The sequence below is a fragment of the Lacinutrix undariae genome (assembly GCF_052934785.1).
Genome location: NZ_CM128809.1, coordinates 2027912 through 2258597, shown reverse-complemented (window position 1 = coordinate 2258597; position 230686 = coordinate 2027912). Strand labels below are relative to the sequence as shown.

Below are 230686 nucleotides of genomic sequence, written 5' to 3'. Positions count from 1 at the left end.
TTTTTTTAAAGCTTCAATAGAACCACTTTGAAATTTAATACTTTTATTATGTGTGGAGTTATTACAAATATTTAAAACCTGATTTCTAAAACAGTGTCCGTTTTCTAAAAGCCAAACATTATCTAATTGCTCCACATCATTTGCTGAAATTGTTTTTTTAGCACTTAAAGTTTCATTTTTTTGACCATAAAAAACAAAAGGCTCGTTGTATAATTTAATTTCTCTAATAAATGGTTCGTTAAGCGGTGTTACTAAAATTCCAAAATCGATTTCCTTTTTTTGTAATGCCGAAATAATATGATCAGACTGCATTTCTTCAATCTTTAAAATAGTATTGGGATATTTTTTGGAAAAAGCACCAGAAATTAAAGGAATTAAATAAGGTGAAATTGTAGGAATAACTCCCATTCTAAACTCGCCTTCCATGTTTCCTAATTCGGTACTCACCATGTTTTTCAATTCGGCAACTTCACGTAAAATCACATTAGACTTTCTGATAAATAACTCACCTAACTCGTTGGTTTTAAATGGAGAAGTTCTTTTATCAAAAATTGAAAACCCTATTTCGTCTTCAAGTTTTTTCACCTGTATAGTAATTGTAGGCTGGGTTACAAAACACTTTTCTGCAGCCGTTACAAAATGTCTATACGTATCTAAAGCAATTACATATTCTAATTGTTGTAAAGTCATCAATATAAATTTTATTAATACAAATATAAAAACTATTAATTTGATTAATATCATCAACCGATAGATATTTGCTGCAACAAAAAATCTAAATGAAAATGAAAATAATTTTAACCACATTAGCTTTAGTTATCGGGCTAAGTACTTTTGCACAAGACACGAGTACAAAAATATTAATGACAACCAATAATGGTGCTCCGGTTGGAGATAACCAAAATTCAAAAACAGTTGGCGAATATGGTCCTGTTTTATTAGAAGATATTCATTTAGTAGAAAAATTAGCTGCTTTTGATAGAGAACGTATCCCAGAACGTGTAGTGCACCCAAGAGGTGCTGGAGCATCTGGATATTTTGAAGCTACCAAAGATATGTCGGACTATACAAGAGCTGTATTATTTTCTGAAGCTGGAAAAACAACAGATTTAGCAGTGCGTTTTTCAACAGTAATACACGGAAAAGGTTCTCCTGAAACAGCAAGAGACCCAAGAGGTTTTGCAGTAAAATTTTATACAGAACAAGGAAATTATGATATTGTAGGAAACAATCTTCCTATATTTTTTATTAGAGATGCTATCAAATTCCCAGATATGGTACATTCTTTAAAACCTTCTCCTGAAACCAATAAACAAGATCCAAATCGTTTTTTCGACTTCTTTTCTCATGTTCCAGAAGCGACACATATGATTACAAGATTATGGACAGATTTAGGAATCCCTAAAGGGTACCAATTTATGAACGGAAGCAGCGTACATGGTTACAAATGGATAAATGCTGAAGGAAAAGTAACTTATGTAAAATACTCATGGGTCTCTAAACAAGGTGAAAAAAACTTAACTGCCGAAGAAGCGTCAATACAACAAGGTAAAGATTGGCAACATGCTACAGTAAGCTTACGTAAAGATATTGCAGATAAAAACTACCCACAATGGGATTTATATGTGCAAATGATTGCTCCTGAAGATATTCATTCTTTTGATTTTTGGCCTTTAGATGCTACCAAAGATTGGCCAGCAGACCAAATTGAAAAAATTAAGATTGGAACAATGACATTAAACCAAAATCCGGTAAACTATTTTGAACAAGTAGAAAGTATTGCTTTTTCTCCAGGAGCTTTAATTCCTGGTGTTGAACCTTCGGAAGATAAATTATTACAAGGTAGATTATTCTCTTATTTTGATACTCAAAGACATCGATTAGGACCAAATTTTCAACAGTTAACAATAAATAAACCGTTAGAAGATCCTAAAAATTACAATTCTGATAGTTGGAATAGCGCAGGAAACAAAAGATTTGAAAATCCTGATGTAAACTACCAACCTAGTGAAAAATCTGGTTTAGTTGAAGACGCACAATACAAACAGTCTGAAACAACGTTAACAAACGTAACGATTACACAAAAGAAAATTACTAAGACCAACGATTTTGCTCAAGCTGGAGATTTTTACAGATCACTATCTAAGCAACAACAAGATAACTTAATTAAAAATTTAAGTGGAGATTTAGGTCAGGTAACAGATAAAAATATTCAAATGACAATGATTACGTATTTCTATAAAGCAGATAGAGATTACGGAATGCGTATTGCAAAAGCATTAGGTTTCTCTGCAAAAGATTTTAGAAACTAATAATTTCCCCCAATAATTAGTAACCCTAAAAGAGGCTGTAGCAATGCTGTCTCTTTTTATAAATTTAAATTATGAAACAACTACTTACCCTACTCCTTCTCACGTTTGCAACCTTATCACAAGCACAAACTATTTTTGAAGCTTCAAGAACTGGAAATATCGCACAAATTACGGCATTGCAAACAGCAGATGCTTCAATTATAAACACTACAGATCATAAAGGATTTACACCTTTAATATTAGCAGCGTATAATAATCAAATAGAAACCGTAGCTTTTTTATTAAAAAATGGTGCAAATGTTAATGCTAAAGATACTTCTGGAAATACAGCATTAATGGGTGTTTGCTTTAAAGGTTATACTGAAATTGCTAAATTATTGATTAATAATGGTGCTGCTGTAAATCAACCAAATTATAATGATGCAACTGCATTAATTTACGCAAGTACTTTTGGACATACAGATATTGTAAGCTATTTACTTAAAAATAAAGCTGATAAATCATTATTAGATAACAGAGGAAATACAGCTTTAAAACATGCCCAAATGCAAGGTAATATTGAAATTATTGCGCTATTAAAGTAATTTTTGAGCACGTAACATTTCACGTTTACCTGGAGGTCCAGGAAGGCGTTCAACACTAAAACCAACGGCTTGCATTGCACGACGTACACTCCCTTTTGCTGAGTAAGTTACTAAAACACCATTTGGTTTTATAGCATCAAACATGAGTTTAAAAATAGCTTCAGTCCATAATTCGGGTTGTAATTGTGCACCAAAAGCATCAAAGTAAATTAAATCGTATGCAAGTGTATCTGCAATATCTTTAAATTCTTTTTTCTGTTTTGTTAAGCAAAAATGGGGTGTTATTTGTTCTGGGTTTTCCCAAGTACAATTGTGTAGGTCGGTAAAAATATTAGCATCTACTTTTAGTTGTTCAGCATAATTTAAAGCTGCAACTTCTTTAGTAGTTACCGGAAAAGCCTCAACACCAACATAATTGGTTTTCAGTTTTAATTTACTAGTCTCTAAAAGTGTAATTATTGCATTTAATCCTGTTCCAAAACCAATTTCTAAAATTGAAAGGGCTTTTTTCTCAGGATAAGTTTCGGCATAAAAAAATAAACCATGCGTCATAAACACATGGTTTGCTTCTTGTATGGCACCGTGAACAGAATGATACTGCTCGTTCCATTCTTCTATTTGGATGGTTGAAGATCCGTCTGCGGTGGTAATTATATTTCGTTTCAAAATCTACTTAATCAGTAATTTTTTAATTCTTGGTATTGGTCCGGTGCAACGTGTTTGATGACATGCTACACATAAGTTTACCATAGTATTAAAACGTTCGTCAATATTTAACGGAGAATCAGTATTAAAAATTTCTTTTTCAGCAGCTATAAAAAGCTTCGAGAAACTTTCAAACCCTTCATCTCTGTGTTTTTCTTGTGTTAATTGTGCCGAATGGATTTTCATAAAATCAATAGGAAACTTAGTAAGCTCCTTCCCTTCTAACACATCTTTTTTAAGCTGTAAGTTATAATCATACATTTTATTCATAAGAATTGCCATTTCAGATGGCTCGTACATATCATAAACTATTTTCTTCTTCTTTGGAGTTGGTGTTTCTTTTTCGGAATTCCCACAAGCGACAAAAAACAAACAGCTACATATAAATAGGGCAAATAATCTCATGTATTATTCTTTTAACAACACACCATCTGCCATAAATGCATAGGTTTTTTTAGGTGCAGTAATTTTCATAATGTCTTCTTCACTTTCACCTGCATCTTCTGCATAATGACGTAATTCTTCAACAGAAGTTTCAGTAACAAATGCTTTTCCATTAACAATTACTTCTTCTCCAGCTATATTTTTTGGCATAAAAAATGCGTAATCTTTAAACTTCACAAATACCTGACTGCTGTCTTCTAAACGTAATTTCATCCAACATCCTTTAGCTTGACAAACCTCTTCTACTTTGGCTGTCATTTTAGTATTTATACTATCTCCTGGAGTCATTACTTTAAAATGTTCGGCCATAGACTTAGAATCTACTGCATCATCTGCTATAATTTCAGCTCCAAAAGAGGCATAAGTTACTTCTGCAACATCTTCTGCAACAAGTTCTTTCTCTGCGGTTTTTGTGTCATTTTTACAAGACATAAATAGTGCTAATCCTGCTAATAAAAAAATAGTTTTCTTCATAATTGTGTGATAATTTTTTAACACTAGCAAGATACTTGTTTTTTAATGATTTTAAATACCTTTATTTTCATAATTTTACACAACGAAAAAAACAATAGAATTATGGAGTTTAATACAGATCATTTAGAAATTAACATTACTAAAAGTAAAGAGAGCAAAATTAAAGATGTAGATTTTGACAATTTAGCCTTTGGAAGTGTTTTTTCTGACCACATGTTGGTTTGTGATTATAAAAATGGCGCATGGGAAACACCACAAGTTGTTCCTTATCAATCAATTTCTTTAGATCCTTCTTCAAAAATATTACATTACGGACAATCTATTTTTGAAGGAATGAAAGCCTACAAAGATACTAGTGACGATATTTGGCTATTTCGTCCGTTAGAAAACTGCAAGCGTTTAAATATTTCAGCAAAACGTTTAGCAATTCCTGAACTTCCTGAAAACTATTTCATGGAAGGTTTAAAAACACTTTTAAAAGTTGAAAAAGATTGGATTCCTACAACAAAGGGAAGTTCTTTATACATAAGACCTTTTATTTTTGCTACAAGTCATGGTTTCCACGCATCGCCTTCAACAGATTATAAATTTATTATTGCTTGCGCACCTTCTGGAGCTTATTTTGCAGGAAAAGTAAGTGTATTAATTGAAGAAACATATTCTCGTTCTGCTAACGGAGGTGTAGGATATGCTAAAGCTGGTGGTAATTATGCTGGTCAGTTTTACCCAACACAATTGGCTGTTGAAAAAGGTTACAATCAAGTTATCTGGACAGATGATACTACACACGAGTATATTGAAGAAGCTGGTGCAATGAATATTTTTGTTAGAATTAATGACACTTTAATTACAGCACCTACAAGTGACCGTATTTTAAATGGTATTACTAGAAAAAGTATTATTGAAATAGCTAAAAACGAAGGTATTGATGTTGAAGTAAGAAAAATTTCTGTAAAAGAAATTGTTGAAGCTGCTAAAACTGGTGCTTTAAAAGAAATGTTTGGTTCTGGAACTGCTGCTGTAATATCTCCTATTTCTTCTTTTGGATATAGAGATACAGATTATGATTTACCAGAACTTACAGATAGTTTTGCGTCTAAATTAAAAGGTATTATTACTGATATTCAATATAACAGAACTGAAGATCCTTATGCATGGAGAGAAAAAATATAAATTTCTCACCAACTTATATGATATAAAAAAAAGCCTCATTTTACAATTGTAAAATGAGGCTTTTTTATGACTAAATAATTACAGCTATAACCCTAATTATTTACTAACTTTTATTGGACATCCAATAGCTTTTGTAAAGTTTACTGCTGGAGTTTCTCCTTTTTCTAATGCCGCAATAGCATCTTCAAGATACGTTACTTTTACAGCTTCAGCATCTTTAGCATTATCATCTATAGTACCAATATACTGTACTTTAAATTCGTTATCTAATAAAAATACGTGTGGCGTTCTTACGGCTCCGTATTGTGGGAAAATTTCTTGTCCTGCATCTACTAAGTAAGGAAAGGTGAATCCTTTTTCTTCAGCTCTAGCTTGCATAGCTTCGTAACCTTCTTTTTCATTACCCTCAACACTATTTGGATTAATAGCAATTACAGGATAACCTTTTGGTGCATAAGTATCATTTAAAGCGATTAAACGGTCTTCGTACATTTTTGCAAACGGACATTCGTTACAAGTAAATACAACAACATAACCTTTAGCATCTGTAAAACCTGCTAGAGAAACCATTTCTCCATCTGTATTTTTTAAAGAAAAATCTGTTGCAACATCACCAATCTTGTAACCTCCAATTTCTTCTAGAGTTTTAGTTTGCTCTGGGCTTCCTTTTGGTGGTCCTTTGTGATCGCCGTCATGAGGTGGTCCTTTTCTGTCACCTTCTTTATGCTCTGCGTGATGTGGTTCTCCTCCTTTTTCAGTTTGTTTTTGGTCGTTTTTACAAGACACAAATATCATTGCTAAAACAACGATGATTACATTTAGTTTTTTCATTCTAGTTATTATTTATATTAAAATTATTATTTATAGTGTATTCTAAATCTTCTAAACTTTCAAAAGAACGTTCGTGATATTCTCGTTGTTCTTTATCAAATATAATTGTAAACGGGATTGCTCCAGACCAACTCGGACTAATTTTATCAATCCAACTATTAGCATCTGGTTCGTCTAACAAAATAACTTTTGATGTGATATTTTTCCCTTGAATAAAAGGGATCAATTTGCTATCAATATCCTCTGGAAAATCTAAACTTACAAAAATTACTTCTACATTTTCATCTTTATGTGCATTCGCATAATCTACAAAGTAGGGTAACTCTTTTACACAAGGTGCGCACCACATGGCCCAAAAATTCACAATATATGTGGTATTGGAATCGGTATGTAATAAAGGTTGAAAGGTTTTAAAATCGTAAACCGGAATTTCGCTAGTTAACTGAGGTTCTTCCTGAGTTTTCAGCGTTTTTTCGTTCTTACAACTAAAACAAAATAGTACAACTATTAGACTATAAAGTGTATTTTTAATCATAAATTGAGATATTATTAATAGACACTTTCTAAACATAAAGGTTTAATATAAACTCTTACTTTTTATAAAAACTTTTATTCAGCATCCAAAATCGCCTTAATATTAGGCTTAAAATAATTTGGCCCTTTTAATACTTTTCCATCTTCTCGGTAAATAGGCTCGCCATCTTCACCCAACTTACTCATATTACTACGCTGTATTTCGTTAAATACTTCTTCTATTTTATGTTGCATCCCGTGCTCAATAATAGTTCCGCATAAAATATAAAGCATATCCCCTAAAGCATCTGCAACCTCAACGAGGTCATCATTATTTGCTGCTTCTAAATATTCTTCATTTTCTTCTTGCATTAAATTGAAACGCAAATTGTTTTTATCAGTCCCTAAATTGGCTTTTGGAGTTTCTCTATGTCCTATTTTAAATGCCGTGTGAAAAGCTTTTACTGCTTCTATTTTATTCTTCATTGTAATTGTATTAATTTTGCATAAAAATAAGAATATGTTTAGTAAAGGTCAATTGATTTTTGGAGTTTTGTTTGCAATCGTTTTTGCAATCGTAATTTTTATATCTTATCGAAAAGATTTAAAAATACACCGTAAATATTACAAAGGAAGTCTGTGGATTTTAGTTGCATTTATAGCATTTATAGCTATTATATCGTCATTTAAATATTTATATGCTTAATCTTTAAGTTTTAAATTTCAACATAAAAAAAGAGGATATCAACTTAATGATATCCTCTTTTTAGTTATAAAAATTTAATTTAGTTTACCGCTGGAAGGAAACTATAATCTTTTGAATATTGCATCATTTGAGCTTCAAAAGTTTTTGGTTGCGTTACTTTAACTGCAGTAATTTCACCATTCTCATCTTTTTCTGCTACTAATACAGGGTTTACAAATCCGCTATAAGGCGCAGATGTAAATTGTTCGTTACGTTTAAGTACTTCAGCATGTATCGCTTGATCTACTTTTACACCGTAACCTTCTACTAAAGCTTCAACAGCTTTGTAGTCTCCTTCAGATTTAATACGTTGCGTTTCTCTTAATAACTCTCCAAATAATTGGTGTAATTTTTCGTAGTCATTAATATTGAAATACGTTTTACCATCTCTAGTAATTTTCTCAATAACGTTATCTTTTTGTCCTTTTTCAAAAGCCCAAGCCGATACCCATTGTCTGTTTCTCATGTGCGCTTCTTCAACATCGTCACCTAAGTTTAAACGAATTAATTGAGACATCAATCCATTTCTAATGTAACCATCGTAAGCTGCTTTTCCAACAGATTTCCAATCATCAACTAATCCTAACTCTTGTAATTTTGGGTTATATAAATAGTATAAACCTACTAAATCTGCACGACCTTCTTCAAGCGTAGACGCATAATTTTTTAGTGTTTCTTTAGTTTCACCAACACCAGGATTTAATTGTCCTGAAGCATGACCAATAACTTCGTGAAGCGCTGTGTGTAATTTATCTGCAACTTGTCCAAAATTTTCTTCTAATTCATATTCTTCATCATCATTAACAAACTCTTTTAAACGACCAGTACTACCAGCGTTATTATAAGCGTTAATAATGTTTCCTAATGATACAGATTTACTTCCTACAGCTGCACGAATCCAGTTTGCATTTGGTAAATTCACTCCAATTGGTGTGCTTGGTGAAGAATCTCCAGACTCCCCAGCAACGTTAACCACTTTGTAAGTCACCCCTACTACATTTTCTTTTTTATGTGCTTCCATTAATGGAGAATTATCTTCAAACCATTGTGCGTTTTCAGATAATACAGACATTTTAGCCGACATATCAAAATCTTTAATTTGCACTACCGTTTCGTAAGAACCTCTGTATCCTAATGGATCGTTATATACTTCAATAAAACTATTTATGTAATCAATGTTTCCTTCTGTTGCAGCTGTCCAAGCTACGTTATAATCATCCCAAGTTTGTAAGTCTCCTGTTTTGTAGTAATCTACCAATAAACCTAAAGCTTTACCTTGTGCTTCATTTTCTGCAACACCTTGAGCTAGTTCTAACCATTTTACAATTTCATCAATTGCAGCACCATATAAACCACCAGATTTATAAATGCGTTCTTTAACCACACCATCTTCTTTAACTAATTGAGAGTTTAATCCGTAAGATAAAGGTTGCTCTGGGTTAGGAGATGTTTTTTTAGCGTAAAATGCTTCAACATCTGCATTACTAACATTTGGTCCGTATAAGTTTACGGCAGATAATAATACGTTATCAACACCATTTGCTAGGTTTACTTTTTTAGCATCTTTATCATTAAATAACACCTCAAAAGCTTCACCTTCTAAAGTTGTATTTGTTGCCGCTAAAAGTGTTTTTAAATAGTCTGCTGAAAATTCAGGTTTCATTTTACTATTAGAATAGTGGTGGTGAATCCCATTTGCAAACCATACACGTTTTGTGTACATCTCAAAAGCTGCCCAATCTGTAGTTGTTTTATCTCCAGAGAAGTTAGTATGAATGTTTTCTAATGCTTTACGAATCGTTAAATTATGTCTGTAATTTTGATCCCAAATAATATCACGACCAGATAAACCAGCTTGTGTAAGGTAATATACTAGCTTTTGTTCTTTCAAACTTAAGTTTTCCCATCCCGGAATTTGGTAACGTAATACTTTAATGTCTCCAAACTGTTCTACATTAAAATCAAATGATTCTGCAGTTTCAACAGTTGCAACCTCTGGTGTTGCTTCTTTTTTTTCCTCTCCACAAGAAAGAAAAGTCCCCGTCATGATAGACAGAGCCACTATAAATTTTAATTTCATTAGTAATGTTTTAATTATTGCTTCACAAATGTAAACATTTAATAACATCTCCTAAAATTGATTACCTTTGAATTGCTTATAAAGTGAAACCTTATTATATGACTTTATTTTTTCAGGTTTTCTACTCACTATATATTAATTAAAATTATGAAAGCATTTAAATACATCTTATTCTTATTACTTATCGGTTTTATTGGCACATCCATATATATAGCAGTTCAGCCCAATGAATTTAAATTTAGCAGAAGTAAAATTATAAAAGCACCAACTCCAGTAGTATTTGATATAGTAAACGATTATAAACAATGGCCTCGATTTTCACCTTGGATAGAGCAAGATACCGCTGCAAAGTTAACATATAACGAAAAAACGGTAGGTATAGATGCCGGTTACGCGTGGAATGGTGAGATTTTAGGTGTTGGAAATGCAAAAACTTTAAGCCTAACGGAAAATAAAACCATTACTCAAGACATAGAATTTGTAGAACCTTTTAAATCTACTTCTGAAATTAATTGGGATTTTGAAACTACAGAAGAAGGTACAAAAGTAACTTGGACCATGTCTGGAATTCAAGATTTCAAAACAAAAGCTTACACCCTTTTTGGAGGATCAATTGAATCACAAACTGCCTCAGATTTTGAAAGAGGTTTATATAAATTAGATAGTATTGCGGTTACTGATATTCAAAAATATAATGTGAAAGTAAATGGTGTTACAAAACGTAGCGGCGGATTTTACTTATACAAAACGGTTTCTTGTAAAATGAACGAGCTAAGTAGCAAAATGGAAACCTTACTACCCGAAGTAGGAAGCTATGCGATTTCAAACAATGTTACATTTGCTGGACCTCCATTTGTATATTACCACAAATGGGATGAGAAAAATAATGCTGTAATATTTTCGGCTTGTATTCCTACAACTTCTCAAATTTTTACTGCGGAAAATAGCGACATTTTAACTGGCGAATTACAATCTTTTAAAGCTATTGAAACCACCTTAACCGGAAATTACACCAACCTAAAAGAAGCTTGGGGAACCACAATGGCCTATATTCCAGAAAATGGGTTTCAACTTGCGGCTCAAGGCCCAATGATTGAAACGTATTTAAACGATCCTTCAAGTGAGCCAAATCCTGCAAAATGGATTACTAAAATTTACATAGCTATAGATGACGTTGCAATTTCTGAAACAGCAACTATAGAATAAATAACACACTTATAAACCAATTACAATAAACTAATGAAACAACTTTTACTCGTTTTTATTGGTGGAGGTTCAGGAAGTGTACTCCGCTTTTTAATAGGAAAATATCTAAACAACCAAAATACAGGAATTCCTTACGGTACCTTTTTAGCAAATATTTTAGGAAGTTTACTTATTGGACTCATTTTAGGTTTTGCCACAAAAAACAACACTTTAACAACAAACCAAACTTTATTATTAGCAACAGGGTTTTGTGGTGGTTTTACCACCTTCTCTACCTTTGCTTACGAAAATCATGTATTTTTAAAATCTGGAGACTTTACAAGTTTTGCGCTTTATACACTAGCAAGCTTTGTATTAGGCTTTTTAGCTGTGTTTCTAGGTATATTTCTCTCAAAATAACGATATAAAAAAACAAATTAATGACGGATTTAGTACAGTATACTACAGAAGACAATTACGCTATAATTACAATTAACAATGGAAAAGCTAACGCACTTTCAAACGACGTAATTTTAGCAATATCAAACGCTTTAGATAAAGCAAAACACGAAAACAAAGTTGTAATTTTAACAGGACAACCAGGGATTTTCTCAGGAGGTTTTGATTTAAATATTATGAAAAAGGGATCTAAATCGGCTAAAACACTAGTCACAGCAGGATCTAAATTAGCCTTAAAAATGTCTAGTTTTCCCTTACCTATTATTTCGGCTTGTAACGGACACGCTATTGCTAAAGGCGCCTTTTTATTATTGTCTTCGGATTATAGAATTGGAGCTGAAGGGAAATTTAAAATCGGCCTTAATGAGGTTATGATTGGTATGACTATGCACCATGTAGGAATTGCCATTGCAAAACATAAATTAGCGCCTGTATATTTTGAACGCGCTGTAAATAATGCTGAAATATTTTTATCTGCCGATGCTGTAACTGCTGGCTTTTTAGATGTTGTAGTTCCAGAAGACCAAGTACTTCCTACAGCCATAAAAACGGCTAAACTATTTAGTCAATTAAATCTTAAAGCACATGCTGCTACTAAATTAAGAGTAAGAAAAAACTACTTAAAAACACTAGAAAAAGCGATTAAAAAAGATAAAAGCGGTAAAATAGCAATTAATGCTTAGTGTTTTTTAAACACCTTAATACCAGCTTCAATAGAAGTTTCCATATAATTTGATAGTGGAACTATCGGGCATGAATATTTTTCATTATAAGCACAATACGGATTGTAAGCTTTGTTAAAATCAATCTCGATAGTATCACCATCAGGAATTCTTAAATCAATATAACGACCACCACCATATGTAGATTCGCCATTAGTGTTATCTAAAAATGGTAAAAACAGATAATCTTTAAAACCATCACGAGTCATTAAATCTTTACCTTGGTACACGTTTAACTCATATTTCTTACCTTTTAGCTCAAATGTTAACACGCCAAACACACGTTCTTGCGATACACGACTCGTAGTAGTTTGCATACTAAAATACGGCGTATCTGGAGTTAATTTTAATTGAGCAGTAACTACATAAGTACTATCAAATTTAAAAAACTCTAAGGCTTTAAATTTCTTTAAGTCTTTATTTTTTAAAGGTGATGTTGACGCATCTTTATATTCTGCATTTAATTCTTTTTGAAAAGGAGTTTCTCCAGGAAGTTCTTGTTTTTGTTGTGCGCAACTTAGCGTTGTGATACAAAATAAAAGGAATACTAGATGTTTCATTATAAATAGATTTTTTCAGTTCAAAAATACAACATATCCTTTTTTCTTCGGAATTAAAAACAGGAAAACGTTTGTAGTAGGATATTTAAGTTTGCTATTACTTTAAGGTAACGGTTGCACACTTCCGTTTTTTACAACACGAGAGAGTACTATTTGTGTTTTGGTTTCGCCATACACAATAAGTTGATCTATAAAACCTTCTAAATGCTTTTGATTTTTAAGAACTACTTCCATCACAATATTTTCATTTCCTGTAATACGGTAACAATTCACCACCTCATCGTACGTCACAACTTTCTCTAAGAAAGGTTTTAATTTCCCCATAAAAGCGCGTAGGGTAATAATTGCTTTAAGTTGATAGCCTGCTTCAAAATAAGAAATAGATGTGTAATAATGTTCAATAATACCGGTGTCTTCCATTTTTTTTATACGCTCAGAAACTGCTGGAGATGATATCCCAACTTGACGTCCAATGGCAGCATTCGACTGTCTTGCATTGTGCTGTAAACACTTTAAAATTTTCCAATTTAAGCTATCTATACTCATTTAAATAAATTTAATAAAATACATTAATTATTAAATCAAATATACGATTTTGCTTTAATATCGAAAGCTAAATATCATTTCTTGTCACTATTTTTGATATATAAAATTGTTACACTCTACTATGTCTCACCATTCAGAATTACCGATATACAAAAAGGCAATAGATATTATTACGCTTTCACGTAGTATTTCTACATATCTTAATCAAGATTTGTCATACTTACATAGTGACGGCTCTGAGGATCCTCATATTTATTTTTCTGGAGATATTGTACAGCAATCTTCTTCATTAGCACCAGAAATTATTCGTGCAGAATTGGAGCAATGTTCAGATAAAAAATACAAACACATTACATCGGTAAGAATACTTACTAATAGATTATATCGCAACTGTAAACGTTTAGAAAAATCTAACAGTAACGGAAAAGATTATATTCCGTTATTAAGACGCGAATTAAAAGCCTTTAAGCGCTTACAACACACGTGGTCTTTAACGTTATAAGAAATTAAGCTTTTACTATTTGAGAATTGTACATGTATGAATCTTGCAAACGTTCTATTTTAGGAAAAAACGTTTCTGCCATTATAACAAATTGACATTTAGCTAAACTTTCGGCAACACGAAGTACATCGTTATGATAATTATTACGAATTAAAAACTCTGCATCTTCTAGAGCCAAGATTTTTAACTCTCCCAAATGGACACTATTTAAAAAGTACAATTTATTTAAACGTTTAGGTGTGGCGATTAAGATATCTACACCGTAATAAATTTCTTCGCGTTGTTGATCTAGAGTTTTTTCGTCGTAAGCAGGGTAAACTCTTAAATCTGTATATTTAGTAAATTTCTCAAACTCTTCTTTCAAATCCAAACAGGCTTGTTTATCTTTTACAATAATTAAAGCTCTTGGAGAATCATCAACAGCTTCACCTTTTAATTTATGAATTATTGAAATAATTAGTGCCGATGTTTTTCCGCAACCTTTAGGTCCAATCCCATATACACTTGCACCTCCTTTTAATTTTGGTAAGATTTCTTTTTGAAAAGGTAATGAAGATTCAAAGTTTAATTCTTCTAAAGCTTCTTTTAATAAAGGGTTGAGTTTTTTAAAGGACATGTAAATAAGTTTGTTCGTTATAAAACGCATAAAAACGCTTTATTTTCAACAAAGATACATATTAATGACACATTTTACAGTCTGCTTTGTCTTTTACTTCTCCAACTAAAAAGCCTTCATCATTAACTGCAAAATCACAACACTCTACAAAGCCTTGTGCAATCATTTTTCGACCGCGTTGTATTTGCGATTTTACTGTTGGTAAAGCAATTTGTAATTGTTTGGCTATTTGAGCATGTTTTAAACCTTTAATATCGCTTAAAAACAAAGGTTCTCTATATTTTTCAGGCAAGCTTTTTATAATACCATGTAAACAGTCGGCTTCAGTATGTTCTAGTTTTTGTTCTTCAAAAATAAAATCTTCATCGGTAGTTTCATACACTATTTTTTTACTTCGGAAGTAATCTAAAATCGTATATCTAGCTATTGAGAATAACCAAGATTTAAGTTTATCATCATCTTTTAAAGTATTTAATTTGGTATGAACTTTTATAAAGGTTTCTTGCAATAAATCATCTGTAATAACGTCATCTTTTACCTTACTTAAAATAAAGTATTTAATATCATCTGCATGTAATTTCCAAATATCTTGAGTATCCATAACCATCTATTAAAAGCAACGCTAATCTTAGTATAAAGTTACTAAAACCAGCGTTATTATTACTTTTTTTAAGTATTGCTTAACAATTACAACTACTGCACGTACAGTTTTCACATGTACAGTTTTTGCAATTTCCTTTTGAACAACCTTCACAGTTGCAAGTACATTCTTTATTTTTCATGATAGTTAATTTTTAATGTTCATATAATAGACGATGCTTTCTTTAAAAAGATGCAAAAAAATAAAAGTATTTTTAAAATTAAATTATTTCACCACTATCGTCGCCTCATGAATTATAGGAAAATTGCAAGAATTAGCAATAAAACATAACATATTTGCTTTTTCATGTAGCGATAATGCTAATGCTTTTTGATGCGCATCTTTTATAATTACCACAGGTTTTAATCTTACCGTTTTAAAACGACCACTTCCTGTAGTTGTGACTTCCAAATCACCTTCAGAATGATCTGTATAACTTAACACCTCAATATTATGTTGTGCACAAACGTATAAGTAAGACATCATGTGGCAAGAGGTTAAGGCCGATAATAATAAATCTTCGGGATTATATAATGTATCATCTCCTCTAAACGTTTTTGCTGCCGAAACTGATAATGGTGTTACTTTATTAGCAATAACAACCTCATGATTTCTACTAAAGGTTCTTGGGTTTGAAGTACTTTCGCCTTCGTTAAGTGTCCAATTTACTGTAGCTTTAAAAGTATGATTTATAGACATATTTATTAGATATAAAAAAAGCGTTTCACATTGAAACGCTTTTTTATGTTATTTATTGAAATGTATTTATATGATGAAAATAGATATTCAGTTTACATATTTCTACGATACTGCCCTCCTACTTCAAATAAAGAAGCTGTTATTTCACCTAAACTACATACTTTACAAACATCCATTAAGGCTTCAAAAATATTCTCGTTATTAATGGCTTTCTTTTGTAAATCTTTTAGTAATGCTTCTGTATTATTTGATTTATGAAGATTTTCAAGAGTTTTAATCTGAAATTGTTTTTCTTCTTCTGTTGCTCTAATTACTTCTGCAGGAACAACTGTAGGAGACCCTTTACTACTTAAAAATGTATTCACACCAATAATTGGGAATTTTCCGTTGTGTTTCAACGTTTCGTAATATAAACTCTCTTCTTGAATTTTACTACGTTGATACATAGTTTCCATAGCTCCAAGAACTCCGCCTCTTTCTGTAATTCTATCAAATTCTAATAAAACAGCGTCTTCTACTAAATCGGTTAATTCTTCAATAATAAAAGAACCTTGAATAGGGTTTTCGTTTTTATTTAGCCCTAATTCTTTATTTATAATTAACTGAATTGCCATCGCACGACGTACTGACTCTTCCGTAGGTGTTGTAATAGCCTCATCATACGCATTTGTGTGTAATGAATTACAGTTATCATAAATAGCGTATAAAGCTTGAAGCGTTGTACGAATATCATTAAAGTCAATTTCCTGAGCATGTAAACTACGTCCAGAAGTTTGAATATGGTATTTAAGCATTTGTGCTCTTGCATTTGCTCCATATTTATACTTCATTGCTTTTGCCCAAATTTTTCGAGCAACACGACCAATTACAGCATATTCTGGGTCAATTCCGTTTGAGAAAAAGAACGATAGGTTTGGTCCAAATTTATTGATATCCATACCGCGACTTAAATAATATTCCACGTAAGTGAAACCATTAGATAACGTCAACGCTAACTGTGTAATTGGGTTAGCTCCTGCTTCTGCAATATGATATCCAGAAATTGATACTGAATAAAAGTTACGGACATTATTCTCGATAAAATATTCTTGTACATCTCCCATTAAACGTAATGCAAATTCTGTAGAGAAAATACACGTGTTTTGCGCTTGATCTTCTTTTAAAATATCTGCTTGTACCGTTCCTCTTACTTGAGCAATAGTATTCTTTTTAATTTCGGCATAAACATCTGCTGGTAAAACTTGGTCTCCGGTAACCCCTAAAAGCATTAAACCTAAACCATTGTTTCCTTCTGGTAAATCGCCATTATAAGAAGGACGTGTTTTACCTTTATAAATTTTAGCAATTTTTGTTTCTACCTCTTTCTCTAGTCCGTTTTCTTTAATGTAGAATTCACATTGTTGATCAATGGCAGCATTCATAAAGAATCCTAATAACATTGGTGCAGGACCATTAATAGTCATACTTACCGAAGTCATAACATTTGCTAAATCGAAACCAGAATATAGTTTTTTAGCATCATCTAAACAGCAGATTGAAACCCCTGCATTACCAATTTTCCCGTAAATATCTGGACGTAAATCTGGATCATTTCCGTAAAGTGTTACACTATCAAAAGCGGTAGATAAACGTTTTGCTGGTAATCCTGCACTTACATAGTGAAAACGTCTATTGGTACGTTCTGGTCCTCCTTCTCCTGCAAACATACGTGCTGGATCTTCTCCGGTACGTTTAAAAGGATATAATCCTGAAGTGTAAGGAAATTCTCCTGGTACATTTTCTTGTAATGACCAACGCAATAAATCTCCCCAAGCTTGATACTTTGGTAAGGCAATTCTTGGTATTTGCAAGTGTGATAATGACTCAGAATGTGTTTCTATTTTTATTTCCTTATCTCTAACTTTAAAGCTATAGATAGGATTTTTATACTTATTTACTTTTTCATCCCAACCTGTAATCACTTCCCAATTGTAAGGGTCTAAGTTTAGTTTTACACGATCAAATTCTGAAATAAGCAATCTTACAAAGTCTTTATTTTCTTCTGTTGAAATAACTGATTCTGATGCTATTCCAGCTTTATCTAACTCTGGAGTCGCTTCTAAAACAGACTCTAAAGTTTTAAAAATTCCGTATAATCTTTGAGCAACTTCAACTTGAGTGTTTGCGGTTTTATCATATGCACGATTATTTTCGGCAATTTCAGATAAGTAGCGTGTTCTTGAAGGTGGAATTACAAAAATCTTCTCACTCATTTCATCTGAAATATGGAAGGTAGATTTTAAAACAGAATCTGTTTTTTCTACCAGTTTATCCATAATCGCTTTATACAACGTATTCATTCCTGGATCATTAAACTGTGAAGCTATAGTTCCAAAAACAGGTAAATCTTCTTGTGCAATATCCCACAAGTTATTGTTACGCATATATTGTTTTTTAACATCACGAAGCGCATCTAGCGACCCGCGTTTGTCAAATTTATTGATGGCTACTAAATCGGCAAAATCTAGCATATCAATTTTTTCTAATTGTGTAGCAGCACCAAATTCTGGAGTCATAACGTATAAAGCTACGTCTGAATGTTCCATAATTTCAGTATCCGATTGTCCAATTCCTGAAGTTTCTAAAATAATTAAATCGTATTCAGCAGCTTTTAAAACTTGTACTGCTTCATTTACATATTTAGATAATGCTAAATTAGATTGACGTGTAGCCAAACTACGCATATACACTCTTGGAGAATTAATAGCATTCATACGAATACGATCTCCTAAAAGCGCGCCTCCTGTTTTACGTTTTGAAGGATCTACAGAAACTAAACCAATAGTTTTTTCTGGAAAATCGATTAAGAAACGTCTTACCAATTCATCTACCAAAGAAGATTTACCTGCTCCACCTGTTCCTGTAATTCCTAAAACTGGTGTTTTAGATGTTTTATTTTTAAGATGAATTTTATCTAAAGCATCTTTTGCTATTTCCGGGAAATTTTCTGCTGAAGAAATTACTCTTGCTATTGCTTTTGGATTTTTGGTAGGTAAAAGATCAACTTCATTAGTTAAAGTATCACCAATTGCAAAATCAGATTGTTCAACCAAATCGTTAATCATGCCTTGTAATCCCATGGCACGACCATCATCTGGAGAGTAAATACGAGCAATCCCGTAATCCATTAATTCTTTTATTTCCGAAGGTAAAATGACACCACCTCCGCCACCAAATATCTTGATGTGTGATGCACCTCTTTCTTTTAAAAGATCGTACATATATTTAAAATACTCGTTATGTCCACCTTGATATGATGTTAAACAAATAGCGCTAACATCTTCTTGAATGGCAGTATTTACAACTTCATCTACACTTCTATCATGTCCTAAATGAATCACTTCTACTCCTGTAGATTGGATAATACGACGCATTATGTTTATAGCTGCATCGTGACCATCAAATAAGGCTGCTGCAGTAACAATTCTAACTTTATGTTTGGGTTGGTATGGTGTTGCTTGTATCATTCTTAATATATAATCAGTTTTGAGGTTGCAATTTACGGAATATTCAAAAAAATACAGGATTTATCTGCAATATTATAACTTAAAATAAAATATAATTCATTTCTTAAAAGTCAAAAAAACAGAATACAATGAAATTTAAAAAACTAATTAACAGATAGTTAGTTTAATATGTGACTTTTTATTAACTTAAGTGTCTAAATACATGTAAGTTCATTCTGAAACTACATTTCATTAAACTATAACAAACTTATTATGAAACAAAAACTACTATTAGGCTTATTCCTTTTTACAGGTATAGGTTTTGCTCAAGCCCAAGGCTTACCAGAAAATCCTGAACCAGGTAAATGCTATGTAAAATGTATTACGAAAGATCAATTTAAAGAAGTAGAAGAAACACTTCAATCTTATCCAGCTTATTCTAAATTAAAAATTGTTCCTGCTGTATACAAAACAGTAGAAGATAATGTTTTAGTAAAAGAAGAAACTAAAAAATACGTTTACGTACCTGCTGTTTATGAAAACGTTGAAGTATCATACATTAAAAAAGAAGCTAGAACAGATTTAAGTATTGTACCTGCTAGTTTTGGTAAATCTTCAAAAACATTTGAGATGTATCCAAAAACATCAGGTTGGGAATATAAAATCCTTGACGATTGTCCATCTGTAAATAAAGAAGATTGCGTTGCAGCTTGTTTTGTTGAATATCCTGCACAGTTTAAAGATTATGCTTTTACAACTTTAGTTAAAGATGTAACAACAAATAATATACCTGTTCCTGAACAAACAACAACATACAGTAAGCGTGTTATAAAAACACCTGCTCGTATTGATGAAACAATAATTCCTGCGGAATATTCAACAATTAAACGTCAAGTAGTTGAAACTCCTGCTACAACGACATCTGAAACTATTCCTGCTAAATTTGAAACTGTAACTCGTACTGTTTTAGACAAAAAAGGAGGTATTACAACTTGGGAAGAAGTTGAATGTGAATTATTAAACCCTACAATTATTCCTATTTTTTACCAAACTGCTAGTGCGCGTTTAACTACAGATTCAAAAACAGTTATTGATAAAAAATTATACCCATTATTAAAAGATTCTAATGTTAGTATTGAAATCATGTCTCATACTGATGCTAGAGGAAATGATGCTTACAATATGTCTTTATCACAACAACGTGCTAACGCTGTTGTAAACTATTTAGTTGCTAAAGGGATTTCTAGAAGTCGCTTATCTGCAAAAGGATATGGAGAAACAAGATTAACTAACCGTTGTTCAAACGGAGTTGATTGTGCGGATTCTGAGCACCAAAAAAACAGACGTACTGAGTTTAGAATCTTAAATAACTAAGATTTAAAACAAAATACTTATCACACAAAAAAGGCGCCTTATGGCGCCTTTTTTAATATTTGATATATTGGAAATGAAGTCTGTTTTATTTCCGATTTGACACCGTAATTATCAAACAAATTAGCCTGCATTAAATTATAAAATCTATAATGTACTATCCAATCATGAAGTTCATTATCCGTGAGCTCTTGCTTGCTTATTACAGGCATTTCTAAAACTAAACTTAATTGGTACATTACATCTTTTATAGATGCATTATCTGCTTGTATTTCTGAATCATTAATTAAATATTGTTCACTATCAGTTCCCCAATCTATTTGTTGAGTATTCCATAGTGTAGGAGTCTCAAAATCTAAAACTAACACTTTTCCTTCTCCTTGTCTATTTTCTACTTCTAAATCTAAACCGGTTAAAAAATTAGATTGAAAATTAATAGCCTTTTCTATATTTTTAGATACATATGCTGTATATACTTCATTTAAAGAAGTAGGCATAACAATTTGATTTTTATTCACTTTAAAATAATAAGAGATTACCTCTTGTAAACTGCCTGTAACTTGAGTATAACTTTCGTAATTAGAAATATCAAGTTCATTATTATTATCTGTACTAAGCTTAATAAATTCTATTTCTTTTGTAGGGATATAAGTTACTTCTTTTGGAGCTACTTCATTTTTAATCTCTCTAAAAAAACTATCTACTTTTACCGTTTTATCTGCTCTTTTTAAAAACCTATTTAAATCGGTTTGCTTAAAGTTAGCAGGATTTCCTTCCCATAATAATTCTCCTTTATAATTTAAAAGCACACCATGAGGTAGACTTCTCACCTTATATTTTGTAAAATTCTCATTATTATAATCTAATACAACAGCCAAATCAGTAGGGTACTTTTTTAAATACCGTTCTACTTTATCGCCATTTTCATTAGACATTGAGACGATATAAAAATTATCAGGATTTTGTTTCTGCATTACTCCTAAATATTCTTGTGCTGGTACACATGGAATACACCATGTAGCCCAAAAATCTATAAAATATAATGCCTGTTCTTGGTGGGTATTTGTTTTTGCGTTTTGAACAAACTCACCAACATTTACTTGACCACTCCCTAAAATTGGGAATAGTCCTAAAAAAAAACACAAGACAATCTTATTCAAACAAATTTTATTTATCATTATTTATCTATAAAATGATTTCACTTACTTTTATCAAGTATCATGCTAAAGTAGTCTTTCAAACAATTTATAGCTCATTAATAAATGTTAAAAATTGTGTTTATCAATACTATACCAGTTTTTTAACTAAAAAAAACATTTTTACCATTTATTAGCTTTCTTATTAAACTTTTGGACTTATTTTTGGTCTAATAAAAAAAACATTAATAATGAAAAAAGTATACATCGTCTTATTCGCAATTTTTGGATTAACATCATGTGATGAATTACAGAACGTAGTCAACCAACTTCCACAAACTAATGGAGCACTTAGTAGTCTAGATATTAGTGCGGGTTTAAAAGAAGCTTTAGATCAAGGAATTGAAAAACAAGTAAGCAAACTAACCGAAGATGGTGGTTTTTACAATAATGGCTTAGTGAAAATTTTATTACCTGAAGAATTACAAAAAGTAGATAAAGCTTTACGCGACATAGGACTTAGTAAACTTGCAGATGAAGGATTAAAAGTACTTAACAGTGCTGCTGAAGATGCCGTAAGTGAAGCAACTCCTATTTTTGTAAATGCTGTAAAAGAAATGTCTTTTGATGATGCTAAAAACATTTTATTAGGAGAAGACAATGCTGCTACAACTTATTTAACAACTAAAACTCAAACTGAATTATACAGTAAATTTCAACCTGTAATTAACAACTCGTTTGCTAAAGTTGGTGCCGATAAAATTTGGGCTAACCTAATTACAAAATACAACGCTATTCCTTTTACAAGTGATGTAAATCCTGATTTAACAGATTATGTTACTGCTGAAGCTTTAAAAGGTGTATACACTATGATTGCTGTTGAAGAAAAAGACATTAGAACTAAAGTATCTTCTAGATCTACAGATGTATTGAAGAAAGTATTTGCTTTACAAGACTAATCACTTTTAACTTATAAAAAAAAGCCGAACGCATAATTGTGTTCGGCTTTTTTACGCTTATAACGCACTAACACTGTTTAACTTATTCATTATAATGTAATGGTTTACTAATATTCTCTTAACATGAAATCACCTGTATATCAATATCTTTGTAGTGTTAGTAAAAGAATACACTTCACTTAGACCACATTAGGAAAGTTAGTTTAAAAATCGATCTAGTTCTTAGATCGATTTTTTTTATATCGAAAAACAAAACTTTAACTTGCTGTTTTACAATATTTTAAATATATTTATTTACTAAAACCCTAGAACTAATGAAAAAACTGACAAAAATAAAAGCACATCAGTTAACACTTCAATTAAAATACAAGCAACTTATGGAGCAATCTTACAACTTAAGGCAAACAGATTCTGCAGAAAGTGATATCTCTGAGTATGCAGCAATTAAACTGCTACACAAACTAAACAAGCTTAAATTTTTAAGTAGAGATTATCCAAGCTCAAATGTTGTTTCTTAAATTTTACATAGTTTTAACTTTTGCAGACATCCAGAAACAATAATTAGCTCGTACATATAAGAAACCCTGAATATTATGAGCACACATTTTTGTAAAGTAGGAACTGTAAGACCAAACATCGAAAAAACATTTAGTTCAACACAGTTAGAACAAAATTTCTCAAACTTTAAAGACGAAGTTTCAGCAGTAAAAAAATTGATTTTAAATATCAATCCGCGTTTTAATGCAGCATTTTAAAATAATTAAACGCTAATAATAAACGAGAACCGTACCATGAAAACATTTCGCCATCTACCAATTGTATTTGTGTGGTTTTAAATGTGGTTTGCAATGACTGAATATGCTTTTCTTTAAAAGGATAAGGTTCACTTGAAAGTAAAATAAGATCGGTATTTTGTAAAGCTTCATCCTCTAAACTCACTTCTGGGTAACGAGATAAATGCTTAAAAGAATTCTCAAAATTATTGAGTTGTAATAATTCGTGTATAAATGTATTTGAAGCAGCAACCATCCATGGAGTTTTCCAAATAAAATACGCCACTTTACGCTGTGGCTTATTAGCTATAAAAGTTAAGAAATCTGCTTTACTAGTTTCTATAGCTTTATAAATATGTAATGCTTTATCATTAACGTTAAATAACTCACCGTACATTTTAATAAGCTCTAAAGTGTCATTAATAGTATAAATATCGCTAATATGAACTGGCGCTATTTCTTGGCAAGTTTCAACAATTTCTTGCGTATTTTCTTCTTTATTACATAAAATAACATCAGGCTTTAACGCCTTAATAATGTCAACTTTAATTTGCTTTGTTCCCCCAACAAGTGCCACGTTTGTAGTGGTATCATGTGGGTGCACACAAAATTTAGTAACACCAACCAACGCGTCTTCTAAACCTAAATCACAAATTAATTCGGTTTGAGAAGGCACCAATGAAATAATACGTTTGGGAGTAGACTTAAACTCTAGTATTTTCCCTAGCTGATCGGTAACTATCATTGTTTAATTATTTTAATATAGAAACTCTAAAACGGTTTTTCTATTGTTTTAAAATAGTTTCCATTTGTGATTGAAGTGCTTTTGCGTTGTTTGCCGCAGCTTCAGCAAAGTCTTCTGCGGATGAAGCGTAAATAATTCCTCTTGAAGAATTAATTAACAATCCTACATTTTCTGACATACCAAACTTGCACACGTCTTGCAAATTTCCGCCTTGAGCGCCAACACCTGGAACTAGTAAGAAACTGGTAGGTACAATCTTTCTGATTTCAGTAAAATATTCTGCTTTAGTAGCACCTACAACATACATTAGGTTTTCTGAATTTTCCCAAGTTTTTGAAGTCTCTAAAACCTGTTTATACAACTCTTTTCCGTCAACTGTTTTGGTTTGAAAATCGAATGCACCTTTGTTAGATGTTAATGCCAACATAATGGTGTGCTTATTTTTGAAGGCTAAAAATGGCTCTACAGAATCTTTTCCCATATATGGTGCCACGGTAACGCTATCAAAAGCTAAATCTTCAAAAAAAGCTTTAGCATACATACTACTTGTGTTTCCAATATCACCACGTTTAGCATCGGCGATGGTGTAAATTTCGGGATAGTTTGTATTTAAATATTGAATGGTTTTTTCAAGTGCTTGCCAACCTTTAATTCCGTAAGCTTCGTAAAATGCGGTGTTAGGTTTGTAGGCCACACATAAGTGATGAGTAGCATCAATAATGGCTTTGTTAAACTCAAAAATAGGATCTTCTAATTCTAATAAATGCTTAGGTATTTTATTTAAATCAACATCCAATCCTATACATAGAAAGGAATTCTTTTTTAAAATTTGTTCAGTTAGTTGCTGTGTTGTCATGTTATAAATAGTTACTTCATTTATATGAATTAAAATTCTTTGGTGAAGATTGTTTAATTCTTAAAACTAAAAAAAGCCTCTAGAAGAGGCTCTTTTTATATTTAAATAATATCGGTATTAGCTTTCAGTTTCTCTGTGTTGTCTGCCAATTGTAGTTCGTCAATAATTTTTTGGATATCTCCATTTACAATATTACTTAAATCGTAAAGTGTTAAACCAATACGATGATCGGTTACACGACCTTGTGAATAATTGTAAGTTCTAATTTTCGCACTACGGTCACCCGAAGTTACCATTGTACCACGTAAAGCAGCATCTTCTTCATTTTTCTTAGCTAACTCCATATCGTATAAACGCGAACGTAATACTTTAAAGGCTTTCTCTTTATTTTTATGTTGAGATTTTTGATCTTGACATTGTGCAACTAATCCTGTTGGAACGTGAGTTAAACGTACTGCCGAATATGTTGTATTTACCGACTGACCCCCTGGACCTGAAGAACAGAAAAAATCTATACGTACATCTTTCGGGTTAATTTCAACATCAAATTCTTCGGCTTCTGGAAATACCATAACTGTTGCAGCACTGGTATGAACACGACCTTGAGTTTCTGTTTGTGGTACACGTTGCACGCGATGTACACCTGCTTCAAACTTTAATGTACCATACACATCGTCTCCAGAAACTTCAAATTGAATTTCTTTAAATCCTCCGTTGGTTCCTTCACTATAATCTACAGTATCTACTTTCCACCCTCTACCTTCACAGTATTTAGTGTACATTCTAAATAAATCTCCTGCAAAAATACTTGCTTCATCTCCACCTGTTCCTGCACGAAGTTCTACAACTGCGTTTTTAGAATCTTGAGGATCTTTTGGTATTAGTAATACTTTTATATCGTCTTCTAACTTAGGAATTCCAATTTTTGCATCTTCATATTGCATTTTGGCCATTTCAACCATTTCTGCGTCACTTCCGTCTGAAATTATTTCTTCAGCTTCTTTTAAATTCTCTGTAAGCTCTATGTATTCTTCACGCTTATCCATTAACAAGCGTAAATCTTTATACTCTCTGTTAAGTTGAACGTATCGTTTTTGGTCTGAAATAATATCGGGTTGGATAATTAAATCGCTAACCTCATCAAAACGTTGTTTTACTATTTGTAATTTATCTAACATCTGCCTTATTAAATTGAGCAACAAAAATACGATAATTTATGAATTGTTATAGACTTTAATAAGGACAAATGCAATTTGTCTTTCATAATAAAATAAAGAAAGGAAATGTTCGTTTTTATATATTATGCAACACTTTGGAGCCATATTGTTATTTTACAAACCATTTTACTTATGGTCTTTTGCAATTAATATTGCGATTACTACTGTGAACCCTCATGTTTTTCCGGCAATAATCACGAAGTTATTTCTAACAATATTTTTATGGTATTTTATAAATGAGACCCCTAATAAAAGAAAACTAATTTTTTATAAAAATTTAGGTATCTCACCGTTTAAGCTCTTCTTTTCACTTTATATTATTGATGTATTAATCACATTAGCTTTTTTATTATTAATACAAGAATTCATATGATTTTAGAGGTTGATAATATAGAGTTGTATTTTAAAGATAAATGTTTACTTAATGGGATTTACCTAAAAGCTGAAGCAGGAAAAGTTACAGGCATTTTAGGACATAACGGTTGTGGTAAAAGTTGTTTACTTCATATTATATTTGGTGATTTAAAATCAAAATACAAACTAATAAGAATTGATAATTATCCAATTATAAAACCTTTATACCAAACTAAACTTATTGGTTTACTCCCACAATACACGTGTGTCCCAAGTGCTATAAGACTTAAAACAGTATTTAAATTACTAAAGGTAAATTGGCAAGATTTTGTAGTTCTGTTTCCTGCATTTTCTATATATGAACATAAAAAAGCAAAGTATTTATCGGGTGGAGAACTTAGAGTATTAGAGGTGTTTCTTTTATTAAAAGGAGATCATAAAATAGTCTTATTAGATGAGCCATTTTCTACTGTGGCACCACTTTACATCGAAAAATTCAAGGCTTTAATTTCCGAAGAAAAACAACATAAAATTATTATTCTTACAGATCATTCTTACAAGAATGTTATAGATGTTTCAGATGAAATCTATCTTATTAAAAACGGATGCAGTAAACTTATAGGCAATGTAAAAGAATTAGAAGATTACAACTATTTAACTGCTGGAAAATTAAATTAATCTTCTATTTTTTGAGGATGAGTTTCAGGTTTTAGAACTTTAATAGTATGAATAATTAAATATGTTAACGCTAAAATATAAAATAAGCGTTCTGCATAAAATAGGCTATAAACTCTTAAATAATATGCCAACATTCCCACAATATCTGATAACACAAAAAAGGTGACTAACATTGAAAAAGACTTACTACCAAAGTTCCCTTTTAAAAAATATCTAAACGCTGCCATACCTAAACAGACAAGTACAAGTGCATAAAAATAAAATATATTATCTAAGAAAGACACGTCCATATAAGGGGTAACCATAGTGACTAAACAATAAATTAAATACCCATTAATAATAACTAAATAAAGATAGGTAAATACATCAACAGAACTTGTTTTAATGTTTTTTTGCTTCGGAAATATATAAATAAGTAATAAAAAAGCTGAAAGCAATTTTAATATGATTGTAAGCACCTCAAATAAAGCAATATCATAATAAGCGCTTGAAAACGTCATAAGTACATTGGTAATAAATATGAGTAATAAAGAACGGTTTTTATAACATTTGTAAAACAAAAAGGCCCCAAATAACACCAAAACTATAGTGCAATTTATGTATTCATAATACACTCTATCAAAGGTATTAGCCGAAATGCAACTCAAAACAAAAAGGAGTGCTGCAATACTAAAAAGCTTTTTTATTTCGGGCATAAAAACGGACTAAATATCTATTATTAAATAATATACAACATAATTTTACAGGAAGTGATTTTTATATTAAAAATCAACAACAACACCAACTCCTAGTAATTGTTTCCATTGTACTTTTGCTCCACGTTCATCAAATTCGTCTTCAATTTCTGTAGCAACATAAGTTTTCACATCATTATCATACTTTAAATGCGATCCTAAAGTGGCGCGCATGTAACTGTTTACTTTAAAATCAAAAACCACTTCCCAATCTACATCTAAATTCCCAAAACTGTTAAGGTAATCGGTATATAAACTTACTTGATTCACTACAGATACGTTTTCAAAAAGTGTTGTTTGATAAGAATTGGTTACTAATATCCCCATCTCTGTACGCACATGCTCCCCTTCTTTAATCATATTTCCATCAGCATCGTAAACTGCAGGTGTAACACCAAAAGATCCTAAATTTGCCAGATAATCATCTAATACAAAAGTAGATTTAAAGGTTAAAGGAGATAAATAGCATGAAAATGTTTCAATATTTTTCCCATACTCTGCTCCTCCTCCAAAATATAAATATCCTGGTGCCATAAATTGAGATATGGGCTGTTTTTTATCTGGATAATTATATCCGTTAGTTATCTGAGTTTTAAAATTAAAACCTCCTGAAAAAAACCAATTACTTAATGTATCTCTTCGATAACTCACTGCTGAAGACAACTCAAATAAATCTTCAGTTTTTCTTAAATCTTGTTCTTGTTGCCTGTTGATACCATAGCGGATATTAGCGGTGTTTTTCCATTTAAAATGATTCTGCTCATAATTTAAGATTGATGCAACCCCTAGTAAAGCAGTTATAGAATTACTACCTCCTGAATTCCAATTCACAAAAGCAACTTCACTTAAATCAAAACTCGCTTTATTTTCTTGTGTCCACTTTGGACCAGCAACCGTTTCTACTTTTGGTTTAAAATAAAGTGAATCTGGTTGAGCCACTACAAATTGTGCTACAATTAAAAACAAGACAAGGATTACATTTTTCATCATCAGCAAACTTAAATAAATTGGTTATTAATAGTTAAACGTCCCAAACTCACTTTCTATTGTAAGTTTTTTAACGGGAGAAGCCTCTACTCTACCAACTATTTGAGCATCAACATTAAATGATTTTGAAATAGTTATAATATCTTCAGCAATCTCTGGAGACACATAAACTTCCATACGATGACCACAATTAAATACTTGATACATTTCTTTCCAATCTGTTTTTGATTGCTCTTGAATAAGCTTAAACAGCGGAGGTATTGGAAACATATTATCTTTTACAATATGTAAATTATCTATGAAATGAAGAATTTTGGTTTGTGCTCCACCACTACAGTGTACCATTCCATGCACTTCATTGCTTGTATATTTTGATAATATTTGTTTTATTATTGGCGCATAAGTTCTTGTTGGAGATAATACTAATTGACCTGCATCTATAGGAGAATCTTCAACAGCATCTGTAAGTTTTACATTACCAGAATACACTAAATCTTTAGGCACTTCTGCATCAAAACTTTCAGGGAATTTCTCAGCTAAGTAATTATGAAACACATCATGTCTTGCAGATGTTAATCCATTACTCCCCATCCCTCCGTTATATGATTTCTCGTAGGTTGCCTGTCCTGAAGATGACAATCCAACAATAACGTCACCTGCTTTTATATTTGCATTATCAATAACGTCGCTACGTTTCATTCTAGCTGTTACTGTAGAATCTACAATAATTGTGCGTACTAAATCTCCAACATCGGCAGTTTCTCCACCTGTTGAGTGAATAGTTACACCAAAGGTTTTTAATTCTTCAATAAGCTCTTCGGTACCGTTAATAATTGCAGAAAGCACATCCCCTGTAATACGATTTTTATTTCTTCCTATGGTTGAAGATAACATAATATTATCTGTTGCTCCTACACAAAGTAAGTCATCAATATTCATAATTAACGCATCTTGCGCAATGCCTTTCCATACAGAAACATCTCCTGTTTCTTTCCAATACATATAAGCTAATGCACTTTTAGTACCTGCGCCATCGGCATGCATTATTAAACAATAATCGTTATCATTAGTAAGGTAATCTGGTACGATTTTACAAAATGCTTTTGGAAATAACCCTTTGTCTATATTCTTAATTGCATTATGCACGTCTTCCTTAGAAGCCGACACCCCTCTTTGTGCGTATCTTTTACTTATATCTTGACTCATGAAATTGTTTTGAGCTACAAAAATAAGGATTGTAATTTATTTTTAATACTTATTTAGCGTCTTATTTTACACTTATTATGCATAAAAAAAGGCTAACAAATTATCTTTAATTTGTTAGCCTTAATAAACTGTTTGTGTTCTTTTTACGAATCTGCTTCAATTCTCATTTCAACTTTAGCAAGATTATCATGAGTCAACTTTTCACGAACATCATCGCCTTCATCTTGAGAAAACAGCAAGGTAGCAAACATTAAAGTCGCTACACTTAAAAGTAACTTCTTCATTTTAATAAATATTGATTAATAGCATTTCAAACATAACAAATAAACACTTGATAATGTGTGTTTTAAACTATTTTTCGTTTATTCGTGAAAAATTAACGTTGAAATGCTTTACTCAAAAAACAGAATACTTTTTAGTGTAACGAAACACCTACAAAAAGCATAAAAATCAACTACTTAGTAAATAATAATTCTCTGTATTTTGTTAATGGCCAAATTTCGTCATCTACTAATAATTCTAATTTATCACAATGGTATCTAATATCTCCAAAAATAGGTTTTACCTTATTACAATATGCAATTGCTTTTTCTTCAATATCTTTAATATTATTTGTCATTTTTCGTTCGGCAGTCATTTTGGTTACATTAGAGTTTATAGCTTCTAAGTGTCCTGAAATTTGCTCAATTAAGTTTAATTGTTCTTTAGCATATTTCTTAAAATCTTTTCCGTAAATTTCTTTTAATCCTTTTACGTTTTCAATTAAAATATTTTGGTAACGTACCGCAGTTGGCACCACATGATTTCTTGCAATATCTCCTAAAACTCGTCCTTCAATTTGAATATGCAATACATACTCTTCCATTTCAATTTCATAACGCGCCTCAGATTCTACTTTATTCATAACACCTAAATCTTCAAAAAGTTTAATTGCCTTTTTTGACACTTTAGCCTTTAAAGCTTCGGGTGTTGTTTTATTATTACTCAATCCACGTTTTTTAGCTTCCTTTTCCCAAGCATCACCATAACCATTTCCTTCAAATAGAATATTTTTTGAAGTTTTAATATATTCTCTTAACACATTAAATATAGCTTCATCTTTCTTTAAGCTTTTAGTTGCAATTAACGCATCTACTTCTGCCTTAAAATCGATAAGTTGTTTTGCTACTATAGAATTTAAAACTGTCATTGGGTTAGCACAATTTGCCGTTGATCCTACGGCTCTAAATTCAAATTTATTTCCTGTAAAGGCAAATGGAGAGGTACGATTTCTATCTGTATTATCTAATAGCACATCAGGAATTTTACCAACTACATTTAGTTTTAAGTCCGTTTTTTCTGCTGGAGATAATTTTCCGTCAGTTACATTTTCTAATTCATTCAATACACCTGTTAATTGTTCACCTATAAATACCGAAATTATTGCTGGTGGCGCTTCATTTGCTCCTAAACGATGATCATTACTTGCCGATGCTATAGCTGCTCTTAATAATTCTTCATTATCATTTACCGCTTTAATAGTGTTAATAAAAAAGGTTAAAAATTGAAGATTGCTCATTGGCGTTTTTCCTGGTCCTAATAAATTAACACCTGTATTGGTACTTAAACTCCAATTATTATGTTTACCTGAACCGTTTACTCCTGCAAAAGGTTTTTCGTGAAAAAGCACTTTAAAATCATGACGAGCAGCAATTTTATCCATCACATCCATTAATAATGAATTATGATCTACAGCTAAATTAGCTTCTTCATAAACTGGCGCTAATTCAAACTGATTTGGCGCGACCTCATTATGTCTGGTTTTAACAGGAATTCCCAACAACATACATTCAGTTTCTAAATCTTTCATGTACGCCATGGCACGATTTGGAATGGTTCCAAAGTAATGATCATCTAATTGCTGCCCTTTAGCCGAAGAATGTCCTAATAAAGTACGTCCTGTTAATAAAATATCTTGTCTAGAAGCTGCCAAAGCTCTATCTATTAAAAAATATTCTTGTTCCCATCCTAAAGAGGCATTTACTTTTTTTACATTTTTATCAAAATATTTACATACATCTACAGCTGCCGAATCGATAGCTTGTAATGCACGTAATAATGGTGTTTTATAATCTAGAGCTTCACCTGTATAAGCCACAAAAATAGTGGGTATACATAAAGTGGTGTCGTAAATAAATGCTGGAGATGTAGGATCCCAAGCAGTATAACCACGCGCTTCAAAAGTATTTCTAATTCCTCCGTTAGGAAAACTAGAGGCATCTGGTTCTTGTTGTACTAATTGTCCGCCTTCAAATTTTTCAATGGCACGTCCATTTCCTATAGGTTCAAAAAAAGCATCATGCTTTTCAGCAGTTGCGCCTGTTAATGGTTGAAACCAATGTGTATAATGTGTTGCTCCTTTAGAGATTGCCCATTCTTTCATTCCTGTTGAAACGTGATCTGCAACAGCCCTATCTATTTTCGAGCCGTTTTGTACTGCATCCATAACACTTGTGAAAGCTTCTTTAGTTAAAAACTGTCGCATTGTATCTTCATTAAAAACATGAGCGCCAAAAATGGCTGAGCGACGTTCGTTCTCTTCAATCACAACAGGTTTTCTATCTAAAGATGCTTTAATTGCATGAAATCGTAATATTGACATAATAGTAATTTAAAATTTATTGATTATGCAAAATTAGCTATTTTTATACACTAAAAACAATTAACCCATAAAATTTAAGGGGTATAAGCTGCTTTTTAATAATTTTAGAACAATTACCCTTGTTTTTTTTATGGTTGAATAAAAAAATAATATACTTTTGCAATCGTAATTAAATCAAATTTATCAAAGTTTATCATGAAAAAATCTAAATTAGAGTATATCTGGTTGGACGGTTACTACCCAACACAAAATATGAGAAGTAAAACTAAGGTTGAAAATGACTTTAGTGGAAAGTTAGAAGATTGCCCAATTTGGTCTTTTGATGGTTCTTCTACTAAACAAGCTTCAGGAGGTAATTCTGACTGTTTATTAAAACCTGTTGCCATTTATCCTGATCCAGCAAGAAGAGATGGTTATTTAGTCATGACTGAAGTTTTAAATGCAGATGGTACTCCTCACGTATCAAATGGAAGAGCAACTATTGATGATAATGATAATGATTTCTGGTTTGGTTTTGAGCAAGAGTATTTTATCATGGATACTAAAACTCAATTACCATTAGGGTTTCCAATTGGAGGGTATCCAGCACCTCAAGGTATGTATTACTGTTCTGTAGGAGGAAAAAACACACACGGTAGAGATATTGTTGAAAAACATGCAGATTTATGTATTGATGCTGGTTTAAATTTTGAAGGTATTAATCAAGAAGTAGCCTCAGGACAATGGGAATATCAATTGTTTGCACAAGGTGCTAAAAAAGCAGGTGATGAAATTTGGGTCTCAAGATATTTATTAGATAGATTAACTGAAAAATATGGTTTTTATATTGAATACCATCCAAAACCATTAGGGAAAGATATGGACTGGAATGGTTCTGGTATGCATGCTAACTTCTCTAATACTGTCTTAAGAACTTGCGGAAGTAAAGACACATATGAAAAAATTTGCGAAGCATTTAGACCTGTTGTAAAAGAACATATGGCAGTTTACGGTGAGTTTAACGACCAACGTTTAACTGGTGATCATGAAACAGCGTCAATTAATGATTTTTCTTATGGAATTTCAGATAGAGGTGCATCTATTCGTATCCCTATTATTACTGTAGAGAAAGGGTGGAAAGGCTGGCTAGAAGACAGAAGACCTGCTTCAAATGGTGATCCATACAAAATTGCTGGTAGAATTATTAAAACTGTAAAATCAGCTAACATTTCGTAAGCATTAATTATAAAATTATATTAATCGCCTTGAAATTATTTTCAAGGCGATTTTTTTTGCTTCATTTTTAATAAAAAATAGATTAACTTTTTAAAAATTACAAGATTTTTTAACAACAAAAAAGCACTAACACGCTCGTTTATTGACTTTTTAACAAGGTTCCTTTCGTCAAAAAATGTTAGTTAACGGTGAAAAATGCATCTCGTAAGAAAATACAACATTTCATCGAGTTTTAATGGTAGTCTTCGAGTTTTTTAGGCAGTCCTCAAATACATTCAGACCTTTATCTTCTCAATTAATTCACACACATAATGAAAAATTTTACTAAATTATTATTCCCTGTTCTTTGCTGTTGTTCAGTAATGATAACTAGCAAAGCAAATGCTTTTCAAAGCGATGAAAACCTCTGTAACGCTGTTGAAGTTATAACCGCAATACAAGGTTCACAAACTAGCGGTAACCCTATTTCTGCTGACCGATCGGACGTAAGTGCTGCTTTAAACACTCCAGACAAATCTAATGCTGCTGGTGGTTTTTATTCTCTTGGACTAGGAGGAACTATTACTCTTCAATTATCTGGTGCTATTTATGATGCTCCTGGAACAGATATTAAAATTTATGAAACTTCATTTTCTGGAGATACTTGTGGTGGTTCAGATGATGAAATGGCTTTAATTGAATTATCTCAATACGGAGATAACTGGGTTGAATATGGTACTGTTTGTCGTGATGGCGATATTGACCTACAAAACGTAGCACTTCCTTTTGTATCACAAATTAGAATTACAGATACTACTACAGGATCTGGTGATGGTTATGACCTTGATGGTATTGAAGCTTTATACGAATGTGAAGAAATCCCTACACAACTTTGCTATGCTGCCGAAGCATTTAACTATATCCCAGGATTAAAAAATAACGGACAAGAATTAACAAACCCAGAACGTACTAATACTCAAAAAGCTTTAGGTGCTCCACAAATGGATCAAACCATGAACTTTTTATCTTTAGGTTATGGTGGTGAAGTTACTATTGGTTTTGATGGTGTTGTTTTCAATAATGCTGGTCCAGATATTGAAGTTATTGAAACAACATTTGGACACTCAAGTTATGAAGACTATCCTGAATCGGCAGATATTTTTGTGTCTCAAAATGGTGTAGACTTTTACTATATAGGTGAAATACTCGCAAACGAAACAAACGATCTTGATATTAGTAACGCCCCAATTGCTTTAGATTATATTACACAAGTTAAAATTATTGACACCACTCCTGAAGGATCAATTTCTGATGATGGATTTGATTTAGACGGTGTAATTGCTTTAACAGGTTGTAATGAAGCTCCTGCTCCAGAAGAAGCGGGTTGTTACGCAACAGGATATTTAAACTACGTTGAAGGAACCAGAAAAAATGGTGGAGTAATTGACGCAATTAGAACTGAGACACCAGAAAACGTTCTTGGAACTCCAGAAGGAACAGATGATTATGTATTTACAACACTTGGTTACGGAGGTGAGATCACTTTAACTTTTGATGGCGCTGTAATGAACCAAGAAGGTGATGATTTACTATTTGTTGAAACAAGTTTTTACAACCCAACAGGTTGTGAAAACGACGGAGAATATGCAGACATTTATGTATCTGCAGATAATATATCTTACTACTTTGCTGGAACTATTTGTAAGACTAACAACAAAATAGATATCTCTGATGCTGCTAACTTTGAATACATATACTACGTAAAAGTGGTTAACAATGACGAACTTTCAATAACTTACGATGCTTATGATCTTGATGGTGTAGTTGTTTTATCTACTTGTGAAGGATTTGATATTAACACATACAGTGCACATAGCTCATTAAGTATTGGAGACGTAAACACTAATGATATAGGCTTAAAAACATACCCTAACCCAACAACAGGTGTTTCTTATATTGAGTTTACTGCTCAAACTTCTGGTCATGTATTAATTGAAGTATACGATATTAACGGTCGTAACATTGCTGAAGTTTTTAACAAAGAAGCTTTCTCTGGTCAACAATACAAAACAAACTTTAACGGTAGCAACTTAGCTCCTGGTTTATATTTATATAAAATCACTACAGGTAACAGTAGCATTACTAAAAAGTTTATCATCAAATAGAACGTTTTTAAACATTCTATTTATAACATAAAAAAGCCGTCTGTAAATTATTTCAGACGGCTTTCTTTTGTTTTATACATTCTTAGATTTCCTGTATTCTGTATTAAAAATATTTTACATCGAAGTAAATCTTACTCATGTGTGGTGATTTTTAATAGATATAAGACAACTTTACTCTTTAAAAATAACTTCTAATTAAAAACAGAATAAGAAAATCCTTTAAATCAAATATTGATTCTTAATTTAAAACATAACAGATGAGCTTTATTCAATCTAAAAAAGTGTGCAACATCCTATTAATTCTAAATTAAAAAAAACGCTTAAACAGGCTCTATTTATAAAACTATTCAACAACAAAAAGCCTTCCAAAACAGGAAGGCATTTTATATATAATTGTGTGTTTTTATTAACCTCTAAATGCTAATACAATAAAAATACTGTAGCCTAAAACTAATACAAAACCTTTTACTTTATTAATTTCGTGACGTTTTGGAAGCAATCCTAATGGTACAATAATAGCTGCAAATAATAGCATCCAAAAAATATCGCGAGATAAAATTGAAGGCTCAGTTACCGGAATAGTTTTTATCATTGATGTTAAACCTAAAACCGATCCTATATTAAAAATATTAGATCCTATTAAGTTTCCTAAAGAAATTGCTTTTTCCTTTTTAGCTGCAGCAATTACTGAGGCTGCTAATTCTGGCACACTTGTACCAATAGCAATCATAGTAACACCAATTACGGCTTCGCTAACACCTAAATTTGTTGCAATTTCTGTAGCACCTTTCACCAACCATTCACTACCAAAATATAAAGCAACTGCTCCAATTAATAACCAGATTATCATCTTAAAATTAGAAACTACTGCAAGTGAATCATCAACATCTTCAACATCTTCAGTAGATTTTTGACTCTTAATTAAGTAAATAACAAATACTATTAATCCTGTAAATAAAATTGCACCTTCTATTGCGGTTAACTGATTATCATTCCAAAGAAAATAATATAATGCGATTGAAAACAGCATCATTATTGGCCATGTTAATCTATAAAATGCCTTATCTATAACAATAGTTCCTACAACTGCGGTGATTCCTAAAACCAGTCCAATATTAGCAATATTAGATCCCACAACATTATTAATTGCAATTGCTGGCGATCCAGATAATGCAGCTTGTAAACTCACTAATAACTCAGGCGCCGATGTAGCAAAAGATACCACCGTCATCCCGATAACTATTTTTGAAATATTAAGTTTAAAAGACAAAGCTACTGATGCTCGCACCAAAAACTCCCCTCCTACAACTAATAATACAAAGCCTAAAATTAAAAAAACGATACTCATAATCTTAAAAATTTTATGCGAAGATAAGTAATTTGAACCGCGATTAACAAAGGATTATTTTCTATTTATCGACTTTAATAAATCGACTTCATTTTATTCTGAAAACTAAAAAAAACGTTAAATAACTATATTAATAGTTGTATAACTATAAAAATAGTTTTAAGTTTGAATAGATATAATACACTAAAAATAAAACAGATGCAAAAGCTCACTAATAAAGAAGAAGAAATAATGCACATATTATGGACATTAAAAAAAGCATTTGTAAAAGATGTGTTAGCAGAAATTACTACCGAAAAACCACACTATAACACGTTATCTACCATTATTAGAAATCTGGAAGAAAAAGGATATGTAAGTTATAACGCCTACGGAAAAACGCACCAATACTTCCCGATTATTAGTAAAGAGGATTATAAAACTAAGTTTATGAATACTGCTATTGACAATTATTTTAATAGCTCGTACAAAAACGTAGTATCATTTTTTGCTAAAGAAGAAAAGATTAGCGTTGATGAGCTTAAAGAAATTATAGCACTTATAGAAAACAAACAATAATTATGGACTATCTACTAAAAGCATCGGCAGTTATAGCGCTATTTTTTGTATGCTATAAACTATTTTTACAACGCGAAACCTTTTTTAATCACAACCGCTGGTTTTTAATTACAGGATTAGTTTTGGCATGTATAATTCCGTTTATAATAATTCCTATTTATGTTGAATATACACCTACTCCAATACAAGTAAATACACTTTTTACAGCAACAGAAGCTACATTTACACCCGAAACGCCTTTTGATTATATGCAATTATTATCAGGAGTTTATATGGTTGGAGTTGCCGTTTTATTCGTAAAATTTATAATAGATTTAATCTCATTACGCAAATTAATGCGAAGTGGCACCAAAACAATACATGGTGAATTTACTCACATAGAAACCAATAAAAATCATCTGCCATTTTCATTTTTTAAATGGATTGTTTACAATCCCACACAATTTAAAACTCAGGAATTACAAGATATTATCACACACGAAAAAGCACACGCAAGCCATTTTCATTCTATAGATATCATGCTATCTCAATTAGTAACCATATTATTTTGGTTTAATCCTATTGTGTGGTTTTATAAAAAAAGTATCGCACAAAACTTAGAGTTTATTGCCGATGAAAAAGCACAACAACACGTTACAAGTACTAAAGATTATCAACTTTTATTACTAAAAACAAATGCCTCACAATTACAATCATCAATCACCACTAATTTTTACACATCATTAATCAAAAAACGAATCGTTATGTTACAAAAATCAAAATCCAACCCAAAAAACATCTACAAATACGCATTAATACTCCCAATGTTAGCGTTCTTTTTAATGAGTTTTAATACTGAAACTATTTATGTTGAAGTACAAAAAGACAAGGTTTCAGAAACAAAAAACGTAACTACAGAGTTAACAATGGTTATTACGAAAGACACCACAGATGAAATGCTAGAAAAATTTTCTGCCATAGCAAAAAAGCAAGATATTATTATAGAGTTTAAGAATGTGAAGAGAAATTCTGATAATGAAATCACAAGCATTACATCAAAATGGAAATCGAAAACAGGAAAAGGGACATGGAAAAGCAAAACAAACGAACCAATTGCTCCTTTTAGATTCTTCTCAAATGAAAATGAAACAGGGTTTGGAAATGTATCTGATCATTCAAAAATCTTAGAAAAAAATCATAACATTAAAAGTATTTCATATTCTGAAAACAGTTTTAATACCTCATCTACTGATTCAATTTATTTAACCACAACGAAAGTAAAACTTAATTCAGAGGATAACGAAGACACAAATATCATTGCTATTGAAAACGGAAAAATAAATCCTGTAAAAACTACAGAAGGCGAACAACCTCTTTATATTGTAGATGGCAAAAAAACAGATGAAAAAACAATTAGCAATATAAACGTAAATGATATTGAATCTGTAACTGTTTTAAAAGATAAAGCGGCCATAAAAGTATATGGTACAGATGGAAAAAATGGTGTAATTATTATTACGACTAAAACATCGCCTTCTGATGATGTTATTATGTACGAGGATATAGATGGACACATTGTAGTTATTGGTGAAAATGCAGAAGAATATATTTTTGTTTTAGATGGTAAAATCATCACAAAACAAGAATTAGAAGCTACACCTTTAGAAAACATTAAATCTGTTGAAACAATAAAAGCTGATGTGGCTAAAAAATTATATGGACAAGCTGCAAAACATGGGGCTTTTGTTTTAAAAACTAAAATTGAGAAAGGCACAAAAAACCCTTGGAATGGAGGGGTAAGTAAAGTAACCGAATTTATTATAACTACAGATTTTAGTGAGGATAAAGATTCTGAAACAACACAAGAAGCGACTTCAATAGATAGTTTTACTTTTCTTATTACAAAAACACTTAATGATAACGATTTAAAACGTCTTAAAACCCTAATAAAAGATGAATTAGAATTAGATTTTGAATACAGCCAATTAAAACGAAATAAAGCAGGAGAAATCACAAAACTAAAACTTATGCTTTCTGATGGTAAAGGAAAAAAATCTAGTGCTGCTTTTAAGAATAGTGATGGTATTCCTGATATTAATGTAGGAAAAAGCAATACTGGTTTAATTCTATCTTCTGAAGACTAGTTATTAAACATAAAAAATCCCAAGTAAATTATTACTTGGGATTTTTTTTTATAACTATAATATTAATGCTGAATGTTTAAAATTCAACATAAAAACAACTAGTTAATAAGTAGTTTTTTAACCGTCTTACCTTCTGTAGTTGAAATATTTAATAAATACATACCACTTGCAAGATTTAATTGAACTGGCGAGTTAGAAGTAGCTTCAAAAGTCTTTACAACTCTACCTTCAACAGTCATCACCTCAACGGTTGCTGTAGTTGTTAATCCTTTAATTGAGATACTATTTGATGTTGGGTTTGGATATACCATTAACTGGGTAGTATTAAAATTATCAACACCTAACGTCCAAGTTTCATCAACCATGTTTCCCCAAATATATTCTACTAAATCTGGTTGGTCAATAAATGGATTTCTATTATACTGCCATTCGTAAACAACATTATTTCTGTTCATTTCAAAATCATCTGGTGGATCATTTCTATGCCATTCTAATAAGGTTTGTAAATCCCCTAATTCTCCTACGTTTCCATCAGGATAACCATCCACAATACTTAACCCGTTGTAACGTACTGCTAAATAAAACACACCACGAGCAACATCACCTTTAAAACTTCCTAAGGTTCCTGTTGGTCCTTCATATTCACCATAAAACTGATTATTTCTACTACTATTTTCTGGTCCATCAACAGCTCTTAAAGCGTGAGCATCAGAATTTCCGTGACGTAAAGAATCTGCTTCTGTGTCCCAAAACACATCTTTTCCATCGGCAATTTCATCGTCTTCAATACTGTAATAACCAGCTCTAGATCTTGGAAAAGTATGTTCTCTATTCCATTTTCCTGTATTTGTTGAAGTGGTTTGAAAATCTAACTTAGCTCTACCTTGTTCTAAATACACTAACCAAACCTCGTTACTATTTGCAGGATTTTGGTCGGCTTCTTTTAAAATATCAATAATATCAGCATAAGTTTGCGCTCTTACAATACTTGGATCTGCAATAATATCTTGCATTGCTTGTTTTAAAACAGTACCAGATTTATTATTTAAAGTAGCATAATAACCATCAGGTTGTGTACTCTCAACGAGACCAAAAGTTGGATTTGTTGGTGTACCAAAATTAGCAACGGTAAAATCGTTATCTATAATTCTGAAAGGCACAAAATTATTATAAGGGATTACTGGAGCAGGTAAATTATCATATCTAATAATTGACTCTTCGTCACCTTCATCTAAAGTATCATCAACTAAAGTTATTAAAGTACTTATAGTATTTGTTCCTGCTAAAATTGTTAGCGTTGTTGATCCTGTAAAATCTGCAGTATCAAAAGTACCTTCTTCTAGTGTGAAAGAGAACATATAATCACTAGTTACATTTTCTTGCGTTGTAAATGTGATTTCAATAGTTTCACCTTCTGTAAATTCACTAGCTGTTATAGATGTAGAAATTCCGTTAGGGATAATTCCGCTTCCATCATTTAAAGCTCTTGGTGTTGGCGTTGTAGATGTATAAGATCCGTCGTTATTACGTTGAATAGAATTGGTATTATTACCAGAACCTTCATTAATTTGTTCTAAATCTGTAAAATCAGGATGTTGATTAAAAATAGCAATCATGTCTGTATCATCAGAATCTGAAGTATCATACATTAACACATCTACTAAATTATCAATAGTTGCAACTGTTCCTTCAGGGAAATCAAATGAATTTGCTTGATAAATAGCAACGGCATCTGCACCATTTTGAATCACATTTGCCGAAATTAATAACTGCGGAAATGGTGTTACAGTATCACTACCTATAAGAAGTAACCCATTATCATCTGTAATGTAACCATCTAAATCTATTGTAAAGTAGCTAGAGTTTCCACCAGAATTTGAACCATTAAAAAGCACCACAACGTAACCATCTAAAGGAAAGTTAGGAGTTTCTGATAGTAGCTCAATAAACTCTTCGTCATCAATACCTGGATTGTCACAATCTAATTCGTTAATAACAATCTGACTTGTCATTAGGTAAGTTGTAAAAAGACATACAACTAAACTTGTAATTTTTTTCATATTTAAGGAGAATTTCTGCGAAAATACATATCTACAGACGTTTATTCTCTTTTAAATATTACTATAATATTAATTTAACATAATTTCAGAAAAACAAATATCGTTTTGATACAAATAAATTTCACTTTTTAATTTTAGAAATAATGAAATACTGTAAAATCAGTCTTTTTTAGATCAAAACTACCTTGAAAATTCAAAAAACACACAAAAACCCCCTACAATTATTTCAAATTGAAACCATAAAACACATTAACAGTTTTAAATTAAAACACCAAACAAGACTAGTCACATTAAAACTGAAACACAAACCATCTTTTTACTTATAAATTAGAATTCAAATGCATTGTTTTTATTAAAAATCCTTGGATACAAGATTACTAAAATTATATATTGAAAACTCAATCAATAAATTAACTCATTTATTAACCTTTAAAACCAACACATTATGATGACACTTGTAGAAATTTTAATCGACATTATCTTCACAATAAGATAAGCAAAAAAACTCAAAAAAGTAAGACTTAATTCTAGAGTAAGTTTTACTATTTTTACCATCTCAAAAAAGACACTAGGATTATGAAAATATATTTCTTTAAAAGCATTGCAAAACTTAACAAGTTAGTGCTTCCTAGTTATACCAAACAACAATTAGATTTAGCAAAAGCTACAAAATTGCAACTCGCAATTATAGGGTGGAAGGCCTATGTAACTATGAATGCCTTGGGATAAAATCTTTACCACAGTGCATTTGCATAAATACACCATGGTAAGATTCTGCTATTAATGGCTATGTGCTGACTCTCCTTTTTTAAGTTCTGCGATTAAATAATACGCATTATTTACAGCAAAAGTAACGCTAGCATCTAAAGGTGTTTTAAGCGTAATTGCTACCCAACCATCACTAGTTACTCCTTTAATAATTTCCACAGGTTTAAAACTCCAATTTTCTCCTTCAGTTTCTACTGTAAAAACAAAAAATGAATCGCCATCTTTTACAATTGCACCTTCCGGAATTGCTTGTGTTTTTGAAGTTTCAACTTCTATTTTCCCTCTAATATACATTCCAGGAATAAGGTTCCCGTTTTTATTTTCAATTTCAGCATGAACATGAATTGCTTTAGGATTTTCTTCAAAAGTTTTTCCTACCGAATATACGGTTGCAACTAATTCTTTTTCGGTATCTGATTGCACATTAAAACGAACGGTTTGTCCTTTTTTAATCTTCTGAGCATCTTTTTCAAACACCATTAAATCGGCATGCACATGATGTGTATCTACAATTTCAAATAACTCCGTTTGCGGATCTACGTATTGTCCGGTTTTCACTTCTACTTTTTGTACATAACCTTCAATAGGACTTCTTAAAGCTACACGTTGATAAATGTTTCCTTTTTGAATTCCAGAAGCACTTAAATTTAAAAGTTTTAATTGCGCTTCTAATCCTTTTACTACAGCTTTTGAAGCTTGGTATTCCGACTCCGCTTTTTGAAAATTCATTCCAGACCCTACACCAGCTTCATATAATTTCTTTTGACGTTCATAATTATTTTTCAAGAAACTACTATTACTAAAAGCATTTAAATAATTAGTTTGCATGCTTATAATATTAGGATGTGATAAATAAGCTAACACTTGATTTTTCTCAATTTTATCACCTTCAATCACCTCTATAGAATTTACATTCGCGCCAATTATCGCAGTAACAGCAGCTTCGTTTTGTGGTGGCACTTCCAACTCCCCATTTGCTTCAACATAACCGCTCATATTACGTAAAGACAACACACTTTTTTCCATCTTAAGCGCTTTAAACTGTGCATCTGTAAGCATTACCTCGTCACCGTGTGAATCTTCTTCTTTACTTATATTTTTATCTGTTTTAGAATTACTGTGTGCAACTTCCTCTTTAGAATTTGTATCATTTTTACATGCTGAAAGCCCTAAAATTGCCATTAAAATGATTATATATTTAAAATGTGTCATAAGTTTATTATTTAAAAGATTGTAGTTGAAATGTGCTATCTAAGTATTTAATTAATGCCTCCTGCGCATCTAATTCCGATTGGATAGTGTCTTTAATTATTTGCGTGAATCCTGCGTAATCTATTGCTCCTTCTTTGTAAGCAAACAAAGCGCCTTCACGTTGTGTTTTAGCTAAAGGCAAAACATTTTTCTCGTAAAATCGCCAAGACGATTTCCATTTTTCATAATTAGAAATTGCCTGTTGAAATTCCGAATTTAATTCGCGTTCTACGAACCGTGTTTGCGATTCTAAAATAGATTGATCAACTGCTGCCGTTTTTACACGTGCTTTATTAGTTCCTGATAAAAAAGGTATTGAAATTCCTCCTTGATAACTATAAAACCCAGTAGATCCATTTACTTTTTGCAAACCTCCTTGAATATTAAATTTTGGTAAATTATTTGCTTTTGCAACTTTTAAATTGGCTTTTGCAATCTTCAGTTTATTTTCAGCTAAAAGATATTGAGGATGAGCCGTTATGTTTGATTCTGTAATATTTAAAGTCGAATCTATAAAGGTTGACACCGAAAAAAGCAACTCATTATCCATAACCAACCACAAGTTTAATTGCTGTAATGCCCTATTAAAATCGTGAGTTGCTTGTTCTTTTTTATTCTGAATTTGAAGCGCTTGATTAGTTGCCGAAAGATATTCTAATTTTGAAATAGCTTCTACCTCATAGTTTAAAACTACTGCCCTTTTAAAGCGAGTATAAACGCTATCTAAATGTGTATATAACTCTAAAATATTCTTAGCTTTTAAAGCTAAAGCCCACGATTTTTTAACCGCTTGTTCTACTTGAAGTTCTGACAGTTCATAAGCACTTTCTGCAAACTTAACATGTGCTGTTTGTAATTGTTTTTTAGCACTTATTCCAAACACATCAATATTAGATTGCCCTATTCCTACTGTTGTGTATATTCCTGTATCAGAATTAATTTCTTCGCCGGCAGTATATATATTTGTGGTTCCAAAATCATACACTGTAACTTTTAATTGATGTTGTTTATCAATTTCTAACTGCTGTTGTTTTAATAACGGAAAATTTTCTTTAGCAATACTTACAGCTTCATCTAAAGATAATTCTTTTAACCCTGAAACGTCCTGTGCTCTTCCTGAAAAAGACACAAAAAACAAACAGATTATACTTGGAATAATTGGTATAGTTTTTTTTGTTTTCTTAAACGAAAACACACCATTTTCAACCCAATGGTATAAAATTGGAAGAATAAATAAGGTTAATAAAGTTGCCGTAAGCAATCCTCCAATAACTACTGTTGCTAACGGACGTTGTACTTCTGCTCCAGCTCCAGATGAAATTGCCATTGGTAAAAATCCTAACACATCGGTAAAAGCAGTTAACATAATAGGACGAATACGACGTTTTGTCCCTTCAACAATACGGTCTTTTAAATTGATAACCCCTTCGTCTTTAAGTTCATTTAAACCACTTATCATTACGAGTCCGTTTAACACTGCCACTCCAAAGAGTACAATAAATCCAACACCTGCCGAAATACTAAAAGGCATATCTCTAAGCCATAGCGCAAAAACACCTCCAATAGTTGCCATTGGAATAGCTACATAAATCATAAGTGTTTGCGGAATAGATTTTAAGGCGAAATAGATTAATATAAAAATAAAAATAAGCGCTAGAGGTACAACTAATTGTAAACGGCTACTAGCACGTTCTAAATTCTCAAAAGCACCACCGTAACGTAAATAATATCCTGCTGGTAATTTTAATTTAGTTTCTAATATTTGTTGAATATCGTTAACTACAGATTTTACATCGCGATCTCTAATATTAATTCCAACATAAGTACGACGATTAGTATTATCTCTACTTATTTGCATAGGCCCCGGTTGATAACTAATATCTGCAATTTCGCGTAAAGGTATTTGAGTTCCGGAAGGCAAATTGATAAATAAATCTTTAACATCAGTAATATCTTTCCGGTTAGATTTATTGAGTCTCACTACAAGATTAAAACGTTTTTCACCTTCAAAAATCACACCCGCTTGTCCGCCTGCAAAAGCAGCTTCAACCGTACGATTAAGTGTTTTTATATTTAGCCCGTATTGCGCCAATTTATTTCTGTTATAATCAATTGAAATTTGCGGTTGCCCTGTGGTTGCTTCTACTTTCATATCTGCAACACCTTCTACACTGGCTATAAGTTTACCTATTTCTTCAGCTTTTGAAGCTAAAATTTCTAGATCATCTCCAAATAATTTAATAGCTACATCTTCCCTCACACCAGTAAGTAATTCATTAAAACGCATCTCTATAGGTTGCGTAAATTCTAAATTAACACCAGGAACAATACTGATCGCTTTTTTTATTTTTTCAATTAAATTTTCTTTTGAGGTTGCTGATACCCATTCGCTTTTAGGTTTTAAGATTACAAATACATCAGCAATATCCATGGGCATTGGATCGGTAGGTACATCGGCAACTCCAATTCTACTTACAATGGTTTTAACTTCTGGAAATTGCGCTTTTACAATACGCTCAATTTTTGTGGTTGTTTCAATAGTTTCGGTTAATGAGCTACCGGGTTTTAAAATCGCATGAAAAGCAATATCACCTTCATCTAACTCAGGAATAAATTCTCCTCCCATTCTTGTAAACATTAAAATAGTAACAACAAATAATGCTACAGAAACCCCTATAATAAGTTTTCCGTTAGTTAATGATTTTACTAATAATGGTTGGTATTTTCGCTCTACCCAATGTACAAAACGATCACCATATCCTATTTTATCTGATTTTGGTACTCTTAAAAAGTATGCCGAAATCATTGGCACATAAGTAAGACATAAAACCATAGCTCCAATCATAGCAAAAATGAATGTTAATGCCATTGGCTGAAACATTTTCCCTTCTACACCTTCTAGAGCTAAAATTGGAATAAATACGATTAGAATAATTAATTGCCCAAAGAAAGCGGCATTCATCATTTTTTTTGACGATTTTGAAGCTACTTTATCTCGTTCTTGTGAGGTGAGTGTTTTACGTTTTATAACTTGTGATGAAATAAGAAAAACAGTACTTTCAACAATAATTACGGCACCGTCAACTATAATTCCAAAATCAATAGCCCCTAAACTCATTAGGTTTGCCCAAACACCAAAAACGTTCATTAAAATAAAGGCGAATAGTAAAGATAGTGGAATTGTAGAAGCTACAATAAGACCACCTCGCCAGTTTCCTAGTAATAAAACGAGTACAAATATTACAATAAGTCCGCCTTCTAATAAATTACTGGTAATTGTTCCCGTTGTTTTTTTAATAAGTGCACTACGATCTAAAAATGGTTTTATAGTAACACCTTCTGGTAATGATTTTTGAATTTGAACAATACGTTCTTTCACTTTTTCAATCACTACATTAGTATTAGCTCCTTTAAGCATTAAAATCATACCACCAACAGCTTCACCTTTTCCATCTTTAGTTAGCGCGCCATAACGAACTGCATTTCCTATGTTAACCTGAGCAACATCTTTAACTTTAATAGGAATGTTATTAACGTTTTTAACTACTATATTTTCGATATCAGAAATGCTACGCACCAAACCTTCTCCTCTAATAAAGTTCGCTTGATGGTTTTTTTCAATATAAGCACCTCCCGTATTTTGATTATTCTGCTCAAGTGCTTCAAAAATTTCAGAAATAGTAATTCCAATAGCTCTCAACTCGTTTGGATTAACGGCTACTTCATATTGTTTTATTTTTCCGCCAAAAGCGTTCACCTCAACAACACCTGGTACCATAGCCATTTGCCGACGTACAATCCAATCTTGTAGAGTTCGTAATTGGGTTTCATTAAATTTAGATTTATAAGTATCATCAACCTCTAATGTGTATTGATAAATTTCGCCTAAACCTGTTGAAATTGGCCCCATAGTTGGTTTCCCAAAACCTTCGGGAATTTGTTCTAATATTTCTGGTAGTTTTTCAGATACCAATTGTCTTGGTAAATAGGTTCCTACAGCATCATCAAATACGATAGTAACTACCGACAAACCAAATCTAGATACTGATCTAATTTCTGTAACATCGGGTAAATTACTCATGGCTAATTCTACTGGATAGGTTACAAATTGTTCAATTTCTTCGGTTCCTAAATTAGGTGCTTGCGTAATAACTTGCACTTGATTATTTGTAACATCTGGAACTGCACCGATTGGTACTTTTGTAATGCTCCAAATCCCTGCTCCTATTATTGCAAATGTAAATAAGGCAATAATAAACTTGTTATTGATTGAAAAATCAATGATTTTATTAATCATAAATTAAGTATTAATTCTGTTGATTTTTTTCAATATCAACCTAATATATTATAGGTTAACTTGAAATTATTGGACACAAAAAATGTGTGAATAGGATATAAGAATCCTATAAAAAAACAGAATTATGCTCTAGGAGGTTGAAATAAGGGATTGTTAATATCTTTACCTAAACTATCAAAATGAAGGAATAGTTTTGTAGAAATTTCTACTGCTACAATTTCATAATCATTAGTCGCTGTATAAGTTGCATGAACATGGCAACAATGGCATTGGCAAAATGGTGAACAAAAATCTAGATTATTATGTTCATGTTCTAGATCAATATGTTGTGATATTTCGGTTTGAAACTCATTATTATTAGGTACACTATCAGAACATGGCATAAAATTAAGAGCCAAAAGATAGAATGATAATATGAATGTGATGAATTTCATTATGACAAATGTATAACATATATAATAAAAAATGAGTTTGTTATGTTTATAGTTTGGTGAATTTTATTTAATAAACATATCAATTCGAGTCGTTACATCTTGGAATACTACAAACACGTCTTTATCTAGTGAATTAAAAATTTCTGCTATAAATATATCTGAAGATAAAAACCAATACAAGATCGTATAACAAGAAAATTATTGTAGAATATTACCCCATTTTTCAATTAAAAAACGAAATGAAAACCACGAACGTTGTCTTTTTTCTGTTAAAAAGTATCTTTTTGTACGAAAAACCCTACGTTAACAAGCTTGTTTTATGTATTTCATCGATTATTTATGTATTTCGTAGGTTTTAATTTAATTAAAAAGATATATTTGTGGAACCAAATCAATACTAATTCATTTAAAACCAAATCAAATGAATAAATTAACCTACTTACTGTTATTATTACTAACTTTTAGCTTTGTAAATACTGCTAATTCTAGTACAAATTCTTCAACTAATAATACTATCCGACGTGTAAGGATAGATTTTAAAACGCCTTTAAACTACACAAAGCAAATACTTATTGGATTCACTTCCAACAACATTGCTTCAGATGGAGTGGATTACGGATATGATGCTTTAAATTTTCAAGATTTAGATGATGATCTTAACTGGGTTATTGAAGATGAAAATTATGTAATTCAAGGTGTAGGAGAATACGCTAATTACAAGCAATATCCTTTAGGTTTATTTTTAACAAACACTGGAGAGTTTCAAATTTCATTAAATTCTTTAGAAAACTTTGAATCTGAAATAAATGTTTACATCTATGATGCATTATTAGATACATTTACATCTATTGTTGATAGTAATTACACAAATAACTTACCAACTGGAGATTATCAAGATCGTTTTTATGTTACGTTCTCAGACAACATTAACGTTATCAATTTTGAAACAAATAGCACTACATTATCAACAAGTGACATAAACACACAAGAACCTACTATTCAGTACCTTAAATCATCAAAAGAGTTAAATATCAGAACAAATAACTCAACATCTATTACAGGTTTAAAACTTTATAATTTAAATGGTCAAGAAATTTCATCGACTACAAGTATTAATAAAAACAACTATAAATTACCTATAAATAACGTTTCAGGAAACTATGTTATTGTTAACGTATACACTAATGACAAAACAGTGACTAAAAAACTATTACTCATACATTAACTAAAAATTAAGAAAAGGTAAAGTATAGCCGTTAATCGTATTTTTATGCTTTTTAAAGGTTTTATAAGAAATTAAATGATATATTACACCATACTTTTAAATAAATTACAATTTAAATTATGGAAAAAACTACACTAATCTCTGCTATATTTCTGTTAATTTCATTTAGTATAAGTGCACAATTAACACACCTACAAAAAGCTCAAAATTACATTACTAATAAAGGCGAGGTTACTTTTAGTTTTCATGTAGAAAATAGTTCTGAATTAATTGAAATGACACAAAACATGTCTATAATTAATTATGATTCTGAAACAAATACAGTAAAAGTTTGGACCAATGAAAGTGAGTTTAATCAATTTCAAACATTAGGGATTGATATTAAAGTTAATGACGAAGATAATTCTAACAACGGAATTATAATGTCTAATCAAATTACCTCAACAAATAGTACAAATACAACTTACCCACTATCTTTTCCATTAACCTCCTATCCTACTTACTCAGATTATGCTACCCAAATGCAAGCTTTTGCAGACAATCACCCAAGCATTTGTGAGTTAATTGATATTGGAGGAACAACCGAAGGTGCAGCTGGAGGAAATAAACGTTTACTTTTTATTAAGTTATCGGATAATATATTAACCGATGAAGCAGAACCAAAAGTAATGTACACCTCATCTATTCATGGTGATGAAATTACAGGCTATCCGTTAATGCTAGATTTAATAGACTATTTCATTACTGCTTATGAAGACACTTCTCATGCCGATCATTTCAGAATTAAAAATTTAATTGATAACTCAGAAGTTTGGATCAACCCAATGGCTAATCCAGATGGTACATATTATAATAGCAGCTCAAATACATCTGTTACAAATGCAAGACGAGCTAACGCTAATAATATTGATTTAAACAGAAATTATCCAGACAATGTTGCAGGAGCACACTCAAATGGGCATACAGCATACGAGTTAGAAACACAACATTTTATGACCTTAGCCGAAAACACACACTTTGTGTTATCTGCAAATTTTCATGGAGGCGTAGAAGTTGTAAATTACCCTTTTGATAATACCTACGATAATCATGCAGACACAGATTGGTTTTTCTTAACAGGAAAAGAATACGCTGTAAATTGTCAAAATGATGGTTCTAGTGGCTATATGGATGCAGAATATGACAACCACCAATGGCCAGGAGTTACTGAAGGAGCAGATTGGTACCAAGTATTTGGAGGTCGACAAGATTACATGAATTTTTATTACCAATGTAAAGAAATCACCATAGAATTATCTGATGCTAAAACACCGCCTTCAAGCCAATTAGACGATTTTTGGAACTACAATAAAGAGGCATTAATTGAGTATTTAATTCAGGGAACATACGGTTTTACAGGTACCGTTTCAGATGCAATTTCTAATACACCAATTGAAGCCACCATAACGCTTGTTGGTCATGACAATACAGGTTCTCATTCTGTAAGTAGCTTACCTTTTGGTAATTTTTATAGACCTGTATACGCAGGAACTTATGATATTTTAATTGAAGCGCCTTGTTATGAATCAATAACGCTTACTGCGGAAACTATTGCCAATTATCAAACAAAATCATTAGGTACAATTTCATTAATTCCATCAACACTTTCTACACCAACAAGTTTAGCGGTTACATACACCGATGGCACATCTACAAATGCATCTTGGACAGCAACTACAGCAGATCGTTTTGATATTAGGTATAAAATTACAGGCGCAAATGACTGGACAGAAATTACAAATGTTACTAATCCTTATACAATTTCAGATTTAGATCCAGAAACCACATACCAATTTCAAGTAAAATCTTACTGCGGAACAAATAGCACTTTATATTCTAGCGATAAACAATTTACAACTACAGGTATTAGTTATTGTGCCTCTTTAGGAAGTAGTATTGAAGACGAATATATTAGTAATGTTATCGTAAACGGAATTAGTAATAATACCCAAAATAGCACAACTTCAGGGTATTCAGATTTTACAAACATTTCGCTTTTTGCTGATTTAAATATTAACTCAACAAACAATACCATATCGGTAAGTAAATCTTGGCCTGGAAATCAATATAACGAAGCCGTTTCTGCTTGGATAGATTTTAATAAAAATGGAATATTTGAAACATCAGAAAATATTCTTGAAACAAATTCTAATAAAAACAATCCTGTAAGCAATACCTTTTCTATACCAAATTCTACAATTGCAAAAACAGGTATAACACGAATGCGTGTCATTTTAAAATACTACGATAGTACGGGTAATACTATAAACAATACATGTGAAACTTATGGCTATGGCGAAACTGAAGATTACAATGTTAATATTATAGACCCAGCACTATCTATCACTGATAACAGTATGGATGATACTATTTTAATTTTCCCAAATCCATATACAAACACTATTAACATCAAGTTTAAAAACACAACAAATACTGTAAATATTAACATGTATGACATTAGCGGACGTGTTGTTTTAAATCTTAAAGATGTAACACCTTTAAATAATCTATTAAAAATAAATCATCTTAATAAATTAGCCTCAGGCACATACTTTATTAAAATTATTAACCTCAGCACAAACACATATACAGTTAAACGAATTATTAAAAATTAAACACCTTATTTCAAACCTTAAAAACTAAATTTATTTTAATTCACAAAAAAACATACCGTTTATCGATAAAAATTGCATTTTATAGATTTTAATCCTATATTTGATTATCAAATTCTCCCAAAAACTATCTGCTTATGAATTCTATCCCTCATTCAATAAGAAAGTATGCTCTATTAATTAGTTTATTATTAATATGTCAAACTTCATTTTCACAAGATTTCAACATTCAACATGTACAATCTAGTGTTCCTAGAAATGGAAAAACAGAAACAATTACTTCTGTTTCCTCTCTTAACAGTGCTTTTGTATTAAACAACAATAATAGAAAATCTCAAGCAGGGCGCACCGATCAAAATGATATAAATCAAAGTATTAGAGATATGTCTGGTGCTGTAACATTAACTGCACCCAATACTCTTAATTTTCACAGACAAGGAAACTCTACAAACAATAACACACAGTTTAGTGCATCAGTATGGGAGTATACAGGTGTATCAGGTGGTGATAATGAATTTATAGTAAGAGGACGTTATCAAGTAGCCCTTGATGGAACAAATAGTAGTGTTACTCAAACACTTTCTGGAGTTACAAACGCTAATAACTGCATCCCTTTTATAACAGGAATTATATCTGATGATTCATCAGCTGGAGCAGATTCGGGAACAGCCATTGCTTATTTAGAAAACGCGACTACTTTAAGACTACAAAAAGGGGCTAACGCAAGTAATGTTACCGTTTATGTGACACTAGTAGAGTTTACAGGAGCAAACTGGACTATCGCTCACGGAAACTCAACAGGAGTTAGCGCTGATACCGGAAATATAACTCTTAAAGAAAATGCAAACGGAACAGGAGATACTGTATCTGTAAGTGCTTGGGAAAATACCATTATATTTTCTCAACATAGAGGAAATATGAATGACAATGACATTAATCAAGCATTATCAGATAATTGGCCAATAATGAAACCTGGAAGCGATAATAGTACCGTAGCTTGGGAGTTTGATTCAGCTCATGATGCTAATGGTAATACAGACAGACATATTGTGCATGTTGCCAACAACCCTAATATTACTGTAACTAGAATATCAAATAACACTAGTAATACGGCTGGAGAAACCCCAATTGATATCACATCGGCAGCATTAATATCAACAAGTGAAGCTTTAATTGTAGGTACTTCTATAACAAGCGGTACGGGAGTTGCTTACGGAAGAGGTTGGAGAAATTTTTATTTTAATTCTACTACAGAAGCTGCTCATTGGTCGCACCGAAGCGGAAATAACATGAAGCACGAAATACAAATTATTAACCTACGTACTCAAGAGAATAATTCAGAAATAAAATTATCGGGTGCAAATATTGAAATAATTAACGGCGATACTACGCCTATTGAAAATGACGACACACATTTTGGAGTTACAACTATTGGTAACACTCAAAACCATACCTTTACAATTACAAATACGGGAACTGCAACTTTAAACCTTACAGGAGGCACTCCAATTGTAGACATCTCAGGAAATTCAGCTTTTACAATTATTACACAACCTACAGGAAATACAGTCGCTCCAGGAGATACAAAAACATTTATTGTCAGATTTACACCATTATCAACTATGGAGGTTTCAGCAATAATATCTATTGATAATAATGACAGCAATGAAAACCCTTACACGTTTACCATTGCAGGTACAGGAACTAACATAACAACCAATCCTGCTCCAGGAGGTGTAACTAGTGATTTAGCACTTTGGCTAAAAGGAAATGACGGACATACATATACCAGTGGAGACCAAGTATCACTATGGTTAGACAAAGGTAATGGCGCAGACGCTACAGTAAATACTCCTGGGCAAGAACCAACATATTATGATAATGCCACAAGAAATGTAAACTTTAATCCTGTAGTAGAGTTTGACAATACTTACGCTACCTACAGCTTAGATACTGATTATTCTTTTGATAATACAAATACTCAATTTTTAGAAGGTACAAGCGGCTTATACACACAAGACATTTTTTTAGTTTTAATTCCTGATGATACAGAATTAAATAAAGATTTTGGTTTTATGGATGCCTTTTGTGGAGATGCTGACTTTACAACAAATACTACCGATGCTACAGGTATTGGAATGGGAAAATATACTGGTCGTGTAGATAACGAAACTATATGTTTTGCTATTGATACTTATGATAGAACTAGCGGTGATGGTTATGCCGTTTATGATGGACCAAATACAACTTATGATAACGTAGGAATTATTAACGCCAGAACAAACACAAGTAATACACAACAAGAACTATATTATAATGCCAATGATATTGAAACAGGACAAAATGATCTTGCAGAATTTTTACATGTAGAAAATTCTAGATATTGGATTGGACGTAGTGAAGGTTGGGAAGCAACATTAAATGCTAGAGTTTGCGAAATAATCACTTATACTTCAAGAAAAAACGATGTTAATTTAACACAACAACGTAACCGTATTCAATCGTATTTAGGCATAAAATATGGGATCACTTTAGGTATAAACGGAACTTCGCAAGACTATGTAGATAGTGACGGTACATTAATTTGGGATGTAAATACAGGAATAAGTACAAACGATGTATTTAATTATGATATTGCTGGTATTGGACGGGACGATGCTTCAAAATTACTACAAAAACAATCGCGAAGCGTTAATAAAGAGTTTGATGGTAGCTTTAGAGCACAAGGTGTACTTACCATAGGACTTTCAACAATATACGATACTAATAACTTAAATCCTGACACCTTTATAAATGACAAAGAATTTTTAGTTTGGGGTAATGATGGTGTCGATTTAGATGATCCTGCCGTAGTTGTTGAGGTTGATATGAGTACAGCAATTACTCCTGCAATCCCAGGAGGAACACATGTACAATTTAATGGTATTGCTAGAACCTGGAAAGTGACTGAAAAAGGAGGAGATATCCCTACAGTTGAGGTCGCTATTCTTAAAAGCGCTGTAAGAACAGCAACTCCTCCTAATGGTGAGTATTTAATGTTCATTTCCGATACGCCAAACTTTGGTCCAACAGCAGATTACCGCATTATGGAAGAAGACACAAACGAGTTAGGAGAAGCTATATTAAACACAAAATATGATTTTGATGGTACCAAATACATCACCTTTGGATGGGCTCCAGAGCGTGTGTATGTAAGGTCTATATATTTCAACGGAAGTTCAGATTATGTAGACATGGAAAACGCTTTAAATTTAAACACCTCAGAGTTTACAATTTCATCATGGATAAATAGAGAAAGTGGTTCTGAAAACACCTCAATCCTTTCTAAAAGAAATCAACCTTTTACCGAAGGTTACGATTTTAATATCACAGCTACAGGTCACCTTAACGCAACTTGGTATGATGCGACTTCGTTACTCCAAACAATTACATCTTCTGTTGTAATTCCTGAAGATCAATGGCATCAGGTTGCTATTATTTATAAATCTGGAATAGCAACGCTTTATATAGATGGTATTGCAGATACTACAAGCACATTAAATGCTCCTGCAACTACATCACAATCATTTTATATTGGTGCAGCAAACAAAAATACACCTACAAATTTCTTTAAAGGAAATATAGATGAGGTTCGTGTTTGGGATAAAGCCATATCAGAAGATCAGTTGCATTTTATTATGAACCAAGAACTTGCTAATAACAGTAATTTTATTGGAGGGTCGTATTTTATAAATAGAAATATAACACCTACAAAAAATGATGTTAGCACACTTCCGTGGAATGCCTTAGCTGGATATTACCCTATGACAACATACACATATACCAACACTAAAGACGAATCTGGAAACGGAAACCAAGGTGCATTAAGATATCTAAGAACGGTAGATAAACAAACCGCACCACTACCCTACACTTCAAATTCAAATGGAAATTGGAACACAAGTAGTACATGGACAAATGGAGATATGCAAACCATACCAGGAACAACTTCAATTGTTGATAACACAAAAACTATAGATTGGAATATTGTGGAAACATCACATAATATTACAATGGAAAATTCAACTTTACCTACCGTAAATAATGACAACAGATCTGTACTTGGATTATTTGTAGATGATAATACACTAACAGTACCTGGAGATCATGAAACTTATACAGGAAACGGAATTACAATATCTCATTATTTAGCATTAGGTGTTGGAGAACCAAATGCAAAAATAGATTTAGAAGGCGAATCGCAATTAATACAAACTAAAGATAGTGATTTTGATGTAAATAGTGAAGGACGATTAGATCGCGATCAACAAGGTACACAAGATACTTACACCTATAACTATTGGTCATCTCCAGTAGGGAAACTAAATTCAGTAACCAACAATAATAAATACAACGTTACAGATGTAATTACAGATGATAATCTTGCAATAAACTTTTCTAATTCAGGTTATGACGGGGCAAACACAACACCTGTAAAAATAGCAAATTATTGGATCTGGAAATTTGCCAATCAAACTACAGATGATTATTCTTCATGGCAACATATTAGAAGTTCTGGAGATATTAATGCTGGTGAAGGGTTTACTATGAAAGGTCCAAACCCAACTGCAAATTCAATTTTAGATAATCAAAATTACACCTTTACAGGGAAACCAAATAATGGTGATATTAATCTTACTATTAATGCTAATAATGATTATCTAGTTGGTAATCCTTATCCTTCAGCTATTGATGCTAATCAATTTATTCTTGATAACGGACCAATTATTAATGGTACAGGAGCTACAAATGGTACGCTATATTTCTGGGAACATTGGGGAGGTGGAAATCATGTTTTAGCAGAATATCAAGGAGGTTATGGTATTTATAATCTTTCAGGAGGAACAGCTTCAGCCTCTCAAGGCACAACAGATCCTGATGTAGGAAGCGGAGGTGTTCCCTCTAAGAGACCAGGAAGATATATTCCTGTAAGTCAAGGATTTTTTGTAACTGCAGAAGGTAATGGTGGTACAATCAACTTTAATAACGGACAACGGGTTTTTGAAAAAGAAACTAGTAATCTTAACGGAGGTGCTTCAGTATTTATTAGAATTGCGAACACTGGCTCAACAACAAATACAAATGAAGTTACGATCAACTCAGGAGATAATAGAATGAAAATTAGATTAGGTTTTAACTCATCAAATTCCATAAGACGTCAACTATTATTAACTATTGATGACAACGCAACTGCAGACATAGATTGGGGTTATGACGGTAAACTTAACGAAGATCAAATGGATGATATGTTTTGGATGATTGAAAATCAAAAATATATTATACAAGGAAGTAATATCGCTAATGACGATACAACTTTCCCTATTGGTTTTAATATGCTATCTGAGGGAATGAATATTTTAACGATTGATGAACTTGAAAACGTATCAGAAAACACTACCGTTTATGTACATAATTTAGAAACTAATATATACCATAATTTAAGTGAAAATGATTTTGAATTTTACCTTCCTGAAGGTGAACATTTAAGCACTTATGAAATCACATTTAGAGATCAAACAAATAATGCGCTAAGTGTTGAAGACAATTCACTTAATGCGTTACAAGTATTTTACGCTAATACATCTGAACATCTTGTCTTAATTAATCCTAATACTGAAAACATAAAATCAATGTTACTTTACAATATGATTGGTCAAAATATACAAACTTTTAATACTGTTGAAATTGCAAACCATTCAGAATACACAATTAAAAATTTAAGTACAGGAACTTATATTATTAAATTAGAAACAGATAAAGGTAGCTTATCAAAAAAGATTCTTGTAAAATAATAAGCACCCAATACCACAAAAAAAGTCCCAAAGTAATTTTACTTTGGGACTTTTTTAATATTATAAAATGTTTTTATTGTAATGCTATAATTAAGTCTTCAAGACTAAGCTGCTGTTGCTCTCCCGAATTCATATTTTTTAAAGTAAACGTATTAGACTCTAATTCCGATTCTCCAACCAAAATCACAAACGGTACATTTCGTTTGTTTGCAAAATTCATTTGTTTTTTCATCTTAGCTGCGTCAGGATATAATTCTGCACTAACACCAGCTTCTCTAACAGCTTTTAAAGCTTTCATACATGCAAACGCCTCGGCATCTCCAAAATTAATAAAGAGCACTTCAATAGTTTTATCAACTGTAGTTGGAAATAAGTTTAATTCTTCTAGCACCAAATAAATTCTATCCAAACCAAAACTAATTCCTACACCACTCATATCTTTTAAACCAAAAATACCTGTAAGATCATCGTAACGACCTCCACCACCAATAGATCCCATTTTCACACCTTCGGGTGCAGAAACTTCAAAAATAGCTCCGGTATAATAATTTAATCCTCTAGCTAAAGTAACATCCAATTGCAATGTTGCAGTTTGCAATCCTAAAGAAGAAATCATGGTATCAATAAATTCTAATTCTTCAATACCTTTTACCCCTTCTTCTGAAGTTGATAAAATGGTTTTCAGCTGTGCTATTTGTGTTTCAAAACTTCCAGATAATGAAAATAAAGGTTGTAGTTTATCAATTCCGCTTTGCGCAATTCCTTTGCCTAACATTTCCTCTTTTACTTTCTCCTCACCTATTTTATCAAGCTTATCTAAAGCGACTGTAAAATCTATTAATTTATCTTGTGCACCAATAACTTCGGCAATACCAGATAATATTTTACGGTTATTAATTTTTATAGTAACACCTTCAAGTTTTAAAGTTGAAAAAACGGCGTCATATAATTGGATAAATTCTACTTCTTGTAATAAAGATTTTGATCCTACCACATCAGCATCACATTGAAAAAACTCTCTAAAACGTCCTTTTTGAGGTCTATCAGCTCTCCAAACTGGTTGAATTTGATAACGTTTAAACGGGAATTCAATCTCGTTTTGATGTTGTACTACGTATCTTGCAAACGGTACCGTTAAATCGTAACGTAATGCTTTTTCAGAGATTATAGATGTCATTTTAGTGGCATCTTTTGCAGAATACACATCATCTTTTACTTTAGATAAATAATCTCCAGAATTTAAAATCTTAAAAATCAAGCGATCGCCTTCATCTCCATATTTTCCCATAAGTGTACTCGAGTTTTCAAAACTTGGTGTTTCAATAGGTTGAAATCCGAATTTTTCAAACTGCGACTTTATCGTACTAAAAATATAATTACGTTTAGCTACTTCTTGTGGATTAAAATCTCTTGTTCCTTTAGGTATACTTGGTTTTTGTGCCATTTTCTTATCTTAATAAGCTACAAAAATATTATAATTTTTACTGCTAAGGGTAAGTTATTTCAATTTTATAGTAACTTTATTGTGATTTTGTAGTCTTATCATAAAGTCACCTCTAACTTAATTACCACTCGTTAATGTTTTCACTTGCAAAAGAAAATTTTAAAATAGCTTTCGACTCTATAAAAGGTCAGTTATTACGTACCATTTTAACTGTTATCATAATCGCTATCGGGATTATGGCTTTGGTAGCTATTTTGAGTGCTGTAGCCAATTTAGAAAAAACCATTACTGGCGATTTTTCTTCAATGGGCTCTAACACTTTTAATATACAACGATACCAATTTAACACACAACAACAAAGCGGTAAAGATCGTCAAAAAACAAACCCTATTATTAGTTATAGAGCTGTAAAAGAGTTTGAGGACGCTTACAGTTTTCCTTATACTACAACTTCCATTTCTTTTTACGGAACAAGTACTGCTGAGGTTAAATACGAAAATGAAAAAACGGATCCGGAAGTATCTGTTTTAGGTATAAATGAACATTTTATTCAAAATTCAGGATTAGAAGTTACCGAAGGTCGTGCTTTAAATTATTTTGATGTGGCCAATAGCAATAATGTTTGTGTGATTGGTAGTGACTTAAAAAAAGCACTTTTAAGCGATGTCAATCCAATTAATCAAATTATAAGTATTCGTGGTGCTAAATTTAAAGTGATTGGTGTCCTTAAAGAAAAAGGGTCTACATTTGGTAATAATCAAGATTTAAGAGTGCTAATGCCCCTTCAAAAAGCACGTACTATATTTACAAACGCTAATATTAATTATAGTTTGAGTGTAAAATCTGACAAAAAAGACATGTTGGAAGGTGCACAAGATGAAGCCATTTTATTGTTCAGAAATATAAGAGGTTTAAATCCTATTGAAGATAACAACTTTGGTATTGAGCGTAGTGACGATCTTATTAATCGTATTGGCTCAATTACACAATACCTGTATATTGCAGCCTGGATAATAAGTATCATTACTATTTTTGGTTCTTCAATAGCATTAACAAATATTTTATTTGTGTCTGTATCCGAACGTACTAGAGAAATTGGAGTTAGAAAAGCATTAGGTGCAAAACGTAAAACAATTGCTGCTCAATTTTTTATGGAAGCTATAATTATTGGACAATTTGGTGGTATTTTAGGGATTATCTTAGGTGTTTTAATTGGTTATATTTTTGCGGTTGTAGCAAAATTTGAATTTGCAATTCCTTGGTTAGCTATGTTTAGTGCATTTACAATTGCATTTATAGTGGCTATTATTGCAGGATTATTACCAGCTATTAAAGCCTCAAAATTAGATCCTGTTGAATCGCTTAGATATGAATAAAAACACAAAATTTATCATCTTAATTTCTGTAATTACAACTTTTACAGCAGCTATATTATTGTGGGTTTATAATAATAACGATCATACTACTTGCACAACAGTTACAACAGAAACGGTAACTGCTACTGGAGAAATAGTAACGACTACTACACATCAATGCAAAAAAAAATACAGCTTCTAAAAGCTGTATTCTAATTATTTTTTGGCACTAAATGAGATGATTATTTCTTACTGTTAATCAGTTTATAGAAATAATTATATAAATCGCCTTTAGTAATCACACCACCTTGTTGTATTAATTTAAATTTATCTAAAGGTTTATCCTCAGTATATGTTTTCTTTGCTGTTAACAGCTCTACATCATCAGATAACAAGTTATTTTTAAACCATTCATAACCTTCTGCAGTAGACAAATCTTTAGTTTCATCTTTAATTTTAATGGCGATTAATTCCATTTCATGTTCTTTAAGATGAAATAAGTGCATTTGCTGACCAGAGATATGTTCTAAATAATTTACTTTACTTAATACACCTTCCCAAACCAAATCGCTAAACACATCTAATTCTTGCTCTGCAACTTCTGGTTTGTTTACTTTAATAGTTTCCCATTCTTCACTAGTGATAGTTTGAGTGGCTAAAAAATTTATAAATTCTTGATGAAGTTCTTCAAACTGTTCTTTTGTTAGTCTAGAGTATTTCATTTTTTTTATTATTAAGTGATATTATGTTATTAAAAAAGCCTCATTCCAATAGGATTGAGGCTCTAAAATATAAATTTATTTTTAAGATTAAGCTTCTGCTATAACTTCAAAAGGGAAATCAATAGTTACTTCTCTGTGAAGTCTAATTACTGAATCGTATTTTCCTAAACGTTTTACAGCTCCACCAGCGATTGAGATAAACTTTTTGTCTATTTCAAAACCAGCAGTTTTTAAAGCAGCTCCTAAATCAATGTTGTTTACAGATCCAAATAATTTGTCTCCAGAACCAACTTTAGAAGGTATCTTAATTTCTAATTCTTTTATTGCATCAGCAGTCTTTTGAGCTGCATCAATAATAGTTTTCTCTTTATAAGCTCTTTGCTTTAAAGTTTCAGCTAATACTTTCTTAGCTGAAGCAGTAGCCATAACAGCGCTTCCTTGAGGAATTAAAAAGTTTCTACCATAACCGTTCTTAACCGTTACAACATCGTCTTTAAATCCTAAATTATCAACGTCTTGTTTTAATATAAGTTCCATAGTTATTGGTATTTTATTTTAATAAATCTGCTACGTAAGGCATTAACGCTAAGTGACGCGCTCTCTTTACTGCTACAGATACTTTTCTTTGATATTTTAATGAAGTTCCAGTTAAACGTCTTGGTAACAATTTACCTTGCTCGTTAACGAAAGCTAATAAGTAATCAGCATCTTTGTAATCGATATACTTGATACCTGACTTTTTAAAACGACAGTATTTCTTCGTTTTGCTAGTGTCAATGTTTAATGGCGTAAGATATCTGATCTCTCCATCTTTTTTTCCTTTTGCTTGTTGCTCTATTGAAGACATAATTACGCTTTTTGTTTGTTTCTAGTTCTTCTTTTTTCTGCCCAAGCAATTGCATGCTTGTCTAATTTTACTGTTAGGTAACGCATAAAACGCTCATCACGTCTAAACTCTAACTCTAATGGTGTAATAACTTCACCATCTACAGTAAATTCGAATAAGTGGTAGAACCCACTTTTTTTGTTTTGAATTGGGTAAGCTAATTTTTTTAAGCCCCAATCTTCTTTGGCTATCATCTTCGCTCCTTTAGAAACAAGAAATTCTTCGTATTTCTGTACTGTTTCCTTTATCTGTGTTTCAGATAAAACGGGATTTAAGATGAAAACAGTTTCATAATGATTCATATAAAATGTATTTACAATTAAAAATGGCTGCAAAAATAAATAAATTTAACCTTTCTAGCAAGGTTTTTTGCATTAAATTTATATATTCGTATAACGATTCAATTTACATACAAAAAAAACACTTTAACGGATTTTTTTGGTTTTTGCCCCTTTTTTTTGTACTATTGTCGATAACTTAACCTAAAATTAATTATTTTTATGACTTTAAACTGTGTAGTAGTTGATGATTCAGCAATTCAACGTTTATCAATTGTAAAGTTAATAGAGAATCATTCTTCTCTTAACCTTATCGCTGAATACAGCAGCGCATTAGAAACCAAAAATGGTTTAAATGCTCATAAAGTGGACCTTATATTCTTGGATATTGAAATGCCGGTTCTAAACGGTTTTGAATTACTAGACGTCCTTAATAACAAGCCTCAAATTATTTTTGTTACAGGTAAAACAGAGTATGCATTTAAAGCATTTAATTACGATGCCACTGATTTCTTGCAAAAACCAATCACTAGAGAACGTTTTAACATCTCTGTTAATAAAGCACTCGAACAGCATAAATTAAAATTAGATTTTAATGAAACTGACGGGGAACATATTTTCGTAAAGAGTAATCTTAAAAAACGTAAAGTATATATTAAAGACATTAAATGGATTGAAGCACTTGGAGATTACGTAAAACTAGTTACCGAAGAAAATAGCCTTGTTGTATTATCTACAATGAAAGCTTTTGAAGCTGAATTACCAGAAGGTAAGTTTTTAAGAATTCATAAATCATACATTGTAAATCTTGACAAAGTAGATCGTTTTAACTCTAAAAATGTTGAAGTTGGCGCTTATGAGATTCCTTTAAGTAGAAATAAAAAAACTCAACTTGTTGATGCGTTAAATAATATTTAATCTAGTAATTATCTACATTTAATATTACACGTACAGACCTAAAATCTTTCACACTAAAGAAGCTATTGTTAATTTTAACAATAGCTTCTTTAGTTTTACCCAACGATTGTTTTGGTGGAATTTTAATCAATATATTTTTATGAAATTGATTTCTAATTCTAGATACTGGTGGAAATTCTGGACCTAAAACATGTTCAGCAAACACATTGCGCAACGATTTCGCATACCAATCTGCAGCAACATTTACACGATTAAAATCCTTATGTTTTATAGTCACTTTTATTAAACGATACATTGGCGGATACTTAAAATCAAAACGCTCGTTCATTTGCTCCTTAAACATTTCTACATAGTTATTTGTAGATACTTGCTGCAAAATACGGTGATGTGGATTATACGTTTGAATTAACACCTTACCGCGTTCCTCTGTACGTCCTGCCCTACCCGACACCTGCAACATCAATTGAAAACTACGTTCGTGCGCTCTAAAATCAGGAAAATTAAGCATATTATCTGCATTCATAATCCCTACTAATTTCACATTTCTAAAATCAAGACCTTTAGTTAGCATTTGTGTTCCCACTAAAATATCAACTTCTTGTTGTTCAAAAGCAGTAATTATTTTTTCGTAACCATATTTTCCTCGTGTGGTATCTAAATCCATTCTGGCAGATTTATACTCCGGAAAAATAGCATTCACTTCATTTTCTACCTGTTCTGTACCAAATCCTTTATTATCTAATTCTGTACTTCCGCAAGCTTGACACGTTTTTGGCATTATCGTATAATACCCACAATAATGACAACGTAATTCATTTTTATACTGATGAAAAGTTAAACTCACATCACAGTTTGAACATTGCGGGGAATGTCCACAGGTGTTACATTCTACAATTGGTGAATATCCTCGTCTATTTTGAAATAATATAATTTGATGACCATCTTTAAGCGTTTGTGTCATTTCTTCAATCAACCGATCGCTAAAATGCCCATTCATGCGCTTTCGTTTATGCTTATCTTTAATATCTATAAGCTCAATATCTGGCATCATCACATTATTATAACGTGTTAATAACTCAACAAAACCATATTTTTTTAATTTAGCATTATAAAAACTCTCCAAACTTGGAGTTGCAGATCCTAAAAGAGTTTTCGCTCCAAAAAGACTAGCTAAAACTATCGCAGTATCTCTCGCATGATAACGTGGCGCAGGATCAAATTGCTTGTAAGACGATTCGTGTTCTTCGTCAATTATTACAATTCCTAAGTCATGAAATGGTAACAATACAGATGATCTTGCTCCTAAAATTACACGCGCTTTTGGTGAATTAGCTAACACATTATTCCATACCTCAACACGTTCGTGCGAAGAATATTTAGAATGAAATACCGCTACCTGATCTCCAAAATAATTTTGCAATCTTACAACCAATTGAGTGGTTAACGCTATTTCAGGCAATAGATATAAAGCTTGTTGGCCTTTTGCTAAAACAGCCTCAATAAGTTTGACGTAGATTTCGGTTTTACCGGAAGACGTTACGCCATGTAATAAGGTGATATTTTGAGTTTCAAAAGACGTTTTTATTTCAGCTAAAGCTGTCTCCTGATATTCATTTAACTGTTTTGAAGATTCATTTTCTTCACCAGTATATTCTACCCTATCTGTTTGAATAAAATATTCTTCTAAAATCTGTTTATCTACTAATGTCTTTATAATTGATGATGATGCGCCACTAGCTTCAGAAAGTTCGGTAACTTTTATTGGTTTTTTAGTTTTGGCTGACACCGAAAATAATGTAAAAACTACTTGTCGTTGTTTTGGCGCTCTGCTTAATTCATCTAATAAACCTTTTAGTTTTTCTTCTGAAGTATAATTTGCGTGCAGTTTAACATAGCGTACTAATTTAGGCTTATATTTTTCATACATTTCCTCTTCAACAACTATTGCTTCTTTATCTAAAAGACGCTTAATAACTGGTAACACACTTTTCTTCCCTAGAATACCTATAACATCTTGAATTTTTAAAGAAGTTTGTAAAAATAAGGCATCGTATACTAAAAACTCATCGTCTAAAAAGTCATTAACCTCAAATTCTTTCTTTGTATTTCGGGTAATTACAGTTTCGCTTTCTAAAATAAAAGCACCAGGTAAAGAGGCGCGCATAACTTCGCCAACGGTACATAAATAATATTTAGACATCCATTGCCAATGCTTAATTTGCGTAGGTGTAATTATAGGTGTATCGTCTAATATCTGATGAATATCTTTAGCTTCATAAACCAATGGTGCATTGGTATGAATATTAAAAACTACACCGGTATATATTTTAGTTTTCCCAAAAGGTACAGACACACGCATACCTATTTTTAAAAATTCAGCTTCAGCTTCAGTGATTCTGTAGGTAAAACTTTGCGCTATCGGAATTGGTAAAATAATATCTATAAAATGGAAAAACATAAACTAGCAACTTTTTTTTAATCGGTTTAATGACGCGTTAAGCTCATAGCCTAACAATAAAATATTAGAATTCATCCATAAATAAAGTAGCAAAATAAGTAATGCACCAATAGAGCCGTACAACTCATTATACTGAGAAAAATTTTCAATATAAATTCCGAATAAATATGAAGTGGTAATAATTAACAAAGTGGTAAACAACGCGCCTACCGAAAAGAACCTTGAAGCCTTACCTTCTTTGGTTCCTAAATAATATAATGTTGCGGTGGCGATATAAACCATTAAGACAAAAAACACATATTTAGCTAAAACAATCCAAAACACACTAGAGTCTTCTTTTGCTAAACCTTCTTCACTAAATTTATCAAAAAGCGGTTGTATAATATATATCTCAAAATATCCAAATACAGCTACGGTAACTATTAATAAAACTGCAAGAATTAATGCGACACCAAGTGCGTATAAATATTGTTTAAATACACTTCTAGTAAGTTGTTCGTGATATGAGTTTTCAAAACCTGAAAACACGGCATTAACCCCGTTTGCCATTAGTAAAATAGATAATACAAATACGGAAGATAATAATCCTCCACGCTGAGAATTTTCGATATTTTCAAAGATATTTGAAAAGAAAAAATCTGACGTTTGTGGAGGTAAAAACGATTCTAAAAAAGACAAAAATTCGCCTTTAAATCCATCAATAGGAATATAAGGAATGAGGATTAAAATGAATAATAGAAAAGGAAAAATAGCTGTAAAAAAACTAAACGCAATAGCACTTGCTCGCGAAGTTAGCGCGCCTTTTGCAATCCCTGTAATATATAGTTCAATTAAATCATACGACGACAACCCTACCAAACCTGGTAATTTTATGCGTTTTAAAAACTTAACAATTACATTTACTAAAGGGATTTTAGCTAGTTTTTCTTCAATAAGTTTAGACATTTTAAACCGCTTTTAAACTTAAGTCCATATTATAAACCGAATGCGTTAGCGCTCCCGAAGAAATATAATCTACTCCACAAAGCGCGTAATCTCTAATAGTGTTTTCGTTAATTCCTCCAGAAGATTCCGTTAAACACGTATCACCAATAAGTGCGACAGCTTTTTTAGTGTCTTCAAAATTAAAGTTATCAATTAAAATACGATAAACGCCATCGGTTTTAAGGATTTCTTCTATCTCATTTAAGTCTCTTGCTTCAACAATAATCTTTAAATTTCTATTAGTATTTACGAGGTATTGTTTGGTTTGCTCAATGGCTTTTGTAACGCCACCTGCAAAATCAATATGGTTATCTTTTAGCATAATCATATCGTACAAAGCAAATCTGTGATTTTCTCCGCCTCCAATTTTCACAGCCCATTTTTCGAGCGCTCTAATTCCTGGAGTCGTTTTTCTGGTATCTAAAATTTTGGTTCCGGTACCTTCTAATAAATCTACAAAATATTTAGTTTTTGTTGCTATTGCACTCATACGTTGCATTGCGTTAAGCACTAATCTTTCGGCCTTTAAAATAGATTGAGACGATCCTTCAACATGAAAAACAATATCTCCTTTTTTAACTGTTTGACCGTCTTTTATATATGTTTTTATAGATAAGTTTTTATCAACATATTTAAACACCTCTTTTGCAAACTCTACACCTGCAATCGTTCCGTTATCTTTTACCAAAAGTTTTGCCTTCCCTTGAGCCGTTTCTGGAATACATGCTAAAGAACTATGATCACCGTCTCCTACATCTTCACGTATTGCATTTTCAATAATTAATTTTATTTCTTTATTAAATTGAGCCTCAGTTATCATGGTATCTTTATTTTTTATTTATTTTTACTCAAAAATCAATCAAATGACCAAATACTTAACCTTTTTAATCACTTTACTTGTTTCGAGCACTCTTTTTTCTCAGAACAAAAGTAAAGTTAATATTTTTCTTAACGAAAACATTCAACAAGTTGAAAGTTCTTTATATTTTAGAAAATGTAATACGTTTTTATACCATTGCAGCAAAAAAGAAAATGATAGTTTGATATTAAATACCATGTATCCTAATTATAAATTTGGCAAACTGGACGCTTCAACAAACAGTCAAATTAAAATTCTTTTAAGTCGCACTACACAACATAAAGATTTTAATAACAAAACACTCATTATAACTTATACTGATAGTCTTTTAGGTTACGAGCAACTTAAAGAAACACCACCTAGAGAAATTAATATTAATGGAAAAAATACAACCTTAACGTATGATTTAGAGGTGTACAATGAGCAACGTGAACTTTTTGATAAGACACAAAAAAAATGCATTAAGAGAACAGAAAAACTAGATGTATTACCCCTTTATTTCTTTAAAACAAATGTAGACTACACAAGAACAAACGAGAATTTTAAATGGCACAAAATCCCAAGAGCACTAAATTCTGTATTTTTTAAAAACGAATCTGGTCTTTTAATTTTAAAACCTGACGGAAATTATTTTATATATCGCCAGCTTCCTGAAGAGTTTGTTTTTGACATGTTAAAAAAAGATTGGACCGGTTACACTACAGATTACAAGTTAGCAGAAAGCAATTTACTTAATATGCCTAATGGTTTTTTTAAAGATATTTATGATGACAATACCGCATCTAAAGATTTATTAGTTTCTGATCGCTTACAACAAGATAAAGGTCGTTTTAGAGAGAATCAACTTTCTTACAATCACTTAAACTTGAAAAAACTTAGAGAATATATTTATAACATGTCTACAAAATGTTTCACTTATGGCAACTATTAAACTCCTTGCGATAGGAAAAACTGATAATAAAGATTTACAACGCTTAATTGACGATTATCAAAAACGATTAGGGTTTTACGTAAAATTTGATCTTGAAATTATTCCGGATTTAAAAAAGGTAAAGAATCTGAGTGAAGAGCAACAAAAACAAAAGGAAGGCGAACTCATTTTAAATAAAATAAGTGCTACCGATGTTTTAATTCTACTTGATGAAAATGGAAAACAACTAGACTCGGTTGGATTTTCAGAATACCTACAGAAACATTTTAACTCAGGTATCAAGCAATTGGTATTTGTAATTGGTGGTCCTTATGGATTTTCGACAGATGTTTACGCTAAAGCGAGAGGTAAACTCTCGTTATCAAAAATGACATTTTCTCATCAAATGGTACGTTTATTTGTGATTGAACAACTTTACAGAGGTTTTACTATTTTAAAAAACGAACCTTATCACCACAGATAATTTCTACTTATAATTATAAAACAAAAAAGATGCTTTAAATTAATAGAGCATCTTTTTTTATGTATTAAATTACACCTAAAAGCTTATTCTAAACCTAAACTTTTAATGTATGCTTCGTTGTTAGATGGACGTCCTAAAAACTCTTCAACAGCTTCTATAACATCACGCTGACTTCCGTTTGATAAGATTAATTTTCTGTATCGTAAACCTGTTTCAGCATCTCTTAATCCATTTTTCTTAAATAATGTAAACATATCTTGAGCATATACTTCAGACCATAAATACCCGTAGTAATATGTTGGATGCGTATTTACATGAATCCAACTTCCTTGTGGATGTGTACCTTCAATATACCATTTCATCACATCCATTTCTGCATCAATATCTTTCCATAATTGATCTGTATTGATTGGTTGTGCTGGATTAAATTTATCGTATAAATTCATATCATAAACACATTTACGCAACATACTTTGCGCTCCTAAACCTGATGATACATTTTTAGCTTTCATCATGTTGTCAAATAATTCCTTCGGAAAAACTTCTCCTGTTTTATAGTGTTTTGCAAATGAACTTAAAATTTCATAATCATAAATCCAGTTTTCAAAAATTTGAGACATAGCTTCTACAAAATCAGAATTAGAATCTGCTTGCAAACTAAATTCTCCATCGTAAGACATTCCGTCAACAATATGTCCAAATTCATGGAATAATGTGCTTAATTCTTTATGACTTAATAATGAAGGCATATCTTTAGTTGGGCGTGTAAAGTTACCTAAAAGCATTGCTTGTGGCACTTCGTAACCTGTATAAGTTAAACGACCATTAGTTAATGGCACCCCGTAAAACCAAGATTCTTTGTTTGGTCTTGGTAATAAATCTAAATAAAAACGTCCTTTTAATTTTCCGTTTTCATACACTTCGTAAGCATCTACTTCTTCATGCCAAACCGAAGCATTTTCTGCTTTTCTAAATTCTAATCCTAATAACTCTTGATAGATATCAAACATACCAGAAATACATGCCTCAATTGGTAAGTATTCTCTAATTTTTTCTTGATCTACTTTGTATTTATTTTTAAGAATTTGGTCTTTATAATACGCTAAATCCCAAGAGTTAATTTCTTTTCCGTTAGCTACTGTTTTTAAAACTTCTAAATCCTGAACAGCTTTCTCTTTTGATTCAGCTATAAGTCCGTTTACAAACTTCCAAACATTCTCAGGATTCTTAGCCATTTTAGGCGTTAAATTATAAGCGGCATAAGAATTATGCCCCATAAGTTTACCTATTTGGTAACGCTTACTTACTAGAGAGTCTAAAATTTCAATATTTTTATCGGCACCTCTATTATCATACATTACTGTATAATCTTTTCTAGTTTTTTCACTTTTAGGATTACTCATCATTGGTCCTCTGGTAGCATTAATTACCGGAATATCATAAGTTCCTTTATCTGATTTGTATTTATTTTTAAAACTTTCTGGCAAACCTTCAGCCCCAGCTTCATCTAAAACTAAAACTTTGTTAGCAGTATTCATGTTAGTGGAATACTGAGTTGTTAATCCATTAATTTCAGCAGTTAATGTTTTAAATTTTTCTAAGTTTTTATGACTTAAATTAACACCAGATTGTTTAAAACGACCAATAACATCATCTACCATTTTTTGGCGGTGACCTTGTAATTTTGAATAATCTGCAGAAGCTACAAATTTTTCAAATTGACCAAATAATAATTTATCTGAAACAATAGTTGTGTTTAATGAGTCTACTTTTTGATATCCTTTTAATCCTTTTGCTCTCACAACAGAATCTGTAGATACCCAATACATCATAAATGCATTATTACTTGCTTTACTAAGTTCGCTAAAAGCTTTATCGTAAGCTATAAATGTGTTCTCAAAAGTAGGTGTTTCTTGTGTTTTAATGGTTTTAACATCACTTAAAACGTTACTTATTGTCACATCAACATACTCGTCTATTGACGCACCAGTTATTTTAGCATAATCATATGATTGATTAAGTTCAACATTAAACGGACTGTCTTGTGATAATTGAATTGACTCAGTAACTGAGGCTTCAGGTTTACTAGTACAACTCATTACTAAGGTGATTAAAAAAAGTGAATAAAAAGTGGTTTTCATACATAACTATATTTGATTATTACAAATATAACACACTCCATCCACACATCTCATCTATTATAAAGAAAAGGGTGTTATCCCTAATGAATAAAAAACATATACAGAGACGATAGTAATTTTTACATTGTTGCAATTATCTGCTTTATATCGTTTGTTTTTATAGGCTTCACAATATAACCTAATACACCTTTCATGTTTTTAGCTTTTTCTATATCTAAGGGATCTACAGAAGAAGACACGATATATATATGTATTTTCTTCTTTATTTTTGTCCAGAATTTCACATATTCTTCCATAAATTGAAAGCCATCCATAATAGGCATATTTATATCTAACAACACAATATCCGGAAGTTCATCCTCGTCATCTATATGATGTTGTACAAATTCTAAAGCTTTTTCTCCATCAGAAAAAACTTGTTGTTTTTTAGATATTTTAAGAATTTCTATGATCTTCATTGTCGTGTACTGATAAATAACATCATCATCCACAACACATATATTGTATAAATTACTCATAAAAATTTAATTAAAATCAATATTAAAAACTGTACCTACTCCAACAGCACTTGATGCTGAAATCTTACCTCCCATAGCTTCTACCTGTATTTTTGTAATAAACAAACCAACACCCTTAGCATCAGGATGTCTATGAAATACTTTATTTAAACCAAATAATTTATGCCCGTGACGATCTAAATCAATCCCCATACCATTATCTTTAATTTTAATTTTAATTTTATCTCCTTCCTTTTCAGAGGTAATCACAACTTTAGGAGCGCGCTCGTCAGATTTATATTTTAAAGAGTTACTTACTAAATTAAGGAAAATACTTTCCAAATATACTTTACAATAACTCACAGTGCTAATCGCAGAAAAATCAGCTTCAATCACCGCTCCTGTTTTTAAGATTTGCCCCATAAGCATCTCTTTTGTTTTTGTTAAAACATCGTCAAATAAAATCTCTTCAATAAAATGATCATTTTCATTAGTAACATTAATTGCATCTACCAGAATATCCAACGTTGATGTTAAGTGATCTATCACTATTTTAAATTTATCAAACACTTCAAACTTATCATCTTCACTTTCAGTAATATTATAAATATTTAATAGCGCATTCAAGTTACTTACGGGCGCTCTTAAATTATGAGATGTTATATGTGCAAAATCAGCTAACTGTGTATTTTGTTTTCTTAATTGAATTGCTAAAAGTTCTAATTCATCTTTAGTTTGAATTAATCTGCGTTCGGCCAACTTTTGACGGGTAATATCTTGGCAAGCTCCAATAACTTCAACAACCTCTCCTGCTTCATTTTCAATAACTTTCCCTGAAAACTGCAATGTTTTTACAGTTCCATCATCCAACTGAATCCTATGTAGTATATCGTTATAACATTTCTTCTTTAAAGACTCATCAAGATGTGCTCTCACCCTAGCTTCATCATCTTTGTGAGCAAGACTTAGGCAGAGTTCTTTTGTAACTACTTCAGTTTCATTTAAACCAAAAATACGATACAAATTAACAGATCCAATAATTATATTAGTTTTAACATCCCATTGCCAATTACCTGTCATTGTTAGTGATTCAGCAAAACTAAGTAGTTCATTTTTTCTTAAAATTTCAGTTTCAGATTTTTTTCTTTCAGAAATATCTGTTGATTTCTCTAAATACCCAATTCCAATACCTTCTTTATTCTTTATAATTGTTAATGTAGATTCTACCGGAAATATTGAACCATCTTTTCTTTTATATAACCATTCTCTAGAAATATCACAAAGTGTTTCATTTGAAGAACTATCTTTTAATTGCTTAATATCAGCTTTAAAATCAGACAATTCTTCTTTTATATGAAATATTTCAGCTTTCTGTTTTCCTATCATTTCGGAAGCACTACATCCCAACATAGCTTCAGCACCATTGTTAAAATGTTTAATAACACCATCTTCATTATAAGATATAATAGCTATAGAACCAGAATTCATAATGGTTGTAATTTCATCATTCGCTTTAGATAAAGCAATGTCTGTTAACTTTTTGACATTAATATCTTGACACACTCCAAAAACATTAACACATACTTCATTTTCAAATTCTGCTTGTCCAATAACGCGCACCCAAATTTCCTTATCATTATAAGTCACAAGTTGCAAATCTATATCAAAAGACTCCCCATCAACCATAACATTCTGCATCGCATTAGCAATAAGCTGTCTACTATAACCTGCTTTAAAAAAATTAACAGCTTCTTCAAAAATAGGATAATAACCATCTGGGACATCATGTATTTCACGTATCATTTTATCCCAAAAGACTTCATTTGATTTCAAATCTAATTCCCAAACCCCTATCCTAGCGACTTCACTTGTCTTTTTTAATATTTTATCAATTCTTTTTTTATCAAAATCATGTTCTTTTTGTTTCGCAATATCCCGAGTTTGAATCATGACCCCTCCTACAGTTCCATCATCATTATACCAAGGATTGATATCCCAAAACAGCCATACAACAGCACCTCCTTTCAACTCGAAACGCACATTTTCAGAAACATTAACACGCGCTTTAATACACTCATTATGTATTCGTTCACAAATATTTTTAAGGCTAGGAAAAACATCATAAAGACAAGAACCAATAATCTCTTTATCAACTTGATAATCAGTCAACCATTTTTTAGACACAACAATACAGCACAAATTCACATCAAGCATAGCCATTGCAACAGGAGACTGCTCAATGAAAATTGACTTATAATCAATCATAATATTTTTGAAATTTGGTTTTTTATTTACTGCATTTATTTTAAAATCATAAACACAGTAACTATCTACAAAACATAAATTTAAGCATAAATATATCTAAATTTTTAACTTATCGTCTGAAAAAAAATATTATTTCGAAAAAATAACACCAATTTGTAGAGTAAATATTTCATTATCTTTATCCATCTAAAATCATCAATACCTATGGAACTAGTTTTTGCCACTAATAATTTAAACAAGATAAAAGAAGTACAACGCTTTATTCCATCACATATAAAACTGCTAAGTCTTAAAGATATTTCTTGTCTTGAAGACATCCCAGAAACACAACCTACTATAATAGGTAATGCGCAACAAAAAGCAGAATACATTATTAAAAATTACGGTTATAATTGTTTTGCTGATGATACAGGTTTAGAAATTGAAGCTCTTAATGGAGCACCAGGAGTCTTTTCTGCACGTTATGCAGGACCGCAAAGAGACAGTAATGACAATATGAACTTAGTGTTGGAAAACTTAAAAACACAGCCCAACAGAGCTGCACAATTTAAAACAGTAATCGCCTTACATTTAAATGGCGAATTACAAACATTTACAGGAATTTGTGAAGGCGAAATCACAACAGAAAAACATGGAGAAGATGGTTTTGGTTACGACCCAATCTTTAAAGCAGACGGACTAGATAAAACATTTGCAGAGATAAGTATTGAGCAAAAAAATGAGATTAGTCACAGAGGAAAAGCTTTAAAACAATTAATAAATTACCTAAATAAAATTTAATCCGTTAAAAATCAACACAATAAAATAACTTGTATATTAAAAAAAAAGTTGTATATTTGCAACTTCAAAACTTAAGGTTCACAAAAACTATTGAGTTTTAAATTCCTCAGAGAGAGGATGTGTTACTAGAGGTTTTAGGTTTAAGTATGTCGATTCGCTTCTTTTTGTAACACCACAAAATATAATCGAATACTTATTACAACTGAATGAACACATTCCAAGATTTAGGTCTTAACGAAGATCTTTTAAACGCTATCACCGATTTAGGTTTTGAAAAACCAAGTGAAGTACAATCAAAAGCAATTCCATTATTATTAGAAGAAGACAAAGACTTAGTTGCTTTGGCACAAACTGGTACTGGAAAAACAGCAGCTTTTGGATTCCCAATGTTACAAAAAATAGATATTAATAGCAGAACCACTCAAGGTCTTATTTTATCTCCAACTCGTGAACTTTGTTTACAAATCACAAACGAACTAAAACTTTACGGTAAATATTGCAAAGGATTAAATGTTGTTGCCATTTATGGTGGATCTAGCATTTCTGATCAAGCAAGAGCTGTAAAACGTGGTGCACAAATTATTGTTGCAACTCCGGGTCGTATGAAAGATATGATTAGCCGTAACATGGTTGATATTTCTAAAATACAATACTCTGTTTTAGATGAAGCTGATGAGATGTTAAACATGGGATTCAAAGAAGATATTACTGATATCCTTTCTCATACTCCAGAAGACAAAAACACATGGTTATTCTCTGCAACAATGCCAAGAGAAGTTGCTACAATAGCAAAAAAATTCATGAGAAATCCTACTGAAATTACTGTAGGAAATAAAAATGAAAGTACAACAAACGTTGCTCACGAATACTATTTAGTAAACGCAAGAGACCGTTACCAAGCTTTAAAACGTTTAGCAGATGCTAATCCAAACATTTTTTCTGTAATTTTCTGTCGTACAAAACGTGATACTCAAAAAGTTGCCGAAAACTTAATTGAAGACGGTTACTCTGCAGGAGCACTACACGGAGATTTAAGTCAGAATCAACGTGACATGGTAATGAAATCGTTTAGAAATAAACAAATTCAAATGCTAGTTGCTACAGATGTTGCAGCACGTGGTATTGATGTAGATGATATTACTCACGTAATTAACTACCAACTTCCAGATGAAATAGAAACTTATACACACCGTTCAGGAAGAACAGGACGTGCTGGTAAAACAGGAGTATCTATGGTAATCGTTTCTAAAAGTGAAGTTAGAAAAATTAAAAGTATAGAACGTATTATTAAAAGAGATTTCGATAAGAAAGAAGTACCATCAGGTGGTGATATCGTTGAAGTTCAATTAATGTCGTTAGCAAATAAAATTCATACTACTGAAATCAATGAAGAAATTGATAAACATATTACTGGTATCAATGAATTATTTGCAGATACAGATAAAGAAGAATTAATTAAAAAATTCTTTTCAGTAGAATTTAATCGTTTTTACAACTACTACCAAAAATCTAAAAACATTAAAGTTGAAGACAGAGGAGATAGCCGTGGAAGCGACCGTGATGGTGGTGGACGTGATTATGGAAGTAACTCTAACGACACACGTTACTTTATTAACGTAGGAAGTAAAGATGGTTACGACTGGATGAAACTTAAAGATTTCTTAAAAGAAATTTTAGAATTAGGTAGAGATGATGTCTTTAAAGTAGATGTTAAAGAGAGTTTCTCTTTCTTTAATACTGAAAAAGAAAACGAAGAAAAAGTAATCGCTTTCTTTAATGACTTTAAACATGAAGGTCGTTTTGTAAATGTAGAAGTTAGTGCAGACAAAGGTCGTAGTAGAGGCGGAAGACACGGAGGTGGCGGAAGACGTCGCGAAGGTGGCGGAGGCGGAAGACGTAATGACTCTGGTGGAAGCCGAGGAAGACGTTCTGATAGTAGCTCAAGTTCTAGACGTCCAGGAGGATCAGATTTTAAATCTAGAGAGTCTAATAGCTCTAGACCAAAACGTTCTAGACGTAGAGATTAATACTTCATGTTAATTTTTAGTCAAAATTAGTAGCTTTAAACATTAATGTAAGTTTAGTTTACTATTTTTATCATAATTATAAGTGTAAAAACTTGTCTCCCTCAAAAGAGACAAGTTTTATCACATATATCACACACTAAAATAACACCAATGAGATATTTACTTTTAACGCTTACCCTATTTTTATTTTCTTCAGCCATTTTCGCTCAAGATGATGAAACATTTGTAAAAGGAACTGTTGTAAGTTCTAGTACAGAAGCAATTATAGACCGCGTTAATATTGTAAATCTTAACCAAGTTATTGGAACATCTACAGATGAAGAAGGAAACTTCCAAATCAAAGCAAATGTTAACGATACCTTACACTTTTCTTACCTAGGATACAAATCCATTAAAGTTCGTGTTACTAACGACTGGATAAAATTTGGGGATACCAAAATTAAACTTACCGAAGTCGCTCTAGCACTAGAAGAAGTCGTTGTAAACCAACTAAAACTAACTGGTTATCTAGAGGTTGATATTAAACAAGTACCCATAAAAAGCAATTACCGCTATAGTATTTCAGGACTTTCAAACAAAGGTTATGAAGCCGGAAGCAGCTCACCAAATGCGGTGAATAAAGTTTTAGGCGCTATTTTTAACCCTGCAGATTTTCTTTATGGAGTCTTTGGAAAAAAGCCAAGAGAACTTAAAAAATTACGTCAGATGAAAGAAAATGACGAAATTAGAAATCAACTTTCCTCTCGCTTTGACAGAGAAATGCTTACCGTACTTTTACAAGTAGATAAATACGACTTAGATGAAATTGTTAGTCAGTGTAACTACTCAAAAGATTTCATAGAAACAGCTAATGATCTTCAAATATTAGATGCTATTAATGAATGTTACGAAGAATACAAAGTATTAAACAGAAGTAGATCTAGTAGATTTTAAATCTACACAGCCCTACTCCTTTTATAAATGCTATAATTATTTAGTTTCGTAAAAACGCTCAATAATTTCTTTATGGCTTTTAATAGTATTTTTACACCAATCCATACGTTTTTCTAATTGTTCAATTTCGGTTAACTGCCAATCAATATCTGTTTGTTTTAATTTTGAAGTTACATGCTGCAGTACAATTGCAGCACTTACAGAAATATTTAAACTCTCAGTAAACCCGGCCATCGGAATTTTTAAAAAACAATCTGCCTCATCCAAAACTTCCTGAGACAACCCTTCTGTTTCTCTTCCGAAGAAAAAACAAGATTTTTTAGTCACATCAAACTCATGCAACACGCAATCATTAGTATGCGGTGTAGTTGCCACTATCTGATAGTTTTTAGATTTTAAATCTTTAATACAATCTTTTACCGAATGATAACGATTAAGATCTACCCATTTTTGAGCTCCCATAGCAATTTCGCGATCAATACTTTTAGAATTGCGTTCTTCAACAATATTAAGTTCCTGAATTCCAAAAACATCACAACTTCGCATGACTGCACTTGTGTTATGTAATTGAAACACATCTTCGGTAGCAACCGTAAAATGTTTTGTACGTTGAGAAATAACTGTAGAAAAACGTTCTTTTCTATGGTCTGTTAAATACGTTTCTAGGTGGTGTAAAAGTTCAATATCTATCATATTTTCAAATATAAATTTAAAATCTTAATTTTAAGCTATGAAACACATAGTTGTATTAACAGGAGCCGGAATTAGTACCGAAAGTGGTATAAAAACATTTAGAGATGCCGATGGTTTATGGGAAGGTCATGATATTATGGAAGTTGCCTCTCCGCAAGGTTTTAAAGCTAATCCTAAATTAGTTTTAGATTTTTACAATCAACGCAGAAAGCAACTACTAGACGTATCACCAAATCAAGCTCATATAGATTTAGTAAAACTGGAAACACAGTACAACGTAAGTATTGTAACCCAAAATGTAGATGATCTCCATGAACGTGCTGGGAGTAAAAATGTATTGCATTTACATGGCGAATTATTAAAAGCACGCAGTACAAAAAACGCGCACAATATTACAGACTACCACCAAGATATAAATTGGGGAGATGTTTGTAAAAACGGGCACCAATTACGACCGCATATTGTTTGGTTTGGAGAAGCAGTACCTATGATTGATAAAGCCATTTCAATTTGCGAATCGGCAGATATTATATGTATTATTGGAACGTCATTACAAGTATACCCAGCAGCAAGCTTACTAGAATATGCAGCAAAAAACGCTCCAATTATATATATTGACCCAAAACCAGCAAAAACACATCACAATAAAATAAGGGTTATTAACAAAACAGCGACTGAAGGTGTTAAATACTTTATAGAATTACTTAAAACTTTATAATTTTAACCCTTTATGCTAATTTTAAGTAATAAAATCATGATATTTATATCTATTTATTGAAAGTTGTTTCAAAAAAAACACAATTTTCTTTAACTATTGTTAACAACTTCAATTTTAAATACTCGCAAATAATTGTATTTTTACACTTATAAAAACCAATGTAATTAATGGGTAAGATCATTGCTATTGCCAATCAGAAAGGAGGCGTTGGAAAAACAACGACTTCAGTAAATCTAGCCGCTTCATTAGGCGTTTTAGAAAAAAAAGTATTGCTTATCGATGCTGATCCTCAAGCCAACGCCACATCAGGCCTAGGTATTGATGTAGATAGCGTAGAAGTTGGTACCTACCAATTATTAGAGCATACCGCTTCAGCTGAAGATTGTATCCTTAAAACAACCGCACCAAATGTAGATATCATTCCATCTCATATTGACTTAGTCGCTATTGAAATAGAACTTGTTGATAAAGATGAACGTGAGTATATGTTGAAAAAATCTATTACTCATCTTACCGAGTCTTACGATTATATTTTAATTGATTGCGCACCATCATTAGGGCTATTAACACTTAATGCACTTACCGCTTCAAATGCTGTGATTATACCTATACAATGTGAATATTTTGCTTTGGAAGGTTTAGGTAAACTATTAAATACAATTAAAAGTGTTCAGAAAATACATAATGAAAACTTAGATATTGAAGGCATGTTGCTTACCATGTATGATCAACGTTTACGCCTATCAAATCAAGTTGTTGAAGAGGTTCAAAAACACTTTAGCGATATGGTTTTTGATACCATTATACAACGCAATGTACGTTTAGGTGAAGCACCAAGTTTTGGAGAAAGCATCATTAATTATGACGTGAGTAGCAAAGGCGCGGTAAATTACTTAAGTTTGGCGAAAGAAATCATTAAAAAGAATGACTAATGGCGAAGGCAACAAAAAAACAGGCCTTAGGAAGAGGATTATCTGCACTTCTTAAAGATCCTATAAATGATATTTCATCTATACAAGACAAAAATGCCGACAAAGTTGTAGGTAGTATTGTAGAATTAGATGTTAATGCTATTGAAATTAACCCGTTTCAACCACGTACTAACTTTAATGAAGAAACATTACGTGAATTAGCATCTTCTATAAAAGAATTAGGAGTTATTCAACCTATAACAGTAAGAAAATTAGACTTCAATAAATACCAATTGGTATCTGGGGAACGTCGTTTTAGAGCTTCAAAATTAATAGGTTTAACAACTATACCAGCATATATTCGTATTGCAAACGATCAAGAATCGTTAGAAATGGCCTTGGTTGAAAATATTCAACGTCAAGATTTAGACCCTATTGAAATTGCGTTATCGTACCAACGTTTAATTGACGAAATTAGCCTTACACAAGAACAAATGAGTGATCGTGTAGGTAAAAAACGTTCAACAATTGCTAATTATTTGCGCCTTTTAAAACTAGATCCAATTATTCAAACAGGAATGAGAGATGGGTTTATTTCTATGGGACATGGTCGTGCGATTATAAATATTGAAGATCAAGATATTCAACTAGATATTTACGAAAAGATAATTACCAATAAGCTATCTGTAAGACAAACCGAGACTTTAGTAAAAACTTTTAATACTGAACAAACCGTGAAAATCCCTAAAAAGGAAGACACACCTCAATTTGTTAAAAAAGGCATAAAAGAATTTTCGGAATACTTTGGAAATAAAATAAACGTTAAACTATCTAAGAATGGAAAAGGAACAATTTCAATCCCTTTCACATCCGAAGAAGATTTTAACCGTATCAAAAAACTTGTTGAAAGTGGCAAATAAAGTCCTATATATTATATTTTTCAGCTTATTATATAGTGTAACAGCTGTATCTCAAAGCTTACCTGAAACTGAAAAAGCAACTCCGCTTTCATCAGATTTGGTAATGGTGCAAGATACTATTGTAACTCGTGCACCTATAAATGTTTTAGCACCATCTAGAGCTGCGTTTTACTCGGCAGTTTTACCTGGTTTAGGACAAGCTTACAACAAAAAATATTGGAAAATCCCCATTTTTGTGGGAGGTATTACTACAGGTATTTTAATTTACAATTACAATAATAAAGATTATAAAAGATACCGAAACGCTTATAAAAGTCGTTTAGCAGGAAATGAAACCGATGAGTTTTGGGGAATGGATAGTGATGGAAATCCTACTTCTACCCCAAGAGTAAGTACAGACGGATTAGTTAGTGCTCAAAAAACATTGAAACGAAATAAAGAACTTTCGCTGTTAATAACCATAGGTATTTACGCTTTAAATATCTTAGATGCCAACGTAGATGCGCATTTATTACAATTTAATGTTGATCAAAATTTAGCTCTAAAACCGCATTATAAATATAATGAATTGGAAAGCACTTCAGATTTAGGGCTCACATTAAACTTTAATTTTTAAGAATGAAAATAGCTTTACTCGGGTATGGAAAAATGGGTAAAACCATCGAAAAAATAGCCATTGAAAGAGGGCACGAGATTGTAATAAAAACTAGCGCTAATGATAGCTACGACATCATAAAAGCTGATGTAGCTATTGATTTTAGTATTCCAGAAGCAGCTTTTAAAAACATCTCTAACTGTTTTAATCATAATGTACCCGTAATTTCGGGAACTACCGGATGGTTGCATGATTATGACAAAGCCGTGAGTTTATGTGAAGAGAAAAATGGAGGTTTTATTTATGCATCAAATTTTAGTTTAGGCGTCAATATTTTCTTCGAATTAAATAGAGTTTTAGCTAAACTAATAAAAGGACAATCGCAATACAGTGTAGAAATGGAAGAAATTCATCATACACAAAAACTCGATGCACCTAGCGGGACTGCTATTTCTCTTGCCGAAGATATTATAACAAATTCAAATTACACCAATTGGACTTTAGATAACTCACCATCAAAAGAACACATATTTATTGATGCAAAACGTATTGAAAATGTTCCAGGAACTCATAATGTGAGCTATATTTCTAATGTTGATACTATTGAAATAAAACACACAGCACATAATCGTCAAGGTTTTGCTTTAGGTGCTGTTATTGCTGCAGAATGGATTGTGGGTAAACACGGTGTGTTTACAATGAAAGATGTGTTAAACATAGGTTAATTAAATTATGAATTGTAACAATTAGTAACACAATTCAACTTATAACAAAATAAAAAACAACAATTATGCAGTGGTTAATATTCATATTAGTAATACAAGTAATCCATGGTCTTGGAACTTGGAAATTATATATAAAAGCTGGTAAAAATGCTTGGGAAGCTTTTGTTCCTGTTTATAACGCTATTGTATTAATGAAAATTATAAATCGCCCTTGGTGGTGGACAATTTTATTATTTGTACCAATTATAAACCTTATTATGTTTCCGGTTGTTTGGGTTGAAACGGCAAGAAGTTTCCGTAAAAACTCAACTACAGATACACTTTTAGCGATTTTTACTTTAGGTTTTTACAACTACTATCTTAACTATGTTGCAGATTTAAAATATGTTGAAAACAGAAGTTTACAACCACGTACAGCTGTTGGAGATTGGGTAAGCTCAATTCTTTTTGCTATTGTAGCAGCAACAATTGTACACACGTATTTTATTCAACCATTTACAATTCCTACATCTTCATTAGAGAAAACCTTATTAGTTGGTGATTTCTTATTTGTAAGTAAATTCCATTATGGAGCACGAATTCCAATGACACCAATTGCTGCACCAATGGTACACGATACAATTCCTGTATTAAAATCTAAATCTTATTTTTCTGGGTTAGAATTACCTTATTTAAGACTTCCTGGTTTTGAAAGTATAGAACATAATGATATTGTAGTATTTAACTGGCCGGTTGATACATTATATAATATGTATAAAACTGCCGATAAAAAATATTACAAACCAATTGATAAACGTACCAATTATGTAAAACGTTGTGTAGGAATTCCTGGAGATACACTTGAAGTGAGAAATGGATATGTATTTGTAAACGGTGTGCAAAACTCATTACCAGATCGTTCTAAATTACAGTTTTCGTATGAGATTTCTTTTAAAAGAGCTATCAATCCTGCTGATATTTATCAACTTCTTAAACGTTACGATATTACAGATGGTTTAGGTTATGGTTCAAAAGAAGGTTCATATACTATTTTTGCTGCTACTGATGAAGCTATCGCTAGATTAAAAAATCATCCTGAAGTTGCAGAAATTGTACCTTTAAAAGATACAGATCATAATAGAAATGCTGGAATTTTTCCAAGAAACACAGCATACGACTGGAACAACGACTTTTTTGGTCCATTATATATTCCTGAAGCAGGAAAAACAATTGATTTAAACGTAGAAGTATTACCTCTTTACAAACGTGCTATTTCTGAATATGAAGGACATAAATTAAGTGTAAACGGTAACGAAATTCGTATTGATAACGAAGTAGTAACTAGCTATACTTTTGAAAAAGATTACTACTGGATGATGGGTGATAACCGTCATAATTCTTTAGACTCTAGAGCTTGGGGATTAGTTCCTTTTGATCACGTTGTAGGAAAACCTGTATTTATTTGGATGAGTTGGGATAGCGACGGAAAACCACGTTGGGACCGTTTCTTTACTACTGTTAGTGGAACAGGAAAAGCAACATCATTCTTAATTCCGTTTTTAATTTTATTAGCTGGATATTTTGGATTTAGCCAATGGAGAAAAAAGCGTAAAGCCTAATCTGTATTGATGACACCGTTATTACACCCTACTTATTTTTCTAGTATTGCACATTATGTAGCGATGCTAAAAAACGATAACTTTACTTTTGAAGTTTCTGATAACTATCAAAAACAAACGTATCGTAATCGCATGCATATTTATGGAGCAAACGGACTGTTATCTTTATCAACTCCCGTGGTGTTTTCTCAAAAAAACAGACAACTTTATAAAGATATAAAAGTTGCAAATACTACAAATTGGCAAGATTTACATTGGAAATCTATATTGTCTGCCTATAGTAGTTCGCCATTTTTTGAGTATTACGAACATGATCTTCAACCATTATTTGAAAATAAGGTAGATTTTTTAATGGATTTTAACTTTAAATGCTTTGAAACTATTTTAGATTGTTTACAACTTGATGTAAAGTATAATAAAACGGAAATATTTAATTTACATCCAGAACAACATACAGATTATAGAGCACTTGTTAACAATAGAAAGGAAGTTGTTCAAAACTTTTCACCTTATACACAAGTATTTGATGATAAGCATGGTTTTATACCTAATCTTAGTATTCTAGATTTACTTTTTAATGAAGGTCCAAACGCCGAATTATACTTAGAAGCACAACAGATTTCTTTATAATGCAAAGTACCATCCATTATGCCATTCATATTTTAGGGCCATTATTAGTGGCTTTATTATGTTATAGAAAAAAGTGGAAACTAGCTTTTATTATTATGCTTTCGGGGTTTTTAATTGATATAGATCATCTTTTAGCAACACCTATTTTTGATCCTAATCGTTGTAGTATTAATTATCATCCGCTTCACTCCTACTACGCTATTGCAGTTTACGTACTACTTTCAATATTAAAAAAAACACGCCTGTTAGGTTTAGGATTATTAATACATATTGTGGCTGATACTGTAGATTGTTGGCTAATGTAATTTTAGTTTTGTAACCACTGGATAATGGTCTGAAAGTTCCACATTGTGAGTTTTAAAACCGTTCACTTTAAAAGTAGGATCTACAAGTAGAAAATCTATTCGTACCGGAAAAAACTTAAAATTAAACGTACGTCCAAAACCATTTCCTGCTTCAACAAAAGCATCTTGAAGTTCACCTTTTAACTCTTTATATACGTAAGAATATGCGGTATTATTAAAATCCCCACAAATAATCATTTTATAAGGTGATTTATTTTTGTGTTTTAAAAACTGTTCGGTTTGATTTTGTTGTGTTACAAACGTGCCTCCTATACGTTTTGCAAGGTTTTCAGAAGATTCATTTGCTAGTTTTTCAACATCAGGATTAATACGTAAAGATTGTAAATGTATATTATAAATACGCAGTGTATCTTTATCTTTAACAACATCAATAAAGATAGCATTATTCGCGGTATTTTTAAATGCTATTGATCCTGAATTTATAATAGGAAATTTAGAATATATCGCTTGGCCGGAGGTGATTTTTTGTCCAGAAACAGCTTCATATTTATGATAACCTTTAAGCTTAATATCTTTATCAGGGCGGTATTCTTGTAAGCTTAAAATATCTGGTTGTTGTTCGTTTATAAAGCTTAATATTTGTGCTTTTACACTATCGTCAGGAATCCATTTAAACACGTTAAATAAACGAACATTGTAACTCATAACTGTAATATTTTCGCTATCATCTACATCTTTTGATGATGAAAAATGATACAAAGAAAACACGTAATTATAACCAATTCCTAAAACAATAGCTGATAATAATAATTGCTTTTTTACTTTAAGCAACCAATACACAACAAATAATAAATTAAGAAGTATTAAAAAAGGAACTGCTAAACTAAGTACCGATAAAAATGCGAAGTTTTTTGGAGACACAAAAGGCAATAAATAAGCTAACAACAACATTGTAGCAACTACAGAGTTGATGAAAAAAACTAACTTATCTATAACATTAAGTCCTTTCATTTTAATTAATTCTTACCCGTTTTAAATAAAAAGGCTTTCTCATCCTCAGTTAAGCTTTCATAACCGCTTTTTCCTATTTTATCTAAAATAAGATCAATACGTTTCTGTTTATTAAACTCGTTAAAGTCGTCTTTATTATGACCTGCGTATGTTTTTTTAGTATTCTTATGCACTGTTTTTAAAGGCGATTTCTTTTTAAAAACTTCAGAAATATTATCCGTCATTTTTTCAAAACCTTTTCCAATATCCGACCCTTTTTGAAGTTGAGTCGCATAAAGATATCCTAATAAACTTCCTCCTAAATGTGCGATACTCCCACCTTGATTTGTTGAAAATAATCCTAAAATATCAATCACTACTAAAGCAATACCTATATGCCATAATTTTACTGAAAACATCATTATTTTCACTTCTCTTTGTGGCATATATGCACTTAAAAATATAACTAAAGCGCGTATACCTGCAGAAGCACCAACTAAAGAACCAATGTTTAAAATACTTCTTTCAGGCAATACATTATACACTAATAAAAATGCTAAACCTCCAAATATGATTCCTAAGAAATAAACATTAAGTAATATTTTAGAGTTGAATAAATTGAGTAACATATTAGTAATAAAATACAATACCAGCATATTTATAGCAAAATGCAAAAAGCCATAATGTGTAAAACCATAAGTAATTATTGACCAAGGTTGGTATATAAAATCACCAGCATTTTTAGGTAATTCTAACCATTGTAAACTATTTGCAGTACTGTTAACAGTTTTAAGAATAAACCCTAAAATAAAAACCAGTACATTGACTGCAATAATTTTTTCAAATGTATTAAGGTGCTTTAATTTGTATTGTATGTCTTGTACTAAAGATGTCATTAATCCCAACGGTTTTGATTAAACTGATTTTTTTTCCAATACCACATAATAATAAACCCTGTTAATGCGCCACCAATATGAGCCATATATGCGGTGTTACTCGGACTAAAAAATGATTGTCCGGTGAATGCCGAAATCACATCTAAAATAATAATTCCTGGAATAAAATATTTTGCTTTTATAGGAATTGGTAAAAAAATCATCATCAATTTTGCATTCGGATTCATCATTCCAAATGCAACTAAAATTCCCATAATACAACCAGACGCACCAACCATTGAGGCATAAAACACATCAAATAAATTTTGAATATCCGCAGTTTGTAAACTTGTAAAGCTGCGAGAACTTCTGTTGGTTAATAAAATATCCTTTATTTCTGTAAGCGTAATTCCTGACTGAACTAATGACGACTCTAATGAATAATATTGAAAATAGTAATATCCTAATTGAAATAAAACCGCTCCTAATCCTGCTGAAAAATATATAAATAAGAATTTTTTACTTCCTAAGCGTTGCTCAACAGCACTTCCAAACATCCATAAGGCTAGCATATTAAAAACAATATGCATCACATTACCATGCATAAACATGTGTGTTACAATTTGCCATGGTTTAAAAGCATCGTTTCCTGGAAAATACAGCGCAAACCAATTGCTAAACAAGTCTCCATTATCTTTAAATAATAACATACCCACAAACATGATAACGTTTATGATAACTAAATGCTTTACGGTTTCGGTTATTTTAATCATAATTTACATGAATTTTTTCTCCAAATCATCTACACTCATCGTAATAAATGTAGTTCTATTGGTAGGAGAAACAGTTGGTGCCTTACAAGCAAACAAACTATTTACTAAATGTTCTTGTTCTAATTTTGTTAAAGATTGACCCGTTTTTATTGCTAAACTTTTAGCCATTGATTTTGCTAATAAATCGGTAGCACTAAAATTACTTTCAGGAACTTCTTGTTCCACATCACTAATTAATTGTTCTAAAATTATAGATACTTCGCTTTCTGGAACTCCTACAGGAACTCCAGTAATCTCTAATAATTCATTTTCAAATGAAGAAAACACAAAACCTGTAAATTCTAAATCTTCTTTTAATTGACCAATAATTGTCATTTCAGAAGACGAAAAATGTAATTGTAATGGGAATAATAATTGCTGACTTACCGCTTCTTTAACAGTCATGTTTTTTAACAATTTCTCATACAATACACGTTGATGTGCTTTATGCTGATCAATAATAACCATACCAGATTTTATGGTACTTACTATATATTTATTGTGTAATTGATACGTAGTATGTGTCGCTTCGGCATATTTATCGTCTAAAAATAACGATTCTGTTTCCTCTTCACTTTCATATTCTATTGCACCAAAATCTTGTGGCGAGTCTGTATCATCAGATTCTAACCCCATGTATAAACTATCCCAATTATCTGTGGCTTGTCGTTTAAATTGAGCCGCAGTAGCCGTAACATTTCCAAAGGTAATTTGGCGATTGTTACTTTCTTCAAAAGGATTAAAAGTTCTATCTACCTCTACTGTTGGCGTAGAAGCTTCTTTATTTTTATAATCGTATGGTGTATCTAAATTGGTATCCAAATCAAAATCTAGTACAGGAGCAATATTAAATTGTCCTAAACTGTGTTTTACTGCCGAACGTAAAATAGCATATAGCGTATGTTCGTCATCAAACTTTATTTCAGTTTTTGTAGGATGAATATTTATATCGATAGTTTTAGGATCAACCGTTAAGTTTAAAAAATAACTTGGGTGAGATCCATCTTTTAAAAGGCCATCAAATGCCGAATTAATAGCATGATTAAGATAGGCACTTTTAATAAAACGATCATTTACAAAAAAGAATTGTTCGTTTTTTGTTTTCTTAGCGTATTTAGGTTTTCCTACAAATCCTGAAATTTTTAAAACTTCGGTAGTTTCTTCAACAGGCACTAATTTCTCATTAGTTTTTCCTCCAAAAATATTTACAACACGTTGTCTGTAATTACTTTCCGGAAGGTTAAAATTCTCACTTCCGTTGTGATACATTACAAAAGAAATAGCAGGATGCGCTAAAGCTACACGTTGAAACTCATCAATTACATGACGCAATTCTACCGTATTAGATTTTAAGAAATTACGACGCGCCGGGATATTAAAAAACAAATTTTTAACAGCAATAGAAGTTCCTTGAGGTGTCACTACAACATCTTGGGCTGTAATTTCACTCCCTTCAATTTCTATTTGCGTTCCTAATTCTTGGTCTGCTTGCTTTGTTTTTAGTTCTACGTGAGCAATTGCAGCAATACTAGCAAGTGCTTCACCACGGAATCCTTTAGTATTTAAACTAAATAAATCTTCGGCCGAACGTATTTTGGAAGTCGCATGACGCTCAAAACTTAAACGAGCATCCGTTGGGCTCATTCCTTTTCCGTCGTCAATCACTTGAATAAGTGTTTTTCCGGCTTCCTTAACTATAATTTTTATTTGAGAGGCACCAGCATCAATAGCGTTTTCCATGAGCTCTTTAACAACAGAAGCTGGTCGTTGTACGACTTCTCCTGCGGCTATTTGGTTAGCAACATGATCTGGTAAAAGTTGAATAATGTCTGACATTAGCGGTTTTAAAAGAAAATAGATAAATCGAATTCAATAATAAATAGGAAAATTAAGACTAAAACACCTATGATAATTAGCACTCTTTTGTTAGCACCCTGTTTATCTTCGTTATGCTTAAAATCGTCTACGGCAGAATTTAGTTTACCCTTAAAATTTTTACTAGATCCAAGAGTTTCACGGTAATCATCAAACTTCCCTTTCATTTCAAAAGGACTACCAGTGCCTTTGTAAAAGCGTGGTGTGTAATCGTATCTTTTATTTTTATGTTTTCCAAAAACTCCCATAACTTCCTATTATTCGTAACGACTTAATATGTATAACAATACAAAAATTGAGATTAAAAAAATAAGTAAAACAGGTAAAGAAGCAAACACACTCTTTTTTCGCTTAGAAGAAGATTTCATTTCATTCCATTGCGATTCCAAGTCTTGGTTAGAGGCTTCTTTTTTATTACTATTATGCTTAGGCGCATAGCTAAACTGCTTAGGTTGACGCTGTTTAAACAAATTCTCTATATCTTAAGTTGTTATACATCAAATGTACTTAAAATACTAGGAAATATAGTATAGGGAATGCTAAAAATTGTTAACATTCCGTGAAGTAAAGTTACTAATTATAAGAAAAAATATGCGTTATGAGTTAGCGCGTAGAGTTGCCATTTTTATAGCGGCAACAGCTGCTTCTACACCTTTGTTACCATGCTTTCCACCAGATCTATCAATAGATTGTTGCATATTAGTATCTGTAAGTACACAGAAGATAACAGGCGTTTCGTGAATTACATTAAGGTCTTTTATACCTTGAGCAACGGCGTCACATACAAAATCAAAATGTTTGGTTTCACCTTGTATAACGCTACCAATAGCGATAACAACGTCTACCTTTTGCTCTTGCATTTTTTTAGAACCATATATCAATTCGTAACTTCCAGGAACTTGCCAGTGCAAAATATTATCTGCATTTGCTCCATGTTCAACTAAGGTATCAAAAGCACCTTTAAAAAGTCCGTCAGTGATGTTATCATTCCATTCAGAAACAACAATCCCAAACCGAAAATTTTTCGCGTTTGGGATTGTGTTTTTATCGTATTGAGATAAATTTACTGTAGCCATATATTATAAACTTGCTTCTGCTTTACCTATAAATGCATCGATATTTGATGCTTCAGTTGAAGCAGAAAATTCATTTTTAATTCTTTTAAAGTATTTTAAAGCTTTATCAGTTTTCCCTAAAGTTAAGGCTAACGTTCCTGCTTTGTATAAATACATTGGAGTTGTATAATCGTTTGTAGATGTTGCGATTGCTTTTTCGTAATATCCTAACGCATCTTCTGGTTGGTTAAGTTGCACAAAAGCATCACCTATTGCACCTTTAGCAACTGGAGCAAGTATTTTATCATCACTAGAAAACTTATTTAAATACGTTACTGCATTTGAATAATCTTTAGTGTTTAAATATGCCATACCTGCATAATAGTTAGCAAGGTTTCCTGCTGGAGTTCCGCTATATTTATCAGCGATATCAACCATACCGTATTTTCCTTCACCACCATTTAAAGCTAAAGTATATAATGAGTCTTTATCTGTTCCTGTAACAGCTTGCTCAAAATATTGTTGTGCTTTAAACATCTCATTCATCGCTTCACCAGATTTTGGTTCAGATACAAATTTATTATATCCTAAATATCCTAGAGCTACAACTGCTGCAAAACCAACAATCATAAAAATATATTTTTGATTTTTGATTGCCCAGTCTTCTGTTTTAGAAGCTGTTTCATCTAATGTGTTAAAAACCTCAGCAGTTGTTGAGTGTTCTTCAACAGCTTCAACCTTTTCTTCTACTGTTTTTGCTTTGTAACCTCTTTTCTTATATGTAGCCATCTATTTCTGTATTTATGCGCCTGCAAAAATATAATTTTTATTGGGATTTAAAAGCTAATTTATTTGTTATTTTTCAATAATTTGCACTTCCTTTTGTAACCTTAATAATTAAAACGCAAATTCAGTACCTTTTTTATGGTTTTAAATTCGTTATCAGTACTCAATTATAAAAATTTTGAAAGTGAATCTTTCACATTCGACAGTAAGATAAATTGCTTTGTAGGCGCCAATGGCATTGGTAAAACTAATGTTTTGGATGCTATTTATCATTTGTCTTTTGGAAAGAGCTACTTCAACCCTATTGCTTCTCAAAATATAAAACATGGTGAGGAGTTTTTTGTGGTTGATGGCATTTTTGAAAAAGAAGAACGCGAAGAAAAAATTGTAGTTTCTTTAAAAAAAGGTCAGAAAAAGATTATAAAACGAAATGCTAAGGCCTACGAAAAGTTTAGCGATCATATTGGTTTTATCCCTTTAGTGATTATTTCGCCTGCCGATAGAGATTTAATTATTGAAGGTAGCGATACACGTAGAAAATTTATAGATAGCGTTATTTCACAAAGTAACAAGACCTATTTAAGTCAGTTAATTAGTTATAACAAAGTATTATCGCAACGTAATGCTTTACTTAAATATTTTGCACTAAATAACACTTTTAATGCACAAACTTTAGAGGTTTATAACGAACAACTACATGCTTACGGTACAGAAATATTTAAAACTAGAGCCGAATTTTTAGAGGCTTTTATTCCTATTTTTAAAGAGCGGTACAATGTGATTAGTAATGAAAATGAACCGGTAGATTTAAGCTACAAAAGCGCTTTGTTTGAAACTGATTTAAAAACCTTACTTACTCAAAATCTTAACAAAGATAAGGCGTTACATTATACAAGTGTTGGTGTACACAAGGATGATTTAAATTTTGAGATTGAAGGATTTCCTATTAAGAAATTTGGAAGCCAAGGCCAACAAAAATCATTTTTAATTGCGTTAAAATTAGCACAATTCGACTTTATAAAACAACAAAGTGGCGTTGCTCCTATTTTACTTTTAGATGATATTTTTGATAAATTAGATGAGCACCGTGTGGCGCAAATTATAACACTTGTAGATAATGAGCATTTTGGACAACTATTTATTAGTGATACACATGCCGAACGTACTGAAAACATTATAAAACAAGTGCATCAATCGTATAAAATATTCAAACTATAATTTTTACTTCTTATGAGATTAAAATCTTTCTTACCACTTTTAATTATTGTTTTAACCTTCGGTTGTGCTAAAAACCCTAAACAATTTCTTCAGCATATAAATGGCTATTGGGAAATTGACGAGGTAACACTTTCTAACGGATCAAAACGTGACTATAAACATAACGACACGATAGATTATATAACATTAAATGATAGTCTTGCTGGTTTCAGAAAAAAATTAAAACCAAATTTTAGTGGTACTTATGAAACTTCAAGTGATGCTGAACAGATAAAGGCTGTGTTTGAAAACGATAGCTTATTTATTGAATATACAACACCTTTTAATACATGGAGAGAAACGGTTTTGAATGCTACAGAAAACAGTTTATTAATTTTGAACGCTAATAAAGATCAGTATCTTTACAAAAGATATGAACCTTTGGATGTAAACTAATGGCAAGACGCAATAACGAGAACCAAACAATAAGTGATGTTTTAAAAGAATTTGTAGATAATAATAATTTACAAACAGGCTTAGATAAAGTAAATGTACGCGATGTATGGGCAGAAATGATGGGAAATAGCGTAAATAAGTACACTACAGCTATACAGTTGGAACGCGATACATTATATGTACAATTAAAATCGAGTGCGCTTCGTGAGGAGTTAAGCTACGGAAAAGATAAAATTATTGATATGCTTAACGAACAGTTAGGGAAAGATGTAATTAAAAAACTAGTCTTACGTTAATTCGTTTTACTTTTTAGCATAAAAAAACGCAACTCAATGAGTTGCGTTTTTTGTATATATAAAGTATGTTTCTTAGAACATCTCTCTTCCTGAAAAATGGAAAGCACCTTCAATAGCTGCATTTTCATCGCTATCACTTCCGTGAACAGCATTTTCTCCAATAGAAGCAGCGTATAATTTACGGATAGTTCCTTCAGCAGCATCAGCAGGATTAGTAGCACCAATTAAAGTTCTAAAATCTTCAACAGCATTTTCTTTTTCTAAAATAGCAGCTACAATAGGACCACGTGTCATGTACTCAACTAATTCACCAAAAAATGGTCTTTCGCTGTGTACTGCGTAAAATGCTTGAGCATCAGCAGTTGTCATTTGTGTTAATTTCATTGCTACAATTCTGAATCCTGAAGCGTTGATTTTTTCTAAGATTGCTCCGATGTTTCCTTTTTCAATTGAATCAGGCTTAAGCATTGTAAATGTTCTATTTGTTGCCATTTTGTTTTAATTTAATTCGTTTTTATGTTTTAATGCATTTAAATAGTTGTGAAACTGCTTATAATTTCAGGCCAACTGTAAAAAAATACACTTCTTAAATTTGCTGCAAAAGTAATGTAATTCTTAAAAAAAACAATACAATCCAATATTAAAAAATTGTATCTTCGCAAACTATGACTGTACAAGATATTCTTAACGTAAAACAACTACTAAGTTCACCTCAAAATATTGTGATTATACCTCACAAAAACCCTGATGGTGATGCCATTGGATCAACTTTAGGCTTATACCATTATTTAAAAATGGGTAACCATAATGTTACGGTTATTGCACCTAATGATTATCCTCATTTTTTAAAATGGGTTCCTGGAGAAGCTTCAATTTTAAAATATGACGCACAACACGACGAAAGCAACACACTTTTACAAGCTGCTAATATCATTTTTACACTCGATTTTAATGCTTTAGGTAGAATTGGAAACATGTCTGCTGCTGTAGCAAATACCGAAGCCATAAAAATTATGATTGATCATCACCAACAACCCGATGATTATGCGTTATACACGTACTCTGATGTGAGTATGTCTTCAACCTGTGAAATGGTGTATAATTTTATTGAAATGCTAGATGATGTTGATAAAGTAAATAGCGACATCGCGACTTGTTTATATACTGGAATTATGACGGATACTGGATCTTTTAGATTCTCGTCTACCACAAGTAAAACACACCAAGTTATTGCACATCTTATTGATAAAGGTGCCAACAACTCACAAATTCATAATAATATATACGACACTAATAGCTATGAACAACTACAACTTTTAGGTTGTGCGTTGAGTAACTTAAAGGTGATTCCGGAGTATAAAACGGCTTTTATTACTTTAAGTCAGAAAGAACTTAACAAATTTAACTTTAAAAAAGGCGATACCGAAGGTGTAGTAAATTACGGTTTATCTCTTGAAGGTGTTGTTTTTGCAGCTATTTTTATTGAAAGTCATCAAGATAACATCATAAAAATATCGTTACGTAGTAAAGGTGAATTTTCGGTGAACGAATTTTCGAGAGCACATTTTGAAGGTGGCGGACATACCAATGCTGCTGGAGGTAAAAGTGATTTAGATTTAGAAGCGACTGTTGAAAAATTTATTAGTATCTTACCAAGCTATAAACAGGAATTAAATGATGAATAAACACCTACTGATACTCCTTTTAGCATGTATTGCATTTAGTTGTAAATCTCCTGAAGCACGATTACCAAAGAGTGTAAAATCGGGATCTTTTATAAATGCCTCAATAGAACGTAATATTAAACTCAACCAGATTGAGCACAATTTTATTGAAGAACATATAGCCAAAGACACTTTAAATACTTATCAAGCTTCAGAAAACGGATTTTGGTATTACTACAATACTAAGGTTACACAAGATACAATTACCGCTAAGTTTGGTGACATTGTAAATTTCGATTATAATGTAAAAGCACTTAATGGCGCTCAAATATATTCGGATGAAGATATTACACCTCGTGATTACGCGATGGATAAAGAAGAATTATTTACAGGTCTTAGAGAAGGCTTAAAATTAATGAAACCTGGTGAAACAGTTACCTTCTTATTTCCGTCACAAAAAGCGTACGGTTATTATGGAGACGAAGATAAAATAGGCATAAATACGCCTTTAATTTGCAAAGTAACAGTAAACACAATTAGACAAAACCTAAACGATTAAACAAAAAACTCATGAAATTGATTAGTAAAACATTACAACTTTTTATGTTATTCTTAGCTATTACATTAATCTCTTGTAAGGAAGAATATCCAGATTTAGAAGATGGTCTTTATGCCGAATTTATAACGAATAAAGATACAATGGTGGCTAAATTATTTTACACCAAAGTTCCTGTAACCGTTGCTAACTTTGTGGCGCTTGCCGAAGGAAATCATCCTTTAGTAAAAGAAGAATACAAAGGAAAACGTTACTACGATAGCACCACTTTTCACCGTGTAATTAATAAATTTATGATTCAAGGTGGAGATCCAACTGCAACAGGTAGTGGAGATCCTGGATATAAATTTGAAGATGAATTTAATGCTGATTTAAAACACGACAAACCAGGAATACTATCTATGGCAAACTCTGGAGCTGCAACTAACGGAAGTCAGTTTTTTATTACAGAAGTACCAACACCTCAACTTAATAACAGACACGCTGTTTTTGGTGAATTAGTAAAAGGATTAAACATTTTAGATACCATCTCAAATGTTAAAACGGGTGCTATGGATAAGCCTCTTGAAGATGTTGTAATTTTAAAATTAAATATTATTAGAAAAGGATCTGAAGCCAAAGCTTTTAACGCCCCTAAAGTATTTACTGAAGAATTACCTAAAATTAAAGAAAAGCAAGAAGCTTTAAAAGCTGAAGCGCTTAAAAAAGCTGAAGAAGAACGTTTAAGCAAAGAAGCTAAAAATATTGAAGCTGCTGCAACAGTAAAAGCAGATTTAAATACTTATGATGCTGAAGCTACAACACTAGCATCTGGTTTAAAAATGCACCTAATTACTGTTGGTACCGGAGCTAAACCAAAAACCGGAGATATGGTAACCGTTAATTACGAAGGTTATTTTACAGATGGTCGTTTATTTGACAGTAATGTACAAGCGGTAGCAGAACGTCACGGCATGCTAAACGAAAGACGTGCACAAGCTAATGGTTACCAACCTATGCCAATGCAAGTAAGTCCAGATGCACGCATGATTCCTGGTTTTAGAGAAGCTGTTGCTCAACTTAAAGTTGGTGACAAAGCTTACTTTTACTTACCTTATCATTTAGCATACGGAGAAAGAGCTAATGGCCCAATCCCTGCAAAATCAGATTTAATATTTGTTATTGAAATGGTAGAGATTAAAAAATAATCTAACACCATATTTCACATATAAAAAAAGCCTTTCAATATAATATTGAAAGGCTTTTTTAATTTTATAGTTTATTTAAGTTATCTGTAATTATTTCTTTTAAAAAAGAACACCGACACCCAACATTACACCTTTTACTTGTGTCCAAGCTGTAGATTTTCGTATGGATAAACCATCAAGACTAATTGCTTTATAACTATAACTTAAATCTGTTACTAAAATAAATCGCTTATTGTTTATTGGAAATTTATAACCAAAACCAATATTAAAAATGGTTCCATTATTTTTTCCGCCTTCTACTTTTGCAAGCATTCCATAATCTAAAAATAAATACGGACTAGATTTACCATCATTAAAGTAAGTTCTTACATCTACAAAAATGGGAAGCGTATTAAAATTTGGGTTACTATAACCGTCTAAACCAACACCCAATCCAACAGAAAAGTTAGGATTAAAAAAATATCCATTTATAGTTTGAAGACTATATGCTTTAGATTTACTTAAAGGTAAATCTGTAACCGTAACGCCACTTGAAGGGGAATACGTTTCTAATTTAGCCGAACTTACATTTATATAACTAAACCTAGTAATGTTAAAAAAGCCTTTATTTCTATATTCATCTTGCTTTTTATCGTCTTGAGAAAACACTGATAAACTAATCAGTAAAAAAAATGATATAATAATTTGTTGTTTCATTCTCATTTTTTTTTATAAAACATTAATTTTTAAACGAATATACTATTTATAATTTATAAGAAATATCAAAAAAAGCCTCTCAATATTGTATTGAAAGCCTTTTTAGGTATTCTTTAATTTGATACTTGCTTACTCTTTATCAAAAACTTTAATTTCTGCTTGTCCTAAATAATTAATAGATAAATTTTCATTATCTAAACTAAAAATTTCATAACAGTAATCTTGATCATCTTCATCAGTTAATTTTAAATAATAATCTTCTTCTCCTCCTGTTTTAACAATATTACCACATAGAGCCACAGATAAACCTGAATTAGGAATAGTAGACAAATCTTGAAGTACATATGTAAATGTATCTTCTAAATTACCTTCGTAATACCAATAACAATTATTAGTTGTAAAAACCCATTTACTGTCTGTATCACTTTCTAAAATCCATGTACCAATAATATCTTCATCTGGATTATTAAAAGATGATAATGTTAAAAATCCAACTAAAGTTAATGAAAGTAGTATTGTAATATTTTTTATTAATGTTTTTCTGTTCATAAATTATAATTAAAGTTAAAAGTTTACAACTATTAATGGTAATTAATTTAAGGAGATCATAATCTTAATATGCAGTAAACATAATACTTATATTTAACTTAAGGTTACGGTTTTCCGTAAACATATTACGGAAGAACCGTAGTTTTCAACATTTAAAAGACTGCAAAATATTTTAAAAAAATCAAAAAAAAAAAAACCTCTCAATATTGTATTGAAAGGCTTTTTTATTAATTACAACTTTTTTTATTCCTGTTTTTCTAACACTAAATTTGATGGTATTTTAAATGGCCAAACATTATTAGCTCCATTTACCCAAAAAATGTCCCATTTTAAATCTCTAACACAATTTAAAACTGTGCACGGTAAAAGCTCTAGATTTAAACTAGGCATAAAACCTCTATCATCATATGGTATATCTGTAGGCTCAAAATACGAAAGAGTCACCTTATTTCTAGTATCTTCAAAAATAGAGGGTCCAAATATTACATACTTATTAGACTCACTATCATCAAGTAATGTGTCATAAATTACTATTCCGTTTTCTATGTATTTAAACTTAATATAAATGTCATCATAATATGATCCAAAATAATCTGCATGTTCGTTAAGATATATTTTAATAATTAACTCTGTTGTATTGTCTTCAAATTTCCATGTACCTAAAAATTTATTTAAATCCCCATTTACATCCTTATAGTAATATACAACATCTTCTTGTTCAACATATTCACCTAACCTTACTAAAGGTATAACTTGCTCTTCTTGAGCATACAATGTTGCAAACATTGTTAAGTTTAATAAAACAATTAATATATTTTTCATGTTCTTTAATTTTATTTAAATTTTATTTAAATTTTATTTTTTTCAATTACAAATCCAATCAATAAGCTGCCCATTCTCATCAAAAACAGCTTCAAGCACTTTAGAATTCAAGACATTACCTCCTATTTTAGTTTCCTTCATAAATAATTTATACCTATCAACTGTATCTCTTAAACAATCTTCATCACATATTTCTCCTGCATTTTGATTTACTTTATTCCATTCTTTAAGAACTCTCCTAGAAAATTTATTCTTGAATTTTTTTAAAGCCTTTGGGGTTTCAAAAGTATTAAGTGCACTCAATGCACTTTCTTTATCAATTAATATAGCAAACAAACCTGCTTCTGTCATGACTATCTGCACAACTTCACTTACTAAGCTAGGATTAGTTTGATTAATATGTTTTATATTTTTCATCACCTCTACAATATCATCATCAGAAGGTACAGGAGCATTAAAAAATGGATTAGAGCTGATTATCATATCATAATATACCTGCTGATGAATGTGCATAGACACAGTTTCATTTCCTAAATAATTTGGAGTATAATCTATACTATTTCCATTTCTAATAGAAGGATTTCTAGGAATGTACAGGTCATCTCCTGACTTAGAAAAGCGAGCGCCATCTTCTTTAAAATTGCCGGATGCAGAAGAAATTCCAGTTTTAAAGTCATTCATATATGAACGAATTGTTGTATTAGCAAATAACTCCATAAGATATTCCTGAGTATCATTACAACCTTCCTCTTCCATACCAGGAAACTCCATAACAACTCCTTCACCAGAAATACAACCTCCATTACCATCATCTATAGTAGTTGTAAATCCATTTTCTTCACAAGGTGTATCATCATCTCCTGCAGCGGGATTCCCTGTTTCTCCTCCAGGCCCTCCTCCTATAGGTGTAAAACCTCCAGTATCAGAACCAGTATCAGCCCCAATACCACCTCCAACAAACTCACATTCTTCGGTGACTGTAATTGTCATAAATGTTCTAGGAGTAATTTGGTCTGGTTCATAACAACCTGGATGATCGGCATATTCTTTTTTATCTGAACCTGCTGTAAAACTACACTCACCTGAAGTTATTGATACAACATCTACACAATCCCAACTACCAGAAAGACCACGACTTGCATAACTAAGCTGAGGGTCTATAAGTTTTGTTACACGATACTCGGTAAGGTGCTGGTTTGTTGTACCATTTAATATCTCACCTACCGGTACATCTGTCTTATATTCTATTAGATAGTTCATTTCTGTACCATCTGCATATTGAGAAAGCATTATGTTTTGTAATAAATTAGCTTCGGGATCAGAAACCACTCTAAATGTATATGAAACATACCCACTTTCATGTTGTACATTTCCTATTAAAGTTGTATCTACAACGAAAGTGTTATTTTCTAAGCTTCTGTGTGTTGAAGACTTCAAACTATTAAGATCGCCTATAGCTTCTTGTAGTAAGTTTTTATTAACACTTTTAGCGTTAATAAAATCATTGTAAGAAATAATTTCGTTGGTTGAGACACTATTGTTTGATGTTTCGTTTATACTTACATCTTCTTTTTGGCAACTAAAATTTAGAGTTGATAGACCAAAAAGCAATACACCTATTTTAAGATAGCTCCTTGTGTTTTTGTGTTTTTGTGTTTTTGTGTTTTTGTGTTCATAAATTATAATTAAAGTTAAAAGTTTACAACTATTAATGGTAATTAATTTAAGGAGATCATAATCTTAATATGCAGTAAACATAACACTTATATTTAACTTAAGGTTACGGTTTTTCCGTAATATGTTTACGGAAAAACCGTAGTTTCCAAGATTTAAAAGGCTTGAAAGACTGCAAAATATTTTAAAAAAATCAAAAAAAACCTTTCAATATTGCATTGAAAGGTTTTATATATAAACTACTTGTAATTTATTTCTTCGGAATTTCTTTTAAAATCTCTAAAACAAATTTCCAATATTTTTGTGCTGAAGAAATCTGAGCACGTTCATCTGGTGAGTGCGCCCCTTTTATGTTTGGTCCAAAACTAATCATATCCATTTCTGGGTAATTGGTACCAAGAATACCACACTCTAATCCTGCATGACAAGCCGCAACATGAGGTTCTTCATCATTATTTAAACCTTTATAAATAGGTACAATTACTTTTAAGATATCAGAATCCATATTTGGTGTCCATCCTGGGTAATCACCATCTAAAGTTACTTCACAACCTGTTAACTCAAAAGCAGCACGTAATGTATTTGCTAAGTCCCATTTTGAGCTCTCAACCGAAGAACGCGTTAAACAGCCAATTTTAATTTCGCCATCTTTAACAATTACACGCGCAATGTTATTTGAGGTTTCAACTAAACCAGGAATATCAGCACTCATACGGAATACACCGTTCCATGCTGTATAAAGAGCTCTTGTTAAACCTTCTTGCACACCAAGATCCATAATAGTTTCTGGAGTTTCAATTTTAGTCACTTCAACAACTAAATCTGGTTCCATAGTTTTTAGCTCCGTCTTAATCTCGTTAGCTAAATCTGTAATTTCTGCAACAAACGATGCTTCGTTCATCGCATCAACAGTAATAATTGCATTACTTTCACGAGGAATAGCATTACGTAAACTACCACCGTCAATTTCTGAAATACGCAGTCCAAAATTCTCAAAACCATCAAATAATAAACGGTTCATAATTTTATTGGCGTTTCCTAAACCTTCGTGAATTTGCATTCCCGAATGTCCACCTTGTAAACCTTTTACAGTTAATTTAAATCCTATTTTAAATTCTGGAGTTTCTTCAACCTCATAACTTCTTGTTGCAGTAACATCAACACCACCGGCGCAACCTACTCCAATTTCATCATCTTCTTCTGTATCTAAATTCAACAGAATTTCACCTTCAAGTAAACCACCTTCAAGTCCCATTGCACCTGTCATTCCAGTTTCTTCATCAATGGTAAATAACGCTTCAATTGCAGGATGTACAATATCTGTACTTTCAAGAATTGCCATAATTGTAGCCACTCCCAAACCGTTATCGGCACCTAAAGTAGTTCCTTTAGCTTTTACCCAGTCTCCTTCAATAAACATGTCAATACCTTGAGTATCAAAATCAAAATTGGTATCGTTATTTTTTTGGTGCACCATATCTAAATGCGATTGCATTACAATAGTTTTACGGTCTTCCATTCCCACTGTAGCAGGTTTTTTAATAATAACGTTTCCTACTTTATCTTCAATAGTTTCAAAACCTAATTGGGCTCCAAAATCTTTCATAAACGCAATAACACGTTCTTCTTTTTTTGAAGGTCTTGGTACTGCATTTAAATCTGCAAATTTGTTCCAAAGTTGTTTTGGTTCTAATGCTCTTATTTCTGAATTCATAATTTTAACTTTAAGTTACACAAAGGTACATATTAGATGAAGTTTTATAAAACTATTTTCTATTTTTGATTTATGCAGAAGTACCTCAAGTCCATAATAGCGTTTTCAATTGTTTTTCAAATTGCTTTTATTAAAATAATAGCGCAGTTTCCTGAATTTGTAGAACAGTTTTACAGCAACGGCTTATATCTTTTTATTTCAAAATTAATGCGCTATGCTTTTGGTTGGTTACCGTTTTCAATAGGTGACATTTTATACACTATTGCTACCATATATATATTAAGGTGGCTTTTTGTAAACAGAACACGTATTATAAAAGATACAAAATTCTGGTTTCTAGATGTGTTTTGTGCGCTATCAATAGGGTATTTTGCGTTTCATTTATTATGGGCGTTTAATTATTACCGTCTTCCACTCCATCAAACTTTAGAATTACAAAAGGAATATAGTACCGAAGCTTTAATTACCACTACAAAAACGTTAATTACACAATCTAACGCTACACATCTAGCTATTACAAATAACGATACTTTAAAGGTTGAAATGCCGTACACCAAGCAAGAATTGTTAGATAAAGTTCCGGAAGGTTATGCTGAATTATCTCAAGAATTTCCGCAGTTAACCTATTCCCCAAAGAGTATTAAAAAATCGCTATATAGTTTACCATTAACCTACATGGGATTTTCGGGCTATTTAAACCCGTTTACAAACGAAGCTCAAATTGATGGCTTAATTCCGTCTTACAAATATCCCACAACAGCTAGTCATGAAGTGGCGCATCAACTAGGTTTTGCTGCCGAAAACGAAGCTAATTTTATAGGAAGTATGGCGGCAATGCATCATAAAGACATGTATTTTAAATATTCAGGATACACGTTTGCATTACGCCATTGTTTACATGATTTATACAAAAGAGACCCCGAAACCTACAAAATGCTTATTAAAACACTTAATCCTGGGATTCTTAAAAATTATGAAGAAGCACAAAACTTTTGGAATGATTATCAAAATCCTATCGAACCGCTTTTTAAAACCACTTACAACAGTTACTTAAAAGCTAATAACCAAGTTGGCGGCATAAATAGTTATAGTTATGTGGTGGCATTATTGGTAAATTACATAGAAACCAACCCGCCTAAAAAACGTTAAAACTGCAATATAATAGGTGCTTTTGAGCTTAATTTTTATCTTTAGAAGATAATTTTAATCCAACCAACCTAATGATAAGATCGTATCTTACCCTCTTAATGTGCTTTTGTTGTGCTATTATTTTTGCTCAAGAATATGCCCCAAAAAATGATGGTGTTGTTACCGTAAACACAAATTACACGGCATTTACAAATGCTAAAATTTATGTAACACCAACACAAATTCTAGAAAATGCCACTTTATTAATTAAAGATGGTAAAGTTGTAGCAACAGGAACTACGGTAACTATTCCTAAAAACACAACTGTTATTAACCTTAGCGGAAAAAGTATTTACCCGTCTTTTATTGATATGTATGCCGATTTTGGAGTTGAAAAACCAAAGCGTTCTTCTGCTGGAAGAAATTCTAGATATACCTCAAACCGTTCTGGATATTATTGGAATGATCATATAATGCCAGAAAATAAAAGCATTGAGACCTTTAATTACGATACTAAAACAGCCACTGCGTATTTAAAAGCTGGTTTTGGAACTGTAAACACTCATATACAAGACGGAATTGTTAGAGGATCTGGAACATTAGTAACCTTAAATAACACACAAGGTAACGAAACACGTATTATTGATGATGCATCTGCACAATACTTATCATTTAAAAAAAGTGTAACTTCTAGCTTGTCATATCCTGCGTCAATTATGGGAAGTATCGCACTCCTAAAACAATTATATATTGATGCCGATTGGTATGCAAAAGGGAACTTTAAAACTAAAGATTTATCCTTAGAAGCTTTAAATAGAAACAAAAAGTTAGTACAAATTTTTGCTGCCGAAAGTAGCATCAATGCCTTACGTGCTGATAAAATTGGAGACGCTAATAATATTCAATACATTTTATTAGGTGGCGGCGATGAGTACGAGCGTATCACAGAAATAAAAAACACCAATGCGCCATTAATTATTCCTATTAATTTCCCAAAAGCTTACGATGTTGAGAACGCTTTTTTAGCAGATAAAATTGAGTTAGCAGATATGAAAGCGTGGAACCAAAAACCTACAAATCCTAAAGTGCTTGCCGATAATAATATCACTTTTGCCTTTACAACTCACGATTTAAAATCGCCTAAAGAATTTAAAGCAAACCTTATTAAAGCTATCAACTACGGTTTATCAAAAGAAAAAGCTCTTGAAGCTTTAACAACTATTCCTGCACAATTATTAGGGAAATCTAACCTTATAGGATCACTTAATAATGGTAGTTATGCTAATTTTTTAATTACTTCTGGTGATGTGTTTGATAAAAAAACAACACTCTACCAAAACTGGGTACAAGGACAACCTTCAGTTTTTGAAGACCTAAACACTAAAGATATTAGAGGATCTTACGAGTTTAAGATAAAAGATAAAACTTATCTAATGGTTTTAAGTGGCGAATTAAGCAAACTGAAATCTAAAATAACAAGTAACGATAAAGAATTTGGATCTAAAATTTCATATAAAGAAGATTGGATAAACGTTTCAATGACTAGCGAAGATTCAACAGCTCAAAATTTTATACGTATCGTAGCTAACACAGATTACAATTCGGCATTAAAAGGAAAAACAATACTTTCTAATGGTAACGAATTAGCATTTTCTGCAACACCTTTAAAAACAGCAAACACAAATGTAACGCTTCAAGAAAAGGAAGAAAAAAAGGAAACCGAATTAGATGATAAAGTTATTTTTCCTGTAACCTTCCCCAACACACCTTATGGTTTTAAAACACGTCCTGAAGCAGAAACAATTCTGTTTAAAAACGCTACTGTTTGGACCAACGAAAAAGAAGGGATTTTAGAAGCTACCGATGTATTAATTAAAAACGGAAAGATTGCCAAAATTGGTGAAAACTTATCTAGCAAAAATGCCAAAATTATTGATGCCACAGGAAAACACTTAACTTCTGGTGTTATTGACGAGCATTCGCATATCGCTGCAGCTTCAATTAATGAAGGTGGACAAAATTCTTCTGCAGAAGTTTCTATTGAAGATGTTATTGACCCTACCGATGTAAGTATTTACCGAAATCTTGCCGGAGGTGTCACTTCTATTCAAATATTACACGGGTCGGCAAATCCTATTGGAGGACAATCGGCAATTATTAAATTAAAATGGGGAGAAACGGCTCCTAATTTAATTTATAACGAGAGTCCTAAGTTTATAAAATTCGCCTTAGGAGAAAATGTTAAACAATCTAACTGGTCTAGCACTTCTAGATTTCCACAATCTCGTATGGGTGTGGAACAATTATATATCGATTATTTTACAAGAGCTCAAGAATACGACGTTAAAAAGAAAAGTGGTAAACCGTACAGAAAAGATTTAGAACTAGAAGTCTTGGTTGAAATTTTAAATGGCGAGCGTTTTATTTCATGTCATTCTTATGTACAAAGTGAAATTAATATGCTTATGAAAGTTGCAGAGCAATTCAACTTTAAAGTGAACACCTTTACACATATTTTAGAAGGTTATAAAGTGGCCGATAAAATGAAAGCTCATGGTGCTGGTGGATCAACATTTAGCGATTGGTGGGCATACAAATACGAAGTTAATGACGCTATTCCTTACAATGCGGCAATTATGCATAACGCAGGAATTACCGTAGCAATTAATAGTGATGACGCCGAAATGTCGCGCCGTTTAAACCAAGAAGCTGCAAAAACCATTAAATATGGTGGCGTAAGTGAAGAAGATGCTTGGAAATTTGTCACATTAAATCCTGCTAAATTATTACATATTGATGATCGCGTTGGAAGTATAAAAATTGGTAAAGATGCCGATGTAGTATTATGGACAGCACATCCACTTTCCATTTATGCTAAAGCAGAAAAAACGCTTATTGAAGGTGTAACGTATTTTGATTTAGAACGCGACACACAATTACGTGCGCAAATTAAAGATGAAAAAAGCACACTTATTAACATGATGTTACAAGCCAAAAACAAAGGTTTAAAAACACAACCTGTTAAGAAAAAAGAGAAAATGTATTTACACTGCGACTCCGTAGATCACGAACACCAATATTAAAACATATATAACAATGACCTATTTTAAAAAATCATTTTTACGACTTATAGTATTGTGTGTTTCGGTAAGTTTCGCACAACAAACACCCGCTAACAAACAACAAAAAACCATTGCTATCACTGGCGCAACAGCACACATAGGAAATGGAACTGTTATAGAAAACAGTGTTATTATTTTTTCTGACGGAAAAATAAGCAACGTTACAACACGTAACAATAGTGAAATTAACACAAACGGTATGACCATTATTAATGCCGAAGGAAAACATATATATCCAGGTTTTATTATCCCAAACTCTACATTAGGTTTGGTTGAAATTGATGCCGTTAGAGCAAGTGACGACGAAGAAGAATTAGGATTAATGAATCCGCATATAAGAAGTTTAATTGCTTACAATGCCGAGTCTAAAGTGGTAGAATCTATGCGACCTAACGGTGTACTTATTGGGCAAGTGACTCCTCGTGGCGGACGTATTTCTGGAACATCATCAATTGTACAATTTGATGCTTGGAACTGGGAAGATGCAGCTATAAAAACAGATGATGGTTTACACATTAACTGGCCAAATAGTTTTGCTCGTGGGCGTTGGTGGCGCGGTGAAGATCCTGCATTAAAAGCAAATGATAAATACACCGAACAAGTAACAACTTTAAGCAACTATTTTAACGAAGCTAAAAGTTATAATAAAGGTGATAAAACCGTTACTAACTTACCGTATCAAGCTTTAAACGGTATTTTTAATGCCGAAAAAACACTTTACGTACATGTAAATGACGAAAAAAGCATCACAGACGCTATTCATTTTAAAAACCAACAACAGATAAAAAACATGGTTATTGTTGGTGGTTATGAAGCGAGTAATGTTGCGAGCTTATTAGTTGAAAATAATGTTGCCGTACTATTACAACGTGTACACTCCAAACCAAATAGTGATGATGATGATTACGATTTACCATATAAATTAGCAAAAACACTTACAGACAAAGGTGTACTTGTAGGATTAGAAAACAGTGGAGATATGGAACGTATGAACTCTAGAAACCTACCCTTTTTAGCCGGAACAACCGTAGCTCATGGGTTAACAAAAGCACAAGCTTTACAATTAATCACTTTAAATACAGCAAAAATATTAGGTATTGATGCCGCTTATGGCTCTCTAGAAGTTGGTAAAAGCGCTACTTTATTTATTAGTGATGGTGATGCTTTAGATATGAGAACCAACCTTATTTCTCGTGCATTTATTGACGGACGCGATTTAAGTTTAGAAACCCACCAAACGCAACTTTGGAAACGTTATTCTAAAAAACTAGAAACACAAGAGTAAAACCGCTTAAACATATTTATAAAAGTGTAAATTTGCAGCTATTCTTATAGATCCTGAATAAAACAACATGTATTATAAAGAAATTTCTAGCACGCAAAACCCATATATTAAACAACTTTTTTTACTAAAAGAAAAAGCGCGCGAACGTAAAAAAACGAGCTTATTTTTAATTGAAGGACAACGCGAAATTTCATTAGCCTTAAAAGGCGACTTTACTATTGATACTATTTTGTTTTATTCAGGATTAATTACTGAAGCGCAAATAAAAGCATTAGAGTTTACAGCAGCGCAATTTATAGAAATATCAAAAGAAGTATACCAAAAATTAGCACATCGCGATACTACTGAAGGTATTTTAGCCGTAGCTAAAAGTAAAACGCATCATATTAAAGACATCAGTTTTAACACCAAAACACCTTTAATTTTAATTGCTGAAGCTCCAGAAAAACCAGGAAATATTGGCGCATTATTACGTACTGCAGATGCTGCAAATGCCGATGCGGTGATTATTGCCAATCCAAAAAGCGATTTATACAATCCAAATATTATCCGCTCTAGCGTAGGTTGTGTATTTACCAACCAAATTGCTATGGGAACTACTGAAGAAATTATAGCCTTTTTAAAAGCCAATAACATTAATATGTATTGTGCCGCTTTACAAGCATCTGTTCCTTATCATACGCAAGATTTCACACAAGCAACAGCACTAATTGTAGGTACTGAAGCTACGGGATTAAGTGACGAATGGCGCGTAAATTCTACCCAAAACATTATCATTCCAATGCAAGGAGAAATAGATTCAATGAACGTTTCTGTTGCTGCCGGAATTTTAATTTTTGAAGCCAAACGCCAACGCAACTTCAACTAATTTATTACCACATATTATGACGGCCTCAATATTATTTTACATTATAATAGCTATTATATTGGTTAACTTTATTGTTGACGAAGTTTTAAATGCGCTAAATGCGAAACATTATAATGATGCACTTCCTGAGGAATTATCTGATGTTTATGATAAAGACGAATATTTAAAATCGCAAAAATATAAGGCTACAAATCATAAATTTGGTATTGTGCAATCGTCATTTTCACTCGCACTAACTTTAGCTTTTTTAATACTTGATGGTTTTAAAATTGTTGATGATTTTGCTAGACATTTTGGTGAACATTCAATTGTGATTGCTTTAATTTTCTTCGGAATTATTATGTTAGGTAGCGAAATTATTTCAACACCATTTGCTTACTACTCCACTTTTGTGATTGAGGAGAAATTTGGTTTTAATAAAACCACAAAAAAACTTTTCATTATAGATAAACTAAAAGGCTTACTAATGATGGCGATTGTTGGTGGTGGTATTTTAGCTTTAATTATCTGGGTGTATCAATTAACTGAGAATCAATTTTGGCTATATGCTTGGGGAATAATCACAGTATTTACAGTATTCATGAATCTGTTTTATTCTAAATTAATTGTCCCATTATTTAATAAACAAACGCCTTTAGAGGCGGGAAGTTTACGTGATAAAATTTCGGAATATGCCGCTTCTGTAGGTTTTAATCTTGACAAAATTTATAGTATTGATGGTTCAAAACGTAGCACAAAAGCCAATGCTTATTTTTCGGGATTTGGTAGCGAAAAACGCGTCACACTTTACGATACGTTAATTAATGATTTGGAAGACGAAGAAATTGTAGCTGTTTTAGCTCATGAAGTTGGTCATTATAAGAAAAAACATATTGTATTTAATTTAGTATCATCGGTTTTACTTACCGGAATAACCTTCTACATCTTATCTATTTTTATTTCAAATCCTTTATTATCAAATGCTTTGGGAGTTTCAATACCAAGTTTTCATATTGGCTTAATTGCTTTTGGAATGTTATATGCTCCAATTTCAGAAATTACAAGTTTAATTATGAATTGGCTATCACGAAAGTTTGAATATCAAGCCGATGATTATGCGAAAAACACGTACAAATCTGCCCCGTTAATTTCAGCATTAAAAAAATTATCAAAAAACAGTTTAAGCAATTTAACACCACATAAAGCTTATGTTTTTATGCATTACTCTCACCCTACTTTATTACAGCGCTTTAAAAACTTAAAAAAATAGCCTTCTTTTTAAAATTCTCACCTATTATTAAGTAAAACAGCAAAAAACTATTGCGCATTACGTTTCTTATTCATACTTTAGTTTTATGACAGAAGAAGCTATAGAAAAAGAAAACTCAGCCATAGCAAAGGCTTACAAGGAGCTACTTAAAGTGAGCTACCAAACATTAACCGATGAGGATAAAAAACTTATTCGTCATGCTTTTGATGTCGCGGTAGATGCACATAAAGAACAACGCCGTAAATCTGGTGAAGCCTATATTTTTCATCCCATTGCTGTTGCCAAAATTGTAGCTCAAGAAATTGGGTTAGATGCCACCTGTATTGCTGCAGCGTTATTGCATGATGTTGTTGAAGATAACGAAGATTACACTAAAGAAGATATTGAACGCTTGTTTGGAAAAACCGTTGCGCGTATTGTTGACGGACTTACAAAAATTTCATCATTGAGTAAAGAGACTGATGTATCTACTCAAGCTGAAAATTTTCGTAAAATGTTATTGACATTGAATGACGATGTGCGTGTGATTATTATAAAAATTGCCGACAGACTTCACAATATGCAAACTATGGACTCTATGCGTCCTGATAAGCAAGAAAAAATAGCTTCGGAAACCTTATACATTTACGCACCATTGGCGCACCGTATTGGTTTATACAATATAAAAACAGAACTTGAAGATTTAGGATTAAAATATACTGAGCCTGAAATTTATAATGAAATTCATTTTAAAATAAAGGAAAGTAAAGAAGAGCAAGATGCTTATATTAAATCGTTTTCAAAAGTTATTGAAGATTCTTTAGATAGAGAACATTTAAACTATGAGATTAAAGGACGCCCAAAATCTATTTATTCTATAAAACGAAAAATGGCAAAACAAGGCGTAACTTTTGAAGAAGTATACGATAAATTTGCTGTAAGAATTATATACAAATCTGATGTAGCTAATGAGAAATTTTTAGCTTGGAAAATATATTCTATTGTTACCGATCACTTTACTCCTAATCCTATAAGACTACGTGATTGGATTTCTTCGCCTAAATCTACCGGATACGAAGCATTACATATTACTGTAATGGGACCAAAAGGCCGCTGGGTAGAAGTTCAAATACGTAGTGAGCGTATGAATGAGATTGCAGAAAAAGGGTATGCGGCACACTATAAATATAAAGAAGGAAATACCGAAGATGCACTTGATACTTGGGTAAATAAACTACAAGAAGCCTTAGAAAGTAACGAAAATAATGCCGTAGATTTTGTTGAACAATTTAAACTCAACCTCTACTCAAAAGAAATTTACGTATTCTCACCTAAAGGAGATTTAAAATCTTTACCAAAAGGGGCCACACCATTAGATTTCGCTTTTAATGTACATACACAAGTTGGTATGAAAACTCGTGGTGCCAAAGTAAACGGAAAACTGGTACCGCTAAGTCACGAGTTAAAAAGTGGTGATCAGGTGGAGATATTAACTTCAGAACATATTAAACCCAATCCAAACTGGCTGGATTATGCAACAACAGCAAGAGCCAGAAGCAAAATTAAATCTTCATTAAAAGAAGCTACAAAATTAGTTGCAGCAGATGGGAAAGAACTTTTAAAGCGTAAGTTAAAACAACTTAAAATCACTTTAAATGAAAGTTCTATAAATGATTTAGTGACTTATTTTAAATTAAAAACAAGTCTAGATTTATTTTATAGAGTTGGTGTGGGAACCATTGATAATACGATGTTAAAAGAATTTGCAGCTTCTAGAAGTAACGCGTTAATGAGTTTTATAAAAAACAAAATTAGCCGAAAGCAAACCATTCCGAAAGAAGAGATTGATAGAGATGAAATTACTGAAAAATTTGATTCGTTAGTCTTTGGAAAAGAAGAGGAAAAGCTTGATTACAAGTTTGCAAATTGCTGTAACCCGATCCCTGGAGATCCTGTTTTTGGTTTTTTAACCATAAATGAAGGTCTAAAAGTTCATAAAAAGAATTGTCCAAATGCATTAAGTTTACAGTCTAATTATGCCTATCGTGTTATGCTTGCTAAATGGGTTGACTCCTCACAGCAAAAGTTTTCAGCACAAATAAAACTATCTGGTATTGATAATTTAGGCTTGGTAAATAATATTACCAAAGTTATTTCATCAAATATGCATGTAGATATGAAAAGCATAAGTTTTGAAAGTAATCATGGGATATTTTCAGGACAAATTAGCGTTATAGTCACCAATAGTTCAATGTTAAAAAAGCTTATGGATAACCTAAAAAAAATTAATGGGATAGATAAGGTTACTAGAGTGTAAAAATTGTGTAAATTTGCAACTTATTATGAGCGTGAAAACAGAACAAACAAATCAGGAAATTGTAAAGAACGTATTTACAGCGTTTCTAGAAGATAAAGGACACAGGAAAACTCCTGAACGTTATGCTATTCTTCAAGAAATATACGATAGTGTAGAACATTTTGATATAGAATCTCTATACATAAAAATGAAAAACAAAAACTATCGCGTAAGTCGCGCAACACTATATAATACTATAGAGATTCTTTTAGCTTGTGGATTAGTAAGAAAACATCAGTTTGGACAAAATCAGGCGCACTATGAAAAGTCTTATTTTGACAAACAACATGATCATGTTATTTTAACAGACACAGGTGAAGTTATAGAATTTTGTGATCCTAGGATTCAATCCATAAAGAAAACAATTGAAGAGGTTTTTGATATTACCATCAATAACCACTCACTCTATTTTTACGGTACAAAAAACAACAAAACAACATAACTAACACATTTATAATGGCAGTAGATTTACTACTTGGTTTACAATGGGGAGATGAAGGCAAAGGAAAAATTGTCGATGTATTAACCTCAAAATACAACATTATCGCACGTTTTCAAGGAGGTCCAAATGCAGGACATACACTTGTGTTTAACGGTAAAAAGCACGTGCTTCACACAATTCCATCAGGGATTTTCCATGAAGACACAGCTAACGTCGTAGGTAATGGAGTTGTAATAGACCCCGTAATTTTCAAAAAAGAATTAGACAAGCTAGAAGAACAAGGTGTTGACTACAGAAAGTCTTTACTTATTTCAAGAAAAGCTCACATCATTTTACCAACACATCGTTTATTAGATGCGGCAAGTGAAACGTCTAAAGGAAAAGCAAAAATTGGATCAACACTTAAAGGTATTGGACCAACTTACATGGATAAAACTGGACGTAACGGAATACGTGTTGGAGATATCGAATTAGCAGATTGGAAAGACAAATACAGAGCACTTGCAGATAAGCATGAAGCGATGATTTCGTTTTACAACGTAGATATTCAATATGACTTAAAAGACTTAGAAACTGAGTTTTTTGCAGCTATTGAAGTTTTAAAATCTTTACAATTTATTGATTCTGAAGAATATTTACACCAAGCACAAAAATCTGGTGAATCTATTTTAGCAGAAGGAGCTCAAGGATCATTATTAGATATTGATTTTGGAACCTACCCTTTTGTAACATCATCAAACACAACAGCAGCTGGAGCTTGTACAGGTTTAGGAATTGCACCAAACAAAATTGGTGAAGTTTTTGGAATCTTTAAAGCCTACACTACTCGTGTTGGATCTGGCCCATTCCCTACTGAGTTATTTGACAAAGATGGAGAAACTATGGCAACCGTAGGACATGAATTTGGAGCAACAACAGGACGTGCTCGTCGTTGTGGTTGGTTAGATTTAGTAGCATTACGTTACGCTTGTCAAGTAAACGGTGTTACACAATTAATAATGATGAAAGGAGATGTACTTTCTGGGTTTAAAAACCTAAAAGTATGTACATCTTACGAATATAAAGGAGACGTTATTAACCACCTTCCTTATAATATTGAACCAGAAAACATCAAACCTATATACACAGATTTTAAAGGATGGAATGAAGATTTAACCGAAATGTCGGAAGTATCTCAATTCCCTGAAGCTTTAAATTCATATATAGAATTTTTAGAAAAAGAATTAGAATTACCTATTACTATAGTTTCTGTTGGACCAGACAGAAAGCAAACTATTATTAGAAAGTAATAACAATATACTTCATAAAAAGACCTGCTATAAACACTTAGCAGGTCTTTTGTGTTAAAAATAATGTTAACACACAACATATCTTTTATATAATAGTTATTTTTGAAATAAATAATAAGCACTTTGAAACAGTTTAAATACTTATTAGCACTCCTTTTTTTAGGGTTTACTACAGCACTTACATTTGCACAAACAGGAAAGCGAATCCAGATTGAATATACTGGTTTTATATATCAAGATAGCCTTACAGGAAAGGATGTTGCAACCTTTGTAAGAGATGATCAACAACAAATTCATATCATTCACGAAGGTGTAAACATGTGGTGTGATAAAGCCGTATATTATAAAAAGGAGAATTTTATTGAAGCCTTTAGTAATGTAAAAATGAAACAAGGTGACACCATAAATATGACTGCAAAATATGTAGAATATAGTGGAAAAACGCAATTAGCATATGCTAGAGGTGACGTTATTTTAACCGAACCACAATCTACACTTACCACAGATACATTATTTTTTGACCGTACAAAGCAAGAAGCTTTTTATAAAAGTAAAGGAAAAGTTGTTAGAGATTCTTCAGGAACAATTACAAGCCAAAGAGGTCATTATTATATGACTGATAAAAAATACCGTTTTGTACAAGACGTTCTACTTGTAAACCCAGAATACACACTTACCACAAATCAATTAGATTTTTACAGTGAAGATGGTGGCGCATTTATGTATGGACCTTCAACAATTAAAGGAGAAGCAAGTACTATTTATTGTGAACGTGGTTATTATAACACCAATAATGATACTGGATATTTTATTAAAAATTCGACCATAAATTACGAAAACCGAGTTATTGAAGGTGATAGTTTATACTTTAATAGAAACACCAGTTTTGCATCAGCTACCAATAATATTAAAGTGACAGATACCATAAATAATAGTATTATAACTGGGCATTATGCTGAAGTTTTCAGGGCAAAAGACTCGGTATATATCACAAAACGAGCTTTAGCAATTACTGTACAAGAAAATGATTCCATCTATTTACATGCCGATAAAATAATGGTTACAGGAAAACCTGAACACCGTATTACAAGAGCTTTTTATAATGCTAAAATTTTTAAAAGTGATATTAGTGGAAAAGCAGATTCTATTCATGCTGACCACAAAGAAGGATTAACACAACTTATCAATATAAAACGCTTTGATTCAAAAGATGTTTTTGCTGTAAAACGCCGACCTATTTTATGGAACATGGGCAATCAAATGACAGGAGATTCTATACATTTAATTTCTAATGTTGTTACTGAAGAGTTAGACTCATTAAAAGTATTTGAAAACGCCTTTTTAATTAATAAAGACACCACAGGAGTTGTTACAGAAGGTTATAACCAAATAAAAGGACAACGCCTTATTGGATTATTTAAAGAGAATGCACTTTATAAAGTAGACATTATCAAGAATGCTGAAAAAATATACTACTCCGTAAATGATAAAGGTGAATTGGTAGGAATAGATAAATCTAAATCAGGATTAATATCAATCAAGATTGTCGATAATGCCATAGATGAAATTAGGTTAATCAATCAAATTGATGGGAATTTATATCCTGAATCTAAATTTCCGAAGAAAACCAGAAAATTACGAGGTTTTGACTGGAGAGAAGATGAGCGACCAACAAATGTTGAAGACTTATTTAAAGACGACGAACCTTTGGTACTTCCTATAATAAAAGGATTAGAACCTTATGTACCGCAAGAAGATTTCTTTGATGAAGATCTTTTAAAACGTATTGAAGATGCTCACGATAAAACGAGTACTACCGAGAATAAAGCAGATAGACATACGCCAAAACCTGAAAAAATAAAAAAAACAGGTTATAAAAAATTATCCTCACAAAAAACATCTGATGACAACTAATGACTAACGATTTTTACAAACACCAAGCCCAAACTACATCTCACCCACTCGCAATGACAGTTTCTCATGCTGATGGATCTTATATTTACGACGACAAAAATAAAGCCTATTTAGATTTTGTTGCAGGAGTATCGGCTTGTAGTTTAGGACATAAACACCCTAAAGTTGTCGCAGCAATTAAAGCACAATTAGACAGTTATTTGCATGTTATGGTTTATGGAGAATACATTCAAAAACCTGTAGTAGATTTGGTAAAACTATTAGCTAAACATTTACCAGAAACGTTAGAGACCACATACCTTACCAACTCCGGAACAGAAGCTATTGAAGGCTCTATAAAATTAGCCCGTCGTTACACAGGACGTTCGGAAATTATTTCGGCAAAACATGCTTATCACGGAAACACAATGGGCGCGATGAGTGTTATGGGGTTTGAAGAACGCAAACAAGCCTTCAGACCTTTAATTCCAAATATTAAATTTATTGAATTTAATAATGAAGAAGATCTACAATATATTACAGAAAATACTGCCGCTATTATTTTAGAAACCATACAAGGTGGCGCAGGTTTTATTGAACCAAAAAACAATTACCTGACTAAAGTAAAAGCAAGATGTGAAGCTATTGGAGCACTTTTAATTTTAGATGAAATTCAACCAGGAATCGGACGCACCGGAAAGCTTTTTGGATTTGAACATTATAATTGCGTACCAGATATTTTAGTTACCGGGAAAGGTCTTGGTGGCGGAATGCCAATTGGCGCTTTTACAAGTTCTCACAAAATGATGGCCACTTTACAAGATAATCCATCTTTAGGACACATCACAACATTTGGAGGTCACCCCGTAATTGCAGCAGCAGCATTAGCAACAGTTACCGAAATTACCGAAAGTAATTTAATGGCTCAAACTCTAGAAAAAGAGCAATTAATTAGAAAGCATTTAGTACATCCATTAATTACCGAAATTAGAGGACGCGGTTTAATGTTGGCAGCATTAACACCATCGGCAGATATTACAACACAAGTTATTTTGGGCTGTCAGGACGAAGGATTAATTTCATTTTGGTTACTTTTTGAACCTAAAGCTATACGAATTACGCCTCCACTAACAATTTCAAACGAAGAAATCATTAAAGGCTGTAAGATAATTATTACTGTTTTAGATAAAATTGAACAATAAACACCACTAAAAAAACCTTTCAACCCTTTTAAATGTAGTGTTTTACACAAAAACAGCGATTTTCAACTAGCTGTTGATTACTTTGTTAAAAACATTAATTGCAAAAGGGCTGTATTAAAAAATAGAACCGTAAATTTATTCTACAATAATTAATGCTGTGTATGGAGTTTAGTCAAGGAGCAGACAATACTAATTTATCGCTTAACAAATTTGAATCGATGTTAAAAACAAATAATATTTTGTTTTTTGACTCAGACGAATTTGAGAATATTATACATCACTATCTTGAGATTGCAAAAATTGCATTAGCAAAAAAAGCAATTAAGTTAGGCTTAGAACAGCACCCAGCATCCACCAATTTAAAATTGTTTCAAATTGAAATTTATATTTTAGAAAACAAGCTGGAACATGCCGAAAACTTACTTAATGAACTTTATGAATTAGAACCTTCAAATGAAGAAATTTATATTCAAAAAGCTAATGTACTCTCTAAACAAGATGAACATGAAAGAGCAATTGGCACATTAAAAATTGCCTTACGCCTTAGTAATGATCCCGACGGAGATGCAGATTTATACGCACTTATTGGAATGGAATATCTGTTTCTAGAACAGTTTAAACCTGCAAAAGACAACTTTATAAAATGCTTAGAAATAGACGTTAATGATTACTCAGCACTTTATAATGCAATATATTGCTTTGAAGTTTTAGAAGAACACATTGAAGCTGTAACTTTTTTAAACAAGTATCTAGACACCAACCCTTATTGCGAGGTAGCATGGCATCAATTAGGTAAACAATATGCTTCAATAGAAGAATATGAAAAATCTTTAGCAGCTTTTGAATTTGCAATAATTTCTGACGATACATTTGTTGGTGCTTATTTAGAAAAAGGAAAGATTTTAGAACGTTTAAAAAACTATAATGAAGCCATAGAAAATTACGAAATCACTTTAGCGCTTGATGATCCTACATCTTTTGCCCTACTTCGTATTGGATATTGCTATGACAAACTTGGTAATGAAGAAATGGCGGTTAATTATTTTTATAAAACCGTACACGAAGACCCTTTATTAGATAAAGGTTGGATTGCTATCACTAAATTTTTTAACAGAAAAAGAGATTTCAAAAAAGCTTTACACTACATTAATAAAGCTATAAGTATTGATGTTGAAAATGTAAAATATTGGAAACTTTATGCCGAAATAAACCTTCAATTAAATTTTCTTGAAGATGCCGAAATAGGATACGGGAAAACCCTAGAATTAGGGAATTACGAACTAAACACTTGGCTTGCTCGAATAGATATTTTAATTAAGTTAGATAAATTTGACGGTGCCATACACAATCTTATTTTAGCAGCAGAGTTTCACCCAGAAACTGCCGAAATAGAATTTAGATTAGCAGGTTTATATTTTACCACTTTTGAGAATGAAAATGCACATTATCATTTAAAAAATGGTTTATTATTAGATGCTGATTTCAACTATATTATTGAAGAATTATTTCCAAAAGTATACCTTAGAACCTCTGTACAAGAGATAATTTTAAAATCGAAAAAAACGTCCAACTAATTTCCATATCTTTGAGTTTCTTATTTAAATATAACAAATGCAAAGACGTTTTTTAGACTATATAATTATCGCCCTTAAAGGAGCAGCAATGGGAGCCGCAGATGCTGTTCCAGGTGTTTCTGGAGGAACAATTGCTTTTATTTCTGGTATCTATCAAGAACTTATAAATACAATTAGTAATGTTAATTTATCACTAATTTCAACTTTAAAAAACGAAGGATTAAAAGCCTTTTGGATACAAGTTAACGGTAACTTTTTAGTAGCACTTCTTACCGGAATAGTTATCAGTTTTGCTTCTTTTATGCGTGTTGCTAAATACCTTATCGAAAATCATCCCGTATTAATTTGGTCGTTCTTTTTTGGATTAGTAATTGCTAGTATTCTTTTTATTGGAAAACAAATTCAAAAATGGTCGGTAGTTACGGTTATTGCTATAATTTTAGGTGCATCAGCAGCCTATTACATCACTACCCTACCCTCTTTATCACAAAATGATAATCCGTTATTTCTCTTTTTTGCAGGAGCAATTGCTATTTGCGCTATGATTTTACCCGGAATTTCAGGATCATTCATTCTATTAATTTTAGGAGCATATAAAGCTTTAAGTAATGCTATACATGATTGGGATTTTAAAAAAGTAGGTATTTTTGCCCTAGGAGCTTTGGTTGGTTTATTAAGTTTTAGCCGTGTTTTAAAGTGGCTATTTAAAAATTACAACAACACTACACTAGCCGTATTAACAGGTTTTATTTTTGGATCATTAAACAAAATTTGGCCTTGGAAACTTACAGAAGAAGTGATGGATAAAGCGAGCGGAAACATTTTACCATTTTCAGAAATTAGTGATACTACAGCAACACTAAACATTTATCAACAACAAATGAATGATTTTGAATCTTTAAAAATAGTTTCAGAAATTAGCATTAGCCCTAATCACTATCAACTTGTAAATAACAATTTAGATCCACAAACATTTGCTGCCATAGGCTTAATGTTAGTCGGTTTTTTTACCATATTTATTTTAGAAAAACTAGGTTCAAAACAACAATAATATGCAAAATACCAGAACACTAAGAGATCGTATTTTTTTAGTTATAAAAGGTCTAGGAATGGGAGCTGCTAATAAAGTTCCTGGAGTTTCTGGAGGTGTGGTGGCATTTGTTGCTGGTTTTTATGAAGAGTTTATCTACTCGCTACAAAAGTTTAATGGAAAAGCTTTAAAACTACTTTTTAACGGTAGATTTAAAAGTTTTTTCAGTTATGTAAATGGACGATTTTTATCACTATTATTTTTAGGAATGCTTATTAGTTATTTTAGCGTTTCAAAAATATTAGACTACTTTTTAATACATCACGAATTATATATTTGGAGCTTATTCTTCGGTATGATTATAGGTTCTATTTATTATATAAATAAAGATTTTAAAGACTGGAATTACAAAACAATTTTAGCGCTTATTATTGGAATATCTTTAGGTATTAGTGTAAGCTTTTTAGATCCAGCAATGGAAAACGACAACTTATTCTTTGTTTTTTTCTGCGGAATTATTAGCGTTTCAGGAATGACTCTTCCTGGGTTTTCGGGATCTTTTATATTAATTTTACTAGGAAATTACGTTTTACTATTGGTAGACTCTGTAAATGCTTTGTATGACACACTCTCTGATCTTTTTATAGGAAATTTAGATTTTATAAATGATCCCTTTCGTATGAAAATGCTAAAAATATTGGGTGTATTTACATTAGGCTCTTTTGTAGGATTAGTTACATTTTCACATGTATTAAGTTATATCTTAAAACATTATAAAAGTGTTACAACATCTACAATTATAGGATTTATTATAGGTTCTTTAGGTGTGGTGTGGCCTTGGAAAAAAACGTTTTACAACACCCTTTCAGATGGTAGTTTTATGCTCGATTCGACAGGAAAAAAAATAATAAAAAATTACGAACGATTTATCCCGCAATTAAACCAAGAAACCTACCTAGCTATTAGTTGCATTATTATTGGGATTTTAATTGTTTTGACTTTAGAATGGTATGAAAAAAAAACAAAACAATCACATACATAAACTTGGATTAGTAGGAAAGGATATTTCTTACTCGTTTTCGGTTAGTTATTTTACAAAAAAATTCGAGAAAGAAAACCTTCCGTTTACCTATCAGAACTTTGATCTTGAAAAGATTTCAGAATTAAAAGAAATCTTACAAAACGATAAAAGTATTCAAGGGCTTAATGTTACTATTCCGTATAAGGAACAAGTTATTCCTTTATTAGATAGTTTAAACCGAAAAGCAAAAAAAATTGGAGCTGTAAATACTATTACAGTATCTCCTAAAGGAAAACTAAAAGGGTATAATACCGATTATTATGGTTTTAAAAAATCAATACAACCGTTTTTAAAACCACACCATAAAAAAGCACTCATTTTAGGAACTGGTGGCGCATCAAAGGCTATAACTTTTGCCTTAAAAAAACTAGGTATTCGTTATGATTATGTGTCTAGAAGTCAAAAAGAAGGTGTGACGTTTTTATATTCGGATTTAACCGAAAAAATAATAGCAGATTACACCATAATTATTAACTGTACACCAATTGGCACCTATCCTAACGTAAATGAATGTCCAGATATTCCATACGACGGTATTACAGATAAACATATTTTATACGATCTTATTTATAATCCCGAACGCACAAAATTCTTATTATGCGGAGAATTAAAAGGCGCTACAGTATGTAATGGCATGAAAATGCTAGAGCTCCAAGCAAAAAAAGCTTGGAAAATATGGAGTTTAACATAAAAAAGCCTTAAAAGAACTACATCTCTTTTGTAGTTCAGCTACATGTTAGTATATTAGCTATCTAAGTAATTTTGAACAAATACATTGTAACAATGTCAGACACAGATAACCTGCTTAATGCAGATGGACAAGAAGGAGTAAATACTCCAACACCACAACACAAAAACGCAGAAACAGAAGTTTCTAGCACCGAAACGGCAGAAATAGCAACAGCTATTCACGAAATTTCAGAAGATACTGAGAAAAAAGTAGATGCGCACGTTGAGGAAATTGACCAATCTAATGCCGAGGATGCCGAAGATGAAAGTAATGTTGATAGGCATACTTTAGAAGAAAAAGATTATCATGCCATGTCAATGGAATTATTGACAAAAGAGTTTGCTACACTTGTTGAAAACAAAAAAGTACAGACTATAAAATCGCATGTAGACGAAATTAAAAATGAGTTTAATGCTAAGTTTAACGAACTTCTAGAAGAAAAGAAGGAAGAATTCTTACAAGAAGGTGGAAATGAAATAGATTTTCATTTCTCTTCGCCTGTAAAAAAAGACTTCAATACCGTTTATAAAACTTACAAAACAGCATTAAACGCATATTATAAAACTCTTGAAACAAACCTGAAATCTAATTTAGATAACAGATTACGTATCATTGAAGATATAAAAGGACTTATTGGTGTTGAAGAAAACATTAATACAACCTACAAACACTTTAAAGATTTACAAGAAGAATGGCGTACAGCTGGTCCAATTCCAAGAGATAAATACAATACCGCTTGGAATACTTATCACCACCATGTTGAGCGTTTTTATGACTTTTTACACCTAAATCGCGACTTACGTGATATGGATTTTAAGCATAATCTTGATAAAAAATTAAAAATTATAGTGCGTGCCGAAGAGTTAGCTGCAGACGATAATATAAACAGATCGTTTAGAGAACTACAGGTATTACATAAAATGTGGAAAGAAGATTTAGGACCAGTTGCAAAAGAACACCGAGATCTTATTTGGAATCGTTTTAGTAATGCAACCAAAACTATACACGATAAAAGACAAGCTTATTACGCTGATTTAGACAAAGCACATGAAGTAAATTTAGAACGTAAAGAAGAAATTACGGCTAAAATTGCTGCAATCGCTGAAGATAAAGGTAGCTCTCACCAAGCATGGCAAAAGAAAATTAAAACTATTGAAGCTTTAAGAAAAGACTTTTTTAATGCAGGAAAAGTACCTGTAAAAGTTAATGAAGCAACTTGGGATAAATTTAAATCTGCCGTAAGAGCTTTCAATAAAAACAAAAACTCATTTTATAAAAATTTAAAGAAGGATCAATATGATAACCTTCAGAAGAAATTAGATTTAATAAAATTAGCTGATGATAATAAAGATAGTGACGACTTTGATAAAGTAACTCCTTTGATGAAAAAAATTCAAAGTGAGTGGAAAAAAGTAGGTCACGTACCAAGAAAAGATAGCGATAAAGTTTGGAACACGTTTAAGGCATCTTGTAATCATTATTTTGATAGATTACATGCTCAACGCAATGCTGCAAGCCAAGAACAAGTTAATGCTTTTGAAAATAAAGTAAAACACTTAGAGGCTTTAAAAGAGTTAACCTTATCAGGAAATCCTAATGAGGATGTTACAACTTTAAAATCTCAAATTACAATTTGGAAAACACTTGGAAACGTACCTAATGATAAACGTTATATTGAAGGAAAGTTCAACAAAGCATTAGATGAAGCATTTGCCAAACTTAATATGGATAAGGCAGAAATTGAAATGATTAAGTTTGAAAACAAACTTGAAATTTTAGCACAACCTAATGATACGCGCTTATTAGATAACGAACAAAATTTTATTAGAAAGAAAATTGATGAAGTAAAAGCTGAAATTAACCAGTTAGAAAACAACTTACAATTTTTCTCTAATGTTGATAAAAGCAACCCGTTAGTAAAAGAAGTATTTAAAAATATTGACAATCATAAAAGTAATCTTACCCTTTGGAAAGATAAACTTAAAAAAGTTAGAAGCATGTATTAATTATACAGCTACTTAATTATAAAAACCATAACCTTAGAGAAACTTATTGTTATGGTTTTTTTATGCTTTAAAACTTCTATAAATACTATTAAAAATCAAACCCTATCTATATAAATACAGATAGGGTTTTGACCTCCAACTAAACTAAATTTATCTTAATAATATTGTTTAAAATATATTAAGACTCCTACTTTTGATAGCAACTACCTTAAGGTTGCAATCTTAAATAAATACGTTGCTAATTGGTTTTTGGATGTTTTAATATTAAAATTATTCTTTTTTAGCTTCTTCCCAGTACACATCCATTTCCTTTAAAGTCATATCTTCTAAAGTTTTATTAAGTGATTTGGCTTTAGTTTCTAGATATTTAAAACGTTTAATGAATTTTTTATTGGTACGTTCTAAAGCATTTTCGGGGCTAATTTTTAAGAATCGAGCGTAGTTAATTAATGAGAAAAAAACATCTCCAAGTTCATCTTCCATAAGGTCTTTATTACCTTTTTCAACTTCAACTTGTAATTCTTTAATCTCCTCTTCTACTTTGTCCCAAACTTGTTGTGGTTCTTCCCAATCAAAACCAACACCAGCAACTTTTTCTTGTATACGGCTAGCTTTTACCATAGCTGGTAAACTTTTTGGTACACCTTCTAGAACGCTAGTTTTTCCTTCTTTAAGTTTTAGTTGTTCCCAATTACGTTTAACTTCTTCTTCGTCTTTAACAACAACGTCTGCGTAAATATGTGGGTGTCTACTTATTAATTTTTCGCAAATGCTATTACAAACATCTGCAATATCAAAGGTGTTAGTTTCACTTCCTATTTTAGAATAAAACACGATATGTAATAAGACATCTCCAAGTTCTTTTTTAACTTCGTCTAAATCGTTATCTAAAATGGCGTCACCTAATTCGTAAACTTCTTCTATGGTAAGATGCCTAAGGGTTTCCATAGTTTGTTTTTTATCCCACGGACATTGCTCGCGCAACTCGTCCATAATGATTAACAAACGCTCAAAGGCTTTTAATTGTTGTGTTTTATCTGTCATGGTAAATAGTTTTTACTCAACATCAAAAATACAATTATAGTGGAAGTTATATAAGTTTTTATTGCCTTTATACTTCCACTATAAATAAAGATATTTTTACTCTTCTTCTTGAGAAACAGCAACTTCAGCAGGAGCTTCTTCAACATCTAAAAGATTGTGTTTGTGTAATAAATTGTACCATTGAATGATTTTTTTAATATCACTAGGATATACTTTATCTTCATCATAATCTGGTAAAACAGAAAAGAAATACTCTTCTAAAGCATCTTTTGACGCTTTGTGACTTATAGAAGTTACGGCACCGTTTTCTTTTACTTTAATTTTACTGAATACCTCACGTAAAGGTAACTCTTCAGTAAGTGTATATACTGCAATTTCGCTAAGTAAGCTGATATTGCTATGGATATTTACTGATATTTTCTTTTTATCTATTAAAGATTCGGCTACTAAACCGCCTCTTGTTTGTGTAACAACTTGGTATAATCCTGGTTTTCCAGAAATAGATAGAATTTTTTCTAAACTCATAATATGTATGCTTTTATAATGCGTAATCGCAAATATAATTTTTTGAATGTATTATTTTAAAAAATTAACGTTTCTTTTTCATTGCAGGGAAACGCATCTTGTAATCGATATTAATTTTCCCTTTTGAAATGTTACCTAATTTCCCTTTAATTAATCGTTTTTTTAATGATGATAATTTATCTGTAAATAAAACACCATCAATGTGATCATACTCATGCTGAATAACACGTGCAATTAAACCGCTAAATTCTTCAACATGTGTTTCAAAGTTTTCATCTAAATATTCAATTTTAATATTTGGTTGTCTAAACACATCTTCTCGTACGTCCGGAATACTTAAACATCCTTCATTAAATCCCCACTCTTCACCTTCTTCTTCTAAAATTTGAGCATTAATAAACGTACGTTTAAAATCTTTTAGTTCGTTTTGTTCTTCCTCAGATAAAGAATCATCATCGGCAAATGGAGATGTATCAACAAGAAATAAACGTATAGCAAGACCTATTTGAGGAGCTGCTAAACCTACACCATATGCACCGTACATAGTTTCGTACATGTTATCAATAAGTGCGTTTAAATTTGGATAATCTTTAGTTATATCTGCACATTCTTTTCTTAAAACGGCATCGCCATAGGCAACAATTGGTAATATCATATTTTTTTATTTTCGGATGTAAAAATACAACTCTTATTGCGTTTTTTTGAGAAATTTAAGCATAAAAACGTCCTACATATATATAGTTAAATTGTTTTTAGGTTAAAAAAATCAATCTTTTAACTTAAAACAGCAAAAAAAAATGTAATCCTTTTATTTTGAAGACATATAACTTTGTAAAATTATTGTAGCACTAATTTCATCAATCATCGCTTTATTTTTACGTTGTTTTTTTGACAATCCACTATCAATCATAGTTTGAAAAGCCATTTTAGAAGTAAATCGTTCATCAACACGAACTACAGGAATTTCAGGAATTGCTTTTTTTAATTTTTCTAAAAACGGAATAATAGCAACTTCACTTTCTGAAGCCTCATTATTAAGTTGCTTAGGTTCTCCAACCACAAACAACTCAACATTTTCTTCAGTAATGTAAGTCTTTAAAAATGGGATTAATTGTTTGGTATCAACGGTTGTTAACCCAGATGCAATAATTTGCATCTCATCTGTAATTGCTATTCCCGTTCTTTTTGTACCAAAATCTATTGCTAAAACTCTTCCCATAACTGCAAATATAAGACAAAAAAAACTCCTCCATAGTAGATACTTGGAAGAGTTTATCAATTAGCTATTAATTAATTAATGACATTAATTTACCCTCTACCTTAAATTAAATCACTTCTTAATACTTATAAGACACTCGCTTTTTAAAAAAGTCACATTTTTTATTAAAAAAATTACAACACTCTTTTTCTATCTTCCTTTTTATGTCTCAACAGATAAAACTATATTTGTTAAAAATCCAGATTAAGAGAAATGACAGAATTACAACAACAAATAGAACAAGCTTGGGAGGATAGGAGTTTATTATCTAACCAAACAACTATAGATAGCATAAGAAAAGTAGTTAACTTATTAGATGAAGGTACACTTAGAGTTGCTGAACCTACTGAAGATGGTTGGCAAGTTAACGAATGGGTAAAAAAAGCCGTAGTATTATATTTCCCTATTCAACAAATGGAAACATTAGAAGTTGGTATTTTTGAATATCACGATAAAATTCCATTAAAAAGAGGTTATGCCGAAAAAGGAATTCGCGTTGTACCTAATGCTGTTGCAAGACATGGTGCATATATTTCGGCAGGTACAATTTTAATGCCTAGCTACGTAAATATTGGTGCTTATGTTGATGAAGGTACCATGGTTGATACTTGGGCAACTGTAGGAAGTTGTGCACAGATTGGTAAAAATGTTCATCTTTCAGGTGGTGTAGGAATTGGTGGTGTTTTAGAGCCATTACAAGCTGCTCCAGTCATTATTGAAGATAATGCTTTTATTGGTAGTAGATGTATTGTTGTTGAAGGTGTAAGAGTTGAAAAAGAAGCTGTACTTGGTGCAGGGGTTACTTTAACTATGAGTACTAAAATTATTGACGTTACAGGAGACGAACCTATTGAGTATAAAGGACGTGTTCCTGCACGCTCTGTAGTTATTCCTGGAAGTTATGCTAAACAATTTCCTGCCGGAACTTACAACGTACCATGTGCAATTATTATTGGTAAACGTAAAGAAAGTACCAACAAAAAAACATCACTTAATGATGCTTTAAGAGAGCATAATGTTGCTGTTTAATACACTTTTTATTCTGATAGTTAAAAAAAAATATTAAAGTAATGCTTAAAAAAATTCATAAATTCGGTTTAAGAACGCTAAGAAAAATGCGCTATTTACCACCAAAGTTTTACGCTCACATTTTATATGAATACTATACAGGTAAAAAATTAAATCTAGACAACCCTAAGGAGTTTAATGAAAAAATGCAGTGGTATAAAGTATTTTACCACCCACCTATTTTAACTCAATTAGTAGATAAATATGCTGTAAGAAGTTATGTTGAAGACAAAATAGGCGCACAATACTTAAACACCCTTTTTAAGGTATATAACAGTCCTGAAGAAGTACTTTATGATGAATTACCAGAAAGCTTTATAATAAAAGCAACACATTCTAGTAGTCATAATCTTATTGTAAATGATAAAAGCAAGGTTAACAAAGTAGCTCCTGTTAAATTATTTAAAAAATGGCTGAGTATAAACCAATACTATCGTACAGGACAAGAGTGGGCGTACAAAAATGTACAACCACGCCTTATTGCTGAAAAATTATTGACAGAAAAAGGAAGAGAATCACTTATTGATTATAAATTTTATTGCTTTGATGGTGTTGCTAAATTTTTAGAAGTACACCTAGATCGTGCACATGATCATAAAAGAGCATTTTATGATTTAAATTTTAACAAACTTCCTTTTAGAAATGTTTCTGAAAAGAAAAGCATTAATTCTGAAATAGAAAAACCTTCTAATTTAGATGAAATGATACGTTTATCTGAAATATTAGCCGGAAAATTACCGTTTGTAAGAGTAGATTTCTATTCTATAAAAGGACAATCAATTTTTGGGGAAATGACTTTTTATCCTTCTGATGGTAGAAAAGATTTTATCCCAGATGAATATAATAAAATAATTGGTGACTATTTTACATTACCAAAATTAGAAAAAAATCAAAAGGAAATTACGACAATAAATTAAATATAAAAAGAATTTAAAACCCCGTAATTTCCTTTTGAATCGTATACTATGACAGAAAATAATACAGCACCAATAGACGCCGTAATTTTATGGGTAGATGGAGATGATGAAAATCATAAACAAAAAATTCTACCTTATATTGAAGACAAAGCGAAACTTCAAAATAAAAAATTTAGAACACGTTACGACCAAGTAAATGAAATTCAATACACCATTGATTCTATTTTAAAATACGCGTCATACATTAGAAATATTTACATTGTAACTGATAATCAAACGCCTCGTTTTTTAACCGAAAATGGAGCTAAAGACACTTACAAAAATGTAACTATTGTAGATCATAGTGTTGTATTTTCTGGTTACGAGCAATACTTACCTGTTTTTAATTGTCGCCCAATTGAAACTTGTATTTACCGTATTCCTAATCTTGCAGAACATTTTATATATCTTAACGATGATTTCTTTTTAATTAACGAAACAAAACCTAGTGATTTCTTCCAAAACGGATTTCCAGTTTTAAGAGGAAAATGGTTAAAATTTGATAAAGATATCTTTTATAAAAAGTTAAAAAAACCACGTGTTGGACATAAAACAATTCAGCAAAAAGCAGCTCAACTAGCAGGGTTTAATAAATATTACAATTTTAAACATACACCCCACCCGCTAAGGAAATCGACTTTTGAAAATTATTTTAAAAACAACGAAAACGTACTCATCGATAACATAAAACATAAATTCAGAAACACAACTCAGTTTACACCACAAGGTTTAGCTAACCATTTGGAAATAAAACAAAAAACCTGTGTCTTTAAAGATGATTTGCAATTATTGTATTTTAGATCTTATAAAAAGCATTTACTTTGGTATAAGTACAAATTTAACACCAAATCTAAAGGGAAACTCTTTTTAGGATTACAAAGTTTAGACCTCTGCCCGCAACCCATTCAAGAATTTATTCTGAAATGGTTATTAAAACGCGTAAAATAAATAATACAATAAGCATAATGCAATACAAGTTTTTAATATACATATCATACAGTTATGCTGTGCCAATTGGAGCGCCATTAGAAGCTGAAATAAAACGTAGAGGTTATGAGGTAAAATGGTTTAGCGATTTAGAAGAGGGTAAAGTTGCTTTACAAAAAAAGCAAAATGTAATTGATACTATTAAAGATGTTGTAAGCTATGAACCGCATATTGTTTTAGCCGCAACTAATGATGTTCCAGATTTTATTTCGGGAATTAAAGTTCAGATTTTTCACGGTTTTAATGCACAAAAAAGACCTGAAGCAAAAAACAGTTTTTCTCATTTTAGAATTCGTGGTTTCTTTGATTTATACTGTACGCAAGGTCCAACTACAACTGTTGGTTTTAAAAAACAACAAGAACTTTACCCCCATTTTGAAGTTATTGAAACAGGATGGAGTAAAGTAGATCCATTATTCCCTATTGAAGACAAGAAAAAAGAAAGTATTCCAACTGTTATGATCGCTTCTACTTTTACCGAACGTTTAAGTTTAGCACATAATGATTCTGTTTTTAATAAAATAAAAGTGCTTTCAACTACTGGTAAATATAATTTCAAGTTGGTTTTACACCCCAAAATGCCAAAAGAAATTGTTACGAAATGGCAAACATTAACAGGACCATATTTTACGTTTTACGACACTACAGATTTGATCCCTTTATTTAAACAATCCGATATTTTATTTGCAGACACTACATCAGCAATACAAGAATTTTTACTTCAGCAGAAACCTGTGGTGACTTTTAACCACACCTTTAAGCACAATTATTTAATTGATATAAATGATGCTAACCTTATTGAATCTGCTTTTACCCAGGCACTTTCAAACCCTGAAAATCTATTAAAAAACATAACCACATTTATTAATAATTTACATCCTTATTTTGACGGAAAATCTAGCGAGCGTGTTATTGATGGCACAATTAAATTTTTACACGCAGATAAATCTTATTTAAAAGCTAAACCATTAAATTTAATTAGAAAGTTCAAAATAAGAAAGCGTCTTAAATTTTATACTTTTAAAAGTTACAGAAAGCCACTTACTATAAAAGAATAACACTTGTAAGTTTTAACTATTTTGTTTAATTCCAAAATTTGTAAAAGTAGCTTTTAAGCGTTTAGTTTCCTTTCTAATACTATTGTTTTTTGCCATTGCTGCTTCATTTTTGTAAGGACGTTCATGAAATAAATGTAAACAAATAGCACTATACCTAATTTGCTTAAAAGTAATATGAGCATGTTTTAAACGCTCACCAATTTCTCTATCTTCTCCCCCATATTGCATACGCTCATCAAAACCGTTAACAGCAATAATATGTTGTTTCCATCCAGAAACATTCATCCCATCAAAAGTGGCTTTTGTAGGTGTAAATGTATTTAAAAACCAAGATTTAAAGCCCTGAGACGTAAGTTTATTGGTTTTAAATGTTTTTTTAAGTCCTTTATTAAGCAACCAATTTAAACTAAAACATGATTGAGTTATAATATCTTTTTGAGTTATTTCTTCTGAAATTGAGGCATTCAACTTAAAATACCCACCTGAAAGAAAGCAGTTTTTAGCACTTAATTTTAAATGTGTTGCCACGAAATCATTACGAGGAATACAATCGCCATCTGTAAAAATCAAATAATCAGATTGCGTTTTTAAAATTGCTTTATTTAATATTTTTGTTTTCTGAAATCCATCATCCTCCTGCCAAACATGTTGTATCGCTAATTTTGATGTTAACATAAAATCATCAATAACAGCTTTTGTGACACTTGTAGAACCGTCATCTGCAATAATAATTTCAAAATGATTTTCGGTTTGATTTTCGTAACCCCAAAGCACTTTTTTCAACCATTCTGGTTGATTGTATGTACTAATAATTACCGATGCTTTGTATATGCTCATTACAACAAAAATAACTATTTTTACACAATCTCAATTCAGAACATGATTAAATTATCTGGTGTTATAATAACTTTTAATGAAGAACGAAGCATTGAAAAATGTATTCAATCTTTACTTCCCGTTGTTGACGAAATTGTAGTTGTTGATTCTTTTTCAACAGATAAAACAAAAGCAATTTGTGAAGCTTACAATGTGGTTTTTATTGAACAGAAATTCCTCGGTTATATTGAGCAAAAAAACTTCGCACTACAACAAGCTTCCAATAATTATATTGTATCTCTTGATGGTGACGAAGCGCTTTCTGAAGAACTACAACAGTCTATTTTAGATGTTAAAACCAATTGGAAATTCAACAGTTATTACAGTAATAGGTTTAATAATTTTTGCGGACAATGGATTAAGCATTCCGATTGGTATCCTAATAAAAAAGCACGTGTTTTTGATAGACGCAAAGCACAATGGCGAGGTATAAACCCTCACGACAATGTGGTTTTAAATACAAAAACAGACAAAGCAGGATATTTAAAAGGAGATATTTTACACTGGACGTATCAAACCTATTCTGAGTTTAATTTAAAAACAGAACATTTTTCTAGTATCGCCGCCAAAGCTTATTTTAATTTGGGAAAAAAAGCACCAATTTGGAAAATACTTTTCAATCCTACTTGGGCCTTTTTTAAAGCTTATTTTTTAAGATTAGGATTTTTAGATGGTCTTAATGGGTTTATTATTTGCGTACAAACTGCAAACATTACCTTTTTAAAATACACCAAATTGAGAGCCTTAATTCAGCAAGAAAACCAACTATAATTTTAGTTTCTTTTTCAATTCTTTTTTCCTTTCATATTTGGTTCTAAAATCTACAACACCTTTCCACATGGCTGTAAAAACGGTATCATAATCTTTACCAATACATTTAGCATACTCATCACTCATCACCTCTACCATTGGTTTATATTTTGATAGTCGTGCAAAATTTTGCATGCGGGTTTCAAAATCTAAAGTCCCAAAATTCATTCGGTTTAAATCCACTAAAAAAAACTCATAGCTGTCGCCTTTTTTCTTAATTAATGTATTCCCTGGAGAGTGATCTAAAAACTGAATTCCATTTTCATGTAACTTATAAGTAAACCGTGTAAATGCACGAAGAATATTATCGTAATCCGGATAATTAAAATCATTAATAAGCTCTCTGTAAGTTAAATCACACTCTAAATGCTCACTTACATAATAGCTTTTCTTAAACAAAAATAAGGTTGTACTTTCAAAATAAGCAATAGGATTTGGCGTACCAATCCCTAACTCTTTCAGTTTAGAAGCATATGCAAAAGAGCGTTCAGCTTTACTTTTTCTAAAAAACTTATAGGCAATTTGATTAAATATATTAGGGATTTTAAACGCCTTTACGTTTACTTTCTTCCCGTTTAAATCAAAAAGTTTAATGGTATTTCTAGCCGCTTTTCCAAACTGTTCACCAGAAGTCGCGAAATTTGATATAAAATCACTTACTTTACTCGCTTGATCTTTATAAGATATATGAAACTCATTCTTCATAGCACAATATTACAACTTTTCTTATTTTTGTATACTATGTTTTTTAAATTATGTCAATCTCAGAAGAAGTAAAACAGACTATTAAAGCCTTAAAAAAAGGGCAACTTATACTCTATCCAACTGATACCGTTTGGGGAATTGGTTGTGATGCTACTAATGCCGATGCTGTAAAAAAAGTTTATCAACTTAAGCAACGTATTGATAGTAAGGCACTAATTTGCTTGGTAGCCGATGAGCATATGCTTAAAAAATATATTCCTCAAGTTCCAGATGCTGCTTTTGATATTCTAGCTTACGCGGAAACACCTACCACAGTAATTTACAATAATCCCATAGATTTAGCTAGTAATTTGGTGGCTACAGATCATACAATTGCTATACGAGTTCCTGATGATGAATTTTGCCATCAATTGCTACAACATTTTGACACACCAATTGTATCAACATCAGCAAATATTAGCGGTAAACCAACACCAAATTCCTTTAAAGAAATAAGTGATGATATTTTAAAAGGTGTAGACTATGTTGTAAATTTGCACCAAGATAAAAAAGGCTCAAAACCATCGTCTATTATTAAACTAGATCATGACGGAACGCAAACAATTATCCGCAAATAGTATACATTTTAAAAATTCCAAAATCCAATAACCTAAATAGTAATTGGTGCTTGAAATTAAAGACCTATGAAGTTAGAACAAGCATTACAAAACAATATATTTAAAATTATTTCTAAATCTGCTAAAGAACTTGAGCTCGACGCTTATGTAATTGGAGGATTTGTTCGTGATTTTCTACTAAAAAGACCTTCAAAAAAAGATATTGATATTGTTGCCGTTGGAAGCGGAATTTTACTCGCTAAACAAGTGGCTAAAAACCTTCCAAACACACCTAAAGTACAAGTATTTAAAACCTACGGAACCGCAATGTTACGCTACGAAGGGGTTGATATTGAATTTGTAGGTGCCAGAAAAGAAAGCTATAATGAAGACAGTAGAAATCCTATTGTTGAAGATGGCACACTTGAGGACGATCAAAACCGAAGAGATTTCACCATAAATGCGCTAGCATTGCAACTTAACGAAGCACATTTTGGAAAACTTTTAGATCCTTTTAACGGCGTTGAAGATTTAAAAAACAAAATTCTTCGTACGCCTTTAAATCCAGATATTACATACAATGACGATCCATTACGTATGATGCGTGCTATTCGTTTTGCTACACAATTAGGATTTAAAATTGAAGACGAATCGCTTAATGCTATTACAAGAAATAAACATCGTATTAAGATTATTACAAACGAACGTATTGTTGTTGAGTTAAATAAAATTTTAGAAAGCGACGTACCTTCTGTAGGATTTTTATTACTTCAGAAAACAGGATTACTCCCTTACCTTTTACCAGAACTTACAGCCCTAAAAGGGATTGATGAAGTAGAAGGACAAACACATAAAGATAATTTTTATCACACCTTAGAAGTGGTTGATAATATTGCCAAACATACCGATAACGTTTGGTTACGTTGGGCAGCTTTATTACACGATATAGGAAAAGCACCTACAAAACGATTTAGTAAAAAAGTAGGTTGGACATTTCATGCACATGAATTGGAAGGTTCAAAAATGGTATATCATTTATTTAAGCGTTTAAAAATGCCACTAAATGACAAAATGAAATTTGTACAAAAAATGGTATTTATGAGTTCGCGACCAATTGTACTTGCTAATGCCGAAGTTACAGACTCAGCTGTAAGACGTTTAGTTTTTGATGCTGGTGATTTTGTTGAAGATTTAATGACACTTTGTGAAGCAGATATTACCACTAAAAATCCAAAGAAATTCAATAAATATCATAACAACTTTAAAATTGTTAGAGCAAAAATAATTGAAGTTGAAGAACGCGATCAGGTACGTAATTTTCAACCACCAATTTCTGGCGAACAAATTATGGAAGCCTTTAATATTAAACCTTCAAAAGAAATTGGAATGATTAAAGAGCATATTAAAGAAGCTATTTTAGAAGGAATTATCCCTAATGAACATGATGCTGCTTATGAATTAATGCTTGTAAAAGGACAAAAATTAGGGTTGACTAAATAGAATAACATATGAAAGCGCAATTTAACAACATCGCAAAAATCACGTTAGTATTAACGTATTTTGTAATTATTGCAGGAGCAGTTGTAAGAATGACAGGATCCGGAATGGGATGTCCAGATTGGCCAAAATGTTTTGGATATTACATACCTCCTACCGAGCAACAACAGTTAGAATGGCACCCCAACCAAGAATATCATAAAGGGCAAGTTATTATTGTAGATGAAGCGCTTGAAGTTGCTAAAACCAATTTTATAGCAACAGATACTTTTGCAAAAACAAACTGGGATACCTATACAAAACATGATTATGCAGAGTTTAACCCACTACATACTTGGGTAGAATATATTAACCGTTTATTTGGTGCACTTGCAGGATTAGCAACTATAGTTTTAGCTTTTGCTTCACTTAAATACCGCAAAGAAAAAGTATTAATTCCTATATTATCATTCTTAATTTTATTTGGAATGGGTTTTCAGGCTTGGTTAGGAAAAACAGTAGTAGACTCTAACTTATCACCATATAAAATTACTGTTCACATGGTAATGGCACTTCTTATTGTAGCTGCCATATTGTATGTCATTTATAAGACTAAAACACAAAACAAAACCGTTGTTTACAATACTACTTTCACTAAAATATTAATTATTGCATCGGTACTTACACTTATTCAAATTACAATAGGTACGCAAGTACGTCAGTTTATTGATCAACAAATAAAACTTTTAGGTGATCAAAATACGGCGCTTTGGTTAAACAATCCAACAGTATCATTTTATATTCACCGTTCATTTTCAATAATAGTATTGGCCATAAACGGATATTTATTTTTTCAGTATAAAAAATTAAAGCTTAATTATAATAAACTCAATTGGGTAATTGTATTATTAATTGCTGAAGTTATTTCTGGAATTGCCATGGCTAATTTTAGCTTTCCATTTGGTACACAGAGCTTACATTTAGTTTTAGCTAGTATTTTATTCGGAATACAATTTTACTTAATTTTAGAAGCTGTAAACGCTAAAAACAACCGATAAACTTTGTAACTTTGCATTTTTAAACAGGATTATGATTTACAGATTTAGAATAATATTAGACAACGATACCGAAGATGATGTGTTTCGCGATTTAGAAATTCGTGAAGGAGATACGCTTGAAGACTTACACAACATTATCACACAATCTTTTGGATTTGACGGCTCTGAAATGGCCTCTTTTTACATGAGTAACGAAGCTTGGGAACAAGGAGAAGAAATTTCGCTTTTTGATATGAGTGAAGGGATGAACTCTGTAAAATTAATGAGCAAAACCAAAATTAATGAGGTAGTACACGAAGCGCAAACAAAAATGATTTACGTGTACGATTTTATGAGTATGTGGACATTTTTTGTTGAACTTGCCGAAATTGTTGAAGTTGCCGAAGGTACAGATTACCCAAACCTTATGTTTGTAAATGGGCAAGTACCAGATGACGCTCCAGATAAAACTTTTGAAGCTGAAAGTTTTGATGACGAGTTTAGTGAGTTTGAAGATGACCTTGATATTGACGATTATGATAATTTGGATTTTGATGAAAACTGGAATTAACTTGCATTAATACGTCACAATATATATTTAAAAAGCATCCTTTATCAGGATGCTTTTTTTATGTTTTATATTTTCTAAACACATAATTATAAAACGTTTTAAAATGAATGCTAATTTTCCTTTAAGTTAGAATAAACACTATAAAATTAACAAGTTAAATAGTTATAAAATCATCCTTTTTTTAAAGATAAATATACCTTCTGAAATATTAAAACAAAAGATAGTCTGTTTCTAAACGCAACCTTTCACGCTGTTTATCATCTTATTAAAAAACCAATACATCTTTTATTATGAAAAAACAATCATTTATTACCTACGTAGCAATTACTTTTTTTAGTTTATTATTAGTCAATTGTATTAGTGACGACGACAATACGCCAAGTGTAGCAGCAGATAGTTATGGCTCAGTATCTGAATTAGTAGAAAGTTTAAAACCCACGGCCCAAACCTTTACTTTAGATCCTACAATAGCCCAAACTATTACAGGAACCAAAGGAACTGTTATTGAAATTGGTCCAGATACTTTTGCTGGTAATGATGGGATGACACTTACAGAACCAATTATAGCATCATTAAAAGAATATTTAAGTCTTGAAGATATGATTTTAGGAAACGTTCAAACAGAGTCTAACGGACAATTATTAATCACTGGAGGAAGTTATGATTTAACTTTTAAAGACGAAAACGGAGACAATATTAATGTAAACAATTGGAATATTCAATCAAAAATCCCAGTTGAAACAGATATTACAGGTTATGAAAACGACATGCAATATTATTCTGGAGATACTACAACTATTGATAATAGAGAGGTTGTAAATTGGGATTTAGGACAAGCAGAAGCTTGGATGAGTGATGGAATTTTTAATATCCTAGGCGCTGAACAAGGTTTATCAAATTGTGATGCACTTTATAGTATGGCTGGAGAAAATGGAACTCAATTTGAAGTGACAGTTCCTGGAGTTACTGATTACTCAAACACAACAGTTTGGTTAATTATTGAAGATTTTCCTTCAGTAGTTATGGTGTATACACTTAATGATACAGAGGACGCTTTAACAACATACAATGCTTCAATTCCTATGGGATTAAATGCAACATTAGTTGCTATAACTATTGATGAAGATAATTATTTAAGTTTTGGAAGTTTAGCAATTACCGTTAGTGGTGATGACATCTTTAGCGTTCCTGTAAATTATGGTACCACTGCAGAATTAGTTAGTCTTGTGGGATCATTAACTAATTAGTAGTAACTTTTATATCCTAAAAAAAGCATCCCATTTGAGGATGCTTTTTTTTTATAAAATATTATTGATGTTTACAGTTTCGTAATTTCGCTTTACAAAATCGAGGGCATTTCTCATGATGTCTCCCATATTTTCACTTTTCCTAAATTCCATATCTAAAGTAAAATCATAAATCTGTTCTCTTAGCATATGAATATGCGCTTCGGTTGAGAGTTGATCTTCGTCCATACAAGCTAAAAGTTTAGCCACACGTTTATGAAAACTAATCATACGTCTTACAATAATAGAACGTTCTTCAATTTTATATTGATCAATAGATTCTATATTAATTTTTTCTTTCACCAATTCAACCATGGTTAAGTTTTCTTTAAAAAACTGAGGTCTGTACACATTAAATTTTCCTTCGTAACATTGTTGATCAAAATCAATCGCTCTAATTTTATAAATTACATTATCAAAATCATGAGTAGGAACAATCACATAATTGTAAGAACGCATATCTCCTAAAAGTCTAATCATACAACGTTCATTAAACTTCACAAACTCTTTAGCTATTTGTGATTTTTCTAAAGGCGTACATTTTGGCAACATACTTTTTATAAATTCATCCCCAGGTATTCCTGCAATATGCTCTTCAATTAAAGTGTCTTTATACACTAAAAAATTCATGTAGTAAGGCGATAACATATGCTCAAACTCCAAACCATAAATACGAGAAGCATCTGCTTTTTTTACATAAAAATAAGTATAGTTATCATTTAATATATTTCTAACTTTTATTCGGAAGGGTTTTGAGTTTCCGAAGGTGCAAAAATCTACAGCATCAATATTTAAGTTTTTAAATATCGCTTCGGTTCCATCTGAAATAAGCATTGAATACACACGTTTTAAGCTAAAATCTATCTCTTGCCGCTCAAATTCATTATAAAAAACACGCAACCATAAAGTATCATTATCATCTTTATCATATACCTCAACAGCACCTTGAAAACGCAATAAATCATCATAAAAAATAGGCAATCGTATATTTCTATTATACTCCTGCAAATAGTTATGTAACTTATTTGTAATAGGATATGAGGGTTTCTTTTTTGAAATTTTTAAATCTTGCATGAGTCTGTTATCAGATTTCAATATAATATTTTAATAAAACAAATATTCATGTTTAGCACTCTTTTTTAGTATTAAAATAAATACCAAACACTTTTTTACGTATCATATTCATCACATAAGATAATACAATACCAAGTACGTAATACACAATATAATAATATGATGATTGAAAATTAATCATCTTAACAAAATATTCTGTTAGCGTTACTAACAACGGTATTACAAACACCAAAATTATATCAAAAAATTTTGTTTTATCTTTCATGATTAAGCTGTAGTTTTAATAATTTGTAAGTTCAGATTAAAATCAGAAAAAAACTATTTATTTCATTCTTTTTGTAACAAAACACCCAGCTATTCGTCCTATTTTTAACTAATCAATCACAAAATACTTTGGAATCAATTCTTACCATCACCAATCTCACCAAGAAATTTGGAAATCTCACCGCTGTAAACAACCTAAGTTTTACCATTAAAAAAGGGAATGTTTACGGAATTTTAGGTCAAAATGGAAGCGGAAAATCTACAACTTTAGGTATTGTTTTAAATGTTGTTAATAAAACCGAAGGAAATTTCCAATGGTTTGGAGGAAACACCACAACACATGAGGCTTTAAAAAAAGTAGGAGCCATTATTGAGCGTCCTAATTTTTATCCATATATGACGGCAAATCAAAATCTTAAATTAGTTTGTAAAATTAAAGGTGTTAATTACAGTAAAATTGATGAAAAACTAGAAATTGTAGGACTTTTAGATAGAAAAGATGATAAATTTAGCACGTTTTCTTTAGGAATGAAGCAACGTTTAGCTATTGCATCTGCTTTATTAAATGATCCTGAAATTTTAATTTTAGATGAACCAACAAACGGATTAGATCCACAAGGAATTCACCAAATTAGAAAAATAATAAAAGATATTGCTGCCACCGGAACTACTATTTTACTAGCTTCTCACCTACTTGATGAAGTTGAAAAAGTATGCTCGCATGTTTTAGTACTTAGAAAAGGTGTAAAATTATACGCTGGTCGTGTTGATGAAATGATAAACAGTCATGGTTTTTTTGAGTTAAAAACAAAACAACATGATCAATTATTACAACTTTTAGATACCAATACTACCTTTGGAAATATTAAAGAAGAAGACGAATTAATTACCGCATTTTTAAACGAACCAATGAATGCATCAGAATTTAATGCCTTAGCATTTAGCAAAGGGATTACGCTATCACATTTAGTGAAACGAAAAGAAAGTTTGGAAGAACAATTTTTACAACTCACAGATCGCAATTAATTAATTTCATCACATACAAAACACCAACATTATGTTACGTCTTTTACAACTAGAATTACAAAAACTTTTACTCAACAGAGCCAGTAAAGTTTTAATTTTTATATCATTTATATTACCGTTTACAGTTTTAATTTTATCGTCTATAAAAATAAATTTCTTTGGTTTTTTTACTTTAGAATTAGGCGAATTAGGGATTTTTAACTTCCCTGTTATTTGGCACATCACCACATTTTTTGCTTCACAATTTAAATTTTTCTTTGCCATAGTAGTTGTGAGCATGGTAGGTAATGAATATAGCAACAAAACCATTAAGCAAAATCTTATTGACGGTTTAAGTAAAAAGGAATTTATACTCTCAAAATTTTATACTATTGTATTCTTTTCACTTTTAGCAACATTACTTATTAGTATCGCTACTTTTTGTATTGGAATGTATTACTCTAGCTACACAGAAACATCTATAATTTTTAGAGAAACCGAATTTATCTTAGCTTATTTTGTAAAACTTGTAGGATTTTTTAGTCTCTGTTTATTCTTCGGAATGCTCGTTAAACGTTCTGCTTTTGCATTAGCTTTCTTATTTGTATTGTACATTTTTGAGTGGATTGCTTACGGGATATTAACATGGCAAATTAACTCGGATGTTGCCGAAAAAATTCAGAATTTCTTCCCATTACAATCTATGTACAACCTCATTGACCAACCTATACAACGTATGGTAATGGCAAAATTTCCTGAGAAAATAGACATGGCATACGACTATGCTGTACATTGGTATGAAATTGCTATTGTATTGGGTTGGACAAGCATATTTGTCTTTTTATCTTATCAATTGCTTAAAAAACGAGATTTATAATATCTTTGATAGCATTAGCTGCTATTAAAAATGAAAAAAAGTCACCTATTCATATTTTGCTTCCTATGTTGCGCATCTTTAATGTATGCGCAACAAGAAGCTTCAAATTGGTATTTTGGCCAAAATGCAGGTTTAAAATTTGATGTTGATACAGGCTCAGTTTCTGCACTAACAGATGGACAGCTAAGTACGTTTGAAGGCTGTACTTCTATCTCTAATACAAACGGAAATTTATTATTTTATTCAGACGGAAGAACCATTTGGAATGCCAACCATCTACCCATGGAAAATGCAAATTCAGCATTAGGTACCGGACTAAAAGGTGACGAATCTAGCACCTCATCTGGATTAATTGTTCCAAAACCAGAAGATGAAAACTCATATTATATTTTTACTGTTGATGAACCTCATCATTATAACTCTTCGGCATTTCCAACACAACAAGATGGTGATGGCGTAAATGACGGTTTAATGTATTCTTTAGTTGATATGACTATGGATTCAGGTTTAGGAGATGTTGATCCTTTTGAAAAAAACATACAACTTATCACCTACGATCCTACAAATGCCACTCAAGTAGATTTTAAATGTTCCGAAAAAATTACAGCTGTAAAAGCTGACGATTGTACGTCCTTTTGGGTAATCACACATTTTGTTGATAGTTTTTATGCTTTCAAAGTAGATACAAACGGTGTAAATACAACACCAATAATTTCAACTGTTGGACCAATTGTACCAGCAGAAGGTTATCGCCGAAATGCTTTAGGCTATTTAAAAGCGTCTCCTAATGGCGAAAAGATAGTAGTTGCTCATCATGGGTTTTCTACTCAAATAGGTGGCGAAACTGGTGGAGGTGTATATCTTTTAGATTTTGATAACGAAACTGGAGTCGTTTCAAACCTATTAACATTAATGGGTCCCGAAACAAATGATAGCCCATATGGGGTTGAATTTTCGGCAGAAAACAAAAAAGTTTATGCTACAATTAGTGAAGGTATTTCTGGAGCTGGAGCAAGTAGAGTTGTACAATGGGATTTAGAAAGTACAGATATTGCTAACTCATCTGTTACCATTCACAATTCAAATACATTTAGCGCTGGTGCGTTACAATTAGGATTAGATAAAAAAATATATCGTGCACAAGCTGTGTTTTCAAACTTAAATTCTTCAGGAAGATATTTGGGAGTTATTAATAACCCCGAAGCAGATGGAACTGATGCTAACTATGATGAAACAGGCTTTTTAGTAGATATTAACGGTGGGTTTCAAAACACAAGCGCTATTGGCTTACCGCCTTTTATTCAATCTTTATTTAATTTAGAAATAGATATTATTCAAAATGGAGTAAGTTCTACAGAACTCTTTCTTTGTACTAATGATAATTATACGCTTACCGCTGAAGTTATTACAGGAGCAACTTATAATTGGACAAAAGATGGTATAGATTTACCTGAAACTACATTTGAACTTTTTATAAATACTCCTGGTGTATATGAAGTATCAGTAGATCCTAATAATGGGGATTGCCCAATTAAAGGTGAAGCTATAGTGAGTTATTATGATATACCTGTGGCTAACACCCCTGAAACCTTAATAGTGTGTGATTTATCTGTAAATTCGAGTATTGATTTATCTGTAAAAACTGACGAAATATTAGGAAATCAAGATCCTGACCAGTATACAGTACATTATTACACAACACAAGAAAACGCAGAAACAAATAATTATCAAATACTTACAAACTTTAATAACATACAAAATCCACAAGAAGTTTTTGTAAGAGTAGATAATAATAGTAATACAAATTGCTACGATACAACATCCTTTTTTATTGAAGTTTATGTAGCTCCTCAAATTATTATATTACCCGATGTATTAATTTGTGATTCAGGCTCAGAAACTGAAGCAACTGATGAAATTTCGAGTTATGATTTAACGCTTTTATATGACAACATTTACGGAACGCAAGACCCTAACTTATACAGCATTACATTTCACACAACGCAAGAAGACGCAAATGCTAACACCAATATATTAGCAACTAATTACACTAACGTCACACCAAATACAGAAACTCTTTTTGTAAGAATTGAAAACAATATTAATACAGATTGTTATAATACTACTAATTTCAATTTTATTGTCAACACGCCACCTGAAGTTAATAATAGTGTACTTATTCAATGTGACGAAGATGGCAATCCTGATGGCCTTACCATTTTTAATCTTAATGAAATTTCTGAGAGTGTTACTACTGGTATTACAAACTCTAGCGTGAGTTATTTTCTCACTGAAACAGATGCCACACAAGGAATAAATGAACTGAATCCAGAAGTTTTTAACAATACTATAAACCCACAAACCGTATACGCAAAAGTTATAAACACAACTACAAACTGTTATAATATTGCCACGGTTACTTTACAAGTGAGTACAAACTCAGTCAATAATACAACTATAACCTCTTGTGATACAGACGGTACTGACGATGGTTTTTTCACCTTCAACCTTAACGATGCTAATCCTGAAATTTTAAACGGATTACCTACTCAAGTTTCACTTAACTACTACCAAAATTATAACGATGCTTTATTGGAGCAAAACCCTATAAGCGCAACATTTACTAACACTACAGCATATTCACAAACCATTTACGCAAGAGTTGAAAACGCCAATGATTGTTACGGAATTAGCGCCATCGAGTTAACCGTTTTTGAACTTCCAAATATAGAAATTGAAGATGAACAGTTGTATTGTTTAAACTATTTCCCCGAGTTTATTACTCTAACTGGCGGCGTTATAAATGACATCCCAAATAACTATTATTATTTATGGTCTACCGGAGAAACTACACATAACATTACTGTCAACCAACCGGGAATTTACACTGTGAGAGTTACCAATACCAATGGTTGTTTTAAAGATAGAACGGTTACCGTTTTACCATCTAATATTGCAACATTTACAAATATTGAAATTTCCGATGCCTCGGAAAATAACAGCGTAAGTGTTTTTGTGAACGGTGAAGGCTCTTATGACTATGCAATTGATAATCCTAATGGACCTTATCAAATGGGTTCGGTTTTTGAAAATGTTTCCGCAGGAATTCATACCATTTATGTACGTGATATAAAAAATGATTGTGGTACGGTAGATACTTTGGTGTCGGTAATTGGTTTTCCTAAATATTTTACACCTAATAATGATGGGTATCATGATTATTGGCAAGTATATGGGATTGATAATCAATTTCAGGCCGGAACTAATATTTTAATTTTTGACCGTTATGGGAAACTTATCAAAGAATTAAATCCCTTAGGAATTGGTTGGGACGGAACATTAAATGGTAAACTTTTACCTACAAATGATTATTGGTTTTATGTGACTCTAGAAGATGGCAGAATCTTTAAAGGTCATTTTTCTTTGGTGAGGTAATCTTATTTTTTGCTTTCAGCAGAATTTAATCCTATAAACAGCTTTGTATAAAAAATGAAATTCATAAATTTAAACATTACTTATTTGCTTAAAACACAGATGTATCCTTATTATGAATATTAAAAAGTTTCTTACGCTTAGTATCCTGCTCTTAATCCCTCATATATTTATAGGACAAGATATTGCGTTATACGAACAATTTAATGGGAGATACGATTATACCGCAATTGGTAACACACTTAATTTAAACGAAAATGGTACTGGAGCTCCTTGCGTAATTGCCACACAATCACAATCTACTTTAACATTATTACCTACACAAACGGTTGTTGCTGCCTATTTATATTGGGCAGGATCGGGAACTGGTGATTTTGATATTCAATTAAATGGCACACCAATTACTGCACAACGTACGTTTAGTGATGCGCTTGATGCTTCCCGTATATTTTTTTCTGCTTTTGCCGATGTTACTACACTTGTTCAAACTCAAGGTAGTGGTGTTTATACGCTTTCGGAATTAGATATTTCATCTATAATTGCTCCATATTGTCCTAGTGGAACTAATTTTGCTGGTTGGGCAATTACTATTATATATGAAGATAGTGCTTTGCCGCTTAACCAACTTAATGTGTATGACGGTTTGCAAAGTGTACCAGATGTATTAACTATTACACTTAACAACCTTAATGTTTTAGATAATGAAGGTGCGAAAATTGGTTTTATAGCTTGGGAAGGTGATGCCTCATTAGCCGTTAACGAACAACTTAGTATAAATGGAAATATTATTGGAAATCCGCCCCTTAATCCTATAAATAATGCTTTTAATGGCACCAATAGTTTTACAGGGGAAAGTAACTTGTATAATATGGATATTGATTTTTATGATATTCAGAATACTATAAATATAGGAGATAGTGAAGCCGTCATTCAGTTAACTTCTGGTCAGGATTTTGTGATGATTAATAATATTATCACCGTTTTAAATAGTCAACTACCTGATGCAACAATTATGGTTAATGATTATATTTTAGAGTGTAGCAGCCCAAATGTCTTATTAGATTTTACAGTTTACAATACTAATAGTACAGATATTCTTCCGGCAAACACACCTATTGCTTTTTATGCTGATGGGATTTTAATTCATCAAACTACCACAATTAGTGACATTGCGATTAATGCTTCCGAAGCACAAACTATAGCGCTACAAATTCCGAATACCATTAATACCGATTTTAATTTAACACTAAGTATTGATGATGACGGAACTGGTAATGGTATTATAGTTGAAAATAACGAACTTAATAATATATATAGTGAAACTATTGAGATGCTCACTAACGCGCCATTACAAACATTAGGTAAAACTATACAGTGTAACGAAGGGTTCAGTTCTTCTACATTTAATTTAGAATCTATTTTTAATTCTGAAATCACTACAACACAAACTCCTACCTTTTTTACTAGTCTTTCTGATCTAGAAGCGCAGATAAATCCTATTTCAAATACCTATGCTTATCAAAGCGTTGGTAGTCCGCAAACTATTTATGTCAAAACAAATGGTTTTCCGTGTTATGCTACTTATGCCTTTGATCTTTTAGTTGAAAATTGCCCTCCACATATTCCGGAAGGATTTTCTCCTAATAATGATTTTAAAAACGATTGGTTCAACATTCAAGGATTGTATAACATTTTTGAAGACCATAAATTGATTATCTACAATCGCTATGGCACACTTATTTTTGAAGGCGACAATAATACGCCTTGGGACGGTAAAGCAAATAGAGGAATAAATAATAAAGGAAAATTACTTCCTGTAGGAACTTACTTCTATATTCTATATTTGAATGATTCTTCTTACAAAAACAGAACAGGTTGGGTATATATGAACTACTAAATGTTAAAATTTAGTACTTTTTATCGTATTTTATTGCGTTTCATCTAATTTAGGTTTACTTTTGTACCATCTTAGAGAAGTTAACAGCTGATTACATCAAATCATTAGCCGTTAGCACTGAAATAACTTAACCTACTTATAATGAATTTGTTCAGAAATTACATCATTGCTATTGCTTGTATTTCATGCAACTTAATATTCTCTCAACAGATTTCTGTTGATAATACTTACACTGCACAACAACTTATTGAGAATGAACTCATTCAAGGATGTGTTGAAGTCTCAAATGTTACCTCTCCTATTAATGGAACTATAAACGGCTTTGGAAGTTTTGGTTATTTTGAAAAAGAAGACTCTAATTTCCCTTTTCAAAACGGAATAATTTTAGCAACAGGAAATGCAACTTCAGCAGGAAATAGTTTAAATAATGATATTTTAAATGAAGGTGAAACAAGTTGGACTACAGACACTGATTTGGAGGCTGCTTTAGGTGTTACAGGAACAGTAAACGCAACTGCAATAGAGTTTGATTTTATATCAATTTCAAATCGTATACAATTCAACTATATTTTAGCTTCCGAAGAATACTATGCTAACTTTCCTTGTGAATATTCAGATGGCTTTGCTTTTCTTATTAAAAGAGCTGGCACTAATGATCCTTATACTAATATTGCTTTAATTCCTGGATCTACAGCGCCTGTAAACACAAATACTGTTCATGACGAAATTATTGGTTTTTGTGATGCTCAAAATGCACAATACTTTGAAGGTAATAACGTAGGAGACACCAATTACAACGGGCGTACAACTGTTATGACTGCCTTAGCAACAATCACTCCTAATATTCAATATCATATCAAATTAGTAATCGCAGATCAAACTGACGAAAATTATGACTCAGCAGTATTTATTGAAGGAAACAGCTTTAATGCTTCAGTAGAACTAGGAAACGATATTACTACATGTGCAGAAACTTATTCATTAAATGGTGACATCAATAATCCTGATGCAATATATACTTGGTATTTAAATGATAATGAAATCTTAAATGCTAACCAACCTACCTATAACGTTACTGAAACGGGAACATACACCGTAGTTATTGAAATGCCTTTATCTAACGATACTTGCACTATTGAAGATAGCATTACTATAAATTTAAGCACAACACAAACATCTTCACCTATTACAGATTTTGAACTTTGCGACAGTGATGCTTCAAACGAAATAGCCCTTTTCAACTTAGCGCTTAAAAATACCGAAGTTATAAATTCGGTAGCTTCAGGTAACTATGAAATTGCATATTATTATACTGAAGAAGATGCTATAAACCTTGAAAACGAAATTACAACAACTATAGAAAACACCACAAACCCACAAGCTATATTTGTAAGAGTTGAAGATATAAACTCAGGATGTTTGGCTTATAATTCTTTTAACTTAATTGTAAACCCGTTACCTATAATTACAACTCCTACCATTTTATTTGCATGTGATGATACCGTTGCTGATGGAATTACTCAAATTGATTTAACACAAAAAGACGGTGAGATTATTGGGGAAGCAACCAACCTACAAGTGAGCTATCATACTACATTAGATACTGCGGTTTCTGGTGCAAATGCTATTGTTGATTTATATACTAATACACAAGAAACCGAAGACGTTTTTGTAAGAGTAACCAATACAAACACAGGATGCTCAACCACCACAACACTTACAATTAGTGTATTACCAAAACCAGAAATTAAACAAGAAGATATATATATTGACGCTTGTGACGAAGATCATGACGGATTTGCAACTTTTGATTTAACTTCAATAATTAACGAAGTTTTACAAGGTATTACAGGTGTGGAAACATCATTTTATGAAACTTATGATAATGCCGTTACAGCAACAGATCAAATTACAACTCCTACAGCTTACAATAATATTATTGCTAACGAACAAATAATTTACATTAGAGTTGAAAATGCAATAAATGGTTGCGCATCAATTGCTCCAGTTGAACTACACACCAACTTATTACTTACAGGAACAAATATTAGAGATTTTTCAATTTGTGATATTAGTAATGATAATCAAGAGTCTTTTGGATTAAATAATATGGCAGGAATCATTGCTAATGGTCTGGAAGATGTTAACGTTACTTTTTATGAAAATGAAGCCGACCAAAATAGTAATACAAACGCTTTAGATAACAATACTCCTTACCCATCAAGTACAACAACACAAACTTTATTTATTACAATTAACAGCCCAACGTGTAGTGAAGTTTCTCAAATAAACTTAATCATCAATCCTATTTATGAATTTGAATCTGCTGGAACTTTAAACTATTGCGATACAGATCAAGACGGATTAACACCTATAAATTTAACGTCTTTTGATGATTTAATCACAGAAGGACAGAGCGATTTTTCTGTAATGTATTTCTTAACTCTAGAAGATGCAGAATTTGGTATCAACAAACTACCAAACACGTATACAAATAACGTAAACCCAATTACTTTATATACCCGAATCACTTACAACCCTACAAACTGTAGCTCTATTAATAGTTTTGAGATAGATGTACTTCCTGCTCCCGTGTCATCAAACCCAAGTGATGTTATTGTTTGTGATGATGATTTAGATGGAATTACAATATTAAATTTAAATGCTAAAATTCCAGAATTACTAGAGAACACAAACAACAGGCTTATTACATTTCATGAGTCACAAAGTAACGCCAATTCTGGTAGCTCAGTTATTGGTACTCCAGAAGCTTACAGCAGTTCAACAAGACGTCTTTTTATTAGAATTGAAAATGAAACTACAGGATGTTACAGCACCCAAAACTTTGATGTTATAGTAAATACACTTCCCGTTTTTCAAGATATTAGTAATTATACAATCTGTGAAGATACAAGTGATAGTTATGCCGATTTTATTTTGGGGAATAAAGATGCTGAAATTTTAAACGGTCAAGTCGGAAAAAAAACCCTCTACTTTACATCACAAGCCGATGCAGATAACCGAGCTAATGCTATTGATAAAACAGTAGAGTATGAAAACACAAGTAATCCTCAAACCATTTTTGTAAGAGTTGAAAATAATTCAGATGAAAATTGTTATGACACCTCTTCTTTTATTATTGAAGTAGGCTCAAACCCATTATTTAATACACCTACAGATTGGTTTGTATGTGACGATATTGCTAATGACGGTAGAGAATTTTTCAACCTTAATGATAAAGTTTCAGAAATTACAGCCAATATTGATGACACTTTAGAAGTTGTTTTTTATACGTCTTTTGCTAACGCCGAAAATGCTGTTAACCCAATAAACGATCTTCAATTTCAAAACACAGTAAACCCACAACAACTATATGCTCGAATAGATAATGGAAGTATTTGTAGCTCAATAACGGCTTTCGAGCTTAATGTAATTCATGTTGTTGAAGCAAATCCTGCGCAACCATTAATTACATGTGATACAGATAATGATGGATTAACCATATTTGACTTAACTGATGCAGAAATGGATATTTTAACGGTAAGACAAAATGATATTACAATTGCTTACTATGAAACAATGGATGATTTAGAGGTCGAAAACAATCCTATAATTACACCTACTCAATATCATAACACATCAATTACGCAAACCGTTTATGTGAGATTAACCAATACAATTTCAAACTGTTTTATTGCAATTCCTTTAGATTTGATTGTAAACCTTCCTCCTGCAATAAATGAGTTTGAAACTTATGAAATTTGTGACAATATTAATCATGCATTCGATTTATCTGAAATTGATGATATAATTGTAAATGATAATTTCAATGTATTAATAACGTATTATAATACGTTTGAAGATGCTGAATTAGAAGAAAACATATTAAACACCACATACACCTACCAAACAGATAGTGATATTATTTATATAAGAGTGGCATTTTCAACCACACAATGCTATACTATATACCCATTTTTATTAGCGGTAAACCCGTTACCAATGACAGCTTCACCTGATGATATGGAAGATTGTGATGATGATTTAGATGGGTATTTAGAATTTGATTTATCCTTACAAACTGCAGAAATTCTTAATGGAGAAAATCCTAATAATTTTAGTGTAAGCTATTACCCTACACTTGCAGATGCACAAAATGCAACTAATAGTTTGCCGCTAATTCACGAAGTATATGCAGAACAAACTATATATGTAAGAGCTGAAAATAATATTACTGGGTGTTTTAAAATAGAAAAATTTGCAGCTATTGTACACTTTAAACCCCTTATAGATATTGATGACCAAGTAATTTGTTTAGAAAACTTACCATTACTAGTAAGTGCTAACACTAATCATCCAGGAGATACTTATTTATGGTCTACAAATGCAACTACTCCAGAAACTGATATTACAATTCCTGGGACATATTGGGTAACAGTAACAACTATTTATGGTTGTGAAAACACACGTGTTTTTAATGTTTCGGAATCTGAACAAGCAAATATTGAAGTTACCGAAACTGTAGATTTTTCTGACCCTAACAATATTACAATCACTATAAGTGGAATAGGAAACTATATGTATGTTTTAGATGATTTAGAACCACAAAACTCAAATGTATTTGAAAACGTAGCCATAGGTTATCATAATGTTACAGTTATTGATCTTAATGGATGTTCTGAAATTACCACCGAAGTTGTTGTGATTGATACACCCAAATTTTTCACCCCAAATAATGATGGTTATTTTGATGAATGGCACATTACAGGAGTTGAGACTTTACCTGGAACTTCAATAAATATCTATGATAGATACGGAAAAGTATTAAAACACTTAACCTCAACATCTAGAGGTTGGGACGGTACATATAACGGAAATATAATGCCTGCTACTGACTATTGGTTTGTTGCAGATGTAAAGAAAGACGGTATTGAATTTGAAGTAAAAGGACATTTCTCCCTAAGGCTTTAATATAAAAAAAGAGCATGATTAACATCATGCTCTTTTACATATACAAACTATTAACGTTTAACCAATATTCATTTTTAGCTTTTGTAAACTTTTACGTAATCTACTATAAACTCTTTAGGGAAAATAGAATCGTCTACTTCCGGACCACCAAAATTTCCTCCAATAGCCATATTTAAAATAATATAAAAAGGTCTATTAAAAGGCCATGTTTTTTCATTCTTAACTTCTGGAGAAAACGTGTATACTAATTCATCATCAATATAAAAACGAATAGCATCTTCTGTCCAATTTGTTTTATAAATATGAAAGCCTTCTTCTATAGATTCATTTATAGTTATTTTACTGTTTTTTGAATCTCCGTAGCTATCTGAAGTATGTAATGTTGTAAATATTTCGTTAGGATTTTTCCCAACATATTCCATCATATCAATTTCCCCACAAGCTGGCCAACCTACAGTATCAATATCGCTACCTAATAACCAAACAGCAGGCCATAAACCTTCTCCTGTAGCTAATTTAGCACGTACTTCTACAGTTCCGTATTGAAACTCAACTTTATCACTTGTTGTAATTCTTCCTGATCTATAAAGTGTAGAGTCTTTAGTTGCCGTAATTATTAAGTTACCATCTTTTACCGTTACATTTTCTTTGGTATACACTTGTCTTTCGTTATTCCCCCAACCACATAGGTTTGGGCAACCATCACCAAGTTCATAATTCCAATTGTTAGTATCTAATGTGTTTCCTAAAAACTGTTCTTCAAAAATAAGTGTGTTCTCTTCGGTTTTACAACCAACAAATAACGTCCCTAATAAGATCGTGAAAATTACTTTTCTCATAATTATAGTGTGAATTTAGTTTCTATATTATCGTTAGAACTTCCTCCAACAAACACTTTAAAATCTCCTGACTCAACTAAAAATTCACCTTGATTATCATAAAAACCAAGCTCATTTTCTGTTAAAGTTAATGTAACTTCTTTTGAAGCTTTTGGAGCTAATTCAACAATCTCGAATCCTTTTAATTCTTTTACAGGTCTTGTAACACTTGCAAATTCATCATTAATATATAATTGAGCAACTTCTTTTCCTGCAACATCACCAGTATTTGTTAATGTAAATGATACCTCAACAGTATTATTTTCACCAACAGTAGCTTTTAAGTTTGTATACTCAAAAGAGGTATAACTTAATCCGTGACCAAAAGGGAATAAAGCGGCATTACTTTCATCTTGATAATGTGACCAAAACACAACATCTGGACCAGGTAAATCTGGACGTCCTGTATGTTTGTAATTATAGTATAATGGTAATTGCCCTACACTTCTTGGAAATGACATTGGTAATTTTCCACTTGGGTTATAATCTCCATAAAGTACTTGTGCAATTGCATGACCACTTTCTGTTCCTAAATGCCAAGCTTCAACAATTGCTGGAATATGAGCTGCTGCCCAGTTTAAAACTAATGGTCGTCCATTATTTAAAACTAACACAATGTTTTTATTCACTTTATAAATTTCCTCTAACAATTCTTGTTGCACACCAGGAAGTCCTAATTCTGTTCTACTACGTCCTTCACCACTCTGTAAACCATGTTCTCCAAGAACCATTACTACAACATCTGCTTTTTTAGCCACAGCAATAGCTTGTGCAAATTCAGAGGTATCAGTTGTATTAATTTTAAGTTCTGTAGCAAAAGCAACGTCTCCTAAAACTAATTCAGCACCTTTAGCATAAGTTAATTTATTGTTTGGGTATACTTTCATTCCTTCTAAAACAGAAACAGCAGTACTATCATCTGCCCCAATACGCCAACTACCAAGCGGACTTGTTTTATCGTTAGCCAGAGCACCAATTAAAGCTATATTTTGTCCTTCTTTTTTAAGTGGCAATAACTTATTATCATTTTTAAGAAGTACTATAGATTTTTTAGCCATATCTAAAACACCTTCATGAAATGCAGTTTGACCTGTAACTTCTTTCTCACGTGCTTCATCTAAATATTTGTATGGATCATCAAATAATCCTAATTCAAACTTTACTCTTAAAATACGTCTTGCAGCATCAGTAATTAAAGCTTCGTCAACTTTACCCTCTTTTACTAATTTTAATAATTCAGTAACATATAAATAAGACTCCATATCCATATCAGAACCTGCTTTTACAGCAATTTCTGCGGCTTGGTTACCATCTTTAGCATGTCCGTGAGCAATCATTTCGGTAATTGAACCCCAATCTGAAACCATAAAACCATCAAATCCCCATTTTCCTTTTAAGATATCTCTTTGCAGGTATTTATTTCCCGTTGCCGGAATTCCATTTAGCTCGTTAAATGAATTCATAAACGTACGTACACCAGCATCAGTTGCTGCTTTAAATGGCGGGAAAATCACATTATTTAATGTTGATGTTCCTACATCTACCGTATTATAATCTCTACCAGCTTCTGCAAAACCATAGCCTGCAAAATGTTTGGCACAAGCAATAACTGTTTTATAATCTGATAAATCTTCACCTTGAAAACCATGAACTCTAGCGATAGCAATTTTACTACCTAAGTAAGTATCTTCACCTGAACCTTCCATAACTCTTCCCCAACGTGCATCTCTAGAGACATCAACCATTGGTGCAAATGTCCAGTTAATCCCTGCTGCTGCTGCTTCTTCTGCTGCAATTTCTGCCGACTTTTTAATAGCTACTAAATCCCAACTTGCTGCTTCCGCTAAAGGAATTGGGCTAATTGTTTTGTAACCGTGAATTACATCAAAACCAATAATTAATGGAATACCAAGACGCGTTTCTTCAACAGCAATTTTTTGGACGGCTTTAATATCTTTTACACCTGTAACATTTAACATTGATCCTACGTATCCTTTTTTAAGGTCTTCGTATTTTTTAGCTGCATTTCCTTCTTGAGGTGTTGGTCCTGTTACGTCCCAAAACCCATTGTATTGATTCATCTGACCTATTTTTTCTTCTAAGGTCATTTTTTCTAATAAAGCAGATACTTTATCTTCAATTTCTGCAGAAGTTGTGTTGGTAACTTCTGCATTATCTTTTGCTACTTTCTCATTATTTCCGCAAGAAAACACTGTTAAACATGTTACTGCGATAAATACATTAAAGAAAATAGTATGTTTTTTTAAATTCATATCTTATTTATTGGTATACTTTGATATAATCTATTTCCATTGTTGAGTCTACAAAACTAGCATCAATTGCACCACCAAAGCTTCCGCCCATAGCAACGTTAACGATTAAGAAGAAATCACTATTAAATGAAGAATCTTCAGAGTTTACATAAGAATGAAATTCTGTTCCGTCAACAAGAAAAGTAATTGCTGCAGGAGACCAGATAACTTCGTAAGTATGAAATTCGTTAGATACACCATCTACAACTGTAGAATCGCCATCGCCATCACCACCAGAATTCCCTGGGTAATGTAATGTGCCGTGAATTGTGTTTTGGTCGTTACCAACGTGTTCCATAATATCAATTTCACCACAAGCTGGCCACGCATTAGTTGCATAATCTTCACCTAGCATCCATATTGCTGGCCAAGTTCCTGCTCCTGTTGGTAGTTTTGCGCTAATTTCAACTCTTCCGTAAGTGAACTCAAATTTATCTTCTGTTACTAAACGAGAAGATGTATAATCACTTCCTGAAAAGTCTTCAGCTCTAGCTGTAATTTTTAAAACACCATCTTCAACAATTACGTTATCTGGACTATCTGTGTAATATTGAGATTCGTTATTTCCCCATCCATTATCACCTGTTCCAATATTGTAACCCCATTTTGTAGCATCTGGAGCACCGTCTGTATTAAAATCATCTTCCCAGATAAGGTCTGTATAATCTACAGTTTCTTGAGTTGGTAATGTTGTTGAAAAAATATGATACCATACTAATCCTGGATCGTTTCCATCTACAACACGTACTCTTAGTAAGCTATTTGTTAATTCTAAAATTTCATAAGAAGAGTTACCAAGGTAATATCCCATAAAGTTATCATCAGAAAAATTCATTACTGTATTACGAGATTCTCCTTCTGGTAAATTACTTGAAGCTGGTGCTAAAGACACATTACTTACTCCTGAAGTATCAAAATCTAAACATACATCACCATCATCACCAGAACCACCACCTACAGAAGCGTGCGAACCGTTAAAAAATGTTTGTCCGTTATTATTAAGTTGATAACTTAATTGATCATTAGCATCAATAGAGAAAATTAATTCGTCATTATACATACAAGGTTCTTCTGATTTCTCAAAAGGTTGTGCTCCATAATAAGAAGGATACCAATAGGCATCTGGTGCAGCATCTTGAGATCCACCAACACCTAAATGACCAACTTCTGCAGCTGCCCAATACCAAGTTTTAGTACCACCACCTGATAAAATTTCTTTAGCTTCTAAATCATCAAAAGAACTAAAAACCGACACGTCAATTGCTGTGCTAGATGTTACTCCTCCTGTACCAATAGCATTTACAACTACGGTATAAGTATTTAATCCTACAAGACTAAAACGGTGTGTTACTTCTCCTGAAGGTACTACCTCATCTGTTCCGTCACCAAATTGAAAACTATAACTAATAGCATTATCTGCGTTAGCTGTTAAGGTTACAAAACCTTCTCCGTCACCATTAGGCATATCGGCAGTTACACCAAGAACTTCAGCTGCAATTGTTACGTTTGTTGGCGCTATAATATCACCAAAAGAAGGATTACTCTCCTGACAGTTGGTAAATAATAACAACATGGTAAATGTTGATAGTACTATATATTTTAAATTTTTCATATTATTTTATTTAACACGTTATCATTTAGTTTTGTAAAGTGAATTCATCGTAATAATATACTGAATCATCACCTGCGTTTCCGAAGTCAAAAAATATTACAACACGCACATAATCGGCAGTAGGCGCATCATTAAAATCGAAAACAATTTCTTCCCATTGGTTTGCAACGGTAGTACTCATATCTACTTCATATTCCACAGAAGTGTCTACATTTTCTAATTTCATTTTCACTACTGCTCCCGCAATTGGCGACCATGTTTTAACGCTAATTTTTGAATATGTTGCAAAGTCTAAGACTGGAGTAGTTTCAAAAAACGAACCTGCCCAAGTCTCACTACCTGCCGTTTTTAATAACTGAGCAACATTAGCTGAAGTATTAATTCCTGTTGCATCTGGATTAGCAACTACTTGTACATCTGCAATGTTTCCGAAGGTTGTAAATACCGGAGCTGCATCTTCAAAATTTTGAAATTCTAAAGGAGCAATACCGCCATCGTTATTTACTAATTCTATTTCATCGTAGTAATATACTGAATCGTCACCTACATTTCCGAAGTCGAAAAATATAACCATACGTACATAGTCTGCTACTGGAGCATCACTAAAATCGTAAAGGATATTTTCCCATCCGTTAGCTACAGTTGTACTCATATCTACTTCGTGAGTAATTGTAGCGTCTTGATTTTCTAATTTAAACTTCACTACAGCACCAGCAATTGGTGACCATGTTTTTACGTTTATTTTATTGTAAGTTGTTAAATCTAAAGTTGAAGAAAGTTCAAAAAATGTTCCTGCCCAAACTTCTGCTCCTGCTGTTTTTGTTAACTGAGCAACATTACTTGTTGTGTTAGCTCCTGTTGCATCTGGATTTGCTACAACTTGTGTATCTGCAATATTTCCGAAGGTTGTAAATGTTGGCACTTCACCCTCAAAATCTTGAACGATTGAAGTTATTGTTCCTGTTGCTTCTTTATAGAAATAAATATTATCTAAAAATACTGTTGCTTCACCATCTGGAGTTCCAACAAATTTAAATTGGTGGATATCATCTAATGATAATCCTAAATCTGTAAATGCAGATAATGGAATATTATAAGAGTTCCATTGTTGTGCAGTTGGTGTGACTTGGTAAGCTTGTTCTCCTGAAAGAATACTGATAGGAAAAATATCTAAAGCGATATTTTCATCTGCAGTCCAGACATCAATATGAAGAAATTCCATTTCAGAAACATTAACTGTTTCACCAATTTGAATACCTTGATATGTTAATCCACCATATTGAATAGTAGCATCACCATCAATATCTAATTGATTGTACGTTGTTGCTTGTCCCCAGTTAGGGTAAAAATCCGTTCCAGAAACATCTGCGTAAGCAGCACTAAATACTGATACAACATCTGTAGCAACACGAGCAGGTTGATTAGGCGCGTGTACTAAAGGCTGTAAGATTGCAGTAACTTCAAAATCTTCAGTATATGTTGTAGTTGCTATTGCAGCACCCATTGCTTCTACTGAAATTGTGTAAGTTCCGGCTTCTTGGTAGGTATAAGAAATTGTTTCTCCAATATTTACTGTTGTTGATTCAGTATTAGCATCTTCTCCAAAAGTGATGGCGTAAAACATGGCATAATCTGCAGTTGCTGTTACGTTTACAGTTTTTGAAATTGTGCCATCGTTTTCAATAGTTACTACTAAATTTTCTGGAGCTTCAAAAGAGACAATGATAGATTGTGTTATTGTAGTTGCTTCTCCATTTAAGTTATAAGCAATAACAGTAATATCATAAGTTCCTTCTTCGTAAATATGTGTTGCACTAAACCCTGGTGCTACTTCTGCAATTTCTTCTGTACCATCACCAAATAAGATTTCGTAATTTACACCACCTTCAGATAAAGGTATAAGTGTAACAAGACCAGTGTTGTCTTGTGTTACAGTAACATTTACAGATACATTGGTTGGTGCTTCAATATTATCTACAAAATTGTTATTATCGTCGTCTTTTATACATGCTGTAACTGTTAAAAGTAACAGACAGATACGTAATATATTTTTAAATTTTTTCATCTTTATATGTATTTAGTATCCTGCATTTTGAGTCCATCTATTTCCTGCTAATTCAATTTCTATTCTAGGAATAGGGAATAACACATTTTTAGGTGTGAAATTAGGAATTGAGCTTGTTTGCCCTAATCTTACTTGATCAAAGAAACGGTGACCTTCACCAGCTAACTCTAAACGTCTTTCGTTATAAATATCTTGAGTTAAGTTAGCTCCAGAAGATGCTACATCATCTAATCCGGCGCGTTCTCTTACTAAGTTTAAGTATGTTCTTGCTTTAGTATCGTTAATTGCACCTCTATTATTTGCTTCGGCAGCCATTAATAATACGTCTGCATAACGAATAGCACGGTAATTATTACTGTGTGTAAGGTTTACATCTCCTAAATTAGCTTCGGCATAAGGAATATATTTACGGTTGAATAATCCTGTAAAATCTTGAGGATTTCCTTCATCGTAAGTTACATCTGGATGTGTGGTGATAAATGCTTCGATATCAAAAACAGTATTTTCTTTTCTTACATCATTATCACTAAAAGTACCGTATAATTCTTGAGTAGGAACGTTAAAACTAAATCCTGAAGTAAATGGTGCAAAATCTCCTGATAAAAATCTTGGTCCCATAAAACCTACAGCAACGTTACCTTCAACACATTGAAAACAATCAAAACCAGCACCTTCTCCACCAAAATATTGTACTTCGAATACAGATTCGCTGTTGTTTTCATTTGAGTTTAAAAATATATCAGCAAAATCATCTACTAATTGGTATTGTCCGTCTTCAATAACATCATCAAAAGCTGCTGCTGCTAAGTCAAATTTATCTTGGTATAAATAAATTTTACCTAATAAAGCTAATGCTGCTCCTTTAGTTGCGCGACCACCTTGAGTTTGTTGTAATGGTAAATCACTAATTGCAGATAATAAATCTATTTCTAATTGTGCGTAAACATCTTCTTTTGGACTTCTATCAATAGTCTGAGCATCTTCAATAGAAATTCTACCATCTAAATACATTGGTACATCACCAAAAAACTTTACCAATTCGAAATAGTAATAAGATCTTAAAAATAAGTTTTCAGCAAGTAATTGCTCTTTCCCTTCAAACTCTATGTTATTTTGAAATTCTACAATATAATTTGCTCTACTTATTCCTGCATACATCCACTGAAATACGTTTCTTAAAGCACCATTATCGGCAGTATGCGTCATATCGTCAATTTGTTGCCAATCTAAAACATCGTTTGCTGTACCACCACCACATAAACTATTGTCTGAGGCAATTTCACCTAAAACATTATTTAAATATGTGGTTGATAATAAATCGTAAACACCAACTAAAGCGTCTTCGTAATCTGATTTTGTATTGAAATAACTCTCTGAGTTTTCTTGTCCTTCAGGTAATATCTCTAAGTAATCTTCACATGACACGCATGAGATGATGACTACTAGTGCTAGCACTATTTTGTTTAAATTCTTATACATATTTCTTAATATTAAAATGAAACATTAATTCCTGTTGTGATTGTTCTTGTTTGTGGATATTGACCTAAATCTACACCAGCTCCTAACGGACTAGAGTTAGACACATCAGGATTATATCCTTTATATTTTGTAAAAGTGTAAGCATTATTTACGGCCACATAAATTCTTAATTTATCGATATTGATACTTTCAGAAACATCTGCTGGTAAAGTATATCCTAACTGAATGTTTTGGATACGTAAATAAGATCCATCTTCAACAAAGAAAGAAGAGAATAATTGGTTATTTGATGCATTATTTGATGCTCTAGGTACTGAATTTGAAGTTCCTTCACCCGTCCAACGATCTAGGTATAAAGTTGGTTTATTGCTATACGTTAAGAAACGCTCATAACTACGAGCAATATCATTTCCTAATGATGCGTATAATGAGGTACCAAAATCAAATTGTTTGTAATTAAGGTTAAAATTGAATCCCATAGTTACTTTAGGTATTGGGTTACCAATCATGCCTAAATCATCATTACTACCAAATTCAATAACACCATCACCATCAAGATCTACATAACGTATATCTCCTGGTTGTGCTCCTGCTTGAGTAGCGTGTGCATCAATTTCTGCCTGATTTTGAAATATCCCATCTGTTTTTAATCCGTAAAATGCTCCAATTGGTAAACCGGTTTGGAATCTAGATGTGGTTTGGTTTAATCCAAAAACTCCACCTGAAATAAATCCAGCTGCATTATTTACTTGTAATGCTTTATTATCTATACTTGTAAGTGTGTATCCGATACCAATATTAAGGTCGTCATTAAAATCGTGAGTAAAGTTAATACTTAAATCTATTCCTTTATTTTCAATAGTTCCTGCGTTTACAAATGGTGCAGAGCTACCTCCTGCTGAAGATCCTAAGACTGCCGAAATTTCTGGCACTAATAATAAATCGTCTGTACGTTTTCTATAATAATCGGCAGTAATATTTAATGCGTTATTAAATAAAGACATATCAATACCAATATTTGTTTGCTTGTTAGTTTCCCATTTTAAATCTGGGTTAGCTAAAGCTCCAATCGCATTTCCGTAAGATAATAAATCATCAAAAGCATAAGTTGCTTCACCAGTTGTACCTTGTAATAATCCTAACCAACGGTAATCACCAATTTTATCATTTCCGGTAACACCCCAACTTCCTCTTACTTTAAAGCTACTAATTACTTTAGAATCGAAGAAATCTTCATTTGAAATTAACCAACCTCCAGAAATAGATGGAAAATATCCTACTCTATTATTAGGTCCGAATTTAGTAGAAGCATCACGTCTTACTAAAGCAGAAAACAAATATTTATTATCATAATCATATTGTACACGAGCAAATAAAGAAGACCAACGGTTTTCATTACGTCCTTCGGTTGAAGTTACTAAATCTTGTGTTAGCTCGCCATTAAATAACTGCACGATAGATTGTGTGTTACCTAAGTAAGCATTACTCCAACTATCCGGCCCGTTAGTTAATGCTCCTGAACCAAAAATTCCTTTATATTTCTCACTTCTAATAGATGTTCCTAATAAAGCATTAATATTATGATTTTTATATGATGTATTGTAGTCTATAAAGTTTTCCCAAGTATAATCGTAAGAATGTTGAGAGTTTTCAGAGACTCTACTATATAAATCTCTAGTGCCATCACCATTTCTATCAACATTAAAAGCTGAAGGATTACTAGGATCTAATGTTACATTATTTACTACTTTTCCTAATCCATAATATTGAAGTGGCGTATATACTCTATCTCCATAATTAGAGTAGTTAAAGTTGAATCTTGAAGTCGCTTTTAAATTATCGCGAAGTTTATATTCAAATTCAATTTTCCCTGTAAAACGATCAGAACGACTTTCATTATAGGTATTATCAATTAATGCAAGCGGATTAATAATCTCGTTTCCTTGGTCTAAAGAAATATAAGAATATCCTCCAGAAATCCCTGTTCCATCTGTTCCATCGTATACTGGAGTTAATGGTGAAGCATTTAAACCGTAGTATAATGCTGAACCTCTTCCGCCTTCTGGAATAGTACTATTTCTAACATTTGTATATAATAAAAAGGTATTCAATTTTAATTTTTCGTTAAGATCAATACCTAGGTTATTTTTAACTGTCCATCTTTTATAGTTAGATTTATCACTTGCAATAATACCGTCTTGTGAAAAGTAACTTGCACTAAAACCGTAAGTCACCGTATCTGATCCACCAGTAACACCTATATTATGACTAAACATTGGTGCTGTAGAAAACAACTCATCTTGCCAATCTGTATTCACATTAAGATCTTGAAGGTTTGTAAATGGTAATGGATTTCCGTCTGCTGCTTCAGTTTCGTTTACTAATAATGCGTATTCGTAGTTATTAAGTAAGTCAATTTTATTAGCTGCCTCTTGGTATGCGAAATAAGAATTGTAAGAAAATTTAGCTTTTCTACCTTTCTTACCGGTTTTAGTAGTAATTAATATTACACCGTTGGCACCTTGCACACCATATATTGCAGAACTTGCATCCTTAATAATATCCATTTTTTGAATATCGTTAGGATCAATAACACTTAAATCTGTACCAATATTAACACCATCAACAATTACTAAAGGTGAATTATCACCATTTGTAGTAATCCCTCTAATTCTAATATTAAGTGCTGCTCCAGGAGATCCTGAATTTGCACTTACCTGAACTCCCGATGCGCTTCCTTTTAAAGCCTCTTCAATACGAGTAGGATTGTTTTCTGTAATTTTTTTAGCATCAATACTTGTAAAAGCACCAGTTACTAATTCTTTTCGTTGTGAACCATAACCAATAACAACAACCTCATCTAAAGATTCGGTATCATCAACTAATACAATTTTAATTGTCTCACTAGAAGTTACAGTATATTCTTGGTCTTTGTAACCAACATAAGAAAAAACTAAAACAGAATTAACAGGAACATCAGTAATTGTAAAGAGTCCGTCAAAATCTGTAGAAACACCTTTCGTGGTGTTTTTGAGTATAATATTTACACCTGGTAAAGGTTCGCCATAGGTTAAATCTGTAACCTCCCCTTTAACCGTTACGTTTTGTCCAAACATAAAGGTGGTAAACATTAAAAGAATGAATGAAAGTGCTTTTGTTGTCATATTAAATTATTTATATCGTAAACTTATGATATATAATTAGTGAATTAATAAAATTGACCACTACAAAAAACATACACTCTAAAAAACAGTCTTAAAAATTATCAAATCTCTATTTAAAGACTATTAACATTAGCTAAACAGATTACAACTAATAAGATTTACAACGTTGTAGTAGTCTCAAAAAGAGCACATGTTGTGGTAATGTATGGGTAAAAAAACTAAATGTATGGGCTTTAAATATCCAAAATGTAATTAGTTAAGCTCGTTTCGTGAGGTAAATTCATTTTTTTACGCAAACGATATCGCTTCACCTCTACACTTCTTGGAGAGATATTTAATAGAGGTGCAATTTCTTTTGAACTTAAGTTTAATCTTAAATATGCACATAATTTTAAGTCGTTTGGTGTTAACTCTGTGTGGATAGATTTTATCTTTTTCAGAAAATTTTTATCAGCATTATTGAAAGCTTGTTCAAAAAACTTCCAATCATCTGTACTATTCAGGTTCTTATCAATAATTTTAATTACCGATTTCATTTGCTTACCAGATTCTGTAGCTGTTTTTAATTCCTTTTTAATCGTATTTAAAAACTCATTCTTTTTAATCAGGTTCATTGTTGAAATAGCCAACTCTCTATTTTTATTTTCAATGTCCTGTTGTAGCTTTTCATTTTTAAAAGCCATTAGCTGCTGCTTGTTTTCTAGTCGTTTCATCTCAAGCTCGCGTTCAGTTTCTTGTAGTAGTTTAATACGTTGTTTTTTGTAGTAGTTTTTATACACATAATGCATTAATAATGAAAATAACAGCACTATCAACACATACATTGTAATCATTACATCTGAGAGGTACCAAGGTTTTGCAATTAAAAAACTAAAAGTTGCCACATTACTTGTAAGTACACTCCCTACTCGTCCTCTAACTTTAAACGTATATTCGCCATAAGGTAAATTTTTAAACAACTCTGTAGATTGTGACGACCAAGGACTCCACGCTTCATAAATACCCTGTAATTGGTACTGATACTCTGTGGCTTGGTATTTTTCAAATTCAGGAATACTGTAATTAAATTCAATATTATTCTCTTTATTTTTAAAAAATGGCACATCAGATACTACTTGTTTTACCTTCTCGGAATTAAGTGTAAAACTCTCAATAGAATGTATAGCGATATTATAAACTTTTTTTTCAGCTTTAGCTAAATCAATAATAATATAACCTCCAGAAAATCCCAATAAATATTTAGAATTAGAAAGTTTTAAAATATTTTCATACCCTGTAGCTCCTTTTCTTAACACTGTTGGAAATGCTATTTTATTAATTTTTGGCGTGTAACTTAGAGCTTCAGGAGAACTGTAACTAATATATTTATTTGAAAAACCCCAAAGTTGATTAGCTGAGGCATCAAAAATTAATTTTCCTGTAGAATAGTCTGTTTGATCTATTAACTGACTTAAAACGGAGTCTTTTATAAAGGTATTAGATTTAAAATTATATTTAAAAACGCCTGCTTTATACGCGTATAGAATATCCGATTTATATTTAATTAAGCTAGAATTGAGTCCATTTGCTAATAAAGAATCTCGTTCAATAGCTTTAACTGCCTTAAAATCGTCATCCAAAGTGAGTTTAAAAACACCTTTATACTCGTGACTCAAAAGGATTTTATTAGTGTCATAAAATTCAAAAAACCTAGAAGAGATATTAAAACCTTCTACTTTATTTCTTAAACGCCATTGTTTATTAATTTTTTCAAGCACATGTAAACCGCTATAATCACCTTGTAACAATAAATTGGGATTAGTTGCTATTGCTTTTATCCCCCAAGCACCTTGAATATCTGAAATCTGTTTGGCGCTATCACCTTCAATAACATAAGTTCCAGTGTTATGTCCGCAAAATAAAGTATCATCGTATAAATTTAAACACCATACTTGCCCTTTTGTACCTTCAACAAAACTAAATTCTGCATTAGAGTTTAACGATTTATAAAATAATCCTTGATTGGTTCCTAAGTATAAATTATCATCATAAATGGCCGAAGCGTAAATAGTTCCTAACTTTCCATTGGTATCGGTATAAATACTATAAGGCGCATTACTATTCACACAATTAATCCCGTTATCTAATCCTAACCATATATTTTTTTCTACATCCTCATATACAGAAAGCACAGTATTATTACTCAAACCTTGGGTATGATTAATACTATAATTTACAGCTCCATTTTGGGTTAAATATATTACCCCGTTAGAAATAGTTCCTAATACAAAACCATAATCTGCCAATTGTATACTATTATATACAGTGACCGAATTAAGCAACTCGCTAGCTGGAATTTGCCATGGTTTTAAATTATTGTCCTTATATATATAAAATCCTTTATTTTCTGTTTGAACTAATAACTGCTTATCTTGTTCATAAATATTAACAATATGTTCTTTTTTAAATAGCACATCATCAGAAACCAATACAGCAACACTATTTTTTATGGTATAAAGTCCTTTTTCTAATTGCTGAAAATAAATACGATTGTTTACTTTGTATATTTTAGTATAAATGGTTTCGGCATCTATGGTTGTAAAACTATCAGAAACACTATTGTAGATATAAATACGGTTTAACGATTGAAATAATACCCAGTTATCTAACGCTATGATATTCCATATTTGTTCGTCTTCAATTAATGATATCTTTAATTTATTTGATAAAGAGGTATATTTTAGTTCGTTAAATTGGTTTTTCTCCCAAAACCCAAACTCCATATAACAACCGGTATATATTTTATGATCAACCACGTTTACCGAACGCATAATAGTTTCGTTTGGGGATGGATATAGTGTCCATTTTGCACCATTATATTCTAACAACCCATTATTATTGGCTACATAAATGAATTTATTTGGTGCTTGTGCAATGCTCCAATTTTGATTTTCAGCTCCATAAGTTTTGGGTGAAAACACCTCAATTGGAGGTAACTCTTGTGCTTGTAAAGCATTATAAAAAAATATTAAAATAAAGACTATCAATGATTTAAACATACACAAAAGCTTCTGCATTATATAGTACAATTATACAAATTAATAAAAGAACAAGTTCTATTAACAATCTGCATGTTAAAAATTATTCCATATTAAAACATCTTTAACATATTTTGACATAAATAATTCTAACGGATGACTATCTTTGCACTCCGTAAAAAATTAAATGAGACAAATTCTCTTTTTATCCTATCTTCTACTCTCTACTGTAGCGTTTTCTCAAAACGTTCAAGTAGACAGCGATACTTATACACCACAACAACTTATTGAAGACATACTAATTGATAGCGATTGCATTAATAATGTAGTAGTTACCAATGTATCTGGAGGCAATTTTAATAGCGCCGATGAAAGTTATGGCTATTTTAATGCCACCGGAACAGCCTTCCCTTTTCAAGAAGGTATTGTTTTAAGTACAGGACGACTTAGTAATGTACAAGGTCCAAATAACTCTTTAAGTGATGATGATGCAACGGGTTGGGCTGGTGATATTGATTTAGAAAATGCTTTACAAGAATCAAACACTATAAATGCTACTATTTTAGAATTCGATTTCACCTCTGTAGCATCTCAAATTAGTTTCCGTTATCTTTTTGCTTCCGAAGAATATCAAGAAGGCGATAGTAACACCTGTCAATATTCAGATTTATTTGGCTTTTTAATTCGTCCTGTTGGCAATCAAGATTACACCAATATTGCTTTAGTACCAACTACAGAAACCCCTGTAAAAGTAACTACTGTTCATCCAGGAATCCCAGGATCTTGTGGCGCTATTAATGAAGCTTACTTTGGAAGTTGGAACGATGCTAATGCACCTATAAATTTTAACGGGCAAACTGCTGTACTTACTGCTACTGCCAACGTAACACCTAATATAACTTATCACGTAAAATTAGTAATTGCCGATGAACAAAACTACCGTTACGATTCTGCAGTATTTTTAGAAGCAGGAAGTTTTCAAATCGCTACAGATATAGGAACCGATTTATTAATTTCAAGTAACACAGCCATTTGTGAAAACGAAACCACAATATTAAACGCTTTTAATAGTAATGCAACAGCTTATAAATGGTTTAAAGATGGTGTAGAATTAACTTCTGAAATCAACGAAACTTATACCGTTACCGAAGCTGGTACTTATAACGTAGAAGTTAGTTTAAATAATACTTGTCTTTCTGAAGGTGAAATTACTATTGAATATACAGCATTACCAGTACCTAGTGATGCGGTTTTAGTGGAATGTGATCAAAATCAAGACGGACTCACATTTTACAATTTAAATACGGCAATTCCGGAGATTACAAATAACGACAACTCCATAGCGGTTACTAATTTTTACCTTACGGAAAACGATGCTATCAACACTACTAATGAAATTATAAATGTTGATAACTTTGAAAACACCGTCGCTTTTCAAACCGTTTTTGCTCGTGTAGAAAACCAGAATGGTTGTTTTACAACTGCTGAATTAGAACTACAAATTTCGAATAATATTTTAAATATTCCCGAAGCAACAGCTTGTGACGGAGCTATTACTGATGGATTTTCAGAATTTAATTTAGATGATATCACCGATAGCTTTTTAGATCAAATCCCTACAAATGCTGTTGTTAGTTATTACGAAACTGAGCAAGACACCTATAATGAGACTAATGTTTTAGCAAATACATACAGTAATACTTCGGCATATTTTCAAACAATTTTTGTAAAAGTGACGAGTAATAATCAATGTTACAGCATATCTACTGTAGATTTAAGTATTTTATATACACCTTTATTAGAAGCTGATGAAACGGTGGTATATTGCTTAGATGCTTTTCCGGAAACGGTAACATTATATGGTGGCGTTTTAAACGATTTACCAAATAATTATTACTACCAATGGTTCTTTAACGGCAATACAACAACAGTAAACACCTTATTTAATGACGTTAATGAAATTGGCGTTTATACTGTAATTGTTACAGATCCAAACGGCTGTTCGTCATCTAGAGATATTACTGTTGTACCTTCGGAAGTTGCTATTATAGATGATATTTCTGTTGTACAAAACGGCAATAACAATAACACCGTAACTATTAGCATAGAAAACACTACACAGTTTGAGTATGCTATTGATACTGATGCTGATTACCAAGATAGTCAAGTTTTCACAAATATACCTGCAGGATTTCACACCATATATATTAGAAATTTAGATGGTTGCGGCATTACAGAAGACATTATATCCGTTATCGGATTCCCAAAATATTTTTCTCCAAACAATGATGGATATCATGATACTTGGAAGGTTTCAGGAGTTAACGACACCTTTTATCAAGATATTCAAATTAAAATTTTTGATCGTTATGGTAAAATCCTGCATCAACAAGACTATTTAAGTATAGGTTGGGACGGCACACTCAATGGTTATGATTTACCAGTTACCGATTACTGGTTTTCAGCAACATGGGGTAATGGAAAAACGTATAGCGGACATTTTTCACTCATTAGATAATTATAGTAACAATCACTTAACACTTAACTCATAAATTAATATTTATTTAGCCATCTAATTTTTTGAAATGAAACTTACATTATTATTACCTGTTTTTATTTGCTTACTCTTATCTTTTAATACGAGTAATGCACTTAATTCAACATCAAACAAAAATGCAACCTCTGAAAACAGCATACTATGTCCTGCTCCAATTGTAACAGACTTTACACCTACAAATGGACCAGCACAAACATTAGTAACTATTAACGGAAGCAACTTTACTGATGCTGATACGGTAACATTTGATAATACCAATGCTACTTTTACCATTATTAGTGATTCTGAAATTACAGCATTAATACCTGAAGGAATCTCAGGAAATGCAACAATTGCAATGACAAGTACTGGCGGTTGCACAGGAGTTTCTACATCAGATTTTAATGTACTAACCTCTCAATGTTCTACAGCTGATATTTATGTCTCAGAAATCTATGATGCGTTCTCAGGAAGTTATGCCGTTATTGAACTTTATAACCCAACAAACACACCTGTAGTTATTGATAATGTTTATGTTATTGAACGTTATGGAGATATTGGAAATATAGATCCTAGTAATGTTTTTAACGAAATCACAGGTACAATTCCTGCTTTTGGTACTTTTATTATTCAATTAGGAACTCCTTCAGATCCAGGTGATGAATGTTCTCCTTTAGCTGTTGATTTTAATCTATCTACAGGAATTAATGGTAATGATGAAATAAGAATTTTAAAAAACGGAGTACTTATAGATATCGTTAATGCGCCAGATGAAAAAGGTTATACCGTTATCAGAAATGCCAATGCTACCATACCACAAACAACTTACAATATTAATGATTGGTCAATTAGTAGCGAAGAAAACTGTGCTAATTTAGGATCTCACACTGCTGACGCAATTCCTGATAACACACCAACAATTACGCACCCAACATCACAATCTATTTGTGAAAACGAATCAACTACGTTTACAGCAACCGAAGATAGTAACACGTTTTCTTACCAATGGAAAACACTTAACGCTTCAGGAAACTGGGTAAACGTTACAAATAACGCAAATTACACAGGAGCTACAACAAGCACATTATCTGTAAATAACGCACCGACGTCTTTTGATGGGAATCAATATTATTGCGAAATCACCTCAACATCATGTACACTTGTTTCTGATGCTGCACAATTAGAAGTAAACGTTGCCCAAGTAGATACTTTAGCAAATCAAACGGCTTGTGAATCTTACACATTACCTACTTTAACTAACGGTAATTATTTTACAGGAACTAACGGAACAGGAACTACTTTAACTGCTGGTGACGCCATTACAACAACTCAAACTATTTATATTTATAACGTAGTAGGAACTTGTACCAACCAATCTAACTTTACAGTTACAGTAACACCTGCACCAAATGTTGATACAATATCTAATACTTCTGTATGTGATAACTACGTATTACCAACACTTACTAACGGTAACTATTTCACTGCAACCAACGGAACAGGAACTGCTTTAAATGCTGGAGATACAATTTCAACAACACAAACTATTTACATTTATAATGCTGTAGGAACTTGTACAAACGAAACTAGTTTTACAATTACCGTAAGCGGAACACCAACAGTAGATACTTTAACAGACCAAACAGCTTGTGAAACTTATACATTACCAACTTTAACTAATGGTAATTATTTTACAGGAGCTAACGGAACAGGAACTACTCTTAATGCTGGAGATGTAATTACAACAACTCAAACTGTTTATATTTATGTTGAATTAGGAACTGCGCCTAATACATGTTCTAATGAATCTAATTTTGATGTCACAATTAATCAAGCACCTTTAGTAGATACAGTTTCAGATGTTGAAGTTTGTACCGAATATACTTTATCAACTTTAACTAACGGTAACTATTTTACAGGAACCAACGGTACAGGAACTGCTTTAACTGCTGGAGATGTACTTACAACATCACAAACTATTTATGTTTATAATACTGAAGCGACGTGTACTAACGAATCTAGTTTTGATGTTACAGTTTTACCTGCTTCAGACTTTACACTTACAGAAGATAATCTTTCAATTATAGAAGACGAATTAACTGTAACAATGGATGACACTTCAATAACATATATTTATGCTATTAATGATGAAGATTACCAAACAGATAACACCTTTACAAACCTATCTAACGGTACACACACTCTTTATGTAGAAGATGAAAACGGATGTACTGTAAAATCTATCACTTTTGAAATCCTTGTTATTTTTGATGAGATAATTATTCCTAATGGATTTTCTCCAAATGGAGATACTTATAACGACTGGTTTAACATCCAAGGTTTATACGGAAACTACGAAAACCATAAATTAGAAATCTATAACCGCTACGGAACTTTAGTTTTTGAAGGAAACAACGAAAACAAATGGTACGGAAAAGCTAACAAAGGAACCTTAAGTACTAATAAAGTTTTACCTGTTGGCACATACTTTTATGTATTAAAACTTAACGATGCTAATGCAGAACAACAAATGTATAGCGGTTGGGTTTATCTTAATAAATAACTATATCGGTTAGATTATTTTATTAATCTATTCTTTTATCATAAATTTAGGAGCTCTATTGAAAAATAAAGCTCCTTTTTTTATAAGGTAACACTCACTTAACACGAGATTTATTAAATATTTTTTACTTTTGCCTCCTAACTATAACTAATGAAACGCATTACTCTATTACCTTTTTTAATCTGCACATTTTTCATGTACAGTTTAAATTTCGCCATTACAGCGAATACCAATAGTATTCATACCACAACTGCATCAAACTTGTGTCCTGCTCCAATTGTAACGTCTTTTTCTCCAGATAATGGACCAGAAAGCACACTAATTACAATCACAGGAAGCAACTTTACAGATGCAACTTCATTAGATTTTGACGGCACTAACGCAACGTTTACTATAATTAATGATTCTGAAATCACAGTTAATGTACCTTCAGGAACGGCAAGCACATCTGCTATTTCTATCACAAGTTCTGGTGGTTGCACAGGAACCTCATCTTCAAATTTCACCTTATTAGCAACAGATTGTACAACAGCTGAGATTTATATTTCTGAAATTTACGATGCAAGTAGTGGTGATTATGCGGTTATTGAACTTTACAACCCTACAAATACTCCAGTCGTTATAGATGGAACCTATGTTATTTTGAGATATGGAGACGTTGGAAATACAACACCTAACAATACTTTCGATCAAATTATAGGCACAATCCCGCCTTTAAGTACTTTTATTATTCAAATGGGAAGTGGTTCTAACTGCTCTCCTTTAGATGTTGATTTTAATATTCCGACAGGTATTAATGATAATGACGAATTTGAACTCTTAAAAAATAATGTTTTAATTGACATAGTAAATTCTCCTGCCGAAAGAGGTTATACCGTTATTAGAAATGCCAATGCACCAATACCACAAACGACTTACAATATTAACGATTGGAATATACTTTCTTCTGAAAATTGCTCAGATTTAGGTTCACATACAGCAGACCCAATTCCTGATACTACACCAACAATTACACATCCAACTTCTCAAACAATTTGTGAAAATGTATCAACAACCTTTACAACTTCCGAAGATTCTGGTACTGCTACATTTCAATGGAAATATCTTAACGCTTCAGGAAACTGGGTTAACCTAACAAATAACGCAACCTATTCTGGTACACAAACCAATACTTTAACAGTAAATAATGCTTCTGCTACTTTAGATGGGAGTCAATATTACTGCGAAATCACAACAACATCTTGTACGCTAATTACAGATGCTGCTCAACTAATTATTGATGCACCAGATGTAGATACAATTGCAGACCAAACGGTATGCACAGAATATATTTTACCAACACTAACTGATGGAAATTACTTCACCGCAACAAATGGTGGAGGAACTCAATTAACTGCTGGAACTTCAATCACAACATCACAAACTATTTATATTTATAATGAAATTGGAACTGCTCCTGATAACTGTGATAATGAATCTTCATTTGCTATAACCGTTAGCGGAACTCCAGATGTAGATACTATCGCCAATCAAACGGTATGTTCTGAGTATATTTTACCAACATTAACTGATGGAAATTATTTCACTGCAACAAATGGTGGTGGAACTCAATTAACTGCTGGAACTGCAATCACAACCTCACAAACCATTTATATTTATAATGAAATTGGAACTGCTCCTGATAACTGTGATAATGAATCTTCATTTGCTGTAACCGTTAGCGGAACTCCAGATGTAGATACTATCGCCAATCAAACGGTATGTTCTGAGTATATTTTACCAACATTAACTGATGGAAATTATTTCACTGCAACAAATGGTGGTGGAACGCAATTAGCGGTTGGAACTGCAATCACAACTTCACAAACCATTTATATTTATAACGAAGTTGGAACCGCTCCTGATAACTGTGATAATGAATCTTCATTTACTGTAACCGTTAGCGGAACTCCAGATGTAGATACTATTGCTAATCAAACGGTATGTTCTGAATATGTTTTACCAACATTAACTGATGGAAATTATTTCACTGCAACAAATGGTGGTGGCACACAATTAACTGCTGGAACTGCAATCACAACCTCGCAAACCATTTATATTTATAATGAAATTGGAACTGCTCCTGATAACTGTGATAATGAATCTTCATTTGCTATAACCGTTAGCGGAACTCCAGATGTAGATACTATCGCCAATCAAACGGTATGTTCTGAGTATATTTTACCAACATTAACTGATGGAAATTATTTCACTGCAACAAATGGTGGTGGAACTCAATTAACTGCTGGAACTGCAATCACAACCTCGCAAACCATTTATATTTATAATGAAATTGGGACTGCTCCTAATAATTGTGATAACGAATCTTCATTTTCTGTAACCGTTAGCGGAACTCCAGATGTGGATACTATCGCTAATCAAACGGTATGTTCTGAATATGTTTTACCAACTTTAACTGATGGAAATTATTTCACCGCAACAAATGGTGGTGGAACACAATTAACTGCAGGAACTGCAATCACAACCTCACAAACCATCTATATTTATAATGAAATTGGAACTGCTCCTAACAACTGTGATAACGAATCTTCATTTGCTGTAACCGTTAGCGGAACTCCAAATGTGGATACAATCGCCAATCAAACGGTATGTTCTGAATATGTTTTACCAACTTTAACTGATGGAAATTATTTCTCTGCAACAAATGGTGGTGGAACTCAATTAACTGCTGGAACTGCAATCACAACCTCACAAACCATTTATATTTATAATGAAATTGGGACTGCTCCTGATAATTGTTTTAACGAATCGGTGTTTGATATCACAATATATCCTGCAACAGATTTCACATTAACATCAAGTAATATTACAATTGTTGAAGACGAAATCACAGTAACCATGACCGATACATCTATCAGTTATCTTTACTCTGTAGATAGTTCAAGTTCTCAAGTAAGTAATATATTTTCAAATCTTTTAGATGGAACGCATATGCTATATGTAGAAGATGCTAATGGTTGTGTTGTAAAATCTTTACTTTTCGATATTGTAAGCGCACCAGAACTTTTTATTCCGAAGTTTTTCACACCTAACGGAGATAACGTAAAAGAAATATGGCAAATCATTGATCCTTTAAACTCTATTAAAGAAGTTTATATTTTTAATCGCTACGGAAAATTACTAAAACAAATATCACCTAATGCTTTGTATTGGGATGGAACTTACAATGGGCATATCTTAGAAAGCAATGACTATTGGTACGTAATTAATTTACATTCCAACAAACAACTCACAGGACATTTCACTTTAAAAAGATAGTAAGTAAAAGACAAGAAAGCGCATTTATTTTTTGCGTAATTTTGTACTATGAAATTCAAGATACAATCGGAGTTTTCTCCAACTGGAGATCAACCGCAAGCCATAAAAAAATTAGTTGAAGGCGTTAATTCTAGCGAAAAGCACCAAACACTTTTAGGAGTTACAGGTTCTGGTAAAACATTTACTGTGGCCAATGTCATTGAAGAAGTACAACGCCCAACACTAGTATTAGCGCATAATAAAACACTTGCCGCTCAACTATACTCTGAGTTTAAGCAATTTTTTCCAGACAATGCAGTTGAGTATTTTGTATCTTATTATGATTATTACCAACCCGAAGCTTACATTCCGGTTTCGGGAGTTTACATTGAAAAAGATTTATCTATAAACGAAGAAATCGAAAAAATGCGTTTAAGCACGACCTCTTCCCTACTTTCAGGGCGAAGAGATGTGATTGTAATTGCATCGGTATCTTGTTTATATGGTATTGGAAATCCTGTTGAATTTCAAAAAAATGTAATTACCCTAAAACGTGATCAAGAAATTTCTAGAACACAATTACTGCATCAATTAGTACAGAGTTTATATTCTCGTACTGAAGCCGATTTTAATCATGGTAATTTCAGAATAAAAGGAGATACTGTTGATATTTTCCCTAGTTATGCTGATGATGCTTTCCGAATTCACTTTTTTGGTGATGAAATTGAAGCGATTGAGTCTTTCGACATTTTAACTAATGCTATTATTGAAACCTATGATATATTAACCATTTATCCGGCAAATATGTTTGTGACGTCACAAGATGTATTGCAAGGTGCGATAAAAGGTATTCAGGATGATTTATTAATTCAGCATGATTATTTTAAAGAAATTGGTAAAAACCTAGAGGCGAAACGTCTTAAAGAACGTACCGAATTTGATTTAGAAATGATTAAAGAATTAGGGTATTGCTCCGGAATTGAAAATTACTCGCGTTATTTGGACGGAAGACAACCAGGAACACGACCTTTCTGCCTGCTAGATTATTTTCCAGAAGATTATTTAATGGTGATTGACGAAAGTCACGTAACAATTTCTCAGGTTCATGCCATGTATGGTGGAGATAGAAGCAGAAAAGAAAACTTAGTAGAATATGGTTTTAGATTGCCTGCTGCAATGGATAACCGTCCGTTAAAGTTTGAAGAATTTGAAGCACTACAAAATCAAATTATATATGTAAGTGCAACACCTGCAGATTATGAATTAGAAAAATCTGATGGTGTTTATGTAGAACAAATCATTAGACCTACCGGTTTATTAGATCCAATAATTGAAGTACGCCCAAGTTTAAATCAAATTGATGATTTGGTTGAAGAAATTCACTTACGTATTGAAAAAGATGAGCGTACGTTAGTAACGACACTAACTAAACGTATGGCTGAAGAACTGACTAAATATCTAGATAGAATTCAAATTCGTTGTCGTTACATTCATAGTGATGTTGACACTTTAGAGCGTGTTGAAATTATGCAAGATTTAAGAAAAGGGCTTTTTGATGTTTTAGTAGGAGTTAACTTACTTCGTGAAGGTTTAGACTTACCTGAAGTTTCTCTAGTTGCTATTTTAGACGCCGATAAGGAAGGTTTTTTACGTTCTGCACGTTCATTAACACAAACTGTTGGTAGAGCTGCAAGAAACCTTAACGGTAAAGCCATAATGTATGGAGATAAAATAACCAACAGTATGAAAAAAACCATTGACGAAACAAACTACAGACGCCAGAAACAGATTTCATATAACACCAAACATAACCAACAACCAAAAGCTTTAAATAAAAGTTTAGGTAATGCTTTATCTAAAAATTCAGTAAGTACCTATAGTTATGAATTGGAAGCAGCAAAAGCTGCCGAACCAGAAAGTGCCTATTTAACAAAAGGACAACTTGAAAAGAAAATTAGAGAGAAACGCAAAATAATGGAGCAAGCAGCAAAAGAACTTGACTTTATGAATGCAGCAAAATTTAGAGATGAAATAAAAAGCTATCAAAAAAAGCTTGAAGAATTAAAAGCGTAAAAAAAAGCCTCTTCAATTGAAGAGGCTTTTTTATTAATTATATTGTACTTTAAAAATATCTATTAAAAAATCTGCGGGCACCATTTTATTAGGAAAGCTTTCCATTAAATCTAAAACTCTATTTATAGACTCTTGTCCTAAACCCATTCGTAATCCAAAATTATGAACTACAGTTAATTCTTTATGGCTAATTTGAGCATCATAATCCATTAACATCACAAAGCGATGAAACTGAACAATACGCTCACTATGCGATTGTAAATTGGTATAATTAACTGGGGTCTTAATTAAATAATCAAAATCTTCTCGAGTTATTTCTAATTGTTTTGCAACACTTAAAAGAAACTTATACTCAATTGGCTTTAATGTTTTACCTGCTCGCGAAAGTGCTATCATTTCGGAGAGTAAACATAATTTTTCAACTCTATTTGTCATAACTTAGGGATTCATTATTGTACTTTACAAAGTTAAATAGATAACTTTTTATCTAATCGGTGAATAATAGTCACTTATCGAAAAAAAAGATGTAATTCATCGTATTTTTCCTACGTTAAGAAAAAAATAACAAATAAAATACTAACTACCAGTACTTTAAAAACAATTTACTGTTCATCGATAAATGCGTATTTCAACAAAAACCAAAAATTACAGAGACATATGGCTAATAATTAAATTTTATGTAATTTGTATCTATAATTTTATATATGTGAAATCTTTAAAATTCTTATTCCTTTTATTTATTATACCGATTTTGGTACAGTCTCAAAGTACGGCATCGCATAATGTGTCTACATTTACTATTGAAGCACCTCAACTTAATACGTATAAAAATATATGGGTATACTTACCAAAAGATTACAAAAACTCAAATACAAACTATCCCGTAATTTATATGCACGATGCTCAAAATATATTTGATATTGAAACTGCTTATGCAGGAGAATGGAATGTAGACGAATATTTAGACACATTAACGTCTAAACAAGTGATTATTGTTGCTATAGAACACGGAAATGATAAACGTATTGATGAACTTACGCCTTACCCTAATAAAACTTATGGAGGAGGTAATGGAGCCGCTTATATTGATTTTATCACTAAAACTTTAAAGGCGCATATAGATATTACCTATCCAACACGGTCTGATGCTAAAAATACAACTATCTTTGGGGCGTCTTTAGGAGGATTAATTTCATTTTATGCTATTATTAAATATCCTGAAATTTTTGGAAATGCAGGTGTTTTTTCACCTTCATTGTGGTTTAGTGATGCTATTTACGAGTTAGTAAATACGACAGAGTTAAATAAAAATTCTCGTTTTTACTTTGTAATGGGTACAAAAGAGAGTGAAACGGCTGTGCCTAATTTAAAAAAAATGGTACAACTTTTAAAAGACAACGGCATAAAAGAACAACAAATAATGAATAAAATTGTTGCTAATGGTACGCACTCCGAGAGTTTTTGGAGTACTCAATTTCCTGAAGCATATAACTGGTTAATACAAGAATAGATGATGACTAACAATGATATCTTAAAAAAACTACGTGTTGCGCATAAGTTTCGTGATGACGATATAGTAAAAATTCTAGCTTTAGTAGATTTTAGAATTACAAAAAGTGAATTGAATGCTTTATTCAGAAAAGATGACCACCCAAAATATATGGAGTGTGGTGATCAAATATTACGTAATTTCTTAAATGGTTTGGTAATTCACTTGCGTGGACCAATGCCTAAAAAAGGTGAAAAACCTGCTGCTCAAAAAAAGCAATAGCTATTATATTTAAAATAAAGCACAAAAAAAAAGAGCCACTTAACAAGTGGCTCTTTTTATATTATAAAGGCTTAAAAAATTAAGCTAATACTTGTTGTACTTTATCCGCAGCTTCTTGAAACTGTGTAGCACTCATTACATCTAATCCAGAATTATCAATTAATTCTTTAGCGATGTCAGCATTGGTTCCTTGTAAACGTACAATAATTGGCACATTAATAGTTCCCATGTTTTTATAAGCATCAATAACACCTTGAGCAACACGATCACAACGTACAATACCACCAAAAATATTAATAAGTATTGCTTTTACAGCTGGATCTTTTAAGATAATATGAAAAGCAGCTTCAACACGTGCAGCATCTGCAGTTCCACCAACGTCTAAAAAGTTAGCAGGCTCACCACCTGCTTGTTTTATTAAATCCATTGTTGCCATTGCAAGTCCAGCACCATTAACCATACATCCAACGTTTCCGTCAAGATCAACATAGTTAAGACCTAAAGCTCCTGCTTCAACTTCAATTGGGTTTTCCTCACGTAAATCACGTAATTCTTGGTAATCTTTATGTCTGTAAAGTGCATTATCGTCAATAGTAACTTTAGCATCAACAGCCATGATTAAATTATCACTTGTTTTTAAAACTGGGTTAATCTCAAAAAGAGATGCATCAGATTTTACGTAAGCAGTATATAAAGCGGTAACAAATTTTGTCATTTCTTTAAATGCCAATCCAGACAACCCTAAGTTAAAGGCAACGCGTCTAGCTTGGAAAGGCATGATTCCTACAGTAGGGTCAATTTCTTCTGTAAAAATTAAGTGTGGTGTTTCTTCAGCAACAGTTTCAATATCCATTCCACCTTCAGTAGAATACATGATCATGTTACGTCCTGTAGCACGGTTTAATAAAACAGATACATAAAACTCACTTGTTTCAGTTTCTCCAGGATAGTAAACATCTTCTGCAACCAATACTTGGTGTACATGCTTCCCTTCTGCTGAAGTTTGCGGTGTTACTAGATCCATTCCAATAATTTCACCAGCAATTGTTTCTACCTCTTGAAGGTTTTTTGCAAGTTTAACACCTCCACCTTTACCACGTCCACCGGCATGAACCTGAGCTTTAATTACGTGCCAACCTGTTCCAGTGTCTTCTGTTAATTTTTTAGCTGCAGCTACTGCTTCTTCAGCATTTTGGGCAACTATACCACGTTGGATACGTACTCCAAAACTGCTTAATATTTCTTTTCCTTGATATTCGTGTAAATTCATCTTGTTTAGAATAAAATTATAGAAATACAAAAGTAAATAATCACAATTACTTACCCTAATATTTTAATTATTAAAAATTGATTCAATATTTGTTATATAATTAACAAATTGTTTTAAATGTGTAATATTTTATATATAATATTTAAATATACGGCTAAAAAAATATCTTTGAAAAAAAATTACCTCTATGGAATATTCTCAACTACTTGATATAGCTAAAAATTTTGGAAGTCCGCTTTATGTTTATGATTCTGAAAGAATTACAGCACAATACAACCGTTTAACATCGGCGTTTAATAATGTAAAGCATCTTAAAATTAATTATGCAACTAAAGCATTATCTAATATTTCGGTATTAAAGCTTTTAAAAAGTTTAGGTTCTGGGTTAGACACGGTATCTATACAAGAAGTACAATTAGGTTTAGCCGCTGGGTTTGCTCCTGAAGATATTATTTTCACGCCCAATGGTGTGTCTTTAAAAGAAATTGAAACTGCAAATACATTTGGTGTTCAAATTAATATTGATAATCTTTCTGTATTAGAGCAATTTGGGACTAAACATCCAACAACTCCAGTTTGTATTCGTATAAATCCTCATGTAATGGCTGGTGGAAACACTAATATTTCGGTTGGTCATATAGATAGTAAGTTTGGAATTTCAATCCACCAGATACCACATATACTTCGTATTGTTAAAAACACAAAAATGAATATTAACGGTATTCACATGCATACTGGAAGTGATATTTTAGATATTGATGTATTTTTATATGCTAGTGAAATTCTGTTTGATACAGCAAAACATTTTAAAGATTTAGAATTCTTAGACTTTGGATCTGGATTTAAAGTTCCCTATAAGGAAGGAGATATTGAAACTAATATTGAAGAGTTTGGAGAAAGGTTAACCAAGCGTTTTAATGATTTCTGTAAAGATTATGGAAAAGAGTTAACTCTAGCTTTTGAGCCAGGAAAATTTTTAGTGAGTGAGTCTGGATATTTTTTAGCAGAAGTAAATGTGGTAAAACAAACCACCTCTACAGTGTTTGCTCAAATTGATTCTGGTTTTAATCATTTAATTCGCCCAATGCTTTACGGCTCTGAGCATGTGATTGAAAACATCTCTAATCCTAACGGGCGTGAACGTTTTTACTCGGTTGTTGGCTATATTTGTGAGACAGATACCTTTGCTAATAATCGCAGAATAAATGAAATTACAGAAGGAGATATTTTGGCGTTTAAAAATGCTGGTGCCTATTGTTATTCTATGGCTTCAAACTATAATTCTCGTTTCCGTCCTGCAGAAGTATTATGGCATAATGAAGAAGCAAAATTAATAAGACAACGTGAAACCATGGATGATATCTTAAAAAATCAAATAGAAATTGATCTCTAAACGTTAAAAAGCAAAAAACAAATAATATACTACAAAACAATTACTTAATAAATAAAACAATTTACATTTTAACATTTAAACGGTAAAAAAAGTATTTCGTCGATATTTTAAATAGGAATTAAGAGATATTATTTCTATTTTTGTGCTGTAACTTATTACCCCTCTTTAAATAAGTTGCTACCCTAAAAAAAATAGCACACAGATGGACAATACAAATAGTGATTTTGACAGATCAACACATCTATTAAATCTCATAGAAGAATCCGTACAAGTGGGTACTTGGGAAGTAGATATTAAAACCATGGATACAACATGGAGTAAAGCGACTTACGAGATTCATGAAGTAGAAGAAAACATTAAACCAAGCTTTGATGATGCCATCAATTATTATAAAGATCCTAAAAGTTTACAAATACTTACTGAAGCTTTTACAGCTTGTATAGAAGAAGGTAAAAGATTTGATCTTGAATTAGAACTCACTACAGCCAAAGGGAATAAAAAATGGGTAAGAGCTGTTGGCGTTTCTGATTTTAAATTTGGTAAATGCATTAAAGTTTCTGGTGTATTTCAAGATATTACCGAAAAAACAAGAACACTACAAACTATTGCTTTACGAGAAGAAGAGCTAAGAAAAACCTTTGAATATGCCGGTAACGGAATGGCGATTGTAGATCTAGATGGTAGTTGGGTGAAAGTAAATCAAAAATTATGTGCCATGTTTGGCTATACTGAAAAAGAGTTTTTACAAAAAACTTTTAAAGACATGACCTATCATGAAGATATAGAAAGTAGTAATATACTTGTAAACTCTTTATTAAACTTAGAGATTGAAAATAAGCAAATGGAAAAACGATATGTCCACAAAAATGGAGATATCATTTGGACATTACTAAATACTTCTGTTATAAAAAATGATGATGGAACTGTAAGACATCTTGTGTCTCAAATTAGTGACATCACATTAATGAAAAAAGCAGAAGAACGCATTAGTGCACTTCATAAAGTTACTAAAGAACAAAATGATAGATTATTAAATTTTGCTCATATCGTTTCACATAATCTAAGATCACATTCTGGTAACTTAGAAATGCTTTTAGATTTAATGAAATATGAAGTTCCTGAAGCTACAGAAAACAGCTTCTTTCCATTAATTGGAGATGCAGTAAACAGTCTTAGCGAAACCGTATCTAACCTTAATGAAGTAGCGATACTAAATACACAAATACATAAAGAACTTACTGAAGTTTCACTACATACTATTGTTGAAAAAGCCATTGGTAACGTAAAAGGAACCATTTTAGAAACTCATGCAGTAGTAAATAATGAAGTAGCAGAAAGCTTAAAATTAAAAACAGTACCCGCATACCTAGATAGTATTATTTTAAACTTCTTAACTAACGCACTTAAGTACAAAAAAGAGACAGAAGCTCCTATTATAAATTTAAGAGCAAATTTCTCTAAAGATAAAGAGTTTATTATCCTAGACATTGAAGATAATGGAATGGGGATTGATTTAGAACGTCATGGAAAAAAATTATTTGGAATGTATAAAACATTTCATAAACATAAAGACTCTAGAGGTTTAGGTTTATTTATTACAAAAAATCAAATAGAGGCCATTGGAGGTCACATAGAAGTTAAAAGTAAAATCAATGTTGGTACAACATTTTCACTATATTTAAAGCATGAAAAAAATTAACATAACATACATCATTGATGATGATCCCATTTTTGTTTTCGGATTGAAAAAAATGTTAGAACACGCCAATTTCTGTAACGAGTTTAGCGTTTTTAATAATGGAGAAGATGCTATAGAAGCCTTAAAACCAATTATTAAAACTGGTGTTGATTTCCCTGAACTAATTCTTTTGGATCTAAACATGCCAATTATGGATGGATGGCAGTTTCTAGATGAATTTATTAAAGAAAAACCTACAAAAAAAGCAATAATATACATTATTAGTTCTTCAATTGATCCTGTAGATATTGAAAAAGCTAAAGAATACGAAAACATATCTAGCTTTGTTATTAAACCTATAACTAGAGATAAAATAAAATACATAGCAGAAGAAATACATATTTTAGTAGATAAAAAATGTTAATAATAATGCTACAAAAAAGTAAAAACTTATAGTTTAAAATTATAAAAAAGCAACCTATTTAATTAAATAGGTTGCTTTTTTTGTTTACGATAATTAGTCTTTAAGAAATCTCCTACAAAACAATTCTTTTTATCATTTTTTACTCAAAATCTGTATCATTTATCATATTATCTCTAATATTTTCCTTAATATTATAAAAAAAATAACCCCTGGTCTCAGTATATATTCCTAACTACTACAACCGTCTCTCAAAACATTTATGGAGGATATTAATAAATTATTTAAATTATTAGAAAACAACACAAGTGTTAATAGCCAAGCAACGAAATTTTTAACCACAATACAAGAACATCTTAATTTTGGAACTTGGATTGTAAATTTAAAACATGGCAAAAGTATATGGTCTGATATCACTAAGAGAATTCATGAAATTGATGGAGATTTCAACCCCACTATTGAACAAGTTATAAACTTTTATTTAGAAGGTTATAATAGAGATCTTATTCGGAAATTATTTAAAGATGCTCAAACCAAAAAAGAAAAATTCGATGTAGAGCTAGAGCTAATCACACAAAAAGGAAATAAAAAATGGGTGCGAGTTATTGGTTATGGTGTATTTGAAAACAATATGTGTACACAAGTTTTAGGAATTGTACAAGATATAACCATCCATAAAAAACATCTCAAAGATCTCATTTTAAAAGAGAAACACATATCTACAACAATGGATAATGCTGCTAATGGCATGGCTTTAATTGATCTAGAAGGTAAATTTATAGCAGTTAATAAAAAAATGTGTCAATATTTCAACTACACTAAGGAAGAGCTTAAACAATTATTTTTTAAAGATATAGCACATCCAGATCATCATGAAATCACATTAATAAGTCAAGAAAAACTACTATCAGGAGAAATAGATAATATTCAATTAGAAAAAAAATACCTTTCTAAGGATAACAAAACCGTCTATTGTATTTCATCTATATCACTTTTAAGAGACGAAGATAATCTACCTATACATTTTATCATAAATGTAATAGACATTACTAAAACTAAAATTATAGAACAAAAAAGAAATATACTTTTAGAAAAAACTGAAGAACAAAATCTAAGACTACTTAACTTTACACATATTGTATCTCATAATTTAAGATCCCATACAGGAAACTTAGAAATGCTACTAGATGTTATGCAAGATGACGTTCCTGATTTTGTAACAACCGAATATTATCCGTTACTTAAACAATCTGTTAACAATTTAAGTGAGACAATAAAAAACCTTAACGAGGTTTCAACAATAAAAAGTAATATTGATAAAAACATATTACCATGTAAACTAATTGAATACACAAAAAAAGTAATCAATAATCTTAATGTAAAAATAGTTGAAACTAATACTGAAATCACTTTAGATATCCCCAAAAATATTTTTGTTTTAGCTACACCAATGTATTTAGAAAATATTTTATTAAATTTAATATCTAACGCTATAGATTTTAAAAAACCAAACACAAAACCGGTTATTAAAATATGTGCAAATAAAAATAAAAAGCATATAAAATTATCTATAGAAGATAATGGATTAGGAATTGACTTAGAATTACATAAAGACAAAATATTTGGCCTTTATAAAACATTTCATGATCATAAAGAAACTAGAGGATTAGGATTATTTATCACCAAAAGTCAAGTAGATGCTATTGATGCTAAAATAGAATTAACAAGTAAGGTTAACGGAGGAACAACATTTACACTATTTTTTAAATATGAAGAAAATTAAAAATATCTGTATTATTGATGATGATCCCATTTATATTTTTGCTGTAAAACGCATTTTAGAACTTTCTGAATTAGGAGAGAATTTTATTATATATAAAAATGGAGAAAAAGCAATTAAAGGCATAACAGAAACCATTAATAATAACGAAAAACTTCCCGATTTAATATTATTAGATATCAATATGCCTGTTATGGATGGGTGGCAATTTCTAGATCAGTTTTTATTATTAAACCCTCCAAAAAGCACCATATTATTCATTGCGAGCTCATCTATAGATTATGTAGATATTGAAAAATCAAAGACATATGATATTATCGCTAACTATTTATTAAAACCTTTTTCTAGAAAACAAATTTTAGAAATGGTAGAAAACATTCGTCAGATTCAGAAAACACTATAACAGCGCCATTAAAAGAAACTACTCTTTTACAGTTCCTGTGAAATGATTAATCCCAGAATGTATTGGATTCCCAGAAAGACGCCTAAAAGAAGCTATTTGCCCACAATGCCATATAGAATCTGCTATTGGACCATTAATAGCATTCCAAAATGGAATTTTGTTATCTCCAAAATTAAGAGTGAATTTAGAAATATCGTCACTTACTTTTAAAAGCTCTGAAGCCTGTTCTAAGTTTAAAAGTGTTTGCGCTCTTTTATCTTCAAAATTTAAAGTTGAAACATCATATTCTGGACGCACTTGTTGTAAAGTTGCATACAAAAGAATATGTGATAAATTTAAAATATGATTTACAGTTTCTTCGGTTGTACGTGTCTCACCATCTATTGTATACATTAAATCTTTTGCTGTTAAATCTTTTGTTGCCCAGTAAAATCTAAAACCTAACCCATCAACCGTACGAGCAGCAACTGTTCCTGCTGTAAATGTTTCAGAATATTCAGGTAATTCGTAATAAGGTAATTTATGCTGTGTTTCGTTTTGTGACATTAAAGCAGATATATTAAATAGGGCAAATATTACAATTACTAGTTTCATTCTTTTAGTCTTTAAATGGTGTTTTTGAAGAAATTCCTTTAGTACCATACTTATCAAATAAATACACCAAAGCTGTCATAGTTGCAGCACCAAGCTCTAACTCTCTTTTATTAACATGCTCAAAAGTATCATTTGCTGCATGATGATGATCAAAATAACGTTGCGAATCTGGACGTAAACCAGCCATCACCATACCATCATGTTTTAACGGACCAATATCTGCACCACTACCTCCTTTTTCAAAATAATGAATTAAGTAAGGTTTAAATAAACTTTTCCAACTTAAAACCTGATTAAAAACAACATCCGAACAATCAAAATTAAACCCTCTTGGTGTAAACCCACCCGAATCACTCTCTAGAGCAAACACATGGTTTTCGCCTTTAGATTTAGCAACTTCAGCATATTTTTTTCCTCCACGCAAACCGTTTTCTTCATTCATAAATAAAACGACTCTAATACTTCGTCTTGGTGTAATGCCACTTTCTTTTAATAAACGAACCACATCCATAGATTGTACAACTCCTGCGCCATCATCATGAGAACCATCACCTAAATCCCAAGAATCTAAATGACCTCCAACAACCATATATTCATTTGGAAATTCGCTTCCTGTAATTTCACCAATCACATTATAAGATTGTACGTCTTTTAATTGTTTACAATGCTGACTAAAATACAGTTTAATATCATTATCCAACTCAAGCATTCCGCTTAATAACTCAGCATCATTAGTACTTATCGCTGCAGAAGGAATACGTTGGCTATTTGGTAAATTGCCATAACTCATACTTCCCGTGTGAGGAAAATCATCTAAACGTAAATTCATTGAACGTACAATAACACCAACTGCACCATATTTACCAGCTTCCATTGCACCAGCATAACGTTGATCTACACAACCACCATAAGCTTGAAAGGTGCTAATTAAATCGGCCTGCATTGGACGGTTAAAAAAAACAATTTTACCTTTTATCTTTGCTTCTCCTAGAGTTTTTAACTCCTCTAAACTTTGCACCTCAACAATATTAGCTTTCACTCCTCCTTCTGGTGTTGCAATTGATCCTCCTAAAGCACAAATATTAACTTTAGTAGTATTTCCTGGTGTAGTTTCTATGTAAGAAAACTCTGGAGCTCCACGTACCCAACGTGGTACCATTACTGGCTGTAACCATACTTTATCTAAACCTATTTTATCTAATTCTTCCTTAGTATATTCTACCGCGCGTTCTGCATTTAAAGATCCTGAAAGTCGTCCTCCTATATTATTTGATAAATGATCTAACCATTCATAACTCATACCATCGGTTAGAGATGTAGTATAAATTGTTTTTAAAGCTTCGGCATCATCTTGTGCAGAAATTTGCACCGAAATGAATAAGGTTAAAATAAAAATAATTTGTTTCATAATAAGAGGGTATTTAGTTTTGAAGCTTTAAATATAAGTAATCTTAAATTAGATTGATTTATTCGTTTTCTAATTCTTTTTTATAGGCTTTAATGTGCTCTTTAATAGCATCATCTAATTCTGGCTCTTCAATATCAGTATACGTTTTAAGTGTATCAAGTAATATTTTAGCTACAATATAACGTGCTGCAGGTTTATTATCTGCAGGAATAGTGTACCAAGGCGCATGTGGTTTTGATGTTTTATTAATAGCCTCTTCATAACACGTTTGGTAATTATCCCAAAGTTTGCGTTCCTCCAAATCTCCTGGAGAAAATTTCCAGTTTTTTTCTTGTTTGTCTAAACGACGAATTAAGCGTTTTTTCTGTTCGCCTTTTGAAAGATGTAAAAAGAATTTAAAAATGATTGTTCCGTTTGCTGCAACATGCTTTTCAAAATTATTAATTTCTTCAAAACGTTGCTCCCAAAATTGTTCATTTACATCTTCTACCGAATTGATATGTGGTAAATTCTCACCTAAAATATATTCGGGATGCACACGTGTTACCAATACATTTTCATAATGTGTACGATTAAAAACACCAAATTTTCCACGAGCAGGAAGCGCTATATAATGACGCCATAAATAATCGTGTTTTTTCTCTAAATCAGTAGGCACTTTAAAACTATGCACTACAACACCTCTTGCGTTAAAATCTTTAAAAACCTCACGAATCAAACTATCTTTACCTGCTGTATCTGTTCCTTGAAGACAAACTAAAACCGCATATTTTCCATGCGCATAAAGTGTATCTTGAAGTTTTCCTAAATCTTCTCTTACATCTTCTAATTCGCGTTCTAACTTCTTTTTTCCAGCCTCTAAATCATAAGTTGTACTTATATTTTTTAGTTGAATACTTTCAGAAACCTTAAAGTCGTTGCTATTTATTTTTTTCATCGTTTATTATTTTGAAGCAAATAGTTTAACATCATTTTCACTCACTTCTTTTTCACCTAAAATAATAAGACGTTCTACAACATTACGAAGTTCTCTAATGTTTCCTGTCCAATCGTACTCTTGAAGTAATTTTATTGCTTTCTTTGAAAATTCTTTTTGAGCGGTTCCTTGTGCTGTTGCTATTTTCTTTGTGAAGAAATTAATTAATAACGGAATGTCTTCTCTCCTATCATTTAATGCTGGTACTTTTATTAAAATTACTGCTAAACGATGGTATAAATCTTCTCTAAAACGACCTTCGGCAATTTCTTTTTTAAGGTCTTTATTAGTTGCTGCAACAACACGCACATCAACTTTTATATCTTTATCGTTACCTACACGTTGAATTTTATTCTCTTGAAGTGCTCGTAAAACTTTGGCTTGCGCCGATAAACTCATGTCACCAATTTCATCTAGAAAAATGGTTCCTCCATTGGCCGCTTCAAATTTTCCTGCACGATCTTTTACCGCACTTGTAAAAGCGCCTTTTACGTGACCAAATAATTCACTCTCTATCAATTCAGAAGGAATAGCAGCACAATTTACTTCAATTAAGGCCCCTTTTGATCGGGCGCTTTTTTCGTGAAGCCAATGTGCTACAAGCTCTTTTCCTGTTCCATTTGGTCCTGTAATAAGTACTCTAGCATCGGTTGCAGATACTTTTTCAATCATATCTTTAATCTGACCGATAGCATCACTTTCACCAATCATCTCGTAATTTTTACTCACTTTCTTTTTGAGCATTTTATTTTCAACTACAAGTTCTTTTCTATCTAAAGCGATACGAACTGTGTTCAATAATCTATTTAAATCTGGTGGTTTTGAGATATAATCAAAAGCGCCTAAACGCATTGTATTTACTGCGGTATCTAAATCACCATGACCAGAAATCATAACAATTGTTGTTTCTGGTTTTATCTTTTTGGCAGCTTCTAATACTTCAACACCATCCATTTTTGGCATTTTTATATCACATAATACCAAATCGTAATCTGTAGCTTTTATTTTTTCAATACCCGCTAATCCATCTTCTGCTTCTTCAACTTGATAGGTCTCATTTTCTTCAGAAAGAATTTTAATTAATACGCGTCTTATTGATGCTTCGTCTTCTATTACTAATATTTTTGGCATGTTATATCTTGTATTTTATTCCTGTTCTTAAATATACGGTATTTACATCATCTAGTGTAAATACTTCTTCGCTGTCTTTATCTCTTAATATACTTTTTTGACTTAAAGTATAACCTGTATAGATATAGCCAACAAGATGTTTTGTAAAATTATGTTCGTAACCTAGTCCTCCTACAATAACGCGTAGAGAAATATGTTCTGCAGTTTGATTATTGACTGTTATTTCTTTTTGTACATGTGCATAATAACCATCTAGGGTTATAAAGGTTTGCATGATGTTTTTATCGTTGAAATAGTATTTTAAATTACTCTTTGGAATTCCTAAAGTGTAGGACCAATTTTCATTTATTTTTCTATAATAATTTACCATTGGTAATGGAAAAGGTAATCCGGTGGTACTGTTATAAACAAGTCCAAAAATAAGGCGATAAGGTCGTTTGATATCGGTTGCTTTCCGTTTATCTATAATAGCATAAACTCCACCATTTATAAAAAAGTCTGCACCTGTTATTTTTGATGTTAATGTAGAAGCTATTCGGGGTGTTATTCTTGCGGCTAGTCGCCAATTTTCACTGGTTTTAAAAGTGTAACCTAATGTGGCATCAATAACATGGATACGTTGTAAGCCATCACTTTCAAATGAATAATCATCTTCTAACTCTAAAATAATTCTATTGTATTCTGCACCAATAATAAGATATTTGTCTTCGCCTAATTTAATAGGATAATTAAGAAGACCTCTAAATCTATTGTATTTATTTTCTGATTTCCGTTTAGGAATAAAAGAATATTCTAAACGCATTAAATCTGAAAGCTGCGTATAGCCAAATTGCGTAATTAAAAAAAACATGATACATAATTGATATGTTTTATTACGCATATACACTTTGTGATTTAGGGTTAATAAGTGGGTCTTAATAGAAATTTAAACGATAATTTTTAATAGGTATTATAATCATTGCTTAATAACATGAATATCTCTTTGCGGGAAAGGGATACTAATATTATTTTCTCTAAATAATTTATCAATTTCAAATCGTATATCGCTCGCAAAATATTGTGCTTTAAAACTGTCGTTAATTGTATAAACTACTTTAAAATCTAACGAGCTATCTCCAAAACCAGTAAACACAACTCTTGCTTCTGGTAATGGTAAAATATCTTCGTGAGATGAAGCCGCTTGTAGTAAAAGTTTTTTTACTAGTTGCACATCACTTCCATAAGCGACACCTACGGTTACGTTCTCTCGTGTTGCAGTTCCGTTTTGTGTCCAATTATAAAGGCTATTTGTTAAATATAAGTGATTAGGAATAATAAGTACTTTATTATCTATAGTTACCGCTCTTGTGGTACGCAGTTTGACTTCTTCAACACGACCTATTTTGCCTTCTAACTCAATAATATCACCTACATATACCGATTGATCTACTAAAATAAACACACCAGAAATAATATCTTGAAATAAAGTTTGTAATGCTAAACCTACACCTATTAATAAGGCAGCAGAAGCCGCAAATATACCTGTAACATTTATTCCTAAAGTATGAAAAGTAATTAGTAAAATAACCAGATAAATAAGCCATCTAGCATAAGAGAATATTACCTTAAATTTCCCCTTATCTATATCACGCATATTTCGAGTCACTAATCGTCTAATTAGTCTCAAAACCATGGTTGCAACAACAAGTACACATACCAAAATAATAACATCTAATATACTTATAGAGATGTTTTCGGTAATACTGTAAGATTCATTTAAAGCTTTAAAAAACTCTTTCATAAACTCTTTAATATTTTAACCATTTATATAATTCTTTGTAGCTTGGTTTCTTTCCGTACATTAAAATTCCTACTCTATAAATTTTAGCTGCAAACCAAACTGTAAACATAAATGTACCAATTAATAGTAATAAAGATACTACTTGTTGCCAAATAGGCACACCAAACGGAATACGCATAAGCATAACTACTGGTGATGTAAATGGAATGAAAGAAAACACTGTAGATACAGTTCCATGAGGATCTTCAATTACAGTAAAAGCACCTACATAAACTGCCAAAATTAACGGCATTAAAACAGGCATCATAAATTGCTGTGTATCGGTTTCATTATCTACCGCAGCACCAATAGCTGCATAAAGTGAACTGTATAGTAAATAACCTCCTATAAAAAAGAATAAGAAAGCTATAATTAAATTAGCAATTGGCAGGTTATTAAAGGCCATAATTGCAAGTTGAATTTTTGTTTCAAAATCTGGAGATTGCATTGCTTGTTGCATTACCTCTTGTTGCGGACTTTGCATTTCCATAAAACTCACACCAAAGATTGCCGAAATTACCATCATCATAATCCCTCCAAGAATTACCCAAACCACAAACTGTGTGATTCCTGCTAATGAGGTTCCAATAATTTTCCCCATCATTAACTGCATTGGTTTTACAGATGAGATAATAACTTCAATAATTCTGCTTGTTTTCTCTTCAATAACACTACGCATAATCATGTTACCGTAAATAATGATAAACATGAATAATAAGTATCCTGCAATACCACCGAAGGCTAATTTTAAAACATTATCAATTTTTGAGGTTGTTTCACCATCAAAACTTTCTTGAGCGATATTGATACTTACTTTTGAAGCTGTAATTTTTTCAAGATCAACACCTTTTTCTTGTAAACTTAAATTGGTAAATTTCTTTTCTAATTTACTTTCTAATGATGTCATCACGGTAATTGATGGAGAATCTTCAGAATAAAATGTTACACCGTCTGAAACAGGAGTATCTCCCAAAGGTTTAGCGATGTAAAGTAATCCATAATCTTCTTCAGATTTTACAATTGCTTTTGCTCCTTCCAAAGTCGTAGCTTCAGATAAAAATTTATAAGTGGTATGTTCTGTACTTTCAAAAACATCGTGTACTAATCCAGATTGATCTAAAATAGCAATAGTACGTTCTTTGTCTTTATTTAACTGTGTTAAGTACCCAACAACTGCCATTAGTGCAATCATTATTAACGGACTTAAAAAAGTCATGACTATAAACGATTTATTTTTAACCTTGGTAAGGTATTCTCGTTTTATGATGAGTGGTAAATGATTCATTTCTTAATTATTTTTTACAGTTTGAATAAAAATATCGCTTGCACTTGGTATCACTTCTACAAAGTGATTTACCTGAGCTTTTGAAGTTAAAAAGGATAGTAAATCGTTAGATGAATCGTTAGGATTCAATTTAATATTTAGTTTCACCCCTTCATTTAAATTTTTGAATGTTGCTGGGAACACTTCAAACTTATCTTTTATAATATCTGTAATTAACGCACTGTTTTCTGCTTGTAAACCAACTTCAAATGTATTGGTTTTAAATTCGCGTTTAATATCGGTTAATTTACCATCTAATACTTTATTAGATTTATGAATTAGCGCAATATGATCACATAATTCTTCAACAGATTCCATACGGTGAGTTGAAAAAATCACGGTTGCACCTTCATCGCGAAGTTGTAATATTTCATCTTTAATAAGGTTGGCATTTATAGGATCAAATCCTGAAAATGGCTCATCAAAAATGAGCAATTTTGGGCGGTGTAATACGGTAACGATAAATTGTATCTTTTGTGCTTGACCTTTACTTAATTCTTGAATTTTTTTGTTCCACCAGTCACCAATTTCTAATTTATCAAACCAATATTTTAAGCGGTCTTTAGCTTCTTGTTTAGACATTCCTTTAAGTTGTGCTAAATACAAAGCTTGCTCGCCTACTTTCATTGATTTGTATAACCCTCGTTCTTCTGGTAGGTATCCAATATCTTTAACATGATGTCCTTTCAAAGGATTACCATCTAATAACACGTTTCCGGTATCTGGCATGGTAATTTGGTTAATGATTCTAATTAGAGTTGTTTTTCCTGCTCCATTAGGTCCTAAGAGTCCAAAAATACTGCCTTTAGGTACAGCTATTGAAACATCGTTTAGTGCTTTAAAATCTCCAAAACTTTTAGAAACCGAATTAGCAACTAATAAATTATTCATAGGATATGTTTTTTGAAAGTGATTTTTTTTCTATTTGTAGTGTAAAGATATTAAATGTTACACGACTTTATACAAATACCTATTAAACTTCATAAAATGACCGTTTATAAGTTGAGTATAAAATGATTTTATTTTTAAGGAATAGCCTTTAAAAACAAAACCCACCCTCAATAAATTAAGGATGGGAAAAAATTGCTATGAAAAAGAAAAATTATCACTAAAGTTAATCAGTGATATTCAAATATAGTGTTTTTTCTTAAAAACCACTGTTTTAAGAAAACATATCTTTTACTTTTTCAAAAAATGATTTATCAGAACTTTCTGGTTTTGGAGAAAAATGTTCGTCATCTCTCATTGCTTCAAAAAATTCTTTTTGTTTCTTACTAAGTGTTTTAGGCGTCCAAACATTAACGTGTACTAATAAGTCTCCTTTAGCATAACCATTAATATTAGGAATACCTTTCCCTCTTAATCTTAATATTTTCCCAGATTGCACACCTGGTTCAACTTTAATTCTAACTTTTCCTGTAACAGTATCTATTTCGGTTGAGTTTCCTAAAACAGCATCTGGCACACTTACATATAAATCATAATGTAAGTTATCACCTTCACGTTTTAATGTTGGGTGTTCTTCCTCTTGTATTGCTACTAATAAATCTCCCGAAATTCCGTTTCCTGGTGCATCATTACCTTTTCCGGTAACTTTTAATTGCATATCTCCAACAACACCTGCTGGAATTTTAACAGTTACAGTTTCTTCGGTTATTTTTAAACCTTGTGCATCAGCATCGGCAGGTTTTTTATCAATACTTTGTCCGGCACCACCACAAGTAGGGCAAGCCGCAGCGGTTTGCATTCTACCTAAAATAGTATTTGTAACACGCGTAACTTGACCGGTACCATGACATGTTTTACATGTTGTATATGTGGTTCCTGGAGCTTGTTTTTTACGTTTTACTTTTATTTTTTTCTCAACACCGTTAGCAATTTCTTCTAAAGTTAAAGTTACTCGTATTCTTAAGTTACTCCCTTTTACGCGTCTTTGACCGCCTCCGCCGCCAAAACCGCCTCCAAAACCACCTCCGGCTCCACCAAAGATGTCACCAAATTGGCTAAATATGTCATCCATATTCATACCTCCATGACCACCGCCACCAAATCCACCTGATCCATCAAAAGCTTGATGACCATACTGGTCGTAACGTGCTTTTTTATCGGCATCACTTAATATCTCGTAAGCTTCAGCTGCATCTTTAAATTTCTCTTCTGCTTCAGTATTATCGGGATTCTTATCAGGGTGATGTTTTAACGCCATTTTTCTGTACGCCTTTTTTATTTCGGCAGCACTTGCGCTTTTATCAATCCCTAATATGTCGTAATAATCTCTTTTTGCCATGTCTTGTCTTATTGTCCTATAACTACTTTTGGAAACCTAATTACTTTATCTCCTAGTTTATATCCTTTTTCTATAACGTCAATCACTTTACCTTTAAGTTTTTTTGAAGGTGCAGGGATTTGAGTAATAGCTTCGTGATCATCTGCATTAAATGTATCTCCTTGTTTTACCTCAACAACACTTAGTCCTTTTTGTTCTAAAGTGGTAAATAATTTTTGATAAATAAGTAATACTCCTTTTCTTAATTCTTCGGCTTCTTTATCATCTTCAATATGAGACAAAGCGCGTTCAAAATCATCTAAAACAGGTAACATTGACACCATTACATCTTGACTTGCTGTTTTGAACAACTCAATACGTTCTTTACTGGTACGTTTTTTATAGTTTTCAAATTCAGCAAAAAGACGCATAAATTGATCTTTTTCTTTCACTAAACTTTCTTTTAGCTGCTCTTCTTCAGTTAACTCTACAACTGGTGTTGCTTCTGTACCTTCTTCATTAACTAATTGCTCGTCTATAGTTTCGTTTGTATCTTTTTCACTCATTATTAAGTACCTTTAGTTCTTTTTCTTTCTATTTTGCAAAAGTACTGCCAATATTAAAAAAATGTCAAAATGTCACTAATTAATTTTTATTAATTCTAAATACTGAACAGACATTTATTATTTTTGTAATTATTAATAATATTAAACACTATTAAAATGAAAAGAAGAATTTTAAACATTTTTGCATTTGTTGCAATTACTGCTACCGTAGTAAGTTGTAAAGACAAAGCTAAAGAAGTAAATACAACTGAAGCCGAAACTGTAGCTGTAAGCGAAAACACATCTCAAAAATACGTAGTTAACGTTGCGGAATCTAATATTGCTTGGGTAGGTGCTAAACCAACAGGAAGCCATAATGGAACTATTAATATTGAAACTGGAGTACTTAACACTAAAGATGGTGTTTTAGAAAGTGGTACATTTTTAATTGACATGAATTCTATTACTGTTTTAGATTTGGATGGTGAAATGAAAGATAATCTTGAAGCACACTTAAAAGGAAGTGTTGAAGGGAAAGAAGACCACTTTTTTAATGTAGCAAGTTTTCCTACCGGAGCTTTTGATGTTACAGGAGCTAAAGTTATGGAAGATGGAAAAACTGTACTTTCTGGAAACTTAACTTTAAAAGATATTAAGCATAATATCTCTTTTGCTGTAACAGTTACTGAGAAAGATGATATATTAACAATTACAAGTGATAAATTTTCAATTGATAGAACTAAATGGAACATTAACTACGGATCTAAATCTATTTTTGATGATTTAGGTGACAAATTTGTTAATGACAAGATTGAATTAACAATTACTCTTAAAGCTAAAAAAGCTTAATTAGTTATTTGTATTAAAAAAGCCATTTCGAAAGAAATGGTTTTTTTTTATGTTTTATTTTTACAATAAATCCTCTAAAGCTCTTTTAATATAATAGTAGTTATAGTTAAAACCTAAATCTTCAATTTTAGTGGCACTTACTCTTTGGCTCTCAAAAAGTAAAATATGCATATCTCCTAATAGTAATTTCATAAACACCTTTGGAATATTTGGTAAAAAAAGAGGACGTTTTAATTGTTTAGCTACTGCTTTAGTTAACTCTGTATTAGTTACCGGATTTGGAGCAACACCATTAATTACACCTTCTATGTTTTCTTCTAATATAAATACAAATAAGCGTGCTAAATCTATAACATGAATCCATGATTGCCATTGTTTTCCTGATCCAAAAGCAGATCCTAAACCATATTTTATAGGTTTTACCATTTCGGATAAAGCCCCTCCATTAGCTGCCAAAACTAGTCCTATTCTAACTTTTGATACTTTTATACCTAATGTTGTAAATGCATCAGCTGCAGATTCCCATTGCTGTACAACCTCTCCTAAAAAACTATTAGAAACCTGAACACTTGTTTCATCGTAATAATTAGTTATTGAATCTGGATACACACCAATAGCACTTGCGCTTACCATATGTTTAACACCTGTAATGTTCTCTTTTGCTATAGTAGTTTGTAAAAACTGTAAGGCTTCTACTCTACTTTGTAAAATTTGTGCTTTATATGTGGTGCTCCAACGTTTTGAAATAGATGTTCCTGCCAAATTAATAATACAATCAATCCCAACAAAACAGCTAACATCTATAATTTGTGATTTAGGATTCCAATAAAACCCTTTATAATGTGGTTTATTTTCTAGTTTATTTTTTGATGTTGTTAAATAATGTACATCAATATTTTTTTCATGACATTGCGCCACTATTTCTTTCCCTACTAAACCGGTTGCTCCTGTTATTAAAATTTTCATGCTCCCTTTTTTATTAAAGTTACAAAATTACACATCCAATAGCACTTACTTTAGTTTAGATTTAACAAGAAGTCATAAAACTTACTTTGAAAGTCACATAAAACACCCCTGTAAAAAGGAGATAAAGTATATTCCTATTTAAAGATAGCTTTATATTTTAAAGTCACCTTTTTAAGATTCCCCGAAAGGGTTTTTAACCAAATTAATTGATTGGAAATTAAATGAGATTCCTGTAGTTGGCGTAACATTTTATCATCAATCTTTATCTGTCCGTCTTTAATATCTTTATCTCTTTCTTCAGATAATGTTTCAAAGGAATTGAGTAATTTTTGTTTTGCATTATCAATATCTACGTATTTCTCGGTTGTTAACTCTGTACTATTTTCTAACTGTAATATTGAGTTTTTAAGCGAGACACTAATACTTTCAACCATAATATCAAAAGATTGTGATGCTTTGGTAGTTTCGTGATTTAGCACATAATTTCCAATAGATGCAATGGCCGATAAAATAGTATGATTAAGCGTTACAATATCATATACTAAAACCGAATCTTTTTGTTTTGATTTAGGATCTTGAGTCAATCTCTGAAAAGCAGCATTAAGATTACTGATCGCTATAAAAGCTTCTTTTCGGCATAACTTATAATTTAAAGTGTTTTCAGCTTTATCATGATACAATTTCTTAACAGCATTTAAATAGGCATTGTTAGCTTTAATTCCGTTTAAAATTACAGTATCTAAGTTTTTAAATTCCCAACTAGGAAACACCACATAATTAGCCAACACAGCAATAGCAGCTCCAAAAATAGTATCAATAACACGATATTGAATTACAGAAAAAGCATCAGGATCAATAAGCGCATATACAAACACAATATTTATGGTTACAAAAGCGGCTCCTGCTTTATAGTTTTGCTGAATTAAAGAAAATGCAAACGTTAAAGATATTACTGCTAACACCATGTATACGGTAGTGTTTTTGGTAATTAGTATTATAATTGCGGCCACAACTGCACCAATAATAGTCCCAATAATACGATGTTTGGAACGTTGTTTTGTTAAGCCGTAATTAGGACGCATAATCACCAGGATAGTCAGTACAATCCAATACGCATTTTTTATATCGAATATACTTCCGAAGACAAATCCAAAAACAATAGCAATAGATAATCGTAACGCATGCCTAAGAATAGGCGATTGCATACTAAAATGTTGTAGTAAAATATTAAAATTATACTCCTGTAATGTTAAAAAGTGTTTTGAATCTGCACTTATAAACTGTTTTTTAGATCTAAAAACTCCTTTCCCTAAAGCACGTTGTATGGCTTTAATTTCTTCAAACAGTTGCTTTTGGTAATCATGAAGATTACGTAATGAAATGGCGCCCTCTCTCGCTTTAGGTAATGTTACCTCAGCCACATAATCATCAATAGAATTTTGAGTTTGATTAAAGGTGTTATTTAGAAGTAATAATTCTGGAAGTTTTCCTTTTTTTAATAATAATTCTGATAAAATAATAAGATGATCTCCCATTACTTTATTCATTTTCTTAAACGATTTTAAATGTTTTTTCTGAAGTATAAAAAGCGTATCCATTTTAGAATAATCTAAAGTATTGGCTAGCGCTAATTCAAAAATATCAACTAACGAAATAAAAATAAGTAAGCGTCTCTCGTTAGATAAAGAACGTCCTGTTCGTTTTCTGTCGTTAAGTAAAAGTTCTCTTAGAGTTTCGTGTTTTTCGGTAATTTGAGTTTGAAGCACCAAAGCTTTTGTAGTTAAAAGCTCTCTTCGTTTTGGTTTGGTAAGTAGTTTTGCTCTTATTTTTAAATATTTTCCTGTAAGTACAAGTGTATCAAACAAAAATTGATCGGCATCTTTTTTAGGTAATAACCATTCAGCAATTAATGACACTAATAAATACCAAAGACCACCAAGTCCCATTAAAGTGACATGAATAGCAATGTCTTGAAAATTTTCTTTATGAATTGCTAAGGCTAATATAATAGATAACAATCCTGAAAAAGCAACTAAAGAAGCTCTAAAACCATAGGCTGATAATAACGAAATTGTAAAACTAAATATAGCTATAACCGCTATTAAAACAAGAAAATAAGGTTTTACTAACAGAATCACAAAAGTGACCAACATCGTCAATCCTATACTTATTAAAACACCATTAATTTTTCGTCGCAATCGTCCAGCAATATCACTTGGCGCGTTTAAAAAAGCTCCTACCACAAGAGAAGGTGCATATTCAACATAACCTAAAACATAAAATAAGAGTAACGGTATTACTACAGAAACGGTTAATGTGCAACCTCTATAAAACCCAGATCCTTTAAGAAATAACTCGGTGACTTTTAAATAATTATTTAGTTGATCTCGCATATTACAAAAATAGCTTAAATGTTATTTAAGATTATAAAGAACAGGTTACTTTATTGAAAATTTAAATGTAGTTGCCGAAGTATAAGTATCGCCTACTTGTAAAATAACCGATGGAAAATTAGCCTGATTTGGACTGTTAGGGAAATGTTGTGTTTCAAAACAAAAAGCCGATCGGTTAATAAATAACTGTTGGTTTTCTTCTGTTTTAAGAGTTCCTAAAAAGTTTTCTGTAAAGAATTGTATCCCTGGTTGATTTGTAAAAACCTCTAAAAATCGTCCGCTTTGTTTATGATAAGCTGAAGCTGCAAAATACACATTAGTATCGTAATTATTAAGCACCCAATTGTGATCATATCCATCTGCAATTATTAATTGCTCATCATTTTTAGAGATAGAACCCCCTATTTTCTTCGGAATTTTAAAATCGAAAACCGTATTATCAACAAGCTTAATTTCACCTGTTGGAATTTTAGTTTTGGTAATTGGTAAAAAGGCATCAGCATTAATAACCACTTCGTGATCTAATATGGTTTGCTTAAAATTTCCTGATAAATTAAAATAAGAATGTTGCGTTAAATTTACAACAGTAGTAACGTCTGTAGTTGCAGTATAAGTAATCTCAAGTGCATTATCATTAGTTAATGTATAACACACAGTTGTTGTTAAATTCCCTGGATAACCTTCTTCCATATCTTTACTAAGATAGGTAAGTTTTAAGGTGCTACTTTTTGTGTTTTCAATAGGTTGTGCATGCCAAATGGCTTTATCAAAACCCTTATTACCACCGTGTAAATGTTGGTGATTGTTATTAATAGCTAAGGGAAATTCTGTATCATTTAAACAGAATTTCCCTTGTGCTATCCGATTGGCGTAACGTCCTATAATAGCACCAAAATAAGGGCTGAATTTTTCGTAATCGCTAATCGTTTTATATCTTAAAACTATATTTTGAACTGCTCCTTCTCTATCAGGAACTTTTAACGCAGTTATAATTCCTCCGTAAGTAATCACATCTACAACAACACCGTTGGCATTTTTAAGATGATATTTCTCTACAGACTTACCATCTAAGGTTTTTCCAAAATCAGAAACCGTTATTTGTGTGTTCAAAATAAAATTAAGTCTTATTTCTTAAAGTTATTGATACTTTCTTCCATCCAATTGTAATACTCATCAGCATTTGGAGTATATCCTACTGGTGGTAATAAATTTTCTTCATCATGATCAATAATTACATAAAATGGTTGCGTATTTGTTTTAAACTTGATTGTTTGAAACTCACTCCATTTTTGTCCTATGTATTTTAATTTTTTACCTGGACGTAATTTAGATTCTATAACCTCATCTGCAGGTAAAGGACGTTTGTCATCCACATATAATGAAATTAAAACAATATCGTTTTTTAAGGCGTTTAATACGTGATCTTCAACCCAAACGTTTTGTTCCATTTTACGACAGTTTACACATGCCCATCCTGTAAAATCTAACATGACTGGTTTTCCTACTTTTTTAGCGTAAGCCATACCTTTATCATAATCGTTAAAGGCCAATATTTGGTGTGGTGCTAATAAGTGTGCACCATCAGGTAACTCTTCATGAGAACTCACTGCGCCTCCTCCTTTTGAGTTTCCTACGCCGTAAGGTGACTCACTATAATCTAATGGTGGTGGAAATGCACTAATTAATTTTAATGGTGCTCCCCAAAGTCCTGGTATCATATATATAGTGAAGGTTAAAACTACCAATCCTAAACTTAATCTACCTACCGAAATATGTGGTAATGGCGAATCGTGTGGTAATTTTATTTTTCCAAAAAGGTATAATGCTAAGGTTCCAAAAACGGCAATCCAAATTGCGATAAATACTTCACGCTCTAATAAATGACCTTGTAATACTAAATCTGCTTGCGATAAAAATTTAAATGCTAACGCTAATTCAATAAATCCTAATACTACTTTTACAGTGTTTAACCATCCACCAGATTTTGGTAATGTATTTAACCATCCTGGGAAAGCTGCAAATAATGTAAAAGGTAATGCAATAGCTGTTGAAAATCCTAACATTCCAATTACTGGAGCAATTCCTCCTTTTGATGCGGCTTCAACTAATAATGTTCCTACAATTGGCCCAGTACAAGAAAATGATACAATTGCTAAAGCTAATGCCATAAAAAAGATACCTACTAATCCTCCTCTATCAGCTTGCTTATCTACTTTATTTGCCCATGAGTTTGGTAAAACAATCTCAAAAGCTCCTAAAAATGACATAGCAAATACTATAAGTAATCCAAAGAATATCACATTAAACCATACGTTTGTTGCTAGTGCATTTAAAGCATCTGCTCCAAAAATACCGGTAATAAGAGTTCCTAAAAGCACATAAATAACAATGATTGAAAGTCCGTAGATAACAGCGTTTCTAATTCCTTTAGCTTTAGATTTACTTTGTTTGATAAAGAAACTTACCGTCATTGGAATCATAGGGAACACACATGGTGTTAATAATGCAATAAATCCTGATAAGAAAGCAACAAAAAAGATAGTTACTAAACCTTGAGTATCGCCGTCTGAATCTGTAGTTGAAGCTGCAACATCTGCAGAATTTTCGCTAGATGCTTTTACAGCTGATGTTAAATCGAAATCTAAATCTACATAAGTTGGTGCCGTACATTGTGTATCATCACAAGCCATAAAAGAAACTTCACCAGAAATTGTTTTAGTAGCTGCATTTGAAACTTTTATGCGCTGTCTAAATTCTGCTGATTTTTCAAAATATGTAATCTCCATGTCAAATACAGGATCATGCACTGTAATGCCTTTTTCTTCTGAAGTTTCACCTACTAACTCAATATTTTTTACTGATGAAAAATCAAAAGCTGTTGGTATTGGCTTAATCTCTTGAGCCTCATCAATATTTTGAGAATATAAGTGCCATCCGTTTCCTATAGTTGCTTTGGCGACTAAGTTATATTCGTTATCTGATACTTTTTCAACAGATGTAGACCATTTTACAGGATCTACAATATTAGTTTTTGCAGAGTTCCCAGAAAACAAAGAGTTTCCTAATGCTGCAGTTTCTGCAACCTCTTCAACATTGGTAGCCTGAGTTGCATTAGTTAAATTGTATACTAAATCTACATAGTTTGGAGGCAAACATCTTGCGTCATCACAAACCATAAATTCAACTTCTCCTTTTACTAGAGATAATTCTTTATTTAAAACTTTAATACGTTGAACAAATTTTGCTTTATTTTCAAAAAACTTAATTCTCATATTAAAAACAGGATCATCAATAGTATGACCTTCTTCTTCTGAAGTTTTTCCTGTTAACTCAAATTTTGCATCTTTAGTATAATTAAACACTGTGGCAATTGGTCCATCTTCTGGAACATCTTGAGAATATAAGTGCCAATTTTTTTCTATAGTTGCTGTGGCAATTAAATTGTATTCTGTATCTGAGATCTTCTCAACAGAAGTTTCCCATTTTACAGGGTCAAAAACCTGAGCTTGTGTTGTAAAAAGTGAGAAAAGGGTTAGGAATAAACCTAATAAAGCATGTTTCATTGTAAATAAATATTTGTCTCCAACAATATACTATATGTGTTAGAATTAAAATTATAAAAACTTATAGTCGACTAATTTAAACTATCCTAACAATATATACTAAAGCTTACACGGATAGTTATTCCATAAAAAAAACACTAAAGTTCAATACTTCAATGTTTTGTGCTTCTTGAATTTAATTTATAGTCTGATTAATTAACAAGTAATTAACTGAATTCATTATTATTTGAGTGTAATTTACAAAAAAGATGCCATTATTAATAATTTTATAATTATCGTCAACCTATTAATTGATATTAACTTGAAATATGGCTTTCAATAATCTGTTGAAGTTTTATAACATCTTTTATAACTACATTTTCAATATTAAAAGTAACTATTTCACCATCTTTTTTTGTTATAATAAAGGTGTCTTCTTTTATTTCACAACCTCTAATATCATTAAAACTTAATGTTATACTATTAACAATATGTAGTTTTATGGTGATGCCTATTTTATTCCATTGTATATAGTTTTTAAACCAAAACATTTTAGTGAAATAAATAGTTTGTAATAAAAAACCAATTGCAGCAATACGCTTATTTATTTTAGGATTTTCAAATTCAAAAAACTCAAAAGTTCCAAATACAATAAAAAAAAGGGATAAGATTAAAATTATAATCCATCCCCAATTCTTTTTATTATCAAAATGAATATGCTTCATTTCTATTACAATTCAACAGCAAGTCCCTTATGTTCCCACTCAGCTATACCACCATTTAAATCGTATATTTTTACAAAACCAGCATCTTCTAGTTTTTTAGCACATTTTGCGCTACGTCCACCAGATTTACAGTAAATAATTACCGGTTTACTTTTGTCTAAGTTTTCAATTTCACTATCAAAAGTTGGTGAATTATAATCTATATTTTGTGAGTTTGCAATATGCCCTCCGGTATATTCTTCTGGAGTTCTCACATCTACAAGTTGCATATCTTCTAATTCTAAAAGTTCCTGCATTTCATCAGTAGTCACCATTTTTATAGGACCATCGTTAGCTGTTTCTTTACAACTTGTGATTAAAACCGTTAATAAAACAGTTAAAATTATCATTATTTTTTTCATAATCTTTGGTTTTATTTAGAAACGACTTCGCCTTTCCAATTTAATATTCCGCCTACTAAATTATAAGCATTTTCAATTCCTAATTGATTCATTATTGAACACGCTTGTCCGCTTCTAGCACCAGATCTGCAATACACAAAGTAGTTTTTTGTTTTATCTAAAGCTTCAATATCTTCAATAAACGCATCTCCTTTATATATATCAATAGTAATTGCATTAGGTATAATTCCTTCTGCAACTTCTGCTGGTGTTCTAACGTCTAAAACTACAGCGTTAGTATCTGTTGCTAATTGCGATTGCCACGCCTCTTGTGTTAAGTCTGCCATTATTTTATTTTTTAAGATACAAAATTAACTTTTCTTTGTGAAATAGACGAGTAAAATAAATTCAGTTTCAAATTCACTTATTAAAAATCACCTCAATTTTAATATTTTTTAAATTTAATAAAAAAAATATAATAAAATTAAAAAATTATCATACATTTGTATATACAATTATTGTACATGAAAACATTAAAACATATTCTAAAAACTAATACCGATTTAAATATTAATAAAGAAACGGTGATTAATATCTCACTAGTAAGTATATGGATTAAAGATGAAATATTATCAGCTTTAAAACCCAATGATTTATCTATTGAACAATTTAATGTCTTACGTATTTTAAGAGGAAAAAAAGGGGAAGCTGCCAATCTTAAAGATATACAAGACCGCATGGTTAATAAAATGAGTAACACTACCCGACTAGTAGATAAACTAATTTTAAAACAATATGTAGAACGTTTTGTTTGTGAAAATAACAGACGTAAAGTTGAAATTTTTATTACAGATAAAGGTTTAAAAACACTACAAGTTATCGATCCTATAATAGATAAGACAGAACAGCATATTACTAAAAAATTATCAGCGTCAGAATTAAAACAATTAAATACATTATTATTAAAAATGAGATAGTCTCTTTTTTTACAAAAACAGTTGTATATACAACACTAGTAGTAACAATAAATAAACATTATGAAAACAAACATTTTTAAAATTGCATTAGTAACAGTATTAGCTTTAACCGTAGCTTCATTTACATCACTAAAAGAAAAAACCATAGAAGTGAAAGAAAGTAAAATTATTTGGAAAGGTTATAAAGTTACAGGAGAGCATCAAGGATTAATTAATTTAGAACACTCAACATTAGAATTTAAAAAAGAAAAACTTGTAGGAGGAACATTTGTAATAGATATGAGTTCAATAACCGTAACAGATTTAAGCGGTGAAATGAAAACTAACTTAGAAGGACATCTTAAATCTGATGACTTTTTTGGTGTAGAAAAACACAAAACTGCAAGTTTTGAAATAACAAAAGCAAAAGAAAACAAAGATGTTTACACCGTTACAGGAAACTTAACAATTAAAGGCATTACGCACCCAACCACCTTTAATATGACTATAAAAAATAATACAGCAACTGCAAATTTAAAAGTTGATCGTACAAAATATGATGTTAAATATGGTTCAACAAGTTTCTTTGATAACCTTAAAGACAAAGCCATATCTAATGAATTTGATTTAAACATCACATTAAAATTTTAATCTCATTAAACTAAAATTATAATAACTTTTAGTTACAAAATTCCTGCACTTGCAGGAATTTTTGTTTAAATTTATCTTAATTTTTTTGCCATTTAGATTTTCACTTCTATATTTGCAGCATATTATAACACAAAAATGAATACAATTTTAAATAATACTTGGTGGTGGAACTTTCGAAAATCAAACTTCGTGAGCTAACCCTATAGTATATTTTTAAAACTCAAAATATCCAAAAAGGCTTGTCTATCACGACAAGCCTTTTTTTTTTACAAAAAATCTTATGAAAACATTCAGCCTTTATACACATCACAAAAAAATTCTTGCAGATACTATTACTCCTGTTAGTATATATTTAAAAATCCGTGATAAATACCCAAATAGTATTTTACTAGAAAGTAGCGATTATCACACTAATACAAACAGTTTTTCATACATCTGTTTCAACCCTATCGCTTCTATAAAAGTAGAAAATGATGTTATTGAACAAGTTTATCCTGACGGAAGTACAAAAACTAATAACGCTAAAAATATTTCGGTAACCGATGAAATTCACAAATTCACCAAACGTTTTAAAGTTGATTCCGAAGAAAAATTCAAATTCATTAACAACGGAATTTTTGGTTACACCGCTTACGATGCCGTAAAATATTTTGAAGATGTCAATATTTCAAAAAAAGACAACTCCATTCAAATTCCAGATATTTATTATGCCGTTTATAAAAATATAATTGCCATAAATCACTTTAAAAACGAAGCCTATATTTTTGCACACTGTTTTGAAACCGAAAATAATATTGATGAGATTTCACAACTCATCAAATCTAAAAATTTCACCTCATACGAATTTGAAACTAACGGTGATATCACCTCAAATCTTACCGATAATGAGTATAAAGAAAATGTAGAACTCGCTAAAAAACACTGTGCAAGAGGTGATGTTTTTCAACTCGTATTATCTAAAAAATTCGCTCAAAAATTTAAAGGCGACGAGTTTAACGTATACCGCGCATTACGAAACGTTAACCCATCCCCTTACCTATTTTATTTTGATTACGGCGATTTTAAAATCTTTGGAAGCTCACCCGAAGCACAACTTATTGTGGCTGATGGTATTTCAGAAATACACCCTATAGCCGGAACATTTAAACGCACCGGAAATGACGAAAAAGATGCCGAATTAGCAAAACAACTCTCTAAAGATGAAAAAGAAAATGCTGAACATGTGATGTTGGTGGATTTAGCCCGTAACGATTTAAGCAGACACGGAAATAATGTGACTGTAGACACTTATAGAGAAGTACAATTTTTCTCACATGTTATTCATTTAGTCAGTAAAGTTACCGGTAATAAACACCCAAATGTATCCACAATGCAAGTCGTTGCCGATACATTTCCTGCCGGAACTCTTAGTGGCGCACCAAAACATAACGCCCTTCAACTTATTGAAAAATACGAAAAAACAAACCGTGCATTCTACGGTGGTGCAATTGGTTTTATGGATTTTGAAGGTAACTTCAATCACGCCATAATGATTAGAACTTTCTTAAGTAAAAATCACGAACTACACTGGCAAGCTGGCGCAGGAGTGGTTTCAAAATCAAACCCAGAAAGCGAATTACAAGAAGTATACAACAAATTAGGCGCACTAACAAAAGCTATTGATTTAGCACAAAATATTTAATTTGGCGTTACCACAAAGGTCGTGCTTTCGGCAGTCGCTCTTTTTAAGGAGCTCCAACAAAGCCTCAATTCCTAACGCGTAGCAAACCACAAACGTAAATTATAAACCGCCATATTAAAGCGTGTTTAAAAGTAAATTTTTTGAATAAAAAATAACAATATGAAAGTATTAGTCATAGATAATTACGATAGCTTCACTTATAATCTAGTACATTACCTAGAAGATTTAAATTGCGAAGTCACCGTAAAAAGAAACGATAAATTAACACTAGAAGAAGTAAACGATTATCACAAAATTGTACTCTCTCCTGGTCCTGGAATTCCTGATGAAGCAGGACTTTTAAAAAGCATCATAAAAACCTACGCACCTACCAAAAGCATTTTAGGAGTTTGTTTAGGCCAACAAGCCATTGCCGAAGTTTTTGGTGGATCACTTATTAACCTAGATAATGTATATCACGGTGTCGCTACACAAGTAACAACATCTGTTATAGATGAAACTCTTTTTAATGGTTTAGAAAAAACATTTGCTGTAGGACGTTACCATTCTTGGGTTGTAAATAGTAATTTACCTGAATTTTTACAAGCCACTTCTTTTGATGAAAACGGACAAGTGATGTCTTTACGTCATAAAGTTTACGATGTAAAAGGTGTACAATATCATCCAGAATCGGTGTTAACACCAAACGGAAAACAGATTCTTAAAAATTGGGTTGAAAATTAAAAATTCAACAGAAAAATAATTAACAATCCAAAATTGACATCAAATAATGAAACATATATTAAACAGACTCATAAACCAAGAAAACATTTCTAGCGAAGAAGCTAAAAATGTATTGGTAAATATTTCAAAAGGGAGCTATAACCAAAGTCAGATTGCCTCGTTTTTAACGGTATATATGATGCGAAGTATAACCTTAAACGAACTTGAAGGATTCAGAAACGCCCTTTTAGAACTTTGTATTCCTATCAATTTATCAGCCTATGATACTATTGATTTATGTGGTACTGGTGGTGATGGTCAAGATACTTTCAACATTTCAACATTAGCTTCATTTGTTACAGCAGCTTCTGGAGTTAATGTGGCTAAACATGGTAATTACGGAGTATCATCGGCAAGTGGTTCTTCAAATGTTATGGAGTATTTAGGTATTCAATTTTCAAATAACGAAGACTTTTTAAAACAATGCTTAGACAAAGCAGGAATTTGCGTACTTCATGCTCCATTATTTCACCCAGCTATGAAAAATGTAGCACCAATTCGTCGCGAGTTGGGAGTTAAAACGTTTTTCAATATGCTCGGACCAATGGTAAATCCGTCATTTCCAAAACATCAACTTGTAGGTGTTTTTAGTTTAGAGTTACAACGTTTATACAGCTATTTATATCAAAAAACAGATACCAATTATACCATAGTTCACGCTTTAGATGGTTATGATGAAATTTCATTAACAGGAAATACTAAAATTGTTTCTCGTAATACAGAAAGCTTGTTAGCTCCAAAAGATTTAAATTTAGAAATCATTGAAAAAAGTGATATTTATGGTGGAGATTCTGTAAAGAAAGCTGCTGAGATTTTTACAAACATTTTAGATGCCAAAGGTACTGAAGCACAAAACAATGTAGTGTGTGCAAATGCTGGTTTAGCTATTGCTACAGCAAAAAACATATCGTATCAAGCAGGTTTTGAAATGGCCAAAGAAGCCTTACTTTCAAAGAAAGCGCAAACCACGTTTAACCTATTAAAATCTATGAGTAACTAATGGATATTTTACAAAAAATAGTAAACGACAAACGTATTGAGGTGAATTTAAAAAAACAACTCATACCGGTTTCTCAATTAGAGCAATCTATTTTATTTGAACGAAACACCTTTTCTTTAGCTAAAAATTTAGCAGAAAGTAATAGCGGTATTATCGCCGAACATAAACGAAGATCACCATCAAAATCAGTCATCAACCATAACCTTAATGTATTTGATGTTGCCAAAGGTTACCAAGATGCTAACGTTTGTGGAATGTCGGTTTTAACAGATGGAAAATATTTTGGCGGTTCATTAGATGATTTATTAGTAGCACGTTCTAGTTCACAATTACCATTATTGCGTAAAGAATTTATTATTGACACCTACCAGATTATTGAAGCCAAAGCTTACGGTGCAGATGTAATTTTATTAATTGCAGCCATTTTAAGTCAAACTGAAATTAAACAGTTTTCTGAACTCGCACAACAATTAGGATTAGAAGTGCTTTTAGAAGTTCATAATAACACAGAATTACAAAAATCTATCATGCCAAGTTTAGATATGATAGGTGTTAATAATCGTAATTTAAAAACTTTTGAAGTCAGTTTAGAGATCAGTAAAACTCTTAGCGAAGCCATACCAAACAATTTTATAAAAGTTTCAGAAAGTGGTATTAGTAGTGTTTCAGCTATAAAAGAATTACAACCTTTTGGTTATAAAGGCTTTTTAATTGGTGAGAATTTTATGAAAACAAATAATGCTGGTGCTGCTGCAAAAGCGTTTATTAATGAATTAGAAAAATAATACGATGATGAAACTAAAAATCTGCGGTATGAAATACACCAACAACATCACTGATGTGGCGAGCTTAAATCCCGATTATTTAGGTTTCATTTTCTATGAAAAATCTGCACGTTTCTTTGAAAATTCAATTCCTGAAATTTCAGAACACATCAAAAAAACAGGTGTATTTGTAAACGCAACATTAGCATTTATTACACAACAAGTACAAACTTATGGCTTAAAAGCAGTACAATTACACGGTAATGAAACTCCAGAATTCTGCAAAAGTTTACACAGATTACAGGTAGAAATCATTAAAGTATTTTCAATAAAAGATGACTTTAATTTTTCGGTATTACAACCTTTTGAAACCATTTGCGATTATTATTTATTTGATACCAAAGGCAAACTTCCCGGAGGAAATGGGTACACGTTTAACTGGAATACCTTAACAAAATATCCATCAACAAAACCTTACTTTTTAAGCGGAGGTATTGGTGTAAACGAAATAAAACAGCTAGAAGATTTCCTTAAAACAGAAGCTTCAACCTACTGTTACGCTATTGATGTAAACAGTAAATTTGAAATAGAACCAGGCTTAAAAAATATACAATCATTACAAGAATTTACCAACACGTTTTACGACTAACAGATGGTAAACTTGATAAAAAACTATAATCATGACCTATAATATAGACGAAAAAGGATACTACGGCGAATTTGGAGGTGCATACATCCCAGAAATGCTATATCCTAATGTAGAAGAATTACGCCAAAACTATCTAAAAGTGATGGCTGAACCCGATTTTCAAAAAGCGTTTAATCAGTTATTAAAAGATTACGTTGGGAGACCGTCACCTTTATATTTCGCAAAACGTCTGTCTCAAAAATATAACACCAAAATCTATCTTAAACGCGAAGATTTAAACCATACGGGTGCGCATAAAATCAATAACACTATTGGTCAGATTTTAATGGCGCAACGTTTAGGTAAAAAACGTATTATCGCAGAAACTGGCGCAGGGCAACACGGTGTGGCAACCGCTACAGTTTGTGCGCTTATGGGACTAGAATGTATTGTGTACATGGGCGAAATTGATATTGCGCGTCAAGCTCCAAATGTAGCACGTATGAAAATGCTTGGTGCCACAGTAATTCCTGCTGTTTCTGGAAGTAAAACCTTAAAAGATGCCACAAACGAAGCCATTAGAGATTGGATAAATAATCCTGTGGATACACATTATATCATTGGAAGTGTCGTTGGACCACATCCATATCCAGATATGGTGGCTAAATTTCAATCGGTAGTTTCTGAAGAAATTAAATGGCAATTACAAGAACACGAAGGTAAAACCAATCCAGATTATGTGATTGCTTGCGTTGGTGGAGGAAGTAATGCTGCCGGTGCTTATTATCATTTTCTAGAAGATACCAACGTAAAACTTATTGCTGTTGAAGCAGCAGGTTTAGGCGTAAATTCTGGTGAAAGTGCTGCAACTTCAGCACTTGGTAAAGAAGGAATTATCCACGGAAGTAAAACCTTGTTAATGCAAACTAACGATGGGCAAATTACCGAGCCCTACTCTATTTCTGCAGGACTAGATTATCCTGGAGTTGGCCCAATGCACGCACATTTATTTAAATCTGGTCGTGCGCAATTTGTGTCTATCACCGATGAGCAAGCTATGCAAGCAGGACTGGAGTTATGCCAACTAGAAGGTATTATTCCTGCCATTGAAAGCTCGCACGCTTTAGCCATTTTTAAGGAGCAAACTTTTAAACCAGACGATGTTGTGGTGTTGAGTTTATCTGGTCGTGGCGACAAAGATTTAAACACCTATATTAATTATTTTAAGCTGTAAAATTATAATGGCGTTACGTTTTACACTTCTGTAAGTCTTCAAAATTACTTACAAAACCGTAAAACGTCAGGCTTTCGGCAGTCGCTCTCTGCGAGGAGCTTCAACAATGCCTCAATCCTTAACGCAAAAACCAAAGAATTAAAAATTCTGAAAAAACAAAACACATGAATAGAATTCAAGATAAACTAAACGCAGATAAAAAATTACTCTCTATATATTTTACAGCAGGATATCCTACACTTAATGATACCGTAAGTATTATTGAAGATTTAGAAAAAAGTGGTGTTGATATGATTGAAATTGGTTTGCCTTTTAGTGATCCACTTGCCGACGGACCAACAATTCAAGCAAGTTCAACACAAGCTTTACAAAATGGGATGACTACCGATGTATTATTTAAACAATTAAAAGACGTTAGGAAAACCGTTTCTATTCCTTTAATAATTATGGGATATTTCAATCCTATACTACAATATGGTGTTGAAGAGTTTTGTAAAACTTGTAAATCTGTTGGTATTGATGGGTTAATTATTCCGGATTTACCGGTTGATGTATACAACGAAAATTATAAAGCTATTTTTAAAAAATATGGATTGACAAATGTATTTTTAATTACACCACAAACTTCTAACGAGCGTATTCATTTTATTGATAGTATCTCAAATGGGTTTATATATATGGTAAGTAGCGCAAGTGTTACAGGAAGTCAATCTGGTTTTGGAAGTACGCAAATGGATTATTTTAAACGAATTTTTAATTTAAATCTTAAAAACCCACAAATTATAGGATTTGGTATTAGTGATAATGCTACTTTTACACAAGCTACTACTTACGCAAAAGGCGCAATTATTGGTTCGGCATTTATAAAATATATTACCAAAAATGGTGTAAAAAACATTGCAGATTTCACTAAAAACATTCTAAAATAATGGCATTAAATATTGTATTAATGGAACCCGAAATACCTAATAACACAGGAAACATAGGCCGTTTGGCTTTGGCTTCGGGATCAAAATTACACTTAGTAAAACCTTTTGGATTTGAAATTACCGACTCTCGTTTAAAACGTGCCGGTTTAGATTATTGGCAACATCTAGAGGTGATTTATTATGATAATATTGATGATTTTTTTAATAAAAACTCTAATGCAAACATGGTGTTTTTATCTAGCCATGGGCAACAAGAACATTGGGATATTACGTATGAAGATGATATGTTTCTTGTATTTGGGAAAGAATCAAAAGGATTACCAAAAATGATTACAGAAAAATATCCTGAGAAATTATTTAAAATTCCATTATACAGTAACCACATTAGAAGTTTAAATTTATCTAATGCGGTTAGTATAATAATTTATGAGGGATTAAGACAAATTCGTTAGTCTTAATCTCTTATTAATGGCATTGTTGAACAACGCAACAAACCTTCTTGTTTTGCAATTTCAGCGTAAGCTACTTCTTCAACAGTAAAACCTTGTTCGCGTAACCAAGTGTTTAATCGTGTGAAGTTTTTTTCTGAAATAATAACGTCTTCAGAAATTGAAAATACATTACTATTCATGTTATACATTTCGTCTTTGGTGATTTCAAAAATATTTTCTTCACCAAAAAAGTCAACTAACCATTGGTATTCACTTTCAATAAGGAAACCATTTTTATGTAAAATCGCTTTATCGGTTCCAATTGGTTGAAAACAACAATCTAAATGTAATGCGTTTTCTTTAGCTTCAGTATTAGATTTACGTAGTTCAAAAGACTTTACTGTTTTCTCAGGAAAAAGTTCTTGCAAAGCAATTACCGCGTCCATATTAGTACGTGCAGTAATAAAATCTGAATAATTTTCACCAGAGTAAGTTCCTATAAAAATATAATCTTCATAAGGCATAACATCTCCACCTTCAACGTGGCATTCTTCTGGTAATTTGATTAAATTATCTTTATCAACTTGTTCCCAAACATGCTTTATAGCATTAATTTCTTGATCTCTATCTGGAAGAATATTAGCAATAACCATCTTATCATCAATTACAAAAGCAATATCTCTTGTAAAAATTTGATTGTAGTCTTTTATCACTGTCGGACGAAATACTTGTATATCATATTTTTCAAAAACCTTGGCAACCGCTTCCATTTCATTAACCATATCGGTTTCTATAGGATAAGTTCCGGCTTTAATATGTATTGCAGATTTAGGATCGTAAGCGTCTTCTAGTTTTGGAGTTGGTCCACAACTTTCGGCTGTTCCTAAAACAACAGCTCTAAGTCTTGATGTTTCGTTGGTAACGTTAAGTTTTAGCATATATTGGATTAAAAGACAAAAGCTCCATAACATTAAAATTATGAAGCTTTTGTATATGATGTATAAATATTATCTATTATCGATAGTCTTAAAAGATCTTAAAGTTTCACCTGTATAAATCTGTCTTGGACGACCAATAGGTTCTTTACGTAAACGCATTTCTCTCCATTGAGCAATCCATCCTGGTAAACGTCCTAATGCAAACATAACTGTAAACATTTCAACAGGAATATCCATACCTCTATAAATAATTCCAGAGTAGAAATCTACATTTGGATATAATTTACGTTTTACGAAGTAATCGTCTTCTAAAGCTTCTTTTTCTAAACCTTTTGCAACGTCTAAAATTGGATCTTCAATTCCTAATTCACTTAAAACTTCATCGGCTGCAACTTTAATAATTTTAGCACGAGGATCGAAGTTTTTGTAAACTCTGTGACCAAATCCCATTAAACGGAAAGGATCTTCTTTATCCTTAGCTTTACCCATGTATTTTTTAGTATCTCCACCATCTTCTTTAATAGCTTCAAGCATTTCTAAAACAGCTTGGTTAGCTCCACCGTGAAGTGGTCCCCAAAGTGCAGAAATTCCTGCAGAAATAGAAGCGAATAATCCAGCGTGAGATGATCCTACGATACGCACAGTAGATGTAGAACAATTTTGTTCGTGATCTGCGTGTAATATTAATAATTTATCAAGAGCGTTAACTAATACAGAGTTCATTTTGTACTCTTCATTTGGTTTTCCAAACATCATTTTTAATACGTTTTCAACGTAACCTAATGAGTTATCACCGTAATCTAAAGGTAATCCTTTTTGTTTACGCATTGTCCAAGCAACTAATACAGGGAATTTACCAAGTAAAGTTACAATTGCATTATACATATCTTCTTCTGAATCTACATTTACAGATGTAGGATTAAAAGCAGTTAATGCACTTGTTAATGAAGATAAAACTCCCATTGGGTGAGCAGTCTTAGGAAAAGCATCTACGATTTTCTTAATCTCGTCATCAACAACAGAATGTTTCTTTATATCTGAGTGAAATTTATCTAATTCAGTTTGAGTTGGTAATTCACCAAAAATCAATAAGTATGCTACTTCTAAGAAATCTGCTTTTTCGGCTAACTCTTCAATAGAATATCCTCTGTATCTTAAAATACCTTTTTCTCCATCAAGGAAGGTAATAGCGCTTTCACAAGCTCCAGTATTCTTGTAACCTGGATCTATAGTTGTTACCCCATTGGTAACACTTCTTAAGGTTTTGATATCTATTGCAACTTCATTTTCTGTTCCCGTTACTAAAGGGAACTCATGTTTTTGCCCATTAATTTCTAGTATAGCTTTATCTGACATATTGTATTAAAAATTTTTTATTATTTGTTGCTTAAATCAACTGCACGAAAATACAAAATATATCACGATTTTTAAAGCATCTTAACAAAGGTTTTAACAATTCTATCATAGTTAAAATTGATTGTTGAATAAAATCTTTTTTATCAAGGTTTTATTTAGCTAAAAGCACATCTCTATTTTGTTTTTTATGGCTTAAATTATAGTGTACAATAAACTAATATTTAATGACAATTTTTAGAATTCAATATTAAGTAGTTGTTAAAAATGAGGCACAAAAAAAGCGTCTTATATAAGACGCTTTTTAGGTTGTGAAATAAAATTCACGATATGATCTTTAATTTTAGTGATAACGACTATTAAAAGCGTTTATATCAACTAAAAATAGATTTATTTGATTTTGAAAGCTTTTTCTTTTGGAAAATAAGCAACATCACCTAATTCTTCTTCAATACGTAATAATTGGTTGTACTTAGCCATTCTATCAGAACGAGAAGCTGAACCGGTTTTGATCTGTCCACAGTTTAATGCTACTGCTAAGTCTGCAATAGTATTATCTTCTGTTTCTCCAGAACGGTGAGACATTACTGAAGTATACCCTGCATTATGTGCCATATTTACAGCTGCAATAGTTTCAGTAAGTGTTCCAATTTGGTTTACTTTAATTAAAATTGAGTTTGCGATACCTTCATTAATACCACGAGATAAACGCTCAACGTTAGTTACGTATAAGTCATCTCCTACTAATTGTACTTTATCTCCAATTTTTTCAGTTAAGTATTTCCAACCTTCCCAATCATTTTCATCCATACCATCTTCAATAGAGATAATTGGATATTTTTGAGATAATTCAGCTAAATAATCAGCTTGTTCGTGGCTTGTTCTAACTTTTCCTGTTTCGCCTTCAAATTTTGTGTAATCGTATTTTCCATCTACAAAAAATTCTGCAGCTGCACAATCTAAAGCAATCATAACATCGTCACCTAATTTGTAACCTGCATTATCTACAGCTTTTGCAATAGTTTCAAGCGCATCTTCTGTTCCACCTTCTAAGTTTGGAGCAAAACCACCTTCGTCACCAACAGCAGTACTTAAACCTCTATCGTGTAATACTTTTTTAAGGTTGTGAAAAATTTCAGTTCCCATTTGCATGGCGTGTGTAAAGTTTTTAGCTTTTACGGGCATTACCATAAATTCTTGAAATGCGATAGGGGCATCTGAGTGAGAACCTCCATTGATGATATTCATCATTGGTACTGGTAATGTATTTGCTGAAACACCACCTACGTATCTGTATAATGGCATTCCTAATTCATTAGCTGCTGCTTTTGCTGCGGCTAAAGACACTCCTAAAATAGCATTAGCTCCTAATTTAGATTTGTTAGGAGTACCATCTAATTCAATCATCATTTGATCGATAGTGTTTTGTTCAAAAACAGATGTTCCTAATAATTCTTGAGCGATTATAGAATTTACATTATCAACAGCAGTTAAAACTCCTTTTCCCATGTATGCATCTCCACCGTCACGTAACTCTACAGCTTCGTGTTCTCCAGTAGATGCTCCAGATGGTACAGCAGCTCTTCCTATGAAACCATTTTCAGTTACAACGTCAACTTCAATTGTTGGGTTACCACGTGAATCAAAAATTTGTCTTGCATGAATGTTAATTATAATGCTCATATGTTTGTATTTAAATTTATTGTTATTGTAACAAATTTACGAAAATGTTAATCTAAAATGAATTTGCACATCTATTATTGCAGTTAATATTTACGATAATGTTTTCGTAAAATAAAAACCTCAAAGAAAATCTAATTTCCTTGAGGTTTATGTATTACTTATTTTTAATATTTTCTATAAATTGATCAAATAGATAGGATGAATCGTGAGGTCCAGGACTTGCTTCTGGATGATATTGTACTGAAAAACAGTTTTTACTCTTCATTTTAATACCTGCAACTGTGTTGTCATTTAAATGCACATGAGTAATTTGAATGTCGTCATGTTGCTCAGTTTCTTCTCTATTTATTGCAAAACCGTGATTTTGAGATGTTATTTCACCTTTACCCGTAATTAGGTTTTTAACTGGGTGATTAATACCTCTGTGACCATTATGCATTTTATAGGTTGAAATTCCGTTGGCTAAAGCGATAACTTGATGTCCTAAACAGATTCCGAATAATGGTAAATTTCTTGAAATAATTTCTTTTGCTAGGGCTTGAGCTTCTACTAATGGTTCTGGATCTCCAGGACCGTTTGATAAGAAATAACCATCTGGATTGAAAGCGCTCATTTCTTCAAAAGTAGAATTGTAAGGGAATACTTTTATGTAGGTATCTCTTTTTGCTAAGTTTCTTAAGATGTTAGTTTTTATTCCAATATCTAAAGCAGCAATTTTATACGTCGCGTTTTCCTCGCCATAAAAATAAGGTTCCTTTGTAGATACTTGAGAGGCTAACTCTAACCCATTCATGTTTGGTACATCTGCTAATTGTGCTTTTAAAGCATCAATATCATCAACATTAGTAGTAATAACAGCATTCATAGCTCCATGATCTCTAATATAACTTACTAAAGCTCTTGTATCGACATCTGAAATAGCTAGAATATTACTTTTTTCTAAAAAGTTTTCTAATGAATCGTCTGCGGCTGCACGAGAATAATTAAAACTAAAATTCTTACAAATTAAACCTGATATCTTAACTGAATTAGATTCTACTTCTTCAGTAAGTGTTCCGTAATTACCAATATGTGCATTGGTAGTTACCATTAATTGTCCAAAATAAGATGGATCTGTAAAAATCTCTTGGTAACCTGTTGTTCCAGTGTTAAAACAAACTTCACCAAATGCAGCACCTTTTTTTCCTATTGATTTTCCGTGAAAAATAGTTCCATCAGATAATAAGATTAAGGCTTTTTCTCTTTTATTATATTTCATAGCGTGTAAAAAGTTTCACAAAATTGCATAAAAAAAAGGATAAACTAAAATAGTTTATCCTTTTTATATTAAATGCTTATTAACATTTATTCTTCTTCGTTAGTTGCTGGAGTTTCAACAACAGGTGCATCTACTTTTTTAGACTTCCCTCTACGAGTCGTTTTCTTCTTAGCAGGTTTATCAGCATTGTAGATTTCGTTGTAATCAACTAATTCTATCATTGCCATATCAGCGTTATCCCCAAGTCTGTTTCCTAACTTGATAATACGAGTATAACCTCCTGGACGATCACCAATCTTAGGTGCTACATCTCTAAATAATTCTGCAACAACATCTTTTTGTCTTAGCTTAGCCATAACAATACGTCTGTTGTGTGTAGTATCAGTTTTAGATTTTGTAATCATAGGCTCAACAAATTGTTTTAAAGCTTTTGCTTTAGCAACAGTTGTGTTAATACGTTTGTGCTCAATAAGAGAACAAGCCATATTAGCTAACATTGATTTTCTGTGAGCTGTTTGTCTACCTAAGTGGTTGAATTTTTTTCCGTGTCTCATGACTTTATTTATAAACCTTCATCTTGCTCTAACCCATTATTAGGGAGCAAATTATGAAGTAATTAATCTTTATCTAATTTATACTTGCTTAAGTCCATTCCAAAGTTAAGACCTTTAACGTTTACTAGTTCTTCTAGTTCAGTTAGAGATTTTTTACCGAAATTTCTGAATTTCATTAAGTCATTTTTATTGAATGATACTAAGTCTCCTAAAGTATCAACTTCTGCAGCTTTTAAGCAATTAAGAGCACGAACAGAAAGATCCATATCAACTAATTTAGTTTTCAATAGTTGTCTCATGTGAAGAGATTCTTCATCATAAGTTTCTGTTTGAGCAATCTCATCAGCCTCTAAAGTGATACGCTCGTCAGAGAATAACATAAAGTGGTGAATTAATATTTTTGCAGCTTCAGTTAAAGCATCTTTAGGATGTATTGATCCGTCCGTAAGGATTTCGAAAACTAATTTTTCGTAATCTGTTTTTTGTTCAACACGGAAGTTTTCAATACTATATTTTACATTCTTAATAGGCGTGTAAATTGAATCTGTAAAGATTGTTCCAATTGGTGCAGAAGCTTTTTTATTTTCTTCAGCAGGAACATAACCTCTTCCTTTTTCAATAGTCATTTCCATATTGATTGTTACTTTAGGATCTAAGTTACAAATTACTAAATCTTTGTTTAGTACTTGGAATCCTGAAATAAACTTTTGGAAATCTCCAGCAGTAATTTGTTCTTGCCCTGATATAGAAATAGATACTGATTCGTTGTCTATTTCGTCTATTTGACGTTTGAAATTTACTTGCTTTAAGTTTAAAATAATTTCTGTAAAGTCTTCAACTACACCCGCAATTGTTGAGAATTCATGATCTACACCTTCAACACGTATAGATGTAATAGCGAATCCTTCTAAAGAAGATAATAATACTCTTCTTAAAGCGTTTCCTACTGTTAATCCATAACCTGGTTCTAAAGGTCTAAATTCGAATTTCCCTTCAAACTCAGTTGAATCAATCATGATTACTTTGTCGGGTTTCTGAAAATTTAATATTGCCATATGTCTTCGTTTTAATTGTTATTTAGTTGCGCGATTTATAAGTATGAAGAAGACTAATAAATCCTTTGGCTAAATAGCAATATGATTATTTATTATTTAGAGTAAAGTTCAACGATAAATTGTTCGTTGATATTTTCTGGAATTTGAACTCTAGCAGGAACAGCTACGTAAGTACCTTGCTTAGTTTCGTTATTCCAAGTAATCCATTCGTAAACATCACTAGAATTAGATAATGCTGTTTGGATTGCTTCTAAAGATTTAGATTTTTCTCTTACTGCTACTACATCTCCAGCTTTTAACTGGTAAGAAGGGATATTTACTATCTCTCCGTTTACTGTAATATGTCTGTGAGATACTAATTGTCTTGCTCCACTACGAGAAGGTGATAATCCCATTCTAAAAGCTACATTATCTAAACGAGACTCACAAAGTTGAAGTAAAACTTCACCTGTAATTCCTTGAGAAGCTGTTGCTTTCTTGAACATGTTTCTGAATTGTTTTTCTAATATACCGTAAGTATATTTAGCTTTTTGCTTTTCCATTAATTGGACAGCGTATTCAGATTTTTTACCACGACGTTTATTAGCACCGTGTTGACCTGGAGGATAATTTCTTCTTTCAAATGCTTTATCATCTCCAAAAATAGCTTCTCCGAACTTTCGGGCTATTTTAGTTTTAGGACCAGTATATCTTGCCATTTCTTAAATTTTGTTAATGAGAGTGTTATGTGAATTAAGGTCTTAATCTTATCCTTCGACTTAACGTTGATCTCTCGGTGATACTCGTTAATATTTATTTCAGTGCGCAAATTTACATAAAAAAATAATACCAACCGATAAACAGTTGGTATTAATTTTTAAAAAAAATATGTAAATTATACTCTTCTTCTTTTTGGAGGTCTACATCCATTATGTGGTAATGGTGTAACATCAATGATTTCTGATACTTCAATACCTGCATTGTGTAAAGATCTGATTGCAGATTCTCTACCATTTCCAGGACCTTTTACGTACACTTTCACTTTCTTTAATCCAGCTTCTTTTGCTACACCTGCAGCATCTTCAGCGGCTAATTGAGCAGCGTAAGGAGTGTTCTTTTTAGAACCTCTAAATCCCATTTTTCCAGCAGATGACCATGAAATAACGTCACCTTTTTTGTTTGTTAAAGAAATGATGATGTTATTAAAAGATGCAGCGATGTGCGCTTCTCCAATTGCATCAACAATTACTTTACGTTTTTTAGTACTTGACTTTGCCATATTACTATAGTTTTCAGTTATTAGTTGATAGTCGTTAGAATCCTAAACCATTATAATTTCAAACAGATTCCTTCCAACGTCTAAATTCTAAATACTAGTTATTATTTAGTTGCTTTTTTCTTGTTAGCAACAGTTTTTCTTCTACCTTTTCTCGTACGAGAGTTGTTTTTAGTACGTTGACCTCTTAATGGAAGACCAACTCTATGACGGATTCCTCTGTAACATCCGATATCCATTAAACGTTTAATGTTTAATTGAGTTTCAGAACGAAGTTCACCTTCAATTGTAAAAGTTCCAACAGCATCACGAATATTTCCTATTTGTTCATCTGTCCAATCTTGTACTTTTGTACTTTCGTCAACTTTAGCGGTAGCTAAAATCTCTTCTGATCTACTTTTACCTATTCCATAGATATAAGTTAGGGAGATTACTCCTCTTTTGTTTTTTGGTATGTCTACACCTGCAATTCTTGCCATAATTACCCTTGTCTTTGTTTGAATCTAGGATTCTTTTTGTTAATGACGTAAAGTCTACCTTTTCTGCGCACTAATTTACAATCTGCGCTTCTTTTTTTAACTGATGCTCTTACTTTCATCTTGTTAGTATCTATAAGTTATTCTAGCCTTAGATAAATCATAAGGACTCATTTCTAATTTCACTTTATCTCCTGGTAACAATTTAATGTAATGCATACGCATTTTACCTGAAATATGTGCAGTCACAATATGACCATTTTCTAATTCAACACGGAACATTGCATTTGATAATGCTTCAATTATTGATCCATCTTGTTCTATTGCTGCTTGTTTTGCCATAGTATAATTTTTAAGCCTCTGATGAAGCTTTACGATTCTTACCTGTTTTCATCAAGCCATCATAGTGTTTATTCAACAAGTAAGAATTTACTTGTTGCATGGTATCTATTGCAACTCCTACCATAATTAACAGTGATGTACCTCCAAAAAATAATGCCCATCCAGCTTGTACTTCCATAAGTTTTACAATAATTGCTGGGAACACAGCTATCAAAGCTAAAAACATAGAACCTGGTAATGTAATTTGAGACATTACTTTATCTAAATATTCTGAAGTTTCTGTTCCTGGTCTAATACCTGGAATAAAACCACCACTTCTTTTTAAATCATCTGCCATTTTGTTTGTTGGAACAGTAATAGCAGTATAGAAATATGTAAAAATTATAATTAATAATGCAAATATAAAGTTGTACCAAAATCCAAACATATCAGAAAACTGAGCTTGCATCCATGTACCAACTTCACCTGTTCCTAAAGACTTCCCTACTAAACTTGGCACAAACATAATTGCTTGAGCAAAGATAATAGGCATTACTCCTGAAGCATTAAGCTTTAGTGGTAAAAATTGTCTAGAACCAAATACATTTTTTTCATATCCTCCAGAAGCTGTACGTCTTGCGTATTGTACTGCTATTTGGCGTACTCCCATTACAAGCATAATTGATGCTAGTATGATTAGTAACCAAATTACAAGTTCAATTAAGATCATAATTAAACCTCCGTTAGATTGTGTAACTCTTGCTGCATATTCTTGTAAGAATGATTGCGGAAGTTTAGCGATAATACCAACCATAATTAATAATGAAATACCATTACCAATTCCTTTGTCTGTTATTTTCTCTCCTAACCACATTGCAAATACAGTTCCTGTTACTAAGATAATTACAGATGAAAAATAGAACAATCCACCAGTACCCAATAAAAAGGCTTCTTTAGGAATACCTAAAGAAGGTAAACTTGCCAAATATCCTGGAGCTTGTACTAAACATATTGCAATAGTAAGCCATCTTGTAATCTGAGTGATCTTCTTTTGTCCACTCGCTCCTTCTTTTTGTAGTTTTTGTAAGTAAGGAATTGCTATTCCCATTAACTGTACTACAATTGAAGCAGAGATGTATGGCATAATACCTAATGCAAATACAGATGCATTTGCAAATGCACCACCTGTAAAGGCATTTAATAATCCAAGTAGTCCATCTCCTGTACTATCTGCTAATCCACCTAGTTGATTAGCATCAATACCTGGAAGTACTACTTGAGCACCAAAACGATAAACTAAAAGCAAACCAAGCGTTAGCATGATTCGATCTTTTAGTTCCGTTATTTTCCAAACATTTTTTAAAGTGTCTATAAATTTCATACTCTAATTATGTCTTATAAAGTTACAGCTTCTCCTCCTGCAGCTTCTATAGCAGCTTTTGCTGAAGCAGTAAATTTATGAGCGGTTACTGTTAATTTAGATTTTAACTCTCCACGTCCTAGTATTTTTACTACTTCGTTTTTTCCAGCTAAACCTAAAGAAACAAGAGTTTCAAAGTTTACAGTGTCTGTTATTTTTTTGTCCTCAACCAATTGTTGTATTACATCTAAGTTTACACCTTGATATGCTACTCTATTGATATTAGTAAATCCAAATTTTGGTACACGTCTTTGAAGTGGCATCTGCCCTCCTTCAAAACCAAGTTTTTTAGAATAACCTGAACGAGATTTTGCTCCTTTGTGACCACGTGTTGCAGTACCACCTTTTCCAGAACCTTGTCCTCTACCTATTCTTTTTCCTTGATTTTTTACTGAGCCTTCAGCTGGTTTTAAATTACTTAAGTTCATCTTAATGTTGTATTATTTTGTTTCTTCAAAAGAAACTAAATGTTTAACTTTATTTACCATACCAAGGATACTTGGAGTGGCATCATGCTCAACAACCTGACCGATTTTCTTTAAACCTAAAGCTTCTAATGTTAGCTTTTGTCTTTTAGTACGGTTGATTGCGCTTTTTACTTTTTTTACTTTAATCTTTGCCATCATCCTATAGTTTAGCCGTTAAATACTTTTTGTAATGAAATACCTCTGTCCTTAGCTATAGTTGCTGCATCTCTTAATTGTAATAAAGCATCAAAAGTTGCTTTTACAACGTTGTGAGGATTTGAAGATCCTTGAGACTTAGATAATACATCATGTACTCCTACTGCCTCAAGTACTGTTCTTACAGCACCCCCAGCAATAACTCCTGTACCAGGTGCTGCAGGAATGATATTTACTCTAGCTCCACCAAACTTACCTTTTTGTTCATGTGGTAAAGTTCCTTTAATGATAGGAATTCTTACTAAGTTTTTCTTAGCGTCTTCGATAGATTTAGCGATTGCTGTTGCAACATCTTTAGATTTCCCTAAACCATGTCCTACAACTCCTGCTTCATCTCCTATTACTACAATAGCTGAAAATCCGAAAGCTCTACCTCCTTTTGTTACTTTTGTAACTCTCTGTACCCCAACTAAACGATCTTTAAGATCTAATCCACTTGGTTTAACTAATTCTGCGTTTTTATATTTTTGATACATAATTTCTTAGAATTTAAGTCCTGCTACTCTAGCTCCTTCAGCTAATGATTTTACTCTTCCGTGATACTGGTATCCACCTCTATCAAAAGAGATAGTTTCTACTCCTGCTTTAAGTGCTCTTTCAGCGACAGCTTTCCCTACTAAGGTTGCTTTTTCTGTTTTAGTACCTGTTGCTGAACTAATATCTTTATCTCTTGAAGAAGCAGCACTGATAGTCTTACCAGTTACATCATCTACAACTTGAGCATAAATTTCTTTATTACTTCTAAAAACAGCTAAACGTGGTCTAGATTCAGTTCCTGAAACTACTTTACGAATTCTGCTTTTGATTCTTAATCTTTTTTGATTCTTTGTCAATGCCATAACTACTCTATTAAGCTGATTTACCTGCTTTTCTTCTTAATACTTCTCCTACAAACTTAACTCCTTTTCCTTTATAAGGTTCTGGTCTTCTAAAACCACGGATTTTAGCAGCAACTTGTCCTACTAATTGTTTATCGTGAGAAGTTAATTTAATGATTGGATTTTTACCTTTTTCTGAGATAGTCTCAACTTTTACTTCTGGAGCGATGTCCAAAACAATATTGTGAGAAAATCCTAAAGCTAAATCTAATTTTTGTCCTTGGTTTGAAGCTCTATAACCTACTCCTACCAATTCTAATTCTTTAGTCCAACCTTTAGAAACACCTTCAATCATGTTGTTAATTAAAGCTCTATAAAGTCCGTGCTTAGCTCTTGTGTCTTTCTTATCAGAATCACGAGATACTATTGCTTTACCTTCTTCTACTTTAATTTCTACTCCTGAAAATTCTTGAGTTAATTCTCCTAATTTACCTTTTACAGTAATTACATTGTCTTTAACTTCTAATGTAATTCCTTCCGGAATTGCTACTGGGTTATTACCTATTCTTGACATGTTCTTTCTGCTTTAAATTAGTAAACGTAACACAATAACTCACCACCAACATTTTCTCTTTGCGCTTGTTTTCCTGTTAACACCCCGTGAGATGTTGAAACAATTGCAATTCCAAGTCCGTTAAGGATTCTTGGCATTTCGGTAGAACTTGCATATTTACGTAAACCTGGTTTACTTATTCTCTGAATCTTCTTAATTACAGACTCTTTTGTTTCTTTATTGTATTTAAGAGCTATTTTAATAGTTCCTTGTACTGAAGAATCATCGAATTTGTAACTTAAAATATATCCTTGATCGAATAATATTTTAGTGATTTCTTTCTTAAGATTTGATGCAGGTATTTCAACCACTCTGTGGTTAGCTTTTACTGCATTTCTAACTCTCGTTAGGTAATCCGCTATTGGATCTGTATACATATTTATTAATTTGCGGTTTTGGTTTTTAAAATGGAACGATTCCTTCTAAACTTCAAACCAATTTGTAATCTGTTTTTACCAAGATGCTTTCTTTACACCTGGTATAAGTCCTTGATTCGCCATTTCACGAAAAGTAACACGAGAAACTCCAAAAGTTCTCATGTAACCTTTTGGTCTTCCTGTTAATTTACAACGGTTGTGTTGGCGTATAGGTGAAGCATTTTTTGGTAACTTTTGTAATGCATCATAATCTCCAGCTTCTTTTAAAGCTTTACGTTTTTCTGCATACTTAGCTACTGTTTTTGATCTTTTCACCTCACGGGCTTTCATTGATTCTTTAGCCATAACTTAGTTCTTTTTAAAAGGTAATCCTAATTCTGTTAATAACGATTTTGCTTCCTTATCTGTCGCTGCAGTAGTTACAAAAGTTATATCCATACCTGAAATTTTATTAATCTTATCGATATCAATTTCTGGAAAAATGATTTGTTCAGTAACTCCTAAATTGTAGTTTCCTCTTCCATCAAATCCAGTAGCTTTGATACCACTAAAATCTCTTACTCGTGGTAAAGCAGAAGTAATTAAACGGTCTAAAAATTCATACATTTGCTCACCTCTTAAAGTTACACGAACACCAATTGGCATTCCTTTACGTAACTTAAAAGTTGCAACATCCTTTTTAGATAATGTAGCTACAGCTTTTTGACCAGAAATTTTTGTTACTTCATCAATTGCATGATCAATTAACTTCTTGTCTGAAACTGCTGCACCAACACCTTTAGATATTACTATCTTAGTCAGTTGTGGAACTTGCATTATATTTTTATAACCAAATTCGTCTGTAAGAGCAGAAACTATTTTGTCCTTGTACTCTTGTTTTAATCTTGGAATATAAGCCATAACTATATTACTTCATTAGATTTTTTTGAAAATCTTACTTTTTTGTCACCTTCAATTTTCATTCCTATTCTTGTAGTTTCCCCTTTTGAGGTTAACAAAGATAGGTTAGAAATATGAATTGGCGCTTCTTTTTCTACGATTCCACCTTGAGGGCTTTGTGCACTTGGTTTAGTATGTTTCTTAACCATGTTCACACCTTCTACGATGGCTTTGTTCTTATCAATTAATACTTTAACTACTTTACCTTCTGACCCTTTGTGATCTCCTGCAAGTACTTTTACTGTATCTCCTGATTTTATTTTAAGCTTTGTCATCTTCTTTATCAATTAAAGCACTTCTGGTGCCAATGATACAATTTTCATGAATGATTTATCACGAAGTTCTCTAGCAACTGGTCCAAAAACACGTGTTCCTCTCATTTCTCCTTGCGGATTTAAAAGTACACAAGCATTGTCGTCAAATCTGATGTAAGATCCATCTGGACGTCTTACTTCTTTTTTAGTACGAACAACAACTGCTGTTGAAACTGCTCCTTTTTTAATGTTTCCATTAGGAGTAGCGTCTTTTACAGACACTACTATTTTATCCCCAATAGAAGCATATCTTCTTTTAGTACCACCTAGAACACGTATTGTTAATACTTCTTTTGCTCCGGTGTTATCAGCTACTTTTAATCTTGATTCTTGTTGTACCATAATTACTTCGCTCTTTCAATTATTTCTACTAATCTCCAACATTTAGATTTACTTAAAGGTCTTGTTTCCATGATCTTTACAGTATCTCCAATATTGCAGTCGTTTGTCTCATCGTGTGCAACGTATTTCTTCGTCTTTAACACGAACTTTCCATACATAGGATGTTTTACTTTTTTTACTTCAGCAACTACAATTGATTTTTGCATTTTGTTACTAGTAACTATTCCTATACGTTCTTTTCTTAAGTTTCTTTTTTCCATCTTTCAGCAGAATACAGTTATTGTATTTCTCTTTTAGTTAATTCAGTGGCAATTCTAGCTACTGAACGTCTTACGTTTCGTAACTGGATAGGATTTTCTAAAGGAGATATTGTATGAGCCATTTTTAGCTCTGAATAACTCTTTTTTGTGTCTCCAAGTTTGTCTTGTAACTCAGCTGTAGATAGCTGTTTAATTTCTGATTGCTTCATAATCTTGTTTTATTAAGCTTCGAAATCTCGAGCTATAAGGAATTTAGTTTTTACTGGTAATTTTTGTGCTGCTAAACGTAAAGCTTCTTTAGCTACGTCTAGTGACACACCACCTATTTCAAAAATAATTCTTCCTGGTTTAACGACTGCTACCCAATATTCTACAGCACCTTTACCTTTACCCATACGTACCTCTAGAGGTTTTTTAGTGATAGGTTTGTCTGGAAATACTTTAATCCAAAGTTGACCTTCTCTTTTCATATGACGTGTAGCGGCAATACGAGCTGCTTCTATTTGACGTGATGTTAAGAAATTCGAATCGAGTGATTTTATACCAAACATTCCATTAGAAAGTTCGTGACCTCTTCCGGAATTTCCTTTCATACGTCCTTTTTGGACTTTACGAAATTTTGTTTTTTTCGGTTGTAACATTTTTTCTTACTTTAAAAATTACTTTCTACGACGAGATTTGTTGTTCCCACCACGTCCTCCACCAGACTTACCTTGTTTTTTAGACAACCCTACAAGTGGAGAAAGTTCTCTTTTACCATATACTTCACCTTTCATGATCCATACTTTGATACCCAATCTACCATAAGTAGTATGCGCCTCAACTAAAGCATAGTCAATATCGGCTCTGAATGTTGATAAAGGAATTCTACCTTCTTTATAGTGCTCTGAACGTGCCATTTCAGCTCCGTTTAAACGACCACTAATTTGAATTTTGATTCCTTCTGCGTTCATGCGTATAGCAGCGGCGATTGCCATCTTGATTGCACGTCTGTAAGAAATTCTGTTTTCTATTTGACGAGCAACGCTCGATCCTACTAAAAATGCATCTAGCTCAGGTCTCTTAATTTCGAAGATATTAAGTTGAACTTCCTTATCTGTAATCTTTTTAAGCTCTTCTTTTAACTTGTCTACCTCTTGTCCACCTTTTCCGATAATAATACCAGGTCTAGCAGTAGTGATAGTAACGGTTACAAGTTTAAGAGTACGCTCTATGATTACTCTTGACACACTAGCTTTAGATAAACGAGCATGGATATACTTTCTGATTTTATCGTCCTCAGCAAGTTTATCTCCATAATCATTACCACCATACCAGTTAGATTCCCATCCTCTGATGATTCCTAAGCGATTTCCGATTGGATTTGTTTTTTGTCCCATACCTCTATCTTAGCTTTGTGTGTTTTTATTTAATGCGCCAATCACGATTGTTACGTGATTAGAACGCTTTCTAATTCTGTGTGCACGACCTTGAGGTGCTGGGCGCAATCTTTTTAACATTGCTCCACCATCTACTCTAATCTCTTTTACAAATAAGTTTGCGTCCTCAATACTTTCATCTTCGTTTTTCGCTTGCCAGTTAGCTATTGCAGATAACAATAACTTCTCTAAACGACGAGATGCTTCTTTTGAACTAAACTTAAGGATCTGAAGAGCTTGTTCTGCTTTCTTCCCTCTAACCAAGTCTGCTACTAAGCGCATTTTCCTTGGTGAAGTAGGACAGTTATTAAGTTTAGCAAAAGCGATGTGCTTTCTTTCTTCCTTAATAGCGTCTGCCATTTGTTTTTTACGACTTCCCATAGCTCTACTTATTTTTTACCTTTATTTTTTGCACCTGCGTGTCCTCTAAAAGAACGTGTTGGTGAAAATTCTCCTAACTTATGACCTACCATGTTTTCTGTAACGAATACAGGAACAAATTGACGACCATTGTGTACTGCTATTGTTTGACCAACAAAATCTGGAGAAATCATAGAGGCTCTTGACCACGTTTTGATTACTGTCTTTTTGTTAGATGCAATGTTTTCAGCAACTTTTTTGTCTAATTTATAATGGATGTAAGGTCCTTTTTTTAATGAACGTGCCATATTATCTCAATTATTTCTTTCTACGTTCTACAATATATTTATTACTTGCTTTAGTTTTAGAACGAGTTCTAAATCCTTTAGCAGGAATACCATTTTTAGATCTAGGGTGACCTCCTGAAGATTTACCTTCACCACCTCCCATTGGGTGATCTACTGGATTCATAACTACTGGTCTTACTCTTGGTCTTCTA

210 protein-coding genes (2 of these 210 cut by a window edge) are annotated in these 230686 nt (G+C 31.9%); 94 read left to right on the top strand and 116 right to left on the bottom strand.

The window, feature by feature from the left end; genetic code table 11:
* Positions 1–690, bottom strand: partial view of a hydrogen peroxide-inducible genes activator gene (locus tag ACU4C5_RS10015; RefSeq protein WP_446844072.1) — the 5' portion only. 234 nt of this gene lie to the left of the window's left edge; the window shows 690 of its 924 coding nt (coding positions 1–690); it begins with the start codon at positions 688–690; its stop codon lies beyond the left edge, outside the window.
* Positions 691–785: 95 nt separating this feature from the next.
* Between ACU4C5_RS10015 and ACU4C5_RS10010 the strand changes: the two genes are divergently transcribed.
* Positions 786–2312, top strand: coding sequence for a catalase (locus tag ACU4C5_RS10010; protein ID WP_446844071.1), 1527 nt, complete (start codon positions 786–788; stop codon positions 2310–2312).
* Positions 2313–2383: 71 nt separating this feature from the next.
* Positions 2384–2896 carry an ankyrin repeat domain-containing protein gene (locus ACU4C5_RS10005; RefSeq protein WP_446844070.1) on the top strand — a complete coding sequence of 171 codons (513 nt, stop codon included), beginning with the start codon at positions 2384–2386 and terminating at the stop codon, positions 2894–2896.
* Here ACU4C5_RS10005 and mnmC2 read toward each other — a convergent pair.
* The 3 genes from mnmC2 to ACU4C5_RS09990 are packed head-to-tail and all read right to left on the bottom strand — an operon-like array spanning position 2888 to position 4519.
* Positions 2888–3562, bottom strand: a complete 675-nt coding sequence (gene mnmC2 / locus ACU4C5_RS10000) for a tRNA (5-methylaminomethyl-2-thiouridine)(34)-methyltransferase MnmC2 (protein ID WP_446844069.1) — start codon at positions 3560–3562, stop codon at positions 2888–2890. The genes ACU4C5_RS10005 and mnmC2 overlap by 9 nt on opposite strands.
* A gap of 3 nt (positions 3563–3565) precedes the next feature.
* The gene (locus ACU4C5_RS09995) at positions 3566–4006 is read right to left on the bottom strand and encodes a hypothetical protein (RefSeq protein WP_446844068.1); all 441 of its coding nucleotides are present in this window, start codon (positions 4004–4006) and stop codon (positions 3566–3568) included.
* 3 nt (positions 4007–4009) lie between these two features.
* Positions 4010–4519: a DUF4920 domain-containing protein gene (locus ACU4C5_RS09990; RefSeq protein WP_446844067.1), complete on the bottom strand. Its 510-nt coding sequence runs from the start codon at positions 4517–4519 to the stop codon at positions 4010–4012.
* Between the two features lie 102 nt (positions 4520–4621).
* Between ACU4C5_RS09990 and ACU4C5_RS09985 the strand changes: the two genes are divergently transcribed.
* Positions 4622–5692: a branched-chain amino acid aminotransferase gene (locus ACU4C5_RS09985; RefSeq protein ID WP_446844066.1), complete on the top strand. Its 1071-nt coding sequence runs from the start codon at positions 4622–4624 to the stop codon at positions 5690–5692.
* 96 nt (positions 5693–5788) lie between these two features.
* Here ACU4C5_RS09985 and ACU4C5_RS09980 read toward each other — a convergent pair whose 3' ends face one another.
* The 4 genes from ACU4C5_RS09980 to ACU4C5_RS09965 all read right to left on the bottom strand — a co-directional run bounded on the left by ACU4C5_RS09980 (position 5789) and on the right by ACU4C5_RS09965 (position 9861).
* A complete protein-coding gene (locus ACU4C5_RS09980) occupies positions 5789–6523 on the bottom strand; it encodes a thioredoxin family protein (RefSeq protein WP_446844065.1) in 735 nt (244 codons plus the stop codon).
* Position 6524: 1 nt separating this feature from the next.
* Positions 6525–7058 (bottom strand): TlpA disulfide reductase family protein, encoded by a 534-nt coding sequence (locus tag ACU4C5_RS09975; RefSeq protein WP_446844064.1) that lies wholly within the window; start codon positions 7056–7058, stop codon positions 6525–6527.
* Between the two features lie 74 nt (positions 7059–7132).
* A complete protein-coding gene (locus tag ACU4C5_RS09970) occupies positions 7133–7522 on the bottom strand; it encodes a pyrophosphohydrolase domain-containing protein (RefSeq protein WP_446844063.1) in 390 nt (129 codons plus the stop codon).
* A 299-nt stretch (positions 7523–7821) separates the two neighbouring features.
* The gene (locus tag ACU4C5_RS09965; protein WP_446844062.1) at positions 7822–9861 is read right to left on the bottom strand and encodes a dipeptidyl-peptidase 3 family protein; all 2040 of its coding nucleotides are present in this window, start codon (positions 9859–9861) and stop codon (positions 7822–7824) included.
* A 147-nt stretch (positions 9862–10008) separates the two neighbouring features.
* Here ACU4C5_RS09965 and ACU4C5_RS09960 point away from each other — a divergent pair, with 147 nt between their 5' ends.
* Genes ACU4C5_RS09960 through ACU4C5_RS09950 form a run of 3 tightly spaced genes read left to right on the top strand, consistent with a single transcriptional unit; the run spans position 10009 to position 12188 of the window.
* Positions 10009–11067 (top strand): SRPBCC family protein, encoded by a 1059-nt coding sequence (locus tag ACU4C5_RS09960; RefSeq protein ID WP_446844061.1) that lies wholly within the window; start codon positions 10009–10011, stop codon positions 11065–11067.
* Positions 11068–11100: 33 nt separating this feature from the next.
* Positions 11101–11466 carry a fluoride efflux transporter CrcB gene (gene crcB, locus ACU4C5_RS09955; protein WP_446844060.1) on the top strand — a complete coding sequence of 122 codons (366 nt, stop codon included), beginning with the start codon at positions 11101–11103 and terminating at the stop codon, positions 11464–11466.
* 20 nt (positions 11467–11486) lie between these two features.
* Positions 11487–12188, top strand: coding sequence for a crotonase/enoyl-CoA hydratase family protein (locus ACU4C5_RS09950; protein WP_446844059.1), 702 nt, complete (start codon positions 11487–11489; stop codon positions 12186–12188).
* Here ACU4C5_RS09950 and ACU4C5_RS09945 read toward each other — a convergent pair.
* Both ACU4C5_RS09945 and ACU4C5_RS09940 read right to left on the bottom strand, forming a co-directional pair.
* Positions 12185–12787, bottom strand: coding sequence for a DUF1684 domain-containing protein (locus tag ACU4C5_RS09945; protein WP_446844058.1), 603 nt, complete (start codon positions 12785–12787; stop codon positions 12185–12187). The genes ACU4C5_RS09950 and ACU4C5_RS09945 overlap by 4 nt on opposite strands.
* Before the next feature lie 102 nt (positions 12788–12889).
* On the bottom strand, positions 12890–13333 hold the full coding sequence (locus ACU4C5_RS09940) for an Lrp/AsnC family transcriptional regulator (protein ID WP_446844057.1): 444 nt from the start codon (positions 13331–13333) through the stop codon (positions 12890–12892).
* A gap of 121 nt (positions 13334–13454) precedes the next feature.
* On the opposite strand from ACU4C5_RS09940, the gene ACU4C5_RS09935 reads away from it, so the two are divergent.
* Positions 13455–13835: a hypothetical protein gene (locus tag ACU4C5_RS09935; RefSeq protein WP_446844056.1), complete on the top strand. Its 381-nt coding sequence runs from the start codon at positions 13455–13457 to the stop codon at positions 13833–13835.
* Positions 13836–13839: 4 nt separating this feature from the next.
* On the opposite strand, the gene ACU4C5_RS09930 is transcribed toward ACU4C5_RS09935, so the two are convergent.
* The 4 genes from ACU4C5_RS09930 to ACU4C5_RS09915 form a co-directional block, all read right to left on the bottom strand.
* Positions 13840–14451, bottom strand: coding sequence for a DEAD/DEAH box helicase (locus ACU4C5_RS09930; protein WP_446844055.1), 612 nt, complete (start codon positions 14449–14451; stop codon positions 13840–13842).
* Between the two features lie 61 nt (positions 14452–14512).
* Positions 14513–15052 (bottom strand): sigma-70 family RNA polymerase sigma factor, encoded by a 540-nt coding sequence (locus ACU4C5_RS09925; protein WP_446844054.1) that lies wholly within the window; start codon positions 15050–15052, stop codon positions 14513–14515.
* Positions 15053–15316: 264 nt separating this feature from the next.
* Complete coding sequence (locus ACU4C5_RS09920; protein ID WP_446844053.1) at positions 15317–15790, bottom strand: OsmC family protein; 474 nt, start codon at positions 15788–15790, stop codon at positions 15317–15319.
* A gap of 92 nt (positions 15791–15882) precedes the next feature.
* Positions 15883–19296, bottom strand: coding sequence for a methylmalonyl-CoA mutase family protein (locus ACU4C5_RS09915; protein ID WP_446844052.1), 3414 nt, complete (start codon positions 19294–19296; stop codon positions 15883–15885).
* Between the two features lie 252 nt (positions 19297–19548).
* Here ACU4C5_RS09915 and ACU4C5_RS09910 point away from each other — a divergent pair, with 252 nt between their 5' ends.
* Positions 19549–20649, top strand: coding sequence for an OmpA family protein (locus ACU4C5_RS09910; RefSeq protein ID WP_446844051.1), 1101 nt, complete (start codon positions 19549–19551; stop codon positions 20647–20649).
* 38 nt (positions 20650–20687) lie between these two features.
* Here the strand turns inward: ACU4C5_RS09910 and ACU4C5_RS09905 are convergent, their stop codons facing one another.
* Positions 20688–21806 carry a TlpA family protein disulfide reductase gene (locus tag ACU4C5_RS09905; RefSeq protein WP_446844050.1) on the bottom strand — a complete coding sequence of 373 codons (1119 nt, stop codon included), beginning with the start codon at positions 21804–21806 and terminating at the stop codon, positions 20688–20690.
* A gap of 227 nt (positions 21807–22033) precedes the next feature.
* Between ACU4C5_RS09905 and ACU4C5_RS09900 the strand changes: the two genes are divergently transcribed.
* The 3 genes from ACU4C5_RS09900 to ACU4C5_RS09890 all read left to right on the top strand — a co-directional run bounded on the left by ACU4C5_RS09900 (position 22034) and on the right by ACU4C5_RS09890 (position 23496).
* A complete protein-coding gene (locus tag ACU4C5_RS09900) occupies positions 22034–22741 on the top strand; it encodes a DUF4197 domain-containing protein (protein WP_446844049.1) in 708 nt (235 codons plus the stop codon).
* Positions 22742–23055: 314 nt separating this feature from the next.
* Positions 23056–23259 carry a Lacal_2735 family protein gene (locus ACU4C5_RS09895; protein ID WP_446844048.1) on the top strand — a complete coding sequence of 68 codons (204 nt, stop codon included), beginning with the start codon at positions 23056–23058 and terminating at the stop codon, positions 23257–23259.
* 75 nt (positions 23260–23334) lie between these two features.
* The gene (locus ACU4C5_RS09890; protein ID WP_446844047.1) at positions 23335–23496 is read left to right on the top strand and encodes a hypothetical protein; all 162 of its coding nucleotides are present in this window, start codon (positions 23335–23337) and stop codon (positions 23494–23496) included.
* Here ACU4C5_RS09890 and ACU4C5_RS09885 read toward each other — a convergent pair.
* The 3 genes from ACU4C5_RS09885 to prfA form a co-directional block, all read right to left on the bottom strand.
* The gene (locus ACU4C5_RS09885) at positions 23480–24259 is read right to left on the bottom strand and encodes an ABC transporter substrate-binding protein (RefSeq protein WP_446844046.1); all 780 of its coding nucleotides are present in this window, start codon (positions 24257–24259) and stop codon (positions 23480–23482) included. The genes ACU4C5_RS09890 and ACU4C5_RS09885 overlap by 17 nt on opposite strands.
* A 40-nt stretch (positions 24260–24299) precedes the next feature.
* Entirely contained in the window at positions 24300–25115 is an 816-nt protein-coding gene (gene pyrF / locus ACU4C5_RS09880; protein WP_446844045.1) for an orotidine-5'-phosphate decarboxylase, read from the bottom strand.
* A 101-nt stretch (positions 25116–25216) separates the two neighbouring features.
* Positions 25217–26293 carry a peptide chain release factor 1 gene (prfA, locus tag ACU4C5_RS09875; protein ID WP_446844044.1) on the bottom strand — a complete coding sequence of 359 codons (1077 nt, stop codon included), beginning with the start codon at positions 26291–26293 and terminating at the stop codon, positions 25217–25219.
* A gap of 408 nt (positions 26294–26701) precedes the next feature.
* On the opposite strand from prfA, the gene ACU4C5_RS09870 reads away from it, so the two are divergent.
* Positions 26702–27364 (top strand): ATP-binding cassette domain-containing protein, encoded by a 663-nt coding sequence (locus tag ACU4C5_RS09870; RefSeq protein ID WP_446844043.1) that lies wholly within the window; start codon positions 26702–26704, stop codon positions 27362–27364.
* On the opposite strand, the gene ACU4C5_RS09865 is transcribed toward ACU4C5_RS09870, so the two are convergent.
* The 5 genes from ACU4C5_RS09865 to ACU4C5_RS09845 form a co-directional block, all read right to left on the bottom strand.
* Positions 27361–27864 carry a hypothetical protein gene (locus ACU4C5_RS09865; protein WP_446844042.1) on the bottom strand — a complete coding sequence of 168 codons (504 nt, stop codon included), beginning with the start codon at positions 27862–27864 and terminating at the stop codon, positions 27361–27363. The genes ACU4C5_RS09870 and ACU4C5_RS09865 overlap by 4 nt on opposite strands.
* Positions 27865–28125: 261 nt before the next feature.
* Positions 28126–29085 (bottom strand): DUF3078 domain-containing protein, encoded by a 960-nt coding sequence (locus ACU4C5_RS09860; protein WP_446844041.1) that lies wholly within the window; start codon positions 29083–29085, stop codon positions 28126–28128.
* Between the two features lie 27 nt (positions 29086–29112).
* Positions 29113–30291 carry an AIR synthase related protein gene (locus ACU4C5_RS09855; RefSeq protein WP_446844040.1) on the bottom strand — a complete coding sequence of 393 codons (1179 nt, stop codon included), beginning with the start codon at positions 30289–30291 and terminating at the stop codon, positions 29113–29115.
* A 143-nt stretch (positions 30292–30434) separates the two neighbouring features.
* On the bottom strand, positions 30435–30575 hold the full coding sequence (locus ACU4C5_RS09850) for a hypothetical protein (RefSeq protein WP_446844039.1): 141 nt from the start codon (positions 30573–30575) through the stop codon (positions 30435–30437).
* 170 nt (positions 30576–30745) lie between these two features.
* Positions 30746–32932, bottom strand: coding sequence for a glutamine synthetase III family protein (locus ACU4C5_RS09845; RefSeq protein WP_446844038.1), 2187 nt, complete (start codon positions 32930–32932; stop codon positions 30746–30748).
* A 195-nt stretch (positions 32933–33127) separates the two neighbouring features.
* On the opposite strand from ACU4C5_RS09845, the gene ACU4C5_RS09840 reads away from it, so the two are divergent.
* Positions 33128–34147: a glutamine synthetase beta-grasp domain-containing protein gene (locus ACU4C5_RS09840; protein WP_446844037.1), complete on the top strand. Its 1020-nt coding sequence runs from the start codon at positions 33128–33130 to the stop codon at positions 34145–34147.
* A gap of 362 nt (positions 34148–34509) precedes the next feature.
* Complete coding sequence (locus tag ACU4C5_RS09835; RefSeq protein ID WP_446844036.1) at positions 34510–36291, top strand: T9SS type A sorting domain-containing protein; 1782 nt, start codon at positions 34510–34512, stop codon at positions 36289–36291.
* Positions 36292–36697: 406 nt separating this feature from the next.
* On the opposite strand, the gene ACU4C5_RS09830 is transcribed toward ACU4C5_RS09835, so the two are convergent.
* Positions 36698–37639, bottom strand: a complete 942-nt coding sequence (locus ACU4C5_RS09830; RefSeq protein ID WP_446844035.1) for a calcium/sodium antiporter — start codon at positions 37637–37639, stop codon at positions 36698–36700.
* Between the two features lie 198 nt (positions 37640–37837).
* On the opposite strand from ACU4C5_RS09830, the gene ACU4C5_RS09825 reads away from it, so the two are divergent.
* A complete protein-coding gene (locus ACU4C5_RS09825; protein WP_446844034.1) occupies positions 37838–38197 on the top strand; it encodes a BlaI/MecI/CopY family transcriptional regulator in 360 nt (119 codons plus the stop codon).
* Positions 38198–38199: 2 nt separating this feature from the next.
* Positions 38200–40320, top strand: a complete 2121-nt coding sequence (locus tag ACU4C5_RS09820) for a M56 family metallopeptidase (RefSeq protein ID WP_446844033.1) — start codon at positions 38200–38202, stop codon at positions 40318–40320.
* A gap of 98 nt (positions 40321–40418) precedes the next feature.
* Here ACU4C5_RS09820 and ACU4C5_RS09815 read toward each other — a convergent pair whose 3' ends face one another.
* Positions 40419–42380 carry an endonuclease gene (locus ACU4C5_RS09815; protein WP_446844032.1) on the bottom strand — a complete coding sequence of 654 codons (1962 nt, stop codon included), beginning with the start codon at positions 42378–42380 and terminating at the stop codon, positions 40419–40421.
* Positions 42381–42956: 576 nt separating this feature from the next.
* On the opposite strand from ACU4C5_RS09815, the gene ACU4C5_RS09810 reads away from it, so the two are divergent.
* Positions 42957–43109 carry an SsrA-binding protein gene (locus ACU4C5_RS09810; RefSeq protein ID WP_446844031.1) on the top strand — a complete coding sequence of 51 codons (153 nt, stop codon included), beginning with the start codon at positions 42957–42959 and terminating at the stop codon, positions 43107–43109.
* A gap of 51 nt (positions 43110–43160) precedes the next feature.
* On the opposite strand, the gene ACU4C5_RS09805 is transcribed toward ACU4C5_RS09810, so the two are convergent.
* The 3 genes from ACU4C5_RS09805 to ACU4C5_RS09795 all read right to left on the bottom strand — a co-directional run bounded on the left by ACU4C5_RS09805 (position 43161) and on the right by ACU4C5_RS09795 (position 49130).
* The gene (locus ACU4C5_RS09805; protein WP_446844030.1) at positions 43161–44360 is read right to left on the bottom strand and encodes an efflux RND transporter periplasmic adaptor subunit; all 1200 of its coding nucleotides are present in this window, start codon (positions 44358–44360) and stop codon (positions 43161–43163) included.
* Positions 44361–44367: 7 nt separating this feature from the next.
* Positions 44368–48696, bottom strand: coding sequence for a CusA/CzcA family heavy metal efflux RND transporter (locus ACU4C5_RS09800; RefSeq protein WP_446844029.1), 4329 nt, complete (start codon positions 48694–48696; stop codon positions 44368–44370).
* A gap of 122 nt (positions 48697–48818) precedes the next feature.
* Positions 48819–49130, bottom strand: coding sequence for a DUF6660 family protein (locus ACU4C5_RS09795; protein ID WP_446844028.1), 312 nt, complete (start codon positions 49128–49130; stop codon positions 48819–48821).
* Between the two features lie 421 nt (positions 49131–49551).
* Here ACU4C5_RS09795 and ACU4C5_RS09790 point away from each other — a divergent pair, with 421 nt between their 5' ends.
* From ACU4C5_RS09790 to ACU4C5_RS09780, 3 genes are all read left to right on the top strand, one after another.
* Entirely contained in the window at positions 49552–50355 is an 804-nt protein-coding gene (locus ACU4C5_RS09790) for a T9SS type A sorting domain-containing protein (RefSeq protein ID WP_446844027.1), read from the top strand.
* 119 nt (positions 50356–50474) lie between these two features.
* Entirely contained in the window at positions 50475–53009 is a 2535-nt protein-coding gene (locus ACU4C5_RS09785; protein WP_446844026.1) for a M14 family zinc carboxypeptidase, read from the top strand.
* A 134-nt stretch (positions 53010–53143) separates the two neighbouring features.
* Positions 53144–58837: a DUF8202 domain-containing protein gene (locus ACU4C5_RS09780; RefSeq protein WP_446844025.1), complete on the top strand. Its 5694-nt coding sequence runs from the start codon at positions 53144–53146 to the stop codon at positions 58835–58837.
* Positions 58838–58910: 73 nt separating this feature from the next.
* On the opposite strand, the gene hisS is transcribed toward ACU4C5_RS09780, so the two are convergent.
* On the bottom strand, positions 58911–60281 hold the full coding sequence (gene hisS / locus ACU4C5_RS09775) for a histidine--tRNA ligase (protein WP_446844024.1): 1371 nt from the start codon (positions 60279–60281) through the stop codon (positions 58911–58913).
* A 134-nt stretch (positions 60282–60415) separates the two neighbouring features.
* Between hisS and ACU4C5_RS09770 the strand changes: the two genes are divergently transcribed.
* Positions 60416–61657, top strand: a complete 1242-nt coding sequence (locus tag ACU4C5_RS09770) for an ABC transporter permease (RefSeq protein ID WP_446844023.1) — start codon at positions 60416–60418, stop codon at positions 61655–61657.
* On the top strand, positions 61650–61838 hold the full coding sequence (locus tag ACU4C5_RS09765) for a hypothetical protein (protein ID WP_446844022.1): 189 nt from the start codon (positions 61650–61652) through the stop codon (positions 61836–61838). The genes ACU4C5_RS09770 and ACU4C5_RS09765 overlap by 8 nt, the downstream gene beginning before the upstream one ends.
* A gap of 40 nt (positions 61839–61878) precedes the next feature.
* Here ACU4C5_RS09765 and ACU4C5_RS09760 read toward each other — a convergent pair whose 3' ends face one another.
* The 4 genes from ACU4C5_RS09760 to rpsF form a co-directional block, all read right to left on the bottom strand.
* Positions 61879–62358 (bottom strand): DUF6495 family protein, encoded by a 480-nt coding sequence (locus ACU4C5_RS09760; protein WP_446844021.1) that lies wholly within the window; start codon positions 62356–62358, stop codon positions 61879–61881.
* A gap of 87 nt (positions 62359–62445) precedes the next feature.
* Positions 62446–62895: a 50S ribosomal protein L9 gene (gene rplI, locus ACU4C5_RS09755; protein WP_446844020.1), complete on the bottom strand. Its 450-nt coding sequence runs from the start codon at positions 62893–62895 to the stop codon at positions 62446–62448.
* Positions 62896–62908: 13 nt separating this feature from the next.
* Positions 62909–63205 (bottom strand): 30S ribosomal protein S18, encoded by a 297-nt coding sequence (gene rpsR, locus ACU4C5_RS09750; RefSeq protein ID WP_446844019.1) that lies wholly within the window; start codon positions 63203–63205, stop codon positions 62909–62911.
* A 2-nt stretch (positions 63206–63207) separates the two neighbouring features.
* The gene (rpsF, locus tag ACU4C5_RS09745) at positions 63208–63546 is read right to left on the bottom strand and encodes a 30S ribosomal protein S6 (RefSeq protein WP_446846449.1); all 339 of its coding nucleotides are present in this window, start codon (positions 63544–63546) and stop codon (positions 63208–63210) included.
* A gap of 198 nt (positions 63547–63744) precedes the next feature.
* On the opposite strand from rpsF, the gene ACU4C5_RS09740 reads away from it, so the two are divergent.
* A complete protein-coding gene (locus ACU4C5_RS09740; protein ID WP_446844018.1) occupies positions 63745–64440 on the top strand; it encodes a LytR/AlgR family response regulator transcription factor in 696 nt (231 codons plus the stop codon).
* Position 64441: 1 nt separating this feature from the next.
* Here ACU4C5_RS09740 and priA read toward each other — a convergent pair whose 3' ends face one another.
* From priA to nadC, 3 genes are read right to left on the bottom strand one after another with little or no spacing between them, the layout of a single operon-like run.
* Entirely contained in the window at positions 64442–66898 is a 2457-nt protein-coding gene (gene priA, locus ACU4C5_RS09735) for a replication restart helicase PriA (protein ID WP_446844017.1), read from the bottom strand.
* A 3-nt stretch (positions 66899–66901) separates the two neighbouring features.
* Positions 66902–67843 carry a YihY/virulence factor BrkB family protein gene (locus tag ACU4C5_RS09730; RefSeq protein WP_446844016.1) on the bottom strand — a complete coding sequence of 314 codons (942 nt, stop codon included), beginning with the start codon at positions 67841–67843 and terminating at the stop codon, positions 66902–66904.
* 1 nt (position 67844) lies between these two features.
* Entirely contained in the window at positions 67845–68702 is an 858-nt protein-coding gene (nadC, locus tag ACU4C5_RS09725; protein ID WP_446844015.1) for a carboxylating nicotinate-nucleotide diphosphorylase, read from the bottom strand.
* 43 nt (positions 68703–68745) lie between these two features.
* Between nadC and ACU4C5_RS09720 the strand changes: the two genes are divergently transcribed.
* Together ACU4C5_RS09720 and rlmH are read left to right on the top strand one after the other, a co-directional pair.
* Positions 68746–69672, top strand: a complete 927-nt coding sequence (locus ACU4C5_RS09720; RefSeq protein ID WP_446844014.1) for a hypothetical protein — start codon at positions 68746–68748, stop codon at positions 69670–69672.
* Positions 69659–70135, top strand: coding sequence for a 23S rRNA (pseudouridine(1915)-N(3))-methyltransferase RlmH (rlmH, locus tag ACU4C5_RS09715; RefSeq protein ID WP_446844013.1), 477 nt, complete (start codon positions 69659–69661; stop codon positions 70133–70135). The genes ACU4C5_RS09720 and rlmH overlap by 14 nt, the downstream gene beginning before the upstream one ends.
* Before the next feature lie 83 nt (positions 70136–70218).
* Here the strand turns inward: rlmH and ACU4C5_RS09710 are convergent, their stop codons facing one another.
* The 3 genes from ACU4C5_RS09710 to ACU4C5_RS09700 form a co-directional block, all read right to left on the bottom strand.
* Positions 70219–72276 (bottom strand): M3 family metallopeptidase, encoded by a 2058-nt coding sequence (locus ACU4C5_RS09710; RefSeq protein WP_446844012.1) that lies wholly within the window; start codon positions 72274–72276, stop codon positions 70219–70221.
* A 119-nt stretch (positions 72277–72395) separates the two neighbouring features.
* On the bottom strand, positions 72396–72794 hold the full coding sequence (locus ACU4C5_RS09705) for a response regulator (RefSeq protein WP_446844011.1): 399 nt from the start codon (positions 72792–72794) through the stop codon (positions 72396–72398).
* A gap of 6 nt (positions 72795–72800) precedes the next feature.
* Positions 72801–75038: a PAS domain-containing sensor histidine kinase gene (locus ACU4C5_RS09700; RefSeq protein WP_446844010.1), complete on the bottom strand. Its 2238-nt coding sequence runs from the start codon at positions 75036–75038 to the stop codon at positions 72801–72803.
* A 204-nt stretch (positions 75039–75242) separates the two neighbouring features.
* Between ACU4C5_RS09700 and ACU4C5_RS09695 the strand changes: the two genes are divergently transcribed.
* The 3 genes from ACU4C5_RS09695 to ACU4C5_RS09685 all read left to right on the top strand — a co-directional run bounded on the left by ACU4C5_RS09695 (position 75243) and on the right by ACU4C5_RS09685 (position 78778).
* Positions 75243–75818 carry a non-canonical purine NTP diphosphatase gene (locus tag ACU4C5_RS09695; protein ID WP_446844009.1) on the top strand — a complete coding sequence of 192 codons (576 nt, stop codon included), beginning with the start codon at positions 75243–75245 and terminating at the stop codon, positions 75816–75818.
* 206 nt (positions 75819–76024) lie between these two features.
* Positions 76025–77845 (top strand): DEAD/DEAH box helicase, encoded by a 1821-nt coding sequence (locus ACU4C5_RS09690; RefSeq protein ID WP_446844008.1) that lies wholly within the window; start codon positions 76025–76027, stop codon positions 77843–77845.
* Positions 77846–77995: 150 nt separating this feature from the next.
* On the top strand, positions 77996–78778 hold the full coding sequence (locus ACU4C5_RS09685; RefSeq protein ID WP_446844007.1) for a carboxypeptidase-like regulatory domain-containing protein: 783 nt from the start codon (positions 77996–77998) through the stop codon (positions 78776–78778).
* A gap of 36 nt (positions 78779–78814) precedes the next feature.
* On the opposite strand, the gene ACU4C5_RS09680 is transcribed toward ACU4C5_RS09685, so the two are convergent.
* Complete coding sequence (locus ACU4C5_RS09680; protein WP_446844006.1) at positions 78815–79471, bottom strand: TrmH family RNA methyltransferase; 657 nt, start codon at positions 79469–79471, stop codon at positions 78815–78817.
* Positions 79472–79508: 37 nt separating this feature from the next.
* Between ACU4C5_RS09680 and ACU4C5_RS09675 the strand changes: the two genes are divergently transcribed.
* The 8 genes from ACU4C5_RS09675 (at position 79509) to ACU4C5_RS09640 (ending at position 85873) form a co-directional block, all read left to right on the top strand.
* Positions 79509–80189 carry an SIR2 family NAD-dependent protein deacylase gene (locus tag ACU4C5_RS09675; protein ID WP_446844005.1) on the top strand — a complete coding sequence of 227 codons (681 nt, stop codon included), beginning with the start codon at positions 79509–79511 and terminating at the stop codon, positions 80187–80189.
* 167 nt (positions 80190–80356) lie between these two features.
* Positions 80357–81121, top strand: coding sequence for a ParA family protein (locus ACU4C5_RS09670; RefSeq protein WP_446844004.1), 765 nt, complete (start codon positions 80357–80359; stop codon positions 81119–81121).
* Positions 81121–82020, top strand: coding sequence for a ParB/RepB/Spo0J family partition protein (locus ACU4C5_RS09665; protein WP_446844003.1), 900 nt, complete (start codon positions 81121–81123; stop codon positions 82018–82020). The genes ACU4C5_RS09670 and ACU4C5_RS09665 overlap by 1 nt, the downstream gene beginning before the upstream one ends.
* Positions 82010–82636, top strand: a complete 627-nt coding sequence (locus ACU4C5_RS09660; protein WP_446844002.1) for a DUF5683 domain-containing protein — start codon at positions 82010–82012, stop codon at positions 82634–82636. The genes ACU4C5_RS09665 and ACU4C5_RS09660 overlap by 11 nt, the downstream gene beginning before the upstream one ends.
* A 2-nt stretch (positions 82637–82638) precedes the next feature.
* Positions 82639–83340 (top strand): 4-hydroxy-tetrahydrodipicolinate reductase, encoded by a 702-nt coding sequence (dapB, locus tag ACU4C5_RS09655; protein ID WP_446844001.1) that lies wholly within the window; start codon positions 82639–82641, stop codon positions 83338–83340.
* Positions 83341–83405: 65 nt separating this feature from the next.
* Positions 83406–84938, top strand: a complete 1533-nt coding sequence (lepB, locus tag ACU4C5_RS09650; RefSeq protein ID WP_446844000.1) for a signal peptidase I — start codon at positions 83406–83408, stop codon at positions 84936–84938.
* Positions 84939–84947: 9 nt separating this feature from the next.
* Positions 84948–85568 (top strand): WbqC family protein, encoded by a 621-nt coding sequence (locus ACU4C5_RS09645; RefSeq protein ID WP_446846448.1) that lies wholly within the window; start codon positions 84948–84950, stop codon positions 85566–85568.
* Positions 85565–85873 carry a DUF6122 family protein gene (locus ACU4C5_RS09640; protein ID WP_446846447.1) on the top strand — a complete coding sequence of 103 codons (309 nt, stop codon included), beginning with the start codon at positions 85565–85567 and terminating at the stop codon, positions 85871–85873. The genes ACU4C5_RS09645 and ACU4C5_RS09640 overlap by 4 nt, the downstream gene beginning before the upstream one ends.
* On the opposite strand, the gene ACU4C5_RS09635 is transcribed toward ACU4C5_RS09640, so the two are convergent.
* From ACU4C5_RS09635 to ACU4C5_RS09605, 7 genes are all read right to left on the bottom strand, one after another.
* Positions 85865–86884, bottom strand: coding sequence for an endonuclease/exonuclease/phosphatase family protein (locus ACU4C5_RS09635; RefSeq protein ID WP_446843999.1), 1020 nt, complete (start codon positions 86882–86884; stop codon positions 85865–85867). The genes ACU4C5_RS09640 and ACU4C5_RS09635 overlap by 9 nt on opposite strands.
* 5 nt (positions 86885–86889) lie before the next feature.
* Positions 86890–87759 carry a rhomboid family intramembrane serine protease gene (locus tag ACU4C5_RS09630; RefSeq protein WP_446843998.1) on the bottom strand — a complete coding sequence of 290 codons (870 nt, stop codon included), beginning with the start codon at positions 87757–87759 and terminating at the stop codon, positions 86890–86892.
* Positions 87759–88511: a rhomboid family intramembrane serine protease gene (locus tag ACU4C5_RS09625; RefSeq protein ID WP_446843997.1), complete on the bottom strand. Its 753-nt coding sequence runs from the start codon at positions 88509–88511 to the stop codon at positions 87759–87761. Before ACU4C5_RS09625 ends, ACU4C5_RS09630 begins: the two co-directional genes overlap by 1 nt.
* A 3-nt stretch (positions 88512–88514) precedes the next feature.
* Positions 88515–90386 carry a DNA mismatch repair endonuclease MutL gene (gene mutL, locus ACU4C5_RS09620; protein WP_446843996.1) on the bottom strand — a complete coding sequence of 624 codons (1872 nt, stop codon included), beginning with the start codon at positions 90384–90386 and terminating at the stop codon, positions 88515–88517.
* A gap of 8 nt (positions 90387–90394) precedes the next feature.
* Positions 90395–90673, bottom strand: a complete 279-nt coding sequence (locus ACU4C5_RS09615; protein WP_446843995.1) for a riboflavin synthase subunit beta — start codon at positions 90671–90673, stop codon at positions 90395–90397.
* A gap of 348 nt (positions 90674–91021) precedes the next feature.
* Positions 91022–91501: a 6,7-dimethyl-8-ribityllumazine synthase gene (ribH, locus tag ACU4C5_RS09610; protein ID WP_446843994.1), complete on the bottom strand. Its 480-nt coding sequence runs from the start codon at positions 91499–91501 to the stop codon at positions 91022–91024.
* A gap of 3 nt (positions 91502–91504) precedes the next feature.
* Positions 91505–92269, bottom strand: a complete 765-nt coding sequence (locus tag ACU4C5_RS09605; protein WP_446843993.1) for a tetratricopeptide repeat protein — start codon at positions 92267–92269, stop codon at positions 91505–91507.
* A 135-nt stretch (positions 92270–92404) separates the two neighbouring features.
* Here ACU4C5_RS09605 and recF point away from each other — a divergent pair, with 135 nt between their 5' ends.
* Genes recF through ACU4C5_RS09590 form a run of 3 tightly spaced genes read left to right on the top strand, consistent with a single transcriptional unit; the run spans position 92405 to position 94215 of the window.
* Entirely contained in the window at positions 92405–93484 is a 1080-nt protein-coding gene (gene recF / locus ACU4C5_RS09600) for a DNA replication/repair protein RecF (protein WP_446843992.1), read from the top strand.
* 12 nt (positions 93485–93496) lie between these two features.
* Complete coding sequence (locus tag ACU4C5_RS09595; RefSeq protein ID WP_446843991.1) at positions 93497–93919, top strand: hypothetical protein; 423 nt, start codon at positions 93497–93499, stop codon at positions 93917–93919.
* Positions 93919–94215 (top strand): DciA family protein, encoded by a 297-nt coding sequence (locus ACU4C5_RS09590; RefSeq protein ID WP_446843990.1) that lies wholly within the window; start codon positions 93919–93921, stop codon positions 94213–94215. Before ACU4C5_RS09595 ends, ACU4C5_RS09590 begins: the two co-directional genes overlap by 1 nt.
* Positions 94216–94287: 72 nt before the next feature.
* On the opposite strand, the gene ACU4C5_RS09585 is transcribed toward ACU4C5_RS09590, so the two are convergent.
* A complete protein-coding gene (locus ACU4C5_RS09585) occupies positions 94288–94707 on the bottom strand; it encodes a nucleoside-diphosphate kinase (protein ID WP_446843989.1) in 420 nt (139 codons plus the stop codon).
* A gap of 173 nt (positions 94708–94880) precedes the next feature.
* On the opposite strand from ACU4C5_RS09585, the gene ACU4C5_RS09580 reads away from it, so the two are divergent.
* From ACU4C5_RS09580 to ACU4C5_RS09570, 3 genes are read left to right on the top strand one after another with little or no spacing between them, the layout of a single operon-like run.
* Complete coding sequence (locus ACU4C5_RS09580) at positions 94881–95900, top strand: DHH family phosphoesterase (RefSeq protein WP_446843988.1); 1020 nt, start codon at positions 94881–94883, stop codon at positions 95898–95900.
* Positions 95890–96438, top strand: coding sequence for a gliding motility-associated peptidyl-prolyl isomerase GldI (gldI, locus tag ACU4C5_RS09575; RefSeq protein WP_446843987.1), 549 nt, complete (start codon positions 95890–95892; stop codon positions 96436–96438). Before ACU4C5_RS09580 ends, gldI begins: the two co-directional genes overlap by 11 nt.
* 11 nt (positions 96439–96449) lie before the next feature.
* On the top strand, positions 96450–97622 hold the full coding sequence (locus ACU4C5_RS09570; protein ID WP_446843986.1) for a peptidylprolyl isomerase: 1173 nt from the start codon (positions 96450–96452) through the stop codon (positions 97620–97622).
* Between the two features lie 99 nt (positions 97623–97721).
* Here the strand turns inward: ACU4C5_RS09570 and ACU4C5_RS09565 are convergent, their stop codons facing one another.
* The 5 genes from ACU4C5_RS09565 to ACU4C5_RS09545 form a co-directional block, all read right to left on the bottom strand.
* Complete coding sequence (locus ACU4C5_RS09565; RefSeq protein WP_446843985.1) at positions 97722–98318, bottom strand: hypothetical protein; 597 nt, start codon at positions 98316–98318, stop codon at positions 97722–97724.
* Between the two features lie 129 nt (positions 98319–98447).
* Positions 98448–98867: a hypothetical protein gene (locus ACU4C5_RS09560; RefSeq protein ID WP_446843984.1), complete on the bottom strand. Its 420-nt coding sequence runs from the start codon at positions 98865–98867 to the stop codon at positions 98448–98450.
* Positions 98868–99110: 243 nt separating this feature from the next.
* Entirely contained in the window at positions 99111–99689 is a 579-nt protein-coding gene (locus ACU4C5_RS09555) for a DUF6705 family protein (protein ID WP_446843983.1), read from the bottom strand.
* A 42-nt stretch (positions 99690–99731) separates the two neighbouring features.
* Positions 99732–101300 carry a hypothetical protein gene (locus ACU4C5_RS09550; RefSeq protein WP_446843982.1) on the bottom strand — a complete coding sequence of 523 codons (1569 nt, stop codon included), beginning with the start codon at positions 101298–101300 and terminating at the stop codon, positions 99732–99734.
* A 313-nt stretch (positions 101301–101613) separates the two neighbouring features.
* A complete protein-coding gene (locus ACU4C5_RS09545) occupies positions 101614–103077 on the bottom strand; it encodes an aminoacyl-histidine dipeptidase (RefSeq protein WP_446843981.1) in 1464 nt (487 codons plus the stop codon).
* A gap of 72 nt (positions 103078–103149) precedes the next feature.
* Here ACU4C5_RS09545 and ACU4C5_RS09540 point away from each other — a divergent pair, with 72 nt between their 5' ends.
* From ACU4C5_RS09540 to ACU4C5_RS09470, 15 genes are all read left to right on the top strand, one after another.
* Positions 103150–104226: a DUF3810 domain-containing protein gene (locus ACU4C5_RS09540; RefSeq protein ID WP_446843980.1), complete on the top strand. Its 1077-nt coding sequence runs from the start codon at positions 103150–103152 to the stop codon at positions 104224–104226.
* A gap of 71 nt (positions 104227–104297) precedes the next feature.
* Entirely contained in the window at positions 104298–107288 is a 2991-nt protein-coding gene (locus ACU4C5_RS09535) for an amidohydrolase family protein (protein WP_446843979.1), read from the top strand.
* Between the two features lie 13 nt (positions 107289–107301).
* Entirely contained in the window at positions 107302–108612 is a 1311-nt protein-coding gene (locus ACU4C5_RS09530) for an amidohydrolase family protein (RefSeq protein WP_446843978.1), read from the top strand.
* Between the two features lie 67 nt (positions 108613–108679).
* Positions 108680–109480: a TrmH family RNA methyltransferase gene (locus ACU4C5_RS09525; RefSeq protein ID WP_446843977.1), complete on the top strand. Its 801-nt coding sequence runs from the start codon at positions 108680–108682 to the stop codon at positions 109478–109480.
* Positions 109481–109496: 16 nt separating this feature from the next.
* Positions 109497–110729: a M48 family metallopeptidase gene (locus ACU4C5_RS09520; RefSeq protein ID WP_446846446.1), complete on the top strand. Its 1233-nt coding sequence runs from the start codon at positions 109497–109499 to the stop codon at positions 110727–110729.
* 85 nt (positions 110730–110814) lie between these two features.
* A complete protein-coding gene (locus ACU4C5_RS09515; RefSeq protein ID WP_446843976.1) occupies positions 110815–113025 on the top strand; it encodes a RelA/SpoT family protein in 2211 nt (736 codons plus the stop codon).
* Positions 113026–113050: 25 nt separating this feature from the next.
* Complete coding sequence (locus tag ACU4C5_RS09510; protein ID WP_446843975.1) at positions 113051–113506, top strand: Fur family transcriptional regulator; 456 nt, start codon at positions 113051–113053, stop codon at positions 113504–113506.
* Positions 113507–113520: 14 nt separating this feature from the next.
* On the top strand, positions 113521–114795 hold the full coding sequence (locus tag ACU4C5_RS09505) for an adenylosuccinate synthase (protein ID WP_446843974.1): 1275 nt from the start codon (positions 113521–113523) through the stop codon (positions 114793–114795).
* 123 nt (positions 114796–114918) lie between these two features.
* The gene (locus ACU4C5_RS09500; RefSeq protein ID WP_446843973.1) at positions 114919–116709 is read left to right on the top strand and encodes an OstA-like protein; all 1791 of its coding nucleotides are present in this window, start codon (positions 114919–114921) and stop codon (positions 116707–116709) included.
* Positions 116709–117890 carry an aspartate aminotransferase family protein gene (locus tag ACU4C5_RS09495; RefSeq protein ID WP_446843972.1) on the top strand — a complete coding sequence of 394 codons (1182 nt, stop codon included), beginning with the start codon at positions 116709–116711 and terminating at the stop codon, positions 117888–117890. Before ACU4C5_RS09500 ends, ACU4C5_RS09495 begins: the two co-directional genes overlap by 1 nt.
* A 161-nt stretch (positions 117891–118051) precedes the next feature.
* The gene (locus ACU4C5_RS09490; RefSeq protein ID WP_446843971.1) at positions 118052–119464 is read left to right on the top strand and encodes a tetratricopeptide repeat protein; all 1413 of its coding nucleotides are present in this window, start codon (positions 118052–118054) and stop codon (positions 119462–119464) included.
* A gap of 37 nt (positions 119465–119501) precedes the next feature.
* A complete protein-coding gene (locus ACU4C5_RS09485) occupies positions 119502–120515 on the top strand; it encodes a DUF368 domain-containing protein (RefSeq protein WP_446843970.1) in 1014 nt (337 codons plus the stop codon).
* A gap of 1 nt (position 120516) precedes the next feature.
* On the top strand, positions 120517–121536 hold the full coding sequence (locus ACU4C5_RS09480) for a DUF368 domain-containing protein (protein WP_446843969.1): 1020 nt from the start codon (positions 120517–120519) through the stop codon (positions 121534–121536).
* Positions 121505–122266 carry a shikimate dehydrogenase family protein gene (locus tag ACU4C5_RS09475; RefSeq protein ID WP_446843968.1) on the top strand — a complete coding sequence of 254 codons (762 nt, stop codon included), beginning with the start codon at positions 121505–121507 and terminating at the stop codon, positions 122264–122266. Before ACU4C5_RS09480 ends, ACU4C5_RS09475 begins: the two co-directional genes overlap by 32 nt.
* Positions 122267–122358: 92 nt before the next feature.
* Entirely contained in the window at positions 122359–124311 is a 1953-nt protein-coding gene (locus tag ACU4C5_RS09470; RefSeq protein WP_446843967.1) for a DUF349 domain-containing protein, read from the top strand.
* A gap of 270 nt (positions 124312–124581) precedes the next feature.
* Here ACU4C5_RS09470 and mazG read toward each other — a convergent pair whose 3' ends face one another.
* From mazG to ruvX, 4 genes are all read right to left on the bottom strand, one after another.
* The gene (gene mazG / locus ACU4C5_RS09465) at positions 124582–125355 is read right to left on the bottom strand and encodes a nucleoside triphosphate pyrophosphohydrolase (RefSeq protein WP_446843966.1); all 774 of its coding nucleotides are present in this window, start codon (positions 125353–125355) and stop codon (positions 124582–124584) included.
* Positions 125356–125451: 96 nt separating this feature from the next.
* Complete coding sequence (locus tag ACU4C5_RS09460) at positions 125452–125880, bottom strand: DUF5606 family protein (protein ID WP_446843965.1); 429 nt, start codon at positions 125878–125880, stop codon at positions 125452–125454.
* 64 nt (positions 125881–125944) lie between these two features.
* A complete protein-coding gene (def, locus tag ACU4C5_RS09455) occupies positions 125945–126535 on the bottom strand; it encodes a peptide deformylase (protein WP_446843964.1) in 591 nt (196 codons plus the stop codon).
* 153 nt (positions 126536–126688) lie between these two features.
* Entirely contained in the window at positions 126689–127099 is a 411-nt protein-coding gene (ruvX, locus tag ACU4C5_RS09450) for a Holliday junction resolvase RuvX (protein ID WP_446843963.1), read from the bottom strand.
* A 252-nt stretch (positions 127100–127351) separates the two neighbouring features.
* Between ruvX and ACU4C5_RS09445 the strand changes: the two genes are divergently transcribed.
* From ACU4C5_RS09445 to ACU4C5_RS09430, 4 genes are read left to right on the top strand one after another with little or no spacing between them, the layout of a single operon-like run.
* Positions 127352–128167 (top strand): 2,3,4,5-tetrahydropyridine-2,6-dicarboxylate N-succinyltransferase, encoded by an 816-nt coding sequence (locus ACU4C5_RS09445; protein ID WP_446843962.1) that lies wholly within the window; start codon positions 127352–127354, stop codon positions 128165–128167.
* 41 nt (positions 128168–128208) lie between these two features.
* Positions 128209–129123 carry an ATP-grasp fold amidoligase family protein gene (locus ACU4C5_RS09440; RefSeq protein WP_446843961.1) on the top strand — a complete coding sequence of 305 codons (915 nt, stop codon included), beginning with the start codon at positions 128209–128211 and terminating at the stop codon, positions 129121–129123.
* 48 nt (positions 129124–129171) lie between these two features.
* Positions 129172–130110, top strand: a complete 939-nt coding sequence (locus ACU4C5_RS09435) for a stealth family protein (RefSeq protein WP_446843960.1) — start codon at positions 129172–129174, stop codon at positions 130108–130110.
* A 17-nt stretch (positions 130111–130127) separates the two neighbouring features.
* On the top strand, positions 130128–131207 hold the full coding sequence (locus ACU4C5_RS09430; RefSeq protein WP_446843959.1) for a glycosyltransferase family protein: 1080 nt from the start codon (positions 130128–130130) through the stop codon (positions 131205–131207).
* Positions 131208–131219: 12 nt separating this feature from the next.
* On the opposite strand, the gene ACU4C5_RS09425 is transcribed toward ACU4C5_RS09430, so the two are convergent.
* Positions 131220–132044 carry a glycosyltransferase family 2 protein gene (locus tag ACU4C5_RS09425; RefSeq protein WP_446843958.1) on the bottom strand — a complete coding sequence of 275 codons (825 nt, stop codon included), beginning with the start codon at positions 132042–132044 and terminating at the stop codon, positions 131220–131222.
* A 42-nt stretch (positions 132045–132086) separates the two neighbouring features.
* Between ACU4C5_RS09425 and ACU4C5_RS09420 the strand changes: the two genes are divergently transcribed.
* Positions 132087–132854: a glycosyltransferase family 2 protein gene (locus tag ACU4C5_RS09420; RefSeq protein ID WP_446843957.1), complete on the top strand. Its 768-nt coding sequence runs from the start codon at positions 132087–132089 to the stop codon at positions 132852–132854.
* On the opposite strand, the gene ACU4C5_RS09415 is transcribed toward ACU4C5_RS09420, so the two are convergent.
* Positions 132849–133598, bottom strand: coding sequence for a lipopolysaccharide kinase InaA family protein (locus ACU4C5_RS09415; RefSeq protein WP_446843956.1), 750 nt, complete (start codon positions 133596–133598; stop codon positions 132849–132851). The genes ACU4C5_RS09420 and ACU4C5_RS09415 overlap by 6 nt on opposite strands.
* A gap of 50 nt (positions 133599–133648) precedes the next feature.
* On the opposite strand from ACU4C5_RS09415, the gene ACU4C5_RS09410 reads away from it, so the two are divergent.
* The 5 genes from ACU4C5_RS09410 (at position 133649) to ACU4C5_RS09390 (ending at position 138525) form a co-directional block, all read left to right on the top strand.
* Positions 133649–134215, top strand: coding sequence for an L-threonylcarbamoyladenylate synthase (locus tag ACU4C5_RS09410; protein WP_446843955.1), 567 nt, complete (start codon positions 133649–133651; stop codon positions 134213–134215).
* Between the two features lie 66 nt (positions 134216–134281).
* Complete coding sequence (locus ACU4C5_RS09405) at positions 134282–135694, top strand: CCA tRNA nucleotidyltransferase (RefSeq protein WP_446843954.1); 1413 nt, start codon at positions 134282–134284, stop codon at positions 135692–135694.
* A gap of 8 nt (positions 135695–135702) precedes the next feature.
* On the top strand, positions 135703–136728 hold the full coding sequence (locus ACU4C5_RS09400; RefSeq protein ID WP_446843953.1) for a COX15/CtaA family protein: 1026 nt from the start codon (positions 135703–135705) through the stop codon (positions 136726–136728).
* 31 nt (positions 136729–136759) lie between these two features.
* A complete protein-coding gene (locus ACU4C5_RS09395; protein WP_446843952.1) occupies positions 136760–137278 on the top strand; it encodes an IS1096 element passenger TnpR family protein in 519 nt (172 codons plus the stop codon).
* A gap of 290 nt (positions 137279–137568) precedes the next feature.
* Positions 137569–138525: a hypothetical protein gene (locus tag ACU4C5_RS09390; protein ID WP_446843951.1), complete on the top strand. Its 957-nt coding sequence runs from the start codon at positions 137569–137571 to the stop codon at positions 138523–138525.
* A 51-nt stretch (positions 138526–138576) separates the two neighbouring features.
* Here ACU4C5_RS09390 and ACU4C5_RS09385 read toward each other — a convergent pair whose 3' ends face one another.
* Positions 138577–139638 (bottom strand): hypothetical protein, encoded by a 1062-nt coding sequence (locus ACU4C5_RS09385; RefSeq protein ID WP_446843950.1) that lies wholly within the window; start codon positions 139636–139638, stop codon positions 138577–138579.
* 52 nt (positions 139639–139690) lie between these two features.
* Positions 139691–139903 carry a hypothetical protein gene (locus ACU4C5_RS09380; RefSeq protein WP_446843949.1) on the bottom strand — a complete coding sequence of 71 codons (213 nt, stop codon included), beginning with the start codon at positions 139901–139903 and terminating at the stop codon, positions 139691–139693.
* 128 nt (positions 139904–140031) lie between these two features.
* On the opposite strand from ACU4C5_RS09380, the gene ACU4C5_RS09375 reads away from it, so the two are divergent.
* The 5 genes from ACU4C5_RS09375 (at position 140032) to ACU4C5_RS09355 (ending at position 152084) form a co-directional block, all read left to right on the top strand.
* Positions 140032–140928, top strand: coding sequence for an ABC transporter ATP-binding protein (locus tag ACU4C5_RS09375; protein ID WP_446843948.1), 897 nt, complete (start codon positions 140032–140034; stop codon positions 140926–140928).
* Between the two features lie 31 nt (positions 140929–140959).
* Positions 140960–141784 carry an ABC transporter permease gene (locus tag ACU4C5_RS09370; RefSeq protein WP_446843947.1) on the top strand — a complete coding sequence of 275 codons (825 nt, stop codon included), beginning with the start codon at positions 140960–140962 and terminating at the stop codon, positions 141782–141784.
* A gap of 30 nt (positions 141785–141814) precedes the next feature.
* Positions 141815–145219, top strand: coding sequence for a T9SS type B sorting domain-containing protein (locus ACU4C5_RS09365; RefSeq protein WP_446843946.1), 3405 nt, complete (start codon positions 141815–141817; stop codon positions 145217–145219).
* Positions 145220–145331: 112 nt separating this feature from the next.
* The gene (locus tag ACU4C5_RS09360) at positions 145332–147113 is read left to right on the top strand and encodes a T9SS type B sorting domain-containing protein (protein WP_446843945.1); all 1782 of its coding nucleotides are present in this window, start codon (positions 145332–145334) and stop codon (positions 147111–147113) included.
* A 141-nt stretch (positions 147114–147254) separates the two neighbouring features.
* Complete coding sequence (locus tag ACU4C5_RS09355; RefSeq protein ID WP_446843944.1) at positions 147255–152084, top strand: FIDD domain-containing protein; 4830 nt, start codon at positions 147255–147257, stop codon at positions 152082–152084.
* A 74-nt stretch (positions 152085–152158) separates the two neighbouring features.
* Here the strand turns inward: ACU4C5_RS09355 and ACU4C5_RS09350 are convergent, their stop codons facing one another.
* The 7 genes from ACU4C5_RS09350 to ACU4C5_RS09320 form a co-directional block, all read right to left on the bottom strand.
* A complete protein-coding gene (locus tag ACU4C5_RS09350; protein ID WP_446843943.1) occupies positions 152159–152923 on the bottom strand; it encodes a glycoside hydrolase family 16 protein in 765 nt (254 codons plus the stop codon).
* 2 nt (positions 152924–152925) lie between these two features.
* Positions 152926–155235, bottom strand: a complete 2310-nt coding sequence (gene bglX, locus ACU4C5_RS09345) for a beta-glucosidase BglX (protein WP_446843942.1) — start codon at positions 155233–155235, stop codon at positions 152926–152928.
* Between the two features lie 7 nt (positions 155236–155242).
* Positions 155243–156886: a family 16 glycosylhydrolase gene (locus ACU4C5_RS09340; protein WP_446843941.1), complete on the bottom strand. Its 1644-nt coding sequence runs from the start codon at positions 156884–156886 to the stop codon at positions 155243–155245.
* A 25-nt stretch (positions 156887–156911) separates the two neighbouring features.
* Complete coding sequence (locus tag ACU4C5_RS09335) at positions 156912–158951, bottom strand: PKD domain-containing protein (RefSeq protein ID WP_446843940.1); 2040 nt, start codon at positions 158949–158951, stop codon at positions 156912–156914.
* Between the two features lie 12 nt (positions 158952–158963).
* Positions 158964–160430, bottom strand: a complete 1467-nt coding sequence (locus tag ACU4C5_RS09330; protein WP_446843939.1) for a RagB/SusD family nutrient uptake outer membrane protein — start codon at positions 160428–160430, stop codon at positions 158964–158966.
* Between the two features lie 11 nt (positions 160431–160441).
* Entirely contained in the window at positions 160442–163594 is a 3153-nt protein-coding gene (locus tag ACU4C5_RS09325; protein ID WP_446843938.1) for a SusC/RagA family TonB-linked outer membrane protein, read from the bottom strand.
* 233 nt (positions 163595–163827) lie between these two features.
* Positions 163828–166632: a helix-turn-helix and ligand-binding sensor domain-containing protein gene (locus ACU4C5_RS09320; protein ID WP_446843937.1), complete on the bottom strand. Its 2805-nt coding sequence runs from the start codon at positions 166630–166632 to the stop codon at positions 163828–163830.
* Between the two features lie 166 nt (positions 166633–166798).
* Between ACU4C5_RS09320 and ACU4C5_RS09315 the strand changes: the two genes are divergently transcribed.
* The 4 genes from ACU4C5_RS09315 to uvrB all read left to right on the top strand — a co-directional run bounded on the left by ACU4C5_RS09315 (position 166799) and on the right by uvrB (position 177080).
* On the top strand, positions 166799–169129 hold the full coding sequence (locus tag ACU4C5_RS09315; RefSeq protein ID WP_446843936.1) for a choice-of-anchor L domain-containing protein: 2331 nt from the start codon (positions 166799–166801) through the stop codon (positions 169127–169129).
* 67 nt (positions 169130–169196) lie between these two features.
* Complete coding sequence (locus ACU4C5_RS09310) at positions 169197–171710, top strand: T9SS type B sorting domain-containing protein (RefSeq protein WP_446843935.1); 2514 nt, start codon at positions 169197–169199, stop codon at positions 171708–171710.
* Positions 171711–171860: 150 nt separating this feature from the next.
* The gene (locus tag ACU4C5_RS09305; RefSeq protein ID WP_446843934.1) at positions 171861–175028 is read left to right on the top strand and encodes a T9SS type B sorting domain-containing protein; all 3168 of its coding nucleotides are present in this window, start codon (positions 171861–171863) and stop codon (positions 175026–175028) included.
* 48 nt (positions 175029–175076) lie between these two features.
* Positions 175077–177080 (top strand): excinuclease ABC subunit UvrB, encoded by a 2004-nt coding sequence (gene uvrB / locus ACU4C5_RS09300; RefSeq protein WP_446843933.1) that lies wholly within the window; start codon positions 175077–175079, stop codon positions 177078–177080.
* 33 nt (positions 177081–177113) lie between these two features.
* On the opposite strand, the gene ACU4C5_RS09295 is transcribed toward uvrB, so the two are convergent.
* On the bottom strand, positions 177114–177515 hold the full coding sequence (locus ACU4C5_RS09295; protein ID WP_446843932.1) for a TerB family tellurite resistance protein: 402 nt from the start codon (positions 177513–177515) through the stop codon (positions 177114–177116).
* A 271-nt stretch (positions 177516–177786) separates the two neighbouring features.
* Between ACU4C5_RS09295 and ACU4C5_RS09290 the strand changes: the two genes are divergently transcribed.
* Positions 177787–178590 carry an alpha/beta hydrolase gene (locus tag ACU4C5_RS09290; RefSeq protein ID WP_446843931.1) on the top strand — a complete coding sequence of 268 codons (804 nt, stop codon included), beginning with the start codon at positions 177787–177789 and terminating at the stop codon, positions 178588–178590.
* Positions 178591–178593: 3 nt separating this feature from the next.
* On the top strand, positions 178594–178851 hold the full coding sequence (locus ACU4C5_RS09285) for a DUF1456 family protein (RefSeq protein ID WP_446846445.1): 258 nt from the start codon (positions 178594–178596) through the stop codon (positions 178849–178851).
* 79 nt (positions 178852–178930) lie between these two features.
* Here ACU4C5_RS09285 and sucC read toward each other — a convergent pair whose 3' ends face one another.
* A complete protein-coding gene (gene sucC, locus ACU4C5_RS09280; RefSeq protein ID WP_446843930.1) occupies positions 178931–180121 on the bottom strand; it encodes an ADP-forming succinate--CoA ligase subunit beta in 1191 nt (396 codons plus the stop codon).
* A 187-nt stretch (positions 180122–180308) separates the two neighbouring features.
* Here sucC and lysA point away from each other — a divergent pair, with 187 nt between their 5' ends.
* From lysA to ACU4C5_RS09255, 5 genes are all read left to right on the top strand, one after another.
* The gene (lysA, locus tag ACU4C5_RS09275) at positions 180309–181514 is read left to right on the top strand and encodes a diaminopimelate decarboxylase (protein WP_446843929.1); all 1206 of its coding nucleotides are present in this window, start codon (positions 180309–180311) and stop codon (positions 181512–181514) included.
* A 202-nt stretch (positions 181515–181716) separates the two neighbouring features.
* The gene (locus ACU4C5_RS09270; RefSeq protein WP_446843928.1) at positions 181717–183213 is read left to right on the top strand and encodes a sensor histidine kinase; all 1497 of its coding nucleotides are present in this window, start codon (positions 181717–181719) and stop codon (positions 183211–183213) included.
* On the top strand, positions 183200–183616 hold the full coding sequence (locus ACU4C5_RS09265) for a response regulator (RefSeq protein ID WP_446843927.1): 417 nt from the start codon (positions 183200–183202) through the stop codon (positions 183614–183616). Before ACU4C5_RS09270 ends, ACU4C5_RS09265 begins: the two co-directional genes overlap by 14 nt.
* 259 nt (positions 183617–183875) lie before the next feature.
* Entirely contained in the window at positions 183876–185396 is a 1521-nt protein-coding gene (locus tag ACU4C5_RS09260; protein WP_446843926.1) for a sensor histidine kinase, read from the top strand.
* Positions 185383–185796: a response regulator gene (locus tag ACU4C5_RS09255; protein ID WP_446843925.1), complete on the top strand. Its 414-nt coding sequence runs from the start codon at positions 185383–185385 to the stop codon at positions 185794–185796. Before ACU4C5_RS09260 ends, ACU4C5_RS09255 begins: the two co-directional genes overlap by 14 nt.
* 18 nt (positions 185797–185814) lie before the next feature.
* On the opposite strand, the gene ACU4C5_RS09250 is transcribed toward ACU4C5_RS09255, so the two are convergent.
* From ACU4C5_RS09250 to ACU4C5_RS09205, 10 genes are all read right to left on the bottom strand, one after another.
* Positions 185815–186390, bottom strand: a complete 576-nt coding sequence (locus ACU4C5_RS09250) for a DinB family protein (RefSeq protein ID WP_446843924.1) — start codon at positions 186388–186390, stop codon at positions 185815–185817.
* Between the two features lie 4 nt (positions 186391–186394).
* Positions 186395–187798: a M20/M25/M40 family metallo-hydrolase gene (locus tag ACU4C5_RS09245; RefSeq protein ID WP_446843923.1), complete on the bottom strand. Its 1404-nt coding sequence runs from the start codon at positions 187796–187798 to the stop codon at positions 186395–186397.
* 58 nt (positions 187799–187856) lie between these two features.
* A complete protein-coding gene (locus ACU4C5_RS09240) occupies positions 187857–188735 on the bottom strand; it encodes a PPK2 family polyphosphate kinase (RefSeq protein ID WP_446843922.1) in 879 nt (292 codons plus the stop codon).
* 6 nt (positions 188736–188741) lie between these two features.
* A complete protein-coding gene (locus ACU4C5_RS09235) occupies positions 188742–189905 on the bottom strand; it encodes a sigma-54-dependent transcriptional regulator (RefSeq protein WP_446843921.1) in 1164 nt (387 codons plus the stop codon).
* 1 nt (position 189906) lies between these two features.
* The gene (locus ACU4C5_RS09230) at positions 189907–190785 is read right to left on the bottom strand and encodes a DUF6268 family outer membrane beta-barrel protein (RefSeq protein WP_446843920.1); all 879 of its coding nucleotides are present in this window, start codon (positions 190783–190785) and stop codon (positions 189907–189909) included.
* 75 nt (positions 190786–190860) lie between these two features.
* Entirely contained in the window at positions 190861–191685 is an 825-nt protein-coding gene (locus ACU4C5_RS09225) for a mechanosensitive ion channel family protein (protein WP_446843919.1), read from the bottom strand.
* 7 nt (positions 191686–191692) lie between these two features.
* Positions 191693–193009 carry an ABC transporter permease gene (locus ACU4C5_RS09220; RefSeq protein WP_446843918.1) on the bottom strand — a complete coding sequence of 439 codons (1317 nt, stop codon included), beginning with the start codon at positions 193007–193009 and terminating at the stop codon, positions 191693–191695.
* 3 nt (positions 193010–193012) lie between these two features.
* Positions 193013–193939 (bottom strand): ABC transporter ATP-binding protein, encoded by a 927-nt coding sequence (locus ACU4C5_RS09215; RefSeq protein WP_446843917.1) that lies wholly within the window; start codon positions 193937–193939, stop codon positions 193013–193015.
* A gap of 271 nt (positions 193940–194210) precedes the next feature.
* The gene (dnaJ, locus tag ACU4C5_RS09210) at positions 194211–195335 is read right to left on the bottom strand and encodes a molecular chaperone DnaJ (RefSeq protein WP_446843916.1); all 1125 of its coding nucleotides are present in this window, start codon (positions 195333–195335) and stop codon (positions 194211–194213) included.
* Positions 195336–195343: 8 nt separating this feature from the next.
* Entirely contained in the window at positions 195344–195880 is a 537-nt protein-coding gene (locus ACU4C5_RS09205) for a nucleotide exchange factor GrpE (RefSeq protein WP_446843915.1), read from the bottom strand.
* A gap of 156 nt (positions 195881–196036) precedes the next feature.
* On the opposite strand from ACU4C5_RS09205, the gene ACU4C5_RS09200 reads away from it, so the two are divergent.
* Positions 196037–196708, top strand: coding sequence for a YceI family protein (locus ACU4C5_RS09200; RefSeq protein ID WP_446843914.1), 672 nt, complete (start codon positions 196037–196039; stop codon positions 196706–196708).
* Between the two features lie 60 nt (positions 196709–196768).
* Here the strand turns inward: ACU4C5_RS09200 and ACU4C5_RS09195 are convergent, their stop codons facing one another.
* The 7 genes from ACU4C5_RS09195 to ACU4C5_RS09165 all read right to left on the bottom strand — a co-directional run bounded on the left by ACU4C5_RS09195 (position 196769) and on the right by ACU4C5_RS09165 (position 205061).
* Positions 196769–197674 (bottom strand): TIGR01777 family oxidoreductase, encoded by a 906-nt coding sequence (locus ACU4C5_RS09195; RefSeq protein ID WP_446843913.1) that lies wholly within the window; start codon positions 197672–197674, stop codon positions 196769–196771.
* Positions 197675–197808: 134 nt separating this feature from the next.
* The gene (locus tag ACU4C5_RS09190; RefSeq protein WP_446843912.1) at positions 197809–200067 is read right to left on the bottom strand and encodes an FUSC family protein; all 2259 of its coding nucleotides are present in this window, start codon (positions 200065–200067) and stop codon (positions 197809–197811) included.
* A 45-nt stretch (positions 200068–200112) separates the two neighbouring features.
* Positions 200113–201177 carry an aldose epimerase family protein gene (locus tag ACU4C5_RS09185; protein ID WP_446843911.1) on the bottom strand — a complete coding sequence of 355 codons (1065 nt, stop codon included), beginning with the start codon at positions 201175–201177 and terminating at the stop codon, positions 200113–200115.
* 14 nt (positions 201178–201191) lie between these two features.
* Entirely contained in the window at positions 201192–203630 is a 2439-nt protein-coding gene (locus tag ACU4C5_RS09180; protein WP_446843910.1) for a protein-disulfide reductase DsbD family protein, read from the bottom strand.
* Positions 203631–203926: 296 nt separating this feature from the next.
* Positions 203927–204334 (bottom strand): hypothetical protein, encoded by a 408-nt coding sequence (locus tag ACU4C5_RS09175; RefSeq protein ID WP_446843909.1) that lies wholly within the window; start codon positions 204332–204334, stop codon positions 203927–203929.
* 5 nt (positions 204335–204339) lie between these two features.
* Positions 204340–204735 carry a rhodanese-like domain-containing protein gene (locus tag ACU4C5_RS09170; protein ID WP_446843908.1) on the bottom strand — a complete coding sequence of 132 codons (396 nt, stop codon included), beginning with the start codon at positions 204733–204735 and terminating at the stop codon, positions 204340–204342.
* 11 nt (positions 204736–204746) lie between these two features.
* A complete protein-coding gene (locus ACU4C5_RS09165; RefSeq protein ID WP_446843907.1) occupies positions 204747–205061 on the bottom strand; it encodes a rhodanese-like domain-containing protein in 315 nt (104 codons plus the stop codon).
* A gap of 177 nt (positions 205062–205238) precedes the next feature.
* Here ACU4C5_RS09165 and ACU4C5_RS09160 point away from each other — a divergent pair, with 177 nt between their 5' ends.
* From ACU4C5_RS09160 to ACU4C5_RS09115, 10 genes are all read left to right on the top strand, one after another.
* The gene (locus ACU4C5_RS09160; protein WP_446843906.1) at positions 205239–205691 is read left to right on the top strand and encodes a MarR family winged helix-turn-helix transcriptional regulator; all 453 of its coding nucleotides are present in this window, start codon (positions 205239–205241) and stop codon (positions 205689–205691) included.
* 60 nt (positions 205692–205751) lie between these two features.
* Positions 205752–206321 carry a YceI family protein gene (locus ACU4C5_RS09155; RefSeq protein ID WP_446843905.1) on the top strand — a complete coding sequence of 190 codons (570 nt, stop codon included), beginning with the start codon at positions 205752–205754 and terminating at the stop codon, positions 206319–206321.
* 280 nt (positions 206322–206601) lie between these two features.
* On the top strand, positions 206602–208002 hold the full coding sequence (locus ACU4C5_RS09150) for an anthranilate synthase component I family protein (protein ID WP_446843904.1): 1401 nt from the start codon (positions 206602–206604) through the stop codon (positions 208000–208002).
* Between the two features lie 159 nt (positions 208003–208161).
* Entirely contained in the window at positions 208162–208725 is a 564-nt protein-coding gene (locus ACU4C5_RS09145) for an anthranilate synthase component II (protein WP_446843903.1), read from the top strand.
* Between the two features lie 46 nt (positions 208726–208771).
* The gene (trpD, locus tag ACU4C5_RS09140) at positions 208772–209764 is read left to right on the top strand and encodes an anthranilate phosphoribosyltransferase (protein ID WP_446843902.1); all 993 of its coding nucleotides are present in this window, start codon (positions 208772–208774) and stop codon (positions 209762–209764) included.
* Entirely contained in the window at positions 209764–210549 is a 786-nt protein-coding gene (gene trpC / locus ACU4C5_RS09135) for an indole-3-glycerol phosphate synthase TrpC (RefSeq protein WP_446843901.1), read from the top strand. The genes trpD and trpC overlap by 1 nt, the downstream gene beginning before the upstream one ends.
* 7 nt (positions 210550–210556) lie before the next feature.
* Entirely contained in the window at positions 210557–211177 is a 621-nt protein-coding gene (locus tag ACU4C5_RS09130) for a phosphoribosylanthranilate isomerase (RefSeq protein ID WP_446846444.1), read from the top strand.
* Between the two features lie 31 nt (positions 211178–211208).
* Positions 211209–212390, top strand: a complete 1182-nt coding sequence (gene trpB, locus ACU4C5_RS09125; RefSeq protein ID WP_446843900.1) for a tryptophan synthase subunit beta — start codon at positions 211209–211211, stop codon at positions 212388–212390.
* A gap of 164 nt (positions 212391–212554) precedes the next feature.
* Complete coding sequence (gene trpA, locus ACU4C5_RS09120) at positions 212555–213319, top strand: tryptophan synthase subunit alpha (protein ID WP_446843899.1); 765 nt, start codon at positions 212555–212557, stop codon at positions 213317–213319.
* Positions 213319–213771, top strand: a complete 453-nt coding sequence (locus tag ACU4C5_RS09115) for a tRNA (cytidine(34)-2'-O)-methyltransferase (RefSeq protein WP_446843898.1) — start codon at positions 213319–213321, stop codon at positions 213769–213771. Before trpA ends, ACU4C5_RS09115 begins: the two co-directional genes overlap by 1 nt.
* A gap of 2 nt (positions 213772–213773) precedes the next feature.
* On the opposite strand, the gene ACU4C5_RS09110 is transcribed toward ACU4C5_RS09115, so the two are convergent.
* From ACU4C5_RS09110 to rplB, 29 genes are all read right to left on the bottom strand, one after another.
* Positions 213774–214688 (bottom strand): dimethylarginine dimethylaminohydrolase family protein, encoded by a 915-nt coding sequence (locus ACU4C5_RS09110; RefSeq protein WP_446843897.1) that lies wholly within the window; start codon positions 214686–214688, stop codon positions 213774–213776.
* Between the two features lie 69 nt (positions 214689–214757).
* Entirely contained in the window at positions 214758–216044 is a 1287-nt protein-coding gene (locus ACU4C5_RS09105) for a citrate synthase (RefSeq protein ID WP_446843895.1), read from the bottom strand.
* A gap of 387 nt (positions 216045–216431) precedes the next feature.
* The gene (gene eno / locus ACU4C5_RS09100; protein WP_446843894.1) at positions 216432–217724 is read right to left on the bottom strand and encodes a phosphopyruvate hydratase; all 1293 of its coding nucleotides are present in this window, start codon (positions 217722–217724) and stop codon (positions 216432–216434) included.
* Positions 217725–217878: 154 nt separating this feature from the next.
* A complete protein-coding gene (gene carA, locus ACU4C5_RS09095; protein ID WP_446843892.1) occupies positions 217879–218982 on the bottom strand; it encodes a glutamine-hydrolyzing carbamoyl-phosphate synthase small subunit in 1104 nt (367 codons plus the stop codon).
* Between the two features lie 86 nt (positions 218983–219068).
* Positions 219069–219536, bottom strand: a complete 468-nt coding sequence (rplQ, locus tag ACU4C5_RS09090) for a 50S ribosomal protein L17 (RefSeq protein WP_446843891.1) — start codon at positions 219534–219536, stop codon at positions 219069–219071.
* A 62-nt stretch (positions 219537–219598) separates the two neighbouring features.
* Positions 219599–220591 (bottom strand): DNA-directed RNA polymerase subunit alpha, encoded by a 993-nt coding sequence (locus tag ACU4C5_RS09085; RefSeq protein WP_446843890.1) that lies wholly within the window; start codon positions 220589–220591, stop codon positions 219599–219601.
* Positions 220592–220683: 92 nt separating this feature from the next.
* The gene (rpsD, locus tag ACU4C5_RS09080; RefSeq protein WP_446843889.1) at positions 220684–221289 is read right to left on the bottom strand and encodes a 30S ribosomal protein S4; all 606 of its coding nucleotides are present in this window, start codon (positions 221287–221289) and stop codon (positions 220684–220686) included.
* Between the two features lie 176 nt (positions 221290–221465).
* On the bottom strand, positions 221466–221849 hold the full coding sequence (gene rpsK, locus ACU4C5_RS09075) for a 30S ribosomal protein S11 (protein ID WP_446843888.1): 384 nt from the start codon (positions 221847–221849) through the stop codon (positions 221466–221468).
* A gap of 101 nt (positions 221850–221950) precedes the next feature.
* A complete protein-coding gene (rpsM, locus tag ACU4C5_RS09070; RefSeq protein WP_446843887.1) occupies positions 221951–222325 on the bottom strand; it encodes a 30S ribosomal protein S13 in 375 nt (124 codons plus the stop codon).
* Between the two features lie 2 nt (positions 222326–222327).
* Positions 222328–222444 carry a type B 50S ribosomal protein L36 gene (ykgO, locus tag ACU4C5_RS09065; protein ID WP_008269159.1) on the bottom strand — a complete coding sequence of 39 codons (117 nt, stop codon included), beginning with the start codon at positions 222442–222444 and terminating at the stop codon, positions 222328–222330.
* A 4-nt stretch (positions 222445–222448) separates the two neighbouring features.
* Positions 222449–222664, bottom strand: a complete 216-nt coding sequence (gene infA, locus ACU4C5_RS09060; protein ID WP_027126052.1) for a translation initiation factor IF-1 — start codon at positions 222662–222664, stop codon at positions 222449–222451.
* Between the two features lie 10 nt (positions 222665–222674).
* Entirely contained in the window at positions 222675–224024 is a 1350-nt protein-coding gene (gene secY, locus ACU4C5_RS09055; protein WP_446843885.1) for a preprotein translocase subunit SecY, read from the bottom strand.
* Positions 224025–224038: 14 nt separating this feature from the next.
* The gene (gene rplO, locus ACU4C5_RS09050) at positions 224039–224491 is read right to left on the bottom strand and encodes a 50S ribosomal protein L15 (protein ID WP_446843884.1); all 453 of its coding nucleotides are present in this window, start codon (positions 224489–224491) and stop codon (positions 224039–224041) included.
* Between the two features lie 12 nt (positions 224492–224503).
* Positions 224504–224686 carry a 50S ribosomal protein L30 gene (gene rpmD / locus ACU4C5_RS09045; RefSeq protein WP_446843883.1) on the bottom strand — a complete coding sequence of 61 codons (183 nt, stop codon included), beginning with the start codon at positions 224684–224686 and terminating at the stop codon, positions 224504–224506.
* An 11-nt stretch (positions 224687–224697) separates the two neighbouring features.
* Positions 224698–225222, bottom strand: coding sequence for a 30S ribosomal protein S5 (gene rpsE, locus ACU4C5_RS09040; protein WP_446843881.1), 525 nt, complete (start codon positions 225220–225222; stop codon positions 224698–224700).
* A 6-nt stretch (positions 225223–225228) separates the two neighbouring features.
* Positions 225229–225585, bottom strand: a complete 357-nt coding sequence (rplR, locus tag ACU4C5_RS09035) for a 50S ribosomal protein L18 (RefSeq protein ID WP_446843880.1) — start codon at positions 225583–225585, stop codon at positions 225229–225231.
* Between the two features lie 10 nt (positions 225586–225595).
* Complete coding sequence (gene rplF, locus ACU4C5_RS09030) at positions 225596–226138, bottom strand: 50S ribosomal protein L6 (protein ID WP_446843878.1); 543 nt, start codon at positions 226136–226138, stop codon at positions 225596–225598.
* Positions 226139–226155: 17 nt separating this feature from the next.
* The gene (gene rpsH, locus ACU4C5_RS09025; RefSeq protein WP_446843877.1) at positions 226156–226554 is read right to left on the bottom strand and encodes a 30S ribosomal protein S8; all 399 of its coding nucleotides are present in this window, start codon (positions 226552–226554) and stop codon (positions 226156–226158) included.
* A 75-nt stretch (positions 226555–226629) separates the two neighbouring features.
* Entirely contained in the window at positions 226630–226899 is a 270-nt protein-coding gene (gene rpsN / locus ACU4C5_RS09020) for a 30S ribosomal protein S14 (protein WP_446843876.1), read from the bottom strand.
* A gap of 3 nt (positions 226900–226902) precedes the next feature.
* Complete coding sequence (gene rplE, locus ACU4C5_RS09015) at positions 226903–227454, bottom strand: 50S ribosomal protein L5 (protein WP_446843875.1); 552 nt, start codon at positions 227452–227454, stop codon at positions 226903–226905.
* A 2-nt stretch (positions 227455–227456) separates the two neighbouring features.
* The gene (rplX, locus tag ACU4C5_RS09010; protein WP_446843874.1) at positions 227457–227768 is read right to left on the bottom strand and encodes a 50S ribosomal protein L24; all 312 of its coding nucleotides are present in this window, start codon (positions 227766–227768) and stop codon (positions 227457–227459) included.
* 12 nt (positions 227769–227780) lie between these two features.
* A complete protein-coding gene (gene rplN, locus ACU4C5_RS09005) occupies positions 227781–228149 on the bottom strand; it encodes a 50S ribosomal protein L14 (protein ID WP_446843873.1) in 369 nt (122 codons plus the stop codon).
* 2 nt (positions 228150–228151) lie between these two features.
* The gene (gene rpsQ / locus ACU4C5_RS09000; RefSeq protein WP_028283878.1) at positions 228152–228409 is read right to left on the bottom strand and encodes a 30S ribosomal protein S17; all 258 of its coding nucleotides are present in this window, start codon (positions 228407–228409) and stop codon (positions 228152–228154) included.
* Between the two features lie 17 nt (positions 228410–228426).
* Complete coding sequence (gene rpmC, locus ACU4C5_RS08995) at positions 228427–228618, bottom strand: 50S ribosomal protein L29 (protein WP_446843872.1); 192 nt, start codon at positions 228616–228618, stop codon at positions 228427–228429.
* Positions 228619–228630: 12 nt separating this feature from the next.
* On the bottom strand, positions 228631–229050 hold the full coding sequence (gene rplP / locus ACU4C5_RS08990) for a 50S ribosomal protein L16 (protein ID WP_446843871.1): 420 nt from the start codon (positions 229048–229050) through the stop codon (positions 228631–228633).
* An 18-nt stretch (positions 229051–229068) separates the two neighbouring features.
* Positions 229069–229788: a 30S ribosomal protein S3 gene (gene rpsC / locus ACU4C5_RS08985; RefSeq protein WP_446843870.1), complete on the bottom strand. Its 720-nt coding sequence runs from the start codon at positions 229786–229788 to the stop codon at positions 229069–229071.
* A 9-nt stretch (positions 229789–229797) separates the two neighbouring features.
* Complete coding sequence (rplV, locus tag ACU4C5_RS08980; protein ID WP_446843869.1) at positions 229798–230208, bottom strand: 50S ribosomal protein L22; 411 nt, start codon at positions 230206–230208, stop codon at positions 229798–229800.
* An 8-nt stretch (positions 230209–230216) separates the two neighbouring features.
* Positions 230217–230495 carry a 30S ribosomal protein S19 gene (rpsS, locus tag ACU4C5_RS08975; protein WP_446843868.1) on the bottom strand — a complete coding sequence of 93 codons (279 nt, stop codon included), beginning with the start codon at positions 230493–230495 and terminating at the stop codon, positions 230217–230219.
* Positions 230496–230505: 10 nt separating this feature from the next.
* Positions 230506–230686: the 3' portion of a 50S ribosomal protein L2 gene (gene rplB, locus ACU4C5_RS08970; protein WP_446843866.1), read on the bottom strand. It continues 647 nt past the right edge of the window; only the last 181 of its 828 coding nucleotides appear in the window; the start codon falls outside the window, past its right edge; the stop codon is at positions 230506–230508.

Excerpts from the sequence above, each read along its gene's own strand:
- ACU4C5_RS10010 (WP_446844071.1), top strand. The coding sequence starts at position 786 with ATGAAAATAATTTTAACCACATTAGCTTTAGTTATCGGGCTAAGTACT.
- ACU4C5_RS10005 (WP_446844070.1), top strand. The coding sequence starts at position 2,384 with ATGAAACAACTACTTACCCTACTCCTTCTCACGTTTGCAACCTTATCA.
- ACU4C5_RS09995 (WP_446844068.1), bottom strand. The coding sequence starts at position 4,006 with ATGAGATTATTTGCCCTATTTATATGTAGCTGTTTGTTTTTTGTCGCT.
- ACU4C5_RS09990 (WP_446844067.1), bottom strand. The coding sequence starts at position 4,519 with ATGAAGAAAACTATTTTTTTATTAGCAGGATTAGCACTATTTATGTCT.
- ACU4C5_RS09985 (WP_446844066.1), top strand. The coding sequence starts at position 4,622 with ATGGAGTTTAATACAGATCATTTAGAAATTAACATTACTAAAAGTAAA.
- ACU4C5_RS09980 (WP_446844065.1), bottom strand. The coding sequence starts at position 6,523 with ATGAAAAAACTAAATGTAATCATCGTTGTTTTAGCAATGATATTTGTG.
- ACU4C5_RS09975 (WP_446844064.1), bottom strand. The coding sequence starts at position 7,058 with ATGATTAAAAATACACTTTATAGTCTAATAGTTGTACTATTTTGTTTT.
- ACU4C5_RS09970 (WP_446844063.1), bottom strand. The coding sequence starts at position 7,522 with ATGAAGAATAAAATAGAAGCAGTAAAAGCTTTTCACACGGCATTTAAA.
- ACU4C5_RS09965 (WP_446844062.1), bottom strand. The coding sequence starts at position 9,861 with ATGAAATTAAAATTTATAGTGGCTCTGTCTATCATGACGGGGACTTTT.
- ACU4C5_RS09960 (WP_446844061.1), top strand. The coding sequence starts at position 10,009 with ATGAAAGCATTTAAATACATCTTATTCTTATTACTTATCGGTTTTATT.
- crcB (WP_446844060.1), top strand. The coding sequence starts at position 11,101 with ATGAAACAACTTTTACTCGTTTTTATTGGTGGAGGTTCAGGAAGTGTA.
- ACU4C5_RS09950 (WP_446844059.1), top strand. The coding sequence starts at position 11,487 with ATGACGGATTTAGTACAGTATACTACAGAAGACAATTACGCTATAATT.
- ACU4C5_RS09945 (WP_446844058.1), bottom strand. The coding sequence starts at position 12,787 with ATGAAACATCTAGTATTCCTTTTATTTTGTATCACAACGCTAAGTTGC.
- ACU4C5_RS09940 (WP_446844057.1), bottom strand. The coding sequence starts at position 13,333 with ATGAGTATAGATAGCTTAAATTGGAAAATTTTAAAGTGTTTACAGCAC.
- ACU4C5_RS09935 (WP_446844056.1), top strand. The coding sequence starts at position 13,455 with ATGTCTCACCATTCAGAATTACCGATATACAAAAAGGCAATAGATATT.
- ACU4C5_RS09930 (WP_446844055.1), bottom strand. The coding sequence starts at position 14,451 with ATGTCCTTTAAAAAACTCAACCCTTTATTAAAAGAAGCTTTAGAAGAA.
- ACU4C5_RS09925 (WP_446844054.1), bottom strand. The coding sequence starts at position 15,052 with ATGGATACTCAAGATATTTGGAAATTACATGCAGATGATATTAAATAC.
- ACU4C5_RS09920 (WP_446844053.1), bottom strand. The coding sequence starts at position 15,790 with ATGTCTATAAATCATACTTTTAAAGCTACAGTAAATTGGACACTTAAC.
- ACU4C5_RS09915 (WP_446844052.1), bottom strand. The coding sequence starts at position 19,296 with ATGATACAAGCAACACCATACCAACCCAAACATAAAGTTAGAATTGTT.
- ACU4C5_RS09910 (WP_446844051.1), top strand. The coding sequence starts at position 19,549 with ATGAAACAAAAACTACTATTAGGCTTATTCCTTTTTACAGGTATAGGT.
- ACU4C5_RS09900 (WP_446844049.1), top strand. The coding sequence starts at position 22,034 with ATGAAAAAAGTATACATCGTCTTATTCGCAATTTTTGGATTAACATCA.
- ACU4C5_RS09895 (WP_446844048.1), top strand. The coding sequence starts at position 23,056 with ATGAAAAAACTGACAAAAATAAAAGCACATCAGTTAACACTTCAATTA.
- ACU4C5_RS09890 (WP_446844047.1), top strand. The coding sequence starts at position 23,335 with ATGAGCACACATTTTTGTAAAGTAGGAACTGTAAGACCAAACATCGAA.
- ACU4C5_RS09885 (WP_446844046.1), bottom strand. The coding sequence starts at position 24,259 with ATGATAGTTACCGATCAGCTAGGGAAAATACTAGAGTTTAAGTCTACT.
- pyrF (WP_446844045.1), bottom strand. The coding sequence starts at position 25,115 with ATGACAACACAGCAACTAACTGAACAAATTTTAAAAAAGAATTCCTTT.
- prfA (WP_446844044.1), bottom strand. The coding sequence starts at position 26,293 with ATGTTAGATAAATTACAAATAGTAAAACAACGTTTTGATGAGGTTAGC.
- ACU4C5_RS09870 (WP_446844043.1), top strand. The coding sequence starts at position 26,702 with ATGATTTTAGAGGTTGATAATATAGAGTTGTATTTTAAAGATAAATGT.
- ACU4C5_RS09865 (WP_446844042.1), bottom strand. The coding sequence starts at position 27,864 with ATGACGTTTTCAAGCGCTTATTATGATATTGCTTTATTTGAGGTGCTT.
- ACU4C5_RS09860 (WP_446844041.1), bottom strand. The coding sequence starts at position 29,085 with ATGAAAAATGTAATCCTTGTCTTGTTTTTAATTGTAGCACAATTTGTA.
- ACU4C5_RS09855 (WP_446844040.1), bottom strand. The coding sequence starts at position 30,291 with ATGAGTCAAGATATAAGTAAAAGATACGCACAAAGAGGGGTGTCGGCT.
- ACU4C5_RS09850 (WP_446844039.1), bottom strand. The coding sequence starts at position 30,575 with ATGAAGAAGTTACTTTTAAGTGTAGCGACTTTAATGTTTGCTACCTTG.
- ACU4C5_RS09845 (WP_446844038.1), bottom strand. The coding sequence starts at position 32,932 with ATGTCAATATTACGATTTCATGCAATTAAAGCATCTTTAGATAGAAAA.
- ACU4C5_RS09840 (WP_446844037.1), top strand. The coding sequence starts at position 33,128 with ATGAAAAAATCTAAATTAGAGTATATCTGGTTGGACGGTTACTACCCA.
- ACU4C5_RS09835 (WP_446844036.1), top strand. The coding sequence starts at position 34,510 with ATGATAACTAGCAAAGCAAATGCTTTTCAAAGCGATGAAAACCTCTGT.
- ACU4C5_RS09830 (WP_446844035.1), bottom strand. The coding sequence starts at position 37,639 with ATGAGTATCGTTTTTTTAATTTTAGGCTTTGTATTATTAGTTGTAGGA.
- ACU4C5_RS09825 (WP_446844034.1), top strand. The coding sequence starts at position 37,838 with ATGCAAAAGCTCACTAATAAAGAAGAAGAAATAATGCACATATTATGG.
- ACU4C5_RS09820 (WP_446844033.1), top strand. The coding sequence starts at position 38,200 with ATGGACTATCTACTAAAAGCATCGGCAGTTATAGCGCTATTTTTTGTA.
- ACU4C5_RS09815 (WP_446844032.1), bottom strand. The coding sequence starts at position 42,380 with ATGAAAAAAATTACAAGTTTAGTTGTATGTCTTTTTACAACTTACCTA.
- ACU4C5_RS09810 (WP_446844031.1), top strand. The coding sequence starts at position 42,957 with ATGAAAATATATTTCTTTAAAAGCATTGCAAAACTTAACAAGTTAGTG.
- ACU4C5_RS09805 (WP_446844030.1), bottom strand. The coding sequence starts at position 44,360 with ATGACACATTTTAAATATATAATCATTTTAATGGCAATTTTAGGGCTT.
- ACU4C5_RS09800 (WP_446844029.1), bottom strand. The coding sequence starts at position 48,696 with ATGATTAATAAAATCATTGATTTTTCAATCAATAACAAGTTTATTATT.
- ACU4C5_RS09795 (WP_446844028.1), bottom strand. The coding sequence starts at position 49,130 with ATGAAATTCATCACATTCATATTATCATTCTATCTTTTGGCTCTTAAT.
- ACU4C5_RS09790 (WP_446844027.1), top strand. The coding sequence starts at position 49,552 with ATGAATAAATTAACCTACTTACTGTTATTATTACTAACTTTTAGCTTT.
- ACU4C5_RS09785 (WP_446844026.1), top strand. The coding sequence starts at position 50,475 with ATGGAAAAAACTACACTAATCTCTGCTATATTTCTGTTAATTTCATTT.
- ACU4C5_RS09780 (WP_446844025.1), top strand. The coding sequence starts at position 53,144 with ATGAATTCTATCCCTCATTCAATAAGAAAGTATGCTCTATTAATTAGT.
- hisS (WP_446844024.1), bottom strand. The coding sequence starts at position 60,281 with ATGGCACAAAAACCAAGTATACCTAAAGGAACAAGAGATTTTAATCCA.
- ACU4C5_RS09770 (WP_446844023.1), top strand. The coding sequence starts at position 60,416 with ATGTTTTCACTTGCAAAAGAAAATTTTAAAATAGCTTTCGACTCTATA.
- ACU4C5_RS09765 (WP_446844022.1), top strand. The coding sequence starts at position 61,650 with ATGAATAAAAACACAAAATTTATCATCTTAATTTCTGTAATTACAACT.
- ACU4C5_RS09760 (WP_446844021.1), bottom strand. The coding sequence starts at position 62,358 with ATGAAATACTCTAGACTAACAAAAGAACAGTTTGAAGAACTTCATCAA.
- rplI (WP_446844020.1), bottom strand. The coding sequence starts at position 62,895 with ATGGAACTTATATTAAAACAAGACGTTGATAATTTAGGATTTAAAGAC.
- rpsR (WP_446844019.1), bottom strand. The coding sequence starts at position 63,205 with ATGTCTTCAATAGAGCAACAAGCAAAAGGAAAAAAAGATGGAGAGATC.
- rpsF (WP_446846449.1), bottom strand. The coding sequence starts at position 63,546 with ATGAATCATTATGAAACTGTTTTCATCTTAAATCCCGTTTTATCTGAA.
- ACU4C5_RS09740 (WP_446844018.1), top strand. The coding sequence starts at position 63,745 with ATGACTTTAAACTGTGTAGTAGTTGATGATTCAGCAATTCAACGTTTA.
- priA (WP_446844017.1), bottom strand. The coding sequence starts at position 66,898 with ATGTTTTTCCATTTTATAGATATTATTTTACCAATTCCGATAGCGCAA.
- ACU4C5_RS09730 (WP_446844016.1), bottom strand. The coding sequence starts at position 67,843 with ATGTCTAAACTTATTGAAGAAAAACTAGCTAAAATCCCTTTAGTAAAT.
- nadC (WP_446844015.1), bottom strand. The coding sequence starts at position 68,702 with ATGATAACTGAGGCTCAATTTAATAAAGAAATAAAATTAATTATTGAA.
- ACU4C5_RS09720 (WP_446844014.1), top strand. The coding sequence starts at position 68,746 with ATGACCAAATACTTAACCTTTTTAATCACTTTACTTGTTTCGAGCACT.
- rlmH (WP_446844013.1), top strand. The coding sequence starts at position 69,659 with ATGGCAACTATTAAACTCCTTGCGATAGGAAAAACTGATAATAAAGAT.
- ACU4C5_RS09710 (WP_446844012.1), bottom strand. The coding sequence starts at position 72,276 with ATGAAAACCACTTTTTATTCACTTTTTTTAATCACCTTAGTAATGAGT.
- ACU4C5_RS09705 (WP_446844011.1), bottom strand. The coding sequence starts at position 72,794 with ATGAGTAATTTATACAATATATGTGTTGTGGATGATGATGTTATTTAT.
- ACU4C5_RS09700 (WP_446844010.1), bottom strand. The coding sequence starts at position 75,038 with ATGATTGATTATAAGTCAATTTTCATTGAGCAGTCTCCTGTTGCAATG.
- ACU4C5_RS09695 (WP_446844009.1), top strand. The coding sequence starts at position 75,243 with ATGGAACTAGTTTTTGCCACTAATAATTTAAACAAGATAAAAGAAGTA.
- ACU4C5_RS09690 (WP_446844008.1), top strand. The coding sequence starts at position 76,025 with ATGAACACATTCCAAGATTTAGGTCTTAACGAAGATCTTTTAAACGCT.
- ACU4C5_RS09685 (WP_446844007.1), top strand. The coding sequence starts at position 77,996 with ATGAGATATTTACTTTTAACGCTTACCCTATTTTTATTTTCTTCAGCC.
- ACU4C5_RS09680 (WP_446844006.1), bottom strand. The coding sequence starts at position 79,471 with ATGATAGATATTGAACTTTTACACCACCTAGAAACGTATTTAACAGAC.
- ACU4C5_RS09675 (WP_446844005.1), top strand. The coding sequence starts at position 79,509 with ATGAAACACATAGTTGTATTAACAGGAGCCGGAATTAGTACCGAAAGT.
- ACU4C5_RS09670 (WP_446844004.1), top strand. The coding sequence starts at position 80,357 with ATGGGTAAGATCATTGCTATTGCCAATCAGAAAGGAGGCGTTGGAAAA.
- ACU4C5_RS09665 (WP_446844003.1), top strand. The coding sequence starts at position 81,121 with ATGGCGAAGGCAACAAAAAAACAGGCCTTAGGAAGAGGATTATCTGCA.
- dapB (WP_446844001.1), top strand. The coding sequence starts at position 82,639 with ATGAAAATAGCTTTACTCGGGTATGGAAAAATGGGTAAAACCATCGAA.
- lepB (WP_446844000.1), top strand. The coding sequence starts at position 83,406 with ATGCAGTGGTTAATATTCATATTAGTAATACAAGTAATCCATGGTCTT.
- ACU4C5_RS09645 (WP_446846448.1), top strand. The coding sequence starts at position 84,948 with ATGACACCGTTATTACACCCTACTTATTTTTCTAGTATTGCACATTAT.
- ACU4C5_RS09635 (WP_446843999.1), bottom strand. The coding sequence starts at position 86,884 with ATGAAAGGACTTAATGTTATAGATAAGTTAGTTTTTTTCATCAACTCT.
- ACU4C5_RS09630 (WP_446843998.1), bottom strand. The coding sequence starts at position 87,759 with ATGACATCTTTAGTACAAGACATACAATACAAATTAAAGCACCTTAAT.
- ACU4C5_RS09625 (WP_446843997.1), bottom strand. The coding sequence starts at position 88,511 with ATGATTAAAATAACCGAAACCGTAAAGCATTTAGTTATCATAAACGTT.
- mutL (WP_446843996.1), bottom strand. The coding sequence starts at position 90,386 with ATGTCAGACATTATTCAACTTTTACCAGATCATGTTGCTAACCAAATA.
- ACU4C5_RS09615 (WP_446843995.1), bottom strand. The coding sequence starts at position 90,673 with ATGGGAGTTTTTGGAAAACATAAAAATAAAAGATACGATTACACACCA.
- ribH (WP_446843994.1), bottom strand. The coding sequence starts at position 91,501 with ATGGCTACAGTAAATTTATCTCAATACGATAAAAACACAATCCCAAAC.
- ACU4C5_RS09605 (WP_446843993.1), bottom strand. The coding sequence starts at position 92,269 with ATGGCTACATATAAGAAAAGAGGTTACAAAGCAAAAACAGTAGAAGAA.
- recF (WP_446843992.1), top strand. The coding sequence starts at position 92,405 with ATGGTTTTAAATTCGTTATCAGTACTCAATTATAAAAATTTTGAAAGT.
- ACU4C5_RS09595 (WP_446843991.1), top strand. The coding sequence starts at position 93,497 with ATGAGATTAAAATCTTTCTTACCACTTTTAATTATTGTTTTAACCTTC.
- ACU4C5_RS09590 (WP_446843990.1), top strand. The coding sequence starts at position 93,919 with ATGGCAAGACGCAATAACGAGAACCAAACAATAAGTGATGTTTTAAAA.
- ACU4C5_RS09585 (WP_446843989.1), bottom strand. The coding sequence starts at position 94,707 with ATGGCAACAAATAGAACATTTACAATGCTTAAGCCTGATTCAATTGAA.
- ACU4C5_RS09580 (WP_446843988.1), top strand. The coding sequence starts at position 94,881 with ATGACTGTACAAGATATTCTTAACGTAAAACAACTACTAAGTTCACCT.
- gldI (WP_446843987.1), top strand. The coding sequence starts at position 95,890 with ATGATGAATAAACACCTACTGATACTCCTTTTAGCATGTATTGCATTT.
- ACU4C5_RS09570 (WP_446843986.1), top strand. The coding sequence starts at position 96,450 with ATGAAATTGATTAGTAAAACATTACAACTTTTTATGTTATTCTTAGCT.
- ACU4C5_RS09565 (WP_446843985.1), bottom strand. The coding sequence starts at position 98,318 with ATGAAACAACAAATTATTATATCATTTTTTTTACTGATTAGTTTATCA.
- ACU4C5_RS09560 (WP_446843984.1), bottom strand. The coding sequence starts at position 98,867 with ATGAACAGAAAAACATTAATAAAAAATATTACAATACTACTTTCATTA.
- ACU4C5_RS09555 (WP_446843983.1), bottom strand. The coding sequence starts at position 99,689 with ATGAAAAATATATTAATTGTTTTATTAAACTTAACAATGTTTGCAACA.
- ACU4C5_RS09545 (WP_446843981.1), bottom strand. The coding sequence starts at position 103,077 with ATGAATTCAGAAATAAGAGCATTAGAACCAAAACAACTTTGGAACAAA.
- ACU4C5_RS09540 (WP_446843980.1), top strand. The coding sequence starts at position 103,150 with ATGCAGAAGTACCTCAAGTCCATAATAGCGTTTTCAATTGTTTTTCAA.
- ACU4C5_RS09535 (WP_446843979.1), top strand. The coding sequence starts at position 104,298 with ATGATAAGATCGTATCTTACCCTCTTAATGTGCTTTTGTTGTGCTATT.
- ACU4C5_RS09530 (WP_446843978.1), top strand. The coding sequence starts at position 107,302 with ATGACCTATTTTAAAAAATCATTTTTACGACTTATAGTATTGTGTGTT.
- ACU4C5_RS09525 (WP_446843977.1), top strand. The coding sequence starts at position 108,680 with ATGTATTATAAAGAAATTTCTAGCACGCAAAACCCATATATTAAACAA.
- ACU4C5_RS09520 (WP_446846446.1), top strand. The coding sequence starts at position 109,497 with ATGACGGCCTCAATATTATTTTACATTATAATAGCTATTATATTGGTT.
- ACU4C5_RS09515 (WP_446843976.1), top strand. The coding sequence starts at position 110,815 with ATGACAGAAGAAGCTATAGAAAAAGAAAACTCAGCCATAGCAAAGGCT.
- ACU4C5_RS09510 (WP_446843975.1), top strand. The coding sequence starts at position 113,051 with ATGAGCGTGAAAACAGAACAAACAAATCAGGAAATTGTAAAGAACGTA.
- ACU4C5_RS09505 (WP_446843974.1), top strand. The coding sequence starts at position 113,521 with ATGGCAGTAGATTTACTACTTGGTTTACAATGGGGAGATGAAGGCAAA.
- ACU4C5_RS09495 (WP_446843972.1), top strand. The coding sequence starts at position 116,709 with ATGACTAACGATTTTTACAAACACCAAGCCCAAACTACATCTCACCCA.
- ACU4C5_RS09490 (WP_446843971.1), top strand. The coding sequence starts at position 118,052 with ATGGAGTTTAGTCAAGGAGCAGACAATACTAATTTATCGCTTAACAAA.
- ACU4C5_RS09485 (WP_446843970.1), top strand. The coding sequence starts at position 119,502 with ATGCAAAGACGTTTTTTAGACTATATAATTATCGCCCTTAAAGGAGCA.
- ACU4C5_RS09480 (WP_446843969.1), top strand. The coding sequence starts at position 120,517 with ATGCAAAATACCAGAACACTAAGAGATCGTATTTTTTTAGTTATAAAA.
- ACU4C5_RS09475 (WP_446843968.1), top strand. The coding sequence starts at position 121,505 with ATGAAAAAAAAACAAAACAATCACATACATAAACTTGGATTAGTAGGA.
- ACU4C5_RS09470 (WP_446843967.1), top strand. The coding sequence starts at position 122,359 with ATGTCAGACACAGATAACCTGCTTAATGCAGATGGACAAGAAGGAGTA.
- mazG (WP_446843966.1), bottom strand. The coding sequence starts at position 125,355 with ATGACAGATAAAACACAACAATTAAAAGCCTTTGAGCGTTTGTTAATC.
- ACU4C5_RS09460 (WP_446843965.1), bottom strand. The coding sequence starts at position 125,880 with ATGAGTTTAGAAAAAATTCTATCTATTTCTGGAAAACCAGGATTATAC.
- def (WP_446843964.1), bottom strand. The coding sequence starts at position 126,535 with ATGATATTACCAATTGTTGCCTATGGCGATGCCGTTTTAAGAAAAGAA.
- ruvX (WP_446843963.1), bottom strand. The coding sequence starts at position 127,099 with ATGGGAAGAGTTTTAGCAATAGATTTTGGTACAAAAAGAACGGGAATA.
- ACU4C5_RS09445 (WP_446843962.1), top strand. The coding sequence starts at position 127,352 with ATGACAGAATTACAACAACAAATAGAACAAGCTTGGGAGGATAGGAGT.
- ACU4C5_RS09440 (WP_446843961.1), top strand. The coding sequence starts at position 128,209 with ATGCTTAAAAAAATTCATAAATTCGGTTTAAGAACGCTAAGAAAAATG.
- ACU4C5_RS09435 (WP_446843960.1), top strand. The coding sequence starts at position 129,172 with ATGACAGAAAATAATACAGCACCAATAGACGCCGTAATTTTATGGGTA.
- ACU4C5_RS09430 (WP_446843959.1), top strand. The coding sequence starts at position 130,128 with ATGCAATACAAGTTTTTAATATACATATCATACAGTTATGCTGTGCCA.
- ACU4C5_RS09425 (WP_446843958.1), bottom strand. The coding sequence starts at position 132,044 with ATGAGCATATACAAAGCATCGGTAATTATTAGTACATACAATCAACCA.
- ACU4C5_RS09420 (WP_446843957.1), top strand. The coding sequence starts at position 132,087 with ATGATTAAATTATCTGGTGTTATAATAACTTTTAATGAAGAACGAAGC.
- ACU4C5_RS09415 (WP_446843956.1), bottom strand. The coding sequence starts at position 133,598 with ATGAAGAATGAGTTTCATATATCTTATAAAGATCAAGCGAGTAAAGTA.
- ACU4C5_RS09410 (WP_446843955.1), top strand. The coding sequence starts at position 133,649 with ATGTCAATCTCAGAAGAAGTAAAACAGACTATTAAAGCCTTAAAAAAA.
- ACU4C5_RS09405 (WP_446843954.1), top strand. The coding sequence starts at position 134,282 with ATGAAGTTAGAACAAGCATTACAAAACAATATATTTAAAATTATTTCT.
- ACU4C5_RS09400 (WP_446843953.1), top strand. The coding sequence starts at position 135,703 with ATGAAAGCGCAATTTAACAACATCGCAAAAATCACGTTAGTATTAACG.
- ACU4C5_RS09395 (WP_446843952.1), top strand. The coding sequence starts at position 136,760 with ATGATTTACAGATTTAGAATAATATTAGACAACGATACCGAAGATGAT.
- ACU4C5_RS09390 (WP_446843951.1), top strand. The coding sequence starts at position 137,569 with ATGAAAAAACAATCATTTATTACCTACGTAGCAATTACTTTTTTTAGT.
- ACU4C5_RS09385 (WP_446843950.1), bottom strand. The coding sequence starts at position 139,638 with ATGCAAGATTTAAAAATTTCAAAAAAGAAACCCTCATATCCTATTACA.
- ACU4C5_RS09380 (WP_446843949.1), bottom strand. The coding sequence starts at position 139,903 with ATGAAAGATAAAACAAAATTTTTTGATATAATTTTGGTGTTTGTAATA.
- ACU4C5_RS09370 (WP_446843947.1), top strand. The coding sequence starts at position 140,960 with ATGTTACGTCTTTTACAACTAGAATTACAAAAACTTTTACTCAACAGA.
- ACU4C5_RS09365 (WP_446843946.1), top strand. The coding sequence starts at position 141,815 with ATGAAAAAAAGTCACCTATTCATATTTTGCTTCCTATGTTGCGCATCT.
- ACU4C5_RS09360 (WP_446843945.1), top strand. The coding sequence starts at position 145,332 with ATGAATATTAAAAAGTTTCTTACGCTTAGTATCCTGCTCTTAATCCCT.
- ACU4C5_RS09355 (WP_446843944.1), top strand. The coding sequence starts at position 147,255 with ATGAATTTGTTCAGAAATTACATCATTGCTATTGCTTGTATTTCATGC.
- ACU4C5_RS09350 (WP_446843943.1), bottom strand. The coding sequence starts at position 152,923 with ATGAGAAAAGTAATTTTCACGATCTTATTAGGGACGTTATTTGTTGGT.
- bglX (WP_446843942.1), bottom strand. The coding sequence starts at position 155,235 with ATGAATTTAAAAAAACATACTATTTTCTTTAATGTATTTATCGCAGTA.
- ACU4C5_RS09340 (WP_446843941.1), bottom strand. The coding sequence starts at position 156,886 with ATGAAAAATTTAAAATATATAGTACTATCAACATTTACCATGTTGTTA.
- ACU4C5_RS09335 (WP_446843940.1), bottom strand. The coding sequence starts at position 158,951 with ATGAAAAAATTTAAAAATATATTACGTATCTGTCTGTTACTTTTAACA.
- ACU4C5_RS09330 (WP_446843939.1), bottom strand. The coding sequence starts at position 160,430 with ATGTATAAGAATTTAAACAAAATAGTGCTAGCACTAGTAGTCATCATC.
- ACU4C5_RS09325 (WP_446843938.1), bottom strand. The coding sequence starts at position 163,594 with ATGACAACAAAAGCACTTTCATTCATTCTTTTAATGTTTACCACCTTT.
- ACU4C5_RS09320 (WP_446843937.1), bottom strand. The coding sequence starts at position 166,632 with ATGTTTAAATCATTGATAGTCTTTATTTTAATATTTTTTTATAATGCT.
- ACU4C5_RS09315 (WP_446843936.1), top strand. The coding sequence starts at position 166,799 with ATGAGACAAATTCTCTTTTTATCCTATCTTCTACTCTCTACTGTAGCG.
- ACU4C5_RS09310 (WP_446843935.1), top strand. The coding sequence starts at position 169,197 with ATGAAACTTACATTATTATTACCTGTTTTTATTTGCTTACTCTTATCT.
- ACU4C5_RS09305 (WP_446843934.1), top strand. The coding sequence starts at position 171,861 with ATGAAACGCATTACTCTATTACCTTTTTTAATCTGCACATTTTTCATG.
- uvrB (WP_446843933.1), top strand. The coding sequence starts at position 175,077 with ATGAAATTCAAGATACAATCGGAGTTTTCTCCAACTGGAGATCAACCG.
- ACU4C5_RS09295 (WP_446843932.1), bottom strand. The coding sequence starts at position 177,515 with ATGACAAATAGAGTTGAAAAATTATGTTTACTCTCCGAAATGATAGCA.
- ACU4C5_RS09285 (WP_446846445.1), top strand. The coding sequence starts at position 178,594 with ATGACTAACAATGATATCTTAAAAAAACTACGTGTTGCGCATAAGTTT.
- sucC (WP_446843930.1), bottom strand. The coding sequence starts at position 180,121 with ATGAATTTACACGAATATCAAGGAAAAGAAATATTAAGCAGTTTTGGA.
- lysA (WP_446843929.1), top strand. The coding sequence starts at position 180,309 with ATGGAATATTCTCAACTACTTGATATAGCTAAAAATTTTGGAAGTCCG.
- ACU4C5_RS09270 (WP_446843928.1), top strand. The coding sequence starts at position 181,717 with ATGGACAATACAAATAGTGATTTTGACAGATCAACACATCTATTAAAT.
- ACU4C5_RS09265 (WP_446843927.1), top strand. The coding sequence starts at position 183,200 with ATGAAAAAAATTAACATAACATACATCATTGATGATGATCCCATTTTT.
- ACU4C5_RS09260 (WP_446843926.1), top strand. The coding sequence starts at position 183,876 with ATGGAGGATATTAATAAATTATTTAAATTATTAGAAAACAACACAAGT.
- ACU4C5_RS09255 (WP_446843925.1), top strand. The coding sequence starts at position 185,383 with ATGAAGAAAATTAAAAATATCTGTATTATTGATGATGATCCCATTTAT.
- ACU4C5_RS09250 (WP_446843924.1), bottom strand. The coding sequence starts at position 186,390 with ATGAAACTAGTAATTGTAATATTTGCCCTATTTAATATATCTGCTTTA.
- ACU4C5_RS09245 (WP_446843923.1), bottom strand. The coding sequence starts at position 187,798 with ATGAAACAAATTATTTTTATTTTAACCTTATTCATTTCGGTGCAAATT.
- ACU4C5_RS09240 (WP_446843922.1), bottom strand. The coding sequence starts at position 188,735 with ATGAAAAAAATAAATAGCAACGACTTTAAGGTTTCTGAAAGTATTCAA.
- ACU4C5_RS09235 (WP_446843921.1), bottom strand. The coding sequence starts at position 189,905 with ATGCCAAAAATATTAGTAATAGAAGACGAAGCATCAATAAGACGCGTA.
- ACU4C5_RS09230 (WP_446843920.1), bottom strand. The coding sequence starts at position 190,785 with ATGCGTAATAAAACATATCAATTATGTATCATGTTTTTTTTAATTACG.
- ACU4C5_RS09225 (WP_446843919.1), bottom strand. The coding sequence starts at position 191,685 with ATGAAAGAGTTTTTTAAAGCTTTAAATGAATCTTACAGTATTACCGAA.
- ACU4C5_RS09220 (WP_446843918.1), bottom strand. The coding sequence starts at position 193,009 with ATGAATCATTTACCACTCATCATAAAACGAGAATACCTTACCAAGGTT.
- ACU4C5_RS09215 (WP_446843917.1), bottom strand. The coding sequence starts at position 193,939 with ATGAATAATTTATTAGTTGCTAATTCGGTTTCTAAAAGTTTTGGAGAT.
- dnaJ (WP_446843916.1), bottom strand. The coding sequence starts at position 195,335 with ATGGCAAAAAGAGATTATTACGACATATTAGGGATTGATAAAAGCGCA.
- ACU4C5_RS09205 (WP_446843915.1), bottom strand. The coding sequence starts at position 195,880 with ATGAGTGAAAAAGATACAAACGAAACTATAGACGAGCAATTAGTTAAT.
- ACU4C5_RS09200 (WP_446843914.1), top strand. The coding sequence starts at position 196,037 with ATGAAAAGAAGAATTTTAAACATTTTTGCATTTGTTGCAATTACTGCT.
- ACU4C5_RS09195 (WP_446843913.1), bottom strand. The coding sequence starts at position 197,674 with ATGAAAATTTTAATAACAGGAGCAACCGGTTTAGTAGGGAAAGAAATA.
- ACU4C5_RS09190 (WP_446843912.1), bottom strand. The coding sequence starts at position 200,067 with ATGCGAGATCAACTAAATAATTATTTAAAAGTCACCGAGTTATTTCTT.
- ACU4C5_RS09180 (WP_446843910.1), bottom strand. The coding sequence starts at position 203,630 with ATGAAACATGCTTTATTAGGTTTATTCCTAACCCTTTTCTCACTTTTT.
- ACU4C5_RS09175 (WP_446843909.1), bottom strand. The coding sequence starts at position 204,334 with ATGAAGCATATTCATTTTGATAATAAAAAGAATTGGGGATGGATTATA.
- ACU4C5_RS09170 (WP_446843908.1), bottom strand. The coding sequence starts at position 204,735 with ATGAAAAAAATAATGATAATTTTAACTGTTTTATTAACGGTTTTAATC.
- ACU4C5_RS09165 (WP_446843907.1), bottom strand. The coding sequence starts at position 205,061 with ATGGCAGACTTAACACAAGAGGCGTGGCAATCGCAATTAGCAACAGAT.
- ACU4C5_RS09160 (WP_446843906.1), top strand. The coding sequence starts at position 205,239 with ATGAAAACATTAAAACATATTCTAAAAACTAATACCGATTTAAATATT.
- ACU4C5_RS09155 (WP_446843905.1), top strand. The coding sequence starts at position 205,752 with ATGAAAACAAACATTTTTAAAATTGCATTAGTAACAGTATTAGCTTTA.
- ACU4C5_RS09150 (WP_446843904.1), top strand. The coding sequence starts at position 206,602 with ATGAAAACATTCAGCCTTTATACACATCACAAAAAAATTCTTGCAGAT.
- ACU4C5_RS09145 (WP_446843903.1), top strand. The coding sequence starts at position 208,162 with ATGAAAGTATTAGTCATAGATAATTACGATAGCTTCACTTATAATCTA.
- trpD (WP_446843902.1), top strand. The coding sequence starts at position 208,772 with ATGAAACATATATTAAACAGACTCATAAACCAAGAAAACATTTCTAGC.
- trpC (WP_446843901.1), top strand. The coding sequence starts at position 209,764 with ATGGATATTTTACAAAAAATAGTAAACGACAAACGTATTGAGGTGAAT.
- ACU4C5_RS09130 (WP_446846444.1), top strand. The coding sequence starts at position 210,557 with ATGAAACTAAAAATCTGCGGTATGAAATACACCAACAACATCACTGAT.
- trpB (WP_446843900.1), top strand. The coding sequence starts at position 211,209 with ATGACCTATAATATAGACGAAAAAGGATACTACGGCGAATTTGGAGGT.
- trpA (WP_446843899.1), top strand. The coding sequence starts at position 212,555 with ATGAATAGAATTCAAGATAAACTAAACGCAGATAAAAAATTACTCTCT.
- ACU4C5_RS09115 (WP_446843898.1), top strand. The coding sequence starts at position 213,319 with ATGGCATTAAATATTGTATTAATGGAACCCGAAATACCTAATAACACA.
- ACU4C5_RS09110 (WP_446843897.1), bottom strand. The coding sequence starts at position 214,688 with ATGCTAAAACTTAACGTTACCAACGAAACATCAAGACTTAGAGCTGTT.
- ACU4C5_RS09105 (WP_446843895.1), bottom strand. The coding sequence starts at position 216,044 with ATGTCAGATAAAGCTATACTAGAAATTAATGGGCAAAAACATGAGTTC.
- eno (WP_446843894.1), bottom strand. The coding sequence starts at position 217,724 with ATGAGCATTATAATTAACATTCATGCAAGACAAATTTTTGATTCACGT.
- carA (WP_446843892.1), bottom strand. The coding sequence starts at position 218,982 with ATGAAATATAATAAAAGAGAAAAAGCCTTAATCTTATTATCTGATGGA.
- rplQ (WP_446843891.1), bottom strand. The coding sequence starts at position 219,536 with ATGAGACACGGAAAAAAATTCAACCACTTAGGTAGACAAACAGCTCAC.
- ACU4C5_RS09085 (WP_446843890.1), bottom strand. The coding sequence starts at position 220,591 with ATGGCAATATTAAATTTTCAGAAACCCGACAAAGTAATCATGATTGAT.
- rpsD (WP_446843889.1), bottom strand. The coding sequence starts at position 221,289 with ATGGCAAGATATACTGGTCCTAAAACTAAAATAGCCCGAAAGTTCGGA.
- rpsK (WP_446843888.1), bottom strand. The coding sequence starts at position 221,849 with ATGGCAAAGTCAAGTACTAAAAAACGTAAAGTAATTGTTGATGCAATT.
- rpsM (WP_446843887.1), bottom strand. The coding sequence starts at position 222,325 with ATGGCAAGAATTGCAGGTGTAGACATACCAAAAAACAAAAGAGGAGTA.
- ykgO (WP_008269159.1), bottom strand. The coding sequence starts at position 222,444 with ATGAAAGTAAGAGCATCAGTTAAAAAAAGAAGCGCAGATTGTAAATTA.
- infA (WP_027126052.1), bottom strand. The coding sequence starts at position 222,664 with ATGGCAAAACAAGCAGCAATAGAACAAGATGGATCAATAATTGAAGCA.
- secY (WP_446843885.1), bottom strand. The coding sequence starts at position 224,024 with ATGAAATTTATAGACACTTTAAAAAATGTTTGGAAAATAACGGAACTA.
- rplO (WP_446843884.1), bottom strand. The coding sequence starts at position 224,491 with ATGAACTTAAGTAATTTAAAACCAGCTGAAGGCTCAGTAAAAAATCAA.
- rpmD (WP_446843883.1), bottom strand. The coding sequence starts at position 224,686 with ATGGCAAAGATTAAAGTAAAAAAAGTAAAAAGCGCAATCAACCGTACT.
- rpsE (WP_446843881.1), bottom strand. The coding sequence starts at position 225,222 with ATGTATCAAAAATATAAAAACGCAGAATTAGTTAAACCAAGTGGATTA.
- rplR (WP_446843880.1), bottom strand. The coding sequence starts at position 225,585 with ATGGCATTGACAAAGAATCAAAAAAGATTAAGAATCAAAAGCAGAATT.
- rplF (WP_446843878.1), bottom strand. The coding sequence starts at position 226,138 with ATGTCAAGAATAGGTAATAACCCAGTAGCAATTCCGGAAGGAATTACA.
- rpsH (WP_446843877.1), bottom strand. The coding sequence starts at position 226,554 with ATGTATACAGATCCAATAGCGGATTACCTAACGAGAGTTAGAAATGCA.
- rpsN (WP_446843876.1), bottom strand. The coding sequence starts at position 226,899 with ATGGCTAAAGAATCAATGAAAGCCCGTGAGGTGAAAAGATCAAAAACA.
- rplE (WP_446843875.1), bottom strand. The coding sequence starts at position 227,454 with ATGGCTTATATTCCAAGATTAAAACAAGAGTACAAGGACAAAATAGTT.
- rplX (WP_446843874.1), bottom strand. The coding sequence starts at position 227,768 with ATGACAAAGCTTAAAATAAAATCAGGAGATACAGTAAAAGTACTTGCA.
- rplN (WP_446843873.1), bottom strand. The coding sequence starts at position 228,149 with ATGGTACAACAAGAATCAAGATTAAAAGTAGCTGATAACACCGGAGCA.
- rpsQ (WP_028283878.1), bottom strand. The coding sequence starts at position 228,409 with ATGGAAAAAAGAAACTTAAGAAAAGAACGTATAGGAATAGTTACTAGT.
- rpmC (WP_446843872.1), bottom strand. The coding sequence starts at position 228,618 with ATGAAGCAATCAGAAATTAAACAGCTATCTACAGCTGAGTTACAAGAC.
- rplP (WP_446843871.1), bottom strand. The coding sequence starts at position 229,050 with ATGTTACAACCGAAAAAAACAAAATTTCGTAAAGTCCAAAAAGGACGT.
- rpsC (WP_446843870.1), bottom strand. The coding sequence starts at position 229,788 with ATGGGACAAAAAACAAATCCAATCGGAAATCGCTTAGGAATCATCAGA.
- rplV (WP_446843869.1), bottom strand. The coding sequence starts at position 230,208 with ATGGGAAGTCGTAAAAAACAAATGGCAGACGCTATTAAGGAAGAAAGA.
- rpsS (WP_446843868.1), bottom strand. The coding sequence starts at position 230,495 with ATGGCACGTTCATTAAAAAAAGGACCTTACATCCATTATAAATTAGAC.